Raw genomic sequence first — 230,686 nt, forward strand, 5'->3', positions numbered from 1 at the left:
ATCCGAAAAGTTTGTGCAAATTAGACAACTCTGAAACATATGTGCTTTTTAAGGATAAGAATCATACATTTCAACTATAAAAGCTAGTCTTACACTCTGCCATTAAATTAAAACAACAATTGGATGGAGGGAAAAAATCGCGCCCCGTCTCCCCAGCTATTTTCCACTCGTGAACCGAGCTAGAGAAGGAGGTCGCCTGGTACACCGTTCATCTCTCTATTTAAACCAGGGACTTTGTTCAATACCCCATTGATGTTTAATGAAGGATTTATATAGATTTTCCCTGACAATCATCTGTTCATACAGTTTCATGAGAAACTCTTGAGCCTGTTCACGACTCATTTGTTGTACTTGAGTTTCAAAAGAACGGATATTGAATTGTTGCTCTAGGGATAGTTTCATGGACTCAGACATAATCTTTCTCCTGTGGAAAATGTAATAGATTTAATGATTTTTGCTTTTTTGTTTCGTTACTAAGTAATGTAACAAAGGTTTGACAAAGTGTCTACTATGCTCTAGACGGATTTGAGTTCTCCATCTAAAGAATCATTTTTTGTTCCTCCTATAGTACCCAGTTTTAATCAAATAATGCACATGACATCCTTTTTAGCAAGAGTTTTTTACAAAAATTGTTCATGTTGAACAAAAGCTTAAGTAAGATTACTTATTTACTAGGGAGTGTTTGATCTGGGAGACTAGAAATATTTGACGAACAGTGTAAATATTCTGTAATAATCTAATAAGGCAAAAGAAATCAGGTAAATTCTGAACTCAAACGAAAAGCCAACAAAAAGAGAAATTTACCCGAAGTAAACTTTGTATCGTTAAGAGGAAAGTCTACATTGACGGCACGAGCCGATATTGTTAACAGTAAAAAAGGTCTTCAGGAAAGACGTTGCTTAAGAAATAGCGACCCATTTTTTGTTAATCTATTTTTACAGCAACAAAATTCACAAAGTCGATTAAAGCTCTGTCCTTTAAAGTGGAGTCGTTTCGACCTTCACAAGATAGAATGCTGGTTATTGATGAATGAGTCCGACAAAAAAAAGTTTTATCCCAAATTTAATATATGGAGGAATCTACCATGTCTGTTCGCCTATATGTAGGTAATTTACCCAAAGAACCCATAGAACGTCAGGCCTTACAAGCTGTATACGCCGAATTGGGAGATACAGTCACAACGAAAGTGATTAAAGATCGCAAAACAGGTAAATGTCGTGGCTTTGCTTTTGTCACCGTTCTTACGGATGAAATGGCTGATCAATTCATTGAAAAATATAATGGTCAATCTTTCATGGATAGCCCCTTAAAAATTGAAAAAGCCCTACCCCGTACCAAAGGAAAAGGAAAAGAAGATGGTGATGGTGAAGGCGAAGGCGAAGATATGATCACCGAAGGGACAGAACCCGTTGAAAAACCCATTAAAACGGAACGCCCCAAAGCCGAAAGACCAGCACCTAAATCAGCTAGCAAACGCAATAACAAAAAGCGTGGTCGATCAACTGAGAGTGGCAGCTACAGAAGTACGGAAAGCAATGAAGGTATTCAACCCGATCCGCGTTGGGCATCTGAATTAGCCAAACTCAAAGAAATGTTAGCCGCTCAAACTACTAATACCTAAGCTAGTGGTCTAAACCCTAGATAAACTCAGAACTATGAAAAGCGCTGTATTTTAATACCGCACTAATCAGGGATAATGGGTAACGGAAAAAGTTAGGAGCTTTAAACATGGTGGATACTCAAGATCCCGTCGTTACAATGAAACAAGAAGTTGGAAAAGCCGCCGCCCGGCGAGTTCAATCTGACTCCGTTGTCGGACTAGGGACGGGATCAACCACTGCCTTTGCAATTCAATATATCGGAGAACGGCTCAAAACCGGTGAACTCAAAAATATCGTCGGGGTTCCAACTTCTTTTCAAGCAGAAGTCTTAGCGAGAAAATACGGCATTCCTCTAACAACCCTTGATGTTATTGAAAAGCTCGATATTGCGATCGATGGTGCTGATGAAGTTGATCCACAAAAAAACCTGATTAAAGGGGGTGGAGCCGCGCATACCCGTGAAAAAATTGTTGATTCTTTAGCGGATCTGTTTATCGTTGTGGTTGATCAAAGTAAATTGGTCACAAAATTGGGGTCAACTTTTGCCTTACCCGTAGAAGTTCTCCCAATGGCTATAACACCCGTCATGCACCAACTCGAAAAGTTAGGGGGTAAACCTGAACTTCGTATGGGTGTAAAAAAAGATGGCCCAGTTGTCACCGATCAAGGAAATTTAGTCATTGATGTTAAATTTGATAGTATTGATGACCCCGCTAGTTTAGAAAAGATCATTAATAATATTCCTGGTGTTTTAGAAAATGGCTTATTTGTCGGTCTAGCTGACATTATTCTAGTTGGCTCAATTCAAGACGGTAAACCCGTTATCGAAGAAAAATAGTTCAATTAACTGATGACTGGGTTTGGAGACCAAACCCCTACGGGGGTAGAGAAGCCAAACCCTTTTAATTTTTCAACTAGAATAGAAGCATTGCCTTAACTATTACCCATCACCATGTTAGGAAATTTTCAACAAAGCCATCTACGCATCGAACTCAACGCCAGCGAAACCAAAATTAAAGACAGTCTCCTCAAAGTTAGCAACCTCCGTCAATGGTTATGGCCACAAATGTTAGAACCTAGTCTACCCGACCAACTAGACACCGGTTTAAATTTTACGAGTCAGGTGGGTTTTGTTGCCATTCATCACCAAATTGAAAGTGTCAATGATCACTGTTTACGAATGTTGCTTTCTGGGGGCATTGACGGCTATCATGAATGGAGTTGGGGCGATGGATGGGTACAATCTCGTTTAGAGGGAATCTCTCTGTTACCGCTTAATTTAGGGCAAACTTGGAGTTTAACCAAATTACGTCAGTTTGTAACATCTGAATCTAACTCATAACTCTGTTTCTCGTTCTAGTCTTTCAATGCTAGAACGAAGTTGTTTGAGAGAGTTAACAATTTTCTGATACTCTTGATCATTTTGATTTTGTTGATAGACGTTTTTTACTTGTCTTAAATCTTTAAGCGCTAAGTGCATTTGTACCCTTCCTCGGTAATAATAAGCTTCAGGATCTTGATTGAGTTCTATTGTTTTCGTAAAATCTGCGATCGCTTTAAGATAATCTTTTAAATAAATATAAAGTAGTCCTCTTTGTTTATACGCTTCTCCATAAAAAGGAGCTAACATAATTGCTTTATTAATTTCGTTTAATGCCCCATCATAATCTTTTTGTTGTACTTTATTATTTCCTGTTTTACAGAGTTCTTGGGCTGCTAAATCAAAGCATTCTTGAGCTTTTTCGGGTCGTTTAGCTAAATTATATTGAAAAGCGGCTAACTCCCATTCTTGAGCTAATTCTAATTGTTTTGCTGTACATTCGGCGACTTTTTCTATAATATTTTCCTGCTGGTATAAAGTAATCGCTTTTATCCATATTTGAGCTATTTCATATTGTTGGGCTGCTTCTACCCATTTTTTCTGTTTTTCATAGTCTTTAGCGAGATACTCAGCTTTTTTTCGCTCATTATTGCTATTCATCCAACAACGACGCTCATCAACTAAACGCCGTAAATTGTTCCATTGTTGGGCGGCTATTTCCCATTTTTCTTCTATTTCAAGAACATGAATAGAACAAATATTCGCTCTTTCTAAATCACCACTTTCTCGCCAACAAATTTCAGCATTAACCCAAGCGGATACTTTTTCAAATAATTTTGCTGCTTTAGGGAAATTTCCTAACAATTGCCATTTATCAGCAGATTCTCTAAGATTACCAATGGATTCTAAATAATTTGCCAGACAACTTTCTTGTTGATTAAAATCATTGATTTTTTCCCAACAATTAGCCGCTTTTTGCCATGCTTCTACTCTTTCAAATAATTGAGCAGCAGCTTGCCATTGTTCTAATTCAAAAAATAAATTTGCTGCCTCAAAAAAGTTCCCTTCTTGTTGCATAAATTTAGCATATGCTTCTTTATATTTTAATTCTTCACCAGCATTTTTAAAACATTCCGCCGCTTGTTGATAAAACTCTGCTTTCATATAATATTCGCCACGCTGTAGCCAATTTCCTTGTTCTAATTGTCGTTCATTAGCGACTAATTCAGGGGTTAGAGAAAATGTACAATATTTGATTTCTTGTTCTTTCCAAATAGGATGAGTATTATTTTCCCAAATGTATAAAAATTGACGAGCGCGAGTAATTGCTACATATAAAAGATTTAATTCTAAAGTAAGTGCTGGTTTATCTATTTCTTTAAGCGAAGAAAAACGATTAATTACTTTTTCCCATAGTGCCTCATGAAAAGTAAAAAAGTTAACGATAAAAACAGTATCAAATTCTAAACCTTTAGCTTCTTCAATTGTAAAAATTAAACTAGAATTAAAAGTCTTTCTTAATGTTTCTTTTTCTTTTTCAGTTCTCACAAGAATTGCCTCGGACGCATTTAAACTATTTAAAAATTCGATTAAAGAATCTGATGAAGCATGAACTAATCTAGCACAATTTTCTTGATTCGGTTTAGCAAGCTCTAGTTTAGAGGTTTCATTTAATAATCTAGCCCGCAAAAGTAAGAAATGATTAGCTAAACTAACTAGAGATTGAATACTACGAAAGTTATATTTTAATGGTATTTCCTCATAATTTCGCTGATATTCATGCAAGCGATCATGTAAATTTTCTGGGCGAAAACCACTAGGACTAATCATCTGATATTCATCACCAGCAAATAATAAATGTCCATCCTTACTTGTTAAACACATTAGTAATTCTAACTGTAATTCTGTCAAATCTTGAACTTCATCACAAATGATTAAATGATATTTCTGAATTTGATTTTGTTGAATATAAAATAAAGCTAAACGTGCTAAATCAATTTCATCGTAACGTTTTTTTTCTTTTAATTTGTTTTGATATAGAATCGCTATTTTATGTAGTTCAGGGCGTTTCTTAACTGAAATTATGCTAGAGCGTCTTTGTCCTAAATTTTCATATTCATATAAAGAAAGAAATTGTTTGTCTGTTAATAATTGTCCACCTTTGATAATACTACGAATTTCATCCCAGACTAAAGGTGCTGGATATTGTCTAGTTTCTTGAGGACGATACCATTTTAAAAATCCTTGATATTTGATTTCATCTTCTGCGTTCTTTAAATCATTAACAGCTTTTAGAATATCTAAGCAAAGAGTTTTAATCGTTTTAAATTCAAAAAGTTCTAAAAATTCTGTATCGAGATTATTTGCTAATTTTTTGAACTGTTCTCGTACATGATTAACCAACAGAGGATTATAAGCAACATAAAGTCTTTTTCTAGAGATAGGATAATCTTTTAAATCTTTTAATAAACGATATAAACCTACTGTAGTTTTTCCAGTTCCAGCACTTCCTAATAAAATAACATTTCCTCGTAGATTAACTAGCTCTACTTCTTCTGGTGTTAATTTTAATGGTAAATCTTTATCTTTATTTTTAATTGCTTCTAACCATTCGGTTTCTGATTCAATAACTCGCCATTGAATATTTCCAATTAGCTCGTTCATATCATCTAAATTAAATTCCTTTAATTCGGTTTCTATTTCGGTTTGTTCTTCTAACGTATAGGCAAGAATTTCGTCAACATCATCATCACTAAAATCAATATCATCAAAACTGAGCCACTCAGAATTAGGATTTTGATTGAGTGCTGAATAAGCAGACTGATTAACATCATCGTGTTTTAAACAAAGATCATGTACAGCAATATAAGTTTGCGATCGCCCCTCAAAAGATTTAGAAAAAGTAAAAATAAGACGGCTACTAATAGTAACTCTAGCTTCCCAAACTGACTGACTGTTTTTAGATATACTTTTAAGTTTTTTAACTCTCAATCCTGAGTCAAACTGAAAATTACTTAATTTATTTAAGCACTTCCAAAAATCCTCTTGCAATTGAGCATGAGTACGGACAAACTCGAAAACTTCAGGATGAATTACAATAGGCCGTTGCATATTGATCGAAGAAAGAAAAACTTACATTTAGCATTCCCCAATATTCTCTTAAAAATTGCTTGGAATGTGAACTAACTGTAATAAATTATTTGCCATCTGTGAAGATAATCTTAACCCGATGCGAATAATAGATCACAATCTGGGTATTTTATTTATAGATTAGGGAACATTGTTTGTTTGACGTTGCGAGGAGCAAATACAGATGTCACTCGAAGAAGGTTTAAAAGCCTTACAAAAACAAGATTATACAGAAGCGATCGCACAATTAGAAGCCTATTGCCAACAATCGGCAAATGTTGAATCACCGTTCTACATACAAGGTAAAATGGCCTTAGCACGAGCCTATCGAGCATCCAATCAAAAAGAACAAGCGATTAAGATTGCACAAGAACTCGAACAGTATGGAGATAGGGAAACCCGTACTTGGGCGAAAAGTTTTTTATTGATTATTAATGCAGAAGAGCGAAAATATGGAGTAACATCTTCTCATCCGATCGCTCAACTGCAAACTATTTCGGGACGCGCTGGCCAAATTGGTGTTAAATTAGCCATGCGGGGTATTGGTGGAAATCTTGCTCTAGCGTCTGGCGTAACGATTTTTTTACTGTTTGGTATGATGTTGGTGTCTTGTTTGGCACTATTATTTATTGTCAATAATCAAGATCCTGTAATGGGATTAGGAATTGCAGTTGTTTTAACCCTCATATTCAATACACTTGTATTCTTTGTTTCTCCTTGGATCATGGATTTAACCCAACATTGGCTGTATAAAACACGTTGGGTAACCATAGCCGAAATTAAGCGCCATAGTCCCGAATCCGCATACATAATTCAGCAAATTTGTCAAGAAAAAAAAATTAATCAGCCACGTTTAGGAATTATCGATGATCAAAATCCGACTGCTTTCACTTACGGCTCTTTACCGAATCAAGCTCGTTTAGTTGTCAGTCAGGGTATATTTACTTATCTTGCCGATGATGAAGCTGCGACCGTGTATGCTCATGAATTAGGGCATATCGTTCATTGGGATTTTGCGATTATGACGAGTGCCGCAACATTAGTTCAAATCACTTATCTAATTTTTGTTTTCGTGCGTCAGATCGGTCGCAAAGATGACAAACTTGGTAATGCTGCTAGTTTAGTCGGTTTTGGGGCTTATATTTTTTATATCATCGGAACCTATTTAACCCTCTATCTTTCAAGAACTAGAGAATATTTTGCGGATCATTTTGCCGCCGAAGCTACGGGAAACCCAAACGGTTTATCTCGTGCATTAGTTAAAATTGCCTACGGAATTTTAGAACAACAACAGAATTCTCATCAACCCAGTTCACTTTTAGAAGGAACCCGCGCACTAGGAATTTATGATGCAAAAGCGGCGGTTAGTATTGGAACAGCTTATCGTATTACGAGTGATCCGAGTCAAATTGGGCGAGTGTTTTTATGGGATTTGTATAATCCTTGGGGATGGTTTACAGAACTTAATTCAACCCATCCACTGACAGGAAAACGAGTTCGCGCTTTGAGTACATATGCTGAACAAATGGATTTACCAACTGAATTTAATATGGCTAATGTCATCCAAGAAGGCAATCAATTAGAATACTCGAAACTCTATGGCAATTTTATTATTGATGTTTTGCTGTTAAATGCTCAATTGATTGGTATTTTCCTCGGTTTGCTGTTGAGTGCTATCTTATTCAAATCTACATCAAGTCATGCGATCGTATTTCTTGCCTTACCTATTATTGGTTTTGGTATTGGTACACTAATTAAACTCGCGGTGATGTATCCTAGCATGGCAAGAGCGACTAATACGGATATTTTTACCCTCATGAGTGATCCTTATGCAAGTCCTTTAAGAGGTCGTCCCGTGAAGCTAAAAGGTCAAATTCTTGGGCGAGGTGATGCAGGGTATCAATTTGGCTCAGATTTGATGTTACAAGATGCGACAGGCATAATTTTTACTCGTTACTCGTCTCGTTTGGGTGGTTTAGGTAATTTCCTATTTGGTTGGAGAAAAGTACAAAAGTTAATTGGTGAAGATGTCAGGATTATGGGTTGGTTTCGTCGTAGCATCACCCCTTCTCTTGATTGGATACAAATGTCACACCGAACAACCACCATTAAAAGTTATCACCGTTTTTGGGAAATGGTAATGGGTATTATTGCTATTGCGATTGGTGGTTTTTTGTTATTTAGTGTTTCCCAAGCTTAAAAATTCCTTAAGTTGCGTCCTACAAAACCAGTAATTAAGTTAGCGTTAAAGAGATCAAACTCTTCAACCAATGATTTATGACTGTAACTGAATTTTCTTATCTAATAGGTTTACTGGTTCCGGGGTTACTTCTTTCTATTTTGGTTCTAGCTTGCTTGGCTAAAGGCGGTTGATTTCCTCATTTTTGATTTTTTGGAGGTTGGGGAGGAATTGAATCAACATCCGACAAAGCAACCTCTAAATCTCGTCTCTGTTCCATTTGACTTAAAAAATAGCCCGTCATCATAGCACTTGCGAGTAAATTTGCTAAATTTTCTCGGTCAGTGGTAATTTGGATGTTAAATTCTTCTGAGGGCAACATCCCCACTAAACCCATAACATTGTTAGAAATGATTTGTTTAATTTCTGGACTGGCTGACTGAGCAATATAAGCAAGAATCTCTGGTTTTTGTTGTTGGAGATATTCCATTAAGGTATTGTCTTCCTGTTCTTCAGAGATGTTGTGTAAGAAATCAGGGTTAAAAGTCATTATATTTTTTAGAATCAGTTCAATCTTTCTTCTAGGTTAACTTAATTGGATAAAAACGGTGGGTAGTTACAGTTATCAGTCATCAGTCGCAAATAGGTTAGAAAGACTAAACGCCGATATTTTTCACTCTTTCTGTTGGAATCATTGAGGTAAACTCAAAATTTCAGAAATTTGCTCAATTTCAAAGTATTGATGGAATTTATCGGTTACTTCTAGCCAATAAGAACGACCATCAGTTTGACGACGCTTACGAATAAACCCTAACTCGACTAATTCTTGAACCTGTTGATAAGCGGTACTGCCTCGAAGCGTAATTAAATCGGTTTGCAAGATGGGACTTTTAAGAGCGATCGCTGCTAAGGTTCTGAGACTTCCGGTTCCCAACTCGGCAGGAATTAAATCTTGCATCAGATGTAAGCAACTTGAACGTAATTGTAAACTATATCCAGTGGTTGTTTCAATTACTTCTAAGGCACTATCTCGATGGGCATAGTCAGACATCAACTCAATTATTGCATCTTCAGCTTCAAAGCGATCGCATTTGGCACACTCGGCAATTTCCGTTAAAGAAAGGGGTTGACCCTTAAGATAAAGAATAGCTTCAATTTTTGTCGCTAGTCTCATAAAAATTCATCAACAATCTTGTTTAATTTAATCTAAGCGGTGTCCAGTCATTTCGACAAAAATATCTTCTAAATTGGATGCACGACTCATGACACCTGTTTTATCGACCAAGGTTTCTAAATATAAATTAGCTTGATCTAAAGTCGGAAAAAATTTGTAATCTAAATGATCTTCGACTTGTTTAATCACTAAACCTTCGCCATATTTACGACGAAAATCACTCAGAGTGCCTAATTCGATTAATTTTCCATTATCCATAATTCCGATCCGACCCTGTTTTCTGGTTCCAGAATCTTCACACAAAAACTCAACTTCTTCCATATAATGAGTGGTTAATAAAATGGTCATACCCTGACGATTGAGATCCCGAATGACCTCCCACAAACGACGACGGTTTTGTGGGTCTAAACCGACGGTAGGCTCATCTAAGACGAGAATTTGGGGTTGATGTAATAAAGCACGAGCAATTTGTAAGCGTCGTTTCATTCCACCAGAAAGGGTTTTTGCTAATGTGTCTTTGCGATCGCTTAAACTCATATAATCGAGCCATTGATCGATTAAAGATTGACGTTTGTTACTAGGTATATGGTGCATTCGTCCGTGAAATTCCATGTTTTCCCAGACAGTGAGTTCACCATCAATACTAATTTGTTGTAAAACAACGCCAATATTTCGCTTAACTTGCTCCCGATGTTTATCGATATCATATCCTGCAACTTGAATTTTTCCTTGTGTCGGTTGAGTTAAGGTAATCATCATGCGAATAGTTGTTGATTTTCCCGCACCATTGGGACCAAGTAAACCAAAAATTTCTCCCTCTTCGATATCAATGGAGAGATTATCGACAACAGGAACTTTATTGTAAAGCTTAGAAACGTTTTGAACGGAAATCGCCGCGACCATTGGCTGTATTTGTTACAAAAGTTAATTATTAATCTAGTGTAATCGATCGCTCTAAAAATCACCAAAAAGCAAAAAAAGCAAAAAGACTCTAGATAACATTGGATTTCTCCGTATTTTTCTAGAGTCTGTCTTCAAATTGGGTGGATTATTAGAGAGCTTATCTTTTAATCTTTTTTAGAATAAAGCCATAAAATAGTTATGGCAGTGATCTCGCTCACTCATGTTTGTTGATTCTCGTCACACGTCCGTCTCATCAGAAAAGAAAAAACCCTAACACTCTTTGGTTAGGGAATCAGGTTGACTGGTTAAAATCTATATTTTATTTGACAAATGTTTGATTTTATGGTATTTCCTAAAGCCATTCTAAGACAGCATCTTCTTTTGTGTTGGTGTTGCGAGAGGGAGTTTCACGGTTAAACTTCATGTGAATTGAGCGAGTTTGTTCGCCATCGACGGCTACAGCCATAATGGGATAATCGATCAAACCGTCTTGGAAAGACATTTGAAAACGGAAAGTACCATCGGGATTGAGTTTAATCGGACGACCACCAATTGTTACAGTAGCATCGGGTTCAGTAGCACCATAGACAATTAATTCAGCATCAGCAACTAACCAGAATTGACGGGGACGTACAGGAATTGCCGAAGCGGAGAAACCAGCACCCGACATCATACCGACACCCGAATAACTGGCTAAACCAGAGACTGTGGGTACAGCCCACATACCGACACCCGAAGGGAATACATAGGAACTAAGAACCTCTTGAGGTAGTACCGAACTTGGTACCTGTTGCATCGAACCGTATAAAGAACCTGCAATGCGTTGTGATTCCACACCTTGAGCCATTGCAAAGAGATTATCGTAAATCGGGTTATTCGTAGCAGCACCCATTGGCATCGTCGCGGTGGAAGTTTGACGCTTGCTGGGGGGAACGAGTTCGTAAACGGTTTTACCAACTAATTCTTCTTCCCAATTGAGGGTAACAAAAACATCTTCAATCCAGTCAGAAGGATAAACAGGAGGAACGCGAACGGGTTCAGAACGTCCTAAAACTAACCAACGACCATCAGCACAACGATAACCGATATCAATGACATAATCACGATCGCTTACTGGAATGGGCATATACCATTCTCTAGCCATTTCATCACAGAGATATTCTTGGACACTGTGAGGACTTTGATAGGATAGGCTGACATCCGTTACATCATACAGACGTAGAGCCAATTGTTGACCGCCTTGACGACGTAAATCTTCTTTGTGATCATTCGGGATATCCCAGTAAGCATAAGCCCATTGGGGATCTCTAGGCATTAAAACGATGCGACTTTCGCCATAACCTCTGGGTAAATCCCCTAAACCTTCATCAACTGAGGCTAAAGAACTTCCGTTTTGCTCTTCTGAACCTAATTCAAACTTCGATGCTTCCACTTTTTGTTCCTCCAGAGTAATTTGAGTAGTAACCGCACGAGTGGGACTAATTGGACTTAAAGTACCTTGAATTTTCATAGCTTGGAGTACAGCCTCCAGTAATTGCGACTTCCGCATGCGGCTGTAACGAGAGATGTTATATTGACTAGCAACTTTACGCAGTTGTCGTAAAGTCATCTCATCTAGGTTTGGGCGTTCTTGTGCCATTTTTTAGTAAACTCTCCGATTCGCGCTCTTACAGTCAGCTTTTCCTGAGCCTTAGTAATTAGACAAGATGTCTCGCTGTTGTTTACCCGTTAAGTAGGCTTTGACCAAACCGAATAGGTTTTTACACTTACGCAGCATCAGGAATTACTCTTTATGTAACAAAACTTTTCCCCACTTGGTCAAGGGGTAAACTGTCCAATTTATAGGCAATTCACGAATTTACTATCGACACGGGGATCAATATGTCAGGAAATCATAACAAAACGACTGGATGGAGATCGATAGTCTGATCCCAAACTATGAATTGAGAAAATCTATGATTCAAGGGGATCATTCTTGATTAACTTGTCGATAAAGTTCTTTATAATAATTCATCAGAAAGCAATGAGGGAACACTTGCTGCAATATGGCAAAAATTGAAACCAGAATTGAGACCAGAACAGAACCCATGATCTTGAACATGGGACCGCATCACCCCTCAATGCACGGGGTTTTACGTTTAATCGTCACTCTCGATGGTGAGGATGTGGTTGACTGTGAACCCGTCATTGGCTATTTACATCGCGGGATGGAGAAAATCGCTGAAAGTCGAACAACTGTGATGTATGTTCCCTATGTAAGTCGTTGGGACTATGCAGCAGGGATGTTTAATGAAGCTATTACCGTCAATGCACCCGAAAAGTTAGCCGATATTCCTGTACCAAAAAGAGCGCAGTATATTCGAGTGATTATGCTCGAATTAAACCGCATTGCTAATCATCTTCTGTGGTTAGGCCCCTTTATGGCTGATGTTGGGGCGCAAACTCCCTTTTTCTACATTTTCCGAGAACGGGAACTCATTTACGACCTATGGGAAGCAGCAACGGGCTACCGTCTAGTTAATAATAACTATTTCCGTGTTGGGGGTGTTGCAGTTGATTTACCTTACGGATGGGTTGATAAATGTGTTGACTTCTGTGATTACTTTGAACCCAAAGTCGATGAGTACGAAAAGTTAATCACAAATAATCCGATTTTCCGTCGTCGGGTTGAAGGTGTGGGAACAATTGGCCGTGATGAGGCGATTAACTGGGGTCTTTCGGGGCCGATGTTACGAGCTTCTGGGGTAAAATGGGATTTACGCAAAGTAGATCGCTACGAATGTTATGACGATCTAGACTGGGATGTTCAGTGGGAAACCGCCGGAGATTGTTTTGCTCGTTACATCGTTCGAGTTCGGGAAATGCGAGAATCTGTTAAGATTATCCGTCAAGCGATTAAAGGATTACCCGGCGGCCCCTACGAAAATTTAGAGGCCAAACGCATGGCCGAAGGAAAAAAATCTCAATGGAATGGCCCAGACTATCAATACATTGCCAAGAAAGTACCGCCAACTTTTAAAATTCCTAAAGGTGAACATTATGTTCGTCTCGAAAGTGGTAAAGGCGAACTGGGCATCTTTATTGTAGGAAATGATGATATGTTTCCTTGGCGTTGGAAAATTCGCGCTGCTGACTTTAATAATCTGCAAATCTTACCTCATCTGTTAAAAGGGGTAAAAGTAGCCGATATTATGGCGATTTTGGGCAGTATTGATATCATTATGGGTTCGGTAGACCGCTAAAATAATTGGGGTTTGGACAATTCCAAGCCCTAAATTATTGTTTTTATTGAAAGGTGTAGAGACGTGCCATGACAGGTCTCTACTTTAGCTAGAATTAAAATCTATCTAGAGTCCAATGAAATACTAAATACAGCATCTCACAATTGAAGAGTAAATCAATTGAATGAGATCTTATGGCATTAAAATTAAACGTCCCAACTCTGGACAATTCCGACGCAGCCGACACCATTAAATCCGTTATTCTCAGTTCCGAACCTGATACTAAAATCGATGTCGATCTAGATTCAAAAACAATAACCCTAGATGGGGAAGCTTCAGAAGAAACCTATAAGCAATTAATCGAAGCCGCCGGCTATAACATTAGTACAAAATAAACAAATCTTACTCATCCACGAGTCATAAATTTATCCCAGATTATATGTAACAAAACTGTAGGGGTTTGGAAACCAAACCCAAAAACAAAAATGTAGGGGTTTGGTCTTTCTACCCAAAAACAAAAATTCTTATCACTCTAAAAAAAATTGCGATCGCGCTTCAGGAAATAATGAAACGTTTTAAACTACTAATTATTAGCTTTTTAGCTATGCTCTCGTTTACGGCGACAGTATATGCACAAACGAGACAAAATGTCAACCCCCAAACAACAACTCAAGCCGCACTTCCTCAAGCAAAAATAATCGGTCAAATTGAGCCAGTCGTACAATTTACAGGCCCAATGCCGACAGGAGTCACCGTCTCGCAAGAAGGTCGAATCTTCGTCAACTTTCCGAAATGGGGTGATAAAGTTGATTTTACCGTTGCCGAGATCAAAAACGGTCAGCCAGTCGCCTATCCTAACGCCGAGATCAATCAGACCAATCCCAATGACCAATCTAAAACATTTGTATCCGTTCAAAGTGTCGTCATCGATCCAAAAAATCGGCTTTGGGTACTAGACACCGGTAGTATTAATTTTGGTCCCACGACTTATGGCGGCCCGAAACTCGTTGGCATTGATCTTAGTCAAAATCGCATCATTAAAACCATTCTCTTTCCCCAGGAAGTCGCTTTACCCACCACCTATTTAAACGATATTCGCTTTGATTTGCGTCGGGGACAAAGTGGCATGGCTTATATCACCGATTCTTCCAGTAACGGAGCCAATGGAATTATTGTAGTCGATCTCGAATCGGGTCGTAGTTGGCGGCGACTCAATGACCATCCATCGACAAAAGCGGTTTCAGGTTTTATGCCCAGTGTCGAAGGACAAATCGTCATGGAACGGATGCCAAATCAACCACCTAAGCCGATTACAATGGGTTCTGACGGCATTGCAATTAGTGCAGATGGCAAACAGTTATATTACTGTCCACTTGCGGGTAGAAAGCTTTATAGCGTAAGTGTCGATGCCCTATCGAATGAGCAGTTATCCGATGAACAGGTTGCTAAAACAGTTGTTGATCTCGGTGAAAAGGGCGGCGGTTCCGATGGTTTAGAGTCCGATGCTCAAAACAGAGTATATCTAACAAACTACGAACAAAATGCCATACAACGTCGTTTACCCAATGGTCAAATTGAAACCCTTGTCCATGATCCTCGCGTATTATGGCCCGATACACTTTCACTAGCGAGTAATGGTTATCTTTATTTCACCGCCAATCAACTACACCGTCAAGCGAGATATCAAAACGGACAAGACTTACGCGCCAAACCTTATAGTTTAATGCGAGTTCGTCTCGATGCCCAACCCATTAAATAGGATTTTTAACGAATGGAAAGCAAAAAACTAGGTAATACTGATACAAAAATTAGTGCAATTGGTTTGGGTGGAATGCCTTTATCATTAAGTGGTCGCCCATCACAAGAAGAAGCGATCGCAGTCATTCACAAAGCACTCGATTTAGGCGTAACATTGATCGATACTGCTGACTCTTATTGCTTAGATGAGTCCGATAAACACCACAACGAGAAATTAATCGCAACTGCCCTGGAAAAATATCAAGGTGATACGAGCAAAATAGTTATTGCAACAAAAGGCGGTTTAATGCGACCTCAAGGAAATTGGACACGCAACGGCAACCCTGAACATTTGCGTCAAACCATCCGTCAAAGTCATAAAGCCCTTGGTGGCGAAAAAGCGATCGATGTTTGGCAATATCATTCACCAGATCCTGATTATCTCATTTCTGAAGCGTTAGCCCCTGCCAAAGAAGCTGTAGAACAAGGATTAATTCGTTATGTTGGCGTTTCTAACTTCTCAGTCGCACAAATTAAACAAGCACAGGAAATCGTCGAAATTGTCTCAGTACAAAATCAATATAACCCTTGGAATCGTCAGCCCGAAAACGATGGCGTATTAGAATATTGCGAACAAGAAAACTTAACCTTTTTTCCTTGGAGTCCATTAGGCGGAAGTAGACGGGTTAAATTACTGCAAAATATCCCTGTAATCAATGAAATAGCCCAAGAAAAAGGAATATCTGTCTATCAGGTGGTTTTAGGATGGTTAAGCAGCAAATCGCCCTGTATTGTCCCCATTCCTGGTGCAAGTAAAATATCGAGTATTGAGGATTCGATAGCCTCGCTTAATGTAAAATTTTCTCCTGAAGACATACAGCGTTTTGAACAAGGAGCCGCTCAAGTCGCTTAAAAGATAAAATGATAATTACTTAATGTTAATTAACCTTTCAATTATTTAAACTACTAAATAATTTTCTTTAGGTAATTATCATAATCTTTTTACAATCGTTTTTTACATTCAATCATCAAGCAGCCACCCGCGTTGTAGGCCTTGCTCAAGTCCTTCAGCCCAATCTCTGGTAAGATAATTTCGTATTTTATCAAATAGATGTTGAACCACTGTTGCACTAATTGGATTTTTGACATAATCTGTTTTATATCTGTCTTCTCTATCCGTATTTTTTTGTTGTCGTAATACATATATTTGATCAACTTTATACTTCCGAAGATTAACATCATTAGTTAGCTTAATCCACTCCATAACTACTATATACAAACTATTTGGATTCCTAGCTTTTAATTCTTCTGCTGCTCGTGAAGAGCCTTCAAGCATAGTTTTATCAAGATATGTTTTACATTCAATAACAACAACTGGAATATCAAAAATATGTGTTTCAGCATTGTCTATAACTGTGACTTCCGAGTAGTTTATAGGCTCTTCTTTGAGTATTGGTAGTACTTCACCAAGATTTTTATCTTGCTCTGGTGGTGGGGCGGCTTCAAATGATGCTTGAATAGTTGCTCCAATTACAAAATCATGATCTTTTTTCTCAATACGAGCATAGGGGCGTTTCAGCATTTCCGAGTATTTTGGTGGCACGAAAAAAATATCTTTAAATGTATGAGATTTTCCGATCAGAGCATTTTCGCCAAAATCATTAGCTAAATCTCTGAATAAATAGTAAAGAAATTCTTCGAGTACACTAGAATGAAGATTTGATCTAGAGTCAAATTTTTCCGCATAATGTTGCTGATCTAGAAAATCTTTGTATTCTGTGAGAAGATTTACCCTTGTTTCGATAATTGTCTTATCTTTCTTGCTATGCTTTGATGTTGGGCCAATCAACTTAATATTAGCCGATTTCCATAGCTCATACTTATCTCTAATTTCTTTAAGAAATTTTTTGCTTTCCTGATCTCGATATTTCGTACGATGCTTTTCTTTTTGTTCAAGATTAGAGCCGTGTACTAAAGGATTTCGTTCACTTGTTGACATAAGCTTAATTTTTCTTGAAGATGAAGTGCAATAGATTTAGCAAGAATAGGTGGTACAGCATTACCAATCTGATTATATTGACAAAGAAACTTTTCATCAAATCTTTGCTCTCGATGTAGTAGTTTATGTGAGACAACGGTTTTTTTTCCTAAAAACTTATAACTATCGGGAAAAGTTTGAAGCCGCGCACCTTCACGGGCTGTTAAATTACGGTGCTGATAGGGATGAATAAAATTTGCATAGAATGAGGCTGTTATCGTGTGTGATGGTTTATTAGGATTGAGACGACGATTGTTTTGATCGTAATTTATCTCAGATAACTCGCCATTTCCACTACGACGAATAGCACCATACTCTTTGGGGACGTTTGACACAGATTCACCCCATTTAATCTGTTTAAATCGTTCGACGAGCCTACTGGTATGATCCATTGCAACGTGATTATAAAGTACTGGGCTGTTACTTCTAATCCAGTATTGATAATTATTTTGTGGCTCCAAAATATAAGGCTGTTCTTCTTTTCCTTCTCTTGCATTCAATGGTGGAAGATCCGATATAGCATCCCATAAGCTGATAGAAGGAATTAAATTTCTTTGCTCAAACATCGATAATTGAAAATTTTTGTTAATATTTAATGAATTTATAAAATGAGTTTTTGGAGGAATTCCTATTATTGGTATGAATTTATTTCCAACGACAAAAATACGCTCTCTATTTTGGGGTACACCATATTCCGCCGCATTAAGCAACCAAACCTCTACATAGTATCCAAGATTAATAAAAGTCTCTTTGATAATATCTATTACCTTTTTACCTGCACTATTTTTGCGTGAGAGTAAACCCTTAACATTTTCCATCACAAAAGCTTGAGGTTCAAGAAACTTTACCCACTGAGCAAAATTAACAAACAAACTATTTCTGGGATCTTGGGGATCTTTTTGTGCAGGTCCTGCAATGCTAAAACCTTGACAAGGCGGCCCACCAATTATAATATCTGGTTTGACTGTAAACAGTTCTCGAATCGTGTTTTCACTACTAAAGTCACAAATATCACTTTGAATAACAGTCATATTTGAATGATTATAGCGGAGTGTATCACACGCCCAAGTATCGGTTTCAAGAGATAAAAGAACCGAAAAACCTGCCATCTTAAATCCTAAACCAAAGCCTCCCGCCCCAGCAAATAGATCAATAAATGTAGGTTGTGCTGTTGTTATAAAATGTTTTTTTAAATGCTTCACTTTTAAATAGTTTAACCCAACATCTTTGTATCAATTTATCAATTATTGAAACAATTATTACTAAAATACATTGGTCAAAGGTGGGTGGTTTTCCCACCTTGAAAAACTAAGCCGTTTTGATGGATTGATTCACCCCAGGAAAACGCTTGTATTTTAATAAATATCCCAGCAACATCAATAAAATAATAATTCCTGTGCCAATTCCTAAATAACTAGGAAGCCAGAAAACAGCTTCTAGTGTATTAACTTGACCAGGTTGCAAATGCCAGATTAATTGATTGCCAACGGGTGTAACTTCTGCATTATTTGTAATTAATGGTTTAGCTCCCCAAGGTGTTATGATACTAAATTCTAAATCGATTAATGAGCCAGGACTAACAATAATATTACCCTGATTCGACAGAACTCCTAAAGCGCGTAAATCAACATTTAGATTTAGATAATTTCGCTCAAAAAAGAGCCAATTATTCTGACGAGTGATCATTTTAGATTCTAGTTGTAATAACTCTGAATTTTCGCTTTGAGCAATGCTGGCGGCTGAATTAGAAGTTGGGTTAAAAAATTGATTAAATTTCTTAGTTAAATCTCGACTACTATTAAACGGAATCGTTACACTCACTTCTTCAGGTGAAAATCTTTTTGCTGCGCCCCCCAGAAGTTTAGCTCTTTGTTCAATACTATTTAACCATTGATCGGCTTCAGCTTGACTTAAAGTGGTTAAACGTTGTCCTAAAATAATCGTTTGGACAATTTCTCCATGATGTTGATCTTTAAAATTTACCCTCACATCATATTTAACACATCCACTGAGTAAAGTCAGAAGTACAAAAATTAAGGGTAAAAATCGTTTAGCAAAAAATTTCATAACATCTCTCCTAATCTTCTTCTAGATCTTCGTTACGGGCTGTACTACCACCACCAACGGTGACTAAATCAATTTGCTGACGATAATAGTCTACATTTTTTACCTCGACTTCGACTTCATCCCCAAGACGATAAGCAATGCGATTTTTGCGCCCCACTAAACAACTATGACGGGCGCGATATTCATACCAGTCATCTTTAAGAGAACTAACATGGACTAACCCTTCGACTAATAAATCTTCGATCTCTACGAAAAAGCCGTATGATTGAACTCCAGTGATCAAACCTCGGAAAACTTGACCCGTTCTTGCTTTCATTTTTTCCGCTTTTTTGAGTCCTTCTAAGTCTTTTTCTGCGTCTTCGGCGACTTTATCTCGTTCGTTGAGATGAGCAATGATCGCGTGAAATTCGTCGATTAAGCTTTCTTGTGTTGCTGTAGGTAAGACATTCCAATTAATTTGACCATGACTGGTGCTACTTCCTAAATTAACGGCATTTTTAACAAGTTTATTTCGTTTATCTCGCCCTTCAGCAAACAGAATCATCAAAACGCGCTGTACCCACAAATCACCATAGCGTTGTCCTGGAGAAACACAATGAACATATCCTTCTGTGTACGCTAGACCAAAATGAGGCATCGGATGACTACTATATTTAACAGGTTTGAGGGTTGTTTGTAGCATAAAGTTCAAGACTTTTTGTGCTGAAGATGTGGCAAACGCTAAAGTAAAGGTTTGATAATCTTGTGATGTGACTTCTTCTTCTGTGGTTAAACTGAGATTTAAGCCTAAATTGTTCGATAATTTGATTAAATCTTCTAATTCGTCCCAATCTGGTTCGGGTTGACCACAATAAATTGCTGGAATTTCTAGGGCTAAAAGATGTTTAGCGACAACAATGCCAGCTAAAACCGCTAATTCACTTAACAGAGAACGAACGGGTAAAGTAGAAGAAGCAAAAATGACTCCTTTTCGTCCCTCATCTTTATAAGCTGTGAATTTTTCAAATTGAATCTCAAAACTACCGCGCTGTAGTCGTTGTGATTTCACCAGAGGACACAAGTTAAACAAAAGGGTTTGTAATCTTTCTACTAAGGTTTTCTGATCTTGTTTTACCTCTTCAGGATTACTCAGTAATGATTGTACTTGAGAATAACTTAAAGCATGATCGACTTTGATTACGCTTGGACAAATTTCAAATTCACTAACTTGACCTTTATCATCTAAGTTAATCAAAATAGACATTACTAGACGATTTTCCCCCTTGATGAGAGAACATCGCTTTTGTACTCCGTCAGGAAATAACGGTAATATTCTATCTCCTAAATAAACGCTTGTTCCTCGTTTTTTGGCAATTTTATCTAAGAGTGTATTGGGTTCAATATAATGGGCAACATCAGTAATATGAATACCAATTTGCCATTGTTGTTGATCAATTTGTTCTATTGTAAAAGCATTTTCGGTTATGAATGAAACATCATCAGTTAGATCATTTTCAATGGTGAAGGTGAGTAAGTCCCTTAAATCTCGCCGTTGTTCAATTTTGTCTGTTTCTGGGGTTTGGGGTAAAGTGTCGGCTGCTTGTATGGCTGCTTCTGTAAAGGCTTGAGGTAAATCGTGTTTACAGCATACAATATCGGTATCGGCGGCAGCTTCTGCATCACTTCCTAAGATTCTTGTCACTTGTCCTTGGGGCGGATGTTCACCAATAGGATAACGCAATACAGAAACATGAACCAAATGATCGATCGCTGTTGCTAAGTCTTGTCCATTCGGCCGCAACGCCAGTTCAAACAGAAGACGATCATCAAGTGGAACCGCTAAAAAGCCGCCATTGTCTTTTTTTACCTGAGCGAGTAAAGAGGGGTTTGCCCGTTCTAAAATGAGTTTAACTTCCCCTTCAGGAGATCGTCGGCGCGTTCCTTCTTTGATGATTCTGACTAAGACGCGATCGCCATTCCAAGCATTACTCAGATGACTTTCTCTAACATAAATGTCGTCTGCATCTTCTTCATCTTGAATTGCAAAACAAAACCCTTTACTAGAACATCGTAGTTTGGCTTCTACAACACTGTCTTCTTTAATTTTGCGATATTTTCCCCTTTCTTTGGCTACAATGCCTACTTTCTCTAGCGCGTCTAGAGCAATTTCGAGTTTTTGGATGTTTTCGTCATCTTCACATCCCAGTTTTTTTTCTAGCACTTTAGCTGCGACTAATTTGTCATCACTCAAATGGGCTAGTAATGCAGCGATCGAAAAGTCCATCTATGAAAATCCTTTTGAAGATAAGCTTATACAGTAGTTGAATCTGAGCATTTAATTGAAATTTAAGAGAAACTTAGAACAACGCTTTCGCATTGCGTCTATTGATCATTAAAAGTGAGGTTGCCCCCTGAATTAACCGATAACGAAGATAATTGTTACAATAATCTTTACGTGAGAAAAAAGGTTTTAGAACAATCCTAGAATCTGTTTCATTCTTTTTACCTTTGGTGATTAAACCACTCGTGCCAGAATGATTAAATTCTTTCATTAGTCTTTCACCTTAAACTTTTTCCTTCTCTTGCTTTTCTCCTCTTGTATAGGGTTTTTGCAGTTTAAGAGAAAAAAGAAGTTTACTCTAATCACTAGCTGAAGATGAAGCTGCAACTAGAAAATAGCGCAAAATTTGGTCGCTTTGAAGTTATGCCATTGTAGAATCGCGCAAGAAAGCAATCATTAGAATTAACACTGAGTTAGTAGATCGCTGGCTCAAAAAGGCTTAACTTTTGTTAACCATTTTACTTAATCTTCAATTGTATCAAAAAACGTGACAATTTGCTCAATTAAACGATACACTATTTTTAGTAGTACAAAAAAACTAAAAACAACTGATAATTGTAGGAATCTATGTTAAATGAATTTCGGAACCGCTATCCCAATGGTAGTCTAATTAGTGAATTATTAGAAATCGCTCACGGAAAATATATTGTCAGGGTTAGCGTACACATTGAAGGAGTGACGGTAGCAACAGGATTAGCCGCAGCAGATACGATAGAAGTAGCAGAAGATCAAGCAAGAGTTAGAGCGATCGCTTTACTCAACTTAGAACCTTTAAACATTTCAGAAACTCCAGCAACAAACGCTAAAGAACGAAATTCTAAAAAAACTGAAACCGTCATTACTTCAAAAACAACGGTCAAGAAAACACAGCGTGAACCAGACAACGAAAAAGCTAAACCAGCCATTGTTTTAACTATAGAAGAACCAGAGGAAAAAGCTAAACCACCAATTGTTTTAACTATAGAAGAACCAGACGAACCCATCAGCGAACCTGAAGAACAAGACCTAACATTAGAAACAAAGGAAACTTTTTCTGATACTTTTGAACCAGAAGACGAAGAAACACCCGTATTTGAAGAAGAAACAACACCACTTATTTTAGAGACCGAAGAAATAACGACTCAATCACCTGAACCGTCAAAAAAACCCTATAATGAACCGATGGACTATACTGAAGTAATTGATCGAACCAGTGTTGAAATGAAGCGTTTAGGATGGACAAACGATCAAGGAAAAGAATACCTGATTAGTACTTATGGTAAACGTTCTCGCCAGTTATTAGATGATCAACAACTCATCGAATTTTTGCAATATCTAGAAAGTTTACCAACTCCTTAACAGTTCTGAGTCATCAGTTATCAGTAAACAGACTGGAATTTTTAACTGATTACTGATTACTGATTACTGATTACTGTTCATCGGGTGGATGAGACGCAGAAGGACGACGGTTAATCACTTGGTCAATGAGTCCGTAGTCTTTTGCTTCCTCAGCAGACATAAAGAAATCTCGTTCTGTATCTTCAACAATTTTGTCTAATGGCTGTCCAGTATGATTCGCCAAATGTTCGTTTAACAACTGCTTGAGATACAAAATTTCTTTAGCTTGAATTTCGATATCAGTTGCTTGTCCTTGTGCACCGCCGAGAGGTTGGTGAATCATAATACGGGAGTTTGGTAAACTCATCCGTTTCCCTTTTGCACCAGAACTTAGAAGAAATGCGCCCATACTCGCAGCTAGTCCGATACAAATAGTACAAACATCGGGTCGAATTTGGTTCATCGTGTCAAAAATTCCCAAACCGGCTGAGACAGAACCCCCAGGAGAGTTGATATAAAGATAAATATCTTTTTCGGGGTCTTCTGCTTCAAGAAATAGCAATTGAGCAACAACAAGGTTAGCGAGTTCGTCAGTCACTTGTTGTCCTAGAAAAACGATACGTTCACGGAGAAGGCGAGAATAAATATCGAAAGCGCGTTCGCCCCGCCCAGAGGTTTCAATTACGGTAGGAATCATTGAGTGCCTGCTGATAATCACTGTTCTTCTTCGATTGTAAGCTAGTCTTCTGTGAGTTGACATTCAGGAGTCAGTTAAATAATTGACTCAATCTCTTTAATTAAGGCTGTAAGGGCGGTTTCTAGGTCATCATTGATGATTTGTCGATCGAACTCTTCTTTTAGTGCTATTTCTTCTTTAGCACGTTCTAGACGACGCAAAATAGCCGTTTCTGTCTCGGTTCCTCGCTGACGCAAACGATGATCTAATTCATCAAAAGAAGGAGGTAAGATAAAGATCCGAAAGGCTTTAGGGAAAGTTTGTTTAATTTGCTTTGCCCCTTCAATTTCGATTTCTAGTAAAACCGATATATTTTGTTGTAGTTTTTCCTCGACCGCAATACGGGGAGTTCCGTAACAATTCCCCGCAAATTCAGCCCATTCTAATAATTTTTCTTCTTGAATCATTTGTCCAAATACTTCTTTAGACACAAAATAGTAGTCTTTACCGTCTATTTCTCCTGCACGCGGTAAGCGAGTGGTCGCAGAAACAGAAAGATGAAGATTAGGATAACGTTCAAGAAGTTTATGAACTAGAGTTCCTTTGCCAACACCACTCGGTCCAGTGATGACAATCAGTTGACCTGACATCATGAATAATTTAGATTAAATTAAGGTTGAAACTTAATTATTATTCCCTTGTGGGTCTTTGCTGACAACAAAGCGATGGGCAACTGTTTCAGGTTGAATAGCTGAAAGAACAACGTGACTAGAGTCAGTAATAATGACTGCACGTGTTCGCCGACCATAGGTTGCATCAACGAGTCGTCCTTGTTCCTTCGCATCACTAATAATGCGTTTAATCGGGGCTGATTCAGGGCTAACGATCGCAATAATACGATTAGCCGAGACGATGTTACCAAAGCCGATATTAATTAGCTGAATATCCATAAGCTTACAATAAGGCGTACCTTTATAAGAAAGAATCGCGCTAGTGTGGATTATTTACCATGTTATCGATAAAAAGCGCGTTTTTCAAGGAAAAAAGTCATTTATGTATCTAAATATGTATTTTTTCAGTTTTTTACTTTTGCCTGTTATTGTGTAATGTTCTTTTAGCTAAAAGGCTTGTTGAAGTATAGCTTGAGGCCTATCTATAATTGATGGTATGCGGCAACCTACAGCCGTACTTGTTTTGCGATAAATACCTAGCTTTTTGAGAAAATTTTGTTACCTATGTTGTATTACGTCATCTACGATGGTCAATGTAACCTTTGTGCAACATTTACCCAACTCCTAGAAAAATTTGACCAAGGAAAACTTTTTCATTATGTTCCCATGCAAGATGAAGATATTTTAAGAAAATTTGACATTACTGGACAAGATTGTCAGATGGGAATGATTTTAATCAATGGGGAAGATCCCGAACAACGATGGCAAGGTAGCAATGCAGCCGAAGAAATTGTACGATTACTGCCCTTCGGACAAGTCTTTATTACCGCTTATCAAAATATACCTGGAATGAAAAAGCTTGGTGATGCGACTTATGAACAAGTTCGGGATCATCGTTATGATTGGTTTGGTAAGCGTGAAACAACTTATAAATCAAGTTATCCTTTTGGCTGTGGCAATCCATCACCCTAAAATTAGATATAGCGGTTTTCAAATAAATGAGGTACAGATGATATGTAGGGGTTTGGTCTTGGGACCCTATAGAATTTAATTTGAGAAATGCTATATAAATCTTAATCAAAAAAAGAGGCATTTTAATTAAGCCTCCATTAATTTTTTTTATTAACTTATTAATCAATCATTGATTTTTCTTTATTTGTTTCTTCAACACTAAAAGATTCTTGAGTAGATGGCTCAAAAGGTCTACGCTTAGAAAAACCCCAAGCAAATAAAAGAGCAATTACTGTAATCATTAACCATTCTGGAGGGGCTAAATTATCATCAAAAACTTTTAAAAATAATCGGAATCCCACCAAGCCAACTGTAATAAATCCCGCATCTTCTAAATAAACATATTCATCTAACCAACGAATAAACCAACCTGCTAAAAATCGTAGAGTAATTACGCCAATCGTTCCACCGATGATAATCAGCAAAAGGTCGTCAGCGACAGCGATTGAAGTCGTTACACTATCTAAAGAAAACGCTAAATCTGTAAAAGCAATCATTGGAATAGCTTGCCATAAAGACGTAAACTTTAGATGATGATGGCCTGATGTATCATCTTTTTGATCTTCATCATTTTTAGAAGTAAAATAGTTAAAAACGAGCCATAATAAATAAATTGCGCCGATTAACTCAAATTGCCAATATTTGATCACCCAAGTAGCTGTTAAAATGAGAATAATGCGTAAAACATAGGCGACAACCAAGCCAATATTCAGGGCATCCCTTTGTAATTTAGTCCCTTCTAAGCCTTGAGCGATCGCAGCCAAAGCAACAGCATTATCAGCAGATAAAACAGCTTCAAGAGCAACCAAAACAAGGAGAATGAGAGGCGTTTTCAGGCTAAGGCTAAGAGATGAATCTAAAATTTGGTCTAACATTAAGAATTATTATCAAAGACGAGATCGGATCAGGATATTGATTAGCCAATCGATAGCTACTCTTACAGTGTATTATTTTTTCTTTACAATTATCTAGGGACAACCCCAAGAGAGCCCACCAAGATATAAAGTCTTGTAACAAGGTATTTTACAAAAGGCCAACGATCAAGCAAATTATTGATTGAATGGCTTTTTAAGGAGTTATATACGATGTCTATCTCAGAAACCCAAGTTTTCGTTGCCCTAGTGATTGCTTTGATTCCTGGTATCTTAGCTTTCCGTTTAGCGACGGAACTTTATAAGTAGGTTTTCTTGTCTTAAGCCTCAAATCACTAATCATCCCTTTGATTGGGGGTGATTAGTATTGAGGAAAAAACACACTTGTCTATCCCAGATGAGCGTCAAGAGCAGTAAAATGCTCTAATGTTTGATCCGATCAAGATGCTCGAAAATGCTATTGTGTCTAAAGATGAAACCTCAACAGAAGAGACAACCGATTCGTCAAAAACCTCGCCAAGCTGCCAAACGCTCTGAGACAAAACGAGTTCATCAAGGAATTGCGATCGAAGCTAGTCTCAAAATCGGCATGAATGTTATTCTCTCCATCGCTTCGGTGACTGCTCTCATCAAACTTTGGCCTTATCAAGAAATCCAACAAGCTAAATTAGCCGAAGTTCGTCGCGCTGTAGCAGAAAGCGAAATCAGAGTCGATCAATTACGAAATCAGTTAAACCGAAATTTCGATCCTGAACAAACTAAAAAACTGATGCAGGAACAAAGTTACCGAGTCGATCCCAATCAACGTCGAATTTTTTGGATGTATCAAGAACAGTGATTTATTGAACGAGTCTCCCGAAAAGAATGCAGTTAAAATCATGGTTTTGGGGTCAACAGGCGCGACAGTTTTACAAAAATAAAATGGCAACCCTTGGCTTAATTTTATTACTCATCATCATTTTGGGAGTTTTAGTTGGCCCGCTCGTAAATCAAACGCCGATCGCTCAAATTAATTTTAGTCAATCGACTTTACCCCCAAACTGGCAACATCCATTCGGTACAAACGATCTAGGACAAGATCAACTGGTAAGAGTCTTATATGGTGGTCGTATTTCCTTAACCGTCGGTTTAGCGGCGATGGTGGTCGCCATCAGTTTAGGAACCCTAATCGGGTCTCTAGCGGGCTTCTATGGGGGTCTGGTGGATAGTTTGTTAATGCGCTTAACCGATTTATTTTTATCATTGCCGCAACTTCCTTTATTACTACTCATCGTTTATCTGTTTCGAGATTCAATGAAAGCGATCGCAGGACCTGAAAAAGGAATTTTTATCCTAGTCGTTTTTTTAATTGGTGGCTTAAATTGGATGTCAGTCGCTCGCTTAGTACGGGCAAACATCCTAAAATTACGAGAAATGGAATTTATCGAAGCAGCAACCGCCCTCGGTGCCAACTCGCGTCGTTTAATTTGGGTGCATTTGCTCCCGAATGTCATGGGAATTATTATTGTAGCGGCGACTATTGCGGTCGGAAATGGAATTATCACCGAATCTACACTGAGTTTTTTAGGGTTAGGATTTCCCCCAGATGTTCCAACTTGGGGACAAATGCTTTATAAAGCCAAAGATTATTTAACAACTGCCCCTCACATGGCTTTATTCCCTGGTTTAGCCATTTTTATTACCGTTTTAAGTATTAATTATGTAGGTGAAGGATTGCGGGATGTCTTTGATCCAAAAATTTAAGGACAATTTTTAATAAAGTTATCATAATTTTTGTTCAATTTATGATATCCTCTTGTTTCAAATCATCACGAGCGAAACACATTAAATGACTGCTAATTTAGTAAAAGTTCCTTTTGTTGATCTGACTTGGCAGCATCAACCCATTCTGACAGATATAGAGCAAGCGATTCAAACAGTCATCAAACGGGGCGATTTTGTTCTGGGACAAGCTTTAGCAGAATTTGAAAACAGCTTTGCTCGTGCTTGTGGGGTGCAATATGGTGTAGGAGTAGCTTCAGGAACAGCCGCGATCGCAATGGGGCTACAAGCGTTAGGAATTGGCGCAGGGGATGAAGTTTTAGTACCAGCTAACACCTTTGTTGCGACATTGATGGGGGTACTCCAAGCGGGGGCGCAACCCGTTTTAGTCGATTCTAAAACAGAAACGGCACTCATTGATTTAGAATTAGCAGTTAAAGCGATTACACCCCGCACAAAAGCGATCATTCCGGTTCATCTTTATGGACAAATGGTATGTCCTAGACAACTCCTCGATTTCGCCCTCAATCATAATTTACAAATTTTTGAAGATGCCGCACAAGCTCATTTAGCCAAAAACCAAGGATATACGGCGGGATCTATCGGGATTGCGGCCGCCTTTAGCTTTTATCCGAGTAAAAATTTAGGGGCGTTTGGCAATGGCGGAATGTTAATTACATCAGATCCAACTGTAGCCGAAAAAGCCAAAACTTTACGAAATTATGGCGCACCGAGTAAATATTTTCATACCGAAATTGGGACAAATAGTCGGTTAGATACCTTACAAGCAGCAATTCTTCAAGTTAAATTACCTCATCTTCCTCAATGGAATCAATTAAGAAATCAAATCGCTCAGTTGTATGATCAGCTTCTTAAGCCTCTACAATCATTTGGAATTCAACTTATTGAAAATAAAAGCGATTTAGGACACGTTTATCATCTTTATGTCATTCGTATTGATCAGACTTGTCCCTTACAACGAAAAGAAATACAAGAAGCACTAAGTCAAAGAGGAATACAAACGGGGATTCATTATCCAATTCCTTGTCATTTACAACCCGCTTACTCTCATTTAGGATATCAACAAGGTGATTTTCCTTCATCTGAAATGTTATGCGAACAAATCCTCTCATTGCCGATGTATCCTGGATTAAGCGCGGAACAAGTAAAATATGTTGTTGAACAATTATCTATAATCGTTGGTGAATGAATTTTTTAAATCGTTTGATTGTAGCTTATGCAAACTCCTATAACTTCGGCAACAGAACGCGATCGTAATCTTTTTATTTTTTTGGTTCTCGGTTTATTAGCTATACTTTATGGCCCACTGATTGTTTACTGGTTTGATGGTTGGCTTAATAAGAGCATTAGTATTGAGCATGAATATTTCAGTCATGGTTTAATTGGTTTACCCTATGCGGCTTATATTACTTGGCAACAACGCAAACAATGGCAGCGTTTACCCAATGTTTCTCATCCTTTGGGTTTAAGTTTACTCGTTTTAGGCGGTATTCTTTATTTCACTGGACTATTTCAATGGGTGAATTTATCTTTTGTGATCATGCTTATTGGGGTGTGTCTGTGGCTTAAAGGAAAACCTGGGCTAAAATTGCAGTGGTTCCCCCTTTTATTAGTTTTTTTAGCCACCCCTAACGAGATTCCTTATTTAATCACACCTTACACACTGCCCTTACAAAAATTTATTGCGAATGTAGCAGGATTTATTCTCCAACAACTAGGATTTGAAGTTGCCGTACAAGGAATTCATTTAGCGGTACAAGGACAATTTGTCGAAGTTGCACCATATTGTGCGGGTCTAAAAATGCTTTTTACAAGTATTTATGTGACGCTTTTATTATTACATTGGACAAATAGCTTAAAGAATAGAAAAAAAGTTTTTTTTATGTTAATAAGTGCCGTTATTATTAGCATCACTGCCAATGTTTTTCGTAATGCAATCTTAGCGGGGTTACATGGAATTGAACGCAAAGACTTATTTGATTTGGTTCATGAAGGATGGGGCGGTGATTTATATTCAGTATTAATGCTGCTAACCATTGTCGGACTCTTCCGCTTATTACAAAAATATGAAACAACCAACAAACCAGAACAAATGAAGGTGGAAGACAAACAATATGAATAAAATTAAACTAGGATGGCAGCCATCAAAAAATCAGAATCAGACATTAAAGTATTTTTCATTTTCTCAATGGATTCTTTTAGGATTCTTACTGTTACTAATTATCATGGGGGCTATCCCTAACTACTTGAGTAATAAATGGAGTTGGGCGCAGCCTCCTCAAATTCAAAATATTAAATATATAAAAAATTTGAGTAAAACGGGATTAACCCTCCCAAGCTATCAAGAAGTTAAACAAGAACAGTTTAGCTTAGGAAATCAAGAATGGTCGGCTCAACTCTTACAAAAACAAGAACAATCTTTAGTATTGTTTCTCATGCCACAGGATTATTATACAAATTTGCCAGAAACAGAATGGCTCGATTTAAAATATCTTGAAAATTGGAAAATAGATTCTCAAAAAAACATTACCGTACCCATTCAAGAGCAATCATCCTCTTATTCAGTTGTAGCGCGTTATTTTAAAGCATGGGCTAAAACCACATTTATAATTGTTCAATGGTACGCTTGGCCAAGCGGAGGAAGTTATTCATCTCATGATTGGTTTTGGCAAGATCAAGGCGCACAATTGAAGCGACAACGTTTACCTTGGATTGCTGTTAGCCTGAAAATTCCAGTAGAGCCAAATACTGTCCCTAAAACAAAATTATCTGAGATTAAAGCGATCGTTAATGAAGTTCAAACTTCTTTAGAAAAACAAGTTTTTAATCGCTTACAATCATAACTCGTAACTATTGACAAGATAGAAAGAAGATCCGAGACTTGAACCATTACTCTTATCAAGAGCAGGTCAATCGTGATGGCTAAAAAACAACCGCTCCGATCCTTGAACCAATTTATCTACGGCTGTAGCAGCATTGTTTTATGGGGGCTACTAGAAATGAGTATTGGCACGCCACCCGTGCTGAGTCAACATGGACTTCCTCGACTTGCTCCTGAACCCCCAATAACGCCAGATGCGCCGCCAACCTTTCAACCTCCCGATATTCCACCAAGAACGATTACACCCCCTGTATATCAAGATGACTCCAAACAGTTTCAGTTATACCGTTTGGATATTGGGGATGTAGTGAGTGTTTCAGTTCCCGAATTTCCTGAGTTTAGTGCCTCTAGTCCTATTGATCCTGAAGGTAATATTCAAATTCCCATACTCGGTAGAGTCGCCGTCAAAGGTTTAACCCTCGATGAAGTCGAAACAAAAGTTCGCTATGAACTCGGAAGACGATTTTTACGCACTGAACCCGATGTTGTTGCTGTTTTAACTTCTTCTCGTCCCGTTCAGCTAACCATTTTAGGGGAAGTGGCTAAACCAGGATTTTATACTGTCGCGCCCAATAGTGACTTAACTGTAGTGATTACTGGTGCAGGAGGAAGTACACCCAGAGCCGATCTCAGATCAGTCATTGTCCGTCGTCCTTTGGTTGATGGTACTGTATTAGAGGAAAAAGTAGATTTATATAATCCTTTGATTAAAGGAAAAAGTGTTCCAGATTTTCGCGTACAAGGCGGTGATACGATCATTATTTCTCGCCTAGAGGTGGGACAAGACAACGACTACGATCGCTATTTAATTTCAAGAACGAGCCTAAATCAGCCGACGATGACTGTTCGTGTTTTAGTGCCTTTGTTGCCTTCAGGAACAGCATTAAGAAATGTTACTCTTCCCAGTGGTAGTACTTTTCTTGATGTGATTGCTTCCTTGCCAACAACCGATCGCTTACGAATTAATGTAACCGATGTATCCTTACTCCGTTTCGATCAAGAAAAACGAGGTGTAATCACACAAAGCGTTAATCCAGAAGCGGCTCTAAGAGGCGATGTCTCCCAAAATTTACCCTTAGAAGATCAAGACGTAATTATTGTAAGTCGGACACTTTTAGGTAAGGTGTTTGCGGCATTTAATATTATCACGCAACCCATTCGAGATGTTCGATCTTTTACAAATACGATTAACGATTTTGCGACTGGCAATTTTACCAGAGGAAATTGATCACACGAATCTTTTCTCTCTTTCTAACACATTCATTGTTTACACTAGATAACAGAGTAGAATATTCCTTTTTTAAAGTAACCGTTAAAATAAGGGCATCTTGAAATAAGGCTTTGTACCTATGGCGCCACCAATCATTAAACGATTTCTGATCTCACTTAATCAGTATAAGTTGCTGGGTCTATTGGCTTTTCTCTTATCGCTTGGAGGCGCGGTAGTCTTGGCGATCCAGCCCGATCCAGAAAAACCACCTAGAGTTTATAAAGCGATCGGACAATTAGCTTTTCAAACCCCGCCCCCCGCTTTTACCAGTACAGGAACTCAAATTCAAGAACAAGGCCGAACTATTGGCCGAGATATCCTTTTAGCGCCGAAAGTTCTCCTCAATGCGGCCGAAAAATTACGGTTATCTCAAGAACGAATTCTCGAAATTAGAGATAAAAAATTAATTATCTCTTTCCCGACTGATCCTGAATCAACAGATGCCGAGCAACCGCAACAAGCTCAACAAGATAATCAACCTCAAGTGATTACTCTAGAATTTACCGATAGCACACCCGAAGGAGCGCAATTAATTCTAGAAACATTGATGAAGGAAATGGTAGATTATAGCCGTTTACTCAATGCGTCTCAATTACAAACCCGAATTAAAGCACTAAATGAACGATTAGGAACCGTACAAAAAGATCTCACAGGAGCAGAAGAAAAATTTTATCGATACATTAGTAAAGAAGGCTCAGAATTACTGGCTGTTCAAGATGGTAGTCTTTTTAGTGCTATTACCAGTAGTCAACAGCGACAAAGAGAAATTCGCCTCACTCTTCAAGAATTTGAAGGTCAGATTAATAGTCTGACTCGACAACTCGGACTTTCACCAAAACAAGCTTATACCTCATCGGCTTTAAGTGCCGATCCGATTATTGCTAATCTTAGAGCAAGAATTTTAGAAACTGAACTGCAATTAGAACGATTACAAAAAGATCTCCGCCCTGAACATCCAGCATTAGTTAAACTGATGAAGGATAAGCAGGTTAATGAAACCTTATTATCTCAACGCGCTGAAGAAGTAATCGGAAAAGATGGCATTTTTACGACTTTACCGAGTAAAATTCGCCAAGAAAGTAACCTCGATCCGACTCGTCAGGAACTCGCAGGCCAATTAATCGCTCTACAAACTCAAAAAGAAGGATTACTTAAACAATTAGACTCTCTGGTTAATCAAGAGCGACAACTCCGTTTACAATATGAACGCTTCCCAGATAAACAGTTACAACAAGCTCGGTTAGTACAAGCAGTCGAATTTCAACGGGTTATTTATCAAAATATTCTCACGGCTTTAGTCGATGCTCAAGCCGCAGAAGCAGAAACTGTTGGTAGTTTAACGATCGCTCAACAACCGATCGCTAATGAAGTCATTTATCCGCCGAATCGTCGAAATCGTGTTTTGATTCTTCTAGCAGGTGCCGGGTTAGGTATTATCTCCGGAACGGGGTTAATTTTCTTACTAGCGGCTATTGATGATCGACTTCATACTACACAAGAATTACGAGAGGCTCTCGTTTCTCGTCAAATCTTGCTTTTAGGAGAACTCCCGAAAATTGGTCGAGAACGTAGCCCAATTCTAGCCGATGGTGAACCCGATTATTTAGCTTTTTATGAACGATTCCGGAGTAAAATACGGCGTTTAGGCACAGATAGTTCTAAAGTAGTGATTATTACGAGTATTACTAATGAAGAAGGGAAAACTTTAACGGCTTATAACTTGGCGATCGCTGCTTCTTTAGCCGGTAGACGAACACTCCTCATCGAAGCGGATCTACGTTCTCCATCCCAAGCGACTAATATTCAGGTTCTCCCCGATCCAGAAGCCCAAAAAGAACCCCTACTCTATTACGGCGCTCGCAGCAAATCAATCCGGTTAGCTCCTTCGATTGAAAACCTCTCAATCTTACCCAGCCCAGGACCACAAAGACAAGCCGCCGCTATTCTAGAATCTAGTGAACTTCAACTTTTACTAAAAGATGCGCGGGGACGTTTTGATATGGTGGTGATCGATACGCCGTCTCTTTCTCGCTGTAATGATGCACTGTTGCTCGAACCGCTTACGGATGGTTTAATTATTGTCACTCAACCTGGGCTGACTCGTTCTAGCTTACTCAATGAAGCTCTCGATCAACTAGCCGAGGCCGAAGTGTCGATTTTAGGGGCTGTGATCAATAATGTTGATGATTTGGCAACTCCAGCAAACACCCCATCTGATGAAGACTTACAACCTCAATTAACACCTTTAGATCAATCTACTTCAGCCCAGGAAGAAGAGGCTAAAGTTGAGGTATAGCTTGCGTTTAAGTGTGGTGAGGCTTACTGCATTCGATCGATGGTTCGATATTGAATCGCTTCAGCCACATGAGCACTTTTAATTTGAGCTTCGGCGGCTAAATCGGCGATCGTGCGAGCTACTTTTAAAATGCGATCCATTGCTCTAGCGGATAATCCTAGCTTACGAATGGCTCCTTCTAATAACTTCAGACTCATTTCATCGAGTTGACAATACTTACGCAAATGTAAGGTTTGCATTTGAGCATTACAACGGATGCGATCGTCATTTTGAAAACGCTGGTAGGTTCGTTCTCTAGCTTGTTGAACTCGTTCTCTAACGGCTTGTGATGGTTCTCCTGTGGTTTGTTGGGTCATTTCTTCGGGTTTGAGACGATGTACACAAACCTGTAAATCGATCCGATCCATCAAAGGGCCTGAAAGTTTTGCCCAGTATATTTCCCTTTGATGGGGGGAACAAGTACAATTTTGGATAGAGTCCCCAAAATATCCACAAGGGCAAGGATTTGTACTAGCCACTAAGGTAAATTGGGCGGGAAAAGCCACAGATTGACGAGTCCGCGAAATAGTGACGTGTCCATCTTCTAAAGGCTGTCGAAGATATTCTAAAACATTGCGTTTAAACTCAGTGAGTTCGTCGAGAAACAATACGCCACGATGGGCTAAAGAGATTTCACCAGGACGCGGAAACCCTCCACCACCGACCAAAGCCGCCCCAGATGCGGAATGATGGGGACTGCGAAAGGGTCGTTCTTGAATGAGTGAGCCTCGATCTTTTAAGAGTCCTGCTACAGAATAGATTTGAGATACTTCTAAGGCTTCGGTAAATTCAAGGGCGGGGAGGATTCCGGGTAAACGACGAGCTAACATGGTTTTACCGCTTCCTGGTGGTCCGACGAATATAACGTTATGACCCCCTGCTGCTGCGATTTCTAGGGCGCGACGGGCATGATTTTGACCTTTGATATCTTGTAAATCGGGTTGGGATAATTGCGATCGCGTTTGTTCTGTATTGACTTTAAACTCGATTGGGGCGTATCGAGAAGGGTCTCCCAAAAACTCCACCACTTCTGCTAAATGTTTAAATCCATAGACAGAAATTTCCTTGACAATTGCCGCTTCTTGTGCATTGCCGAGGGGAACGACTAAGCCTTGAATGCCCATTTTTTTGGCCGCAGCAGCGATCGGTAAAACTCCAGCAACGGGTCTTAAACTGCCGTCTAAGGAGAGTTCGCCTAAAAATAAAAAATCACCCAAAAGATGAGCTTCTACTTGTTCTGAAGCGGCTAGAATGCCAATAGAAATGGGTAAATCAAAGACTGGACCCTCTTTTCGTTGGTCGGCTGGTGTCAAGTTGATCACGATTTTGCGGACGGGAAAGGCAAAACCCGAATTTTTTAAGGCTGCTTTGACTCGTTCTCGTGATTCTTGTACGGCTGTATCTGGTAAACCGACTAAGGTTATTGAAGGAAGTCCGCCCGCCACATCGACTTCTACTCCCACTTTAACCGCATCAATCCCTAAAATGGAAGCACTCCAAACTCTAGCTAACATTTTTTTACAAATTAAATAATCTCTTTTTTAGATTTTTAGATAATTTTTTTCCTCCGAAATTTTACGGATTTTTGGATGTAATGGAGCGCGTCGGATGATGATAGGATCAAAACGAGAAAAAATTGCACCCGTCATCTACTATGAGTGATACGATTTTTGGCAAAATCATTCGCCGCGAAATTCCCGCTAATATTGTCTATGAAGATGATTTAACTCTGGCTTTTACAGATGTCAACCCGCAAGCACCAACCCATGTTTTAGTTATTCCTAAAAAGCCAATTTCTCAACTTGATGCAGCGACTCCAGAAGATCAAGCCCTTTTAGGACATTTATTACTGATGGTTCCTCAAATAGCGGCTCAGATGGGCTTAAAAAATGGTTATAGAGTGGTCATTAATAACGGTGCAGATGGTGGTCAAACGGTGTATCATCTCCATATTCATATTTTAGGCGATCGCCAAATGACTTGGCCACCGGGTTAAGCAATTAATTAATTTTGTTGATGTTAATTTTGTTAAAGAGAAAGGGAATAATAAGATCGGGCTAGTCTAAATTAAGATCTCGCTTAAATGACCCATAGCCATAAACCTGCTCTTATAAAGTGCTTTTTTTTTGCTTGCTCCAAAACTATGAATAAGCTGTTTGGCATTGTTTTTTTAGCCGTTGTCTCGTTTTCTTATCCCACGACACAAATTTTGGCGCAGTCAGAATGTTTTATGCAGGGGAATGATGGGCGTAATATTGATTTGAGTCGTCTGTGTGGTGATGGACAAAACAACACGCAAACAAAGCCTCGTAATCCTAACTTTTTTTCTTTACCCATTAAACGTCGTATTGGCGGTACTCCAACCGTTGATGTAACTTTTAATGGTAAGCATCGCTACGAAATGCTATTCGATACAGGTGCAAGTTCTACAGTAATTACAGCCGATATGGCTGAGGCGATGGGGGTAAAAAAAGAAAGAGAAATCGCAGCTAGAACCGCAGGAGGGATCGTAACGGCTTATTTAGGGCGTATCACATCGCTAGAATCAGGAAATTTAGCACAAAAAAATCTGGTTATTGGAATTTCCGATCATATGGATGGTTTAGGTCTTCTCGGACAAGACTTTTTTGGCAATTATGATGTGACAATTAAGAAAGATGAAATTGTTTTACGTCCTCGCTCCGCATCAAAGAAATAAACGAGCTACCGTTCTGTGTTAGTTTAGAGTGTTGGGATAAAAGCCTAGAAGTGAATTGAGCTACCGTTTTAGTTTAGATTATTATGTCTACATTTTTATTAGAAGTTGGTACAGAAGAATTACCCGCAGATTTTGTCGATGACGCAATTAAGCAATGGAAAGAACGAATTACTAAAAGTCTAGACACAGAATTATTAAGCTACACTGCTATTGAATTTTACGGTACGCCGCGTCGTTTGGCGGTTTTAATTAAAGATTTGCCCACCCAACAAAACGATCGAGAAGAAGAAATTAAAGGCCCACCTAAAAGCGCTGGGTTTAAAAATGGCCACGCAACCCCCGCAGCCGAAGGATTTGCCCGCAAACAAGGAGTTAGTATATATGAACTAGAAGTTAGAGAGACAGACAAAGGAGAGTTTATCTTTGTCAGAAAAAAAATTCCAGGGAAAAAAACGGCTGAAATTTTACAAGAATTAATCCCACAATGGATCACTGGGTTAGAAGGAAGACGGTTTATGCGATGGGGTGATGGTGATCTACGTTTTCCACGCCCTATTCGTTGGTTAGTTACATTACTCGATGATACAGTTCTTCCCATTGAATTGATCAACGGCTCAACACAATTAAATAGCGATCGCATATCCTACGGTCATCGTATTCTATCGCCAAATCCGATCAAAATTCCTACAGCATCGACTTATTTAGAGCGTTTGCGTACAGTATTTGTTGAAGCCGATCGAGAAGCTCGTCATAACACCATTATCCAACAAATCGAAGAGACAGCGAAACAACTCGGCGGTGTGGCTGAAATTTCTCCTAGTTTACTCGAAGAAGTTATCAATTTAGTAGAATATCCGATCGCGGTTGCTGGAAAGTTTGATGCAGAATTTTTGGAATTACCACCAGAAGTGATTATTACTGTCATGGTGACACATCAGCGTTACTTTCCAGTCAAAACATCAGAAGGTTTACTGCCCAATTTTATTACTATTGCTAACGGCGATCCCAACAAAACGGATATCATTGCATCTGGGAATGAAAGAGTGATTCGCGCCCGTTTAGCAGATGCCCAATTTTTCTACAAAGCAGACTGTGACGAACATTTAGAAAGTTATTTACCACAACTGGAAAATGTTACCTTTCAAGAAGAATTAGGAACCATGCGCGATAAAGTCGATCGTATCATGGAAATTTCTCAACTAATCTGCGATCAATTAGAACTTGATCCGAGTTTAAGAAGTGAAATTGAAAGTACCGCAATGTTGTGTAAAGCGGATCTCGTTACACAAATGGTGTACGAATTCCCCGAATTACAAGGTATTATGGGCAGAAAATACGCCCTCGTTAGTGGTGAAACCGAAAATGTCGCCCAAGGTATTTTTGATCATTATCTTCCTCGTGGGGCTGATGATGAAATGCCCCAAACCTTGACAGGGCAAGTCGTTGGGTTAGCCGATCGTCTTGATACACTGGTTAGTATTTTTGGACTATTGATGATCCCAACTGGATCATCTGATCCCTTTGCTTTACGTCGGGCGGCGAATGGTGTTATTAATATTACTTGGAATGCTCAATTATCGATTGATTTAGTCCAAATTTTAGAGCAAAGTTCCGAAGATTTTGTGGTGGCGCATCCAAATAAAACCTCTCCTTTGTCGTTATTACAGCCGTTTTTTGTGCAACGGATTCAGACTTTATTGCAAGATGATCTTAAAATTGATTACGATTTAGTTAAGGCTGTTTTGGGTGATAATGATCCTGAGTATACCGAACGCGCTTTACGAGATTTATTGGATGTCCGAGATCGCGCTTTATTCTTACAGGAAATCCGCAATAATCATCAATTGGACGAGATTTACGAAACAATTAACAGATCTACTCGTTTAGCGGCTAAAGGAACCTTAGATACGCTAACTCTTGAGCCAACATCGCTGATTAATCCTGATTTGTTTGAACAACCTTCCGAAAAAGCGTTTTATGAGGGTTTAATTGAATTATTGCCACAAACACAAGCAGCGCAAGCAGAGAGAGACTATCAACAATTGGTTAATGGTTTGAAAAATATTGCGCCCGTCGTAAGTCGATTTTTTGATGGTGAGCAAAGTGTTTTAGTGATGGCGGATGATCCACAAATTCGGCAAAATCGTCTTAATCTTTTGGGTTTGTTGCGAAATCAGGCTAGAGTAATAGCGGATTTTGGGGCAATTGTCAAGTAAAAAATATATTTTTACCATTTGGTAATCATTATCAACGGAGAAATTAACGATCGTTATTTCCTTTTTATAGCGGTTCTTAAAACAATAAAATATATTTGCAGGGTAGGAAGTCCCAAACCCCAAAAATTAAATTTTAGGATTAATTATGAATATTTAATGATATAAAAATGATGTAAAAATGAAAATAATTAAGAAGAAAATTAGGTAAGATATAGCAATAATGATTAATAATAATAATTTAGATGCTAACTTCTGCCGAATTTTTAACAACCACATTTTTAGCTTTAGCTTTGTCTGCTGATGCAATGGCTGTATCGATGACCAGTGGCTTCATGATTCGCCATATTAAAGTTAATAAAGCTCTCAAAATTGCGCTATTCTTTGGGGTATTCCAAGCCATTATGCCTTTAATTGGGTGGGCAGTTGGTCTAACTTTTCGGGAATTTATGACCAGTTTTGATCACTGGATCGCTTTTGTTTTATTAGGTTTGATTGGTAGCAAAATGATCTATGAATCATTGCAAGAAGAGGAAGAAGATAAAAAATTTAACCCATTAGATAATTCCACACTTTTTGTTTTAGCCATTGCGACGAGTATTGATGCTTTAGCGGCGGGTTTAGGCTTATCAATGCTCAAAAGTTCGATTCTTTTAGCTTGTACTCTGATTGGGTTTATTACCTTTATACTATCTTTTGTTGCTGTTTTTTTAGGTCATCGATTCGGTGGTTTGTTTAATCAAAAAATCGAAATTTTGGGCGGACTCATTCTAATTATTATTGGTAGTAAGATTTTGTTTGAACATTTAATATTTGGTTAAAAGCAATTTTTCTGTTTTGCGGATATTTTTGAATACTATAGTCTGTAGACTCATAGTCTCATTTTTGAGATATTTTTATGCATGAAAGAAATTAATAAAGTTATAGGCAGAGTTTTACTTCAGTCTAGAACTAAAGCAAAACTCTCTCAAGAAGAACTTGCTTATAGAGCAGGGATTCATCGTACTTATGTTAGTCAGATTGAGCGAGGGTTGAAATCACCAACCTTGTCAGTTCTATTTAAGATCTCGAAAGCTTTAAATACTACAGCTAGTAACTTAATCACTGAAGTAGAGTACGAGATAAATGACTTATATGATGAATCAGCAATTTAATATTTATTGTGGTTTTAGTGTGAATAGTCAGCATATTGAAACGGCGCTAAATCAAACAAATAATATTTTAGAAACTCTTCCGTCAACTCTCTATAAGAGTATTGACTATAAAACCACAAGCTCAATAATTGGAGCAATTTGCTGTGAATCTATTGCAAATGTAACTGGAGCTATTGTAAATCCTATTGAAAAAGGTCATCCTGATCTTATTCCAAAAGACGGTAAAAATTTATCAGAAGAATTACTAAGAAATTATCCTGTGGGTTTAGAAGTCAAATGTACTGTGGGAAACATCAAACAAGGAGCTAATTTAAGAGCAGGTCAAACCCGAATTAAATCATTAACTGGAATTACTTGGCAAGCGCATCACCGGGAAGTCAGAGAATTACTTGGATTAGTTTGGGATTTTGTAAAAGGTACTCATGAATTTAATTATCCTATGATTACGGCTGCATTTTATTCTAACGATCTTGTTGTAGAAGACTGGGGCGAAATCAGTGGGACTGAAGGTAGAAATACTAAAGTGACTGGTATGAAAGTAAGCGGTAGAATCAAAATGGGTAAAGGTTGGATTGCCTTACTAAACAATGAAGAGTATATAAATGCCTATCAAAAAGCTTTAAAAATAAATATTAAGTAAAAATTTAAAGTTGTTTATTTACCTGATTAGACTGGTAATAAATCATTTCTTTACTAATTTTACCGGCTACTCCTTTTAAATTTAATAAGGGTTGAAACGGTAAGTAATCTCCACAATTTCCTTCACAAAATATAATTTCACCCTTCCGGTTTTTTGCCCACGTTGCGAGTTTTTCATAGTCGATTAAATTGCTACTGTAGCGATAGCCCTTGCCTGATTCTTCCTTGTAAGGTGGATCGATAAACCATGTTGCTTCTAGATCGTCCGCTTCTGAATAATCTCCACAGATCATTTCCCAATGTTTAATTTTAAATAAATTTTCTGCCATGCAACGTTTACTAATTTCCCAGTTTCTAGCCAAAACAGGAGTGACTTTTATCGTTTTGTAGTGAAAAGCCATTTTTGTTGCTGCATGGATGATATGTAGAAATTCGGAACTTTTGTCGCCAATTTTTAAATCAGGTAGGCTTTTAATTTTAGCGGGTGTTGCCTCATCAATTAACCAGCGCCATACATTTGCAACCTGTTCATCCTTTTCAATCAAAGTAACACGCTTTTGCCAATTGTTGCCATACAATGAGTATGCTGCGGAACCAGCAAAGGGTTCAACAATAACCCCAAAATTAGGTAAAGGATAATACTTTGCTATTTGCTTTTTTCGGCCGTAATAATAAAACATTGATTGTAAAACATTTAGTGAATACTATAGTATCAAAAATTTTGGTAAGTCAAGCCTTGATTTTTTCCATAATATAAAAAAGTTTAAAATAAACATTGACAAATTATTATAAATATGGTGATAAATAAGTAAAAATTCGTAGAGCGGTAGGATGGGAAAAAAGAAAGAGAGCGATCGCGCCCTCTATCAAAGAAAATATTTTTTTGATGAAATCAGTCTATTTAAGCAGTAATTTTTTGAACTAAAGCCATGACATCGCTACGACTAAGTTTTTCTTTACCGAGGGCTAAGACATCTAGAGTACCATGAGCTAAAGCAAGGGGAATTCGACAAAAGTCTAAGGCAGCCCCCTTGGGGAGAGACTCGGTGTAATAGTCGGCTAAAATGAGGTTACGACGGGCATAGAGGAGCATATCTTTAGATTGCCACCCTTGGGGGAAGAAATTAACGCCGCGTACCCGGTCATCACGATAATTTCGTAGAATATTAACGGCTTGTAATCCTCTACCAAAACCGATCGCGTGTAAACGATTTGTTCTGGTTCCATCATGCCAAGCCCATAAATCAGATAAAAGTAGGCCAACAGCACCCGCAACACTGAAGGTATACTTATCTAAATCAGATTCGGTCATAATTTCCCAGTTGGTTTCCGCCCAATAAGCCATACGATCGGCCATCGCGGCTGTCGCATCCCACACCCGAGGGGCAATGCTTGGAGGGGCGAGTAATGCCCATTCTCCGATTCTTTGCGTTACTTCAGGGAGTAGGTTTTTATGGTGAGGAGATAAATTGAGAGAAAAGTCATCAATTGTAGAACTTTCAACGGCAGCTTGTAGATTCAAGCTAATTGTTCTCAACAGTTTTGCTTTAGTAAAATTATCTAAAGTGGGATGGTCTTCGATTTCGTCGATCGCTCGCATACACAAATAAGCTGAGGCAACAGCTTCTTGTAGTTGCGATGGCAAACGACTAATAGGTATATGAAAGGTTCGACTGGTTTGCTGGAGAATGGTTAAAGCATTATCACGCAAATTCATTTAATACACTCCTCACGCCAACTGATGCAATAGCACACAAATAATATATCCTTGGGATCTAATTCGAGTATTTTGATGTTTCCGACGACAAGATGCTGTCTATTGTATTACGATTATCCGAAATTGCAAGAGAACATCAATAGGTTTAAAGTGTGTCTGGGGTTGCACAAAGCTTGTTCTTTCCTTTTGTAAATATTCACTTTTGTAGTAGTACTCCTCTGTCCAATAAAGAATAAGATTTCCAAAAAAGGTTTCACAATCATTTCATGATTCCTTATGGATGAACCATTATGCTCACTTAAGACAGAACAGTTTTCAAATGGGCCGAATCATTTTAAACTGATAAATCTAGCCAGAAATTAGATGACCATTACTTTTTTGCTGGCTTGCTCTTTCAAAGTATCTCAAGAAATAATCCCCATGTCTACGATCGTTGATAACAAAATCATCCAAGAACAAGAACAACCGATACAAACGACCTTTACCATCCAAGAGATACAGGAATTACTGCCTCACCGCTATCCTTTTGCTTTAGTCGATCGCATTATCGATTATGTTCCAGGTCAAAAAGCTGTAGGCATTAAAAATGTAACGATGAATGAACCTTTTTTTCAAGGTCATATTCCTAATATGCCCTTAATGCCTGGTGTTTTAATCGTTGAGGCGATGGCACAAGTCGGGGGAATCGTTTTAGTATTATTACCAGGGATGAAAGGTAAGTTTTTTGCTTTTGCAGGAATTGATAAAGTGCGTTTTCGTCGTCGTGTGATTCCTGGTGATCAATTAGTGATGACGGTCGAACTCAATTCGTTTAAAATGAATCGTATTGCCAAAATGCAAGGCTCAGGATACGTTGATGATCAACTGGTTGTACAGGGTGAGATGATTTTTTCTTTGTTTGAATAACTAAATACTGGGTAAAAGTAAAAGATTAGAAAGACAAAACCCTCATTAATGACCCAATATAAAAACTTTTGTATTACTAGGAAAACCCCTGAAAATGGCTTGAAGTCTTTAAGCTATTGAAAAGTTATCAACTGGGTCCTCAAAACCGATTAAAATTTTTCGGATGAAAGTCGCCTCAAAAATAGTTTGGTTACTTTTTAACAAACTGTTACACGAACTCTTTATTTAGTACATCGTTGCTTGACCCATAGGCACAATATACTTATGGGTCTTTTATAATGAAAAAACTTGCTAAACTAAACCTTAAATCACGAATTCAACAGGAGACACAAAAATGACTTGGCGAGGTTCAACCGACGTAAAAGACCGTATTTTTGGGGCTTTGGTTTATATTATGCCTTTGGCCTCTGCTTTTAACTTTGGAACATTTTTAATTGCACAATTTCCGATTCTAGCTTATCTTGCGATTCCTCTACTGCCAATGGCTGTGGTTAGAAGTATTCCATTTGGTAATTTAATTCTATTTTTTGTGTTGTTCCTGGCAGTTGTGAGAAACCCAAAAATTAGCCATTTTATTCGCTTTAATACGATGCAGGCTATTTTAATTGACATCTTAGTCTTTTTAGCTGGCTTAGTCTTTTCTCTACTAATGCAAGGAACAGGAGGTGGTTTACTAACTGAAACATTATTTAATGTAATCTTTTTAGGGACTTTAGCCGCTTGCGTCTATTCGATTATTCAGTCTATTATAGGAAAATACGCGGAAATTCCCACAATTTCGGAGGCCGCTTATATGCAGGTTCGCTATTAATTCAGTCGGTCATCAATGAACAGAAAATCCCAAGCGTAGACTACAAGCTTGGTGTTGGTTGAGGCAACTTTTACCGAAATTAATCGGTCTAATCAGGAAAAACTTCATGTTTTGCTATTGATTCGCTCTCTTCTCTTCTTACGGCTGTTTTTTGATGTGAGTTTGTTCTTATGTCAAGTCGTCCAATCAAACACGTTTTACGCAAACTCAATATGGAACGGCGTAAATTAACCCTAATCAGCCCAAAAACCCCCAAACAAGTTAATCGGTGGTTTAAATGGTTATCTCCAGGATTGTTTATCAAACGCTGGTTATTGATTAGTTTAACAGGTGCATCGCTTTTGTTATTGGGTTTGGCGATTTGGGTTAAGTTAACGCCAATCAATCGTTTAATTGGATTCGTCTCTCAACTGCTAGAACTGATTACACGTCTGATTCCTAGTTATGTATCGGGCCCACTTGCCATTATTATCGGTTTATTTTTGTTATTGTGGGGTCAAAGTCGTACTGTCAATTCAATCACCGAAGCATTACAACCCGATAGTGATCAGGAATTAGTCGATGTCTTGCTAACCCATCGTCGTCTCAACCGGGGTCCGAAAATCGTCGCTATTGGGGGTGGAACGGGTCTATCAACGCTCCTTAGAGGTCTAAAGCAATATAGTGCCAATATTACCGCAATTGTCACAGTAGCCGATGATGGTGGGTCATCAGGACGACTGCGGCGCGAAATTGGCGTTTTACCTCCAGGTGATATCCGTAACTGTCTAGCTGCTTTAGCTGATGAGGAAAAGCTATTAACAGAATTGTTTCAATATCGGTTTAAAGCAGGTGATGGCTTAAGTGGTCATAGTTTTGGTAATTTATTCTTAACGGTGATGACGGAAGTAACGGGCGATCTCGAAAGGGCGATCGCTGCTAGTTCCAAAGTTCTCGCAGTCAGAGGAAAAGTCTTACCAGCAACCCTTAGTGATGTTCGTCTGTGGGCTCAATTAACTGATGGACGACTGATTAAGGGTGAGTCGAAAATTACGGAGGCAAACGGGAAAATTAGTCTCATTGGTTGCGATCCACCCGATCCCCCCGCCTTACCTGCTGCGATTCGTGCTATTGAAGACGCAGACTGTATTATTATTGGACCTGGAAGTTTATATACTAGCGTGATTCCTAATTTACTCGTTCCAGGAATCCGAGAAGCACTTGCTAAAGTAAATGTTCCTCGTATCTATATTTGTAATATTATGACTGAAGTTGGCGAGACGGATAATTATACGGTTAGCGATCATCTTCGGGCAATTGATCGCGTTTGTGAAAAAAGAGTTTTTGATGCTGTTTTAGCCCAAAAATTACCACCTTCTCCATTTGCTTTAAAACGTTATGCAGCAGAAAACTGTCACCCTGTATATTTAGATCGAGAGGAAATTTCCCGTTTAGGTTGTCTTTTGGTTTTGGCGAATGTTATGGATGAAAATGAGGAAACTGGTTATGTTCGTCATGATCCACAACGTTTAGCTAGAGTTTTTCTCCGATGGTATAGTGACAATTAATATGATTAATTTTATTCTATCTGATGCCGATTCAACACAGAATTTAGGACTAAAATTAGGAGAATTACTGCCCGCAGGAAGTGTGATTTTATTAACGGGCGAGTTGGGGGCAGGCAAAACAACTTTTGTTCAAGGATTGGGTTTAGGATTAGGAATAAAAGATGCGATCGTTAGTCCTACTTTTACTCTTGTTTCTGAATATTTAGAAGGACGTTTACCGCTTTATCATCTGGATTTATACCGTTTAGAAACCACAGAAGTCAATCAATTATATCTAGAATCCTATTGGGAAGGAATTGATGTCCCTTTAGGCATTACTGCGATTGAATGGGCGCAACGTCTACCCGATAAACCTCATCAATATATTGATATTCATTTATCTTATTTACCTGAAAAAGGTCGTCAAGCTACTCTTAAACTCGTCGGAAATTTGTTGATTAATTTGGAGCTACTTCTATAATTATTTAATCCATTTATTAACTAAAGGCTGTAATTTGATTTCAACCCAATAAGATAAACCGAGAATTAAGAGTAACTTAATAATATAATTAATAAAAATATTAGGAATAATAGGCTGTAAGTTGAGTTGCTCTAAAATTGGATAATGAAAAATGTATATACCATAAGAAATCGGTGCAATTAGGGTGAAAACACCAAATAAATTATCGAAATATTTTAATTTATTTTTATACCACAGTAAACCTATTGATACTGCAATGGTAGCAGTCGCAAAATGTCGTAAGCAGACAAAAGGATAATAACCAAACTGTAATTTTTCAGTATTCAGAACTGGAATTGTAATTAAAGCAGTCATGAAGAAGAGAGAAAAAATAATAGGTGTCATATTTTTCCAAGTATATTTTTTCTGACTCATCCAGATTGAAGCGGCTTCTACTCCCGACCACCAAATGATAAAATAGGATAACCATAAAGCAACTTGGTTAGGAATAATCATATAATTGATGAGAGCAAGAGCAGACAATCCTAAAATAAAATAGATTCTAACTGGCTGTTTAGGTAATAATTTATAGCAAGGGAAAAATAACATATAAAACCACCATTCATAAGACAAACTCCAAAGAGGATAGTTTTTTAAGAAAGGATGAAACCAAGTCCCTGGCTTGACTGAGCCAAAATCTTGTAACATGAAAAGATTGCCTAAAAATTCATTTAATTTAAACTCTTTAGACAAATTATTCTGAACAGCAAAAATAAGAATAGAAAGTATTATAGAAATTATAAACGGAAAATAAATTCGTCTAAACCGTTTAATAAAATAATCCTTAAAAGTAATATTTTGTTTTTTATAAACCGAATAAGCAATAACAAAGCCACTGAGTAAGAAAAAAAGAATAACGGCTTCTTGTCCAAAGGAAAAAAAGACATCTTTAATTAGAGGTGGGACAGCTTGAATCGGTGTAATAATGTGATAAACAACAACATAACAAGCAGCTAGTCCTCTAATTGCATCTAACTTTTGTAAGTGCATGGCCAGAAGATAAATAAATATGGACTCAATGTAACATTACTTATTGATTAAAGCTAGTGCAGATCGAGTCAAATATTTTAATTGTTTTTATAGATTAATTTAGTCATCCATTTGCCAAGGTTCAATGAGATTATTTTCATCAAGAATTCTTTTGGGACGTAAGACTAAAATAACTTGTCCGAGTAAAGGGATAGTCGGTTCTTCTTCAAACCATTGAAAGATTAGTTTGTTTTCTTGTTCGACTAAAAAATAACTATTGACATCCCATTGTTTAATGACTCGTTCGACAATAACTAAAACTTCTTCGGTTTTCCCCAATACATTAATCGGTAATTGTTCACTATTGCAGACAATAACAACTGGATCGATCGCTTTTAAAACCGCTTGCCATCCTGGTAAAGCCACCATTCGACCCGAACCCGAATAGGTAATGATCCCAAAAGGTTCTTCAGCGATGATCTTATCTACTGATTCTAACTCTTGTTTCGTGATTGGATATTTTCCAACAACACCCACAACTCTAGATAATTCTTCTTCTTCTTCGAGACGATGTAGCGGTAATAAGGGCGCACTCCGACTCGACGTAATGGTAAAATCACTTAATAGCCGCTCTATAGCTTGACGAGAAGTAGCTGACTGAGCAAATCTTAACCCTTTAGCAATCAAACGCGATCGATCTTGTAAATCTTTAATTTGTCTAGCGCGTTTCCAACATTGATAAGCAACCGCATCACCCGCTACTTTAGTAAAATCTGCTGGAACTTGTGACAGACGAAAAAATTCTTGTATCGCTTTGGCTGCATCTTTTGCTTCATCGGCTTCTAATCTTTTGTGATAAGCTAATTCCACAGCCGCCGCACGTTGATCTTGATTAAGAATACGAAACTCGTATAATACATCACTACGAGGACCGCGACAATAAGCTAAAATATCTTCTGACACATTAGCTTGTAGTAAACTGTCGTAAACTTGAGCCGCCACAATAATTAAATTTTGCTGACTCGTTTGAAACCCAGTTTGTTCAAAAATATCTTGAGCCAGATAACCCGCTTTTTGCAGTTTTTGACACTTTTTACCCCAGTCGACCCAAGATCCCTCTTTATGTAAAAGAGAGCGTATAAGTTCGGTTACTTCTTCATCAGATAACGTTAAGGACGTGTTGAGTGGATTTTCGGTCATACGATGATTACTATAAATTATGCGTGTAGTTAAAAATCTTAAGGCTCGATTAATATTCACAGGCTAAACTAGATAGTAACAGAATAGCTGACAACAAAACTATACGACGAGTCGGGCAGGCTAACCATCAATGTCACAATTAGATAGACGCAAACCCATTTCAACCTCTAACCCCCCATCTAGGAGGCCGAGTAAATCAAAGAAACTAGCGCAAGATAGCGCATTGGGTTTGGTTTCAACGACAAGTTTTCCAGCCATTGTAGGAACGGCTGATATGATGCTAAAGTCGGCTGAAGTGACTTTAGTCGGATATGAGAAAATTGGCGGGGGTCACTGTACAGCAATTGTCCGGGGAAATATTGCTGATGTTCGTTTGGCGGTAGAAGAAGGTGCAAGAACCGCCGAGCAATTTGGCCAATTAGTTTCTAAACTGGTAATTGCTCGTCCGATGCCCAATTTAGAAGCGGTGTTCCCTATTGGTAGTCGTCTTGCCGAAATTGCTCAAAGTCAGAAGGGATACAGTCGTCTGAGTAATACATCCATTGGGTTACTGGAAACGAGAGGTTTTCCCGCAATGGTGGGGGCGGCTGATGCGATGATGAAATCAGCAGATGTACAACTCGCTTCTTATGAAACCATTGGTGATGGCTTGTGTACTGCTATTATACGGGGATCGGTGGCTAATGTGGCTGTAGCGATCGAAGCAGGAATGGCAGAAGCAGAACGCATCGGCGAATTACACGCAGTCATGATTATTCCAAGACTCCTCGAAGACTTAGAACATACTTTACCTGTGGCTAGTTGTTGGATAGAACAACCCGAAGCTTTACCGATGTTGATGCCGAATACGGTTCGAGAAAAACAACGCGAGTTAGTCGCTTTACCTGAGTTAGAAAAAGTCTCAATGCCGATGAGAAAGAAAATAGAAGAAGATTTACCCTTATAGACCGAACACGATGGGGCGGTGCATAATTGTCCTTTTTGAGGTTAGCACAAAAACAGTACTTTACTGGAGAATTTCTTCCAATAAATTTTATGTTCGCCAAAATATGTTAAAATGTCTTAACATATAGAAATGGTTACGAATTTTTCTTAAAGCATGGGCAACAAGCCAAGCATTGCAATTTCTCACTTAGGTTGTGAAAAAAACCGCATCGATTCTGAACATATGTTAGGGTTGCTCGCCGAAGCGGGCTACTCAGTAGATGCTAACGAAGACTTAGCAGATTATGTTATAGTAAATACATGTAGTTTTATTCAAGCTGCGAGAGAAGAGTCCGTAAAAACTTTAGTTGAATTAGCCGAGGCCGATAAAAAGATCATTATTGCTGGCTGCATGGCGCAGCATTTCCAAGAGCAACTCTTACAGGAGTTACCAGAAGCCGTAGCTATAGTAGGAACCGGGGATTATCATAAAATTGTCGATATTGTAGAACGGGTTGAAACCGGAGAAAAAGTTCAAGAAATCTCTACAGAACCCACTTACATCGCAGATGAACATACTCCTCGCTATCGCACTACAACTGAGGGAGTCGCATATCTAAGAGTGGCCGAAGGATGTGATTATCGTTGTGCGTTTTGTATTATTCCTCATCTTAGAGGAAATCAGCGATCGCGTACTATCGAATCAATTGTCGCCGAAGCCGAACAACTCGCAGAACAGGGTGTACAAGAACTGATCTTAATTTCTCAGATTACCACCAATTATGGTCTAGACATTTATGGAGAACCCAAACTCACAGAATTATTGAGAGCATTAGGTAAGGTTGATATTCCTTGGATAAGGATACATTATGCCTATCCAACGGGGTTAACTCCAAGCGTTATTTCAGCGATGCAAGAAACGCCAAATGTGTTACCTTATCTAGATCTGCCCTTACAGCATTCCCATCCTGACATTTTAAAGGCAATGAATCGCCCTTGGCAAGGACGGGTAAACGATGGCATCATCGAACGAATTAAAGAAGCCATTCCAGACGCGGTACTACGGACAACTTTTATTGTCGGTTTTCCTGGGGAAACTGACGAACATTTTAACCACTTGGTTGAATTTGTCCAGCGCCATGAATTTGATCATGTTGGAGTGTTCACCTTTTCGCCAGAAGAGGAAACAAAGGCTTACACGATGCCAAATCAAATTCCCCAGGACATAAGAGAAGAACGACGAGACATTTTAATGCAGGTTCAACAACCGATTTCTCTAAAGAAAAATAGAGCTTGTATTGGTCAAGTTGTTGATGTATTAATTGAGCAAGAAAATCCCCGAACCGGTGAATTAGTTGGTCGTTCAGGACGTTTCGCGCCTGATGTAGATGGATTGGTTTACGTGACTGGGGAGGCTTATCTGGGTTCAATTATTCCAGTCAAAATTACTGATGCAGATGTTTATGATTTATACGGAGAAATTCTCTAAAATATTGAATTAAAATAACATCCCATTTTTTTGATGTTCAACCGTTAATAAAGACAATACTATACTCTTTTAAAAAACGGTCGTTTTTTCTCTTAAAAAAATCCAGAAAACCCATTACGCAAACCTCAAAATCAAATCATACTTATGACGACAACTTTTGCTGAATTAGGATTATCAGAAAACCGCATTTCAATTTTAGAAGAAATCGGATTTGTTAACCCGACGGAAATTCAATCTAAATCAATTCCTCTAGTCCTAGCTGGACACGATATTGTTGGTCAATCACAGACAGGAACTGGCAAAACAGCCGCTTATTCCCTACCCATCTTAGATGGAATCGACACAAGAAACACATCTGTTCAGGCTTTGATTTTAACCCCAACTCGTGAACTAGCTCAACAAGTAGCCACAGCGATTAAAGATTTTTCCAATGAAAGAAGACTTTACATTTTAACCGTATGTGGTGGTCAATCGATGGAACGCCAAATCCGTAGCCTAGAAAAAGGCGTACAGATTGTAGTCGGGACACCAGGGCGGATTATTGACTTACTAGAACGGAAAAAATTAAAACTCGATCAACTTCGTTGGGTAGTTCTTGATGAAGCCGATGAAATGTTGAGCATGGGCTTTATCGACGACGTGAAAAAAATCATGCAACAAACCCCCGAACAGCGACAAACGACTTGTTTCTCGGCTACAATGCCGCGAGAAGTTCGGGATTTGATCAATAACTTCCTCAAATCTCCCGTAACTGTTACCATCACGCCGCCTCAAGTTGCACCCTCAAAAATCGAGCAACGTCTTTACCTTGTTCCTCGCGGATGGTCAAAGCTAAAAGCTTTGCAACCGATTTTAGAAATCGAAAACCCAGAATCCGCGCTGATCTTTGTTCGGACTAAGCAAACCGCAGCCGAACTAACCAGCAAACTGCAAGAATCGGGTCACAGCGTCGATGAATATCACGGCAACTTGACCCAATCTCAAAGAGAACGTTTAGTACAGCGTTTTCGGGATGGAAAAATTAAGCTTGCTGTAGCTACTGATATTGCAGCGCGGGGTCTAGATGTAGAACACATGACCCATGTCATTAACTACGACTTACCCGACAACACCGAAACCTACATTCACCGAATCGGACGAACTGGACGTGCTGGTAAAACTGGGATAGCAATTTCTTTGGTTGAACCGATAGATCGTCGAATGCTCAAACAAATTGAGTATCGTCTGAAACAACGTTTAGATGTCACTCAAATTCCGAGTCGTTCTGAAGTTGAAGCAAAACGCTTAGATAAACTGCAAACTCAAATCAAAGAAACCCTTGCAGGGGAACGGATGGCCTCTTTCTTGCCTTTGGTGCGAGATTTGAGTGAAGAATATGATCCTTTAGCCATTGCTGCGGCAGCCTTACAAATGATCTACGATCAAAATAGCCCGGCATGGATGCAAAGTGATTGGGATGTACCCTCATCTGCTAACCCCAAACCTGTCATTAATAAAGGGGGTGGGGGTAAGTTTGGGAATAACAAACCTAATCGTTTCTCTGGTAGCAAAAAACCTGTTTTTCAGCAACGCGGCTAGAAATGGTAAGGTTTAATTGAATTAGAGGTGGGCTTAAAGCGTCCACCTTTTTTAGTGAATTTCGTTTCTCACCCCAGATAAACCCGCATAAGCAATAGCGATCGCATCCACACTATCATTAATTGGAAGTTTTTCTAAATCAAAAAGACGCTTCACCATTTCCCCTACTTCCTGTTTATTAGCTCGTCCATTCCCCAAATGACACTTCCAGCTAGATTGATGTAAAAAAATGGGTTCTATATTGATTTCGCGGTAACTTACTAAACTCACGATCCCCAATGCTTGTATCACCCCACCTGCTGCCTTAATCTCTCGGCTAAAAAACGGCATTTCTACTGCAATACCATCGGGTTGAAACTCACGTACCAGACAAATTAAATCCTTTTCAATCTCCACTAACCTTCTAGCGGTTGATAAATCCTTTGGGGTTTCGATTGTGCCATAATCAACTAAACAAGGTGAGTTTGACCCAAGATCTTGTAAAATAGCCCATCCGAGAATTGCTAAACCTGGATCAATGCCCAACCATGTTTTGTAGTTTGTTGCGTTTGAAATATTCAATGAAAAAAGACTTGACAACTATTGGGTAATAACTGCTATTATAGATGAGGCGTGAACGTTGGGGCGTCGCCAAGCGGTAAGGCAGCGGGTTTTGGTCTCGCCATCCCTAGGTTCGAATCCTAGCGCCCCAGTTAAATTGACAAATCAAACTTAGAGCAGTGCGATCGTCTTTTATTTATGATGAAAATTTTTGCTGACTAAGCTTTTTAGAGTGTAATTGATTTCCCTTGTCTTGAAGAACTTTAAAAGCAATTAAAGGAAAATCTCTAACCTGATCGATAATTAAATTCCAAAGATAACCATATTGAGGAAACTGACGCAGCAACAAAATTTCAGCAAAGACATATAGCCGAAGAAAACCTCTTTTAGCATCTGGGGAATTGTCTTCAATTCTAATTTGTTCAGGGAAAGGTAGAAGATATCCAATAATTTTATCTTTTTCAAAAAATTTCCCTTGGATAAAAAGCCCCAAAAGCCGATCTAACGACCAAAATGGAATATATTTTAATGGACCACCTAAATTCAGTAATGGTAAAATGTCTTTGAGAGTTTCTTGTACAATTTCAGTTTGCCATACTCTTTTATCAAAATTTTCTGAATGTGTGCCGTGATGATCGATTCTGCCTCTTAAAATGGACTTAAAATCAAAAGAATTATCTAAAGGAACAATAGGAACCTCTAATAAATATTCATTAGTACTATATAATTTTGTATTTTCTTGAGATTTTCCACAAATTTTTAACTCATTAATAGGAACAGGATTTGACCAAGGAGCATCTAAACTCATTTTATCATCGTATTCAAATCCTTTTCGACTTAATCGCATCATCCAACAATCAGGAAAACGCGCAAAATATTGTAAAGCAAGATCCACAATATCAGGTGTAATATATTCGTCACAATTTATACTTAAAAGATAAGTCCCAGAAACATTGATAAGACCAGTAATTCTTTGAATAATTTCTCCTCTTAGGGGGCTATTAATTTGCCTAAATCGCGGATCTTCTATATTTGGTTTATTGAATCCAGGCGGATGAACTAAAATAATCTCAACATCGCCCTTAACTTGTAGTAATTTGTTTAACCAATGCTCAGAAAAACCCTCTCGTGTCGGAATAATAATCGATAAAATTGGTTTGGCCATATCAAGTAAGGATCATGATTTTAACGAGCTATTGTAGCCTAATCAAGCTATCCTTCGCAATTATTTAGATTTGCGGCTGTTCAGTCAAGAAGATAAAAACTAAAACCAATTTTATTGAATCATGAGATAAATCTCAGTCTACCAAAAATTAATACTTTCCAGTTTATTGTTAGTTTTTAAACTGAAAAATATTCTTGACAAAACTTTAAAAAAAGGGTAAAATAGATGAGGTTTTGGTGCAAAAACTAGACATTATTATTATTAAGTTTTAAGCCGATAAAAACCTGCAAAGAACGACGTACATATGTTTCCCAAGAATCCGATGAAGGTGGAACAATAAGCGGATAAAGCATAATTCCACTCATCGCATCGAAGACTAAAAAAGGATCTAAATTTTCTGCTATTTCGTCTCTAGCTTTGGCTCTTTCGATGACGATCGCAAAAGCTTCTCGTCGTGGTTCGAGATATTTAGTCCAATAGATTCGGGCAAACTCAGGATGACTAGAGCGATTACTGATAATCATCGCAATAATCTGTCGCCATAAAGGATTAATAGTGATTTGTAAAGCATTTTGAATAAATGCTTCAAGATCACCCCTAAGAGAGCCAGTATCAGGAATAATGATCTCTTCTTTAATGTTTTCTATGGCATCAGCGACTAATTCTTCTTTGTTCGTATAACGTCGGTAAATAGTTGTTTTTCCGACTTTAGCACGGGCGGCGATCGCATCCATACTGATCCCATCAAATCCCACTTCCGAGAGAAGATCTAGAGTCGCTTGTAACATTGCTTGATGAGATTTTATACTTCGGGGTCTTCCGGGTGATCTTTTAGTCAAATCTTTCATCCACACTACGTTACAGCTATATTGTTTTTTCATTTTATTAACAAACGCTCGTTACATTACACCCTTGTTAAATCCCAAGATTAAGGCTTGAACGATCAAGCCTTGATACTTAGAAGCCAAAAAATCTGAAGATTGAAAAGAAGGAGCCGATCGGTTTTAAGATAGTTTGTAAGCCATCACTTGCGGCGGTTTGTCGAGAACGTTCAACAACAATCACATCTTCATTTCGCAAAACTGGATTATTTGCGTCACTGATATCTTTTGATAAATCGATCCGAATCTTTTGTTTAATTACCGTACCATCAGGATTGAGGCGAATTAAATCAACTGTTTGGTGATCGGCTCGTTCCATATCAAAGCCGCCCGCCGCTAAAATTGCATTATTAAGAGGAGTATTTGGCGGAACATCGAGCGCTCCTGGTTTTTTAACTTCACCGATCACATTTACTCGAATGGTTTTGGGCGCGAAACTAGCCGCCGAGAGCGTACCAACCTCGGATGTCTCAAGTTTTTCAGCTTTGGGAATAATGATAGTATCCCCTTTCTGCAAAACCACATCTTTATTAGTATCACCAGACTGTAAAAGTTCCCATAAATTAACACTAATCACTTGCTGAGTACCCGTTCGAGTTAAACGACGTACTTCCACATTGCGAATATCGGCGAGGGGTTTAATTCCTCCTGCTTGGGTAATTGCCTCACTGAGTCTGGGTAATTCGGGGCGAGCGTTTTCTGTATCTCGTCTCGCTTCTATTTTATGAGTTCCAGGGCGATAAACTTCACCAACAACAGCCACATTAAGAGAATCAACAGGTTGTATCCCAAAATTAGCACTCGCTAACATTGGGGTTTCCGTCACATCAATTTGGTCAACGGTAGGTACATAAATACTATCACCATCTTGTAGGGTTAAATCTTCTTCTTGATTGCCTTGTTGAATAAAATCCCATAAATTGGCCGTTAATACCTGGTTTTTGCCGCTAATGACTCGCCGTATTTGGACTTGACGAACATCGGCTGTTGTGGTAACGCCTCCCGCTAATTCCATGAGATCACTGACGGATGGATACTGCAAATCTTCTTTTAGAGCAACTTCGTAAGAACCAGGGCGATCGATCTCTCCAGAAATAGCAATTTTTAAAGGACGTGGCTTACTGAGAATGACGGTAACAACAGGAACTTTTAAATATTCAGCATATTTACGGGAGATTAAATTCGTCGTTTGTGCTATGGTTAATCCTTTGACTTTAGTATTACCAATGAGTGGTAAAGTGACGGTTCCATCGGCGACAACCGAATATTCACCACTATAGTCTTTAGCTTGAAAAATATCAATCCGAAGGCGATCGCCCGAACCTAATGTATATTCACTAGGATCTAAAACCCGTTTGACTTCCTCTACAGGTTGAGAAACAGCACTAACGGTTTGTTGAGCAAAAGCGGGCAACGGTAAGGTTAATGATAACAAAAGTAAAGAAGTTGAAAACCATTGAGCAGCAAAAGTATTTTGAGTAATCATGTTTATGGTACCCCATTAAAATTTATACTTGTTTTTAGTTTGAAATATCTGATTTATTTTGTAGGAACTGTCAAGATTTTTTGGTCGATTAAATCAAAAATTTCTGGATCTTGCTCTAGTGCAAACTTTCTGGCAAAAAAGTAATTTTGCTGCACAAGACGAGATAAATCTTTTGCTTGGATATTTGCAGCAAAGCCTCGTAAATTTTTTGGAAAATCTACATATTGTAGTGTATTATCTGCTACCTTAAATTTTCCGCTATTAACTAATACGGTAGCGATCATCGACTCTTCAGGAGCTAGTGTTCTTTGATAGTATTTCAATAATTTTGGATGAGTTTTTATGAAATTTCTAAAATAGATGACACACTCTTTAGAAAGAGTAAACCAATAATAACCACTATAAGCAATAAAATCATCATTAAAAGGAGTAGACCAAGCTTTGATACCAAGCATACTAAAAAAGCTTTGCACCCGCAAAAAAGGAATAAATTTCTCTATTTTTGAGAGTTGATTGAGGAATGGTTTACACCAATAAGGCAGACTAATATATTGACTGGTATAGCGTTTAATCGAATCTTGTCTTTTATTTATAGGATTTTTATAGTCTCTTGCATCGTAGTAATTTAAAAAGCAATCATCTTGAGTTTTTTTGAGAAAATCTTCAAATTTATAAACTGGCTGAATTGGATAATCTTGACCCGATAAACTAATTAACCAATCAAACTCTATCTGATGCTCAAATATATAATCAATAGTCTGGAGACAAATATCTAAGATTGAAGAATCTCCGCGTCTGGCGGGTTTATTTCTTCTAATAATATAGATATTAGTGAAATCGGTTAAAACATTTTGCTCAAGATAGGAACTACTAAAGTCATGACTAATAATAATGTGACAGTCAGGGCTACTTTTTTTGATTGTTGTCACTAATCTAATAACTTGTTCGGGGTTTTTGTGGCTTTGGATAAAATAGCAAACTTTCATAGACTTAAGAAATTTATGCTAATTGTTTAAAATCGTGGTTGATGGTAGAAAATAACGTCAGTTCGGATTAAGCAAAGGTCGGGTTTTGCCCACTCTATCTAAAAAGAGGATTTCTTGGGCTAATGGCAATAAGCACTTAATCACTCTTCGACATTGCTTTGAGAAGGCGTTTAAACTAAACATAGGATGAGGGTGCTGAGTATTCCCAATATCCTGCATTTTGATCGTCTTATCTCGAACTGACGTTAAATACGAATGATTTAGAACAGCGATCGCCGATAGCAATAGTATCGGTAATTTGAGTTTAAATCATGAGGCTAGTTGTTTTATTGAGTTTTGATAGTACACGTTCGGCACCGCTAGTCTTTGATCAGTCCTTTTTTGCTTCAGGGCTTGATTTAGACCTTCAAACAATAGCTGAAGTACATCTTGGTGGGAATTGAGCGCAATTTTTGAGGACTTGACTTTAGGATCAGTTCCCCAGTAGATAATTTTCTGCAAAACTTCAGGAGAAGTTTGAGCAAAGATAGAGCGAGTAATATCTTTAATTGCGGTTGTCAGAGCTTCCTTAATTTGAACCTCTGTTAAACGGTTCCAACACATATCCTCTAAAATTGATAGATGCTGTGCCAGCAGATCTAACGAAAAAGGTGGTAGGGAACAAATCATTAAATCTCCAGACTCATCGATTTCCTTTGTTAGACTTTCAATTACGTTGAGCAGAAGATGAAATTCGTGAGGGCAACTCCAGTCTACCTGCCCTCGGAAGAAGGTTTCTTCATATCCAGGTACAACCCCTTGAAAGTAAACGGGAAGTTTCTTACCCGACTGAGAAATCTTATATAAAGCAACCTCCAGAGTTTCGATCGGCCATCCTAAATTTCTACACACCAATATCTTGAGCCGATCCTCTTGGGCGAAAACTAGAGCATTCAACAATAAATGCAGAGCCTCAGAGATATTCTGACCTAGTATATAGCGATCGGGTGCGTGGACATTAACGAGCCGGTTTTCTTTAATTCTGTCATCATACTGCTGGCAGAAGTAGCTATTGTCTATTAAATGGGTAAAACGTACCAAGCTGTAGGTTACTTTTCCTTCGGCTGTAGCACGGGCAAACAGCCACTCTGCCATTTTTTTGGTAGCTGCGTAAACTTCTGCTGTGAAATATCGAGAGGCTTTGCCTGTTGAAGAAAAAACGCATTGGCTTACACCGTACTCTTCACACAGGCGAATTATGTTGTAGGTACCAAATATGTTGGTAGTAACCGTTTCGCGTACTTGAATCTCAGCTAGGCCGGGTAGCCGTTGGGCGGCGACATGAAAGACAATCTCTGGCTTCTCAGACTCGAAAATACATTCCATCCCTTTAGCGTTGCGAATATCGACAGCATACCGAGCAACTAGCTTGTCATCATCGATGAGTTGAGTATGAGAAATATTGGCACACCGAGCTTTATCTACGGAGATAACCCGTCTCGCTCCTAAAGAAATTAGCTTTTGTACCAGATTACTACCAACGCAGCCTTCTCCGCCTGTAACTAGCACCACTTTATTTTGCAGCTTGGCTTTAATGCTCGATTCGTACAGGTGAATTGTTCGGCTACGGACTTCGGCGAACGGGTCTTCCTGTAGTAATCCCTCTTTCCTGTTAATTTTGATTAACTCTTCGGTAAGTTGCTGTAAAAGTGAAAAAATTTCGCTATCTTGCGGCTCAGGTAAATAGGGTGGAGCGATTTGCAGGAATGATTGGAGCAGATTAAATTTATCTTTTTGATCAAGCATAATAACAAAAGTAGCAGTGTGTGTGATTTATAAAAATAGTCATCAGTAATCACTTAAAAAAACTTTCATCCCTATAACTGATTACTGGTAACTGATGACTGATAACTGTAGGGTACAGATTGTGAATTACATCATTGATTCATTAAGGCAAAACGACTTTATGTGATGATTTTGGTAGTCGTATTTTTCTAGTTAGCTTGAACAATCTCCAAAGGAAATAACTAAAAAGTGCGATCAACAGAGTGAAAACGATTTTACGCTCAATGGCATTGGTAATGATGAAATACAGAATACTCAACCAATTATAGTTTTTATAATCAATTTGAAGAGGTTGCCATGTCAAGCCACCATCAGTCGATTTAGTTAACTCCCTGTCGGTTGCTCCATAAATTGTTTGATCAACAGAATAAGACCGAGAAAATTTAATTGAACCATGTAAGGTTTTATTAATTCTGCTAAATGTTTGTCCATCATCCATCGTTTTAAACAAACCTTGTCCTTTCAGATTGAGCAAAAAAGTTCGATCATTTTGATAATTGGGTGAGATAATAATATTTTCGACATTACTATCTTTTTTATAAGCTTCATTATCTAGCTGCTCCCAAGTTTCTCCAAGATCACGAGAGATAAAAAGACCGAGAGATGTACCAGCAAATATCGTTTTATCATTTTTATAGTTGGGGGAAATTGCTAGTTTTATAATAGCTTTGCGTAGAGCATAATTGTTATGCAATGAATGCCAATTTTTTCCGCCATCAACAGATTGCTTGATTCCTCCTGAAAAACCTACTAAATAGAGGGTTTGATCGACTGCAAAATTAGGAGATATCGCTATAGAAATTCCTTGAATCGCTTCTTCTCCTTGATCTCCAATCGCTGTAAAGTTTTCTCCACCATCAGTTGAGCGCAGAATTTTTCCTTGATGAGTCACTAAATAAATAGTTTGATCATTTTTAAAATTGGGAGATATTGCCATATAAGAATCTGCTTTTAATGATTCTGGCACCCAATATTTATTCCAGTGCTTCCCTCCATCAGTTGTTTTTAAAAGGCATCCCCAACTACTGGCGAAGAGAGTTTTATCAAAACGATAATTTGGCGAAAAATCAAAGGATATAATATTAGTGAGAAGATGTTGTTTAAGGAGACGATCTAGCTGTATTCCATGATCAATACTTTGCCAAGTTTTGCCTTGATTATGACTAATATATGGTGAGTTATGTAAAGTCGATACAGCCAAGGTTTTATCATTTTTGTAGTTAGGAGATATGGCGATTTTATGTATATTTTTCGACCGATCTAGTGCAATATTCGTATCTTGCCAATTTTTACCGCCATTTATTGATTTAAATAATCCATCAAATCCAGCTACGAAAATAGTACCATCTTTGCTAAAATCAGGAGACATAGAAATAACTGGAAAGTGAGGACTTAGCCAAGTCATAGCTTGCGCGACTTTTTTTAGACCTTGGTTCAATTTTTGCCAACTCGTGCCGCCATCATTAGATTGAAATAAGCCATCTTCCCAAGCGGAAACAATGAGAGTTTTATCTTGTTTATAATTAGGAGATATTGCCAGATCAGCAATATTAAGATTGGTGAGACCCTGATTGATTGAAGTAAAAGTTTTTCCTTCATCAATGGTTTTAAATATTCCTTCTTTTTTCGTTCCAATAAAAAAAGTATGATCGGATGTGAAATTAGGAGAAATCTTAATATCGCTAATCATTCCACTATTTTTGAAGTGAGCTAATGGTTGCCAATTTTCTCCTAAATTTTTAGACAGATAAAGTTGACCTTGACTATCTCCTATAAGAATTTGATTTTCTAGATGAGGAAAATAAGCACTCGCTGTTATTTTTTGATTATTCCCAATGATTGAAGACCAACTTTTCCCCTCATTTTTGGTTTGATATAGTCCTTGTTCTTTCCCGATAGCTAAAACAAAATCAGAAGAATTTGGAGAAACCAAAACTTTTTTAATATTTAAGTTTTCTAAACCTTGAGTAACTTTGTCCCATGTTTCTCCACTATTTTTAGAGCGATAAACTCCATCGCCAAAAGAGGATAAAAATAAGTTTTCAGGCGACTGAGCAGAAATCGCCAAGGAAGATAAATTATACTGATTATCTAATCCTTCTTCAATTCTTTTCCAGCTACGCCCCCTATCTTCTGACTTAAATAAATTACCCCATGAATTAAGACCAATTTCGACTATATGATAAACGGTTTTATCCTGAGCATAATTGGGGGATACTTTGGTATCAATCACAACATCATGGGGAATATGTGCAAATGCAGCATTTACATTAAAAAAGAAAAAAGTTAAGAGTGATAGTCCTAAAAAAACCATCACTCTTAATCTTGACGATATTCCATTCATTTGTTTTATGCAACTTTTAAGAAAGGATATTGATGAACACAATTGATTCTTAAATTTCTGGTTGGGCAAAAGTCGGCATTTTACTAGGTCGGTAAGCGATCGCAGAATCAGTTCTAGGAGATTTCCACGTAATCATCTGAGTGAAGAAATAGGCATTTTGTTCAGCCCGCAAACGATCGCAGAGTCGGCCTTGGGGAATTTCCACATCATCGTAAGTCAGGACTTGATCTCTGGCGATATCACGTTTAAGACGACATCCTTCAGCTAAACCCATTGGTAAGAGGTTTTGCGTTTGAACGATCTCCGCTTTTTCGCATTGACCGTAAGTCATGTAATAACCGATACCATCTAAAACATCACCTGCTTTAAGATTAATTTTGGCAGTAGCCACTACATCTACTTTCGGCTCGGCGATGGGAGACATGACGGCATCCCGACAAAGAACCGCCCGCGCAACCGAGAGAGGGACTTCAAAATGGCACAGATGATAGGGGGTGTAAAAACTATAGAGAGGTCCCTCACCTAATTTATAGAGATTTAGGTAATGACGTTGTTTAGGATCGTCATGAGTGGCAAAAACAAAGACACCGGGACCTGGTTGAGAACCGACGACATAATCAACAATGCCCCCCAATTCTTTAAGCTGGTCAACATTATACATTGAGGTCATTTCATCCACATGACCTGAGTGGGTATAGCCATACATTCCCCGTTGTGCTACGGTCATTCCAGTGGCATTAGCGACGATCGCCTGTTCAAAAGAAATCTTTGTCCCATCAGCAAAACTCGTGACCATGTGGGCTTTTTGACCCCAACGTTTAGCGAAACTTTCTTGAGTGGTTGGGTTACGATAGGGATCTTGGAGTCCTTTGATGTTGCCGCAGAGTAGGGGCGTGAGACCGATACTTTTGACGAAGCGATAGAGATTCATTTCTACGCCTGGTTGATCTCCGTCACAAGCACTGAGGATAATTCCTGCACGATCGGCATAAACTTTAAGAATACAGCCGACTGTTCCATCGAGTTCAGCATTCATCAAGATGATGTGTTTGCGGTGTGCGATCGCGTTCATGGCCACATGAGCCGAAAACTCAATCGATCCTGTTACTTCGATTAATGCCTCAATATTATCAGCTTGACACAATAGCATTGCATCTTCGGTGACTGTGTATTGGTCAGATGCGATCGCTGATTCTAGAGCGGTTAGGGTATTAACGACTTTAATGTCTTCGACACCCGCTTCGTTATAAGCTTGTTTAGCTCCTTCAAGATTTCGATTTGAGATGGCGACCAATTTCATACCCGGAACTGAGTTAATGATTTGATTCGCAATGCCTCGCCCCATAAACCCTGCTCCAATCATGCCGACTCTGATGGGTTTGCCCACTTCGGCACGGACTTTGAGCATTTTGTCGATAATAATCATGATTAAACTCCTACTGTAATTTTTTGTAATAAGGGCCAAGTGGCATCTTTCGCACTAATTTTACTGACGCTCAAAGGCCATTTAATGCCTAAGAGTGGGTCATCATACCGTAAACCTCTTTCACATCCGGGGGTGTAAAATTCACCGACTTGGTAGATCACCTCAGCTTCATCGGTTAATGTTTGATAACCATGAGCAAACATTTCTGGAACATAAAGCGATCGTCGATTTTCGGCTGTGAGCATTACCCCGATATGTTGGAGAAAAGTGAAAGATTCTGGACGCATATCGACAATGACATCGTAAATTGCACCTTGAGTACAACGAATTAATTTTGTTTCCGTTGCGGGTAGGGTTTGATAGTGCATTCCTCGAAGGGTTCCTTTTTGGTAGTTGAAAGATAGATTGCATTGAGCGACTACCGGCTTTAAACCATGAGTTTCTAATTCATTCGCACAAAAAGTACGAGCAAAGAAACCGCGTTCATCTTGCCGAGGTTCTAAGTCGATGATGTATGCTCCTTTGAGTTTTGTTTCGCTAAATTTCATAATTTCTTTCCGTTTAAATTGGGGGATAACGTTATTAGTTAGAACAAAAAATCAGCTTTTCAATCTAATTTATGGGCTTAAAAGGCGCAGGATTCGATTAGAAAGATCAGCACATAAGCCAAATTTATTAATTAAATATTTTTGATACATATTATTTAATATATTAAAATTTATTTGATTTTACGACAATTTTGTGTATGTTTTTTTTGCAAAATATATCTACTTCAATATTTAACTTTCTGGTGTTAATTTCAACTCAATACAAACATTGAGTTAAGAATGACTACAAAAACAGTAAGGAGCCGAAAAACCTACTCTAATTTGGCTTCAGTTTTGATTTGAGCCATTTTATCTTAGGAATTGAGTGAGCTACATTGTCCACGTAAGTAACTATTAATTTTTACTTAAGTAGATTCTCGGATAAGTCTAAAGGAGCTATTAATAACTTAGTTGATTTCCTCATAGCTGTCTTACGGTCTTACTTCTTATCTTGGGTAAATACGGATACACATTTCAAGGAAAAATTAAATGATCAGTAGTCCGCAAAAGAATCCTCTTACTATTCACTTTTGTAATAGTTTGCTGTCCAAATTAGCTATTAGTATTGTTGCCTTACCGCTTACCTTAGTCAGTACACCATCAGAAGCCGCCATTATTAAGCAATACGACTTTGAGAGTGGAAATTATAATGGAGTCAACCGACAATATCAAGATAAAACCTGTAGCAAAAGTAGTGACTATATCGACAACAGCCTGTTTGATATCGTAGATTCACCAGGGGGAAGAAGTGGCAAAGCCGTCAGACATAATATTGAAAATTGTGATGAACGTAGCGAATTCGTCGTGCCAATCGGAACCTTAAAAGCGGGTGAAGAATATTGGATTGGCTGGAGTATGCTTTTGCCGACCAACCATAACACACCAGGACGCGAATCTTACACCATCACTCAACAAATGAGTTTTCAGAATACTTGTTGGGTAAATGCTAATGGACCCAACTGTAATAATCTGCTTAAATTGCTTGATGGTTCGATTGTCCCCTTAAAGGGCGCACCGATTAATGCCCTTAGACCCAGTGTTGATGGAACCAGTCTTGAGTATCACCTTTTTAATTATCTAAGCACCGACTCACAAGGGCGACATCTTTTCGAGCTAAAAATCTTTACCATGCCAGCTATGGTTAATAAGTGGCAAGATTTTGTCATGTATCTCGACTTATCGAGTGACCCCAATGAAGCCAGATTTAAACTGTGGAAGAATGACAAGCTTTATATTAATGAAGCTGTACGGTTGCTGCCACCTGGTGTAGGAAATTTGGGAGATTGGAAATACGGTGCTTACAATGGTGAACCTGGCAATGGTGAACGAACTCTTTATACCGATGAGCTTCGGGTTGGCGATAGTGCATCCACTTATTTAGATGTTGTTAATCCTGTCAGAAGAAGTAAATTAATTGGATTACAACAAAATCCAAGTTCTGCCGATTTCCAATTATTAGCAGCCGAAGAATCCTCTATTGATGCTGCTTCAGTTCCAGAACCGAGTATGTTGGCCGGTTTATTAACCATTGTTGGGGCTGCTTTGAGTTTGAAGTTAAAGCGTAACTAGACAGTTGTCTAGATGCAGTTAGTCTTTTTTGAAATTTTGTCATTGTTTTAACTCGTAATTAGAGGACGTAAATTAAGTTTACGCATAATATTATGGCGACAATATCGGGAACAAATGCTAGTGATAATTTGTTAGGAACAAGTGCCAATGATATAATTTACGGCTATGACGGGAATGATACCCTTGATGGCGGACTTGGTGCGGATACGCTCTATGGTGGAAAAGGAGACGATATCTATATTATTAATAACGTCGGCGATAAAATTGTTGAAATTTCAGCCGAGGGAATTGATACAGTACGCGCTCTGATCAACTATACACTCGGAGAATATGTCAATAACTTAACCTTGATTGGTACTGCTTCCATTAATGCCACTGGAAATGAGTATGATAATGTCGTGATTGGCAATCAAGGAAATAACATTTTACAAGGAGCCGCCGGAAAAGATACCATCATTGGGGGAAGTGGGACAGATAAAATCGTAGAAACTGGAGATTTTAGTTATACGTTGACGAATACCAGTCTCACTCGAATGTCTCCTAGTGCATCAACTCCTAATACGTTTAGTTCAAATACCCCTATTGCGATCGCTGACTATTTGGCTGTTACCTCTACCATAAATGTTAGTGGAGTATCGAGTAATATTAGTGATCTCAATGTTCAAGTCAACATCAGTCATACTTGGAATAGTGATCTAAGAGTGTTTTTAATCAATCCATTGGGAACCCAAATCAAGTTATTTTCTGAAGTGGGGATCGGTGGCAAGGGATTTATTAATACAATTTTAGATGATGAGGCTAGTACATCCATCACCAAGGGCAGTGGTACTTTTACAGGAACGTTTCGCCCTGAAAGTATGTTATCCAGTTTTGATGGGACAAATCCTAACGGTAGCTGGAAACTCAAAATTATTGATGCTGCCGAAGGAGATATCGGAACCCTCAATAGTTGGGCTGTTACTTTTAATTCACAAGGAACACCTCCAAACCCCAACTCAGAAGTTGACACCCTCAGTGAGATTGAACAAGCTAACTTAACGGGAGGAAATAGCAATAATAAGTTAGATGCAACAACCTTTACTGTGGGTTCCGTCACCCTTAATGGGAGCTTGGGTAACGATACTTTAATTGGCAGCCGTAGCAACGATACCATCATTGGGGGCTTGGGTAACGATATCCTAACTGGTGGTCTAGGGAGCGATCGTTTTACCTATAATGCCAAAGGGGAAGGCATTGATCAGATTACTGATTTTAATACGGTTGATGATACGATCGTTGTTTCTGCTACAGGTTTTGGCGGTGGCCTCACTATTGGTACAACAGTTAGTACGAGTCAATGGTTTATCGGAACAGCAGCTACAACCGCCAGTCATCGCTTTATCTATAACAACACCAACGGCAATCTATTTTTTGATGTCGATGGCAATGGAGCAAATGCAGCGATACAGTTAGCAATATTGAGCGGTATGCCTACTCTCAGTCAAAATGACATCTTAGTAATAGCTTGATGAGACGGGAACGGCATCTGTAGATACTGACTCAAAAGTATAGCCAAACATTGCGAGTTCTTTTCCTAATTCTTCCTCGACAAATTTTCGAGCTTGTAAAGAATAATAATCCTGATAAGGAATCTTATCAGGTGTTTTGTTTGTATGAGGAATCGAAATAAATTCATTTATTCCTACTTTTTTCAGGATTCGATTAAAATCTCTTTCCAGATGTTCATGATAAATGATTTCATCAACCCCCTCAATATAAGGATAAGCAATATTTATTTTTAGAGCATCTTTAGTCAGACATAGTGCATTTCTTTTTAAGTAAGATTTAAATTCTGATGCTACCCATTTATCAAATCGCTGAGGTAAAACAATTTTCCTCCATAACCATTTTTCAAACCCTTCTAGTCGAGCTAATTTGATTTCTCGTTGAAATTTTCTGACATAAAGTTTACGATTGATTTTTCCTGAGCGATTGGCAGGACTATTAGGGTCTTTAAGTTGTTCAATTAAACCCTCTTCCCACCAACGACCAGTACATCTTTGATAATCAGTCACCAAACGATCAAAGGGATTCCTTACTGTCGCAAATTTAACATAAGAATTTAGCTCTTTTTTAGTCACCAAATTAAAGTTAATCAACTGACTAACTGTATTATGCTTAATTCCGACTAATTTATAACTACCGGCTAAGAGTAGATCTGATTTCGGGAGTTCTTCACCTCCAAACTTTTCGATTAAAACATCTGTAATAGATGAACAACCTGTACCCGGAACTTGAATAAATAAAAGTTTGTAGTCACGACAAATAATAGCCATATGCCACCTTAGATATAAGAATTAATGACTGAATCAATTTTTAGATAGACACAGTAGATAGGAAGATAAACACACCAATAAATGTCATTATTGCTACACCTGTTCTAAACAGAACTTTTTTCCAACGCTTCAGTAAGAAATAACCCAACATTGCAGCAACACTCGCAATTAAAAAGCGATAAATCGGTGAGTTAGTCAAACGAGCATAGGCATAAATAACAACATTTTTAACTTGTGGTTCGGGAATTGTAATAACTTTCCAAGATAAGCCCCCATCAGTTGATTTAAAGAGTTCAGTTCCCGAAAAACCATAAAGTGTTTTATCGAGTAAATAAGAAGGTGAAAATTGTATCGGCATCGTGGCGGCAGGGAAATAGTGCATATGAGAAAATAGACGATTATGATTGAGCAAATCATCGCCAATTTGAGTAAAGCTTTTTCCTCCATCAAGGGTTTTAAAAATGCCATTCCCTCTAAGACTAATCACAAAAGTTTGATCATTTTGATAATTAGGTGATAAAGCAACTGCTTCAACATAAGCATTTTCATCGGTTGTAGGTAATTCTATTTTTTGCCATTTTTCTCCAGCATTTTCTGTTTGTAAAAGCCCCTTTTTAGTCGCCACCAAAAGCATCTGATCCGTTTGATAGTTAGGTGAAATAGCAAGTTGAATCCAGTCACTTTGTTTTAAATCACGTTGATAAGCTGTTGGTTGCCAATTATACCCACCATCAACCGTTTTATATATGCCAAATGAACTATCAGAGACACTAATATACAAAGTTTTATCTAGTGCAAAATTCGGTGAAATGACTAGATAATTAACTGAATGTCCGACATTGCCAATCATGGAAAAACTTTCACCTCGATCTATAGATCGATGAATTTCACCATTCCATGTGACTAAATAAATAGTCTGATCTGTGGTAAAGTTAGGCGAAACTGCAATCATTGGCTTTTTAGACTCAATCGTATTAAACCACCAATTCTTATGGGTAATTTTTTCCCACAAAGACGAGTTATTTAAAGCAATTTTTCTCCAACTTTGCCCGCCATTAGTAGATTTTAAAAAATGTGTCCATGATGCCGAGAAAAGCGTATTCTCTTTAGCGTAATTAGGGGAAAAGACAATGCCAAATAATCGAGCAATATATTTACGGCTTCGGATTTCCTCTAAACCTTTATTAATCGCTTTCCATTTTTGTCCACCATTTTGACTGAGATAATTTCCACCTAGATAAGTTGTCAGAGCAACAGTCTGATCCTTTTTATAGTTGGGTGAGATGGCGATTCCTTGAATCAAAGATGCCGATAAGGTATCCATTTCTTGCCACATTCGACCGCCATTATTTGACTTAAATAATCCATTAAAACCCGCCAAAAAAATTGTCTGATTTTGATTATTTTTATCTAAAGGCATTTTTAATTCACTAAAAGAAGGGCGACGATATTCTGGTAAATCAGCTTGGTGATTACTTGTTAGACCTTCACTACTATTTTGCCATGTATTACCCCCATCATCAGATTGATATACACCTTTATGCCAAGTGGATGCTAGTAGTTTATAATCTTTCTGACTATTGGGTGAAAAGAGAAGTGATGTAATCGATAAATCTTCGATTCCTTCATTTATTTTTTGAAAAACTTTACCGCCATCAATGGTTTTAAAAATTCCTCCTTTTTCAGTCCCAAGCAATAATGTTTTATCTTTACTAAAGTGTGGAGAAATAGCGATCGTAGAAATCGCTCCACTATCTGGAATCTGATGAAGCAATTGCCATATCTCACCTCCATCATTTGATAAATAGAGATTACCCGTCTGATCACCGCTTATAATCTGTTGTTTTTGTTCAGGAATATAGCTAATAGCCGTAATTTTTTGCTCCCTCACTTGATGCCAGCTTTTACCACTATTTTGTGTTTTATAAAGACCTTGGTGTTGTCCTGCGGCAAAAACAATCTGATCAGAATTTGGAGATATAGCAATCAAATCGATATCTAATTCTGACAAACCATTGTTTACTTTTTTCCAAGAAACGCCCCCATTAAGTGATTGATAAATTCCATCACCTAATGAGGAAAGAAATAGTTTGTTTTTAGTTTGAGAAGATATCGCCAAAGAATATAGATGAGATTTTTGATCTAACCCGTTAAGACAACGTTTCCAACTCAAACCGCCATCTACAGATTTTAGTAAATTCCCTCTGACAAGAATAAATAGTGTTCGATCTTTTTGGTAAGTTGGCGATACTTCCACATCAAAAATGTCGTCATGTGGGGAATGAGCTAAAGTTGGAGCTACTCCAATTCCAAAGCAAACAAAAATGAGCAGAAATAAAGCCAAAATTCCTTTGATAAGATGGTTACTCATCTAATTACCTTTTCCAGAAAAAGTTATGATCGATTTGTTGAGTATTAATAAGATATTCCAGTTGCTTTAAGCGTGTAAATCCTCTAAATAAAAAGGTTTCCTGAGTCATATCGATCAGTTTAAATAAATCACAGAGTTGTTGTGCGCCCCGTTGAGCATTCCAATCACACTTAAAGCCTGGTAAAATCTGGTTAATTTTCTCAAAAGACACCCGATAACTACGATTATCTGAACCGTTATCACCAAAGTTTAATTGACATCCTTGAAAAATGTTAGCGATCGTTTGAGCAATTTCTTTGACTTGATAGTTATGAGTCGTATCGCCCACATTAAAAACTTGATTGTGAATTAGATCACGCGGTGCTTCAAGAGTACAAATAATCGCTTTGCAGATATCTAAACCATGAACTAACGGTCGCCAAGGAGTCCCATCACTGCTCATTTTAATTTCTTTTGTTGTCCAAGCAAGACCCGCCAAGTTATTTAAAACAATATCAAAACGCATCCTCGGTGACGCTCCATACGCGGTCGCATTTCGCATGAAAGTAGGCGAGAAACCGTCATCGGCTAAAGGTTTGACATCCTGCTCAACGAGGGTTTTACAAATGGCGTAGGCGGTTTGAGGATTAACTGGAGACTCTTCTGTAACATAGTCTTCTGTAGCAACACCATAAACACTACAAGAAGACATATAAACAAAGCGACGCACCCCAGCCGCTTTAGCTAATTTTGCGAGATAAACTGAACCTTTATGATTAATCTCATAAGTGACATGGGGGGCTAATTGTCCTGCGGGGTCGTTGGAGAGTTCAGCCATATGTACTACTGCATCAATACCTTGAAAGTCTTCTACTGTAAGATGGCGAAGATCTTTATTTAAGGTTTTGGGGGTTGATGAATTAGTGTTGTATAGCCAACCGACTTTATAAAATCCAGTATCAACGCCGATAACTTCGTGTCCGTTCTGCATTAATAGAGGTGCCAAAAGTGAACCGAGATAGCCTTCGGTTCCGGTAACAAGTATTTTCATGGTTTCAAATCCTTGAGTGTGTATGTTTAGAAAATTAAGTTAGTCTGCGATCGCTCGATAATGTATTGTTTTCCTTAGCCCAAAGTACTGTTACTAAAAATAAAATAGATATTGGGATTAGAGGAATTACATGACGATATAAGGCAAAGCCAATTAAACTGGGTAGGCTATAAAAAATGATGGTACAAAGATAGGCGATTGAAAGTTTCTTTTTCCAATCGAAGTGATTAAATTTTTTGGACAATGTATAGTAAAATGCCACCCAAATAGCTGACCATAACACAAGACGATTAATTGACCAAAAAAACATATATAATAAATCACCAATTTTACCTTTAATGAGGCTAGTTTTTTCAATTTGTGCAAGCAGTGATTTTTTAATCGTATTTCTATTGATGTCTAAAAAGAAAACCATAAATTTACGCCGTGCAAGTTCAAGGGTTTCTAAAGGATGATTAATGATATAGGTCTTAGCTTTCTCATTAAAATAACTATTTTGCTTCCACTCATCATTAGAAAAATCGATATTTTTATAGACATCATATAATTTTTCTTCTTGAAGAGTATCAATATGATATTGAGGATAATATTGTGCAATATATTCATTATTTCCTTTATACAAATTAATTCCATTCAAAGAGGACATATTACTCATTACTGCAAAATAACCCGTATCGTGATAGATAAATAATCCCCATAGCAACATCGTACTTAATACCGCTCCTAAAGGAATAAGCTTGTTAATTTTATTTTTCAAAATCAACAATAGATAAATTGAAATAGCTAGAACAAAATATAAATAGGATGACTTGAGAAGAATTAGACTCACTAAGCTAACACTCATGACAATAACATTTGTTCTTGTTTCTTGAGTTATTAAACAATCAATTAAAGATGTAAATAACAATAAAAGTAAGATCCAAGTATAGGCTTCCTCATGATTAATATCGAACATTGTTCCGACATTAACTGGAATAAAAAAAACCAAAATAATACCCAAAAAAGTAATGGTTTTTAGACGAACATTATAAATTAATTGATTAAAAATTTTAACCAAGAAAAAACAGATAATTGTGTTTTTAACTAAAAAGGCAAAAGGAATTGAATTATAAATAGATGCAATAGCAGACATGAAATAGGGAACAAATGGCATTCTTCCTGCATAACAAAGCGTGACCATATCGCAAGTTCCATAAAATTCTCCTTTTTGAATAATATTTTTAATGTATTCTCCGAATAAAGGATAAACACTAAAAAGGTTGGCATTCTGAAAGCGATCTAACATTCTATAAGAAAGATAAAATGAAGTTACAGCAATTCCAAAAAACATTAAAAAGTAGCAAACTCTTTTAGTTATGTTATTTTGAGCGTTGGAATTAAGAAATAAGCCTGGAGATTTAGGTAAATGAGAAAGCATAACATGACCTTTATTTCATAGTGGTTGATTTTATTAAGCGTTGCTCCTACTAGGGTTTAAGTAGAGAACTGGCTGTATTTAAATGCAGAGTAATTCAAAAATAAGTTTTTTTTTCAGTAATTATTGTTACTAAAGTTGGCTCTGCTCGTATTTTAAGCTCATCAATCATAGTTTTTTATTACCGTAATTTTTCCATTCTTTAATTAATCTATTTGACTAACATGAATTTTTAGCCTAAAAATCACCAACCCTCATAGACAATAAATGATTTAGTAAAAAAAGCAAATTTCTCCTCAAAAATCTTAGCTTTAGGGAAAAGCTGTTTTAATTCTTTTTTGCTTAATAATCTAACACTATCAGCAATATTAATCGCTTCTGCTTGGTCAGTTTGTTTTTTCCTCCATCCCAAATCAAAGTGACTAATTAACCAAACTTTTAACCACAAAGGGAAAAATTGATAAAAAGGAAAAAGAAAATGAGGTTCAATGGGAAAATAACGATTAGGTGTCTGAACAAAGTACCTTTTTCCTACTCTTTGTATTTCATTAGCCATCTGTTGTTGATTTTCATAATTACCCACATGTTCAATGACAGAGTTTGAAAAAATAACATCAAATTGTTTATCCTGATACTCTTTCATATTGGTGGCATTGCCGACCACACTTTTTAAATTTGGATGACTAACTAAAGTTTTTGTTAGATTTAAAATCGTTACTTTAACATCATCAAATTCTTTTTGACTTCCATAAAATTCTTTTTGCCAAATCGCTTCTCTGCCGCCAACATCAAGAATATTGAGAGGAAGAGCGAGAGTTCTAATTAATTGTTTAAAAAAGTCAAATCGCTTGCCACGAAATTGACTTGACCATGAGTTAGTCTCTTCATAATCGGCAATTCTAGTCAGAAAGCTGTTAACTTGAAGTTGGATCATTTTCTATCTTCCTAATAAAGAACTTTTTCGTGTTAAATGCAACGGTTCAGGGATTTGTGTAACAACTGCCTTACCAATCTCCAGAGAAGATGTCGCAGCAGGTGAGGGAGCATTGCAAACATGGACCGAGTTTTTAGCTTGAACAATCAAGAAATCGTCTACGAGTTTTCCGTCATTCATCACCGCTTGAGCGCGTACTCCTGCATGAGTGGGAATGAGATCATCGGATTGAACTTCTGGAATCAATCGCTGTAAACTACGCACAAAAGCGGTTTTACTCCAAGATCGAATCATTTCTTCAATTCCTTGATCCGTATGTTTAGCGGCTAACTTCCAAAATCCCGAATAAGTCATAATTTCAGTAAAATCACGTAAGTTAAAATCGGTTTTTTTGTAGCCTTCCCGTTTAAAGCTCAGAACCGCATTAGGGCCAGCATGAACACTGTTATCGATCATGCGCGTGAAATGTACTCCCAAGAAAGGAAAATCAGGGTTAGGAACGGGATAAATAAGTGTTTTGACGAGATAACGTTTGTCGGGTTTGAGTTCGTAATATTCCCCTCGGAATGGAATAATTTGAGCTTGGGGGTTAACTTGTCCTAACCGCGCCATGCGATCGCTATGTAATCCCGCACAATTAATTAAAAAGCGAGTTTCAAAAATACCGTTTGTTGTTTCCAGAATTTGACCATTTTGGGTGGTAATAATTTGGTTAACCTTGGTATTGAGAAAGAGATCACCGCCATTAATTTTGATTAAATCAGCGTATTTTTGACAAACTTGCTGATAATTAATAATTCCCGTGCTAGGAACACGTATTCCTTCTAGGCACTGCACATGAGGTTCAATCTCTCTCACTTCCTCGGCACTAATTTTAGTCACCTTTAAGCCATTTTCTAAACCTCGTCGATAAAGATTTTCCAACAGAGGTCGTTCTTTTTCTTCCGTTGCTACGATGACTTTGCCGCAGATGTCGTACTCAATGCCATGCTGTTGACAAAATTCCACCATTGAGCGACTACCTTCACGACACAAACTCGCTTTTAAACTCCCAGGTTTGTAATAAATGCCTGAATGAATGACACCGCTATTGTGACCCGTTTGATGAAAAGCCCATTGATTTTCTTTTTCTAAGACAACAATACGTGCATCTTTATAGCGTTCAAGTAATGCCATCCCAGTAGCAAGACCAACGATTCCACCGCCAATAATTGCAAAATCATACATAAGGTTCGTTTTTCTTTTTGTTAATAGTTGAATCAGCAATTTTTACCAAACTTTCCAAGGAGCTTGGCCACTATTCCAGAGACCTTCTAAATAATTTTTATCACGTAAAGTATCCATCGGTTGCCAAAATCCATCATGTTTGTAAGCCGATAATTGCTCTAAGTGAGCTAATTTTTGTAAGGGTTCTTGTTCCCAAATGGTTGAATCATCCGCAATAAAATCAATTACTTCAGGTTCTAAGACAAAATATCCACCATTAATCCATGCACCATCTCCATCGGGTTTTTCTTGAAACTGAGTAATTTTGGTTTGTTCTTGTCCTAAACAAATTGCACCGAAACGTCCAGGAGGTTTAGTTGCGGTAAGGGTTGCTAATGCTTTTTGTTCTTTGTGAAAAGCCAATAAATTTGTAATATTGACATCGCTTACCCCATCTCCATAAGTAAAGCAAAATGTTTCAGTACCCAAATGTTCTTTGACTCGTTTAAGTCGTCCGCCAGTTAGGGTAGATTCACCTGTATCAACTAAAGTTACTCGCCAAGGTTCAGCATAACCACAATGGACATTCATCTGATTAAAACGCATATCGAAAGTGACATCAGACATATGTAAAAAATAGTTAGCGAAATATTCTTTAATTACATAACCTTTGTAGCCACAGCAAATAATAAATTCATTGATACCGTGGGCTGCATATGTTTTCATGATATGCCATAAAATAGGCTTACCACCAATTTCGACCATCGGCTTAGGTTTGATACTGGTTTCTTCACTCAAACGTGTTCCTAATCCGCCCGCAAGGATGACAGCTTTCATGTTTTTTGCTCCTATTCAATAGTTTATAAAAAAGAGGTATTACCAGCTAATTTAGGATTGGCACGAAGATATAAAAATAACTTAAATAATGGCCACATCAAAGCTTTAAATAAATCTTTGATTAACCATAACCAATTCCAAGTCAGCCACTGCAACATCTGAACATAACAGAGGAATTTTTCGAGTAAGCTAATAGGTGCCGCTCGAATGGCTCTTAGGTATTCCAATAACCATTTCCATTTTGTTAAATAAAGCTTATTTTTTTTCGTTGGATCATACCAAGCTATTCGCTCTCGATACGTTGGATAAGCTCTAATTGAATTATCGGGATGATCTCTTTTAAAAAAGAGAGTTTCTGGAATTTCATAAAATTCCCCATGAAGAACAAGTTCTCCTAATAAAACTAAATCTGAAGATGGATAACCGCCGACGATTGGCGTTTTTTTAAGAATATTGGTTCTGATTAATCCATGAAAGGGATTACAAATATTGCCATAACGTACCAGATGATGATATTTCCTAAATCGTTGATGAGGTTTTGTTGAACGAAGATTAAATCCGTCAGAACATTTTTCTACAGAAGCACCTAAGTGATTAATAATCATCGTTTGTGGGTAACACAAAACAACTGAAGGATTTTTATTGAGTACTTGAACACTTTTTTCTAAGAGTTGAGTCGCACAAATATCATCATGATGCGCCCATTTAAAGTAATCTCCTTTGGCTAATTTAACGACTTGGCTTTGATTCCAAGCAGCACCCATATTCTGCTCATTACGATAATAATGAATCCGTTGATCTTGGGCGGCATAAAATCGACAAATTTCTTGAGTTTTGTCGGTTGAAGCATTATCAGAAATGATAAGCTCAAAATCTTGAAAAGTCTGCTCTAGAATTGATTGAATCGCGTTTTTTAGAAAAGATTCACCATTGTAAACAGGCATTCCAATACTAACTAAGGGCTGATGCTCATTCATAATAATTTGTGGACTCCTTTTTTATACTGAAAAACGCATCCAAAATAAGACACAACCCCTTTAAAACCATAAGACTGCAAATTTTTCCAATGGTTAATAAGCTGTTTTTCATCCATGAATATTATCTATTTGCTTTGGTGTAAGTCCGAGATTCTAAACCCTGATAATGATCAATCAGATATTCAACTAACAAAGGGGCATCAAATAATTGACCATAATAAGGTAATGGTCGTTGCTTGATTAATCTAACTAACTGATGATATTCGGTGCAATAATGAATACCAAATTTTTCAACTTGGCGAGCGAATATTAACTGATGATCATCAATATGCTCACCATGTCGTTTTAATCGAGGAATTAAGATAAAACGCGCTCCCATTTCAGCAAGCATTCGCGTAGAACCTTGACCAGCATGAGATATAACTAATGAAGCTTTATTAATATATTGTTGCATTTCATAGCGTTTCAGTGACTTGACATTAGTCACTAGAGGATGTTTTAAGTTATTGACAGGTGTTGTCCCATATTGAAATAATACAGGTTCATTGATCAGCTTATTTTCTAATAAACTTTGCAACCAATCAACGGCTCTATAAAAAGGAGTATTAATTGTTCCTAGTGTCAAAATAATCATCGTTCTAGCTTCTCATTTTTTGAGCCAATTCTTGAATATTATTCTGAAAAAAATTGTCATCTATTTCAGAAGGTTTTTGAGTAATAAATTTTTTCTTGTTAAATTTACTTTTAATGATTGAAGATTGTTCAAATAGCCAATCAGCTAAATCATAGATAACAGCAAAAGTTAACAAGAAAAATGATGAAATGAGCAGTAAACAGAAAAACAATACTACATACAAAATATTTCTGATAGTCAGTTTCATTTATTTTCTCTAACATTTTAGGTTTGTGCTATTAATTTAAACAACAATCCCGTGATATTTTACCCTTGGATAACGGGTAACAAAATTTGGCCATTGTACATATAATTCATCAACAATATTATAAATTAATTTTCCGCTTAAACTTAATGCCTCAGAACGCGTAATACTCTCAACATAAACTGTTTTTATCCTCAATAATTTAGCAGCAAATATAAAAGGAACGGCTAAACTGGCACCCGTAGGAATAACCACATCAGGACGACTTTTTAGAAGAATAAATAATGCTCTAAAAAAATTAATTATCGCTCTAAAAATCATTCTAGCTTCTTGCATCGTCACCCAATGAACAATTTCTTGTCCTTTGAGAATTTCAGTATCGAATTTTGGATAAGTAACCCATTCTCTATCATGATTAGACCAAAATTTCTTTAAACCTAGCATGGTCGAAAAATGCCCGCCAGGATTACAAACAAGTAATAATCTCATATTGATTTCTTTCCTTATTGTAAAAATGATTTGTTTTGAGGAGAAACTTCATTAAAAGAAGCATTCTTACTTCCGACTTTAAGATTATCCGTGTAAAGAATGCGTTCACCGTTGCCAGGCTCACCATTGTAAGCACCGATTTTCCAATCTCCTAAACTTTCTACACCAGGAGGAAGTAGTCTTACTGCCTCATCAATGTAAAGTTTGTTATTCTTCCATAGCTTAACTCTCGCTTTATTTGAGTTCCTTGACAGGTTGAGATACATAACAAAATCTTGCCATTGTTCTGTGTTTGAAGGCATGGTAAACACTTTTATATCGAAAAGATGTCGCCCTTGTGAGTCGGTTTGGAGATAATTAAAAAGGTGATACTCAAGTTTAGTTCCATCAACACTAGGTCTAAGTGCATGAATTGGTGAACCCTTCAAAGAAATAATCGAACCATCTGACTTTTTAAGCAGGTTATTACAATTGGCTCCCTTGACATCTTTCCAACAAGTATTTTTAAATCCCATTTGTTGAGTAATAGTATAAGATTCTCTTCCTGGTTTGTTGTAGTTTTTGGGTAAATACATACTCCAACCAATCCAATATTCTGAATCTGCTTTTAGAGTTCCAACGGGTACAACTAACTCGCTACGTTCATCACAGTTTAGAATATGATGTTTGACGGCTTTTCCTTTTCTTCCCCCTGGTGCATCGACTATTTGAAATAAGCTTTTGTCGATGTATAAGCGATTTTGACTACAGGTTTTGTCTTGATATTGTCGGTTGACTCCTGTGTAATTCCTCTTCTCAAAGTCATATTTTAAAATAATATTATTTTGAGTCTTTATGCCTCCTAATAAACTAAATAGTAAGCTTAAAAAGAAAAGACCACGAAAACTTAACCAAAAAGTACGCTTCATTATTTACAGCAGTTTTTAAAACAATAAGATACATTAATTGGGTTTGGAAACCAAACCCCTACACTTTCGTTAGATATAATCTGTACTTCAATAGTCTAAGAAATGCTATTAATTAAATTAATATAATTGGTAAAATAGGTAATAAAAACAATAGAACAATTGTAGGGGTTTGAAAACCAAACCCTTACCATTAGGGAACAATTCCTCTAAATTTAATATGAAATATTTAGGATACTTTAGTAGTACGCCAGCTTAATTTGATATTAAGCCAAAAATTCCAGATAGTGACCAAACCAATCGCTATAAAATTGGCTAAATAACGATTAATTCCTACAACATTGAACAAGAAATTTAAGATGAAAACATTAAGAATTAGACCAGCTAAACAGATGACATTAAATTTTAAGAAACGTTTGAGACGCATCGACCAACCAGGTTGATTAGCAGTAATATGGCCAAATGTCCAACGGTCATTCCAAAAGAAATTATTAATAATAGCAACTTCAGCCGCAATGATTTTACTGCGGGTTAAACCCCATCCTAAAGCATTTGGATCGCTGAACAAATAGAAGATCGCCATATCCACAAAAACGCCACTCAATCCAACTAAACAAAATCGAATTAACTGGCTAATGGGTATTTTAAGCGATCGTTTTAAGCGACCGACTCGACCTTGAGAAAGGCGCAAACGTAAGAGATGATGTAGATATTCAATATACTGTTTCCAAGTAACTTTACTATTACCTTCTTTACGTTCACGAAATACATACCCTGACTCGGCGATTTTGTCAATATTGCCCCGTCCTAAAACCTCGATCAAAATTTTGTAACCCAGAGGACTTAACCGCTTACCGATCAGAGTTTGACGACGTACTAAAAAATAACCACTCATGGGGTCTGAAACTCGACCGATGACATTTGGCAATAGCAGCAAACCTAAAATCTGCGCCCCACGAGAAAGAAAGCGTCTCGTAAGACTCCAATTACTCACGCCCCCCTCACCGACATGACGACTAGCAACGGCTAAATCTGCCCCTTGTTGAATCTGGGTCAAAAGACTTAAGAGAATGTCTGGAGGATGCTGCAAATCGCCATCAATCACCCCTAGAATTTCCCCTCTTGCGGCCTGCCATCCGCGAATCACTGCGGTAGATAGTCCCCGTTCTGAGCAACGACGCATCACCCTAAGTTGCGGATATTCCGACATCAGACCTTGAGCAATTTTCCAAGTCAAATCAGGGCTATCATCATCGACGACAATTAATTCGTAGTTATCCCACAAAACCTGATCCAACATAGTTGTTAGAAGTCTAATAAGGGCAGCAATATTTTTACCTTCGTTGTAAGTTGGAACAATTAAAGAAAACCAAACTGAATCAGTTTTGAGGTCGTCATGAGGATCATAGTGGTCAATTTGCAATAACCCAACAGGATTCGGTAAAAGCGATTCGTTTTCGTTAATTAGAAATTCATATTGATCATGAGCCTTCATATTGAGTTCAATCCTTTAGTAATCAAATTCTATAAAATTACAGTTAATTTTTGGGTTGTTTTTTAATGATTAAAGTCAGTACATTACGCCAATCTTGAAGGGCGAGTCGTCCTGAAGGCAGCACAGCAAAAGCTAATAAGGCTGTCCCGACGGATAAGATAAAAGCAATGACAAGACCAAATAATGGATTAGAGATCGTCACCTCTTGACGAAAGGCAAATAACACTAAAAAAACGCAACCAGTAGCAAATAGTGAAGGTCTGCTAGTGCGATAGAAATCACCCATTCGGATTGGTCCAGAACGCCCAATAAACCAATATTGCAAGGGGGTATTGATCAAGAGTCCAGTAATCGAATAAGCAGCAGCTACACCGCTTGATTTCCAAGGTAAACCCCCAATAAACGCAGCTACAGTAATTCCCCCAGTAAATAGCCAAAACCGAAACATTTCCCAAGTGCGACCTTGGCTGATGAGAAGCCATCCTGTTGTATATTCAATGGGTTGAACAAATGCCGAAAAACTAAACCAGCGAAAAATATCACTGACGGCACTCCATTTCGGGCCTAATAAAATTAAAACCATCCAGTCGGCGGTAACGACTAAAAAGGCAACAAACGGCATTGTTACCATGATGATTTTCTCTAACATTCGTAGATAAGTTTGTCGATAACGTTGGGGAGAATCAACTAATCGACTTAATGTATTGACGGCTACCACACGCAAGGGAGCATTAATCGAGAGAAGTGGCATCATGAGTAATTGATAGGCTCTTGAATATAACCCCAATTCTTGCGCTCCCCAATATTTACCAATCAAAATATTATCGAAGTTTCGTGTTAGATAATTGATGACATTGGTACTGGTTAGACCGCCACCAAACAATAACATTGCTTTCACTTCAAGATTCCAGTGAGGAAGGCCAGGTCGCCAACCACACTGTAGCCAAAATCCAAAGGCAAGAATAATCGAGTTTGTTATCGTGATTAAAATCAATGCCCAGTATTTGGCTCCAAACCATGCAGCAATAATACCTACTCCTAATGAAATAACTTGGGCAATTAAATCAAGTACGGCTAAGGAACGATAGCGCATCTGTCTACTCATTAAGGCGGCGTGTTGACTACCGATGCCACTAAAGATAAAGCAGACAGATAACGCTAGAGTGATAGATACGAGCCGCGTTTCTCCAAAGAACCAAGCAATAACAGGTGCAAGAGCGATCGTCACAACTGCACTCACCATGCTCACCCCAAGATTAATCCAAAACAAGGTGCTAACTTGATGATGATTTATTTCCTCTCGCTGAATGGTTGCTGTATTTAATCCTAGGTTTCTAAATAATTCAATAAACCCGGTTGTTGCTTTTACCATTCCGACTAACCCGTAATCTTCTGGGGTGAGCATTCGAGCTAGGATCATCGTAGAACCAATTTGTAGCATCAGTTTGGCTAATTGCTGGAGAATTGTAATGGTTCCCCCGCGAATTGAGCGAGTTTTTAAATTCTCTTTAATTTTTTTGGTACAGAAGTATTGCTCAAAATGGGAGGTGTTTTGTTCGGAAATTTCTGACACATTTTTATGGGTATAGGGTGTTCTGTGTTTTTAATGAAATGAATCATAAATACCTTCTAGTTTGGATGTTTGTTGACGAATATCAAAAGCATCACACATCCATTCTCGGCCTCGTAACCCTAGTTTTTTGGCTAAAGCGCGATCGCTTAACAAGATATCCATTTTACAAGCGAGAGACTGGCTATCTTTTTCGGCGACCAAAAACCCAGTTTCTCCATCTTTTACGGCTTCAGGTATGCCACTATGCCAAGTAGATACGACGGGTATTCCACAAGCAGAAGCTTCATTAATCACAATGGGCAACCCTTCACAGTCTCCATTGCTTGCCGTCTGACTCGGTAATACGAAGATTTCGGCATTTTGCATCAGTTTAAAAACTGTATCGTGTTTCTGTGCGCCCAAAAAACGCACGCGATCGCTAATTCCTAGTTTTTTCGCCAAAGTGTGTAAATAAGCCGTCATACTACCTTTTCCAACTTGTATTAGGGTAACATTCGGATGTTTTCTGGCAATAAGGGCAAAAGCGCGAAGCAGGGTATCTATTCCTTTTTTCTCCGTATGTCGTCCAACACAAAGAATATAACGCTCATCTGCTTTAGTATTCGTCGGCGAAAATCGAACCGTATCAACACCAATATGATGTAGATAAATTTTGTCGGCTGAATATCCTTTTTCAATCAATTTGTCACGAATAAAGCTAGAAACAGCAATAAAAGCCGAGGCTTGTTTTTTGAGTTGTTCCTCATAAAAAATGAGTTGATAGTATAAAAATTTACCCGTTTTCCATAGAGATTGGCGAGAAATTGTTATATCATAACCGTGAAAAGTAACCAAAAAAGGTATCTTGAGTTTTTCTGCTAATGCCATCGCATATACTCCATCTATTCCGAAATGGGCATGAATTAAAGATAATTTATTTAATAATTCAAGATTACTAAATAAATAAGGTGAACGAGTTAATAAATAAGTCAATTGTTTAAGCTTAAAAAAATCATTTTTACAGAGTGAAACAGACGCAAATCTAGATTGAGCGACTAATGTACTTGAAATAAAAGTCGGTTCAAAACGTTGGAGATGTTCAGCTTGTTGAGAGATAAATGTTTCAGAAACAAGGGGGAAAACTCGACGATAAATTCCAATTTTTTTCATACTGACACAATTTCCTTAGACTCGGATTGATTGGGGTCGTATTTTATTCCATTAAGTTCGGTGATTTCGATGAGTCTCCTTGCATACTGTACAGGGTTACACTGTTCTTCAACCCAACGTTGTCCTTGAGCTAAAAGAGTTGAGGTTATAGGATCATTTTTAAGCTGGACAATAGCGGCCGCAGTCGCTACAGGGTCATCAGGAGCGACAGTCCATTGAGGAGCAAAATGATTTAGGATCTCGCCAATGCCTCCAGTTTGGCTGCCAATAACTGGAACACCGGATGCGATCGCCTCAATTACAGTACGTCCAAAGGGTTCACGGGGGGCAAGGGTGACAACGACATCAGCATAGTTATAGTAATCTTGTATTGAGAAGGTAGGAGGTAACACGGTAAAGCGATCCGCTACGCCAAAATGACTCGCTTGTTCTAATAACCTTTGGGTTTGTATCCCATTAGCTGAATAATCTCGACCAATTACAACACTATGATAGTGATGACCAGATGCTTTAAGCTCGGCTAATACAGGAATTAGTCCTCGTAAGTTTTTATCGTTAAACTGTTCGGGTTGGCTAATTCGTGAGGGAGTGAGCATGATAGAAGCACCATCACGGAGAATGGGTTTTAAAGGCTCTGGAGGCTCGCCCAAAAAACGTCTTTGCTGTTTATCGATAGCAACGGGCTGATAAAGAATGTTTTTAACTTCCGACAGCAGACGAGGACAGACATTTCTTGCGGTAAATTGAGAATTGCAAATGGCAACAGGAGACAAGCAAGTGTAAATGAACTTTCTCGCAATTGTGCCATACCAATGAGTTGAACAAGCAGGATCATGAAAAGTATGATAAACAGTACGACCACTCAGTCGAAGGATCGGTGTAATCATGAAGATTGCTGATAAAGTAGCACTGGCTGTCCAGTTCTCTAGTAACAATGGCCAATTACGAGGTTGTTTGGTTGCCCATCGCAAGGCACGACGACAAAATTCTTCACGACTCTGAACAGATAGAGATGTTATACAGGCTGACTGTCTCGCTTGTTGTAAATATTTTTCCATCTCCGAACCGGCTATAACAAGGACACATAATTGCTCAGAAAGCCCTAACTGTTGAAATCCTTGTATGATTTGAGACAGAGAAACGGTCACTCCTCCGATAGCACCACAATTTGGAATGATGATCAGCTTACGCATTGGATGTTATCCTTTTATGAGAATTATTGGCGATCGGTTCACGAATGAGCATACAGAGTATCGTGTTAGTTGTCATGGTCAGGTGAATGATCGATACAGTTGAGGTGATGGTTAACATCAGTAAGACGAGAAAACAAGACAAAGGCCGACCTCTGCGAGTGTTATACATCCAGAAAAATAACGAGACCCAAAAAGTTCCAAATAACGCGGCACCGAATAATCCTTTCTGATAAAGAAGGGTTCCAAGAATTAAGCTGTGAGAGCCAATTTTTGGCGCATCTTCTGTATAAATACTAGGGCCTTGGTTTGCTTCTTCTCCTTCGACTTTATAGCCAAAAATGGGTTTTTCTGGAATTTTTTTGATAGTTTCTTGATAAACTTTAGAACGTGCTTCAGTTGAACCCGGGCGAGCATTGGCAAGTGATTCTTCTGTTCCATTAAAGGTATTTTGAGCTAAATTGGTGACGGATGGAAGAGACAGGAATAGGAAACTGCACAAAGCCAAGCCAGCAAATAAAAGCCAAATTCCTTTTGTTTTAAAAGAGTTCAATAATAGATGAAGAAAGACGGCTGGTAAAAATGAGATCCAAACAGCACGAGCCCCTGTCACACCTATTAAGAAACAGCAAGTGACGAATAATAATATAGACCAAAGACGATTTTTTAGGTCGAGAGCCAGTAACCCGATAAAGCCGACAAATATCGCAAAAGTTTGATAATGGTCAAAGAACAATCGATAGCGTCCTTCTTCTTTAACAATTAAATAATTGCTCGCTCCATCACCTACACCGTTCCCAAACTCGTAGACTGGATTTTTTCTCGTTAAAATTGCATAAAGCGTTCTTGGCGGTGGCTCAAATGCAGTTGGAAGAGCATATTGAAGAAATAACCAAAAGAGTAGCATTTGAACTACGCTCACCGTACAAGCCCATGCGATCGCTTCCTTACGAACTTTGATGTTATTACTTTGAAGATACCAAAGGAGGCAAGGTAAGGAAAATAGTAAAATTGATTTTACTAAATTGTTTGGATTTCTTACCAAAGTTGAAGGTAAATCAATTGATGGATACAGGTCAAAATAAACTAACCAAATATCTATCAAATCATATAAATAATAAGCAAAAAAAGCAATTACAAAGAAGCTCGGTTTTTTAAATCGAATCTTTCCGTACTGCCGCCAATCATTAAACATAGCTCCTAACAAAAAGATGAGCAATATGTGAGATGTCATGCCGACAAACCACCACACAGGATATAAAACGATGTTGGCGCAGATTAATTGTTCAGTTTTATTCAAAACATTCCAACGTAGCCAAATCCCAGAAAATAGTCGCTCGTCTTTTGTTTTTGGCCGTGCGTAGAGACTCGCCATGGCACGATTGTAAAGCTTTTGAGTCATAAGTTTATTTTTAAGATTCAGCTTCTAATAATTCTTGGCGATTTCCGTAGTAGCGGTAATTGGCGGTTCGTGTTTCAACTCCATTGACAATTAATCCTTTAATCTCTGCATCCTGCTGTTTAAGTTGTTCTAGACTGTCAAAAACTGAGTAGCGATCGCTACTTCCAGGACGAACCAAAAACATCACATTTTGAATGAGTCTACTCATCAAAGATGTTTCACTGGTAAGATTCACAGGTGGACTATCAATCAAGATAAAATCGTAGTTGTCGGATGCTTGCGCTCGATTTAAGCGTTGTTCAAATTCCCCTCGAAGAAAGAATTCACCGATTTTATTAGGTTGAATTAATGGTGCTAACATTAGATCAAAACCTGGATGGATGGGTAATAAGATTTCCGGATAACCTGTCCCTCTACGAAATTGAGGATATCCGAGTTTCCGACTCATTTCTGCTTGTCTTAAGTCTGCATCCACTAATAAAACCCGAAAACCGAGTTGTACTAATGCCCAAGCCAAACCCAAGGTTAGGGTTGTTTTGCCTTCGCTCCTCGTGGCACTTGTAATCATTAAACGTCGATTTTCTAGCTCAAATGAACTGACGATCGCTGCGAGTCGTTGAAACTCTACTTCTGATTTTTCATCTAGTCCTTTTTCTAGAGATAAAGATCTTAAACGTGGGAATCTTAACACTAATGGTAAACCAGCTTGTTGTAGATCCTTGGAGTTAAATAATGGGTTGCGAGATTCCAGTAACAGTAGTACACTTAGACTACCAAAGAGAGAGGCTAAAAGTCCGCCGAGTGCAATTAGTTTGCGACTAGCCGTTAAAGGTTTCGGATTTAGTGACGGCCCATCGATTAACTGCACATTTGGATAAGCATCAAAAGCATTAATTTTGTTTTGACTCAGTTGAGCAATAATTCCTTTATAAACGCCTTCGGCAATCTCATACTTGCGTTGAAGTTCGATGAGTATTCCTTGATTTTTGGCAATAAACTTAACTTCATTGTTGAGTTTATCCAATTCCTTTTCAAGTAAAGAAGCTTGCTGTTTCAATCCTTGTGCGGTGCTTTGCGATCGAATTAAATCTGCCACGATCGCTGTCCGACTATCTGTACTACTATCTCCAAGGGTGACATCAACTTGAGATGACGAAACGCCTGGAAGTACTTGTGCCATCTGACGATTAGCCTCGCGGCGCAATTCATCGCGTTTGAGTAATAATGATTTAACTTGGGGCATTTTATCGGTATAGATCCCGCGAGATTCCGACAATTCGATCTCAGTTGCCGAGAGTTTATCTCGAATACTTTGATACTCTTTGTTTTCAGCTAAACGCAGAGAGTTAAGAGCGTGCTGTGGGTTCATACCGAGTTGTGCGGCGGCGACTCGTGCTTGTGTTGCATGAGATTCAGCTTCTGAGCTAATTTCCGTTTGTGTGGCTCTAAGTTTATTAATCGATTGCATCAGTTCTTGAGTTTGTGTTTCTGATTCAAATAGTCCCGTAGATTGTTGGAATTGAGTTAATTTGTTCTGAGCTAAAATTAAATTGTTTTGAGCTTTCTTGAGTGCATTTTCAGCAAACTGATCTTGAGATTTAACATCTTGTTGACGTAGTTCATTGAGTCTTTTTTGATAGGAATTCATCAGTGTTTTGACTCGCTGATAGGCTAATTCAGGGCTGGTAGCTTCTACTTCTAGATCTATTACTGTTGTTTGAGTTTGCGGCTCTATTGTAAACAATTTTTTGTAATCTTCGAGATTGGAAAATTCGCTCTTTTCTGGGTCTACGGTTAAGACACGTCCAAGGACAGAATCACTCATCAAAATAGCGGACTGAGTATAAAGAGGATTGACTTCTCTTGTAAAGTCTGAACCACCATCGCTTAGATTGCCTAATGTTCCTAAATTAGCGTTTAATTTATCTCCCTTAATGGGGATATTTAATTGTGCATTAGCTTTCCAAGTGGGAGAAACAAACTTTTCAATATTTGTGATTACATACACTGTGGCTGCAATCAATAATAAATTTAAAGCTAACAAAGGTGGCCAATGTCGGCGAACAACAGATAAAGCGTGATTCATAACAATTAACTTCCAAAAGAAGGTTTAAGTTTTCTAATACATTCTCGAATTACATCGCTGTAATTTCTGCCAGTTTCTTTGCAGTAAGCATCTAGTCTTTCTATCTCAGGCTGACTCAATCCGATAGTAAGACGTTTTTGAATTAATTTCTTTTTCAAGATATAGGTGTCTCCAGAATAAGGTTATTTTCAAAGCCTTATCACAGATACAAGATTTTTGGCAATTTCTAACTAATTGCTAGTACTCTAAATTTTATGACAAAAAAGATTGGTGAATTATTTTTCGATTAATGTCTTACTATCTCTTGTTTTGTGACAGCTTAAATCGTAGATAGCCTCGTAGTCCTAATCGAAGTATTATTTTTCCTTGAGCGGGAAATGTGGCACAAATACTTCGTCTTAATAATCTTTCTGTTGCATCTTTTAAACTACGTTTAATGGCAATGCTTTCAAGTAAAGATAACCGAATAATGTTTAATATTTCTGTTAGAGGAACGCCATTTTGTTCAATGGCTTTAAGACTACGATAATCTACATCTTTCTCCACTTTAAAACTTTTGTTTAATCCGACTTGGTTTGCGGCCTCATTAATAAAAGCCGCCATATTCTCGTGTTCTCGAATTAAATAAGAAATTTGATCGCAGTGGGCTCGCACGTTTTTACCGTGCATTCGATAAAACATTAATGGTTCTTTAATACAGCCGACTTTGCCATAAAAAGGAATAGTTGTTGTTAAATAAGTATCGGCACTTTCGGTAAAAGTTTTCCCTTCCACTTGAAAAAGTTTGGTTGAAACGGGTAAGACTTGTTGAAGCACTGCACGACGATAAGCTAGTGCTGAGGTAATGCCCATAGCATATCTTCCCTTTTTCAACAATAAATTTTGTACATTTCCTTTATTTAAGGTTTTTCCTCCTCTCCCAATAACTTGATTATCTTGATTTACAGATATCCAACTATGAGAAATTTGTACCCACTCAGGATGTTTTTGAAAAGCGATGACTACTTTTTCTAATTTATCTTTACGAAAGTAGTCATCAGCATCTAAAAAACAAATGATGTCGCCTTTAGCTTTGGCTATGCCACTATTAAAAGCTGCACCTTGTCCAGCATTTTTCTGATAGATAGCAATTAGGCTTTCTTCATAGTTTTTAATCACTTCAAATGAATCATCGGTTGAACCGTCATCAACAACAATTAATTCAAAATTTCGATAAGTTTGATGAAGAACACTTTCAATAGCTTGAGCTAAAAAATGTCCGTAATTGTAGTTCGTTATAATTACACTAATTAGAGGATTAGTTGGAAAAGTAATCGAGTCAGTCTCGATGTTTTTTGTAAGTTGTAACATTTTTTGTTTGTTGTGCTAACGGTTCTTATTACGACTCATACGATAGGTGAATTCACTAACAGAGGGATTGGGTCGATCTGGTAGAATTGTTTTAGTCGTTCGATTCCAGTCTTTTCGATCTGGTAGATGCACCGAAAGATTTTGATCTGCTTTGCGAGATACTAATAACCATAAATTGCCATCATTCGGACAGAAAAATTCTTCAATCCAAGAAGTTCTATCAACATAAACTGGATAGTTTGTATTGAGAATTTTTGCTTTTTTAGACGAAATATTTAACTCTTTTTTAAGCTCGATCGCATTTTGATAGAATAGATAATGTTTGGGACTTCCTAAACGCCAAAGTCGCCCTTGACAGTGGGGACAATAAAAATGTCTATCCTCTTTATATCGACTTCTTTTTCTAGCCATGATACTTAGTTTCTCCTGCTTAATTTAATACTTGTTTGTCTACATTGTTAGATTTAGCTTAAATTGAGAATTTGTTCATAAGTAATCACCTCTAGAAGATTGATGTCGGTTAATATTGTGATGATGAGGAAACAACGAAAAATATAAGTTGTGGCTACAGTATTACATCAACAAAAAATTTAGTGATTCCCGAAAATTGTCCATTAATTTCGCTGATTTGACAAACTAGGACGCTGATTTATGATTTTTGACAAAGTTGAGCATCAACATTTCTTGCTCCGTTAGTCAACTTTTTTAAAACAAACAAGAGGACGGATTAAACTTGAGCAATGTTAAGCGGCAAAAAGATAAATATCTAATCCCACTCATCATTAATTATAAGTTTAGTATAAATCTTGTTGCGTAATTGTTTTAACAATTTAGAAAACTTAATATTTTCTACATAATTTAACAATTTAATTTTTTGAGCATCGATAAAACTTAACATTAAATAGTTATTCATCTACCTCTAAAGATAGTTGTTTAATTTAGCTCAATAGCTTTAATTGCTCAATAAGCACCGCGACTTGTTAATACGACAATAATTGTACTCATAATTAATTTAATATCGTAAATAGGCGACCATTTTTGTTGGTATTTGAGATCCATTTGCACAACTTCTTCAAAATTTTTGATACCCGAACGCCCGTTAACTTGCCATTCTCCAGTCATTCCAGGTTTAACTCTTAATCTTTGATAATGATGATTGTGATAGTTATAAACTTCATCAGGATGGGGCGGACGTGTTCCTACTAAGCTCATTTCACCTTTGAGAACATTCCAAAACTGAGGAAATTCATCTAGACTTGTACAACGCAAAAATTTACCAATACGGGTAATCCGAGGATCATTTTTGTTTTTGAATAATTGTCCTTCAATTTCATTAATTACTAGATGTTTTTGTTGTTCAGCATTCTTCACCATCGTTCTAAATTTCCAAATTCTAAAAGGTTTTCCTTTTAATCCACATCGTATTTGTGAATAAAAGATATGACCTGGACTATCTAATTTAATAGCAATAGCCAAAGGAATTATGATAATTAATAAAAGAATTAAGCCGACGCAAGCTCCAATAATATCGATGAAACGTTTAGTTAAACTATAAACTGAGGGATGTGTTTCTAGAGCAATTAGCTTTTCTGGAGAAAATTCTTGATGATTAAATTGAGTAATAATCGCTTCCCACTCTGGCCAAATATCACCAATTAATTGAAATTCCTTTGTTGTTAAAATTCTAGATGCCTGTTGTGCTTTATGAATTTCAACTCCAGCTTTAATTAACTGTTCTTGATAAAGTTTTTGCAAATACTGAGAGTCCATTGCTATATGTGCCTCATATTTAATTAGATTACACCTAAAACAAATAAAATTCGCTACTTCAAAGCTTATAATTTAGCTTGAAGCAACGAACGTACTAATTAAGTTTAATTTTTTGGCTGTCGTTATTTTTGGTGATACATCACAAAGAACAAAAAATAACGGTTAGAAAACTAAAAATTAGAAGCAATGGTTACTTTAAACTATTGTGGGCATACAAATTTTCTTTTTTATTAAAAAAATTTGACACAATATCTCAAATTCCTCAAACTGCTTGAGTTCACTCTAAAGGTGTCTTCTCTCACAATTTCCAACGGCCTTGTCATTAACTTGCTTTTCTTCGGTGTCCCAACCATTCAAGTTCACTCTAGGCGTGTCTTCTCAAATAGTAAATGACTTGGCTATTGATAGTTTTATATATATTTTATAGTTTTAGCTGATTAACTTTTTGCAGTTTGTTTGATGCTTCCTTGATATTGATTTTAATCCCTCTTTTCTGATAATCTGTATCAAAAGATACAATTTGCTAAATATTTAGGCTAATAGGAAAGTGTAAGCTTAGTGCTTGTTTAAATCCACATATCATATAAATCCCATAGTGGTGCTATACCAACTATGCCAGGACTACAGAGAGCTATACCAAGTTCAGCAGAAATATTTACCGAATTGACTGGCTTTAATTGAGATGGAGCTTGAATATGGACTAATATAGCAAAAAATTCTTTAAACATAAAGATTCTCCTATTTTTTCTGGGGACTCTTTTGAGGATGAACGCAGATGTATGCAGAGTAAAACCATTTACTCACAGATATCTTATCTTCTCAAACTACTCAAGTTCACTCATGGGTGTCTTCTCTTATAGTTTTCAACAGCTTGGCTATTACTTGTTTTTTCAAGCGGTAACTACTCAAGTTCACTCATGGTGTCTTCTCAAATAGTAAATAGTTTAGCCGTTGCTCACTTTTGTATTATGCTTTTTTTGTTTTTTTGATGTTTCTTATACATCACATTATTACTCGCTTTTTTAGAAAACTGTAGCAAAAGATACAGAAGTTTTGAATGAACCTCTAAAAAAGTCACTTTTGAGATCTGGTGCGTTGCGTATTTCTACTGAACGAAAGAATCGGCTTTTCAAGAAACGATTAGGTATATATACGGATACTAATCACGGGAAAAAGTCATATTTTGGTGTCAAAGGTAAGTTTTAACAGGGTATTTTTTCTCTTTTTCTGATGTCTTTTATCGGTTCGGGGGAACTCAGCACATCCAAAAACTATCAAAAATATATTGATTGATCGTTTTTTCCATTCTGTAATTTAAGGTAGTTCAGATGATCCGTCGTTTAGCACCCTCTTTTTTAGATGAAACATCTGAAGAAATCAAAGTTAATCACTATTTCGAGAATTTAACGAAGTCTATTCCTTCAGAAATCGTAATGGCTTGGGTAACGCTTACAGGATTAATCAAAACTGATGACAATATACCTCAAAATACCATTTTATGGATTTTATTGGCTATATTTATTATATTGACGATCGCTTGGACCTATAAAAAAAATTCAGGACGAGAGAAAAATTCTTCCATTCTTCAAATTGCTATATCGACTGGCTCATTTGTAATCTGGGTTTTTGCTTTGGGTGAGCCTTTTTCTTCTTTATCTTTTTATCATCCCGTATATGGTTCAATTGCGTTAATTCTTTATTCTCTCATTGTTCCTTTGATCCCAATGAATGTGAATGGATGTAAAAGACAAAATCTCCGTTAACCCTTCATGGCAAAATAAAAATAGACCCCATCAATAGCATCAGGCTTATCCTATGAGTTATTCTCCAGAGTCCATTCAGCAATTACTCGATTCCGAAAATTATGGCGATCGCATTACGGGAATTAACCAACTTCGCCGCATCGATCCTAAGTTGGCTTTTACAATGATTCAGCCACTTGTGACGGATGAAAACGCTAGAATACGTTATGCTGCGGTGAGTCAGTTCGATCCCTTGGGTAATGAAGATTTAGAAACGGCTTTAGTCATGTTACGCGATCGTCTTTTCAATGACTCTGAATCTGATGTTCGTGCTGCTGCCGCCGATGCAATTGGTGGATTAAAGCTTGTTACTGCATTCGATGATTTAGAGCAGGTCTATGATAGTACATCTGATTGGCTAATTCAGTTAAGTATTATTTCGGCTTTGGGTGAAATGGGGGAACCGAGAGCATTTGGACTTTTACAAAAAGCCCTCGCCTCAAGTAATAGTTTAGTTAAAACTGCTGCTGTGAGTGCTTTCGGTGAATTAGGCGATCAAAATGCCGTCGCGCTTTTAATTCCTTTAGTCGATGATGAAGATTGGCAAATCCGTTATCGTTTAGCTCAAGCGTTAGGACATTTGGGTGGTGATCAAGCAAAAGCGACTTTAAATCAGTTAGCACAAGATGAGATGGAACAAGTCGCCGCAGAAGCTCAAAATAATCTCAACAAATAAGGCTAAGATGGAGGAAAAAACCCTTATGTTATCAAGTCATGGGACGCTTTTTCCTCTCGCTGCTATTTTTCCTGACTGGTTTTCTATTGGGACAAGTTCCCTTGGCTTTCTCTCAATCTCTTGATGAAGATTATGCCCCAGAACCCTCTTTATCGACACCCCAAAGTTTTCGCCAACAGATCGAGGATTTGTTGCAGTTAGGGCTAGATTATATAGAAGCGGGTGATTATAGCAATGCGATCGCTACCTATAAACAAGTTGCGACACTAGATGATGAAAATCCGAAAATATATTCAGGTATTGGCTATTTATATACTCTACAAGGAAATTTTCTCGCTGCCTCTACCGCTTATCAAAAAGCTTTATATTTAGATCCCAATAATCCCGATTTTTATTATGCGTTAGGGTTTAGTTTCGCCAGTGCGGGTAAATATAATGATGCGGCAACTGCTTATTATTCGGCAATTGGGCTAGAACCAGAAAACGTTAAACATTATATTGGTTTAGGTGTGGTTTTACTACGTCAACAAGATTATATTAAGGCGGAAGAAATTTATCAAACTATCATTAAATTAGAGCCTTTTCAGCAAGAAGCTTATGAAATTATGGGAAAAGCTTTGATTGAACAACAACGGTTCAGTGATGCGATCGTTTTTCTTCTTTCTGCTCTAAATCGTTTTCCACGTAGTACCGAATTAAGACTACAATTAGCGAGTGTAAAATTTAATCAAGGTGAAATGACCGAAGCCTTAGATTTATTGAAACAAGCGGAAAGACTGGACACAAATAATTATAAACTTTTTGTCAAAACGGGAATTATTTTAGAAAAACAGAATTTATTAGAAGAGGCTTTAACTGCATACCGTAGAGGGGTTTATTTGAATTCCAAATCTGTAGAAGCTAAAGCTGGAATTGGACGTATTTTATTGAATAAACAAGATTATTTAGGCGCGACTGTTATTTATAAAGAATTATTAGAAATTGTGCCAAATCATCCAGATGCTTATTACGGTTTAGCTTTATCTTATCAAGGAAGAAGACTCAAAAAAGAAGCCAAACAAGCATTAGAAACGGCACGACAACTCTATATAGATCATCAAAATAGTGAGGGTGTTCAACAGGTTAATCGTTTGTATGGAGAGTTATAAGACTTACTGAATCATTATCGGAGCAGTTAGCCAAAAAATGGGTTTTTTTATTAACAAATAGGGATTTTTTTTCCAAACCTAACTAAAATTTTAGTACAAAGACATCATTAAATCGCGCTGATACTTTTTCGTTAAAGGATGCTCCATACCGATTAGATTAAAGATAGCGATCATTGCTTTTCTTGCAGCATCGTTACGATATTTCCTATTTTGTTGAACAATATTCAAAAATAGTTGTAATGCTTCTTCCATATTGTCGGATAAAGATAACTCAGAAGCTAAATTAAAGTTTTTATCTAGTTCATTTTCTATAAACTCAGAACTATTTTTAAATTCGATTAGAGTTTTAATTGCTTGTGCTTTCGGATAATATTCTTTATTGTTGTCTGGAATGGTTTGTAAAAGTTTTTCTGCTGCTTCAATTTGCTTGATTTTTATCAGAAAACGTGCTGCTTCAATAACTAATCTATTATCATTAGGATATTTTTGAAAAAGCTCGTCAAAAATTAGTTTTGCTTCCTGATAATTTTGGTTTACGATTAATTCTTTAATTTTTTCTAAGGCTAAATCTAAATATGATTTTAAGTTTAATTTACCTAAAAATTCTCTAAGTTGTGATTCAGATAATGCACCAACAAACCCAGGTGATATTTCCCCTTGATCAAATACTCTAACATCGGGTACACCTTCTACATCGAATTGATTGGCTAGTTCTGGATTTTGATCAATATCGATTTTAGCTAAAACAAAATTATATTCTTTAACTAATTTTTCCAGACTTGGTTTTAATAATTGACAGGGACCGCACCACGTAGCATAAAAATCAGCAATAATTAGTGTATTATAAGATTTTTCTAATACTTCTGTCGCAAAGTTTGCGGTATTAATATCAATTGAATATCCCATTATTTTTGCTCCTCTTTTGTCCAAATGGCTAAACCGCCACCTCTGCCTCTTGCTGCTATTATTTTATCAGAAATAGCAAAATAAGAGAAGAAAGCTTCTTTTTTTTGAACTTTGTAAAAATTTTCTTCGCTTTTTTTGCCGCCACGAATATCACCTGAAAAGATTTTTTTACCAAATACTTGTAGTGTCATCCGAGTAAAATTAAAGACAACGATATTTTTATTTGGTAGAATTTGTGTGGGTCCACTTAAAGATAACTTGAGTGTACCTAAATTAACTGAATTGACAATATTAGCTGTTTCATCTTGATTTTGACAATAAGAAATATAAATTTTCACCCAGTGTGGGAGATACTTTCCTGATCCTAGGATAATTCCAGCGCGATCGCGGGCTTTTTTGGTTCCAGTAATAAAAAACAATCGCCAAGCTCCTTCTAACTGTTGAAAAGAGACAGGATTTTTATTTTTTTTCGCGGCTTTTTCTTCTTCTAATAATGTTTTTACAATAATTTCGGGTATAGGTTTATCCGCAGATTGAGTAATAAAAGAATTTGCCGCTTGTTCTAAAGTCACAATATTTTGATTCATTTAATTTTTAAAGAGTTTAAGAGCTTTACTAACATTTTAAACTGTTCTCGTAAATCTTTCATGTTCTGGGATTTTTCCCCATATCGCCAACTGACATAAGCTTGTGAGATTTCTTGAATAATATTTGCTACGGCATCGGGTTGATGTTCACGAGATATTTTTACATATTCTAGCGGTGTTTGAGCAGGATGTTTAGTAAAGCCTTTTTCTTTCAGTAAAAATAACATTTGTTGATAAATTTTTTCTACTGGTGGTAACTTATTCAACCGACGCTGAAAATTTATTTTTTGTAGTTGTAAGAAGCCTAACCAACCGATGAAACATAGAAAAATTGCTAAAATTAAACCAGTAATTTCGCCTAATAAACTGCTTGAAATAAATCGCCACAGCCAGCCAATAAATTGAAATATTTTTCCTAAAATCTCATTAAAAATAATACTAAAAAAGCTAACAATCGGAGAAGGAAGCCAACTCGCTACCCAATTCCAAAATTGTTTAAGTACACTAAAAGTTACAACTTCTTCAAAAGATGGCGGAATTAAATCATGTCCGGGTATCGGATCAAAAGCATACCAACCATAGTCAGTAAAATAAACTTCAGTTAAAGCATAAGCATCAGTATTATGTACAACATAAAACCCAGTCAAAGGGTTAAATTGTCCAGAAGAAAAGCCTACAGTTAAACGCGATGCAATGCCGAGCGATCGTAACATAATGGTTAAAACAGTCGAAAAATGATCAGGATAACCACCTTGATATTTAAACAGAAATTCTTTTACTAAATCATCTTGATTTTTAAAAAAGGGAAGATCGGAAATAATTTGATAGTTTTGTTTTAATGCTTGGGTAAGATATAAAGTTTTTTCGTAGGCACTGGTTAAAGGTTTGGGAGATTTTGCTAAAAGTTCTTCGGCTTTTATGCGTATTTGAACGGCAATTTCTGGGGGAATTTGAAGATAATGATCTCGAATAAAAGGCGGGTAATTTGTCGGTGCAGTATTTAAAAGTGTTTGATTTCGATAGGGAACTTGAGAGATAACAGTATAGGTCAAACCTTCGACTAATACTCCTGGTGATCTTAAACTACCTTCGGGATCAACGGCTATTTCTTTAGTGGGAAAAAAGAGAGATTGTGGATAAGAAAGGGCTGGAATTAGATTAGGTAAAGTAGATGTTAAAGTATAGCTTTGGATGACTTGCTTAGTATTAGCTTTTGTAATTGGTGTACCGATGAAAAATCGATATGACCAAGAGGAACGTGATAAATTAGTTAATTGTTTATCTCTTTTCACTTCCCAACCCTGACCCGTATAATGATCAAAAGATAGCACTTTCCAAAAACCGGGGGCTTGAGAACGAACCCGCATGACAACTTTAGGTTTCATTGTCCCTCTAAGATTTTGATTAATTTGACTGTTGAAGCCATAATAAAAAGTATCATCGATTTGACCAGGGCCAATTGTTTGATTATTTCCTACATCTGTACCGTTTGGATCACTGTCTTTACCTGCTTTGACGTAGCCTGGATTAACGATATTTCTATTTTGTTCATCAAAGCTTTTATTATCTAATTCTACTGGACCACTGACAGGGAAACTTTGGATTTGATACCCCGAAAAACGAGGCATAATTGCAAATAAACCTAAACCGATGAAAACAATAAATAAGAAAACAATTCCGAGACGACGGGGCGAAAGTGGCGAATATTTAATAGATGTGAAACGGATAGGTTGTTTAAGTGTTGAGAGTCCTAAACGTGACTGGTAATCTAATATTAAAGCGGGTAATGCCAGTAAAAGAAATAAGAGTAACCAAGGTGCAAAAGCGACAGTTTGAGACACGGTTCCGGCGACACCGAGTAAGATTAATCCAATGACCATCGAATAGCCTAAGTCTTTGCGTCGTGGTAAGTCAAAACTATGTAAAACTTGTAGTTGAATGAGTAATTTGGCTAAAGCAATGCGACTATCGGGAAAATTGGTTAGTAAGTCGCCGAGAAATGCACCCAAAACCACTAACATACTAATCGCAATTAGAAACTTAGCGGTAATATTTCGGTGTCGTCGTCGCTTCCAACTCCATGTCGCCCCGATGATGCTAAGAGGAATAGCCCAAAAACTCATCATCTGTTCTGCGGCTACGTCTGTAGCGATAATGCCAACGATTACCAATGCTTGTACTAGAATTCGTAACAGTAATGATTCTTCCGTTTTGGGTATTGGATAAGATTGTATGCGCTGTTGAATTCGTCTTAATGTCGTAGTCATGCGATTACTCAAAATTTCCCTAATTTTAGAGTTCCCACTGGCTTAGAAAATAGATCGCTGATCAATAAATTTCTTGTCTCAAACAAAAAATCGGTTAAACTCGACTGAATAAACGGTTTTTAGATACATTATCATTGTTGTAAAGATCATTTTTGTAAAGACTCGCCATAGCGCGTCTCTACCTTCCTTCCACTTTGCTGATTTAATAATTATTTAGTGACTTTCTCGATAATTTTTTGCCAAAGCGGTTTTGTTTTTTTGACGGATATTAAACTACTATCATCAGGAGGATTGGAATCATTTAGATAGCGATAATGTTTCCAAATGTCCCAATAAGGGCAACCGGGTTCGATACGAATACCTGCCCAATGGAGATACTTTAAAGGTTGATTTACTTTTGGATCAAATAAGATATTTCCTTGACGCTCAAAATGGGGAGATCCTGCCCAATTTCCTGCCCCTTTAATATTATCTCGAAGTATATTATAACGTCGTGAAACTTTTTTCAGAATTAGATAATTAATAATGGGTTGATCAGAGGTTTTTTCCGAAAAATCAAAATATTCTAAATGAGAAGCGCATTCTTGAAAAATATTAAATAAATCTTGTTCAGAAATAATATTTTTTTTAGAAGCCCAAAAACCGCCATTATAAATGTCTTGAAGTTCTGTTTCACTAAATATATTATTTTCAATAATTTTAGGAGTAAAAACATTTTTAATTCCTTGGCGATGTTGATAATCACAGCACAAGAAATCATAATCATTAAGATAGTTTAAATTATCAGCAATTTTTTCAAAAACGACGATATCAGTGTCAATGTAGAGAAACTGTTCAAATTCGCCAAACCAACAAACTTGTTTACGAAATTGATTAGGACGCGCAAATAGTTTATTTCCAAAAATATCAAATATTTTTTGAGCTAGGGTTTCTACAAGTTGAAGATTTGGATAAAGTTGTACTTGAAATTTTTCTTTTAGAATCTTAGCAACATTCTGATAATTGTCATCATAAGGAATTAAAATAATCGGTGTTTGCGGGTCATAGAATCGAATACTATTGAGTAAGGCGATCGCTTGCTCGGTGGCTCGATCATTTGCCGTAATATAAATTCCTCGACTCATAATGATTTAACTCGCGGTTGGGTTTTTCATGACGAATTTTAGCACGAAATATTCAAGGATCAAACTTATAAAAGAGAATTAAAAAAGGTGGGATTTTACCCACCCAATGTCTTGATATTTTAGACTTAACTTTCCTTGTAAGCGTCCATTCCTTCACAAGAACAAACTAAATTTCTGTCACCATAAGCATTATCAATTCTTCCCACTACTGGCCAGAATTTGTGTTGTTTTGTCCAAGGTGCAGGATAGGCCGCTATTTCACGGGAATAAGGACGGTTCCACTCTCCACAGATTAAAACATTTGCGGTATGGGGAGCATTTTTAAGAGGGTTATTATTTGGATCGATTTGACCAGTTGCGATCGCTTCGACTTCTTGATAAATTGAAATCATCGCCTCACAGAATCGATCTAATTCTTCTTTCGACTCACTTTCGGTCGGTTCTACCATCATTGTACCTGGAACTGGCCAAGAAACCGTAGGCGCGTGGAAACCGTAGTCCATCAAACGTTTAGCCACATCTTCCACTTCAATAGCTGCTTTTTTCTTAATTGGATGAAGATCAATTACGCATTCATGGGCGACTAAATTAGAAGAACCTTTAAAAAGAATTGGATAATAAGCCTCTAAACGATGTGCCATGTAGTTAGCATTAAGAATAGCTACCTTAGTCGCTTGTGTGAGTCCTTCAGAACCCATCATGGCGATATACATCCAAGAAATGACCAAAATACTCGCACTTCCCCAAGGTGCTGCCGAAATTGCCCCAATTGTTTCTTTAGCTTTTCCATTGTGTGAATTGCTTTGTTGATCACTAACGAGAGAAACATCAGGTAAAAAAGGAATTAAATGAGATTTTACACCAATGGGTCCCATACCAGGGCCACCACCACCATGAGGAATACAGAAAGTTTTGTGTAAGTTCAAGTGACAAACATCAGCCCCAAAATCTGCGGGACGACAGATACCGACTTGGGCATTCATATTAGCCCCATCCATGTACACTTGTCCACCGTATTGATGAATAATCTCACAAATTTCGATGATACTTTCTTCAAATACCCCGTGAGTCGATGGATAAGTCACCATTAATGCAGCAAGATGATCTTTGTGTTTTTCGGCTTTGATTTTAAGATCTGCTACATCAACGTTACCATCACGATCGCATTTGACGCTTACAACCTTCATACCACACATAACGGCACTTGCGGGGTTTGTACCATGTGCTGAGGATGGAATTAAACAGATATTACGTTGTTTTTCGCCTCGGTTTTCGTGGTATTTGTGAATAACTTGTAATCCTGCATATTCTCCTTGAGATCCTGCATTTGGCTGCAATGAAACCCCATCAAACCCTGTAATTTCGGCTAACCATGCTTCGAGTTGTTCAAATAAAATCTGATAACCTTGCGCTTGGGAGGTTGGAATAAATGGATGTAGTTTACCAAATTCTGGCCAAGTAACGGGAATCATTTCGGCTACTGCATTCAGTTTCATTGTACAAGATCCCAAGGGAATCATTGAGGTATTGAGAGCGAGATCTTTACTTTCTAGCTGATGGAGATAGCGTAATAATTCGGTTTCTGAGTGATACTTGTTAAAGATTGGTTCAGTAAGATAGGAACTGGTACGAGTAAATATTTCAGGAAAATCAAAATTAGCCTGTTGAGCAATTTCATCGATATTAAAAGGTAATTCGTCTTTGAAAGCGAAAATCTGCCATAGATCGATGATGTCTCTTGGTGTCGTGGTTTCATCTAAACTAATAGCGATCGTATCATCCGCTAAATAGCGTAAATTAATTTGACGCGTTTGGGCTGTTTTAATTAAAGTTTGGCTATCGGCTACCTGTACATATAGCGTATCAAAAAAGTTTTCTAAACCGAGTTGATAACCCAACCGTTTTAACCCTTCGGCTAAAATTACTGTTAACTGATGAATACGAGTTGCAATATTTTTCAGTCCTTCTGGTCCATGATACACCGCATACATTGCCGCAATCACAGCGAGTAAAACCTGTGCAGTACAAATATTACTTGTCGCTTTATCTCGTCTGATGTGTTGTTCTCTGGTTTGGAGGGCTAACCGTAAAGCGGGGTTCCCTTGAGCATCTTTAGATACACCAACAATACGCCCAGGGATTTGCCGTTTATACTCTTCTTTTGTCGCCAAATAAGCCGCATGAGGTCCCCCATATCCAAGGGGAACACCAAAGCGTTGTGAGCTTCCTACCGCAATATCCGCCCCGAATTCACCAGGGGGTGTAAGTAGGGTTAGACTGAGGGGATCGGCGGCAACGGTGACTAAGGCTCCGACTTCGTGGGCTTTCGTGATAAATTCTTTGTAATCGTAGATTGTGCCATCTGTTGCGGGATATTGGAGTAATGCGCCGAAAATAGGTGTAGAAAAGTCGTATTGTTGATGATCTCCAATAATTACTTTAATTCCTAGAGGATAGGCGCGAGTTTTAATAACTTCGATGGTTTGCGGATGACAGCTACTAGAGACGAAAAAGGCTTCGGCATTTTTATTCTTACATAGTCCATAACTCATGCTCATCGCTTCGGCTGCGGCGGTTCCCTCATCGAGTAGAGAGGCGTTGGCAATTTCCAAACCTGTTAAATTAATAATCATGGTTTGAAAGTTTAGTAAAGCTTCGAGTCGTCCTTGAGCTATTTCTGCTTGATAGGGAGTGTAAGCGGTGTACCAACCTGGGTTTTCTAGAATGTTGCGTAAGATTACAGGTGGGGTAATACAGTCATAGTAGCCCATTCCAAGGAAAGAACGGAAAACTTTATTTTTAGATGCGATCGATTTTAATTGAGTTAGGGCAGCGTATTCACTTTGAGCATTGGGTAGATTTAAAGCGCGATTTAAGCGAATGGCTTGTGGGACAGTTTTGTCTATCAATTCGTCTAAACTAGAAAAGCCTAACACCGCCAGCATTTCTTTGATGTCTTTTTGATTTGGGCCAATGTGCCGTGAGCTAAAAGAATCAATAGGGGCAAGTTTGCTTATTTCTCTCTGATTTTGCTCTAATTTACCGGTCTGGTGGTTAGTTGAAAGCTCCAAATTTAGCATAGACAATAACTGTCGAAAAAGATACTAGGGGTGATTTTAACGCAATTTCTTCAGATTTTGTAACAAATTTTAAAAACTGTTAATAAAAGGTAAAAGAAAAATTTTTGGTTTTTTTATTGTTTTTATTTTTGTGCTAACTCTGCTATAATGACATATGGGCTAAAATGGCGACATAGCCAAGCGGTAAGGCAGAGGTCTGCAAAACCTCCATTCCCCAGTTCAAATCTGGGTGTCGCCTCTTTTAGAAAATTAATAGTGAGATTAACATCCCCTCAAGCTTTTTTTTTGCAAAATGAGGGGAGTATGGAATAAAAATATTAAACTGTAGTGGCTACACCTTGTCCGAAAAATTTCGGGGGTGCAGAAAGGGTGTATACTTCTTGGTGTTGTGCGATCGCATCCCGTATATACAAGGGAGTTTGTAGCATTCCGAGTAATGACATTCCATCAATTAAACGTAACCCACCAGTTGTCTTTTCCGCTAAAAGTTGATCAATCTTTTGAGGATCTGGAGTCGTATTCAATGACTCATTACTACACAAGGCAAAACCCCAAGGAGATCCATAACTCGGTGTCGGAGCGCAGTACGCTTGTACGTGAGGGAAAACGGCTTTTAGAGTATTCACGACACGAGCATGATACATGACAAAGGGGGGGGAAACTGGCCCAGATTGAACAATTACTAAACCACCTGGGGCTAGGACACGCTGTAACTTTTCGTAATATTCTTTTGTAAAGAGGGGAAAAGATGGGCCTTCTTCGATGGGATCAGTCAGGTCAGATATAATAATATCCCATTTCTCATCAGTTGTATCCAGAACCTGTAAAGCATCAGCAACAACCAATTCAAAGCGAGGATCATCAAAAGAACCTTGGTGCATTTCGCTAAGGTGTTCTTTACACGCTTCGACAACCTCACCATCGATATCGATCATCATGACACGTTCGACGGTATTCCAGCGTAAAATTTCTCTAGTCGTTGCACCTTCGCCACCCCCTAAGATTAACACTTTTTTTGGGGATGCGTGGGTGATCATAGCAGGTTGTACTAAAGCTTCATGATAAATAAATTCATCACCTGTACAAGATTGCCATTTACCATCTAATACTAACGCCTTACCATAAGCCCCAGACTCAACGACATACATTTCTTGAAAGGGAGTTTTACAGTAAGCCAGAATACGAGTAATTCCATGACTATAGATATCCCAAGGGGTAATATACTCGTTAACCCATAGATCAGCTTTGACATCGCTTCCAGCCATTAAATCAAACCTCCTGTAAAGAATTGGCACAAAGATCCATTTATAACATACCTGTTAATCATCTGGCACTTGCTCAAAGCAGAAAGTATTATTAAGCTCGCCCTAATTTTTAAATTCACTGCCTAGAATGGAAGTATAAAAAAGAGACGCGCTATAAATCGTCTGTACAAGGAGTTCAAAATGGAGCCAATATTAATTGCTTTTTTAATGCTTGCTGGTATAGGCTTACAAGGCTGTAAAATTGATCGAGAATATCAGCGCGGTGTAATTTTTCGTTTAGGAAGATATCAGAAAACGAAAGGACCTGGTTTATATTATATTCTGCCCTTTATTGACCAAAAAATGCAAGTTGATATCCGGACGAAAACCGTCGATATTGCCCCACAAGAAACAGTGACAGCCGATAGTGTAACCATTAAAGTAAATGCGGTTCTTTACTATAGAATTATTGATGCTGCTAAAGCCATTAATCGTGTTGAATCTTATCAAAATGCCGTGTATCAAGCAGCAATGACAACTTTACGCAATGTTGTCGGACAAAATAACTTAGATGATGTGCTACAAGATCGGGATAAAATTAATCATAAGGTTCAAGAAATTGTTGATGAGATCACCGAACCTTGGGGAATTGATATCGAACGAGTTGAGATGAAAGATGTTGAAATTCCCACATCGATGCAACGCGCAATGGCAAAAGAAGCCGAAGCTTTAAGAGAAAAACGCGCTCGTATTATTAAAGCATCAGCCGAACAAGAAGCCTCTCAAAAACTAGCTGAAGCGTCTCAAAAAATTATGGCAAATCCAGCAGCTTTAGAGTTACGTCGTTTACAGATGTTAACGGAAATTGGAGCCGAAAATAATACGACTACGGTTGTGATGATGCCATCTGATCTCATTACTTTAAGTAAACAATGGTCGGACGCAATGGAAAAAAATAAAACTACCGAAAAAGAAACCAATGGAAATAAACAAATTACAGAGTATTTAAGTTAAATCGATGTAGCTAGGGAATGATGAAAGTACGTTAATATCGCCAGTGAATAAATTCACTGTCTGATAGCGCAAGTCGGCTAAAACCGACTAACCGAATCACTTTTAGTCCATTAAAATGAACTTCTGCTTTGAGACAGAGATTTTAATCCCTGGCAATATTGATGATCTAATGATTACCGATTTATTTTTTCATCTTCTATCATTTCTTGAATGATAATAATGTTCTAAATTTGCATTTAATCAATATTATTAAAACAAAATGCTCAAATCTTTTTTATCCCTTTTTTTACAACAAAACTGTCCTTTATGCGATCGTTCAACGGAAGAAGAAATCTGTCAAGATTGCTTACGACAATTAAAAAGTCAACAAATTAAAAACACCGCTCAGTTTTGGTATGGAGAATTACCATTATTCGTTTGGGGAAACTACGAAGGAAAATTAAAACAAGCAATAGCCGCCCTCAAATATAACCGTCATCCTGAATTGGGGGAAGTTATGGGACAATGGTTAGGCGAAGCTTGGTTAAAATCATCTCTTGAAAAAAAACAAAAGTTTAGCGTTATTCCTATTCCAATGCACCAACAAAAACTTAAAGAAAGAGGTTTTAATCAAGCCGAATTAATGGCGAAAGGCTTTTGTAAAACCACAGGTTATAACTTACAGTCTCATGGTTTAATCCGCATTAGAGAAACACAAGCCATGTATAGTTTAAAACCAAAAGAACGCGAAGAAAATGTCAAAAATGCCTTTAACATTGGTAAGCTGAATCAGACTAATACTCCAGTACTGCTCATTGATGATATTTACACCACTGGAACAACCGCAAAAGAAGTGGCAAAATGTTTAAACTCTCATCATGTAAACGTTGTAGGAATTGCGACACTTTCTACAGTTAGACAGGTCTAATCTTTGTATAATTTGGAAAAAGTTCCAATCAGATCAAATTTCTGGATATGCAAAAACTCAGCTTTTTATTATCCCTACTCGCTCTATTTTCATTTAATAATATTTTATTAACTGCTACAGCCCAAGAAACCTCAGTAACACCAATTATTCCCTCAGATCTAAATCAAACGCCCATAACCCCCATTACCCCACCTCCTGGAAGCTTCCCGACTAACACTACGCCCACGACTAAACCACCCGAACTCATCGACACCCGCTTAGTCCTAAAATTAAAACAACGTCGCGTTTTTGTCTTCAAAGGAGATAAACAAGTGGCGAGTTATCCGGTAGCTGTAGGAAAAAAAGGCTGGGAAACTCCAACAGGCAATTTTAAAATTATTCAAATGGTGAAAAACCCCACTTGGCAAAATCCTTGGACGGGAAAAGTCATACCCGCAGGGCCAAAAAACCCCATTGGTGAACGATGGATCGGTTTTTGGACAGATGGTAAAAATCAAATAGGCTTTCACGGAACCCCCACCATTAATAGTATCGGACAAGCGGCCTCTCATGGATGTGTCAGAATGCTTAATAGTGATGTGAAAGCGATGTTTGAATTTGTGAAAGTTGGAACCCCTGTTATTGTTCAATCTCAGTGAAAAGTAGGGTTATCCCTAAAAAGAGATAGAACGAAAAAACGATAAGATCAAATTAAAGAATAATTTGATTATTTCAATCATCAATTTTTTATGGTGAGTGCTACTCAATATCGTTATAGCGATGAACAGATTTCGGCTTGGTTACGTGGTTTACTAACCATTGCTTGGGCTGATGGACATTTTGACCCAGAAGAACAAGAAATGATAGCGAATGTGACAAACGATCTACATCCTTCTCAAAAAGATATCGTATTCAAGTCCATTACGCCGCAAGATCTCGCCGAAACACTAGGCAAAGACGAACACACAGCCGAAAACTTTCTACGGACGGCGGTTTTAATATCGATCGCAGATGGCGTATATTCGAGTCAAGAAGCGGAACTCATCTATCAGTTTCGAGATGCACTGGGTGTAAAAGTAGAAGCCCTAGAATCATTGCAACACACCCTATGTGAAGTCCCAAAAGATACCCATAAAGAGGGTTTTAAACGTGAAAATTTAGTCAGTCCGCCCCATTTAGAACATCCAGACTTATTACATCCGATGAAAGACTGGTTAGACGACATGGATGTACAAGATCCTCGCGTCGCCCGTTTTATCTGTAAGATGATTCCGCCCCAGTGTCCCTTTGAACGAGATGTAAAGCTTTTTGGACATAAAATCGTCCATATTCCCCCTTTATGTAAACTTAATCCCTTGTATGAACAATTAGTCGGGTTGCGCTTTCGGGCGTTATCCTACTTAGCGGATGATTGCAAGGAAGACATATCCGAATATATTTAGGTCAAACATTCCATGCAGTTTATAGATCAAGCAGAAATAGAAGTTATAGCAGGTAAAGGCGGTGATGGGTTAGTTGCCTTTCGTCGAGAAAAATATGTACCCGCAGGAGGACCAGCAGGCGGTAACGGTGGTCGTGGTGGATCGGTTATCTTAGTAGCACAGGAAAACTTACAAACGCTGCTTGATTTTCAGTATTGCCGTCAGTTTAAAGCTGATGATGGAAAACGAGGCGGGCCAAACAATTGTACTGGGGCGAATGGAAGCGATCGTATTATTGAAGTTCCTTGTGGTACAGTGATCTATGATCTTGAAAGTGAAGAAATTATCGGCGATTTAGTAACGCATGGTCAAACATTTTGTGTCGCTAAAGGGGGGAAAGGCGGACTTGGAAACAAACACTTTCTGAGCAACAGTAACCGCGCACCCGAATACGCTTTACCTGGATTAGATGGCGAATATAAAAGGCTGAGACTGGAATTAAAATTACTCGCCGAAGTTGGCATTATTGGCTTACCCAATGCGGGAAAATCGACCTTAATTTCTGCTTTATCGGCAGCGCGACCGAAAATTGCTGATTATCCTTTTACGACTTTAATACCTAATTTAGGGGTTGTCCGTAAGGCGACAGGTGATGGTACTGTTTTTGCAGATATCCCCGGTTTGATCGAGGGAGCGCATACTGGAGTAGGATTAGGTCATGATTTTTTACGCCATATCGAACGCACTCGTTTATTACTGCATTTAGTTGATCTAACGGCTGAAAATCCAGTACAAGATTATCAGATTATTCAACAAGAATTAGAAGCTTATGGCAGAGGTTTGATGGAACGCCCACAAATTCTGGCATTAAATAAAGCAGATGCCATATTACCAGAAGATTTAGCACATTTTCAAGCAGAATTTAGTCAAATTACTTCTGAGCCTATTAAAGTTATTTCTGCTGTGTCGCGGACTGGGTTAGATGAATTATTACAATTAGTCTGGGACAAGCTAGATAATTATTCTGTTGAAAGTGAGCTTTTTTTAGATGTAGAGATTTGATCTGCTTTAGAGATGGTAAAAAAGAGGGTTTGGTATCCAAACCCCTACGTTTAATTTGTCGATCGTATTATGATTGATTTTCTATAACCGATTCGGTTGCTTGTTGGAAAGTTTTTTTAGCATTTTCTAGAGTATCGCTAAATTTCTCGCCGATACTAGCATTTTCATCATACGCTCTTAGATCACGACCTCTTGGAGTGGGTTCATTAAAACTAGCGCGATTATCATTTTCCGTCTTTTCAAGTTGTTTTTGTGCGCGTTCTAAACCTCTATGATCCGCACTTTTGGAAGCATTTTCAAATTCTGCTGTTTCTTGTCCCATTGGGGCTTTATCAATTAGATTCTCGTCCATTGGCCCTGCTTGAGCAATATTAGCATAGTTAACCATAAATACAGCCATTAAGCTAATACTGAGTACAAATAGGGTGAAACGTTGGAAGATATTTTTAAAGAAATTCATTGTTTTGACTCCTGATTTTTCAAGTATTGAGTACGAGTTGTTTGATGATGTTGAAAGATGGACAGACACCACGTCTTTATCTGTTGGTAGAATCAGAACGAATGACTGTAGAAGCTGTCTTGACGGGATAATCATGCTCTTGAGTGCGACGTTTAAGTCCCAATAAACCTAATAAACCGAGTAAACCTAGCCAATCCCAGTCATTGTCATTCTCATAATTATTTACAGTAGTATTGGTAGTATCTGGTGTCCCAGTGGTTCCAGTGACTCCCGATGTCCCGTCTGTAGTACTCGTAGTACCTGTAGTACCCGTGGTTCCTGTGGTTCCAGTGACTCCCGATGTCCCGTCTGTAGTACCCGTGGTTCCTGTGGTTCCAGTGGTTCCAGTGACTCCCGATGTTCCGTCTGTAGTACCCGTGGTTCCAGTGGTTCCAGTAGTAGTACTAGAAGTACCTGGAGAACTTGGAGCAGTATTACTAGGTGTAACTTGAGCAGAAACTGGTAAAATTACAGCTAAAGTGGATACAGCAGTTGCCGCGAGAGCGATATTCAAAGATTTAGACAATTTTAGAGATTTCATTGTACATTTGCCTCGTTTAGAAATTAATTTAAAAAGTCTATTTTTGAGTACCCATTAACCAGTGTGAAAGATTGCTTAAATTTTTGAATCTTACTTGAGTTTGATTAGTGTCTAATTCTTTTAGATGAAAACTGACTTAATTTGTTGTATGACTTTGAAGAACAAAGTTTATTGAGCTTAAATCTCTCTTAATGTTGAATTAACTTAAACTGAAGATTCGCTACAATGTAGATGCGCCATATTCAAGAGATCGACACAATAGATATATCTAGAGGATTAGAGGGAATGACAGAATTAATGATTCAGGACGCGAAAACATTAGCAGACTGGTCTTATATAGCCATAAGTAAGCATTTCAAGAAGATTTTAAAGCATGAAGCCGAAGTGATTCAAGATAAAGATCCAGAAGAGTTACATCAGATGCGCGTAGGAATGCGACGTTTAAGAAGTGCGTGTACTGGTTTTTCTTATGCTTTAAATCTACCCAAAGCAGCTAACGAAAAAAATGTGGGAAAAGTGGCTAGGATTTTAGGAGAATTAAGAGATATTGATGTATTAGAAGAAGCGTTAAAACAACAATATCAACCTGTTTTACCCAAACCTGAACAAAAAGCCTTAAATACCGCTTTAAAAATCTTGTCTGACAAAAGAGATAAAACTTTTTTAAAAGTTAAAAAGATTTTACAAGGTGATTTGTATTCCAATTTAAAAGAAGCTTTTCAGGAATGGTTAGATAAACCTATTTATCAAGATCTGGGCTATTTAGCTATTCAAACAGTTTTACCCGATTTATTGCTACCTCAAGTAAGTCATTTTCTCTTACATCCTGCTTGGTTGATTGGAAATAATAGCATAGAATTACATAAAAATTGGACACCCGAAGAAGTCGAAAATTTATTGCACAAACAAGGATATATTGTACACAATTTACGGAAAGAAGCGAAAAGAACTCGTTATAATATGGAGTTATTTACCGAATTTTATGGCGAATCTTATCAAAATTATTTACAAGATGTTAAGACAATTCAATCAATTTTAGGAGAAATACAAGATTGTTTTGTGTTAGCGGATTTCTTAACTGATGTTTTTGGGAAAAATCTTGAGGACGGAATCCCAACTTTACTAAATAAACTCCAAGAGATACGTTATGAAAAATGGAACGAGTGGCAAGATTTACGCGGTAAGTTTTTAAATCCTGAAACAAGACAAGAATTTCATCTAACAATTTTAGCATCAGAATCCAAGAAATTAGTAGAAACAAATGGGTTAACTCATGTCTAATTTGACTAATATACTTCTGGTGCGTATGTTTTAATTCCTTGTTTAGAATTCCATTGTATTACTCCATCTTTGCCAGTCCAATAAAATTGTATTTGTTTTTGCTGTAATAAATTTTTTGTTGATGATAATGGATCAGAAGTAGTGGCTATGGCTATTTTAGGTTGAATATTAATTAGCCATTTCTGATCTAAATATTTGCTAGACCATAATAAAACATTAGGACTAAGTTTTATGTTATTATCTATACTATTTTGAATTTTATTTGATATAATCCAAACCCAAAATTGTTCATTAAACCGCAATTTTAGTAAAGATGAATTTAACAAATCTAATTGGATATTAGCTAAGTTTACCGTTTGATTATTTTCCAAGTTAATTTTATTATTAACGGCTATATAATTAGCTAAATTTGACCAATCAAAATTAGATTTAAAAGTTATAGCAGAATCAATTTGATTAATTCCCTGTTGTGTAAGAAAAGGAATTATTGTATATTTAAAAGCATCTTCACTATCTCCATTAATTAAAGTAACTTTTCCTCGATCTTGAATAATTATAACGGGTTTATTTGAGGAACTTAAAACAGTAATTTGTACTAAATTTAAACGAGAATAAGTAATGGGAATAATTGTTAATGCGAGCATAAATAGACTGACTAAAAACCACCGACGCTTAAACCAAGGATTTAGCCAAATCAAAAGCATTAGTAAATAAATAAAAATCATTAAACTTAAAGGCAGTTTCCCAAGAGCATAAGAGCTTCCGGGTAAATGATTAAAAAACGTTATTATCTTAACTAAAAAATGAATTGGATAGTAAAATAAAAAAGCGATCGCACTTCCCAAACTTGGATAAATAAACCCTGTAACTGCACTAATTATTCCGCCAATACTAATAATAGTAATTAGCGGTGCGGTAATAATATTAACTAAAATACTGTAAGTTAAAACAATACTAAAACTATAGACTAATAAAGGAAAAGTCCAAACAGAAGCCGCCAATGGTATAGTAACAATAGTCGCTATTGTAGGAGGCAACCAATCAAACCAAAGTAATAAAATAGGTAAAGTAACAATTAATCCCAATGTGGCTAAAAAGCTTAACTGAAAACCTAAATCCCAAATCCATAACGGATTAAATATTAATAAAATTGTACCCGCTAAAATCAAAGAACCATTACTATAAGTTTTTCGATTTTTACACATTCCGATTAATACACCAATTCCCATTAAACTCGCTCGAAGAATAGAAGGCTGTATCCCCGTTAAACCAACATAAAAAACTAAAACAATTATTCCGATAATTAATTGATTTCGTGGTAATAAAGAACGCGTTAATCTAAAGACAATACCGAGCAATAAAGCAACCTGAAATCCTGATGCTGCGAAAACATGAGCTAATCCTGTTTTAATAAATAATTCACGAACTTCTATCGGTAAATCTACCGCTTGTCTTCCTAATACAATCGAACCTAAGATACTTCCATATGAGTCACCTAATCCTTGACGTAGAGAAGAAACAATTCTTTGTCTAATCATCCATAAACCCCAAGGAGGTTGTTGTATTTCAATGAGTTTTAATCCTTTTAAACCAGCAAAAGTACCCTGACGAGCTAAATAAGCTTTAAAATTAAAAGAACTTGGGTTAGTATTTGGTTTAGGTAAATATAATACCCCTTGTATGGTTATGACTTGGTTAGCATGAATTTCTACTTTTTTTGAAGCGGGGAGAGTAACATATAATTTTCCTTCAACTGATTGATTAGTAAGACTTGAAGTTGTTACCTGTTGTGAAGCGAACCAAAATTGTATTTTTTGATTAGCAGTTTGTCTACTCTCACTTAAAGCTTTTCCTGTAACGGTAACGATTTGACTTTTAGAATTAGTTAAAAGAAAACTAATATCATTTGAATTGGGTTGAGGAATGCGTAATTGTAAATAAATCATGCCAAAAAGTGCCACAATTACAGCTATTAACCAAAATTTATGAGTAAAATTTTTATAATTTAATCTTTGGATGATTATACTTGCTAAAAAATAGACCAATAATAAGCCAAAAATAACAGTAATCCATTGCCAAATCGAAGGATGAGGATTAGTAACACCAAAAAATCCCGTAAAAAATAATCCTATGCTATAGGATAAACAAAAAGCTAAACCCCAATTGCGGTTCATGGAATTAGAAACTCATTTATAAAATTTTAATCATCAACATACTTAATAAAACAAACTTATTTTGTATAACAATTAACAATGAATTAATATCCGTATTTTAAACTAAGTCCTTTACACAAAATAAAAATAGTGGGGATTTCCCACTGTTATTTTTAACTAAAAGAAATTACTCAAGTAATTTTATCTAAATTGAAAGACCTAAATTAATGCCAAAAATAGCATGAATAACTAAAAGAATCATCGCTGTGCTACCAAGATAAGCATGAATGGTTCGCATTATCGCTTTATTGTCGCCACCAAATCCAATGAATGCAATTAGCGCATTAATTCCCAATAATACAATCACCAGCGATCCAGTCAAAAAATGAGGACTTTCAAAAATGGGTTGATTTTGCATCACAAGAGATAATATTCCGCCTGTATAGCCCAAAGTAATGAATAAATACATTAATGGAGCTAATTTACGATGATCAGCGCGACTTTTCATCGCCACCTCTCCATCTTTCGTGATTCTGCTGCGCCATCCTGCATAAACGACATAACTCCCCATGACAAAAACCACAATACCCATCATTACGGGATGTCCCCAATGGACTATTGGTTCAGGAGTACCAAGACTATTAAACCAATCGGCGATCGGTTCTAAATATCTTCTAAAATTCGTCATTTCCAGTTCTCCTCTCAAAATACTTAATAAATGTTAATCTTAATTTACAAATCTACACGTTACGGGAGATAAAGGCAATCTTTTTAAAGCAATTAATGATTTTTAGTTTTTTAAAAAACTTGTTGCTTTAATAAAGAAAAAAAGCTAGAACTAAAGTAGGAAAGTTAGTCGTAAAAAAGTTTAAAAATATTTTTAAAACAACCGCTACAGCTTACCAGAGGTAAAAACAGATGAAATTCCTCTTAAAAAATCGAATTGAAGCTGGACAATTATTAGCCACCAAGCTAATAAAATATGCTAACGACTCTGATAGATTAATTTTAGCCCTTCCTCGTGGGGGAGTTCCCGTTGCTTATTGTATTGCTCAAAAACTTAACCTACCCTTAGATGTCTGCTTGGTGCGTAAATTAGGAACTCCTCAACGGCCAGAATTAGCAATGGGTGCGATCGGACCTAGTGGTGTTATGGTGATTAATGAATCGGTCGTAAATTCCCTAAACATTTCTGATGAGACAATACAAAAAGTAGCACAACGAGAACAACAAGAATTAGAAAGACGGGAATTGTTATACAGAGGCGATCATCCTTATCGGGGGATACAGGATCAGACCATTATTTTAGTCGATGATGGCGCGGCTACAGGAGCAACCTTACAAGCTGCGATCGCAACCATCAGAAAACAAAATCCTAAGACTATTATTGTAGCAGTTCCGATAATTTCGCCAGAAGCATTATTAGCACTTGATCCTGTAGTTGAGGAATTAGTTTATCTTTTTTCACCCTATCCCCTTGAGTCTATTAGTTATTGGTATAACAATTTTGCTCAAACAACAGACGAGGAAGTCTGTCATCTACTCAACTCGTTTTTTCTTCCCTTCGCTCTCCGTTAAATCATGTTTGCCCTTGAGAACTGCCTTATCTCAATGACAAATACCATAATTAAAACAAAATAATTATAAAGATTTGTTAAAAATTTAAGAAGACTGAGCCTACTGTATCATCAACAAACTTTTTCCGTCTTTTTGAGGCTCACTCCGTAATTTCTAGGATATATGCTTTTTAATCGTTTATTCAAGGATATGACTAATCATGTTTTTTACAATATTGTGCAGTTTTTTAGCCTCAGTATAAAGCACATTAATTATGATATAATTTGCTTGAAAATACTGAGCAATCACTGAAATATTTAATATCATTCAGTACTATTTACAGGTGAGCAACTCCTTCAGTAAATACACTATTTAATTTTTGTTTTTTTCTTGAATTGCGTATTTTTATCCTTGTTCTTATCTAGTTACATCTTTTAAATTAAAAATGTAAACATTATTTTTGTGTACGCTTAATCAAATTAATTAATTTGAAGAAGACACAAAATATTAAAATAGGTATAGAATATAAAATGTCATTAGAAACGAATGGTAACTTATTATTTGATGATGAAACATTGCTGACTTCCTATGGAACCAATGAAAATCAAATTTTATTAACAAATTTTCTAAATAATAATAAAATGATTGCACTAGCTGGTAATAGCTGGGTTAAATTTAAAATTCCGACTTACGAAATAACACAAAATACTATTTTATCATTTTCTTTTAAAAGCACTTCTGTAGGCGACATACACGCCATTGGAGTAGATAACGATAATATGATTAGTCCTAATCAAATTTTTCAAATTTCTGGCACACAAGACTATGGAGTGCTAGATAATAATAATTATCTAAATTCGACTCCTGGAACTTGGAAAAACTATAAAATATCATTAAATCAATACTTGACAGGAGAGATCAAATATTTAACTTTTATCAATGATCAAAATGATAATCAAACTGGTAATAGCTATTTTGCTAACATTACACTTTCCGAAAGACTTGCACCTAAAACAGACACTTTTAATACCCTAGAAGATAATTTTATTTCAATTGCTACCAATCAACTAATCAGTAATGATATTGGAACATCTTTAAATATAACAGGTGTTGGAAATGCAATTAATGGAACCGTTAGTTTAAATAATAATAATGTTGTTTTTACTCCTACAGGCAACTTTTATGGGAACGGCTCTTTTAGATATACGGTAAGCGATCGTAATGGTAAAACATCAGCCGCAGCAGTTAATATTAAAGTCAAATCAGTCAACGATGTACCCATTACTGTTAATGATAACTTCGCCACAAATAAAAATAATTCTCTTGCAATTCCCATCAATCAACTTTTAAGCAATGATAGCGATCCCGATGGAGATATACTATCCTTAATAGGAGTCAATCAAGCCGTCAACGGTAGCGTTCAACTGAGTGGAACTAATGTCCTTTTTACGCCTAATCCTAATTTTAGTGGTGCAGCTAATTTTAATTACACAGTTAGCGACGGTAAAGGAGGAACATCCACTACTCAAGTAACTGTTACCGTTAATAGTCTTAGTAGTGGCGATACAACATCAGGAAAACTAGGAACAAATCTAGCTGGATTAGCGGATTATTCAGCACAATTGCCTTTTATTGATGGTTTTCGCACTTCTAGATCATGGATTCCGCAAAAATGGGGTGTTTGGGATACAGGCGAAAGCAGTTTATTAAATTTAGATGCTGATGGTTATGTAAAATCTTTACCAAGTGCAAATTCTTCTACCTATACCTTCGTTGGTACTATTTTATTTAGAGATCTACAAGGAAAATACCCAGGCGGAAAATATATTGTTCTTTATGACGGTGAAGGAACAATAAATTATAATTTTGACGCAGTAAAAGATGTTACCGCTTCTAGACCAGGACGTGATGTCATCAATGTAACACCTTCGGAAGGGGGAATATATATATCAATTACCGCCACAGATCCTAATCAGACAGGAAACTATATTCGTAATATTCGCGTAGTACCTGAAGCCGCCCTTACCACCTACGCTCAACAAATTTTTAACCCGACTTTTGTAGAGAAAAGCGATCCTTTTGGTGCAGTTCGTTTTATGGATTGGATGGGAACCAATAACTCGACTCAAAGCCAATGGAACGATCGTCCAACCCTCACGGATGCAAGTTGGGCGACGACTGGAACACCTGTCGAAGTAATGGTGAAATTAGCTAATAGTCTTGATATTGATCCTTGGTTCTGTATGCCCCATTTGGCAACCAATGAATATGTCACCAATTTTGCTCAGTATGTCAAAGACAATTTAGAACCAGGACGCAAAGTTTATGTAGAATACTCAAACGAGGCTTGGAACTGGCAATTTCAACAGACACATTGGGTTTATCAACAATCTCTGGCTGCTGGTTTAGAGTTTTATATGGATTTGTACAGCAAGCGCACCACCGAAATTACCCGTATTTGGGACGGGGTTTGGGGAACCGATAAAGAGCGAGTCATTGGTGTAATGGGATCACAAGCTGCGAATGTTTGGTTAGGACAACGTGAATTGTCTTATGTTTGGGATACCACCGGTCCAAAATCTCATGAGTATTATGGAATTGATGCAATTGCGATCGCGCCCTATTTTGGTGGATACTTAGGAGATCCTAACACAGCAAACGAAATAGCCAGTTGGACACAAAATCCTGATGGAGGATTGAGCAAACTATTTGATGAGTTAACTCAAGGTGGTGTGATTAGTTCTAGTCCCCAAGGAGGCGCTCTACAAGAAAGTTACTCATGGATGGCGAACTATGCTTCTTTAGCTCAACAACAAGGGTTAGAACTTCTTGCTTATGAAGGGGGACAGCATCTTGTCGGTTATTGGGGTGCGGAAAATAATCAAGCACTTACTAATTTATTCATCGCAGCTAATAGAGATCCGCGCATGGGAGATATTTATAAACAATACCTGAATAAGTGGTACGAGTTAGGTGGTGGTACATTCCTCAACTTCTCTGATATCGGACTACCTACTAAGTGGGGCAGTTGGGGAACTCTTGAATATGCTAGTCAAAATAGTTCGCCTAAATATAATGCTCTGATGGATGTTATTCAATCTCTCTCTACTTCTAGCCAATAATTGCTCTTTTGAACGTTTCAAAAAACAATACATTATTATATTTTTTAATCAAGATTGCAGGGATTTGGTTTCCAAATCCTTATATCATTTCTACAGATTTGAGCTAAAACAATTAAAATGGGGATGACAAAATGTTCTAAACGGTTTCATTCATGGAAAAACTCAAACAATTATTGTCTTGGTTCGGGCGAGTTGCTAAACCTTATTGGACATCTTCAGAAAAATGGAAAGCTATAGGCTTATTAGCTATTGTTATTAGTTTTATTATTGCCGTCAATTTTGCTAGTGTAACTCTCAATGAAGTTCAAGGAAAATTCGTAACCTCCTTAAGTGAGAAAAAAATTGAGGAATTTCAGAAAAATCTTTTAACTTTTATGGGAATTATCTTAGCTTTATTTACCGTTAGTGTAATTCAATCGATCGTACAACAAAAATTAAGCTTGTATTGGCGGGAATGGCTAACTAAAAACTTTCTAGCTCGATATTTTAATAACAAAGCTTTTTATAAAGTTAATAATTACAATGCGATCGATAATCCCGATCAAAGAATTTCTGATGATCTTGAATCATTTGTTGGTCAGACGCTCAATTATACTTTAGATTTTGGTAGTAATCTTTTGAGTGGTTTTCTCTTTATTGGGGTTCTTTGGTCACTCAATCATTCATTGGTTTGGATCGCCCTAGCGACAGCATCAATTCAAACTTTACTAAGTTTTTTAATCGGCAGAATTCTTACACCTCTAAATTTTAAAGATCTGCAATATCAAGCTGATTTTCGTTATGGTTTAGTTCATGTTCGTAATAATAGTGAATCGATCGCCTTTTATCAAGGAGAAAAACAAGAATCTAAAATGCTTCAAGAACGGTTTAGCCGTCTGTTGGCTGTACTTCATCAAGCGATTTATCCTCGAAGTGGTTTAAATGCTTTTAATGTCGGAATCGTTTATCTTATTTTCTTACTAGCTTATTGGATTTTAGCCCCTCAATATTTCTCTGGTCAAATCCCTTTTGGTGATATTAGTCGTTCGACTCATGCTTTTACGAGGGTTTTATTTGTCTTCGGTTGGTTTGCTAACTCTTTTGAAGGTTTAACTCTATATGCAGCAGTCATTAAACGTCTTGGAACTTTTGCAGAATTTTTAGATAAAGTTAATCTACCTTCCCAAAAAGATCACACAATTAATACGATTATTGAGCCTCGCTTTGCTCTCTCTCATGTTACCCTTAAAACTCCTGATCAAGAAAAAATCCTAGTCGAAAATCTTGTTTTAGAAGTGCCAACAAGTGAAGGTATTTTATTAATGGGTCCTTCAGGAGTCGGCAAAAGCTCTATTTTACGAGCGGTAGCAGGACTTTGGGATAGTGGCAAAGGCTATATTTATCGTCCTTCTCATGAAGAAATGCTATTTATTCCCCAACGTCCTTACATGACTTTAGGCTCACTTCGTAATCAGATTATTTATCCTCATATCGATCTTGATGTCAGTAATGAACAATTACAAGCTATTTTAGAAAAAGTTAACCTTTCCGACTTAGCCTCAAGAGTTGGCGGTTTTGATGTCGAACTCAATTGGGCAGATGTACTATCTTTGGGCGAACAACAACGGTTAGCCTTTGCACGTCTTTTTTTACTCAATCCTAAATATGCCGTTCTTGATGAGTCTACCAGCGCACTCGATGTCAAAAATGAACGCCATCTCTATCAAATGCTTAAAGATTCCCATACGACTTATATTAGCGTTGGACACCGACCGACGATCGTTCCTTTCCATGAAATAATTGTCGAGTTTCTTGGGTTAGGAAAATGGCGATCGTTTCCTCGCTCTCACTATTCCATCGATGATACTCCCGTTGATGGAAATGGTGCAAACCTATTGTAGGGGTTTGATTGCCAAACCCTGAGCCTTGGCATAAAACTTAAGATTGATTCTAGGGGTTTGGTTGCCAAACCCTTATCTTTAAAGCTACAGTAATAAATTGTCCTTATCTATAAATTTTTCGAGCCATGACCAAAGCAGTAAACGATAAAGTCGTCGTTAAAGATTATTTCAACGCAACAGGGTTCGATCGATGGCGTAGAATTTATGGTGATGGAGAAGTTAATAAAGTTCAACGTGATATTAGAGTTGGACATCAAAAAACCATTGATACCGTCATTGAATGGCTCGAAGCCGATGGTAATCTTAGTAATATCATGATTTGTGATGCAGGTTGCGGGGTGGGTAGTTTAGCCATACCCTTAGCCCAAGCAGGGGCGAAAGTATATGCTAGTGATATTTCTGAGAAAATGGTCACAGAAGCCGCCAAACGCGCCCAAGAAACGTTAGGATATTCTAACTCCATTGCTTTTACTGTACAGGATTTAGAAAGCTTATCGGGGAAATATCACACCGTCATTTGTTTAGATGTTTTGATTCACTATCCCGTACCCGATGCGGCAAAAATGATTACTCATCTTGCATCTTTAGCCGATTCTAGACTAATCCTGAGTTTTGCACCAAAAACCTTTTTCTTGTCTATCCTAAAAAAAGTTGGTGAATTTTTCCCAGGTCCCAGTAAAGCGACTCGTGCCTATCAACACAAAGAAGCAGATATCATCAAGATTTTGCAAGATAACGGTTTTACGATCAAACGTACCAGTATGACAAGTACTCGTTTTTATTTTTCTCGTATCTTAGAAGCAGTTCGTTAAAAGGGGTTTAACCCGATGGCAGTCACAACAGGGCAACTTAGACAATGGAAGCAAGACAAGCGCCCAATCATTACTCTAACCGCTTGGGATTATGCGATCGCACAAGTTTTAGATGAGGCTGAAGTAGACTTGATTTTGGTTGGAGATTCCCTAGCTATGTCTATTTTAGGTCATCAAACAACCTTACCGATTACTTTAGATGAAATGATCCATCATGCGTCTGCGGTGTATCGGGGTGTAAAACGGGCGTTAGTGGTGTGTGATTTGCCTTTTTTGAGTTATCAAGAAAGTACGACTCAAGCGATCCACTCAGCAGGACGAGTTTTAAAAGAAACGGGCGTTAGTGCGGTTAAACTAGAGGGAGGCTATCCTGCTATTGTCGAAACGATCGCCCAACTAACGGCTATTGGTATTCCTGTGATGGGACATATTGGGTTAACGCCTCAATCTGTACATCGTTTAGGTTATCGACAACAGGGAAAAACACAAGAGGATGCTGATCGGATTTTCAATGAAGCGATCGCACTTTCTCAAGCGGGAGTTTTTTCGATTGTCTTAGAACATATTCCCAGTGATTTAGCTGCTATCATTACTGATAAATTACCCATTCCAACCATTGGTATCGGGGCGGGGAATCGTTGTGATGGACAGGTTTTAGTCACTGCTGACTTATTGGGATTAACGAAAAAACAGCCCCCCTTTGCGAAATCTTATGTTAATTTACGTGAAATTATTACCCAAGCCGTACACAATTATGCTAAGGAAGTTCAAGAAAAAAATTTCCCTCAATAAGTTGCTTCCTCGGATACACCCAAAAAAGTCATCTATGCTGCTGCTGTAATCGCTTCCTGACCGTGTGAACGCAGCAAATCCATTAATTCATCCTTATAATCGTGAAAAACGGTTTGACGCTTAATCTGACACGAGCGCTCTGGTAAATTGACGACGATTTCCCGTCTGACGGTTCCAGGACGTGCGCCAAGGGCATAAATACGGTTAGATAAGAATACGGCTTCTTCAACATCATGGGTAATCATAAAGATGGTGATGTTAGTCCGTTTCCATAGATCTAACATAAAGTTGTGCATCGATTCTTTGGTATGAATATCCAATGCGCCAAAAGGTTCATCCATTAATAATACCTTGGGTTCGGAGGCTAAAGCACGTGCGATCGCTGCTCGTTGTTTCATCCCTCCCGATAGTTCTTTTGATAAAGATTTAGCAAACTTAGATAAACCAACTACATTAAGATAATAACTCGCTCTTTCCCGTCTTTCACGAGCGGGAATTCCCTGTAACTTGAGACCAAATTCTGTGTTTTCTTGAATATTCATCCAAGGATACAGTGTATAGTGTTGAAAGACCATGCCGCGATCGGGTCCTGGACCTGTTACGGGTTTTCCATCTATTTTGACATCTCCTGTTGTAGGCTGATCTAATCCTGCTATTTGACGCAGTAGAGTCGATTTTCCTGATCCTGATGCACCCACTGCACAGATAAACTCTCCCTGTTCAATGTCCATGTTGATATCTTTGAGAACGACGAGAGTTCCTTGTTTCGTTTCAAAATGCTTATGTAGGTTTGTAATTTTTAGATACATCTTTTCAATTCCATCCTAAAGATACTGTTAATTTTGGGGGATTTGTGCTATGCAAATTGTGTTTTAAATCACTAATTAGCGTTTTTGACTCGACCATTTACAAGTGACTCTGAGAAGATATTGGAATAAAAGGTCAAAACACAAACCAATAACCCCAATGACAATTAATCCAACAAAGATTTCATCGGTTCTTAAAAAACGTCCCGCGACACTAATTCGACGACCTAAACCTTCAGTGGATGCGATTAATTCTGATACAATCACTAATTGCCAAGCTGCTGCTAAGTTAATTCGACAAGCGTCAATAATACCGGGTAAAACGTGGGGAAAAATAACCTGAGTTAATGTCTGCCAACGATTCCCACCTAAAATATAAGTGGCTTCGATTAAATCTTTTGGGACAAATTTAACGGTATCCATTACCATCAGTGAATTAAAGAAGAAAACTCCAAGAAAAATCAACATGATTTTTGGTTCTTCCCCAATCCCTAAATATAGAATTAATAAGGGAATAAAAGCGGGTGCGGGCATATAACGCATTAAGCCGAAAAGTGGTTCTAAGAGAGCGCGAATACTCGGAAAACTCCCCATTAATACCCCAACTGGAATAGAAAGCAACGAGGCAAAAATAAAGCCCACGCCAACCCGCCACAAACTCGCTACCGTATCTTTTAATAGTTCTCTTGTACTCCAAAGTCGGCCAAATGCGTCTAGGACTTTTGCAGGTGAAGGGAGAAATTTCGGGTCAATATTACCAAAGGTTGTGACGAGCCACCACAATAATAAAGGGAGTGCGATCGATGTAATGGTTAAAACAGTATAAAGGGGTTTAGGAATATCTTCGGCTAATCGCCAGAAAACACTCGGTTGTAAATTATTGTTACGAGGTGGTGTTTTTGTGGTCAATTCTGTGCTTTGTGTCATGTTCGGTTCTCCAAAAGGGAATAATGTTTTTACGATTTGTATTTTTCGGCGTATGCTTTAACAAAGCGATCGTCAAATAATTTACTTGTATCGGGTTCATTTTGGGCTAAACCCACTTCAACCAAAAACTCGCCCAGTTTTTCGGCTGCATAGTGCAAAGAAGTCATATCATTACCAGGGACAAAAGCTTTAAGATTTTCGTCTATAGTAAATAGCTTCGTTCCATCGGCATATTGTTGATATTCCGCAACCGAAACACCCGCCCGTCTGGCCATAATTTCAGTTGCTCTTTCTGGGTTTTTCTGGATAGTTTCTAGAGTGGCAAACCAAGAATCTACTAAAGCTTGTACTTTTTCGGGGTTTTCTTCGATATATTTACGATTAAAAACCAAATGATCGGAAATTGAGCCTGGAAAGTCTTTAGAGCTAAATAATTCTTTACTTCCAGGACGTTTTAAAGCTTGGGTGGTAAAGGGGGCAAAAACGGCGACTGCATCAACTTGTCCACCGACAAAAGCAGAAGCAGCTTTACCAGTTTCGAGAGGCACAAACTGAATATCTTTTGGAGACATCCCCGCTTGTTTGAGTCCCAGTAATAAGAGAAAATGATCAACGGTTCCTTCTTCGGCGGCGACTTTTTTTCCTTTAAGATCCTGAACCGAGTTGATGCCTTCACGGACAATTACTTTATCGTTTCCCGTTGAGTTATCATTCACTAAGACAACTACTTGGTCAGCACCACCAACAACCGAACTGACTGTATCTCCCAATGTTTGGCTATTAGCATCTATTTGTCCTGCTGTCAAGGTACTTATTGATTCTAAATAACCATCAAACCATTTTAGATCGACTGGAACTCGTTGATCTTTAAAGATTCCTTTTTCTTTCGCCACTTGCCAGGGAAACCAGCCAGGCCATGCACTAAACCCCAAGCGAACCGCATCTACGCCCGCACTAGAAGCTATTTCATCTTCACTGGTGGTTTTAATATAAACGGCGGGATTCGTGCAAGCTACTGTTAAAGATAAGGTAATCACGAAAAGTAAAATAGAAGATATTAGCGATCGATGTTTCATAGTTTTACATTGTAGAAATAGTCAAAATTAAGCGGATAAAAAGTCTGCTGTAATGAATATTTGATTGGGCAATCATCAGAACCTTAATACACCAGTGAATGAATGATGGAAGATAAATATTTGATTGGGCAATCCGTTAGTACATTAATACACCAGTGAATGAATTCACTGTCTCATAGCTTAAGTCCATTAAAATGGACTAAAAACTCTTTATATTGAGTCGGTTTTAACAAGGGGCTGTGTTCGCCGTGCGACGGCGAACCTTGTACGCCCCGCCGACTGTAGAGACGCGCCATGGCGCGTCTCTACGAGACAGGGATTTTAATCCCTGGCATACTGGCATACTGGCATACTGGCATACTGGCGTAATGGCATACTGGCGTAATGGCATACTAATCACTGATTGTTTATTCCTCCATTAGTCCCTGACGTATTAATTACTTACTAACCTCGAATAATGGTGGGTTGTTGCAGGATGATTCAGTTGAGAACTTACCCAACTAAACCACTCATCTAACCCTTCACCAGTCTTAGCCGAAACAGGAATAATAGTTACAGTTGGATTCATCTGACGTACATTACTAATAATGCGATTGAGATCAATTTCTAAGTAGGGGGCTAAGTCCATTTTGGTAATCAATAAACAGTCTGCTTCTTGAAACATCACGGGATATTTCAAAGGTTTATCTTCTCCTTCTGCAATACTGAGTAAAGCGACTTTCGCGTGTTCTCCAACTTCAAATTCAGCCGGACAAACCAAATTACCCACATTTTCGACGAAAACTAAATCAAAGTCTGATGGGTTATATTCGTGAGCGAGACGATGAATACCCCCTGCAACCATCTTAGAATCGAGGTGACAGGAACGACCCGTATTAATCGCAATCACAGGTACATCATATTGTCTTAAACGCTCTGCATCTAATTCTGTGGTCATATCGCCTTCAATAACCGCAATTTTGACCTCATGGCTCAGTTTTTCGAGAGTACGTTCAAGTAATACGGTTTTTCCAGCACCAGGACTACTCATAATATTTAGACAAGTAATACCCCACTCGTCGAAATGTTCTCGGTTATGGTCGGCTCCTGCTTGGTTAGCATGAAGTAAATTTATGCCTAAAGCTGCGTCAAAGGTTTGGTGCATATTAGCTTAAACTCCTTTTATCAAGGATTTGGATAGGGAAACGGGGGAGAGAGAGAAGAAAGACAAAAATCACCGTAAAGAGCCTGTTTTTGCTTCAATTTCTGGCTGTATATATTCAATGCGATCGATTTTGAGTTCTCGACCTGAGCGAATATCTTCCATCGGCGATTGACATTTAGGACAAGCGTACTGTATACCAATTTCAGGATAATATTCTTGTTGGCAACGGTGACAAAAGGCAATTAAAGGCGTTTCTTGAATGACCAGTTTTACCCCATCTAAAAAAGTGTTTTGGGTTTGGACTTCAAAAGCAAATTGCAAACTCGCCGGTTCTACACAAGTAAACTGTCCCACCGTAAGATAAATCTGTGTAATTTTGGGACGTTCTGGCTCTTGCTCCCACCAATCACGTACAGTAATGAGTAACGCCTTTGTCATGTCGGTTTCGTGCATGATTTTAAGTCCAAGCGATTAATTCTGGTTGTGCTTCTGGATGAATGTAAGCGGGTTTTCGAGTGCGGGGTAATTGCCCTGATTTAACCAAATGCGCCATCGAATCGCAAATAACCCGTGTCGCCATCAAAGAAGTCATATCACTAACGTCATAAGGGGGGGAAACTTCGACAACTTCGATTCCACAAACGGGAACTTTTCGGATAATTTTACCCAGTAAACCGAGGGCTTCACGAGGCAGTAAACCACCGGGTTCAGGCCAACCGGTGCCAGGAACAAATCCCGCATCGATACAATCAATATCGAAACTAATCCAGACACAATCTGTCCCATCTGTGGCGCGTTCAATAGCATAATCCGCCGCCGCATCTAAGCCCATTTCAGTAATATCAGTCACGGTTAAGATATTTGTTGCTCGTTCTCGACAGACTTTTACACCTTGTCGGGGGACTTGCCATCCGCCTATTCCCAGTTGTACTAAATTCTTAGCGGGGGCGTTTTTCATGTTGGTAGCATGAAACCAAGGACAAGTGTGCATCCGTTCGTCTAAATCGGTTTCTTGGGTGTCTACGTGTCGGTCAAAATGGATAATACCAACTTTTTTGTCTCCCAAATGGCGACAAATGCCGCGTACTGTGGGAAAACCGATCGAATGATCACCACCGAGTAGAATAGGAAATGCACCAGAATTAAAGATATGCGCTACGCCTTTAGAAATCTGGTCAAATGATTTCTCATTATTACCCGGAATTGTGAAAACATCCCCGACATCACACATAGTAATCTGTTCGCGTAAATCTACTCCCATTTCAAAGTTATAGGGGGTATAAAGTGCCGAAATACGGCGAATTCCTTGGGGACCGAAACGAGTTCCAGGGCGATAAGTAGTTCCCGAATCATGGGGTATTCCAACAATAGCCACATCGTAGTTACCAACTTGACGGACATCCTCTAAATAAGGAGCCTTCATAAAGGTGTTAATGCCTGCATAGTGGGGCAATTCACCACGAGAAAAAGTGGGAATAGTACGATCGATAATACTATCAGCCGCTTCGAGTCCGTATTCTAGCCCTTTATTAACTTCTTGTTGCCAACCCGTCAAAGGCAGCCGATTTTCGAGTTCTAAGGCTCGTTCTGCTTCCGAGGAATGGCCGTTATTATTACCATTCGGGGGCATAAAAGAAGGATGCTCGCTCATCTGTAAACTCCTGTAATGATGACAATACAAAGTATAGATGCACAAAACCCCAAGAGAAATATCTTAGAGATTGTTTTGTGTCAATCTATGATTTCTCCCGGGTTTTTTTCCCTCCGTGTAGCCACCTACAAGAGGACTCAAATTTAATTAAGTCTAAATGCAATTTGATTAAGGTAGCTCGCCTCTCTCGGACCAGACGTTATTCACCGGAACCCTAGAGGCAATATATTTAAATATATGGTAAGTTATTGAATTTAAAATAAAAATAGCAACTGTTGATCCAAGTAAATGTATAAAATATTACAAATCTCAGTTTGTGTAAGGATTTGAAGACCAAATCCCTACAGGCAGATTTAGGTAACTTAAATTTTTCAAGTATTGAAGCAAACAAAAACTGAGAAATCTCATATAAGTTCTGTAACGTATTTTGAAGTTATGTAGCTATTTAAGAAGGGAAATTCTAACTGTGGGATAAATTAGCCGATAATCCAGAAGATAACAAAGAGAACACTAGGAAGGAGTCATTACTCAATGTCTCATAGCGTTAAAATTTACGATACCTGTATCGGTTGCACTCAATGTGTACGCGCTTGCCCTACCGATGTATTAGAAATGGTACCTTGGGACGGTTGCAAAGCCGGACAAATTGCCTCTTCTCCCCGTACACAAGATTGTGTAGGTTGTAAGCGGTGTGAAACAGCTTGTCCTACTGACTTTTTAAGCATTCGGGTTTACCTAGGTGCTGAAACAACCCGTAGTATGGGTCTAGCTTACTAAGCACCGAGATTTCATTAGGCAATCATCCTGTTTTAAAGTCTTGGGACAAAATTCTAAAAAAGAGGGAAGATTATCCCTCTTTTCTAATTTATAGGGTATGGTTATTGTTCCCCTATCCCGATTTAGTTTGATTGAGTTTGATTTAGCGACTTCGTCCGAAAAGAGTGGTCATACTTCCTAAGCGATCGCTATATTCTTGAGTAAGAGCCTCACTACGATAACGCCAACTCCAATTACCCTCGGCTTTACCTGGGGTATTCATTCGCGCATCTGAGCCTAAACTAAAGATATCTTGTAAAGGAATAATGGCTTGATTAGCGACGGAACTTAGGACAAGACGAATCAAATCCCAACTAATCCCATAAGAACTAGCACAGCCTAAATACTGTAGAAGACGACCTTTTTCATAGTCCCGTAAATCCTCATGATACCAACCCATTGTTGTATTATTATCATGAGTTCCCGTATAGATCACGCTATTAAGACTCGCATTAAACGGTAAATAAGGATTTCCTGAATCGCCCCCAAAGCCAAAATGAAGAATTTTCATCCCCGGAAAACCATACTTATCACGCAAATCTAAGACCGCTTGATCAATATCGCCCAAATCTTCCGCAATAATTGGCAGTGTTCCTAAATTACTCCGAATTGCTTCAAATAATTCCGCTCCAGGACATTTGACCCACTGACCATTAATCGCCGTTTCTTCGCCCGCACGAACTGACCAATAAGATTCTAAACCGCGAAAATGATCGATCCGAATCACATCAACAATATACAACACACTTTGAACGCGACGTACCCACCAATCAAAATTAGTTGATTGTAGATAATCCCAGTTATAAATCGGATTGCCCCATAATTGACCCGTTGCCGAAAAATAATCGGGGGGAACTCCAGCAATTTCTAACGCTTCTCCCGTATTTGGATCGAGTTTAAAAACTTCTGGATGTGACCAAACATCTGCGCTATTTTGGGAAACATAAATCGGAATATCGCCTACAACTTGAATCCCTGAAACGTTAGCATACCGTTTAAGAGCAAACCATTGCTCAAAGAACTCATACTGCACAAACTGATAAAAGAAAATCTCTTGCTGTAAATTATGACGCGCTTGGTTCAAGACATCAGGATAACGATGGCGTAGTTCTTGTGACCATTGCGTCCAACTTCCTGTACCTTGTGTGTCCAATAAAGCCATAAACAGCGCGTAATTATCGAGCCATGTTGCATTTCCTCGACAAAATCCTTCAAATTGTCGGGCAGCAATGGGAAGCGCTTGAATTGAAAGAGCGAAATTTTGCGCGGCTTTTCTTAAAAGTGGCATTTTCCAAGCAATCACTTTATCAAAATCCACCATATCTAGTGGGAAATTGGGTAGATTTTGTAAGTCTTCTTCTTGTAATAATCCCTTTTCTAACAGTATATCTGGACTGATTAAGAGAGGGTTACCAGCGATCGCAGAAAAACTCATGTAAGGAGAGTTTCCATATCCTGTCGGCCCCAACGGTAAAATCTGCCAAAGTCGCTGTTTACTTTGAACTAAAAAATCAACAAACTCATAAGCTTCTTTTCCTAAATCCCCTATCCCGTAACGACCAGGAAAACTTGTAGGATGGAGTAAGATACCGCTAGTGCGGGGAAATGGCATAACTTGATCACCTCAACGTAATCTCTAAATTCTAAATTGTATTCGAGTTAGTTAGGGGTCGAATCTTCCTTATGTTGGGGATTCAAAAAAAAATTTATAATTATTCGATTCTGGCTGATTTTGCGGCTTTTTCCATCAAAATCACTTGTGTTGATTGCTCTTGTCCATTTTCAGAAGGACGACGTTGAAGATAGGTTCCATCGGTTTGTAATTCCCAAGCTTGACGATTATCAGAAAGCATAATCCCTAATATTTCTTGTAACTCTTTCATAATGGCTGGATCTTCAACCGGTGTCACCGCTTCAACCCGACGAGTGAGATTACGCGTCATCCAATCTGCACTACCGATATATATTTCCTCATTCCCTCCATTATTAAAATAGAAAATCCGAGAATGTTCTAAGAAACGACCGATAATACTAATAACGCGAATATTACTACTCACATCGGTAATTCCGGGTCGTAGACAGCAAATTCCTCGTACAATTAAATCAATTTGGACACCCGCTTGGGACGCTTGATACAAGGCTTCAATGACCAAGGGATCAACTAAAGCATTCATTTTCGCTACAATGCGACCACTACCACTATTACGACAGTGTTCGGCTTCTCGTAAGATCATAGCGATCATGCGATCTCTCATATTAACTGGCGCGACCAACAGTTTACGATAGGATTTCTGCCTAGAATATCCAGTTAAAAAATTAAATAAATCTGTTAAATCTTCGCCTAATTCTTGACGACAACTAAATAATCCTAAATCAGTATATAATTTTGCTGTTTTTGGGTTATAATTACCAGTCCCAATATGAACATAACGACGAATTTGGTTTCCTTCTTGACGAACAACCAGTATTATTTTGGTATGAGTTTTTAGACCAACTAAACCATAAACAACGTGTACGCCAGATTGTTCTAATTTTTTTGCCCAAGTAATGTTATTTTCTTCATCAAAGCGGGCTTTTAATTCAACTAAAACCGCCACTTGTTTACCATTTTCGGCGGCGGCAATTAAAGAATGTATAATCGGCGAATCCCCCGAAGTACGATAAAGAGTCATTTTAATGGCTAAAACGTGGGGATCGTGTGCAGATTGAGTAATAAATTGCTGTACTGAAGCCGTAAAGGAATGATACGGGTGATGGACTAAAATATCGTTATGGCGAATTAGATCAAAAATTTCGTCGCCTTCAAGTTGAATAATATTATCTTCATTACCATCTACCAATTCTTTGATATTTTCTAAAACTGGCGGTGTTACAGGAGTCCAAGGCGTTTCTTTAAGATCAGGACGCGGAATCGACATAAAATAAAATAAATCTTTGAGTCCGAGTAATCCCTCAATTTCATACACATCTATTTCCGCTAGTCCCAAATCATCTATTAATTTTTCTTTGATATGGGCTGGAATAGAGGCATATATTTCTAAACGAACGGCAGATTTACCAATACGTCTTTTACGGATTTCTTGTTCAATAGCGAGTAGGAGATCATCAGCTTCATCTTCTTCAACTTCTAGATCTGCATTGCGAGTGACTCGAAACGGATGACATTCTTGCATGAGCATTCCGGGGAACAATGCTTCTAAATTATGAGCCATTACCTGTTCTAGTGGAACACCTGTCCAAAGTGAGGGTTTTTCGTCTTGTTGTCGGAGTTCTTTGGGTAAGGCTAAAAAACGCGGTAAGTTACTAGGTACTTTGACTCGTGCAAAACATTCTTGATCGGTGTCGGGATCTCGCAGAACAACGGCTAAATTTAGACTTAGATTAGATATGTAGGGAAAGGGATGACTCGGATCAACGGCTAAAGGTGTTAATACGGGGAATATTTGCTGTTCAAAGTATTGATGAAAATGATTACGCTGTTCTTGATCAAGATCGACGTAGTCTAGTAAATGAATTCCTTCGGCGTGTAAAAGATTTTTTAGGGTATGTTCAAAGTGATACGCTTGTTCTTGTACCCAAGGTCGAAGGCGATCGCTAATTGCGCTAAGTTGTTCAGCAGGAGTCAAACCATCGGGGGTTAATTTGGTCACATGGGCGGCGACTTGACGCTTTAACCCAGCCACCCGAACCATAAAAAATTCATCCAAATTAGAACAAAAAATCGCACTAAATTTCAGGCGTTCGAGTAAGGGTGTACGTGGATCGAGAGATTCAGCCAAAACTCGATAATTAAACTCTAACCAACTTAATTCACGATTAAAATAATATTGCGGTTCTTTAAGATTTATGTCGGCAATGACCGGATTAACCATAATTGTGTATTGAAAAATTCGTATATATTTAATACTTGATGACCTACGCATTAAAGCTGTAGGTTAAGTGCAAAATTAATTATTTTACGCTCAATAAAGCTTGTTCAATGTCCCTTGAAAACTCGACCTTAATAAAATAATCTGCTGAATAAAGATAATCCTCTCCCTCATTATCAATAATCCGTAGATAATTTGACCTTGCTGCACTTTCATCCTCAATAACTTGATAAATGCGCCGTAATGTAAGCAAATCTTCATCATCTGTGCGAATACAAATGACAAATTGAGGGGGTTTGATTTGAGAACTTTCCATAAGCTAATCTAAAAATCGTTTAATTCTCATTTTCCGTTTACCAATACTATGTGCTTCAAACCAGTGAACTTCTGCTAAACGAATCTCTTCATTATTTAAGCGAATTGTAGCAATTCCTTTAAGTTTACGCCAGCGACCTTGACCATATTCCACCTTTAATAAAGGCAGAATACGAATACTGTTGCCTACTGCAATAACCTCAATATTGCTAATCTCTCCGATAATTTCAAAGTTCATTCAGTCAACAAACGAGGGATAATATTCGTTTTACTCCAAAAAATAGCTATCACTATTTCTAACTAACTTCTGGTGAACTCACCCAATAGTGCAAAAATGACTACGGATGTGGTGTTAGATGACCTTATCTTATCGTGATCAGTTAAGAAGTAATTTATCTTTAGGTTAAGAAATCTAAGAATCTTTTAAACCTAGCTGAGGTTGAGGATCAATAATTGTGTTCAGTTGTTGTTGAGCGATTAAAACCACCGTTATATTATCTGAACCTCCTGCCATTTTAGCGGCCTCGATTAAATCATTAACGATTTCATCTTCTTTACTTTCTCTTTTCAGCATCATGGCAATTTTCTCGTCTGGGACTTCCTCCGTTAACCCGTCACTACACATCATTAAGCGATCGCCTGGTTGTACATTGAGGGGGAAAACTTCTACTTGACGGAGATCTCGTCGTCCTAAACACTGAAACAAAACGTGTCGCCAGGGGTGAGTTTTTGCTTGTTCTGGTGAAATATCGCCCATTTTCAAAGCACGAGCGACCCAAGTATGATCTTCTGAGAGTTGTTCAAGATTGTTGCTGCGGAGGCGATATAATCGAGAGTCTCCGATATGGGTGTACCAAGAATTGTTTTCCCGAAATAGAACAACGACGACGGTTGTTCCCATATCCGCCCGTTCTGGATGATTATACTGATCATCTAGAATAACTTGGTTAGCGCGATACAGAGCATCTTCTAGTAGTTCATCCGATGGTGAGTCTGAGTCCCAGTATTCTTCGAGATAAGCTTGTATGGTTTGAGTGGCCATCAGACTAGCTTCTTGACCACCTGCATGACCTCCCATCCCATCAGCGACAATATAAAAGCGTCCCTGTGAGTCAATATAATAACTATCTTGATTAACCGAACGCACGACCCCGGGATCACTGTGTCCGGCACAATTACGACTGATCATCGGAAAGAGTGACTTACATGAATGAAGGATTAGAGCATTTTATCGAGTCGATCTAGCCGTCGAAATAGGCGAAATAAAGCCCATGCGGGAATCACTGCTAAAAGCAGAGAAATTAAAGCTAGAGTGGTATAACTATGAACAAAGAGGAGTGTCGCACTGATTATCAAAGCACTAATAATTAAAGTATAGTTAGTGCTTACTTGAATTGTACCTAAACGGCGTAAAATTCGATCGGACTCGGTAGAACGAACTCTAACGCGGATATCTCCCCTTTCAAGTTTATCAATAGTATCATCAATGCGTCGAGGTAAACTTAATGCGGTACTACTAACTTGCGCCGCTTGACGACTAATTTCATCAAATAAACCATTTCCGTTGGATGTTGTTAGTTCATTCATAAACTGTGTGGCAAAGGGTTGCGCCACCTCCATAAAATTGAATTCGGGATCTAAACCTTTTCCTACTCCTTCTAAGGTCGAAAATGCCCGCATCACAAAGGTAAAAGTTGCGGGAAAGCGGAAAGGTTGATCATAGGCTATTTCATAAAGATCCTCGCTAATGGCGGCTACTGACTGCTCCTCAAAGGGTTTATCCATGAAGTTATCTAACATGAATTGAACCGATCGCCTAACGGGGGCCATATCACCCGTAGGGACTAATGCCCCCAGCGCCACCAGAGAAGCGACTACGCGATCGGCATCTTTAGAGACAATACCAAACAAAGTTTGCATTAATTTTTCTTTAACATTACTTTGCAGTTGTCCCATCATGCCAAAATCGTAGAAAATCAGCGAACCATCGGCACTAACCGCTAAATTTCCAGGGTGAGGATCTGCATGAAAAAAGCCATCATTCAGGAGTTGTTGTAAGTAAGCTTTTGCCCCCAAACGAGCCAGTAATTTCCGATCTAGTCCTGCTGCTTCAATGGCATCATAGTGACTAATTTTAATCCCAGGCAAGTATTCTAAGGTCACGACTCTTGGCGAGGTATAACGCCAATAAACGCGAGGCACTTTTACCCAATCTTCGCCCCGAAAATTGCGACGAAAGGTATCGGCGTTACGACCTTCATTTAGATAATCGGTTTCTTTCCATAATATTTTACAACATTCTTCATAAATACCGACCCAGTCTCGACCTTTGCCCCATTTTGGATGATTTTGGAAGTATTGAGTAATACGCTTTAGAATTGCTAAATCGATCGTAAATAATTTTTTAAGTCCAGGACGTTGAATTTTAACAACTACTTCTTCACCTGAATTTAGTTGTGCTTTGTGAACTTGCCCTAAACTAGCCGCAGCTAAGGGAATTGGGTCAAAACTGCGAAAAAGCTGAGGAATGGGTTTACCTAAGTCAGCAGCAATAATTTTAGCAACTTGTTCGTAGGGGAAAGCCGGAACTTGATCCTGTAGCTTACTCAGTTCTTCGACATATTCCACGGGAAATAGATCAGCGCGAGTCGAGAACAGTTGTCCAACTTTAATAAAGGTTGGCCCCAGTTCGAGTAAGTTATCTTTGATCCAAATGGCTTGTTTTTTGCGACGGATGGCGGCTTTTTCTTCGGTATATCCCCCTGAATAACTCCAATGTTTGCCATTTAGCCAAAATTGAGAGAGCAAGGACAGAACGAACCGCCAAATATCAAAACGACGGCGGTTAGTAGAGTAGTTTTCTCGGTTCCAACGGTAGGAACTCTTCGCAGGTTTTATTTGAGGCACACGGGTAGGATCAAATAGGTTAATTAAATTGCTGTTCTGTGACAGAGCAGGCACTCTCTTAATATTCCGTAATGTAATAACGACTACTTCTATTCTATAGCGAAGTTTCAGCCTTCAAATCCCCAAAAGGGTTTAAAGTGGTTGCTGTTCTCGGTAGTTTTTTAAGGAAGCGCGAACGGTGGCTATTTCGGCTCTGAGTTCATCGATCGTTTCTTGTAGATCAACAGTTCCTTGATTACTGGAAGAATTGCCATCGGTGTATGATCCTTGTGCTGCTTGACGTTCGGCTCTTGCTTGCACTTCTTCGATGAAGGCTCGCAGGTTTTCCCGTTGTTCGGCATCAAACTTACCCAGATCGCTCAAAGCATTGGTGAAACTGTCTTCGAGTTTTTCCCCTAAGACTTCGGCTAACGCTCTTCCGACAAAAAAGGCCTGAATAACCGGGTTAGTCATGGTAAATCTTTCTTAATATAAGGTTTCGTAACAAATTATATCTTGCTTCCTCGGATTACGGTGAGTTATCCATTTGAGGAGACCTCGAAAATTATTGAGAATTATTAGCACTTATTCGCTATACTCAAAATAGAGATCAACTTAAGTGCTGTTTCCATGAACGCAAATAACCCATATTGGCAATATAGTCAAGCCCTTTCCCTGAAAGGATCAGAACGTTGGGAAGTTTATCAACGTTTACAAGAGTTAGAGGTCATTTGTTCTTGTCAAAGTCATGAGCCTTTACGGGTTAGTTTGCAAACACCGACAGACCTCATTCTGCTTTGGTGTGTGTCACGGCGAGTTACTTCTGGTCGTTCTGAGTTGCTCTGCTGGCTCAAACGTTGTTGGTCAACAACTGCGAATGAAATTCAATAAAGCTCAATTTTGGTAAACAACGATGTCAAAATTTCGAGAACAAGTACAAGACTTCCAAATAACCGCCCAGTTAATCGGTTTTGTGATTAAAGATGGTTATAAAATTAAATATGTGAGGGTGAGTTTTTCCGATTGGGAATACTGGATTAAACCCGAAAAAGAAATTAGAAATACTTTAAATACTGCGATCGCACCCGGAACCTTTTTAGAAATTATGGGGACTAGCGAGTGGAAATCGGGCAAATTAAAGTTAAAAGCCGATCATATTAAAATTTTTGATTCTGAGATTAATACTAAAATTAATTCTTCTCCTTCATTCGTCGTAGAGACTCCAATAACACCTGCTAAAACGAATAAAGCTTGTGTATTAGTCTGTCAAAAATCGACTTGTTGGAAACGCGGTGGACAAGAAGTCTGTCAAGCGATTGAAAATACGATTCAGAATCATGGTTTAACAGAACAAGTACAAGTTAAGCTAACGGGATGTTTAAAACAATGCAAGCAGGGGCCTAACGTCGTTGTAATGCCCGATAAAGCGCGTTATAGCAACGTCAGACCCCAAGAAATCGACTCTTTATTTGATAAACATTTTGCAACAACGGCTCAATTGTCAACCGTCAGCAATCGTTAATTATATTTTAGTGACCCAGTATTTGTCTTGGAGATAGTTTGATTTCGCCATAATCGGGAATCCAAGCTATCCAAAAACCGTCTTCAGTTTTACACAGGAGTAACGCCTCGTCGTGGCTGTAAGGCGATGGTAATTCACGTAATTTGACCCAAGTTGATGCTTTTAGTTTAGTATCGTGGCTTTGTTGCGTTGCTGGTGCGTTTAATGAAATAACAGACATATACAGATCACCCCAATATGTTCTGTATCTTATTTTACAAAGTGCTGAGAGTGAGAGGGAAAAATTGTCGTAAAACGTTACTTTTATTCCAGCATCCCTAATTCCTTTAATCCTTGGCGTAATTTTTCCGCCTGTTCAGGATTTTGTATTTCATGTAGAATAATGGCTTGTTTAAAGGCTTCTTGACTTTCGGCTAAATAGCCTAATTTAAAGAAAACAACCGCTAAGTTTTGATAAGCGGCAGCATATTCGGGATTAATTGAAATCGCTTTTTGATAGGCTTTTACGGCTTCGGGTAAATTCCCCATTTCTTTAAGAAGCATTCCTAAATTGTAATATCCTGTCGCAAAATTAGGATCAATATTAATCGTAAATTCATAAGCTTTTTTCGCGTTTTGTATATCACCAACTGCTTGTAGTAAACCACCTAAGTTATTGTACGCGCCTAACTTCAGTTGAGGTAAAATGGGTTGTGCGATCGCTTTTTGATAATGTTTAACTGCTTGCTCAATTTTTTGCTGTTTTACATAAGCATTTCCTAAACTATAATGTAATTCATAAATAACTTTAAAATCAGCCGTATTCGCTTTTAGTCCTTGCTTTAATAATTTTAATCCCTTTTCCGTTTGACCTATTTGTAAATATAATGCGCCTAACTTACTACAAACATAAGAATCATGAGGATTTTGCTTCCAAAAACCTTCCATTGCTTTTCTAGCGCGTTCATATTTATCTAAAGCTTTAATAAATTCAGGTTGATAACCATAATGAAGAATTCCAATTGCTGGAATATCAATAACTTTCCAGTGAGATTCTTCTTTTATTAATTTGATAGCACTATCATCAATCAAAGTATGATAAGGGCGATTAAAATAGAGCTTAGGATGATTGCGAAATAGACGACAAACTAAAGAATAAGGAGATTGTGCCGCCCCAATTTCATGACGAATAAAATTAATTACTAAAGCATTTTCATCATTCATTATCTGACGAATTTGAGGAATAATTTTAGGTTCTAATGTTTCATCCGCATCTAGAACTAAAATCCAATCACCTGTCACATATTTTAAAGCCGCATTGCGAGCCGTAGAAAAATTATCGCACCACTTAAAATATGGAACCTGCGCCCCAAAACTCTGAGCAATTTCTACAGTTCTATCGGTTGAACCTGTATCCATCACAATCATTTCATTGACGATATTTTGCACACTTTTTAGGCATTTTTGTAAATTGGCTTCTTCATTTTTTACAATCATACAAAGACTAAGTTTAACCATAGGATTTAATGATAATTAGAGGGATTAATAAACTCTTCAGCTATTTGAAAGACGAGAATTAAGGATAACTGTTTCTCGATGGCGAACCGTTGTTATAGCGACTTCCCAAGGAAAAGCAAAAGATTGAAAGGATTCGGGAGAAATACGATCTTTATCTAAATCAATGACAACTTGCTCAAAGATTTTTAGTAGTTGACGATGAATCAATTCTAATTTATGTAAATCATTCGTTTGATGAATTTGCTCAATAATTTTAATCAGTTCTATATTATATTGATCGGCGCGATTTTTTTGTTTATTATTGAGCCATAATCGTAATTGCCATAAACTAGAAATTCCTAAAACACTTAGAGAAGTTAATAGCCCTAAAGGTTCTGCATATGTAACGAAGAAATTAGGTTGATCTTGATTATAATAAGCCAATGCTCCATCATGAAAGGAAAAACCTAAACTTTGAATTGATTCAGGCTGTCTAATCATCGCGGCTGAAGCATTTTCTTTCACTAATTCATTGCGTGATTCATAAAGAATACGAGTAATTTCATAAATCAGATCAAAATTAATATTTTTATGAGTGACTAAAATAGCACGCACAGCAACAACGGGTAAATCATCAGCAGGAATCGGAATAAAACCATTATAAGCACCTTTTGGAATTATACTCTCTTCTAATACAGGTAAAGTTAATTGTAAAGCGGCTGCTTGGTCAATTGAAACTAATTTAATTTCAGGTTTTTGTAAAAGTTGAGTAAGTGCTGAATTACCCAAAGCTGAAACTCTAAAAACAGCATCAACTTCACCTAAGTCTAAAGCTTTATAGGCTTCCTCTGGGGATAATAATACTGTTTTAAAGTCCTGCTCTTTGAGTCCATAATGTTTACTAAGCGGCCAAAATAAAGCATAAGAGCCACTTCCTTTGGGCATCAAAGCGATTCGTTTTCCTTTAAGCTCACTAACTTTATTAATATTGGAATCTTCCCTAACAATGAGATGAAACATTTCTGGAAAAAGAAAGCTAACAACCTTGACAGAAGGCTCAATTGATGTATCGCTTTGTAACATCGCTAATTGTACTTTTTTTTGTTGGATTAACTCCTTATTTTTTTTCGATCCTTCCGTTTCTATAACTTGTATTTTAATTTTAGAGTTATTTTTTTCAACAATTTTAGATAACGCTTGAGCAAAAGCATAATATTGTCCATCTTTCGCCCCTGATGCAAGGACTAAAGTCGTTACTTTGCTTGAATGATATACCCATTTAAAACTAAGCAGACCAACGATAATTAGACTAAATAGTACAATATATAAACCTAATTTTTTTTGGATAATTTTTTCCATATATTTGATTAAGCATGGATGATCTAGCCAAGTTGAATTGATGTTCTTATCCTAAATTATTCTGAGGATAGTTGTATTTCTTTCCTCGGCTTGTGTATTTTGTGTTAAAAAATATTAAGGGAAATTTAACGATTAAACAAATGACTAATCTTAACTTTGGTAAACCTCGTCCCTTATGGCGAGTGCTTACCCTATCCGTTGTAACTTTTATGTTATATTATGGATGGTACAAATATATTATTCAAGAAGAATTACGTCGTTATAATGGTTATGGTTGGTCAGGTACTCTTTGTTTGTTTCCTTTTGTAATTGGAGTAGCTTTACCACAAATTATCTATCAACTTTATCCTACTTTAGGAAGTTGGGTAAGTTCACTTTCTTTACTCGGTATTGTCTGGATATATATTGTGCAGTACAAGTTGTATCGAACAGTTAATGAACTTTACCGAAAAGAAGGTTTAAAAGAACCTTTAACCATTTGGTGGTTATTCATTCCTGGATTAAACTTAATGGTTGGTTTTAGACAAATTCATTTTCTAAGCGAATATTGGGCTAAAAAACAAAATACATCCATTGATGATCCTTTTGCTCAGGCAATTCCGCTTATTTCGCTAAACCTCTAGCCCATCACAGAGGTTGACGACGGACTAAAAAAATAGCTATGATAAGAGTTACAAGGCTGCTGTGTTGGTGTCTGCCAATAACGTTTATTGATCTATGCTTGTTTATTAAGGGAACTATAAGACCTTTGTGCAGTAGTAGACCGAGCTTGTACTCGGAAACGGAAGTGCGAAGCATTAGCGCCCACCTGGATTATCCAGGTCATAAGCTGAGGTAAAACGGCACAGCAGTCTTCCTTATTTTTGGCATGATGCAAGAATTGTTAGAATTTATTGATAAAAATAAATTACAATCGGTCATAAGAGGCTAAGATCACATAAAATTTAGGTAAAGACAATGTAATGTTGTAGAGCCTACATTGATTCAGTTATCAGAACGCCTGGCAACGCCGTTGTTTCCCGCCAAAATCTGGCGTTTGGAACAAGGATTGACCGTTATTTATCATCATTTACCTGTAGCTGCTGCGACAGTAGTTGATGTCTGGGTAAAAGCTGGAGCCGTAGCCGAACCCGAAAACTGGTCGGGAATCGCGCACTTTTTAGAACATATGATCTTTAAGGGGACAAAACGTATCGCCCCTGGTGTTTTTGACCAAGAAATCGAATATCGTGGAGGGATGACAAATGCAGCAACCAGTCATGATTATGCTCATTTTTTCCTGACGATCGCAAACTCACAAGTTACCGAAGCATTACCCTATCTAGCCGAAATCTTACTACAAGCGGAAATTGCTGATGAGGAGTTTTACCGAGAAAGAGACGTTGTTTTAGAAGAATTAAGATCCTGTCAAGATGATCCAGACTGGCTAGGATTTCAAACCTTGTGCGAAAGTATTTATCAGAGTCATCCTTATGGTCGATCGATTTTAGGAGATGAAGCAAGATTGATGCAACTATCGCCGAATCAGATGCGTTGTTTTCATCGTACCCACTATCAACCGAAAAATATGACGGTAGTGGTAGTTGGTGGAGTCTCAGAAGAAGAAGCATTGAGAGCCGTTCGTCAATCCTTTGCTAATTTTAGTACACCTTCTGAATGTCCTGCCACAGAAATCGAAGCAGAACCCCCGATGATCGGAATTCGTCGATCGCAACTCTTTTTACCTCGTTTAGAAACCTCTCGTTTAACAATGGCTTGGAATGGGCCTGGTGTGGAACAATTAGAAGATGCTTTTGGTTTAGATCTAATTTCAGCAATTTTAACAGGTGGACGTTCATCGAGTTTAGTGAGAGACTTAAGAGAGGAACAACAGTTAGTTTTAGATATTGATAGTTGTTTTTCGCTGCAACGTGATTCTAGTTTGTTTACACTGAGTGCATGGTTAGATTCAACGAATTTAGACCAAGTAGAACAGTTAATTTGTCAAGCAATTCTGAAACTACAAAAGCAACTCATTACAGAAGAACAGCTAAAACGTGGCATACGAATTTTACTAAATGACTACATTTTTTCGACTGAAACACCTGGACAAATTGCCGGTTTGTATGGATATTATCAAACAATTGCTCAAGTTGAATTATCACTCACCTATCCTAAAGTGATTCAACAATTGCAAGTCACTGATGTACAGCGTTTAGCGAGTCAATATCTCTCGCCCGAACGTTATGCAATTACCATTATGCAACCAAGTTAATAGTTAATACAATTTATCGTCAGAACGACAAAGCGAGAAGGCTATTTACAGCAAATCATGAAAGAACAAAAGGTGCATCGGTTGATGTTAGAAAATGGCATCACCTTATTGTTAGTTGAAAATCAAGCGGCTGATTTAATTGCTGGACGAATTTTCCTCAAAAATTCGGGTTCAAGATGGGAAAATAGAGAAAAAGCAGGATTATTTCATTTATTAGCAGCAACATTGACTAAAGGTAGTCAAAAATATTCATCTGTCGAAATTGCCGAAAAAGTAGAATCAATTGGTGCAGGTTTAGGGGCTGATGCTGGTGCAGATTATTTCGTGATTAGTCTGAAAACAATTACAGCAGATTTCGCGGAAATATTATCCTTAGTCGCCGAGATTATTAAGTTTCCCACGTTCCCAGAAAATGAAGTTGAACGCGAAAAATATCTGACTCAACAAAGTATCCGCTCACAACAGGAACAACCGTTTAACGTCGCATTTAGTCAATTGCGAGAAGCGATGTATCCTAATCATCCCTATGGTCTTTCGCTTTTAGGAACAGCAGAAAGTGTCGCCCAAATTACCCGTTCTGACTTAGAATATTGCCATTATAATCATTTTTGTCCTGAGCAGATGATTATTAGTCTTTCAGGTCGAATTACTGTTGCAGAAAGTGTACAATTAATTGAAGATGCGTTTCGAGATTGGAAACCGGAAAGTAATGGGTCTACTCAACTCAATTTAACTCCTTTACAAGCAAATCCCTTACAAAAATTAACAAAACAGGAAACACAACAATCGATCGTTATGTTAGGGTATTTAGGTGCTTCGGTAAAAGAGGATAACTACGCTATTCTTAAGTTATTGAATACCTATTTAGGGAATGGTCTTTCGAGTCGCTTATTTGTTGAATTGCGAGAAAAACGCGGATTAGCTTATGATGTATCTTCATTTTATCCAACTCGTCTTGAGCCATCACAATTTGTAATTTATATGGGAACAGCACCGCAAAATACGGCGATCGCAATTGATGGTTTACACACCGAAGCTGAACGACTGTGCGAGACTGAACTCAAACCAGAAGAATTACAAACGGCTAAAAATAAATTATTAGGACAATACGCATTAGGGAAACAAACTAACGCTGAAATGGCTCAATTATTTGGCTGGTATGAAACCTTAGAATTAGGAATTGAGTTTGATTCTCGATTCCAAGAAGAAATTGCGAATATAACGCCAGAAATGGCTCGAAAAGTGGCTAATCAGTACTTAAGATTGCCTTATCTTTCATTAGTGGGACCGGCTGCTATATTAGATGGATATGACGAACCTTGACCGTAGTAGGGAAAGTTAAGTTAATATGGAGTCATTAAAAATTTATGTTGATGATGGCTCTAGAACAAGAAAATAGTTAGATGTTTGCCCAATCCTAAAGATGCTCACAAATTCGGCTGATCGATCGCTGACCTCAATGGAAAAAGTCGTCATTATCATCAATTCTGAAGCTCATGGAATTGGAAAACCTTCTCGGTTGTCTCCGGTTGCCGAAAGAATGGTCAATGCTTTAAAGCAAGCTATCCCAGAAACCCTTGCTGTAGAGGTTATATCTGCTGCTTCACTTTGGTCAAAATCAGAATCGCCAAAAAATAGCAAAAATTTAATTTACTGTCCTCTGACGATTCAATTACCCCTAGGGTTCGATTTCCCAGGACGAACCATTTATCAAAATTGCCGTGATCTCGAAGCTAGACGCACTTGGGTTGAGCAAAAATTAGCCTTTCAAACCAGTATCGGTGATTCTTGGTTAGGGGATCTTTGGCTACCTATTGTTTTAACTCCTAAAGGGCCATTATATGGCGAAGTCATTGGCGAAGGCGCGATGCCCAATGCTTATCAGCAACCGATTGATTTAACTGATGATCTGCGTCAACCATTGTATTATTTAGCCCATCAGTTACTCGAAAATATTTCAGCACCGCCATCGGTTTATCTTTTGCAGTTTAGTTTACTCGGCAAAGATATTGTTTTTGACAGACTTTGGCCTTTTCCGGCTGCACCTGCGATCGCTTCAATTAAAATTCAAAACCCGAATTTATATGCTTGTTATTGGCACTGTTTAACTAATCAGCCCATTTTAGATTTAGCTATTGTACCCTAAAAATAGTACAAAATTGGCAAAATAATCATGTCTACTGATATTATTTCAGAAAACCTATTTTTAGATCAAGACAAGGAATGGGAACCCCCCATGCCACCCACTGATCTAATATTTGATGATGGAGAGCCGATGGAAAGTAATCGCCATCGTATAGCAATGAATACCCTAATTCAATCAGCCGAAATAGCTTTGTCTAGTCGGGTTGATTTTTTTGTCGGGGGTAATATGTTTGTCTACTTTAGCAGTACACAAGCCCGAAACCGAGATTTTAGAGGGCCAGATTTTTTCGTTGTTTTGAATGTTAATCCGAGAGTCGATCGCCAAGGTTGGGTTGTCTGGGAAGAAAACGGGCGTTATCCTGATGTAATCATCGAGTTAATGTCATCGAGTACCGCCGACTCAGATATTGGAATCAAAAAAGATATTTATGAAGAAGTGTTTCGGACACCTGATTATTATGTTTTCGATCCTTTTGATGAAAATTCCCTTAAAGGATGGCATCTTGATTCTAATCAGGGATATCAAGAAATTATTCCGAATGAACGAGGCTGGCTTTGGTGTTCTCGTTTAGAATTATGGTTAGGTATCTGGTCTGGTGCAGTTAGCCGAGATCAAGCGGCTTGGTTACGCTTTTATGATCTCCAAGGAAATTTAATTCCTTTACCCGAAGAATTAGCCGTAAGAGAACGCCAACGAGCCGAAGAAGCCACACAACGAGCCGAAAATGAAAGATTACGAGCCGAACGTTTAGCCGCGAGACTAAGAGAATTAGGTGAAAATCCTGATGATATCTAAAGATAGATGACTAAATACCTCATAATTTGGTAATAGTAACCCATCTTCTAAATTTTAATAAAATGCTTTCACAAGCTTGGAAAACTGAATTACAAGATCTTATCAGGGGACTTTCTGGCGGTTTTTTATTCGGTATTCCTTTAATGTATACGATGGAAGTGTGGTGGATTGGCTCTTATACAAATCCCCCTTTGATGTTAAGCGTATTAGCGGTTACTTTTTTAGTTCTTTTGTTACTAAATCAAACCGATGGATTTCGCAAAAATAATTCTAATAGTTTCATGCAAATGGTAAGAGATAGTGTAGAAGCTTTAGCGCTGGGTTTGCTCAGTGCGGCTGCAATACTTTTTTTGCTACAAGAAGTAACACTTGAAACACCTTTGGATGAAACATTAGGTAAAATAATTTTTGAAGCGGTTCCATTTTCCTTGGGAGTAGCATTAGCCCGAACTTTAATCAGTGGAGGCGATGAAAACGACTCTGAATCAGAGGATGAAAAACCACAGCTATCAGGTCGAGAACGTAAAAAACAACGCTATCAAGCAACTTTAGCCGATATTGGTGCTACTGCTATTGGTGCGTTATTTATTGCGTTTAATATTGCCCCGACTGACGAAATTCCAACATTAGCATCAGCAGCATCAGCACCTTGGTTACTGGGGGTGATTGCATCGTCTTTAGTTATTTCTTATGGTATTGTTTTTGTCGCTGATTTTACAACGCAACAAAAGCGATTACAACAAGAAGGATTGTTTCAGCATCCTTTAGTTGAAACAGTAATGTCTTATCTCATTTCTTTAGTATTAGCAGCATTAATGTTGTGGTTTTTCCATCGCTTAAGTGTCACTGATCCTTGGCAAATTTGGTTACGTCATACAATTTTATTAGGGCTTCCCGCAACGGTAGGCGGCGCGGCAGGGCGGATCGCAATATGAGCAAGAAAACTCCTTATAAGTCGTTAGTTGATCGTTCTAAAAATTCTTTTCCCGCAGAATGGGTGACATTTGCGATCGCATTTTTGATCGTTCTATCAATTGTCGGTTTAGTTTTATATACTTGGATAACGAGTGATCAACAACCGCCGATTTTATCCATCGAGCGTCAGGAAATTCGGGAAGCTCAAGGACAGTTTTATGTTCCATTTAAAATAACTAATACAGGTGGCGAAACCGCAGAATCAGTTCAAGTTATTGGTGAATTTAGAATGAATGGAAAAATAGAAGAAGTTGGAGAACAACAATTCGATTTTCTTTCTGGAGGTGAGAAGGAAGAGGGGGCGTTTATTTTTACCCGCAACCCAAAAAACGGCGAACTTGTGTTACGTGTAGCCAGTTATAAATTACCTTAAATCTTCAATATTTTAAACCAAGCAACAAGATACACTAGAAAAAAGTGTGAATCATCAAAAAAAGAGATCGGAATGGATATACGCACCGTAGATACGACCCTGTTAAATTGGACTGGAGATGCAATAGCAGTGGGTTTGTATGAAGGAACCACAGAGGTTACGGGAGAGCTTGCCCAACTCAATGAAAACCTGACGGGTACGCTACAAGAACTAATTACAGACAATGAATTTGAAGGTAAACTCGGTTCAACAGCAGTCTCTAGAATAGGTGGTGGTTCGCTCCGTAAGATTATTTTAGTCGGTTTAGGGAAAGCGGAAGACTACAAGCTAGATACTCTTAGACGTGCTGCGGCTAGTATTTCCCGTTTGGCTAAACAGGAAAAGCTCAAAACACTGGGAATCAGTTTACCTGTTGTTGAAGATAATTTATCACAAACGGCTCAGACGATTACAGAAGGTTTACTTTTGGCTATACATCAGGACGATCGCTTTAAATCCGAAAAAAAACCGATTAAATTAGAAACGGTTGATTTATTGGGCTTAAATAATCAAGATGAAGCGATCCGTCAAGCTGATATTATTGCGTCTGGTGTAATTTTAGCTCGTGAATTGGTGAATGCTCCCGCCAATAGTGTAACACCCGTGACGATGGCTCAACAGGCCGAACAACTGGCGATCAATTATGGATTAGCAATTAAAATTTTAGAACAAGCAGAATGTGAAGCGCTAGGTATGGGGGCTTTTTTAGGGGTTGCTAAAGCGTCTGATCTTCCGCCGAAGTTTATTCATTTAACCTATAAACCTGAAGGTACACCCCGTAAAAAGGTGGCTATTGTTGGTAAAAGTTTGACTTTTGATTCGGGTGGTTTGAATATCAAGGGTGCGGGTAGTGGTATTGAAACGATGAAAATGGATATGGGGGGCGGTGCGGCGACGTTGGGGGCGGCTAAAGCGATCGCTCAACTTAAACCCGATGTTGAGGTACATTTTATCTGTGCTGCAACGGAAAATATGATCAGTGGTCATGCGATGCGCCCTGGTGATATTCTAACGGCTTCTAATGGTAAAACGATTGAGGTTAATAATACGGATGCCGAAGGAAGACTAACCCTTGCTGATGCGCTGGTGTTTACGGAAAAATTAGGAGTAGATGCGATCGTTGATTTGGCGACTCTTACGGGTGCTTGTGTTGTTGCTCTAGGCGATGATATTGCGGGTTTGTGGAGTACCGATCCAAGTTTGGCACAACAAATTAAAGATGCGTCTGTTGTTGCGGGCGAAAAGTTCTGGGAAATGCCGATGGAAGATAAGTATTTTGATGGACTAAAGTCAGGAATTGCTGATATGAAAAATACTGGCCCTCGTGCGGGTGGTGCCATTACAGCCGCTTTGTTCCTCAAGCAGTTTATTAAAGAAACGCCTTGGGCTCATTTAGATATTGCAGCCCCAGTGTGGACGGAAAAAGATAATGGTGTTAATAATGCGGGGGCAACTGGTTTTCCGGTGCGGACTTTGGTTAATTGGGTAATGAGTTAGAACCAATGTAGAGACGCGATCTATCCCGTCTCTACGGTATCCTATGAACTAACCGCCGCTTTTTTGTAAGCCGCCCAACCCCCAAAATGAGAAATATCTGGCCAGTTATGTTCTTCGATTAATTTTTGTGGATATAACATAGCGATCGCAATTTGTCCATCTTCTAGGATGACTTCCGATGGATACATATGAGGCGGTTCTGTGGAAACAAGATAATCAAATTGCTCGGCGGATAATTGATACACTTCCCCAGGTATTGAGATCCCGCCTTCTGTGACTTGATATATTGCCGGATGCCAGCCATCTACTGCCGCATGAAGACGATAAAGCGGTTGGGTTTTGGCTTCTCTAATAAACTCGGCTGATTGAAGATTTTGATGATCGGGTTGTCCGCGCAAGGCTGAACCACAAATGAAAACTTTTTTGCTACCGTTTTCTAGATCTGTCATTGTGTTAGAGATCCCCTAACTTAAATTTTTAGAAGAATTATTGAACAATTTTTGATTCTAGCTGAATTTGTTCCATTTCCCGAATCACTCTTGCTTTACTTGCATTGAGATGAGCGATAATTACTTCAGTAGCGGCTTTTGGATCACGCGATCGTACTGCTTCATAAATAGCCCGATGTTCGGTGCGAATATCTAGTACAGTTGGATTATTTCGGGTAGTTTGAATCCTTAGCAATAACATTTTATCAAAAACTTGATCCAGCAGTAAGACGAGCCAAGGATTACCCGAACTTTGTGCTAACAGACGATGAAAACGATAATCTAGATCAAGTTGACGAAAACAACTTAAGCGTGTTGGTTTTCCTGTAACGATGCGTTCTGCTTGCTCTAACATTCCTTCGAGTTGTTGTAATTGTGACTCGGTAATCTTCTGACAAGCATCGACTACAGAAAGTTGTTCTAAACCAATCCGACAATCGTATAATTGTATAGCATCGGCACAGGTAAACGTAGCAACCCGAACGCCGCCGCTAGGTTCTAGGGTAACTAAATTTTCTTGTTGAAGCAGTCGAATAGCCTCTCTAATGGGCGTTCTACTAACCTGTAATTTCTCCGCTAATTGTGTTTCTACTAATCGCTGACCAGGTTCTAGTTCGCCCCCAAGGATAGCCGTCCGCAAAGCTTGATAAGCTTGGTCTTGTAATGAATGTCTACGTGGCAAGGAATGGGGAGATAAAGTCAAAATAATTCTCCTTTCAAAAGCAAGGATCTAAAAACGAAATTTACTGATTATTCTAGACACTTTTATTGAGTGTATCGGCTGATTATGAATTAGTATAAAAGCTATACACCATAGAATACAGTATACAATAAAATGTTAAGATCTGGTGTAAAACTAACAATAAGAATTTAGAGTTATACAGTAATAAAAATGAATAAAAAATAAAATTATGACAACATCTGGAACGCCAGATCATTCGTTTTCTTAATTAATGATTCTAACTCAACGGTGGTCAATTGTCCTTGATCAACGATTTTTTTCCCATTAATAAAACTATAATCCACTCGCTCCACCTGACACAAGATTAAGGCGGCAACTGGATCATGTAAAGCCCCTGCTAACTGAGGGCGTTCTAAATTGATGGCGATAAAATCAGCCGACATTCCAGGGGCGAGAATTCCAATATCATCGCGTCCTAATACTCTAGCACCGCCCAGGGTGGCTATTTCTAGGGCTTCTCGCGCTGTCATCGCACTCACGTCATTTTCGCGGACACGTGCCAGTAAGAAGGCTGTTCTCGCCTCCTGTAGCAAATTCCCGCTATCATTGGAAGCCGATCCATCTACCCCAATACTAACCGGTACACCCGCATCTAACATTTTACGAATAGGTGCAATTCCACTGGCTAAACGCATATTACTACAAGGACAATGGGCTACACCTGTTCCCGTTTGAGAAAATTTTTGAATAGCGGTATCACTTAATTGTACACAGTGGGCGTGCCATACATCCTCGCCTAGCCATCCCACCGACTCGGCGTAATCTTCGGGTGTCATGCCAAAGTTTTCTAAACTGTAGGTAATATCTGATTTATTTTCGGCTAAATGGGTATGTAATCTAACTCCAGTATAACTCCGTGCCAAAATTGCCGATTCTTTCATTAATTCCGGAGATACTGAAAAAGGCGAACAGGGAGCGAGTACCATTCTTAACATAGAATGACGCGACGGATCGTGATATTGTTCAATTAATCTTTGGCTATCTTTGAGGATATTTATTTCTTTTTCGACGACTGCATCTGGGGGTAAACCACCTAAGCTTTCACCGACACTCATACTTCCTCGGCACGGATGAAAGCGTATTCCCATCTCTTGTGCGGCTTGAATTTGATCATCTAGTTTACAGTTATTTGGATAGATATATAAATGATCACTCGCCGTTGTACAACCCGATAATATTAATTCAGCAAGTGCCATCTTTGTACTTATATACACTGCATCTGCTGTTAAGTTTGCCCAAATGGGGTAGAGTGTTTTTAGCCAGTAAAACAAATCGCAGTTTTGTGCAGCAGGAATAACTCTAGTCAGGGTTTGATAAAAATGATGATGGGTGTTGACGAGTCCTGGTAAAACAATATACTTGTTTTGTAAATCTAGAATACGGGCTGCGGTTTGGGGTAGTTCTGTTGTGGTTCCTACTTGCTCGATAATATTATCTCTAATGTATAATGCACCTTGACGAATTTCTCGACGCTGCTCATCCATCGTTACGAGAGTATGAATATTTTTAACCAATAAAGTAGACATTTTTGCTTTCCCCAGTCGCTGGCACTTATTTTAGACTAGCTACTGAGTCAGCATAACTTACATACGATCGATTGAACCGTCTTTTACTTTACGGTTTGATTGTCTAAAAAAAAGGTGAGCATTGCCCACCTTATCATTATTGATCGTTCAAGACTGTTAGTGTACTGCTTCCAGGAATAAACCAAAATTTTTTGTTAGTATTCGGAAGATGTTTGTAAGAATTTTCGATCCATTCAATAGCTTCTACTTCAGAATTGAATGTACCTGTACGATCGGTTTTATAGTTATAAACGTGCCATTGTAGATTTTTTTCGGGATCTAAAGTTGTCCAAACTCGGATTTCTGCATCTTCAAAGAAAACTTTCACTAGATACAGGGTGAATTTTTGCCATATCCTGTGAAGTTTAGAAACTAAAAATCCTTCACGCTTTTGATGATTGTGTTGTTGAGTGTTGAATAGCATAGCTATTACCTCCATTCCCTAAAGATGCCAAACTCTTTACAGACATCTTTAAATTAATGAAATCCTCTTGCTGCGCTACTCTCGTTATAGCTCAGTAGTTACTCATTTCGTTTGCTTTTATACTATATCTAATTCCAAGATGTGCTATCTTCACCCGATCGGGTGATCTTTAGTTGGTTAAACGTTTCCAATGTTCCTTAAAACAAGATTATTGATTAACTGTTGTAAATGTGCTGTTTCATGGGTTGCCATCACAGAAAAACGAATACGACTCGTCGGAACGGTTGGGGGACGAATGGCAGGAGCAAAAATACCAGCTATAATGAGTTTTTGGGATAATTCTAACGCTTGGGATGGGTTAGCGCATTCCAGGCAAATAATAGGTGACTGGGAAGGTAAAATATTTAAATGCGATAATTTTTGTTGCAAAAAGTTGACATTTTCCCAAAGTTTGTCGCGTCTTTGCGGTTCGGTTTGAATAAGTTCAATCGCTGCGATCGCCGCCGCCGTATCAGCCGGGGAAAGTGCTGTTGTATAAATCCAAGTTGCCGAGCGATTTCGTAAAAAATCGATTAATACGGCATTACCCGCCACATATCCCCCTAAACTGCCAATTGCTTTACTCAGAGTCCCCATTTGTATTAAAGAGCGACCCGTACAGCCAAAATAATCCACACATCCCGCCCCCTTTTTTCCCATAATTCCTGTAGCATGGGCTTCATCCACCAACAACATACAATTCATCGACTCTGCTAAATCTAGCACTTCTGATACTTGACATATATCACCATCCATGCTAAAGATGGTGTCAGTAATAATTAAACAATGACGATATTGGTGACGATATTGTTGTAGTTTATGATGTAAATCGGATAGATCACAGTGATTGTAATGGATAATCGTTGCGTTACTGAGTTTTGCGCCATTTTTCAGGCTAGAATGATTGTATTGATCGCTTAAGATTAAATCCCGTTGACCGACTAAAGCAGTGATGGTTCCTAGGTTAGCGAGATATCCTGAACTAAAAACGATCGCATCTTCAGTTTGTTTGAGATTAGCAATAGCAAGTTCTAATTGTCTGTGAATGTCTCGATGTCCACTAAGTAAACGAGATCCTGTACTACCTGTACCATATTTTTGTGTAGCGGTAATCGCTGCTTCGATCAGGTGTGGATGTCCAGCGAGTCCGAGATAATCATTACTAGCGAAATTAATTAGCGATCGACCCTCTAATTCTACAATGGGGCCAGGGCTACTGGTGATGGTTTTGGGTGTACGATACCAGTTTGCTTGATGGATGGTGTTTAATGATTTGCTGATCCAATCATAGGGTGTTGTCATAAATTATCTTGCAATTTGTCCCCAGTACACCGATTCCTCAAGGAAAAAATTTCTGTCTATGTCTATATGTATATAGATAGAGTGGGGAGTAGATCACCATTTTAACTTGTCTTTCTAGCTATCTTCGATGGGTTCAAAGACTGGACAATATCCCTCTGGAACAACTTTTAAGCCATAAAGTGGTGATGCTGGGTTCCAGCAACGTTGGCCTTTTTGATGACAACAAGCTTGACAACAATCGATCGACTGTAAGCCTCTATTATTACTCATTTCGCTTAAGAGTTCTCTTTGAGAAAGTCCTCTAAGAATCACATCTTCGCCTTGCCATCGAGCCTCAACGAGCCCAGTATCAGCAAAATTCGTCCATCGTGGATCTTGGGTAATTGTATCAGGTAAAGTAATCGTTACGGTTGTTCCGACCTCATTTAATTCGCCCTCATAACTACTAGGAGTCGGTGGTAATGGTTGAATGAACTTTTCCCCAATGGGCAATTCTACTAGAGTTCCAACACTTGGAGAATGTAACTGATAACGGTTTTGCAACTCTTCTAAGCTGGTGAGATCGGCAAGATAATTAGGCGATCCATGTACAAAAATAACGTGTTGTGGGCGTAAATTATGAATTAGTTGTGTGGTGTTCCGACTGTCGCTGTGTTCGGAAAGGAGATAGGTTTCTACTTGACACTGACGGGAACGCTTTAACGCTTTAATCTGAGGATGATCTAAAGAAATTAGATGTTGAAAATGTTCGGGAATTAAAACTAACCATTGTCCTGAAGTATTTAGACAGTATTCTTGTAAACGATCGATCTGATCGGTTAAAACAATACAGGGTGTTATTCCAAGCTGCGATCGCCGCTCAGTGGTGAGTCGTCCCATTCTTGGGCAGATGCGTTCATCCCAAAATAACGGTTGATGTTTGGCAAAATTTTGTACAGATGCGGGAAATTCGGGCAATAAATCCAGATAAACATCGCAGGCTGTTGCAATGTTGCCATCAACCCATATATCTAAATCTCGTCCCGTAAATTGATGATGCGATCGCAGTAATTTCAAGATTTCCTGACCTAACCCCAAGGTCGGCACAGGAAGTAAAACGTTTTTTTGTTGACTCACTACTTCATAAAGACGAGTCATCAACTGTTTTTCTTGTTGTCGGCGATGAGGATGGCGTATTGTACCATAACTTCCTTCAATAATCAAGACATCTGGAGCTAATCCGCGCAATAACTCAACGGATAACCCTTCAACCAGTTGGAAGTTAGATAAAGAAAAATCCCCTGTATAAAGCAGTTTATAATTGCGTTTTGGGGTTTTGTAAGTCAAGAGTAAGAGTGCGGCACCGGGTAAATGTCCAGAGGGAAAAATTTCGGCCGTCAGATCGGGAAATAATTTAATCGGCGATCGCCATTTCCAACCTTGGCAAAAAGGGGGGATTTCTTCCTCATCTGGCCAATTTAAGGGTAATAATTGAACGGTTACATCACTGGCATAAATCGGCAGTTGGGGATAAGCTCGATGTAGAGCAAGTAACCCGAAGGCATGATCTTGATGAGCATGACTACAAAACACCCAATCAACCGGGGGTTTTTTACTGGTATGAAGGGCTTGAATATTATTTAAACCGCAATCTAGTAAGATACGGTAGGGACCCATTTTGATCAATAGACAAACGCCTTCATGACCATGACCAACACCATAGGTGGAACAGGATAATAAGCTACCAGATTCAGATCTTGTTGTGCGATATTGAATCATGCGGATTTGAGTAAAACAAAAGCACAGGTAAGATTTTTAATGAGCCGTACCATTCCCATCATAATTATCGGTGTCGTAGTAGCCGTTTTTAGTTCCGAAAAATAAAGCACTCACCGTAAATAAGACGGTAAGAATCACAATAATTGTTTTGACATCCATGACGTAATAACTCCTCAAAGGCCTAACGCTCTCGTATCTTAACTTAATACTACTGTTAGGAAAAGCGGATAATGTCAATAAATCCTAAAAAATTAATATCTATACCACTTCTAGATTAGGACGTTTAACGGGAGGTACGATCGTCCCTTCGACTTCGGGTAATTGTTCTATGGCTGTTCGTAAGGAAGGAACCGCGCCGGATAAGCGTTTTAAAAGTTGCGATCGCTGATCATATAGCAGATAAATTAACTCATCATTAGGTTGCCATTGATCGGATGTTGTGACCACGTGTAAAGAATTGTCACGTTTTAAGAGTAAAGGTAACAAGTCGCCCGAACGGATGAGAGCTTGTATATGGGCTTGTTTCAGGGATAATTCGACTTCACTAATAATGGTTTTGCCTAATTTATATTGACCGTCTTTGATCAGTTGATTCCAGGTTTTCAGGGAAAGATTATCGATCAAAGCTTGATTAACTTTACCAGTTGCGAATTGAACTTGACTGGGGAATGCAGCTAAAACCCTGGGCGGGGCAAATTCTTCGATGACACGTTGTGCTAAAACTAAATTAACTTCGCCATTATTGGTCAAAGCGATAAAAGTTCCGATCGATTCGATTCCCGCTTCTTCAAGAACTGTCGGATTTAAACCACTACTTTGAAAAACGGGTAAATTTTCATCCTCTGCGATTTGACACGCTTCACTATCGGTATCAATTAATACAACTGATTCTCCTTGTTCTTGGATTAAATGACCGAGTAAACGCCCCAAAGGATTACAACCAATAATAACGGCTCCTGTCGCTTCAGATGAGGTAATTTTTAACCAACGTGCCACCCAACGAGCGGTTAAACCCTGAATAAATACCGTCATGATGATCGTTAGAAAAACTAAGGCTTTAATGGAGTCTCCGCCGTTGATGCCTTGACGAGTCAGAATAATGGCAAATAAAGAGGCTACAGAAGCCGATACAATGCCTCTTGGACTAATCCAAGCAATAAATAGTTTTTGTCGCCAATTTAAGTTACTGCCGATCGTACACAAAGAAATACTAAGGGGGCGTACTATTAACATTAAAACCAATACAGTTAGAACACTTCCCCTGCCTAGTGCAAATATACTATCAATTGAAAGATCGGCCGCTAATAAAATAAATAAAACTGAAACACACAAAACCGTTAATTGACCCTTAAAACGTCGTATTAGTCGTTCTTCGGGCAAACCAGAGGCTCTAAGGACAATTCCCGCTACAACAGTCGCCATTAATCCTGATTCACTCCGACTCATTTGCGCTAGTCCGAATAAGCCCCAAACTCCAGCTAAAACAACAAGATTTTTTAATTCTTCAGAAAGGACGTTAGCTTTTTTCAGGAAAAATCCGAGTAACCATCCTATAGCGCCGCCGATGATGGCACCAATACCTAAGCGCATCGTTAAACCGTTAAGAATTTCGATCGCACTCGCTTGATGATCGATGATAGTGTCTAAAACGACAACGGCTAAAATTGCGCCGACTGGATCAATTAAAACGCCTTCTCCTTCGAGGATTGTAGCAACACGTCGCTCTACTGAAACTTGTTTGAGGAGGGGACTAATAACGGTAGGCCCAGTTACAACGACGAGAGACGCATACAAAAAAGCGATCGCCCAGGGAAACTCAGCCAACCAATGAGCCGCCATTCCGCCACCAATAAAGGTAATTAATGTTCCGAGTGTAACTAAATTTCTTAAACTTCCAGAAACTCGCCCCAACTCACGCAAGGATAGATTTAATCCCCCTTCAAATAAGATTACGGCAACGGATAGAGCAACGATAACTTCTAAACCGACACCTAAGAGATGGGGATGCAGTACGCCTAAACCGTCTTTTCCTAAAATGATGCCAAACAAGAGAAGAAAAACGATACTTGGTACTTTTAAATAGGCGGCGACGACTTGTGCGCTGATCCCCGCTAAAACGGTAATGACGATTTGTAGAGTTAGGTCGAAAGATCCATCCATAACGATTTTACAATGGGGATAAAAATTAAGATCAAGCTTGGGATCTTATGGGGTGATGGGTTGCAATGGGATTTTAATTTATGCTTATTTGCTTCTAAATACAAGACAATCTCGTGGGAAATATTCGACAATTGATCTAGATGCTTATGTTTATCTAGGGAGTCATTCCGTTACTACTACTAAATTTATTATGAATCGTCAAACATTCGCGTGGGGTCGTTCAAGTTACAAATTGCGTCAACAAGATGGCTGGTTAGAAGTTTTTTGTAAGGTAAGCTTATTCATAGCCGCTTTGATTATTTTTACAATTAATTTAGGGAATCTAGCCTTACGAGATTGGGATGAGGGAACGGTAGCCCAAGTTGCCAAGGAGATTTGGCAGGCTCCTGCGGGTTCTTTAAAGTGGTTATTTCCGACTTTTTGGGGTGAACCCTATTTTAATAAACCGCCTTTGATTCATGATTTGATTGCGCTGACTTATCATGTCGGTGGGGTTAATGAGTGGACAGCCCGCTTTAGTGGTGCATTTTTGACCGCTTGTTCGGTTCCTTTATTATATCTTTTAGGGCGAGAGGTGTTTCCGTCGCGTTTTCCCTCTTTTTGTGCGGCTTTGATTTATTTAACTTTGCTGCCGGTGGTGCGTCATGGGCGTTTGGCGATGTTAGATGGGGCGGTGCTTTGTTTTGAAATCTTGATGATTGTTTGTGCATTGCGATCGCGTCGTGATTTACGCTGGTCAATTGGGATTGGTTTAGGGTTTAGTTTGCTGTGTCTGACTAAGGGGATGATGGGCGGTTTAATTGCGATCCTAGTGTTGGTTTTTTTGGCTTGGGATACCCCTAGACTGCTAACTTCGGCTTATTTTTGGTTTGGCTGGGGTTTGGGCAGTGTACCGGCTTTGGCTTGGTATTTGGCGCAGTGGACTCATTATGAAAAAGAATTTATTAATGCTCTTTTTGATCAACAGATTAATCGTTTGGGGGAGACGCTGGATCATCATCGTCATCCCGTTTGGTACTATCTTTTAGAAATTGTTAAATATTCGTTTCCTTGGCTGTTATTTGCTGTTGCTGGACTTCAGTTAGCTTGGCAAGATCGACATTATAGTTGGGCGAAGTTGGTTTTAGTTTGGAGTGGCGTTTATTTTGGGGTGGTATCGCTGATGGCGACTAAGTTACCTTGGTATATTATGCCGATTTATCCCGCTTTAGCCCTTGCTGGTGGAGCGATTTTAGCTGATTTACGAGATTGGCCAAAAGAACGCTCTTATCCTCGTTTTTGGCAGGTTCTTTTTACGATTGTTGCGATCTTCTCTGCGGTGATTTTTTTATGTTTGTTTTTTAATCAAACTTTCGGTTTAATTCCGTCGCCCCATTTTTCTTTGACGTTACTCGCTGCTTCAGTAGCGATGACTTTGGGGGTTAGTGCTAGATTGATGAAACAGCACTCACTACAGTTTATCGCGGTTCTGTTTTGGGGGATGTATGTTTCTTTGTTGTTATTTGTGAATTCTCCCTATTGGGTTTGGGAGTTGGGGGAAGCTTACCCGGTTAAACCTGTTGCGACAATGATTAAGCAAAATTCTATTCCTGCGTCTGCAACAATTTATACATTATTTGATTATGAGCGTCCTTCTTTAAATTTTTATAGCGATCGTCGGATTCTTCCCCGTACCTTGGACGAATTACAAGAACATTGGCGCGATAACCCTAATCCTTATTTGTTAGTTCCTAACTCAGTTCTTTTGGATGAGTCGTTGTTGGGAGTTCAAGTTCTTGATAAAACAAATCCTGATTGGGTTTTGATTACGAAAAAAGATCAACCTAAATTATAGATATTTTCAGAAAATTTTGATACGGGTTATCCTTTCTCAAGTAAGAAGAAAGATAACCCGATGAGTGGCTAAATACCTATACAGAGATGGTTCAGGAACAATAAGGGCTATTTGAAGGCCTTTTTTTATGGGCGGTTAAAATAAATTGCTTTGGGTTTTATTTAGATGGCGATCGTTTGTTCCTCATCTTCATCCGATGCACCAACTTGTCTAAGATGAATATGCTTTCTGCCTAGGGTGATTTCAAATTCATCACCCGAATCTAATCCCATTTTCTTGGTATAAGCCGAGCCAATTAAAAGATTACCATTAGACTGAACACTAATTTTATAGCTGGCGGAGCGTCCTCCTTTACCATGACCATTTGTACTACTATCTAAATGAATCCCTTCTGCATCAATTAAAGCATTGAGAAACTTCATCATATTGACCCGTTCTACTCCGTTTTTTGTGACGGTATAGTATCCACAGGCCCGCGCTTTTTTTTCTTTGCTAAGGTTGCCGAGGTCTTTGACTTTTTCCAGTAAGTCAAGTCCAGTTAAGGATTGAGGTTGTGTGTTTTTAGCCATTAATGTTTTAGTTTACTAATATTGATTTGGGTAGATTGATGTGCCGTCTGAGAACGAGTCTCGGCGGGTCAAAAATGATATAGTTTTGAGTGATCTATATCTTGATGTTGACGGCAAAAAGTAAAAATTTACTTGTTGTCTCAATTAATATTAATACATTATTTCCAATGGACAAAGCAAGAAATTTTTGAGAATTTACAAATGTATGACTTTTTTGTCTTTTGGGGATGAGTCAATGAGTAATGGTCAGTAATAATAGATAGTTATTTGAGTAAATGAAGCTAACAACTAGGGGTCACTATAGCGTAAAAGCATTGTTAGATCTGACCCTACAACCTAAATATAAGCCGACTTCTGTAAAAGCGATCGCTTCTCGTCAGGATATCCCTGCACCTTATCTAGAAAAGCTACTCATTGAACTCCGTAAAGCGGGGTTAGTGAAATCAGTTCGAGGGTCACAAGGTGGGTATCAATTAGCGCGTCAACCGAGTCACATTTCTCTCGGACAAATTCTTGATGCAGTGGGTGAAACGATCTCTCCTTTACCTCGCTATGATCCTAACTCTGGACAAGCCGAAGATTGGGTTACATTTAGTCTTTGGAAACGTCTTCATCAAAAATTAAAAGAGGCACTTTATAATATTACTTTAGCGGATCTTTACTACGATGCTCGTAGCTGGGAAGCCGCTATAGGAGAGGAATCCAGCTTTATTGTTTAAGTGTCGAAAAAGATATGACTTTTTTATCAAAAGATGTGACTTTTTTCGGGGGTTGTCATTGCGAAGCGATTCGGTTTCTTGTCAAAGTTCATGAGCTTCTAGCCATCGATTGTAACTGCTCAATTTGCCAGAAGAAAGGGTTCATACATTTAATTGTCCCGCCCAAACAATTTACCCTACTAAAAGGGTCAGATGCTTTGATGACTTATACCTTTAATACTAAGGTAGCTAAACATCATTTTTGTCGCATTTGTGGTATACATCCTTTTTATCGTCCGCGTTCCCATCCTGATTCAATTGATGTTAATGTTCGTTGTCTAGATGGTAATGCTTTATCGAGATTTACAATTAAGTCCTTTGACGGAGCTAACTGGGAAGAAAATATTAATCAAATTCTCTGAATATTAATTAGTTATTTAGTACTAATTTCGGTCTGATTACTACCTCGATATGATTCTTGATCAAGCAGAAATGATCTTACTTTTAGCGAGTCTATTAGATTATCTGATAGGTGATCCTAGGGAGTGGTTACATCCAGTTCAAGTGATGGGTTGGGTAATTTCTCGCTTAACTAAAAGGGTGATTAAAACTACTCAGAATAAACACTTAACAAGTTTAGCGGGTGTTGCGATCGCACTAATTATAATTATTAGTAGTGGGTTACTCGGTTGGTTAATTCCCTGGGTATTGATTAAAGTCCATCCTAACTTTGGAATGACTAGCCAAATTCTGCTCTTGGCGAGTTGTTTTGCTGCACGTAGTCTAAAGAATGCCGCAGTTGATGTTTTAACCCCTTTAAACAACGGAAATATTGAATTAGCAAGGGAAAAACTCAGCCAATATGTGGGGAGAGATACTGAAGAATTATCCGAACCAGAAATCCTTAGAGCGATTTTAGAAACGGTTACAGAAAATGCGGTTGATGGGGTGATGGCACCGTTATTTTATGCGATCGTTGGTGCATTTATTCCCTTTTGTGGTAGTATTCCTCTCGCTTTAGCTTATAAGGCACTCAGTACGCTTGATTCTATGATTGGCTATAAAAAAGAACCTTTTACGGATATTGGGTGGTTTAGTGCCAAATTTGAAGATTATGTGACTTGGTTGCCTTGTCGTCTCACGGTTTTAACCTTGGCGCTCATTTCGGGGAGGCCAAAACAGGTTTTAGGGATTTGTTGGCGTGATGCACCTCAAGATCCTAGCCCTAATTCGGGTTGGAGTGAATGTATTTATGCTGCGATTTTAGGGGTTCAAGTCGGGGGAATTAATAGGTATAAAGGTACTATCATAGAAAAACCGCTTTTAGGCGATGCGGTTACACCCATTACATCTGAGATCATTGAACAAGCTTTAAGATTAACCCGTATTTGTTTTCTAGTGTGGTTGGGTTTGGGTGTAATGCTACTCTGGTTAGTTTCTTAAAGAATGAGGGTTTGATCAGTTCGCCAGTTGGTTAGTTCGCCAGTGAATGAATTCACGCATCTTAAGCTAAAGTCCATTGAAATGGACTATAATCTTTACGATTAGTCGGTTTTAACCGACTTGAGCTTTAAGACAGGGATTTTAATCCCTGGCAGTATTAATATAGTATCTTCTATAAACCGACTTTAGCTTTAAGACAGGGATTTTAATCCTTGGAAATATTTTTGTACTAATCATAAAAAAAGTATTAGCCCGACTAGAGGATGTTGTGTCTTTTTCCTATTTCAGAGAAAATAGAGCAAAATTAAGTTTTGTAACACGACTTTAAAAAGCGAGGACTAAAAATGTATATCGTTCACATTGCCTCAGAATGTGCGCCTGTGATTAAAGCAGGAGGTTTAGGGGATGTTGTCTATGGTTTGAGTCGAGAACTCGAAATTAGGGGAAATTGCGTCGAACTGATTTTACCGATGTATGATTGTATGCGTTATGACCATATCTGGGGTCTGCATGATGCTTATCGGGATCTAATGGTACCTTGGTATGATGCAACGATTAATTGTTCTGTTTACTGCGGTTGGGTACACGGTAGACTTTGTTTCTTTATTAAACCGAATTCTTGGGATCAGTTTTTTGATCGCGGTTGTTATTATGGATGTTCTGATGATGATTTACGATTTGCTTTTTTCTGTAAAGCGGCCTTAGAATTTTTGCTTAAAAGTAACAAGCGTCCTGATATTCTTCATTGTCATGACTGGCAAACGGGTTTAGTTCCTGTCTTATTGTATGAAATTTATAAACATCATGGAATGTGGAATCAAAGAGTTGTCTATACTATCCACAATTTTAAACATCAAGGGGTTACGGGAAATGAAACCTTAATCGCAACAGGACTTAAGCAATTTTCTTACTATTATAATTATGCTCGTCTGCGGGATAATTTTAATCCTTTTGCGATCAATATGATGAAGGGTGGCATCGTTTATTCTAACTATATCACGACCGTATCGCCTCATCATGCTTGGGAAGCCCGTCACATGGATGTAAGTTATGGGTTAGGTCATACTTTGCATTTACATCAATCTAAGTTTGGTGGTATTCTTAATGGCATTGATTACGGTGTGTGGAATCCTGAAGACGATCGCTATATTCCCCATCCTTTCGGCATAGATTCTTTTGCGGAGAAAGCTAAAAATAAAAAAGCTTTGCGTGAACGTCTTTTATTACAAGATAACGATAAACCGATCGTTTGTTTTATTGGGCGTTTAGATGAACAAAAAGGCGTTGATTTAGTCCATCATGCTATTTATTATTCTTTAAGTAGGGGAGCACAGTTTGTTCTTTTAGGTGCAGCTACAGAAAAACGAATTGATGATCATTTCCGACATGAGAAGAATTTCCTTAATGATAACCCTGACTGTCATTTAGAATTAGGATTTAATGAAGAACTGGCACATTTAATCTATGCGGGTGCTGATATTATTGTTGTACCCAGTAATTTTGAACCCTGCGGACTAACGCAAATGATCGGTTTAAGATATGGTACTGTGCCTGTTGTTCGAGGAGTTGGTGGGTTAGTTAATACGGTGTTTGACTGGGATTATGATCAGAATTTACCACCCGAAAAACGTAACGGTTTTGTTTTCTACCAAATGGGTTATGATGCTCTAGAATCAGCTTTAGGTCGTGCGATCAATTTATATACCCAAACGCCCCAAGTGTTTAAACAGTTAGCATTACAGGGGATGGAGTATGATTATTCTTGGAATCATCCTGGTGAGCAATATGTCGAGTTATATGATTTGATTCGACATAAGTAATTAATTAGTAAATTTGTTAACGTAAGTTGAACATTTAATCTAGTAATCGGAATGTAGATTAAAATCGCCAGAGAATAAATTCTCTGTCTCATAGCCCAAGTCCATTAAAATGGACTGTATCTCTATACGGTGAGTCGGTTTCAACCGACTTTAGCTATTAGACAGGGATTTTAATCCCTGGCTGGCGGTTTGACGGTCTAATGGACTAACTTTGATTAATCCCTAGCTTAATAATAATTTCCGACTTTGCGATGATGAACTGCGGTTAAACCTTCTGGGTTAGAAACACGTCCGTTTGTGACTTTGCCATAAACTAACCAATGATCACTACATTCCATGCGACTTACGACCTCACATTCTAGATAAGCTAGGGCATCGCTGAGAATAGGTGAACCATTAACCGCGCTTTGGGTTTTCACGCCAGCAAAACGATCCTCACCAGGAGAGAACCGCTTAAGGAAGTGTTTCATGAGAGGTTGATAGTTTCCTTCTTCAAGAATATTTAATACAAATGTATCATTTGCGTGTAAGAGGGATTCGATCGCCCGATCTTTTGCTACAGCAACGGTAAACCCAGGGGGATCAAAGCTTGCTTGAGTTACCCAAGAGGCGATCATTGCCCCAGAAACTTCTCCTTTTTTCGCGGTGATGAGATATAAACCACCGCTAATACGTCCTATTGCTTTATCTAAGTCGGTGTCTTGTAATTTCCGTTGTTTGACTTTTTTGTCTTGGGTGAGGGTTTGCCCTAAGTCGGTTCCTGACTCTTCACAAAGTTGATAAACCGCTTCAGTTGGGGTTTCTGATAAACGGATGGGTTTGAAAGCTGGGATCAGACCATTATCGATAAACTTGCGTTGTAGTGGGAAAATGGGTTCATCATCACCCCCAAATGATTCAAACATTCCAATATACTGTTTATCGTGGATTGCTGCGAGAATTGTATTTAGATTCGTGGTAATCTCTTTTTGAGTAGGAGGCATTCCCAGAATAATTCCTTCACTTCTACCGACTAATTCTCGCACTTCTTGGGGATCAGCAGATTTAAGATCCATCATTTCCACAGCAACACCCGTTTTAGTGATCCCTTTGGTGATAGCTTGAGAAAGGCGATCGCTATATCCATAGTCTGACACATAAAACACAGCAACGGTTTTTTCACCTTTACTCTGTTCAGTACTCCAATGGCGATAGCGTCTAAGAAGTTCATTTAGATTATATTTTAGTAAGGGTCCATGACCATTAGCGACTAAATTAATCTCACCTAATGTGTCCATCCGTTTCATTGCTGATAGAACCGAACGCGCATTAGGAGCCATTAAGCACTCATAATAAAAGTAATAATCTTCTTCGATCGCTTTTAGATCTTCATCATATAAGTGATCTGAACAATAGTGCATTCCAAACGCATCACAAGTAAAAAGAATGCCGCTACCGTGATCATAAGAAAATATTGTATCTGGCCAATGTAAGTTAGGGGCGTTAATAAATTCTAAGACATGACCGTTACCGAGGTCGAGGCGATCGCCATTTTTGACGATTTCTCGTTTAAAAGGTTGATGCACAAACCCTTCGAGGAATTGTATGGCTACTTTTGCTGCAACTACGGTAATTTGGGGAGCCAGTTGTAAGATATCTTGAACTAAACCACTATGATCGGGTTCTGTGTGGCTAATAATGAGGTAATCTATCTGTGTTGGGTCGATCAGTCCCGTGAGAGTATCTATATATAATTGGCGGAATTTGGCGTGAGAGGTATCAACAAGGGCTATTTTTTCACCCCGAATCAGGTAAGAATTATAGGTTGTCCCATTTTGTAAACCGAATTCGATATCGAAGCGATCGCGATCCCAATCTAGAGAACGAATGGCTGTAATATCATCTGATAGGTTAGCGGTTTGTATGGTTAGGCGTTTTTCAGTTTTGACAGGTGTTGCGACCATTTACCCCTCTTTGATTACAATTCTTTACTTTTATTGTGACACGGTGGCGAGAAAATGTGCTAAATGAGAAACTTATCGTTAGTCTAAGGTTTTCTTAATAGATAATTGAATTGAGGGCGTGGAAACCATGCCCCTACGAAATAACCCTATTATTGTTATTGTAGGGGTTTGGTCGCCAAACCCTTTATTTTATTTATGTCTAATTCTGAAATTTCACAATCAATTCTTGATACTCTAGACAAACTGCGCCAACTTGTACAAGTGGATGTTCAAGAAAACTGGTATTATTTAGACCAAGATTTATCAATTAAAGATATTAAGCTTGAAAAAGCTAAACCCGTTCAGTTAAATGATAAAAGATATATCATTTGGTCATCGGGTCGTCAAGTCCAATGGTTAATTCAAAAAATTAAATTTTCATCTAGTTTAAAAGAATATCCTTTAATACATCTAACAGCAAGATTAGTTTTAACTTGGTGGGCTGAGGATGCCAAAATTTATATCAATGGAAAATTAGTTCAAGAAGGAGATTTATTTGATTCAACGACTCGACGACTTTTAACAACTGATGTTATTCCACAACGAGAAATAATTATCGCATTGCGTTTAGTAAGTCCAGGTCATGATATCGGGGCGTTAATGCGTTCTGTATTGATTTTTGAAAAACCTGATTTTATTGATCCAGCTTTTGTAGCTGATGAGTTAACTGTTTTATATAATTATCTTCAAGCTTTTGAACCTGAAAAATTAGATATTTTAGCCAATACATTAAATCAAATCAGTTGGAATATTGTTTCAGATCAAGAGAAATTTAATCAAAATTTATTAGAAATTAGAGAACAATTACAACCATTAGCTTCTTCTATTAAAAAAAGACAATTCCATCTTTTAGGTCACGCACATTTAGATTTAGCGTGGTTATGGCCAATTCAAGAAACTTGGGAAGTTGCACAAAAAACATTTAATTCTGTTTTAAAGTTACAAAAATATTTCAGTGAGCTTAAATTTGGACAATCTAGCCCTGTTTTATATGAATGGATAGAAAATAATCGTTTTGAGCTATTTACACAGATTCAAGAAGCATATAAAGCTAAATCGTGGGAACTTTTGGGCGGGATGTGGGTAGAACCTGAAGTTAATTTAATTTCGGGAGAATCATTAATACGTCAATTACTTTATGGTCAAAATTATTTTAAAGAAAAATTTGGCACAATTACAAAAGTTGCTTGGCTACCTGATACATTTGGTTTTCCTTGGCAACTTCCCCAGATTTTTAAACAAGCAGGTATCGAGTATTTTGTTACTGGGAAACTTCATTGGAATGATACGACAAAATTTCCTCATGGTGTGTTTTGGTGGAAGTCTCCTGATGGTACACAATTATTATCTTTGATGTCTCCTCCGAATGTCGCCGGAGTGATGGATACTAACCCAATTATTATGATGAATTATGCTATTAGTTGGGAACAACAAACGGGTTTAAAAGATGCGTTTTGGTTACCTGGTGTCGGTGATCATGGTGGTGGCCCAACACGTGATATGTTAGAAGTACAACAAAGATGGCAAAACTCACCTTTTTTCCCTCAAATTAGTTTTACGACAGCACAAGAATATTTAGACAATTTACCTCAAGAAAACTTACCCGTTTGGAATGATGAATTATATTTAGAATTCCATCGCGGATGTTATACAACTCATGGTGATCAAAAATATTATAATCGTTATTGTGAAAAATTATTATATCAAGCTGAATTATGGTCTAGTTTAGCGAGTATTCATTTAGAATTACCTTATCCTAAAACGGCTTTAACTGATGCTTGGAAGAAAGTTTTATTAAACCAGTTTCATGATATTTTACCCGGTACTTCTATTCCTAAAGTATTTGAGGATGCGAATAGAGAATGGTGCAAAGTTATCGAAACAGGAGAAGCAATATTAGATATTTCTTTACAATTTATAGCATCTCGAATTATTCTTCCTATTCCTCCTCATTCTGAAGCAATACCAATTATTATTTTTAACTCTTTAAATTGGACAAGATCAGAAGTTGTTAGTATTATAATGAATTCGTTGGTAAACTGGGATATTTATGATGTAGAATTAAATCAAGTTTATAGTCAAATAACATCAGAAAACAAATTGCTATTTTTGGCTAAAGATATTCCATCTGTAGGGTATCGCTTATTTTGGTTAAGTCCTACTGAAAGAGTTAAACCAGAAATAAAAACAACATCAGAATTTATTCTTGAAAATGATTATATTAAAGTAATTATTAATCATGAAAGTGGAGATTTAGAAAGTATTTTTGATAAAGTACAGCAAAAAGAAATATTAAATGGTGCAGGAAATCAATTACAAGCTTTTCAAGATAAAGATCAATATTGGGATGCGTGGAATATTGCTCCAAATTATCAAGATTTTCCTTTACAACCAAGTAAATTAAAATCAATTGAGTATTTAGATTATGGTTTGATACAATCTCGAATTAGAGTGATTAGAATTATTGGTAATTCAGAGTTTATTCAAGATTACATTTTACGAATAAATTCATCAATTTTACAAATAAAAACTACTGTCAATTGGCAAGAAGAAAATATTTTAGTTAAAGTAGCTTTTCCATTAAAACTAGAAAGTGATGTTGTTACTTATGAAATTGCTTGCGGTGCAATTGAACGTTTAACCTGTCCTCAAACTGAAGCAGAAAAAGCAAAATGGGAAGTTTACGGACATCGTTGGATTGATTTAACAGATGTTAATCAAAATTACGGAGTTAGTCTATTAAATGATTGTAAATATGGCTTTGATTGCCAAATGAATCAAATTAGATTAACCTTATTAAGAGGGACAAAATGGCCTGATATTAATGCAGATAAAAGAATTCATTCTTTTACTTATGCAATTTATCCTCATTCGGGAAATTGGCAAGAAGCAAAAACGGTTCATCGAGGTTATGAGTTAAATATTCCTCTAAAAGTTATTTTTCAAAAACAATTTAATAATACTTGTCTATCTCCTGTTAGTTCTTGGTTAAATATTGGTTCAGATAGTTTAATTTTGATAGCTTTAAAACAATTTGAAAATGATGTAACTAAATGGATTATGAGATGTTATGAATCTGAAGGTAAAATAGCATATTTAGATATAGCTAGTGAGATTGGGCTAACTTTATCATCTCCTGTTAATCTTTTGGAAGAAGATATTGTTTTAGATGAATTAACGGTTAAACCTTGGCAAATAGTGAGTTATAAAATACAAAAATGAAAATACAAGTTAAAGTCAAACCCAACTCGAAACTACAAAAAATTGAAGAAACAACATATGGAAGCTTAGTTATATATTTAAAATCGCCTTCCGTTGATGAAAAAGCGAATCAAGAATTAATTCAAGTTTTGGCGCAAAAATACAAAGTTGCTAAATTCAAAATTATGATTAAGTCGGGAACAACTTCTAAAATTAAGCTAGTAGAAATTCAGATTGCCGGATAAACTATCATTACTAAATTAACGTTCCAATTATGGTGGGGATGTTTTTAGAAATAATCCATTAATCTTGGTAGCCAGTTCAATATCCATTGCTGTTATACCACCTGCATCATGAGTCACTAAATCAATAGTGACACGATTGTAAACGTTAGACCATTCAGGATGATGTCCCATCGATTCTGCTACTAACGCTACACTCGACATAAAACCGAAAGCTTCAACAAAAGAGTTGAATTGTAACTCACGGTGAAGCTTATCATCTTTAATTTTCCAACCCTCTAGTTTAGTCAAAGCGAGATCGATTTCAGTTGAATTAAGCGGTGTTAAAATATTGCTCATTTGTTTTAATAAAGTTAATGAATTAGGCGATCGCATCTCGAATTTGAGTGTTACTATACCAGCTATACAGCCCATCCAAAACAGGTTTAATATTTAACTCCTCTCGCCATTCTTCAAGAGGTCGTTCTAATTCTTCTTCCCACTTGATGGGAAATAATGGTTTTGCGGCCTGCCCCATTTCGATTCCTTTGGAGATTAATTCAAAGCTGTACCTCATTGTTCTGCCCTTTTGTGCGGGTTCTAAGTCTTCTCGATACAATTGCTCGGCTGTTAAAAAGTTCAATAATAGAGATGTCGTATCCAAAAAAAGAAAGGTTGGAAAAGCTATTTGAGCAGCAGTTACAGAAATTACCCCCAATTCGCCCAAGTTATCTAAGCTGAATCCAGTGAGGATGTGGTGGAGATCATGAGTTTTATACACTCTAAAGGTGATGTACTCAGCATCGCTGTTAAAACTAGAGGGGGTTCGGTAAAATCCAGGATCATATCCCAATGCGCTGAGAACTTTTGCATAAGTCCAACCGAGAGAGTATTGAGGCATATTTAACATCGTCTCTAGGTCATATGGTTGCCCCATATATCTTTCTTTTACTATCGCTGCGGAAGCTGGGTTCTGTAACACAGTTTGAGTACATAACTGCATCTGACGACTGTTATTCAATCGTTCACTGAGATCAAAAACATTATTAGTATCTTTGCCTGCGCCTGCTGCTAAATCAACTAATTCTAAAAATGTGTTTAGTTTTTCTGGCGTAATTAAACTATTAATATAGCGTAATCCCATATCCCAATTGCTCCTATTGTCAATAATTTTTCTAACGTAATTTAGCCCAATTAATTTATACTTATAGCAATAAATAATTGCTTTAAATATTTAATCATTGTCCATGATATATAAGGCAAATTAAAAAAATATTAAGAATTATTAGATAATTTACCTAGGGGTTTGCTTGATAAATTTAGCATATTTTTATAATATTTTTGCCACCTCTGTAACAATTTTTTATAGTTATGATAAACTGTTCCAAGTTATTTTTTTTAAATTAAAATTGTCTATTCTCTATCAAGAAATTATACAATAAAGGCAAGCTTCATTCTGCTCGTGTCATCGCCTATGGCTGCTAAAACTGCAAAAGAATCGATATTAACTTTAACAAATGTGGGTAAAGCTTATGAACAACCTAACCGAGAACCAATTAGTATTATAGAAAGCATAAATTTGGAACTTCGTCAAGGTGAAATTGTTGCTTTATTGGGGCCTTCTGGTTCAGGAAAATCAACTTTAATGCGAATGATGGCGGGTTTAATTTCTCCATCCAAAGGGAAAATTTTGTATCATGGAATACCTTGAGTGGGGCTAAATCCAGGTGTTGCGATCGTTTTTCAAAGTTTCGCTTTGTATCCTTGGTTAACAGTACAGGAAAATGTAGAATTAGGTCTAAAAGCAAAAGGAATTTTACCCGATATTAGAGAACAAAAAGCGATTGAAATGATCGATATTATTGGGTTAGATGGGTTTGAAAATGCTTATCCGAAAGAATTATCAGGAGGGATGCGTCAACGAGTCGGTTTTGCAAGGGCGTTAGCGGTTGAACCAGAATTATTATGTATGGATGAACCCTTCTCAGCATTAGATGTTTTAACCGCAGAAAACCTCAGAATTGAATTATTAGATTTGTGGCTAGAAAATCGCATACCTACTAAATTTATTTTAATTGTAACTCATGGTATTGAAGAAGCCGTTATTCTAGCAGATAGAATTATTGTTTTAGGGCGAAATCCTGGACGAATTAGGGCTGATTTTTCGGTGACTTTACCCCATTATCGAGATCGTAAGAGTTTGAATTTTCAAGCTATTGTAGATCAAGTTTATACAATTATGACTAATCCTGATTTAGAAATTCATGAATCACCCGAAAAAAGCAATACTACAACCAATACAGCGAAAAAATATTAGTCTTTACCATCGGTTCGCATTGGTTCTATTGCTGGCTTTTTGGAATTATTAGAAAACCGTCAAAATCAAGATTTATATCGTTTAGGACAAGAATTGCAGTTAGAGGTTGATGATATTTTACCAATTGTTGAAGCCGCTAAATTGATGGATTTGATTGATTTACAACAAGGGGATATTTATTTAAAACCTATTGCTTTTCAGTTTATTGAAGGAAATATTGACGAACGTAAAGAAATTATACGAACTCAGTTAATGAATCATATTCGCTTAGTTCAACAAATTTTTAATTTATTACAAGCAAAACAAAATCAACGCATTCCCGAAGAATTAATTTTAGATATTCTCCAAAATCATTTTAGTCCAAATGAAGCCCAAAGACAACTTAATACAGCGATTGACTGGGCGCGTTATGGAGAGTTATTCAGTTATGATGAACCTTCGGTTTTAGTTTTTATCAGTCTTTGATGAGTATTCCTAAAGAATTAATTGAAGCAGCGAGAACTTATCATCTTAATTTTTGGCAACAGTTTTGGACAGTAGAATTACCTTCTGGTGTAATTGGTTTAATCTGGAATAGTGTGATGTCAGTCGCGGGGGGTTGGTTTTTCTTAATTGCCATAGAATCATTTACTTTAGGCGAAAAAGATTTTACATTACTTGGTTTGGGGTCATTTTTAGCTACAGCAGCAAGTGAAGGTAATTTTCCCGCTATTTTGTGGGGTTTGTTGGTTTTAATTGGTATTATTATTATGATTGATTTTCTGATTTGGCGACCGTTGATTGCTTGGTCAGAAAAGTTTAAATTTGAAACGGTAGATGCTCAAAATGTACCTGAGTCTGTGATTTTAGATTTTATCCGACGTTCACCGACTTTAAGATTAATTAGCGATCGTATTCTAAAGCCTTTTGCTCAAAATGTCGATCAAAGCTTAGTTAGTTTACTCGCTACTAATACTAAATCATTTTCTGTACGCCATCAATCTAATTTTGGAAAATGGTTAGAACGCATTTTTATCAGTGGTTTTGCGTTTATTGTTTTGTGGGGAACTTGGGAAGCTGTTTTATTATTAAGAACCCTTGGTTTTGAAAGTTGGAAAGAAATCATTACAGGGGCGATTTTTACGGCAATACGAGTTATTATTGCTTTGATTTTATCCTTATTATGGACAGTGCCAGTGGGTGTAGCGATTGGGAAAAATCCACATTTAGCGAGGATTCTACAGCCTATTGTTCAAATTGCGGCATCTGTTCCCGCTACGGCTTTGTTTCCCGTGTTATTACTCTATTTAGCTAAAATGGGCGGCGGTTTACAAATCGGTTCAGTCGCGCTGATGATGTTGGGTACTATGTGGTACATTTTATTTAATGTGATTGCTGGGGCGCAGTCGATACCTTCTGATTTATTTGAAGCGGCTAAGGTTTATCGTCTTTCTTTAATTCAACGTTGGAAAACGGTTATTTTACCCAGAATTTTTCCTTATTTAATTACAGGAATCATTACCGCAGTGGGTGGGGCGTGGAATGCGAGTATTGTGAGTGAATATGTCCATTTTCAAAGGAAAACTTTAACGACGACTGGTTTAGGTTCTACGATTTCTGAGGCAACTGCACAGGGAAATTATGCTTTACTTTTAGCCGCTACCTCCGTGATGTCTTTATTAGTAGTTTTTACTAATCGTTTTGTCTGGCGTAGGTTATACAAATTAGCACAAGATAAATATCGGTTGTTGTAGGGGCTTGGTGTTGATGACCAAACCCCCTTTTTTGGATTATGCAATACTAAAATCAGCACTCTTTAGAGCTAAATTAGTAGCCAGAGTTGCAAACTGAGTCGCGGCTGTTCCATCCAAACCATCAGCATCAAAGAATAAACCGCCAGTTGTTGAATTATAAATCAAGCGCTGGTCTGCTGTGGTTGCAGATAAACCGATGATGAACTGATTTGCTGCAAGTGTACCAATAACTAAATCACTACCAAAACCCGAAGCAGATAGAACAATTGTATCATCGACGACTCGGAAATCGGTGATGGTATCGATGCCTTCAGTTGGGGTATTAAAGACAAATTGGTCTAAATTACGACCGCCTGTCAGGGTATCAAAACCTACACTACCTACTAAAATATCATTACCATTACCGCCACTAAGAATATCATCCCCTCCGTTTCCAGTAATGGTATTGTTGTTGCTATTTCCTGTGATGCTATTATTATCGTCGTTTCCTGAACCATCAATGGGGTTTGAATCCGTGAGGAAAAGGGTTTCTACGTTAGCGCTTAGAGTATAACTAAAATTCGCTCTTACGGTATCTAGTCCTTCGTCAGGGGCTTCGTTAATAACATCGCCAAGGCTATCGACATAGTAAATATCATTACCAGCAAAGCCATTGAGGGTATCATCACCTGCACCACCATTAAGGATATCATTACCCGCAGTGCCATTTAAGATATCATTGCCATCAGTGCCGTCATCATTGAGGATGGTTCCTGTAATGGGTGTTGCTGTACTAATCGTGTACCCTGTGCCATTGGCGAGTGTAATTTCGACGGTTTCTTCAGGTTCAGGAGTAAAATATATATCACCAATTGGGTCAATTGTCAAGAGGACTGTACTCGAATTAGCCGCAAAGACGATCGTACCACCGGTATTATTAATGCTATTGGCGCCTTTTTGTGTATAATCGATCGCACGTACAGCAGTACCACCCAAAGTAAAATTAACCGTCAGTGGGTTAGTTGTATCACCAGTACGGGTAAAGGTATATAGAAAATTTAGAGAACCGTTTTCTGTAACAGCATTGGGATTAACTTCAAGAGTTATACTCGGTAGTAAGACATCATCGTTGGTAATTGTCCCTGTCACCGTTTCTACGGTATCAATGATGTAATTTGCATCACTAGCTAAAGTAATGCCGATGGTTTCATCGCTTTCTAGGGTTACATCAGTCGTGGGGTCTATAATAAGGGTGGCTGTTGCAGAATCTGGGGCAAAGGTAATTATTCCGTTAGTTCCTGTTATACTTGCACCAGTTTGAGTGTAATCATCATCAAGGATGGCATCACCACTGAGAGTAAAATAAGTAGTTAAAGAATTCGTGAGATTACCACTTCGCGTAAAGGTATAAACTAGATTTTCGGTGCCATCTTCATTAACACCACTATTTGGCTCAATTGTCAAGGTAATATTAGGTAAGAAATCATCATCAACAATGTTTAAAGTTGCTGTTGATAGGCTACCTAGAGTTGCGCCACCTGTTGGGCTAGATAGCGTTAGGTTAAGGGTTTCGTCACCTTCGATGCTTATGTCGTTATTGATGGGAATAGTTACGGTTTTACTGTTTTCCCCATCGGCAAAATCTACGGTAATTGGGCTACCATCATAATCATCCGATGCTGTAGCAGTACCGCCAGATGATGTAAGAATAACACTAATTGCACCGACGGTTCCCTGTTGACGTGTAATGGTGATGGTTGCGTTGCTGCTTTCGGGTGTACTAAAAATAGCTTGAGAAAATGATAGGACACCAGATGGGTTTTGTGTTTCGATGAACGCGCTAGAATTGAGGTCGAGTCCGGTTACGCCTTCGATAATGGCAATGAGTTCATCGGGTTCACTTCCGGGTTTGTCGAGATAAACGGCGGTTCCTGTGATGCCACTAATGGGAGAAGTACTCAGAAAATAGTCACTTTTTGGTCCAGTTAGTTGAATAAAGTCTTTATTGGCTTTAAAATCGACTATCAGAGCATAGTCGGATGTTCCTACGGTGGTGGTATTTTGGTCATCATAAAATATAGTAGCTACATTCCCAAGAATGAAAATATCGCTACCATTACCGCCATTGAGAGTGTCAATTTCTCCAAAACCGGGATTTACGGCGTTTTGAGCCACACCAATAAGGGTATCATTACCCCCGGCTGCGTTTAAATTGTCATTTCTAAGACCGCCGACTAAGGTATCGTTGCCATCCCCTGTAATAATGTTATCGTTGGCTGCTGTTCCCATAATCGAAAAGCGCTCGATGTTAGAAAAATTAACTGAGTCGAAATTGTTAACATTATTACTGTAATAGGCAGTGTAAGAACCGTTAAAGCCTCCTGTTCCATTGCTACTGATACTACTGGTAATGCCACTCTGAGGAGAAGAGCCAGTATAGTTGTTATTAGAGTAATCAACAATTAATAAATCGTTTCCAGCTTCTCCATTAACGGTATCTTTTCCTAAACCTCCATTAATCGTATCACTGCCACCGCCCGTACTTAAATTGTTATTGGTGCGTTGCGTGTAGCTAATGCTGTCATTACCACTACCTGTCATCAGGTTAGTGAATAATTCGATATTTGATACACTGGTTCCATTTGCAAGAATAATCGGAGCATAGGTACTTCCGCTATCATTAAAGCTTAAGGCAGTGGTCGCACTACTAAAGTTCCCATCAACTAAGGTATCTGTTCCAGAACCTCCATCAATAATATTTATGCCGCTTCCTGCCGTAATCGTATCATTACCAAAGCCGCCATTAATATTATCATTTCCCCCAGCCGCGTTAATACTATCACTACCTGCACCCCCATTGATGGTATCATTACCATCCCCTGTGTTAATGCGATCGCTGACTTTTGTACCTGTAATTTGAAAGCGCTCGATGTTGGTAAAGCTAATTGAGTCGAGGTTAAGATTAGTGTTGTAGTAAGCGAAAACATAACCAGTTACTCCGTTGACACCGCTACTAAAAATGGAGATGGTAAGTCCCGCTTGAGGAGCACTTCCAGTATAGTTGTTACTTGAATAATCAACAATTAATAGGTCGTTTCCAGTTCCTCCACTGATGGTGTCTCTTCCTAAACCTCCGTTAATCGTATCATTACCATTACTGGTATTAATGTTATTATTATTCCGTAGCTTGTAGCTAATACTATCATTGCCATCTCCTGTCGTCAGGTTGGTAAAAAATTCAATATTTGAGACACGAGTTCCATCTGAAAGATTAATCGGAGCATTGGTACTGCTATCATTAAATCTTAAAGCATTCGTGGCATTCTTAAAGTTCCCATCAACTAAAGTATCAATTCCAGCGCCACCATCAATGATATTAATGCCTGTTCCCCCAAGGATGGTATCATTCCCATCACCACCATTGATACGATCGTCTCCTCCAGCAGCATTCAAGTTATCGTTACCTAAGCCCCCAATAATGGTATCATTGCCATCCCCTGTACTAATGCTGTCACTAGCTGCTGTACCTGTAATTTGAAACCGCTCAATATTGGTGAAGTTTATTAAGTTCTGAGTATTACCGTTAGACGCTTGGTAATAACCGTTGTATGTTTTTGTCCCACTGCTATAAATAGAAGTGTTGATGCCTGATGGCGGGGTGACTCCTGTGTAGTTAATACTGGAGTAGTCTACAATTAATAGATCATTTCCTGATCCTCCATCAACGGTGTCAACTCCTAGTTTAGGGAGAAGGGTGTCATTACCCCCTAAACCTTGGATTAAATCATCTCCATTGGTTCCAGTCAGTAAGTTATCGAGATTATCACCCGGAAAAGTTGGCATTTTTTTGCTCCTAGTTTAATTTAGTTAATTTAAGTTTTTACAAATGTAGTTGTTCTGAGTTTTTACTTTGGCTACGAAACGGTCATGTAATCAATATATTCGTTGGCGTTTAATTTGTCGTGAGTCTAAGGTCACAAAAAAGTCATCTTTTTGCTTTAGGTCAAACAAGGCTATATTTTTAATCAATGCTTCATCATAACAAACCCTTTAAAATATACAAGTTTGTTTGAATTTTTTATCGAGATGACTTTGTTAATTGTCTAAAAGCTATATTTTGCTTAAACTATTTATTCTATTGATAATTTTTCTATAAAAAAAGATTAAAAAATCTTATGATAGATTTAGGGGTAAGATCACTTGAGAAGGTTTTCCCCCTTGACTGCTTATTTTTAATGTGATAATTTTGGCTTCGATTAATCTTTCTTCATCTGGACTTTTTCCTGTTCCTGTATTGACTGGATAAGCTGGAAAACAAGCCCCACTTAAACTTAATCTAATACAGTGATTTTTAAATATCTTAATACAAGTAAATTGGAGAGGTATTTTTATCGGTAAAGTTCGATAATTTGAATTTATTCTAATATATCCTTGAGTAAAATTATATATTTTTCCATCTGGATAAACTTCTGATAAAATAGCACATAAATCGAAACTTGGTGTATCCGCTATACAATAACAATCGACCACAATTTGTCCTAAAATTTGTAAATCAGCTTTTAAGGGTTCAGTTGTATACTTTAAAATATCACTTCTACTATCAAGATGTGATCGCTCAAATGCCCCTCCTGGATACATAGTATGACCTCCTAAAGCAGGAAACGGTCGCCAAGGATCATGTACAATAATATCTTCTATTGTTGTGTTAGGTAAATTTATTTCTGTTAACTTTCCATCATCTTCTCTAATACTTGCTAATCCTTTACTTGATAAATAATAAGTTTTTGTTGGTGTTTTAGGTAACCCATTTAAATTAATCCATTGATGACTACCCATTTCAAAAAGTAGTACTGGAGCTTGTTCTAATAACTGATCATCTTTTTCTTTTAAAAAATGATCAAACCAGTTAATTTGCAGTTGATCAATTGAACTAATAGCATTTTTACCATAATTGATCGCACCAATTTTTTGCCCCCAAGGTATATGAGTCCAAGGAGCAATTATTAACTGTTGTCTATAATGGGATTGTTGAGCCATTTCTTGATATAAATTTATCGTTCCTCTTAAATATGGATCAAACCATCCACCAATATGCAACATCGGAATATCTAGCTCTTGAATTAAATATTTGGGTGAGAGTTTTTTCCAGTATTCATCAGATGACGATCTCGTGAGCCAATCGTGATAAAATGAATCTAGAGCAAGTTCTTTTAGAATATTAGGATACGCGGGAATAAGCTCAGATAGGGGTAAATTTCGAGAAGCTTTATACAGTTTTTGAAAGGCAATTTCATCCCCTTTTAACCGCGATGTTTCTGCTGCTAATTGAATCGCCCATCCTAAATTCGCCTGTAAACAAAATGCGTCATTCTCATACGCCCAATCTGTATATAAATCATAAGCAATCATTGAGGGGCAAATTGTTTTTAAAGCTGGATGTTGATGAATTGCTGTATAAAGTTGTGTCATTCCTTGATAGGAAAAACCATACATACCAACTTTTGTCTTACTTCCAAAAAGTTCACTAACCCAGTTTAGAGTATCCAGTCCATCCTCTATTTCATGCTCAAATAATCTAAATTCTCCCTGAGAGGTTCCTCGTCCTCGCACATCTTGAATAACGACGGTATATCCCTGTGACGCATACCACATCGGATGAGCATAAACCACAGTAGATGCGATCGCACGTCCGTAAGGTTGTCTCATTAATAATACGGGAAATTTCTCGGCACTCTCAGGACTATAAATATCTGCATCGAGTCTCAACCCATCACGGGTGTACATTGATGTTGTCTCTTTTCGGACTGAATACATACTCAGATGGTTTTAGTTCTCTGACAAGCTACCTATATGCACAATCCTTTCCCATTATGTTTAATTTATCATGTCAAGTCTTTTTAGTCAAGAGAAAAAATTTATTTTTCAACTGGACAAAAATTAATAGTACAAAAATTAGCAATCGGGATGACACGATTTGAACGTGCGACCCCTTCGTCCCGAACGAAGTGCGCTACCAAGCTGCGCTACATCCCGATAATATAGTCACTTTTTCCATTATATCATATGTAGTTGTTTTTGGGTTAGTCACCTTCAACTTGAGTGACACGACGGATTTCTAAGACATCACTAAGATTTTTTAGACGTTGAATGCTGTTTTCTAATTGTTCGTGATCCCGAATTTCGATGCTGAGGGAAATTAACGCGGGTTTACCGAAACTGGTTTTAACACCAGCATTACAGACATTAATATTCTGATCGCTCAGACGAGTTAAAATATCTCGTAGAACACCAACTCGATCGATAGCTTCTATTTGTAGATCGACTTGGTAGGTTTGCGCTCGTCCGTTGGTTTCAACTGGGTTCCAGTGTACAGGGATTAATCTTTCGCCATCAATTTGAGCAACATTGGGACAGCCTTGACGATGAATAGCTATTCCTTTAGCACCTCGACTGACAAAACCTAAAATCGGTTCCCCAGGTAAAGGATTACAACATCGTGCAATATAATAAACTAATCCTTCTACTCCTGCGATCGGTGATTTACTCTTAGTGGTTACATTAGTCGTACGGGTCGAAGTTTGGATCAAAGAGGGTAATTCTGGAACTCTTGTGGTTTCTCGCACCCGGTTAACTACATTAAACAGAGTCAATTCTCCGTATCCTAAACCCGCTAATAAATCTTCGACTGACTGATAGTTGCATTGTTTAGCGACTCTTTGCATCCGTTCTGATTTTAACAAAGCATCTAAGCCATTTTTACCCAGTTCTTTTTCTAATAAATCTCGTCCTCTGGCGATATTTTCGTCACGACTACAACGCTTAAACCATTGACGGATGCGATGACGAGCGCTGGGAGTAATAACAAAATTCAGCCAATCTAAACTAGGATGGCTATTTTTACTGGTAATAATTTCTACAATATCACCATTTTCTAATCTTGTATCCAAAACCGACCAACGGCCATTAATTCGCGCTCCTTTCATATGATGACCTACTTCGGTATGGATGCGATAGGCAAAATCAACCGGGGTTGCACCTCTCGCTAAAGCAATGACATCACCATCGGGGGTAAAAACATAGACATCATCCTCAAAAAGATCCCCTTTGAGTCTATCCATGTACTCTTGTGCGTCTTTCACCTCTTTTAAATCATTTTGCCACTCAATTAATTGACGCAACCAAGTAAATTTTTCATCATCAGAAGACGTTGCAGTAAAGCTCGCTCCTCCAGTTTCCTTATATTTCCAGTGTGCAGCAATTCCGTATTCTGCGATGTGGTGCATTTCTAGAGTACGGATCTGGATTTCTAGCGGACGACCGTTTAAACTAACAACAGAAGTATGTAAAGACTGATAGCGGTTTGGTTTCGGTAATCCGATATAATCTTTAAAGCGTCCTGGAATTGGGGTAAAAACATCATGGACGATCGCTAAAGTTCGATAACATTCTTCATTGGTTTCCACAATAATTCTGACAGCAGCAATATCATAGATTTCGTGGAACTCTTTTTCTTGTCGCTGCATCTTGCTGTAGATGCCATATAAATGTTTTGGTCTTCCTTTTATTTCATTAACTTTAACGCCAATTTTGTTTAAACGTTCTTTTAATATATTAGAAATTAAATCTAATCTTGCTTCTCGATCAACTCTTTTTTCTGCAATAAAGGATTGAATTTCTCTATATGAATCGGGTTCTAAATATTTAAAACACAAATCTTCTAATTCCCATTTTAAACTACCAATTCCTAAACGGTTCGCTAAAGGGGCAAATATTTCTTTAGTTTCTAGAGCAATGCGTTTTTGTTTTTCGGGATCAAGAGGATCGAGTGTTCTCATATTATGCAGTCGATCCGCTAATTTAACCACAATCACCCGAACATCTTTTGCCATTGCGAGGAACATTCGACGAAAGTTCTCTGCTTGACGTTCCGTTTTACTGGAAAAATTAAACTTAGATAACTTGGTGACTCCCTCCACCAGTTGACGCACTTCATTACCGAAGCGTTCCTCTATTTCTTCGACTGTGACATCCGTATCTTCTACCACATCATGCAAAAATCCCGCAGCCACCATCGCTTTATCTCCCCCCAAGTCTCGCAGTAAACCCGCGACAGCTATGGGATGAGCGATATACGGTTCACCCGATTTTCGGCGTTGTCCTTCATGTAGTTTATAGGCAAAATTAAACGCTTGACAAATTAAATGGGTGTCTTCGTTAGGTATTCCTTTTTCTACAGAAAGTAAACATTGTTGTAACCAGTCGGGAAGAGAAACGGAAAAGCTTTCAATGTCGGTATCGGGTTGGGTTAAAGTGATAGTTTTCATAATCTCTTAAAGGGTTTTGGAGTCACTAACAGTAAGACGAAGAATTGGGATGTCTATTTAATTTAGCTATTCTTTTCATTAATGTGTTGATCGATTAATGAAATAAATACATTGAATCTATGCTAAGTTGACACAGAATGAATTTCTGCTAATCTCTCTAGCAATAAAAACAGGATTAATTCGGAAAAAAGCGGGTTTGTTTTAATGTTTTGAGCCTTAAAACGAAACTCGGACTATATTGATCTTAAGATTGAATACACGAGGAACTTTATTTAACAAATTGTAACGCAAATTGTCGTTTATGCTACCATCTTCTTACAAAGAAGTTTATCAAAATTTTCTAGAAGCCCTCAAATCTTTACAGGAAGCGGAAAAGCTGTCTACTGAGGAAAGAATAACGGCTTTTGCTAGAGTAGAACATATGTTCCAAAATCAATTACTCACGTTAACCGATGAAGAACTTGATCCTAATATTGTCTCGCGTTGGCTACCAATTCAAACAGAATTACATCGAATGTTTAAACTTTTGGCAACTGATTGGTTATTTTTGCGGTCATCTCGACAAGTGTCAACCCAAAAGGAGCGATTAAAACTATTTTGCGATCGTATTGAACAAATGAGCAAGTTTTGTCGCATTTTATTAGAGGAGACGGATTAATCAAAATAAGGATCAACCACTCATGACTCAACCTATTTTAAATGTAGAAAATTTAAAAATTGCTTACTGGGGAAACTCCCAAGAGAAAAAATGGGCAGTTGATGAGGTTTCTTTTACACTATCACCAGGGGAAAAATTAGGTTTAGTGGGTGAGTCAGGATGTGGTAAATCTACTATTGGACGCGCTTTGATGCGACTGCTTCCCGAAACAAGCGTCATTGAAGGAGAAATACTATATCAAAATCAATCTCTTTTGTCTTTATCGGGTTTAGCGTTACGTCAGTTTCGTGGGGAAGTCGTCGGGTTAGTTTTCCAAGATCCCATGACTCGTTTAAACCCATTAATGACCATTGGTGATCATTGTATCGAAACTCTCAAAGCACATCAAGGAAATCTTTCTCGTCGTCAAGCTCAAGAAAAAGCAATTTATACTTTAGAAAAAGTCAAAATACCGCCGAACCGTTGGGGACAATATCCCCATGAGTTTAGTGGTGGGATGAGACAACGAGTAGCGATCGCATTAGCATTACTTCTTAGTCCCAAACTGATCATAGCTGATGAACCGACTACCAGTCTAGATGTTACTGTAGCCGCAGAAATCCTTCAAGAATTAACCCGTCTTTGTAGCGAAGAACAGATGGGATTATTATTAATTTCTCACGATTTGGCTATGATTGGAGAATATTGCGATCGTATTGCCGTAATGTATCAAGGACAGATTGTCGAAACAGGTTTAGTCAATGATATTTTCTTACATCCACAACATAATTATACTCAATCTTTACTCAAAGCCGCATTACATCTTCAAGTTACCGAAACAGGATTAGAAATACAACAACCGACGACAAAAGAAACCTCAACTCAAATCACTTATCCTTTATTAAAAGTCCAAGATTTAAAACAACATTACACCCTAGAAGGCAGTTTTTTTGAACAATGGGTTACTCAAGAAAAAAAATTTATTAAAGCAGTCGATGGGGTTAGTTTTGAACTCTATCCAGGGGAAACATTAGGTTTAGTTGGTGAGTCGGGATGTGGCAAAAGTACCTTATCTCGTACCATTTTACAGTTAATCCGTCCTACATCAGGTCTCATTCAATTTCAAAATGAACAATTAAATACTTTAACCGTGGAAAAAATGCGCCTCAAACGACGAATGATTCAGATGATTTTTCAAGATCCCCACGCTTGTTTAAATCCTTTGATGACCATTGGAGAAAGTATAGCAGATCCTTTATTGATTCATCATTTAGTTAAGACACCCGAAGCCGCGAAAAAAGAAGTAATAGAAATGTTAAAAAAAGTGGGATTAACGCCGCCAGAAGATTATTATAATCGATATCCGAAAGAATTATCGGGTGGGCAACAACAAAGAGTAGCTATTGCTAGGGCTTTGATTACTAAACCACAATTAGTCATCTGTGATGAACCTGTTAGTATGCTCGATGCCAGTATTCAAAGTCAAGTGTTAGAGTTAATGTTAGATTTAAAAAAACAATTAAAATTAACTTATTTATTTATTACTCATGATCTTTGGGTAGCGCGATATTTTTGCGATCGTATTGCGGTGATGAATAGTGGTAAAATAGTCGAGATTGGTCAAACTGAAGATATTTTTAATTACCCGCAAGATCCATATACTCAAAAATTATTAAAGGCGGCTCCTTTAATTCGTTCTCAGTTAAATTAAATCATTTAATGATTGAATTTTGATATAATTAACCAAAAAAATATGAGAGAATGTAGGGGTTTGGTCTCCAAACCCAATAAAAACGCGTTATGGCACTGATGAAGTAAGAGAAATGAAGACCATTAAGGTTAAAAATATTTATGAAAAAGACCAGAAAAAACAGTAAATATCAAATCGGTTTAGTTATTGTTGGACTTAGTTTATTACTAAATAGCTGCGGGGAAAATCAAACACCAACTGGTCAAAATTCGGGAAATACCAATGATACCAGCATAACGAATCAAAATAGCCGTTTAGCCACAATTAAACAGCGTGGTAAATTAATTTGTGGGGTGAATGGACAATTACCCGGTTTTAGTTTTGTGAATGAACAAGGGGAATATACAGGGTTAGATGTGGATATCTGTCGTGCGATCGCAGCAGCATTATTCGATGATCCCACAAAAGTAGAATACCGCGCCCTGAGTACCCAAGAAAGATTTACCGCAGTACAATCAGGAGAAGTCGATATCCTCAGCCGCAACACGACTTATACTCTGAGTCGAGATACATCGGTTGGGTTAGAATTTGCCCCAATCACGTTTTATGATGGTCAAGGAATGATGGTATCTAAAGCGAGTGGGATTAAAACTCTAGAGGATCTCAAAGGAAAAACCATCTGTGTACAGGCTGGAACGACCACAGAGCTTAATTTATCTGACCAAATGCGAAAACGGGGTATAGATTATACACCCGTTGTATTTGACGATCCTGACGCGATGTATGCCGCTTATCAACAGGGACGTTGTCAGGCGGCAACCTCAGATCGATCGCAACTCAGTTCACGACGAAGCGCTTTACCTAAACCCGATGATCACATTGTTCTTGATACAGTCCTTTCTAAAGAACCTTTAGCGGTAGCGGTAGCTAATGGTGACTCTGCATGGTTTGATGTGGTGAAATGGTCGATTTATGCTTTGATGGAAGCAGAAGAATTAGGGATTACTGCCAAAAATATTAGTACTTTTGCTAATAGTCAAGATCCTTCCGTGAAAAGATTTTTAGGAGCTGAAGGCGAGTTAGGGGCAGATATGGGGCTATCTAATGATTTTGCTGCCCGTATTGTAAAACACGTGGGCAATTATGAGGAAATATACGATCGTAATATTACGAAAACTATTGGTTTGCAACGCGGTTTAAATCAACTTTGGACAAAAGGCGGTTTATTATATTCTCCTCCATTTCGTTAGGGACTAAAACCTGTAACAATTTCCAAAGCAGTACGAATTTGTGGCCAATAAAACTCTTCTAAAATTCCTATCTTACCTAACACGCGTTGGCCATCTACTGCTCGAATTTGCCCAACATCCAAAAAACGATCTTGATCTAATCCGTTCCTTTTACTAGCATAAATATTAACAACATACGGAGCTTGTTTGTTACCTTTCGGCATCGATTCCATCCCCTACTACTATATCCCATTCTTTGATTTCTTGCTGGTAGTTCGGGTCTTCTAAATCTTCCTGCAAGGCTGCTATTATTTCAGATTCTAGAATAAGCTTTCGCTGTTGGGTTAAAAGATTATTGATATAATCACTACGATTACCTTTAGCCATCTTGTCTAAAAAACTGATTAAATCTTCGTCTAATGTTACTGCTATTTTTTGTTTCATCTGAATTAAGCAATAAGTATGATATTATTATCATACCATTTAATGATTGTATCAATCATAGTATTACTCTTTAGATTGGCAACGCGGTTTAAATCAACTTTGGACAAAAGGCGGTTTATTATATTCTCCTCCATTTCGTTAGGGATTAAATGAGCGTTTTAAAAAATAAACAAGAAATTCAATTGCTGGATTTATTCTGCGGAATTGGAGGATTTAGAATCGCGGCTGAAATAGCTTGTCAGGAAAAAAACATAAAACCTAAGTTTGTTTTTTCTAGTGATATTGATTCAGATGCACAAAAAATTTATCATGCTAATTTTGAAGAAATTCCACAAGGCGATATTACTAAAATTGATGCAGCTAATATCCCTGAGCATGATATTTTATTAGCAGGATTTCCCTGTCAACCTTTTAGTATATGTGGTGATTTAAAAGGTTTTAAAGATAGTCGCGGAACCTTATTCTTTGATATCGCTCGTATTTTAGAAGCAAAACAACCATCAGCTTTTATTTTAGAAAATGTTAAACAGTTAAAAGGACATCAACAAGGTAAAACTCTACAACGAATTATAGAAACATTAAAGGATTTAGGATATTATACAGACTATCAAGTTTTAAATGCTCTTGATTTTGGGTTACCTCAAAAGCGTGAGAGAATTTTTATCGTAGGATTGAGAAATCATAACTCATTTGTCTGGAGAAAACCTAAAATTATCATGAAACCTTTATCATACATTATTGAAAAATCTGTTAATAAATCTTACTACGCATCAGAGAGAATACGACAAAATCGTCTCGCCAAAACTAGAGATAAAATACACAATACTGAGCCGACAATATGGCACGAAAATAAATCAGGAAATATTAGTATTTATCCCTTTTCTTGTGCATTAAGATCAGGAGCATCTTATAATTATTTATTAGTCAATGGAGAAAGGAGATTAACCGAGCGTGAAATGTTACGACTTCAAGGTTTTCCAGACTCCTATAAAATTATAGGTAGTTATCAAGCAATGCGTAAACTTGTTGGTAATACTGTTGCTATTCCTTGCGTTGTTGCTGTATTTGAATCTGTGCTAGATGTATTATTGAATTCTCAATCTAATCTAGATAGCCAATCTTCTATTATAACTACACAACTTAGTTTATTTAATCATGAAGGTTTAATCAATCATGTCTAGTATACAAGAAGCTAAAGATCAACTTAATGACGTTATCAAAAAATCTAGAGTTGATATGTATAAACCTATTCAAATTGCAGAAGTTTTAAGATATTCTCGTTTAAACATAGATAAGGCTCTTCAAATTACAGAACTCGCAACGTATAAAAATAAATCTTGTAAATGGAGAGATGAAGTCACTAAAGTATTACTTGGTAAAAGTTGTACATCTTCAGCTAATTATCAGCATGATTTATGGAATGCAGTTCCACCAGAATCACTAAAACTTCTTGATACAGAAAATAAGCGAACTAATGGCGGTGTAGAACGCTATATTTATTTAAAATTTAGTGAAAAACAAAAAACAATAGCTAGTATTATTGCTTACATTGAAAGCACTGAATCTAAAAAATTTGAATTGAGTGAATTATTGCAATTTTTTAAACTTAATCCAGGAATAAAACGAAGTATCGATAAAGCATATGAAATTGTTACTTATAGTTTATTTGAAACTATTATAGTAGCTCTAGAAACAAAAATTACCGTTAGTGTTCCATCAAAAAAGCAAAATTTATTAAATGAATTTTCTGATTTAGCTAAAGTTTTACTTGGTTTGCAAGAAGGACATAATTCGTGGGAATTTGCAGCCCATATCTATAGAGTAGGAGTTACTAATGCAGCAGATAGAGGTCTAGATATGTGGGCTAATTTTGGACCAGCAATTCAAATAAAACATCTTACACTTGATACAGAAACTGCCAAAAAGATTATAGACCAAATTGAGAGTGATCACATCGTTATTGTTTGCCGTGATACTGATAAAAATATCATTCAAACAATAACTCAACAAATTGGTTGGGGACAAAGAGTTCGGGGTATTATTCAAGAATCTGAGCTAATTTCTTGGTATGATCGTTGTTTGAAAGGGAAATTCTCTAATGAGTTAGCCAAACCACTACTTGAGTGTATAGCTAATAGTTTTAGGAAAGAATTTCCTCACTCAGTTGCTTTAGCAGATTTTTTAGAAGAGAGAAAATATATTACCATAATAGTCGATAGTTTTTGGACTACAAATAATGACATAGATAAGATAAAAACAGATCAATAAGGAATGGTTACATTGTTTGTATTCAAATGTGAGGTTGATTTTTGTGATGAATGATGAAAAAATACCGTTTTGGCAAGATGATCGTGTATTAAAAATTGCAATACAAGGATTAGTCGTTTTAATTTTATTGATTATTATTTCGATTTTAGGGACAAATATTATACGAAATTTTCGAGATTTAGGTTTAACTTTTGGCTTTGGTTTTCTGAGTCGTCCATCATCATTCGGTATTGGAGATACAGCTATTCCCTATCAGCCATCTGATCCTTATAGTCGGGCTATTATAGTCGGAATAACTAACACTTTACGAGTAATTATTATCGGAATTATTTTAGCAAGTTTATTAGGAATTACCGCAGGAATTGCACGTTTATCAGATAATTGGTTAGTCCAAAAAAACGCAACAATTTATGTAGAAGTTTTTCGGAATACTCCATTACTCTTACAATTATTTTTCTGGTACTTTGCGGTTTTTATCAAGTTACCAACTGCTGAAAAAGCAATTCAATTTTTGGGTTTATTCACTTTTAGTAATATCGGTTTATCTTTACCTTGGCCAAGAAATTATTTAGCCTTAATATTTTTATTAATTCTTGTTGTTTTGGGTGTTTATTTATGGAAGAAAAGAACTCAAAAATTGATAGAACAGAGTTCATCAGTACAAGTTTTATCAGGAATATTAATGACAATATTAACAGCTATAATTCTAATTTTATTTTTTGGTTTAAACTGGCAAATACCGCAATTTAATCCGACAATTTCAGCATTTGAGGGAGGGTTAACTTTATCTCCAGAATTAGCAACTTTAGTAATAGGATTAACCTTTTATACAGCCGCGTTTATTGCTGAAGTGATTAGAGCAGGTATACAATCTGTAAATAAAGGACAATGGGAGGCAGCAAAAGCATTAGGATTAAAACCATATTGGGTGATGCAACTGATTATTTTACCTCAAGCATTACGAGTAATTATTCCTCCTTTAACCAGTGAATTTTTGAATTTAGCAAAAAACTCTAGTTTAGCGATCGCTATTGGTTATAATGATGTTTATGGAATTGCAAATACAATAGCAAATCAAACAGGACGTTCTATCGAAATGTTATTAATTTTAATGTCTACTTATCTAATAATTAATCTAATTATCTCAACAATTATGAATAAAATTAATTCTTCAGTTCAAATAAAAGAAAGATAAAAAAATGAATAATTTATCCTCTCCAGTTCCGATTATATGGCTTAGAAATAATCTTTTTAATACTTGGTATAATAGTTTACTGACACTGATAAGTATTGTCTTCCTATTTGGGATTGGTTCGAGTTTTATTCAATGGGCATTGACTGAGGCAAAATGGACAGTTATACCAGCGAATTTACGGTTATTTTTTGTCGGACGTTATCCACAAGATCAAATATGGAGAGTTTGGATAACATTAGGATTAATTGTTGCTAATGGTGGATTTTCTTGGGGACTATTAACTCGTTTAAATCGCTTATTTGATCGAACAAGTTTAATGATTATAGGCATTTTATCTATGACTTGTGTAGCGATCGCAATTCCCACTAAAATTTATTCTAGCCTATTTCTACTGATTAACTTAGTTTTATTCATCGCCACAGCTATAGTTAGTAAACCTTTAGGAAAACGTTTTCCAAAACTTGTTGTTTTTCTGCCCTTAATTTGGTTCATCAATTTTCTAATCATTCTTTTGCTTTTGCAAGGCGGCTTATTTTTAGAAGTTGTTAGATTAGATGATTTGAGTGGATTAATTCTCACAATTTTAACCGCATTAGTCAGTATTGTACTGTCTTTTCCCTTTGGAATTCTTTTAGCATTAGGAAGACAAAGTAATTTACCCGTAATTCGCTGGTTATCTATTGCTTATATTGAAATTATTCGCGGTTTGCCATTAATTGGAATTCTGTTTATGGCACAGATAATGTTACCTTTAGTTTTATCACCCGATGTACGGCCCGATCGCGTCATTCGAGCCATTATCGGTTACACTATTTTTAGTGCTGCATATTTAGCAGAAAATGTGAGAGGTGGCTTACAATCGATTCCAAAAGGTCAATATGAAGCGGCAAAAGCATTAGGATTAAATACCCCTTTATCATTAGCTTTAATCATCTTACCCCAAGCCTTAAAAGCCGTTATCCCTTCAATGGTGGGACAATTTATCAGCTTATTCAAAGATACATCTTTATTAGCAATTATTGGTTTAGTCGATTTACTGGGAATTTCTCAATCTATTTTGGCTAATCCTAAATATATCGGACGCTACGCCGAAGTTTATCTGTTTATTGCCCTCATTTATTTTATTTGTTGTTATGCGATGTCTCTGGCTGCAAGAAAGCTAGAAAAGCAACTAGCTACAGAATAAGCCTTTCTTAGACAGTCAACCCAAAAATAAGCTAAACTGGTAATGAGTTTGTGTTACAGCAATAAAATACAGAAAAATGAACAATCAAAGGGCATACTCTAAACCGATTCGCTCATTAAATGATGCTTTGGAGCAATGTCAAACTTTGGGAATGCGCGTCAGTCGCCAACGTCGCTACATTCTAGAATTATTATGGCAAGCAAACGAACACTTGTCAGCCAGAGAAATCTATGATCGACTTAATCTACAAGGAAAAAATATCGGTCATACTTCTGTATATCAGAACTTAGAAGCTTTGTCAAGTCAGGGAATTATCGAATGTGTCGAACGCTGTGACGGGCGACTATACGGTAATATCAGCGACTCACACAGTCATATTAATTGTGTTGATACTAATCAAATTATGGATGTTCATATCGAATTACCCGAAGATTTGATTAAACAAATTGAAGCGCAAACCGGTATAAAAATTACAGATTATCGTATCGATTTTTATGGTTATAAAAACCAAAAGGCCGTAAACTAATGAAAAACTGGAGTAACTGGGTGATAATTTGTGAGCGATCGCACTATTAATGTATTATTAATCGATGATGATCCGATTTTCCGACTAGGACTCTCTCAAGGACTTGTTTCGGTTTTAGATGTACGAGTTATAGCGCTCATCGACTCTGTAACAATTCTTAACCAATCGGTTGAGCCATCACCAGATGTAATTATTTTAGATCCTTTATTTCCCGCTTCTGGTGGCGCAAATTGGATACTCTGTCAGTTTCTCGTTTCAAATTATCCCAAAGCTAAAATTTTACTCCTCAGTTCTCAGCTTACACCCACTGATTTAGATCATGCCCAAAAATTGGGTTTAAATGGCTATTGTCCCAAAGGAACGAGTTTAGAAAACTTAGTTACTATTATCCGTCAAATTGCATCCGGTCAACCGTTTTGGTCTGCTACTCCTGCAACAACAAACCCCGTTTTTTCAGTGCGTCGTACTCATTGGCTCATCCGTCTGGCACAATCAGGAATAGAACAAATAGACCAAGAATTATCGAAAATTTTGTATCAACTGAATCAAGAAAATTTATCAAGATTTGATGAATTATATTGGAATGGACGAAGACGAGAATTACTCGCTGCATCTTGGTTAGTTCGGAAACTTATACCCGTCGAAATTGCACCTAGTATTACGCCAAAACCTAGAGAAATTACCCCGAAAAAACCTATAACCGAATCAGCATTATCTGTTATTAGTAATAGCTTACCTGTGGCTAGTAGTCCACGTTCTTTGAGTACGACAACGGTTTATGAAGAAACATTAGGAAAGTTAAGATATAGCTTAGAAAATTACACCGATATTCCCCAAGAAATTGATATTTTACAAGCCGTTAGAAAGAGAGAATTACTTTATATTGTTTTTGAGCAAACTCGAAAAATTCTCGATGAAATTAAGTTTTTAGAATTAGATTATTCTGATTTATTAAGAAGAAAAGATTTAATGTTGCTGGAAATATGGCAAAAATCAACGCAAAAGTTTTTAAAAATTACTTATTCTGAAAGCAATGATCTTTTTAGACAAGAAATTGATCGAATCTTACTGAGAGATTTAAGATTAATTGAAAATGATATTTTAAAAAAAATTCCGTTTGTGAATGAATTATTTGCTTATTTTTTATTTGAGCAAAGTTTAATTGTTGATCAAATTGCCTATCGTGTGGATTCACCAGAAGGAATTAATCGAGCCGTAATTTTGTTAGAAAACCTAATTATACAGATTTCTAACGGCGTAATTGCTACTATTTTAAATAATTTTCCTGAATTAGAATTAATTAAAAAAAATCTGTACAATAATAACTTTATTTCATCTAGAGAAGTTGCTAAATTTCGTAATGATTTATCTTGGAAATATCGAAAAAATAAATATATTGAACATCCTCAAGATATATTTGAAAGTAAATATCGTCTGCTCTATTTAAGTGAAAATAAAATTAAACAAAATTTTATTTATGCACCTCGACAAGAGGAACTTTATCAACTAAATGGTATTCCTTGGCTCGTTACTATTGCCCTAGAATTTAGAGATGCTGTTGCACCGAGACTAAGAAGTATTTTTTCTTTTTTGGGAAAAGGTGTCGTTTATATTTTAACTCAAGTTATTGGGCGTGGAATTGGCTTAATTGTGTTAGGAATTGTCCAAGGTGCTGGTAATACTTGGCAAGAACTTCGTTACAGAAATGGTCAACAAAATAAATAAAATAATTAATAAAATGGGTTTGGAGACCAAACCCCTACACGAGATAATTTCTATAAGGCTCCGGCTGCGGTTTTATCTAATACACCACCACCTAAATGAGAAGTTAAATTAACAGCTTGAATGAGAGGTTGTGAGTCAATACCATCTAAATAATCAATGACACTAACGGCACCATTTCCCTGTTTAACATTCCAAAAATTATCGGGTTTTAAACCTAATAAATAACAAAGAATTACTTTATTAATCGCATCATGAGCGACAACAATACCGACTTTGTGCTGTTCGGAATCACCATATATTTTAACGATATTATTCCAACAAGCGATCGCACGATCCCAAACTTGTTGTAAATTCTCACCTTCTGGCATTTGTACGGTTTCTGGTTGAGTTTTCCACTGTTGTAATAGCCCTGGAAAACCCGCCTCAATTTCTGTTTCTAATTTTCCTTCCCAAAGTCCGTGACAAATTTCGGTTAAATCGGGTTGAAAATCTAAAGAAATTTCAGGATGATATTGTAAGATAATTTCGGCGGTTTCTTTTGGTCGTGCAAGAGGACTACTTACAGCAAAATTGAGATTCACATCTTTAAGAAAATCGGCTGCTTTTTGAGCTTGATTTTTGCCATTTTCATTAAGGGGAATATCTCGTATTCCTTGAAATCTGCCTTCTCGGTTCCATTGCGTTTCACCGTGACGAACTAATAATAAACGTATCCCTTTTTGTGAAGGACGAGAAGAAGGTAAAGAAACGCCTAAATGTGCGGTTTGGTTGAGAGATTCAATTTGAACAGTATCACCTAAACCACCGACAAAATTAAGAACATTGATACAACAATTAGACTGATGCAGCGCATGATATTTAGCGGGGTGCATCCCAAGCGCAGTTAATATTAAACAGCGATTAATTCCATTATGTCCGACTATTAAAATAGTTTGATTGTCATGTTTAGCTAAAATATCTGACCAAAAGTTTTTAGCTTGCTGATACAAAGATAAAAGCGGATAATGTTCTTTTTCCCCATCAAGAATCATTTTAAATTCTTGAGGTGTTTTGTGCCAACAACGATAATCATCTGGGAATTTTTCTTTAACTTCATCTTTGCTGAGATTTTCCCATAAAGGTAAATCGACTTCTATTAGTTGATTGTTTACATTAATTTCAGTAGGATTTACTAAACAAGATTGAATAATTTGGGCGGTTGTTTTTGCCCGTTGCAAAGGACTACAATAAATCGCATCAATATTTATATCTTTAAGAGCTTTACCGACTTTTTCTGCGTCATTTTGCCCTGTTTCAGTTAAAACCGATAGATCGGATCGGCCTTGGATTTTTTGCAAAGCATTAAAGTTACTTTGTCCGTGACGTACTATAATTACCCGCGTAGTCAATCGATTTATCCTCCTTTAAACACGGCTTATCTCAGTTCTAGATTACAAGGATACGACCCATCCGTAAACTGACGGTAAGCTTAATCTATCATTTGCGTTGGGTCTTCAGAAGTCCACGCTTAACTAATTTGGGTTTCTTCTTGAAGTTCATTAGGTGGCGAAGAATATATACTCATAACTTTCCCTGTACTAGGATGAAGAAAAAATAAATGATGAGCATGAAGAGAATAGCCAATATCTCCGGGTACGGGTAAATTTTCGCTTTTTGTCATTTTGGGTATTCCACCAATATCATAAAGCGGATCACCGAGTAAAGGATAACCAACTGTTGCTAAATGTATCCGAATTTGATGGGGTCTTCCAGTCAGAATTTTAACTGCTAAAAGTGTCGTTTGGGAAGTTCTTTTTAAAACTTGACACTCGCTATAAGCAGATAACCCGTCTGGCGTGGCACCATAAATATAACCTAATACAGGATGGGGAATTTTTCCAATCGGCTGAGTAATGATCAGATTTTCTGGTAAATCACTTTTACCCACCAAAGCACGATAGGTTTTAGAAATTTGACGATCGCGCATTTGTTGACTTAGACTAGCTCTAGCCTGAGATGTTTTCGCTAGTAACATTAGTCCTGATGTACCTCTACCCAAGCGATGAATCGGATAGGGTGTATCATTAGGATATTGTTGTTGTAGTTGCTTGAGTAGGGTATGTTCTAAAAATCCTCCTCCTGGTAAAACGGGTAAACCCGATGGCTTATCTACAATGAGTAAATCTGAGTCTTCATACAGTATGGCAAAGGATAAGGGTACATCGGGTTCGTGCCAAGGTTGACGATGATAGGTTAAGCTTTGTCCTTTTTTTAAAATAGTATCGGGTGTTGCGGGCTGGTTATTAATTAAAATTTGTCCTAAAAGTATTCTTTCTCGCCATTCTTGATAGCTAGAGTGACGATATTGGCTATAGTATTCTAATAATGTTAGTCCTGCTTCAGTTTGTCTGACTTGATTTCGATACACCCAACCTTGATTCATTTTGCCTGATTTAATGACGAAGGATGTGCTAAAAAAAGTGAATGACGATGAACTCGCAATAAGTCAAACTCTTTTTGGGCTATTTTCTCTAACATATAAATAACTTGTTGGGGTTGTAGCAAGGTTCCATCATTACGACAACTTCCCACATAGCGCAAAACAATCGATCGCTCATTGCTCGATAATAGGGATAATTCATACAACATCTCGCATAAATTCACCGTCACTCTTTTACCCGACTTGGTTTTCTTCTCCCAGAGAATTTCCGTTTGTTCTTCTATTTGTTCGATCCAAGTTTGCCATTGTTCTGATGTTTCATCTGTTGCTATTGTAATGTGATACTCGGCTTTTTCGAGTAATTGAGTCGCAGCAGGAGAATTTACATAAACTTCTTCCACTTGATACACGGGAAGTTCACTAGGAAGTTGACTGACTAATTTCTCTTTAAATGCTTCTATTTCCATTCTTTGAGTCAGTTCAAAATCAACAATTTCCCCGCTACTGGTTGCCCCTAATGGTAACGCATTGGCGATCGATATTCTAGGACCCGGATGAAAGCCACCGGTAAACGAAATGGGTATCGCAGCGCGTCTGATCACCCGATCAAATAAACGAACTAAGTCTAAATGACTCACCAACGCCATTTCGCCAATTTTGCCAAACCAAACCCGCATTCTTTGCGATCGCTGTATATTTGGCTGAAACTGTCCAGCAAACGCGGGAACTTCCATCGCGGGAATGACCACATTATGACCAAAATCTACGCCACACACACCACAATGGGAACAACCCTCAAAAGAACAATCTGGAACGATTGCAGCCATCATAGCCCGATTTAAGTCCTCTTGGAGCCATTTTTTATCTACGCCGCTATCAATATGATCCCACGGTAATGGTGCATCTAGGATTGTTTTTGATTCCGATTCAAATACATTCCATTCCCCTGCTTCGACTTGACGATATTTCCAGCTTAAACCGGCTTCATTGATGGCTTGTGACCATGCGCCATGAGCTTGATCGAGGCTTTCCCACCAAGCATCCATCCCCGCGCCGAGTTGCCATGCCCGATGTACTACAGCAGATAACTTTCTATCACCTCGCCCGACAAAATCTTCCATTGCTGAAATACGGACATCAGTATAGTTGACTTTTGTACCTTTTATGGTTCTAAATTCTTGTTTGAGTAAATCCTGTTTTCGGATAAATTCGGATGTTGAGACGGAGTGCCATTGAAAGGGGGTATGGGGTTTCGGCGTAAAGTTAGAAATGGTGATATTAAAGTCTAGAGGTTTGCGTTTTTGCATCCGACATTCTTGTCTGAGCCATCTTACGGTTTCGGCAATACCCAGTACATCCTCATCGGTTTCACCAGGCAAACCAATCATAAAATAGAGTTTAATTCTATCCCATCCCTGTTCAACGGCGGTTTTAATGCCTCGTAGTAATTCTTCGTTGGTTAAACCTTTATTTACTACATCTCGCAGTCGTTGGGTACCCGCTTCGGGGGCAAAGGTTAGCCCACCTTGGCGTGTCCCACCCAAGATATTAGCAATATTTTCATCAAAGCGATCGACTCTTTGACTGGGTAAAGTTAGGGTAATATTTTCATCTTTGAGACGGTTTTTAATTTCCATCCCAACTGCAGGTAATGCCAAATAATCGGAACAACTCAAGGAAAGTAGGGAAAATTCATTATATCCGGTGGCTCTCATGCCTTTTTCGATGGTTTCTATTACGTCTGTCGGTTCTACGTCTCTAGCAGGACGCGTTAACATTCCTGGTTGACAAAAACGACAACCTCTGGTACAGCCGCGACGAATTTCGATGACGAGGCGATCGTGTACGGTTTCAATGAAGGGAACTAAACCAATAGAATAGGCGGGAATGGGTGTCGCAACTCGTCTTAAGATTCTTGGGGGTACATCGGGGCGGTTGGGTTGAATTGAGCCATCTTCGGCGAGATCATAGAACCGAGGTACATAAACCCCTGGAATTTGGGCTAAATCTAGTAATAATTCTTCTTTGCTCAGATTTGCTGATTTTGCTTCCTCAACAATTAACCCAATTTCGGGTAATAAATGTTCTCCATCTCCAAGGGCAACAAAATCAAAAAAATCGGCGTAGGGTTCGGGGTTAGAGGTGGCAGTTTGCCCACCAGCAAAGATGAGGGGATAGTGTTTATTGGCTCGTTCTTGCCATGTTTTAGGAATACCAGCTAAGTCGAGCATTTCTAGAATATTGGTCGCGCCTAATTCGTAGCTTAGACTAAAACCTAGAATATCGAAATCGCTTAGGGAATGACGGGACTCTAGGGCAAAAAGAGGGGTACTTGTAGCTCTCAGTTTAGCGGCGAGATCGGGTGCAGGTAGATAAGTGCGATCGCATAGTTGACGCGGTTGAGCATTCAAAATGTTATAGAGAATGATGTGACCCAAGTTAGAAGCCCCTACCTCATAGACTTCTGGATAGGTCAAAACCCATCGAACGCTTGCTTCTTCCCACTGCTTGTGGAATGAACCTAACTCGTTACCTAAATAGCGAGCCGGTTTGGTGATCTCTGGTGTGAGAAGATTTTCTAAGGTGACTACTTTCATCCATCAGACCTCCGATAATTTGTGAGCTTCAATACTCAGCTTTTCTAATATATCGGATGTTTTGTTGTCTTGGTGGGAATTAAGCCTGGAATTAAGCCAGAAATTAAGCAATCATTTGTTCTTCTAAACGTAAAGATGCTTCAAAGGCAGCGCGATTTTCAAAAATCTGTAATACTCGATCTAGCTGAGTCAGTTCAAAAATAATCCGAACCGAAGGAGCTATCGAACAGATGCTTAAACGCTTTCCGAGATTTTGGGCTAAACGATAAGCTGAGACTAAAGTCATTAAACCCGCACTGTCTAAAAATTCTACTTTTGCCATATCCACCAAAAACATTGAATATTCTGGTGATTTTACCGCTTCGCCCAGTTGAGTTTGTAATTCTGTTATATTAGCGGCTGTCACATAACCGACGGGTTCAAAAGTGGCGACTTGCGGGTGAACTGCTATACTCATCATCGATTTTATTCTCTCCTTAGTTAAATTTGTTTTTTAGTAGTGGTGTTGAATGATTTTAGAGATATGACTTTACAGATATGTAGCTATTATGGATCAATTCTCAGATTTTGGCTGTTTATTCTTTTGAGTTGTTCTTTTTTCATCAATAATGACTCTATCGTTAATCCCTCGTTTTGTAATGTTAGGTTTGATTTTATGGCTTTCGTTAAGCATTAGGCAACTGAGTTTATCAGATTTACTGTCCAGTCTGAACTTATGTATCTTTATGTCTATACTTAACTCGTTGATGATAATTTAGCATTGTATCGAGATTTGTGTAAAAAAAAGTAAAGCAGAATACTAAAATAGTTACATTCAATTCAAAGCCTTATTTGGTTGGAGATCTAAAGCTTTTTAACGAGCCAGATTCGCTCATTCTGCTGATGTGTTTTGGCTCTGAATCTGATAGAATACCAAACTGGGCAAAAGTCAAATCTAAATAATTAATCGAAAATCAGAGAATTATAAAAAAAATCTTAATAAAGACTTACAATTCTTTTAGCGAATCTTTTAACGATTGGCTTGCGTCTGCTGTTTATGAATGAAACTCGCGCCTAGAAGGCAACAAGAATGGCTCAAATACAAAATGCCTTCACTTTATTTCTCAGCTTGCTAGTCGAGGCGATCCCCTTTCTACTGTTGGGGGTTTTGCTTTCTAGTGCATTGCTTTTATTTATTGATGAGCGTAAATTAATCTCAGGGATGCCCCGTAATCCGATACTCGGTGCATTAATGGGTAGTTGTATTGGTTTTCTTTTTCCTGTCTGTGAATGTGGTAATGTTCCAGTTGCTAGACGATTATTAATGCAGGGAATGCCGACATCTGTAGCGATCGGTTTTTTATTAGCCGCCCCAACTATTAATCCTATTGTGATTTGGGCAACTTGGACAGCTTTCCGAGATCAGCCAGAAGTAGTTGTTTTACGGGTTGTGTTTTCTTTGGCGATCGCGACAATTATTGGTTGGATTTTTAGTACACAAACCAACATCGCACCAATGTTACAACCTTTTTTAGCAAATCGTCTCAATGTATTACAGTCCTTACCGCTACAACCTGAACCAGTTCCCTCAACTTATACATTATTACAGTCTGGGACTTACATTTTAGGTGAAACAGAAAAACCTCGCTCTTTCGAGGCACTGGCGAGAGCAACAACGCCACTAAAAATGAGTCAAGGAAAGCGTTTACAAGTATATTTAGAAAACGTGTCCTTTGAATTACGAGAGTTAGGCGGAATGCTCGTACTAGGAAGTGCGATCGCTGCTTGTATTCAAGTTTTTATTCCCCGCGAAGTGATTTTAAATCTCGGACAAGATCCAATGACCTCGATTCTCGCTATGATGATTTTAGCGGGGATTGTTTCGATTTGTTCAACTGTTGATGCTTTTTTCGCCTTGTCCTTTGCTTCTAGCTTTACCACCAGTTCGCTCCTCGCGTTTCTTGTCTTTGGACCTATGATCGATCTTAAAGGCATCGGATTAATGTTATCGATTTTTCGTCCTCGAATACTTATTTATCTATTTCTCTTAGCAGCACAATTAACCTTTATTTTTGCGCTAGTTCATAGTTATTTTTTCTCTTAAAATGAATGCAATTGCGAATCCCTCCAAGCTGTTATACCCTGCATTAGAAACCTTGTCTATCTTGGCGTGGGGCAGCTTACTTTTAAAATATTTTCTCAGTGGTCAATTAAAATTATTAATTCATCCTAACTATTTTGGTTTAGTCTTTGTCACCAGTATCGTTTTATTAATCATCGGTGGGATAAAAGCTTGGCAACTTTTTAAGCAATGGCGCAACCGCAATAAGTTAACCCATAAAGAAGAAACCGTCAAACATATTACCTTGCTCCCAACAGGCTTAGGAAGTAGTCTATTACTCATTACCGCTTTATTGGGGTGGAGTATTCCCCCAACGCCTTTGACGAGTCAGATCGCCCTACAACGCGGTTTTAGTGAATCATTTGCCGTAACTCGCATTCAACCCCAAGCTTTTCGCGCATCCATTAAACCCGAAGAACGATCGCTCGTTGACTGGGTACGAACTCTCAATGTTTATCCTGAACCCGATGCTTATACGGGACAAAAAGTCAAGGTTAGCGGTTTTGTGATTCATTTGCCCGAACTTCCAGAAAATTATCTTTTTGTGAGTCGTTTTATTTTGACTTGTTGTGCCGTCGATGCTTATCCAGTGGGACTTCCCGTCAAACTCAGCCAAAGCCGCAATTTATATCCGCCCGATACATGGTTAGAAATTGAAGGAGAAATGATTACTGATACACTGGCCATTGATGGTCAAAAGATGAAGCAAACCGCAAGTAATCAGCGTCAATTGGTGATTAATGCTCGTTCTGTGCAAAAAATTCCCACACCCGCCGATCCTTATGGGTATTAGAGAATTTTCAACTTAGGCAAGCAAAATGTACAAAAAATTACAAACTATTGACAAAACAGCACTAAGTGTGATATGCAGTTTATTTTTGATCATTGGCGGCTTAATTTGGGGTGAACAATTATGCGGCGGCGGCGAAGCTTGTCCGTTTATCACTCGACCCGAAGTTCAGGAATTTAGCTGGCAAAATCAACAACTAGGTCTTGAAGATCGAGCTTTTACTTTAACCTTTAATCGACCGATGGATCTCGCTAGTGTCGAAGAAAACCTAGTCATCGAACCCACTTTACCAGGGAAAATCAGTTGGGCAGGTAGACGGTTAGCTTATACTTTAACAGTTCCGATTCCTTATGGAGAAAGCTATAAACTTCAGTTACAAGGAGGTAGAGAACGCAGTGGAACCACAGAAATCGGGTTATTAATGGAGCCTTTTTTCGGTAAATTTAAAAGCCGCGATCGCGCTTTCGCCTACATTGGAACCAATCAAACCGAACAAGGTCAACTCGTTTTTTATAATTTAACGCAAAAGAAAAAAATTATCTTAACACCACCCAATTTAAACGTTGTTGAGTTTAAATTTTATCCCAAAGGCGATAAGATTTTATTCTCTGCCGCCTCAAAAAATCAAGGCATTCAAGGATTAAGTGAATTACAGCTTTATCAAGTGACGACGGGAATTGATCAAGATTTATCCAAACCTTTTCAACCAAGTATCGAAGTTATTTTAGACAACAAAGATTATCAAAATAATCAATTTGAGCTTTCATCCGATGGTGAAACAATTGTTGTACAAAGGTTGAACCGAAATAATCCTGCTGATTTTGATTTGTGGATGGTGAAACCAGGAACTCAACCAAAACGCCTCAATTTACCAGGGGGCGAATTTTTAATTACACCCGATGGTCAAACCCTTGCTGTGACTAAAGGTGAAGGTGTTGCGATCGTTCCTTTACAACCAAACACAGAACCTTTAGACTTTTTGCCGAAATTTGGTCGTATTTTGAACTTTTCTGCGGATGGTTCGGCTGCGGCTATGGTCAATTTTAATATGGAAAATGCCAAGCTACGTTATACAAAATCCCTTTATTACGTTAATAATCAAGGTATTCAAAAAGAACTTTTAAATATTGATGGTTCGATTATCGATTGTAAGTTTAATCCCAGTGGTACACATTTATATTGTTTACTGACTCAGCTACTTCCAAGCAAAGATTATCAAGAAAAACCCTATTTAGCCAAAATTGACGTAAAAACGGCTCAAGTATTGCCTTTACTAGAATTAACTAATTACCGCGACATCCATATCAGTTTATCGCCTGATGGTCTCGCTATTTTATTCGATCAAATTCTGACTACAGATAACCCCTCTCTCAATAATGCCCCCGTCTCAAACGCTGGTGAATCAATCATTGGAGGTCGTCTCTGGTTACTTATTCCCCCCGCAACAGACGGTAAAGAAGTTACTCAACCCGACTTAGAAGAATTACCCCTTGTTGGTTTTCATCCCCAATGGTCGCCCTAAAAAATCCTGAATTTTGGTTTTCTTCATTACAATTAATGTTAAGCAATATAAACTAAAAAGCATTTAAAGTTATTAGCCCTATGAGAAAAAGAGCGTTTTGGGTCACTCTTGCCTTGTGCGTATCTCTATTATGTTCCTTTGTTGTTTGGTCTCCTGTCGCCGCCGCTTTTACTGAAGAACAAAAATTATTACTACAATCTTGGCGCTTAGTCAATCAATCTTATTTAGATGAAACCTATAATAATCAGAATTGGTGGATGATTCGCCAAAAATTTCTGCAACAACCACTACAATCGAGAGAAGACGCATATAAAGCCATTGAAGGAATGTTAGCAACCCTCGATGAACCGTTTACCCGTTTACTTCGTCCCGAACAATACCATAATTTACAAGTGAGTACCGCAGGAGAATTGTCTGGTGTTGGCTTACAAATCAATTTAAACCCCGATACAGGTAATTTAGAAGTAGTTGCCCCTCTTGCGGGTTCTCCTGCTGAAATGGCAGGAATTGCCCCCCGCGATCGCATTTTATTTATTGATGGAGTCGATACCTTAACTCTAACTTTGGATGAAGCGGCATCTAGAATGCGCGGACCGAGTGGTACAAAAGTTTCACTAAAAATTCAACCCCTAGGTTCACAAGATATTCGTAATTTAGATCTGGTGCGTCAACGAATTTCCCTCAGTCCAGTTTATGCGAAAATCGATCAATCGGCATCTATTCCGATTGGTTATGTTAGACTCAATCAATTTAGTGCAAATGCTGCCAAAGAAGTCGCCCACGCTATTAATGATTTAGAAAAAAAAGGGGCTCAAGCTTATATTTTAGATCTCAGAAATAATCCAGGGGGTTTACTACAAGCTGGTATTGAAATTGCGCGTTTGTGGCTTAAAGAAGGAACGATTGTTTATACTGTTAATCGTCAAGGAATTTCCGATAGTTTCACGGCGAATGGCCCTGCATTAACCGATGATCCATTAATTGTATTAGTTAATAAAGGGACAGCGAGTGCTAGTGAAATTTTAGCAGGTGCTTTACATGATAATGGTAGAGCGAAGTTACTCGGTGATAAAACTTTTGGTAAAGGATTAATTCAGTCACTTTTTGAATTACCCGATGGCGCAGGTTTAGCAATTACGGTAGCTAAATATGAAACACCCAATCATCAAGATATTCATAAATTAGGCATTCAACCTGATCAAATTGTGACTCAAGATCCGATGACTTATCAACAAATTGGTACAGAAATCGATCAGCAATATCAAGCTGCTATTCAATTATTAACCGAAAGTCCCGTATTAGCTAAAGCCGGTTAACTGAAGTTAAGACGAAAATTTAGAACAAAACTGCACCGCTCGCGGAATTTAAAATTCCGCTAAACTGCTTGCAGTGCATTCCGCACCCCTACTTCTATCAAATAACTTTCAATTTTTACTTTATTTTTAATAGCTTTTGGAAAAAATATATAACTTAAAAGTGAATCAATCAAACAAAACACCATAATTAATCTTATCAGTTATGGAATACCAATAGCTGTAGAAAATGATAAGAATATTTTCAATTAATAAATTATTGTTAATAGTCTGATTGACTACGAATAAACTTAATAAACCATTGCACTAAGACAGGATTACGCCATCCTTTTTCTGTTTCTTGTTGAATGATTTCTAAAGCTTCATCAGAAGAACAAGACTCTTTGTAAGGGCGTTTACTCGTCAAAGCAACATAAATATCAAGAATTTGAAACACTTGTGCTAACCAGGGAATTTCATCTCCTTTTAAATGATCAGGATAGCCGCTACCATCCCATTTTTCATGATGATGACGAATAATCGGTAAGACTCCTTGTCGATTTGGTAAAGATTGACATATTTCTTCACCAATTAACACATGTTTTTGAATAATAGCACGCTCATCAGGGGTTAATTCTCCTTTTTTGAGCATAATTTCATCTGGAATAGAAACGGTTCCAATATCATGCAAATAAGAAGCATAGCGTAGATTTTGAATATCTACAAAAGGTAGTCGTAAATATTCACCAAATGATTGTACTAAATAAGCAATACGATTACAAGAATTATCACTTTCAGGAAAACGATTTTCTATTGCTTTAGCGATCGTAAATAAGACTTGTTCAATCTGATATAGTCCTTCATAAAGTTTTTTTTGTTCAATGAGAGAGCGAACACGATTTGATAGTTCCAGACGCTTTAAAGGTTTGAGAAGTAAATCATCTCCACCCACCTGATGACAGCGATAACGCATTTCTTGATCATCGGTGACGGTGGTTAAAATCACTGGGATCAAACGAGTTTGCTCATCACTTTTAAGTTGTTGACACGTTTCTAAACCACTTCTAACATCGAGTAAGATCAGATCGGGTTTTTGTTCTAGAACTTCGGAGGTGATTTCTGAATAATCATCTACTTCTAAAACTTCATAACCATCTAAAGACAATAAATCTTTAGCAGTCATTCGGCTAAAGGGATTATCATCAATGATTAATACTTTGGCACGTTCAACACTAACGACGGGTGTCATAACTAAATTTTGATTACTAATTAGGGTTAGGGCATTTAGGTTTAAGGTATGCAAAGAAATATTAACCTCTTAACTTTTTCTTAATCACCATTTCAGATCGATTAAATCTGCGATGGTTATTTTCTTATAATTCCAAGCTACTCGATTTTTAGCAAAGTTAGTTATTACATCACAAAAGTTCAGTCTTTTTACGGAAATTTTCCCATCTTTTTTTCCATTGACTCGTTGATTCTAAATTACTAGCTTTTTGTTCGATTGCTCGCCGATTCTGTATATTTACTGAAGAATCTTTTAGGGATGGATCTCGATAAGGGATGGCGGCACGGGTTTGTAAATGCTCTTTTTCTTGTTCTGATAATGGTGATAAATGTTCCTGTGACCAACTGGCAATAGTTCCAGGCGATCGCCTTCCGACGCTTTCTGTTGCTCCTATGGATAATCCTGCTATCTGTAAAGCGGTCCTTATCGAAGCGGCACAAGAGTAGGTTGCTAAATAACCCGTTGATTTTAAACACTTAGAAACAAAACTTATAAATTCAACTGTCCACAGTTGAGGACATTTGGTGGGCGAAAATGGATCTAAGAAGATGGCATCTGCCAAGAAATGTTCCTCACAAAGTTGTGTTATGGATTGTCTAGCATCGTTAATCCATAATTTCGCCTGTAGATTTGAGGTTTCTATCTGTTTATCTTGAGCTAATTTTGTTAAAATTTCGGGTATCGGAAAAGCCCAATTATTTAATAATCCTTGTGCGATCGCATTTTGCGGTACTTGTTCATCGATTTCTAATGCAATCAATTCGATATAACAGTTGGGATTTATTGCCCAAATTGTGTCTAAAGCTGCTGCACTATTATAACCTAGTCCATAGCAAATATCTAAAAGTTTTAGGCTAGACTGTTCTTGAGCTTTTGAAAAAATTCGACAGGATTGTATAAATTTTTTCTCTGCTTCTTGTTTGGCTCCTGAGTTAGAATGAAACGCCTCATTATATTCTTTGGAGAAAAAAGTATATGAACCGTCATCCGTTGGAAGCAAAACCAATGAATTTAAGTTTTTCATTGCACTTTTATCTATTTTTTTAGTCCTATTTATTTGATTTTTTGTGAGAATTTTTCTGTTTTTCTGTTATTTTTTTACAATATTTTGTCTATTTTATAGAATTATAACAAATTTTAAACTAATTGTAAATATTAATATAGTTTAGTGTATTTCTCTAATTTTACTCAAATCAGAAAATAAGCATAAATTAGACTAAACCCAAAAAGAATAATCGATAGAGTAAAACAAATTATTATGCTCTAGTTTGGATGAAAAGATTACTACACTAGCATTTGGTGGTATTCTATACTTTAGTTCCTTCGTTAGATATATCCCGTTAGATAGAGCCTTGGTCGATTTTTTGAAAAGTCAATCAAACGACAAGCGGTAAAATTGGAAGAAAAAAAGGAGTTTTGCAACAAGTTTGATTTTAAGAATCTTTTTATTGATACAATTATAAAAAAATTAGATAATGTAAAAGAACCATCAATTAAAATCTATATATAATCTTATAGTTTTCGATTTAACTAAAATATTAATTTGATTTTGTAGAGTATTATCCTTGACCAATTACATGACTTCTGATACTAATCATCAAAAATTTGCTTTAACAACACCTTTATACTATGTTAACGATGTTCCTCATACCGGAAGTGCCTATACAACAATGATCGCCGATGTAATCGCACGTTGGAAGCGATTAGAAGGCTATTCTGTCTTATTCATCACCGGAACCGATGAACATGGGCAAAAAATCGAACGAACCGCCTCTTCTAAAGGACTTGATCCCCAAACCCACTGTGATCAAATCGTCACTAGCTTTGAGTCATTGTGGCACAAACTCGATATTCAATACGATCGCTTTAGTCGAACCACTGCGGCGCGTCATCATGCCATAGTTAACGAGTTTTTTCAAAAAGTGTGGGACAAAGGAGATATTTACCTTGCACAACAACAAGGTTGGTATTGTGTCGCTTGTGAAGAATTCAAAGAAGAACGCGAACTCATAGAGAATCATCATTGTCCCATTCACACCAATCTAAAAGTAGAATGGCGGGACGAAGAAAATTATTTTTTTCGGCTTTCTCAATATCAAGAAAAACTAGAACACTTGTACGCCAATGCTCCTAATTTTATTGGGCCCGAAAGTCGGCGCAATGAAGTTTTAAACTTTGTTAAACAAGGGTTACAAGATTTTTCAATTTCCCGCATTAATGTCGAGTGGGGTTTTCCCATTCCCAATGATCCCAAACATACAATTTATGTCTGGTTTGATGCCTTACTCGCCTACATTACCGCTTTATTAGAACCCAATCAAGAGCCAACTTTAGAAAATGCTCTATCGAACTGGTGGCCAATTAATTTACATCTAATTGGTAAAGATATTTTACGGTTTCATGCCGTTTATTGGCCAGCCATGCTGATGTCGGCGGGATATTCGTTACCTAAACAGGTTTTTGGTCATGGATTTTTAACGAAAAATGGACAAAAAATGGGTAAAAGTCTTGGAAATACCCTAGATCCTTTTGATTTAGTACAGCGTTATGGCTCAGATGCAGTCCGTTATTATTTTTTAAAGGAAATTGAATTAGGCAAAGATGGTGATTTTAATGAAACACGTTTTGTTAATATTGTCAATGCTGATTTGGCCAATGATTTAGGAAATCTTCTAAATCGTACCTTGGGTATGGTAAAAAAGTACTGTCAATCCAAAGGACCGCAAATCAAAGGTAGTAATTTAGCCCCTGATCATCCATTAAAGATTATTGGGTTAGAATTAGGAGATAAAGTTACTCAAGGGTATAGCGCGTTACGATTTAGTCAGGTCTGTGAAGAGATTCTAAATCTAATTCGAGCCAGTAATAAATTTATTGACGAGAGTGCGCCCTGGAGTTTGTTTAAACAAGGTCAGCAAGCTGAAGTTGAACAGGTTTTATATGCCGTACTAGAATCAGTCAGACTCGCTGCTTATCTCTTGTCGCCAATTATCCCAAATTTGAGTACTAAAATCTATCGTCAATTAAGTTTTTCAGTTGACTTTAATCATTTAAACCAAATTCAAGAAGTTGCTAATTTTGCTATTCATAGCCAATGGGGTCAACTTTCTACTAATTTAGAGTTAAGTCAACCGGAGCCAATTTTTACTAAATTAGAACTTCCTTTAGATGATTCATAAAGTTTATAAATCGGAACGGGAATAAATTTTAAGAACTGGCTTTAAAAATGCTAAAAAGTCATTTAATCAAAGTTAATTTTTTTTATAATAAACGAGGAATTTAAAATGTTTGAAGATTTTGAAAGTGATACCATATTCACGGCTGAACAGGTTTTGGAAAATCGCGGCAGAGTGGCTATTTTTATCGATGGTTCTAATTTATTTTATGCGGCTTTGCAATTAGGAATTGAAATAGATTATACTAAGCTTCTTTTTCGTTTAACAGGTGGATCTCGTCTATTAAGAGCCTTTTTCTATACAGGAGTTGATCGCACTAACGAAAAACAACAGGGGTTTTTACTCTGGATGCGTCGCAATGGTTATCGAGTTATTGCCAAAGATTTAGTGCAACTTCCAGATGGTTCTAAAAAAGCTAATTTAGATGTTGAGATAGCCGTTGATTTAATGGCATTGGTTGGCTCCTATGATACCGCAGTTATTGTCAGTGGTGATGGAGATCTCGCCTATGCCGCCGATGCGGTGAGTTATCGGGGCGCTAGAGTAGAAGTGGTGAGTTTGCGATCGATGACCAGTGATAGTTTAATTAATGTAGCCGATCGTTATATTGATCTAGATCAAATTAAAGAAGACATCCAAAAAAGTCCAAAATCTCATCTAAATTATAGTCCTTTTCCGGCGTTGGGAACTGTTTTAGACGACAATCGTCCTCGCTAGAAACTATATTTAAGATTTGCTTTTTGACAAAAAGTGATAGTATTATTCAGCTAATTAACCAGCTTTTTAATAAATTTAAAATGAATTTGTCTAAAAAAACTATCCTCTTTCCACAAGTCAATCTTTGGCTTGGAAAGGGGTTTATTCTATTTTTGTTAATCCATATTTCGGCTTGTCAATCATCTAATCCTGTTACCGAAAAAGACCTCGAACAACCAACAAAAGAAGAGTTAGATAGTCGTTTAACACTTAATAATGCAACTTTAGAGCAAGCTGATGCTAAAGGTCAAACCCTTTGGAAAATTCAAGTTAATAAAGCAAATTATAGTAAAGATAAGAAAGTAGCTCAACTTGAAAAAGTTAAAGGAAATCTTTATCAAGATGGCAAAGTTGTACTTTATGTAAGTGCAAATAAAGGAACGATTGAAGACAATGGTAAAAAGATTTTTTTACGAGAAAATATTACTGCAACTGATCCGAGAAATGGAATCGTTATTCGCGGTGATGAAGTAGAATGGCGACCTGAAGACAATATATTGATGATCCGAAATAATCTTAAAGGAATTCACACTAAATTACAAGCCACCGCTAAAGAAGGAAGATATCATACTAAACAAGAGCGCTTAGAATTAGTGGGGGATATTTTAGCAACAGTGAAAGAACCTCCATTACAGATTAAAACGAATTATTTATCTTGGGATGTGAAAAATCAATTCATTTCTGGGGATCAACCGATTAATATTGTTCGCTTTAAAGATAAAACAATTACCGATCAATTATCTGCTAAAAAAGTTATAGTGAGTCTTAAAGATGGTGTGGCTACTTTACAAAATGAGGTGCAGTATAAATCATTTGACCCCCCGATCCAAATTGCAACAAATGAAATCAGTTGGAATTATAAAGCTCGTTTGATTGGAGCAAATACCCCCGTAGAAATATTTCAGTACAAGGATAAAATTACTGTAACAGGTAATCGCGCTCACGTTGATTTGAATAACAAAATGACGATTTTATCCGAAGGTGTACAAAGTATTAATCAATCCTCACCGTCTAAATTGTATAGTAATCAACTTATATGGAATATGGCGACTCAAATGGTAGAAGCAAGCGGAAATGTTATTTATGAACAAGCTAAACCAAAAATGAATTTTACTGGCGAAAAAGCCGTCGGAATAATTAAAGATAATAGCTTAATTTTAAATGGAAATAATAACGATCGCGTAGTAACCGAAATTTACCCCGAAGAGAAAAAATAAGAAAGACGCGAGTAACCACGCCTTTACATAATCTATTGGATATTAATATTAGTTGAGGTTTTTCTTGACTTCATCTTTTACATCTTCTTTGGCGTGACGAGCTTGACCTTCAACTTGTTTAGCTTTTCCTTCTGCTTGATCTTGAGGATCTCCAGTCACGTTGCCTAATGCTTCTTGGGCTTTGCCTTCAACATTTTTAGCAGTTGCTTTAGCTCTTTCTTCTAAACTCATGATGTACTCCGATTGCTTTAATAAACTGTTAATTAAATAGGTTACTTATCTAATGACTTAACCTATTACTTTTAGAATAAAAGATATTACCTCATTTTTACATCCCTCAGAAGTCGTATTAAGTATTCCTATTTAGAGCAGTTGATTTATTCCTAGCACTAAATCTACAATCACTCTTAGGGTTAATACAGACAAGGAACCGAGGAGTTAGTCTAGTATTCATTGGACATCTATCATTTTTTTTATGTTTTTACAAGATAAAGATTCTGGCACATTAGTAGAAATTTTAGATATTGAAGCCTTATTTAGTCCCTTAGAAAATGCGGTTTCTGGACAAATTCAATCAGGAGAAGATGAGCAAACTCCTGAATCATTTGCCAAAGAAGATCTAATTTTTCCATCGGGTGAAAGCTTACCCCTGTGTTGGTTAGATGCTAATTACAAAAGGGCGCAAAGTGCTTAGATTTATCCTAATTTGACAAAAAGGTCACTAAAAAATGAACAATATTGCGATCGTTAGTCCCCCAGAAATTCCAGGGCCTTCAATTCCTCAGCCTAGCCCTGTTCCTAATCCTCCCATACCCGATCCGCAGCCAGATCCCTTACCGTCTCCTTTACCACCGCCTGATCCTGATCCTGAACCAATTCCAGCACCAGATCAAACACCCGAAACCGATCCAGGAAAGCCATCACGGTTAAATTATTCAATGAGTTTAGTTTCTGAGATATCATAGACAGCAATATCCCATTGACCATTTTTGGCTATTTCAAAAGCAATACGAGAGCCATCAGCACTAATTGAAGGATTTCGTACATCAGCTTGTAGATTACTCGTTACATTGCGTTTTTGCTGCGTTTCTCGATTGTAGATATAGATATTAGTGCGACCTTGACGAGTTCCAGCGAAAACAATGTATTTGCCATCTTCAGTAATAGAAGGATGAGACGCTATTTCATCAAGTGCATTTAGTCCGGGTAAATCGATTAAACGTCGAGTTTGGGCATCAAAAAGATAAACATCTTGCGAACCATTGCGATCGCTTGTAAAGACAATAAAACGCGCCGAAACTTGGGGGCTGTTTTCTAAATAAGGACTGTTTAAGCTTCTTCCGGATGAATCAAACGGAAAATTAAGGATACGCGGGTAGCCAACACAGCCACTTAATAAACTACCAACGAATAGAGATGCAAAAATAAAGCGTTTCACGGTTTATGGATTAGGGATCGGTGTTCCATCGGGGATATCTAATTCAATATTGGGCCCACGATCAAGTACCTCTATATCCCATTGTCCTTTACGGGCGGACTGAAAGACAACATAACGACCATCAGGACTAATATGAGGATGCTGTATCCATCGCCGGTAACCTTGAATGAGTAGGTCAGAACGTTTGGTAATACGGTCATACAAAGCAATTGCGGGACGACCATCTAGGGTAACGAGATAGACGAGATAACGCCCCGTGAGACTGAGACTCGGACTATCGGCGATCGCATCACCCCCATAAAAGCCCGATAATCCCTCAAAGCGACGGACTTGGAGATCATATAACAGAATTTCGCTCATACCTCGACGATTCGACACCATCGCCAACCATCGACCATTGCCACTGATTGCGGGTTTTTCCTCGTTGTAACGGCTATTCAGGTCGCCTATACCAGGGGGGGGATTATTCATGTTACAGGCACTCAGGAGGGCTAATAAACTATAGCTCAAGCCCTGAATGAAGCGACGTAATAGACGATGAGCAGCCATCTGATTCGCTTAGTAATCAAACCGTACAGAATTATCATTCATTTCATCCCGTTCCGGTGAGGATTTCGGTCTAGTCGGTTGTTCAGTGTCCCAGTTATCCTCTTTTTCTTCATCAACTGGTTGATAGTCTACATAGTCTACATAGGGTGCTGGGGCTTCATCCTGATAGGGGGATACTCGGCTACTTTCTGCGGGGCGCGAAGACCGTTTTCGAGTACTTTGACGTGTTGCTGGCTGTTCTGATGATACATCCGATGAGGGGGGACGACGACGAGGCTGACGGGCGGGGGGTTCTTCCCAACCACTCCCAGAGTCATTCCACTCATCATAGGAAGAACTGGGGGCTTGAGAAGTGGGACGAGTCCGACGGGGTTGCCGACTTTGTGAGTCTCGGCTAGGACGTTCGGCAGAGGGGCGAGTCCGACTCGACGAACGAGGTTCATCATTATCATATCTCGCTGTGCGGGAACTTCTAGGATCATCATACCCTCTCAAGCGGGGGTTATTGTCATAGCGATCGTCTGTTTCGTAGGGTTCGAGTTGATCGAGTTCGGCACGATAGACTTTACTAACTGGACGTTCATCATCAATAATTGGGCTATTGCGTCTTGCTTGTTCAGTGGTTACGCCGCGTAGTTTAATCGTTTCAAAAGCAAAAAAGACGGATACACCAGTCAACAAGAACTGACCAAATTGTAAGATAGGATCGAGTCGCCAGCCTTGAAAGAGTAAGATTAAGCCGCACAATAAACCCACTGCGGCAAAAAAGATATCGTGATCTCTGGATAGTTCTGGGCGTATTGTTCGCATGAAATACAATCCCGCGCCAGCCACTGCTAAAAATATTCCTAAAATACTGGCTGAGTTCAGCCCAAAATTGACCATTCTTACTTCTCCGTTTTTTGCTTAGGAGCTTGTTTATCTATACTTTAATCTAACTATTTTTTTAAGATTCCCTCATTTAAGGGTAAAACTATCTATTAATTTTATTTTTATTTTAGTTCAATAAATAGAAAACCACCCTAGAAAAAACAGGGTGGTAGTCGTCTTAGTATGTACGATTAACTTTATCTTTTTGACTGATAAAAATCAGCCCAACTGTCGCGGGAATAACGACAATTAAAGTTCCAGCTAAGAGACTCCATAAGAAATTCGCTAAAGAGGGTGTCATATCGTTTTAATCCTTTGGTACGTTTTAAGATGCTCAGTTTCTTATTGTATATAGTTTTTGAGCAGTTTCACCAGTCTTCTAGTAGCTAATTTCTAGGGTGACTGAAGCTTGTACAGTCTGTTCGCCACCAATGACAGGTGTACTAAAACTAGCCGATTTGCTAGATAGTTGATCCGCTTGTATCATTCGAGGTACAGGTACATTAGCCCCATTAATTGAAATTCTAACAACTTGATTCGCTGTAAAATTTAAAGCTTTGAGAACTGCGTCTGACTGTTGCTGCGCGTCTAGAGTTGCTTGGCGAAGGGCTTCTTTTTGGGCTTCGGCGATCGCTTCTTCTGTTGCTGTAAAACTGACTCCATCAATACGAGTCGCACCCGCTTTGACTGCATCATCTATTAAAGAGCCTATTTGTTCTGTTTTGATGCGAAAACTCACCGTATTCGTTCCAATATAACCTAATAACTGCCTTTGATTATTACTATAATCATAATTAGGTTGTAGTTGAATTCCAGTGGTTTGTAACTGCTCAACATTACGAGAACGCAAAAAATCGACAACCGATGAGCTTTGCTTGGCGATTTTCTGTTGAACTTCGATCGCTGTTTTGCCGCGAATTTCTACGCCGAGTTGCACCCGTGTTAGAGTTGTGGGAATCATTTCTGATCCTTGTCCAGTGACGAGCAAAGTTCGTAGCATTTGTTGTTCTTGAGACATTGCGGGATTAATCAAAGCTAGATTAAGAATACTGCAACTCGCCAGCATTAGCCAAAACGACTGACGAGGTAAAGTAATTTGACTGAGTTTCATTTTATTTTCACTTTAATTTAGAATAAATCTCGATCGGTTACTGCACCAAGACTGCTAGAAGAGACGAGGAAAGCATATTTACCCAAAATACCTTTAGTATAACGAGGTGGTCTGGGTTGCCAGTTGGCACGACGACGATTTAATTCTTCCGATGAAATATCGAGTTGTAATAAGCGTTCGCTTGCATCGATGGTAATACGATCGCCTTCTTCGACTAATGCAATTGTACCACCGACGGCAGCTTCAGGGGCAACGTGACCAACGACTAGACCATAAGTTCCACCCGAAAAACGTCCATCAGTAATTAAACCTACCGAGTCGCCTAAACCTGCACCGATAATAGCTGAGGTTGGGGCTAACATTTCTCGCATTCCAGGCCCACCTTTAGGCCCTTCGTAACGGACAACAATCACATCACCGGGGTTAATTTTTTTGGCGAGGATCGCTTCTAAACATTCTTCTTCTGATTCAAAGACTCTAGCGGGTCCCGTAATTTTCGGTTTTTTCACCCCACTAATTTTAGCGACTGCTCCTTCTGTTGCCAAGTTTCCTTTAAGAATTGCTAAATGTCCTTCGCTGTATACAGGGTTATTCCAATTACGGATTACATCTTGATTTTCAGATGGGGTATCGGGGACATCTTTTAGTACTTCTGCAACGGTTTGACCACTAATCGTTAAAGCATCACCGTGTAAAAGTCCATGCAATAACAGCATTTTCATCACTTGGGGAATACCACCCGCTTGATGTAAATTCGTCGCCACGTAGCGTCCAGAGGGTTTTAGGTCACAGATGACGGGAACTCGTTTTCGGATGTCTTCAAAGTCATCAATCGTGAGTTTGACACCCATTGTATGAGCGATCGCTAATAAGTGTAACACAGCATTAGTCGAACCGCCGATCGCCATAATTACAGAAATCCCATTTTCAAAGGCTTTTCGGGTTAAAATCTGACTGGGTAGGATTTGCTTACGAATCGCTTCAACTAAAACAAAAGCCGATTTTTCTGTACTATCTGATTTTTCGTCATCTTCTGCGGCCATTGTCGAAGAATAGGGTAAACTCATTCCCATTGCTTCAAAAGCGGAAGACATGGTATTCGCGGTAAACATTCCCCCGCAAGATCCCGCCCCAGGACAGGCATTTCGTTCAATAGCCGTGAGATAATCATCACTGATTTTTCCCGCGCTGTACTGTCCGACGGCTTCAAAGGCACTAACCACCGTTAAATCTTTACCGTCATAATGTCCTGGTTTAATCGTACCTCCATAAACAAAGATTGCGGGAATATTCATCCGCGCCATCGCAATCATCGCCCCTGGCATATTTTTATCACAACCACCAATAGCCAAGACTCCATCCATACTCTGACCATTACAAGCGGTTTCGATCGAATCTGCAATCACTTCACGAGAAACGAGGGAATATTTCATGCCTTCTGTTCCCATCGAAATGCCATCGCTGATGGTAATGGTTCCGAACATTTGAGGCATTCCACCCGCTTTTTTTATCCCTTCTTGGGCCCGTAAAGCCAGATTATTAATCCCCATATTACAGGGTGTGATCGTACTATACCCATTAGCTACACCAACGATCGGTTTAGTAAAATCTTCATCAGTAAAGCCTACTGCCCGCAGCATCGCACGATTTGGGCTGCGTTGTATTCCTTGAGTCACAACACGACTTCTATTGTTATCGGACATATCTGGTTAAATTCCTATTGTCTATCTAAATCCTATCATTTTACAAACTCTAGCCAATTGAATAAAAAAAGAGCGTAAAGATTTGATCTCCAAACCCTTACACAATCTTTCTTTATTAACCCTTGACCAAAAATTTTCTAATTACTTTCCTGATGGGGCTTCTACGGCAGGAATTGGATTAGAATTTTGAGGAGATTTCACCATAGATTGAAGGAGACTAAATCCAATGATCGCCGCCACCGCAACACCACCAATCATAGCAGCAATTTTCCCAAATCCTTTTTTTTCTGAGATTTCTGGGGCTGTATCATCGGTTGGATCTTCGGAATGGGCAAAACGATTATAGAGAAAATCTAAAGCATAGTTTCGTAACTCATAGTAGCGCGGATCTTCGAGTAGACGAGAACGAACTCTGGGACGCTTAAAGGGCATCTTTAACACTTCACCGATTTTAGCCGATGGGCCATTGGTCATCATCACAAGGCGATCGCATAAATACAAAGCTTCGTCGATATCATGAGTAATCATCAATACCGTTAATTTATGATCTTGCCAAATTTTCAATAACTCGTCTTGTAATTCTTCTTTAGTTATGGCATCTAAAGCGCCAAAGGGTTCATCTAAAATTAAAACTTGAGGGCGGATCGCTAAAGCCCTAGCAATAGCTACTCTTTGTTTCATTCCCCCAGACAATTGAGCAGGTTTTTTTTGCGCTGCTTCAGTTAATCCTACCATCGCTAGATGTTCTTCGACGATCGCTATTTTCTCGCTGTGGGGTTTATCGGGATAGACAGAATTAACGCCTAAATAAACATTTTCATAAGCCGTTTTCCAAGGCAACAATGAGTAATTTTGAAATACCATCATTCTATCTGGCCCTGGTTTTTCGACTATTTTGCCTTGTAGACGAACTTCTCCCGTTGTGGGTTGACTAAAACCCGCTATCATGTTAAGGAGAGTTGATTTACCGCAACCCGAATGACCAATCACGCAAATAAATTCACCGGCTGCAACACTAAAATCAATCTCATCTAGAACTGGATAAATTCCAGTGGGGGTGTTATAAGATTTCGTCACTTTTTCGATCAACAAAAAGTCTTGCTGATCTCCTATCGGTTGCTCTTGAGTATTTGTAATGGTTTGCATAATGAGTTAGTCGAGTTGTAATTTAATATTTTTAAATAAGATCTCAAAGCAAAAGTCGAGATCAAGAACGTCTTTAGAGGCTAATCAGTTCAAAATTATCATACTTTTGCTCTTAATCTAAAGAAAATCTATTGTTTTATAGCCGTTGCTTCATCGAGCAGAATTTCCGACACGCGATAATCTCGACGAATGCTCAAGCGTTCTAAATATTTTATGGGTTCATCGGGATCAAAGATTAAACCGTCAAATAAGGCAAAACTATGACGATCTGGCTCAATATCGGGTAAATCTAATTCTCGACAAGCTTCACCGAATAAGTCGGGACGGCGAACCCGTTCGAGTATTTCTACCCAGTTACGAGGAAAAGGCGCGTAACCCCATCGGGCTAACTGCGTTAAGATCCATAAACCCTCGACTCGTCCAGGACAATTGGTCTGATCGACATGAAATTGATTAAATCTAAGATACTGTTCTGGCTTTGAGCCATCGCCTTTATTATAGGGATCAATGAAGCCTGGACGGGTATACTCAGGAAGAGAGCCGACATATTCGGGTTTACAAAGTAGTCCTAAAATCTCTTCTCGGTTACGGCGATCGTCGCAATATTCACAGGCCCGTAATAAGGCTTTTACTAGGGCGATATGGGTTTCAGGATATTTAGCGACCCATTCTTCTCTCACTCCTAAAACTTTTTCGGGGTGTCCAGGCCAAATTTCTAAATCTGTCGCCACGACATATCCTAAGTCCTCGTAAACAGCGCGTGAGTTCCAAGGTTCACCCACACAATAGCCATCAATATTACCCGCTTTTAGGTTAGCTACCATTTGTGGCGGTGGAATAACGATTAAATTTACGTCTTGATCGGGATCAATATCCCCAGATGCTAACCAATAACGTAAGAGTAAGTTGTGCATAGAGGACGGATGTACCATACCAAAATTATGCACTTTATCGGGGGTTGTGGCTAAAGCACGTTTGAGATCGTTTTGGTTTTTGACACCCAACTGTTGAAAATACTTACTTAAAGTGATGGCGTTACCGTTACGACTCAGGACTAAGGCTGTAATAATGGGTACAGAAGGTTTACCACCAGCACCAATGGTCATACTAAGTGGCATTCCCGCGACCATCTGGGCTGCGTCTAAACGTCCGGTTGCGACACCTTGGGCGATCGCTTTCCAACTGGGTTCTCGACTCAGGGTTACTTGTTCGAGTCCTTCTTCTTTAAAAAAGCCTTTTTCTTGGGCAACGACTAGGGGGGCGCAGTCGGTAAGAGGAATAAAACCAATTTCTAGATTGATTTTTTCTAAACCATGACGGGCGATCGCAGTTTGTGCCACTTGGCCGACTTTGGTTTTAGAGCGTTTTTGCTGGTTCAAGAAATAAACGATTTCATTTCGCATGGCGTAGTAACTGGGATGGTTTACGACTTCCATACGATGACGCGGACGGGGGATCGGAACGTCTAAAATCTGTCCAATATGGGCTTCAGGCCCGGTGGTTAACATGACGATGCGATCGGATAATAATAACGCCTCATCGACATCATGAGTCACCATGATACAGGTTACGTTATATTCTTCGACAATTTCCATCAAACGTTCTTGGAGGTTGCCCCGTGTTAATGCGTCTAATGCGCCAAACGGTTCATCGAGTAAGAGAACTTTCGGACGAAGGGCTAAAGCGCGGGCGATCGCTACTCGTTGTTTCATCCCTCCAGACAGTTCACCTGGCTTTTTATGGGCGGCGTGTTTAAGACCAACTAAGTTAATATGTTTTTCGATAATGCTTTTTCTTTCGCCACTAGGTAGATCCCGCATCACCCGATCTACTGCTAAAGCGATATTTTGGCGTACCGTTAGCCAAGGTAAAAGCGAGTAGTTTTGGAAAACTACCATGCGATCGGGCCCAGGTCCTTGGACTTCTTTTCCTTCTAGAATTACGCCGCCATGAGTTGCTTTATCGAGTCCGGCTACAATATTAAGTAGTGTTGATTTCCCACAACCTGAATGACCAATTAATGAGATAAATTCGCCTTTTTTGAGGGTCAATTCAATATTTTTTAAGGCAATATATTGATCTCCATTGGCCAGAGGAAATATTTTATCGACGTGATCAATTTCAATATAAGTAGACATAGAATAATGATTAATTTATAATGACTTATTTATTTTGATCTGCGGGAACAACAAGACTAGCAACAAAACCGACTAATCTATCTAAAATTAAGCCAACGACACCTACATAAATCAGGGCTAAAATAATTTGACTTAAGCGAGAACTGTTATAAGCATCCCAGATAAAGAAACCAATTCCTACACCACCGACTAACATTTCTGCTGCGACAATTGCTAACCAAGATAAACCGATTCCAATTCGCAATCCTGTAAAAATATAAGGAACAGCCGAAGGAATTAGGATATTAAAGAAATATTCACTTTTTGAGAGTTGGAGAACCCGCGAAACATTTCGATAATCTTGGGGAATTTGTTGAACCCCTACCGTAGTATTAATGATAATTGGCCAAATTGCTGTAATGAAAATAACAAAAATTGCCGATGGATCAGATTGACGCAAAGCGGCTAAAGAGATGGGCAACCAAGCTAGAGGAGGAATTGTTCTTAAAACTTGAAATATTGGGTCTAAAGCGTCATACATCAAGGGATTAGCCCCAATTAATACGCCTAAAGCAATTCCAACAATTGCCGCTAAAGAAAATCCAATAGCAACCCGTTTTAAGCTGGCTAAAAGTTGCCAAAATAAACCTTTATCGGTTCCACCATTATCAAAAAAAGGATTAATAATTAAAGGGTTCCAAGTTTCTTTGATAGCGGTTATTGGGGATGGTAAATTGGGATTTTCGCCAGAGGTCAAAAGTTGCCAAATTAGAGCTAAAACGATAATTGCTACTAAAGGTGCAACAATTTTACGCGGTGATTTAGTCAGTTTAGTTAGCCAAGAATTAGCGGCTTTTCTGGTTCGGGGTCGAGTGGTTATGTTAGTTGCCATGATTGTTTACTGAGTAGAAATAAAATTACGAAATTTGTACAACAAGAACAAATTAGAATTCTTTGAAAGAGGGGATAAAGACCTATTTTAGTGAGGGTTTGTCGACCAAACCCCTACAATAACCGAAAAATTAGGCCTTTTTGATCTTCAAACTCTTGAGATAGTCGGCGGGTTTTTCGGGGTCAAATTTTACCCCATCAAAGAAGGTTTCTACCCCTCTAGATGAACTCGTGGGAATTTCGGCTGCTGGAACACCGAGGGCTGTAGCGGCTTCTTTCCATAAATCCTCGCGGTTAACTGCATCAATAACGGTTTTGGTGTCTGTATCGGCAGGAATATAGCCCCAACGAATGTTTTCTGTTAAGAACCATAAATCATGACTCTTATAAGGATAAGATGCGTTATTTGCCCAGAATTTCATCGCCAGAGGGAAGTCTTTTTCAACTCGACCATTACCGAAATCAATTTGACCTTGAGAGCGTCCAATAATATCGGTGACAGGAACTTTAAACCATTTATCTTGTGAGATAATATTGCACATTTCCTCTTTATTTTCGGCTTTGTCGCACCATTGTTGAGCTTCTAAAACCGCCATTAATAAAGCTTTAGTAGCTTTCGGATTTTGATCGGCCCAATCTTTGCGGATAGTAAACGCTTTTTCTGGGTGGTCGGCCCACAGTTCCCCTGTGACTAAAGCAGTATATCCAGCTTTTTGGTTAACCAGTTGCGCGTTCCACGGTTCACCCACACAGAAAGCTTCCATATTACCGACTTTCATGTTAGCCACCATTTGTGGCGGTGGAACGGGAATTACTGAAACATCCCCAGTCGGATCAATTCCGTTAGCTGCTAACCAGTAGCGCATCCACATATCATGGGTACCACCAGGGAACGTAACGGCAAATTTAGTTTCTTGTTTGCCACCCGCTTTTGCTTTTTCCAGTGCGCCTTTTAATGCTTTGGCATCGGTACTCAAGTTGAGATCTTTATAATTGTTACCGACGGAAATGGCTTGACCATTGGTGTTTAAGCGAGCCAAGATATACATCGGTACGGGCTGTTTTGTCTTGGTAATGGTACCGAGCGTCATCTGATAGGGCATCGGTGAAAGAATATGCGCTCCATCAATTCCACCCCCTCCAGAACCGAGTTCTAAGTTATCTCGTGTGACTGGCCAAGACGCTTGTTTAAGGACTTCTACTCCAGTCATGCCATATTTGTCAAAAAAGCCTTTTTCTTTGGCAATAATTAACGGTGCGGAGTCAGTTAAGGCGATAAATCCTAGTTTGGCACTTGTTACTTCTGGGGCATCTCCACTGGCTGCAACGGGCGCTGGTGAAGTGGCAGGACTTGGAGAAGTTGTTGTTGTTGCTGTTTGATTTCCACCACTACTACAACCATGAAGAATGACGGTTCCGGCGGCGGTTGCTCCTGCTGTGATAATAAATTTACGTCGAGAAAGTTTACTCATTCGTCTTAGTATGGCTAAAATTAAATAACTAGAAATGTTTTGGGATTTGGGGAATCACAAAGTTATTGTTTACAGTCGATTGATTACAGTCGTCAGAGGAAAATAAAATTATGTTTTTTTGATATATTTTGCTGAATTCTAAACATTATAAAAAATGAATAGATTAGAAAATACTGAACTATGTAGTCTCATATTTTTCAGCGATCGCTCTTTTGATGATGACTGTTTTGATGATAACTGTATTGATTTTGTTCTTACTATTCTTATGCCAACCTCTCAAACGGACTGTATCCCGATTAACGATTAAGCGATAAGTTTCTTAAGATCAATCTTCAATACTTAACATTTACACTCTTTAACGTAGGATATCGTATAGTCTGTTACAAATAATTTCGTTTGATGCGCTTAAAGCATAATGAAATGCAATAAAAGTATATAAAACTTTAAAGATAATCTTGACATTTGCGTAATTACACGGAGAGAGGTCGAAAAATTTCTTCAAAAATTCACCTTTCAACAAGAAGAGTAAAAATAAATATGACTTTTTTTGTGACGAGGACAAAATTGAGATTATATATCATGAGGATATAACGGATTTCAAAACGAAGCCCTATCGTGTAATCTAAAGTAAAAATGAATAAAATCCCGAAAAATGCCAATCTCAGTCAATAAAATCTTAATCACTCGTGTCATATTGCATAACTGGAACTGCATAACTGGAACTGCATAACTGGAACAATCTGAATTGTAAATTATAGATAGAAGACTACTTATAACAAAAATTAAACATTTTTGCTCTAAAAATAAAAGATATTGCACAAATAAAAATTTATTTAATCATCTAAATCATTAATCGATTTACTTTATTATTTTCTTTCATGAATTACCGTCAACGATTGGTTTGTTTACTAATCAACATGACAACAGTAGTCTTTATGGTCGCTGGATTAAGTATTTATTTAATCTATCGAACTGCTTTTAATCAGCAGAAAAATCGCTTATTTGAAACAGCACAAGCCCAAGCACGATTATTAGAATCGATGTATCATGGAACCCAAAATCCTGAATTAATAGAAAAAGCAGTCATCGAAGCCTCAAAACATTTTCAGAAAACATCTCAAAGTGGCGAAATCAATATCGGCAAGAGAGAAGGAAATCAGATCGTTTTTCTCAATGAAAACCCAGACGTATCATTCAAAAAGACTATCATTCCTCTTTCGCAAAACTTGGCTATGCAGCAAGCTTTACAAGGTAAATCAGGAATTAGTATCAACTTTGACCATCAAGGAAATAAAGTATTAGCAGCCTATGAACCAGTTGATTATCTAGATTGGGGCGTTGTCGCTCAAGTAAATTTAGCCGAAATTCGCGCCCCCTATATTCAAGCAGGATTATATACTTTTTTAGGGGCTAGTTTAATAAATTGCTTAGGATGCTTAATCTTATGGCAATTGAGTAAGCAAATGGTTAGAGAACTCCAAGCAAGAACAACACAGACTCAAGACTTAGAACATCGTGTGGTTGAACGTACAGCAGAACTCTCTCAAATTAATGAACAGTTTCGTAGTGAGATTATTGAACGTCAACGCTTAGAAGAAGTTTTACAACGAGAACTGGATTTATTAGCTCGTATTATGGAAACCAGTCCTGTTGGTATTATCATGATTGATCCATCAGAAAACATTATCATTGCCAGTGAACAAGCCGAAACTATGTTACGTTTGAGTAAAACAGAACAAGGTTATCAGACACCACCTTGGAATCTTAGTGATGAAGAAGGAAATCTAATTACTGAGCAAAAACAACTTTGTCAACAGGTGATTGAGTCGCGGCAATCCATTTATAATTTACGTCACTTCATTGAGTTTCTCGATGGACATCATCTCCTAGTATCAATTAATGGAGCTCCTGTATTTGATGAAAATGAAAAACTAGAAGGTGTTGTTTTTACCATAGAAGACATTACCGAACGAGTTCAAGTCGAAACCGCTTTACTCCACAGTGAAACTCAATTTAGAGCAATTTTTGAACAAGCTTCTGTAGGTATTGGGATCGTCTCCTTAAATGGTCAGTTTATTCGAGTTAATCAGCGTTATTGTGAACTTACGGGATATACCGAAACCGAACTACAAAACAAAACCTATCAGGAAATACTACACCCTGATGACTTAGACCCCAATACGGAAACAACCGATATGAATAGTTTTTCGGTTGAAAAACGCTATATCCGTAAAGATAACTCGATTATATGGGTACATTTGAGTGGTTCAGTGGTCAAAAATTCAGACGGTGAACCCCTATATATTCTCGGTGTAGTTGAGGATATTAGTGAACGAAAACAAGCACTCGAAGCTTTACGAGAAAGTGAAGAACAGTATCGCAGAATTATCGAAACAACTGCCGAAGGAGTATGGAGCATCAACGATACACAAAAAACCACATTTGTCAATAGAAGAATGGCGCAAATGTTAGGTTATACGGTAGAGGAAATGTTGGGACGATCGATGTTAGATTTTACCGATGCTGAAGGTCAAGCGATCGTATTACAAAACCTAGAATCTGGTCGTCAAGGATTAACAGAAGTTCATGATTTGAAATTTATGTGCAAAAACGGAAAATCAATTTGGACAATGATTTCGACTAATCCTATTTTCGATGCTCAGGGAAACTATGCCGGCTCATTAGGAATGCTAACCGATATCACAGAACGCAAAAACACAGAAGAAGCATTACAACAAGCTAACAGGCAACTAACGGCATGGGTACAACAACTCGAACAACGCAACCAAGATATTTTATTACTCAATCAAATTAGTGACTTTCTTCAAGCTTGTCTCACCATTGAAGAAGCATACAGAGTGATTAGTGAAATGTTACCCGATTTGTTTACTGGATATCAAGGAGGGCTATTTATTATTAATACGAGCAATTTGGTTGAAATTGTTGCAACATGGGGAGAAGATTTACATAGTAAAACCCTATTTACCTATGATGAATGTTGGGCTTTGCGTCGTGGTAGAATTCATTGGGTCAATGCAGCACATTCTAATTTACGGTGTCAGCACGTTTATCCACATTTAGCCGCTCACGATGAATCTCTTTGTGTACCCATGATGGCACAAGGTAAAGCGATCGGTCTCCTTTATCTCTATGGTAGTCAATCGGGTCAACTGAGTGAAACTAAACAACAACTGGCTCAAACCGTCGCAGAAAATTTATCCCTCGTTTTAGCTAATCTCAAATTACGAGAAACCTTACAAGCGGAAAGTATTATCGATCCTCTAACCAAATTGTATAATCGTCGCTACATGGAAGAAGCGTTTAAACGAGAACTGAGCCTAGCTAAACGAAAACGCCATCCCGTCGGTATTATCATGTTAGATGTCGATCATTTTCGCTCTTTTAATGAAACTTTCGGTCATGAAGGCGGAAACTGCGCTCTAGAGGCCGTTGGTAGTTTTTTAAGCAGTCAAATTCGTAGTGGCGATATTGCTTGTCGTTATGGTGGCGAAGAGTTTTTATTAATTTTACCCGAAGCTTCACTCGAAATTAGTTTACACCGAGCCGAACAAATTCGCCAAGGAATTAAACAACTGCAAGTTAGTTTTGGTGAACAGTTACTAAATCAAATTACGGTTTCAATTGGTTTATCTTGTTTTCCTGATCATGGTAAAACAATGGAAACATTGATCCAAGCGGCTGATTTTGCATTATATCAAGCCAAAAACGAAGGACGCGATCGTGTTGTTCGCTATTCTGTAGAATAATTTTACAGTAGTTCTTTACCAACGGCTCGATATCTTGACCAACCAAAAGCCGCACGAGGATCAGGATAATCTTTAATCGTCACACCTTTACTTGACGCACGTTCAAAAGCAATTAAACGAGGAATTTCACTTTTAAATAATGGTAGCTTTAAATTTTCTAAAACTTTTCTAGCATCGCGTCCAGTTTTAGTACGAGAATCCACTTGAGTTAATAAAACTTTATAATTAACGTCTAAAGGTTCTAAAAGTTCAACGGCTCTAATGGTTACATCTAAATCTAAATGATTTGGTGTCGTGGGGAGAATCACTAAATCACTACCATAGGCTAAATCTTTGAATTCTTCTAGCTCAGGTCTGGCTTGAGTATCAGTAATAATATGAGTATATTTTTTAATTAACGCCGTCGCGCCTGCTTGAGAAGCAACATGAAACGGTAATGTATCTTCTCTAGACCAATGTAAAGCCGAACGATTTTTATCAGCATCAATCAACAAAGTCGGGGCTTTTTCTTGTAAAAATGCGGCTAAATGGACGGCGGTCGTTGTTTTTCCGACTCCTCCCTTTAGAGCAGTTATTGAAATAATCATAGCAAAGCTAACCTAACGGGAATAAAACCCATAATTAAAGTAGACGAGTGAGCCTGTCTATAAGTTTCAAAGAACAATAATCATGAATTTGAATCGTGACGTTGATACGCCCCATAGCGACTCGCATAAAAGTTTAAAATCGCTTCAATTTGGGGTTTGAACTTCCCATGATATTGTATGACTAACGCCTTAATCTGACTTTGTTGATAATCAAAACTTTTAGAATCTTGAGGAATTAAAAGAGTTTGAACGCCGTTCACTTGCATTAGATGAGTTGCAATTTCCCGATAGATGGCTAATGGTAAATCAGGATAGATAATCTGTTCTTTAGCTTGTGAAACGGCAGGTGATAACACAGTCAGTTACTCCATTGCTTTTGTCATGGAAAAATTATATCGCCTTCGGAGCCTCGACGACACCTTCACCGACTCTTTTAATCACTTCAACCCCATATTGTTCTAAAACCACCATCGGGTTACTATTTTCAGCATAAATCGCTTTGACGCGAACCTGTCCATTAGATAAAGTAGAACCCGGAGTAACACGACGTACTACGCTTTCGCCTGGAGCTTTAACAATAGCAACTGGACTGGTTGGTAAATCCATCACACCTGAGACAACGACACCTAATGCCTCATTGGGTTGGGGAAGGGCGGGCGGTAAAGAAGGAAGGTTAGGGCGCGTTGGGCGCATCGCTACGGGTGTTGAAATCTTTTTAGGAACGCGTTTTACTGGTTTTTCTGGGGGAAATTGGACGATAGGCTCAATGGGAATCATCGCAAACGGATCGCTTCTACCTAGTTGTACGGTTCCTTGAATTTGATTGGGATTCGTTGCGGGTATTAATCCTGCGACTTTTTGGGGTGTTGGAACCTTCCTCGGTTGAAGGGCTTCTTCAAAGGCTGGCGGTGGACTAGGGCTGGCTTGAGGTGATGGCGAGGGCGTTGGTGTGGCCGCTTGTTCGGATGGTGGGGGAGAGGACGGACAGCCGCTTAAAAACAGCGTTAGCATTCCAACAGGGACGATTAAAGATGTTGTTTTCATCGGTGGTTAATCAAACAAAAAATAAAAGGACTCGAAAAGGGAATTTTAAGTATTGATGTTAGGATATTAATCCTAATTTATGTCAATGGAAAGGTTGACAAAATGTTTATTTTGTGCATTATGGTTGATGAAGATGAGCTTCTTCCTTAGTGTACCCATCTAATCGGTCTTGAATAATGCCATCTTCTTTAATTTGTAAATATCTGCCGCGCCAAAAGACTTGTTGTCCAAATGCACCCAAGAGCCAAATGATCAAAGAAAGGAAATCTCGAAGCGGGAGACTCCACAACCAAGGCCAGAGTTGAGGTGCGTTGAGACAAACGATCGCAAAGATAACCTGAACATACCGAATCAACCCAGTTAGTAAAGTTATAATGATCGCCCATTGAGAAAATCCTGTCACCAACAATAGTAACAAACTGTAAATAGTCCCAAAACAAAATACCATTCCATAATATTGACTACCTCGATTAAAGCGAATTGTTCTTGCCCATCTTATCTCTCTTGTAATTACATCTAGTAAGGTTTCAGCACCCGTATCCGACTCCAAAATATAATGAGATAACTCAACGCGATCGCCCGCGTTAACGATGCGTTTAGCTAAGTTATAATCTGAACCAATGCGATTAAACTGTAATCCTCCTGCTTTGGCTAAGTTTTCTTTACGAGTGACTAATGTTGCTCCTACAGCAAACTTTACACCACCATCTAAAATCTTGGCAATCAAAGCACTAGGAATAAAATCAAAACAACGCCCAAATGATGCTACCGCCGCCCCTAAAGTCTGCGGTTTTCTCCCAATAAAAGCACAAGTAACTAAACCCACTTTTGCATCAGCCAAAGGAGCTATAATCTTTTGCAAATAATCTGATGTAACTCGGATATCACTATCAGCAAAAACAAGATATTCATGTTTAGCTTCAGCTAACAGATAATTTAAAATACTATCTTTGTGATTGGCTCCTAAAGGCGTTAAATTCGTATAGAGACGGACTTGAACAGAAAACGTTTCACTTAATTTCTTTAATACTGGAATCGCGGGATCATCTAAATCTCTAACGCCGAATAAGATTTCATACTCTGGATAATCTTGCTGTGCAAAAGATAACCAATTTTCCCAAGCACCTGTATCTAGACCACAGACGGGAATCATTAGACTGATTGGTGGACTAAAATCCGTTTTCGCTTGTTGTTGAATCCGAAAAAAATAATAGGTAGCAAAAGCACAAAATAAATAAAAGACAATTGAGGCGATCGTTAGAATTAATAAGATAATTTCAAAAAAAGTTAAAAGAGACATCTTGATCTTTTTATACTGTAGAGGTTTGGTTCAGTAAACAGTAATCAGTAAACAGTAAAACAGATCACACAACTTTCATACTCATTACTGGTAACTGATGACTGTAAAAGGTTTGGCAACCAAACCCCTACAGATTAAACATAACTTGGATTTATTGTAGAATTTTAGTCACCAAAACCACCTTTTTACTTTTTTTATGTATTGCTTTCTAATTGAGCCGTAATCACAGTGAGATTAATAACTTTTTCGCCTCGTTGTACCGTTAGTTGAATGGGTTTATTAATTCCCGTTGCTTCGACAATTTCTTGTAATTCTTCACCCTCAGTGACGCGCTGTCCATTAGCTTGTGTAATAATATCAGTGCGACGGATTCCCGATCGTTCTGCTGGAGTACCAGGGAGGACTTTAACAACTAGAAGCCCTTCAACTTCGGGAAGTTCAAAAGGAGAATTAAGATCTTGATTATTGTCTCTAGCTAATCCTGGTGTGAGATTTACCATTTGTACACCGATGTAAGGATGTGGCACAAGTTCCCCACTAGCTAGAGTTGGCTCTAATTCTTTAGCTTTATTAATGGGAATCGCAAAACCAATTCCTAAAGCATCAGCACGAATGGCGGTATTAATGCCGATTACTTCACCTTGAGCATTGAGTAAAGGTCCGCCCGAATTTCCGGGGTTAATCGCTGCATCTGTTTGAATAAAATCGAGACGCTTATCTGGAATACCCGCTTTAGCCGCCGAACGCCCAATCGTACTGATGATACCTAGTGTAACCGTATTATCTAAGCCGACTGGATTGCCGACAGCGATCGCCCAATCGCCTACTTGTAAATCCGACGAATCTCCTAAAGGTGCGACGGGTAGTTTAGCACCTTTGGTATTGATTTTAACGACTGCTAAATCTGTTACTTCGTCAGTTCCTTTGACTTCGCCATCAAAAACACGACCGTCTTTGAGTGTTACCGTTACTTGATCTGCATTATTAACGACATGAGCATTAGTTAAAATGACACCACTCTCGTCTACAATAAAACCCGAACCTTGGCCGCTTACTCGTTGTTCTAAAGGGACACGAGAGTAAAATTGTTCGCCAAAGAAATCTCTAAATAAAGGATCTTCAAATAAAGGATTAGAGCGACGGGTTACGACCGTTTCCGTGTCAATACGAACTACAGAAGGTCCAGTACGATTAACTGCGGCGGCCACAAAACTTTTAGTTTCATTTGGGGTAATTGTCAATGTTTGGGCTTTTGCACTTTGTAGATTAATGCTATTAAAGCACAGCAAAAACCCTAACAGAAGAGTCGTAAGGTTTATTCTTATTGGACGCAAAAATCGAGTCAGAAAAAATCGAGTAGACTTCATAGGTTCAACGCTTGTTGAATCGTCTGGTAATCCAAGATGATTGACAGATCTATCCTAGCAGATTCGGTTAGTTGCTTTTCGATTTTTTTCATTCATTAATTGAACGTTTGAAATTTTTAAGATTTTTTTTAAGATTTTTGTGCCACATTTTTGATTGAATTGATTATGAGAGTGAACTAGCCGTTAAACAATTTTTTGTAATATTTCTTTAAAAATGTTACTAAAGTGGTAAAATTGGCCAAATTAAGGCTAATCGGGGAAAAAAAGAGAACACTAAATTAAATTAAAAATGAATCGATGTCAAGAAATGTAGAAAATCACTAAGACATTGCTTCATTTTGAGAGGATTCCCGATAAAATTCTAATGATAACTTGATGAATCAAGCAAGTTAAAACTTGGTTTATGAAGTCATTAGCATATTTTGAAAAAATGTCAAGGGTTGCACCCAAACTGGAGTGAGGAAAAATGGGAGTTGTAATCCAAGTTGGAGAAAAAGAAATAACTGAAAATGATCTATATCCTTTGTTGGCACAGTATGGAATGTTGCCGCAACTGGTGAAAGAGATGATTATTGATGAAGCGATCGCCGATGTAATTTGCACACCCGACGAAGAAACAGAAGCTCGCAATCGATTTTATCAACAAAACCAATTGACGGATGAAACCCGTATTGAAGCTTGGCTCCAACAAACAGGAATGACCCAAGAACAGTTAGAAAAGCTAAGTCTACGAGACATAAAAGTCGAAAAATATAAACAAGACACTTTTACGAATCGTCTAGAAGCTTACTTTTTACAGTGTAAAGGTCAACTGGATCGAGTCGTTTATTCTCTAATTAGAACCAAAGATCCTGGAGTCGCTCAAGAACTTTATTTCCGAGTGCAAGAACAAGAAGACACTTTTGCTGAACTAGCGAAAAAGTATTCCAAAGGAGCAGAAGCCCAAACTGGCGGACTTCTTGGGCCAGTCGAATTAAATGTCCCTCATCCGAAAATCGCGCAAATGTTGGCAACGAGTAAACCCGGGCAACTTTGGCCACCCACTCAAGTTGGAGAATGGCTAATTATCCTACGACTAGAAAAGTATATTTCTGCTCAACTGGATCAACCAACCCAACAAAGATTACTAAACGACCTTTTTGGGTCATGGTTAAATGAGCAAATCAAACAAAAAATTAGATTTACTCCAGTTGATTCAGATGTATAAAAGAAATATCCCTAACCTATAAATAAACTCAATTTTTTAATCTTTTAAATCTTTAGTCTATGAGTTATACCACCGTTAATTACCGAGATTTTCTCTTACAAATTGCACCGTTTGACCAACTGCCTTCGGAAGAACTAACTAACTTAAGTCAGAAAATGCAGCCTTGGCGGTTTTCTATGGGTCGAGTTATTTCAATGCGCGGGCAAGAATCATCTCATGTCGTGATCTTGTATGAAGGACAAGCTCGCTTACTGGGATATGATCCCCGTAATCAAATGCCAGTCACGCTAGAATTATTGCGATCGGGTGATGTGTTTGGTTGGATTAACCAGATCCGAGGTACAACTTGTGAAACCGTGATCGCATCTACAGATACAGTGTGTCTGATGCTTAAACAAGAAGAATTCGCCGCATTAATCGCCAAATATCCCAATTTCAAAGCTTATTATCAGCAAAAAATCTCACAAATTGAAGTTTTTGATATTCTAGGGACTTATTTCAATGAACAAGCTTTAGGCGTAGGAAATCTCAAACAAATTACCCAAAATTTACTAAACGACACACAAATTTATTATCTTCCTCCAGGAATCACAACAGTAGCTGATCATCCAACACTACAAAATCGTCAAAAGCGATGGTTTGTTAGTAGTGGCAACTTAGAAAATGTTCCACTAGGACGCTCCTTAGAAATAACCCATACTCAACAAACCCTTTCTGTAGCCGATTCTAACCCAGTACGATTAATCGGCTTAAGTGAAATACAACTGAGTGAACAACTCACCGTCCAACCGACAGTTATTGATCAAACAGAAGCAGGCGATCCTTATATTGATATCAATCTAAGCGATTCATTAGAGTCTGAGATCCCCGATGCCCCACCAGATTTACTCAAACCCGTTCCAAAAACCCAACCGAGCAACAAAGGAAAAACAAGCTATCCGTTTGTCGCTGGAAAAACCCCCATTGATGCTGGAATGGCCTGCTTTCAAATGTTGTGTCAACATTTTAATATGCCCTTCCGTCGAGATGTTTTACGCCGAATTATCGCCGATCAACTCCAAAAACACGGCAGTCTTTCCTTACCTCTGTGCGGCGCAATTGGGGAATTAATGGGACTCAATACCCAATTAATTAGTATTAAAAGTTCATCCCTAACCTATCTCAATGCACCCGCTTTAGTTAAATGGCAAGATAGCCTCGCCATTCTTTATGAAATAAGTTCACAAAAATTAGTCATCGCTGTACCTGAGTCCGGGTTAATGCAGCGTAAACCCGAAGAGTTTATCGATACTTGGGGAGATGAAGGAGAAGTTTTACTCTTACAACCCACCAAAGAAACCCCGCAAAGCCGTTTCGGTTTAAGTTGGTTTATCCCCTCGGTTAATCGTTTTAAAGGTGTATTGGCGATCGTATTTATTGCCTCATTCTTCGTACAGCTATTTGCCCTCGCTAACCCCTTAATGATTCAGGTGATCATCGATCAGGTGATTACAAAAAATAGCCCTGATACCCTACACGTTCTGGGTATTTTCCTCCTCGTTGTCGCAATTTTTGAAGGAATTCTGACCTTTTTAAGAACCTCCCTATTTGTTGATACCACCAACCGGATCGACATGGCGTTAGGCTCAGAAATCATCGATCACCTTCTACGTTTACCACTGAGATACTTTGAAAAACGACCTGTAGGAGAAATATCGACCAGGGTTAACGAATTAGAGAATATTCGGCAATTTTTGACAGGTACAGCCCTGACAGTAGTATTAGATGCTATTTTCTCCGTGATCTACGTCGTCGTCATGGTGATTTATAGCCCAATTCTGACCTTATGGGCATTAGGAGTCATTCCCGTATTAATTGCCCTAACAGCGATTTTTGCCCCCATCATTCGCCATCAACTACGAGCCAAAGCCGAACGAAACGCCGAAACACAATCTTATTTAGTTGAAGTAATGACGGGAATTCAAACCGTTAAAGCCCAAAATATCGAACTACAATCGCGTTGGCAATGGCAGGAACGCTACGCCAAATATGTATCAACAGGTTTTAACACCGTATTAACTTCAACAATGGCGGGGGCATTAAGTAACTTCTTTAATAAAGTTTCGGGTTTATTAGTCCTTTGGGTCGGTGCCTATTTAGTGCTAAAACAGGAATTAACATTAGGACAATTAATTGCATTCCGCATTATTGCCGGTTATGTGACATCACCGATTTTACGCTTAACCCAAATCTGGCAAAACTTCCAAGAAACAGCACTCTCTTTAGAACGCTTGGCCGATATCGTCGATACACCCCAAGAAGCCGAAAACGATCGACAAAATATACCAATGCCAATGATTAGCGGTGCGGTGAAGTATGACAATATTTCCTTCCGTTTTAAGCCTCATGGGCCACTCAATCTACATAACGTTAATCTAGACTTTCCGGCGGGTACATTTGTCGCACTCGTTGGACAAAGTGGTGCAGGAAAAAGTACTTTAGCGAAATTATTATCTCGTCTTTATGAACCCGAAGGCGGACGAATCCTGATCGATGGCTATGATATCGGTAAAGTCGAACTCTATTCACTGCGTCGTCAAGTTGGTGTCGTTCCTCAAGAACCCTTACTGTTTGATGGAACCATACAAGAAAATATTGCTCTAACTAACCCTG

Annotated in this window: 205 protein-coding genes, 3 tRNA genes, 1 other RNA gene, 1 pseudogene and 1 riboswitch (2 of these 211 only partly in view); of the genes and pseudogenes, 92 read left to right on the plus strand and 118 right to left on the minus strand. The window is 37.9% G+C overall.

Going from position 1 to position 230,686, the window contains the following annotated elements:
• On the minus strand, positions 1–39 hold the start of the coding sequence (locus tag C7H19_RS03590; RefSeq protein WP_106455524.1) for a universal stress protein. Its footprint begins 840 nt before the window's first position; only the first 39 of its 879 coding nucleotides appear in the window; it begins with the start codon at positions 37–39; its stop codon lies beyond the left edge, outside the window.
• Positions 40–216: 177 nt separating this feature from the next.
• The gene (locus C7H19_RS03595; protein ID WP_106455525.1) at positions 217–414 is read right to left on the minus strand and encodes an NblA/ycf18 family protein; all 198 of its coding nucleotides are present in this window, start codon (positions 412–414) and stop codon (positions 217–219) included.
• Between the two features lie 670 nt (positions 415–1,084).
• Here C7H19_RS03595 and C7H19_RS03600 point away from each other — a divergent pair.
• The 3 genes from C7H19_RS03600 to C7H19_RS03610 all read left to right on the plus strand — a co-directional run bounded on the left by C7H19_RS03600 (position 1,085) and on the right by C7H19_RS03610 (position 2,943).
• Positions 1,085–1,621 carry an RNA recognition motif domain-containing protein gene (locus tag C7H19_RS03600; RefSeq protein WP_106455526.1) on the plus strand — a complete coding sequence of 179 codons (537 nt, stop codon included), beginning with the start codon at positions 1,085–1,087 and terminating at the stop codon, positions 1,619–1,621.
• Positions 1,622–1,728: 107 nt separating this feature from the next.
• Positions 1,729–2,439: a ribose-5-phosphate isomerase RpiA gene (rpiA, locus tag C7H19_RS03605; RefSeq protein WP_106455527.1), complete on the plus strand. Its 711-nt coding sequence runs from the start codon at positions 1,729–1,731 to the stop codon at positions 2,437–2,439.
• 114 nt (positions 2,440–2,553) lie between these two features.
• On the plus strand, positions 2,554–2,943 hold the full coding sequence (locus C7H19_RS03610; RefSeq protein ID WP_106455528.1) for a hypothetical protein: 390 nt from the start codon (positions 2,554–2,556) through the stop codon (positions 2,941–2,943).
• Here C7H19_RS03610 and C7H19_RS03615 read toward each other — a convergent pair.
• Positions 2,938–6,033, minus strand: coding sequence for a UvrD-helicase domain-containing protein (locus C7H19_RS03615; RefSeq protein WP_106455529.1), 3,096 nt, complete (start codon positions 6,031–6,033; stop codon positions 2,938–2,940). The genes C7H19_RS03610 and C7H19_RS03615 overlap by 6 nt on opposite strands.
• A gap of 202 nt (positions 6,034–6,235) precedes the next feature.
• Here C7H19_RS03615 and C7H19_RS03620 point away from each other — a divergent pair, with 202 nt between their 5' ends.
• Complete coding sequence (locus C7H19_RS03620) at positions 6,236–8,251, plus strand: M48 family metalloprotease (protein ID WP_106455530.1); 2,016 nt, start codon at positions 6,236–6,238, stop codon at positions 8,249–8,251.
• A gap of 178 nt (positions 8,252–8,429) precedes the next feature.
• On the opposite strand, the gene C7H19_RS03625 is transcribed toward C7H19_RS03620, so the two are convergent.
• From C7H19_RS03625 to C7H19_RS03640, 4 genes are all read right to left on the minus strand, one after another.
• Positions 8,430–8,780 carry a DUF760 domain-containing protein gene (locus C7H19_RS03625; protein ID WP_106455531.1) on the minus strand — a complete coding sequence of 117 codons (351 nt, stop codon included), beginning with the start codon at positions 8,778–8,780 and terminating at the stop codon, positions 8,430–8,432.
• A gap of 141 nt (positions 8,781–8,921) precedes the next feature.
• Positions 8,922–9,404 (minus strand): SMC-Scp complex subunit ScpB, encoded by a 483-nt coding sequence (gene scpB / locus C7H19_RS03630; RefSeq protein ID WP_106455532.1) that lies wholly within the window; start codon positions 9,402–9,404, stop codon positions 8,922–8,924.
• 27 nt (positions 9,405–9,431) lie between these two features.
• Positions 9,432–10,307 (minus strand): ABC transporter ATP-binding protein, encoded by an 876-nt coding sequence (locus C7H19_RS03635; protein ID WP_106455533.1) that lies wholly within the window; start codon positions 10,305–10,307, stop codon positions 9,432–9,434.
• 352 nt (positions 10,308–10,659) lie between these two features.
• Positions 10,660–11,946 (minus strand): DUF4912 domain-containing protein, encoded by a 1,287-nt coding sequence (locus tag C7H19_RS03640; RefSeq protein WP_106455534.1) that lies wholly within the window; start codon positions 11,944–11,946, stop codon positions 10,660–10,662.
• 406 nt (positions 11,947–12,352) lie between these two features.
• Between C7H19_RS03640 and C7H19_RS03645 the strand changes: the two genes are divergently transcribed.
• The 4 genes from C7H19_RS03645 (at position 12,353) to C7H19_RS03660 (ending at position 16,178) form a co-directional block, all read left to right on the plus strand.
• Entirely contained in the window at positions 12,353–13,549 is a 1,197-nt protein-coding gene (locus C7H19_RS03645; RefSeq protein ID WP_106455535.1) for an NAD(P)H-quinone oxidoreductase subunit H, read from the plus strand.
• Between the two features lie 173 nt (positions 13,550–13,722).
• Positions 13,723–13,923 carry a heavy metal transport/detoxification protein gene (locus C7H19_RS03650; protein ID WP_106455536.1) on the plus strand — a complete coding sequence of 67 codons (201 nt, stop codon included), beginning with the start codon at positions 13,723–13,725 and terminating at the stop codon, positions 13,921–13,923.
• Positions 13,924–14,093: 170 nt separating this feature from the next.
• Positions 14,094–15,287 (plus strand): L-dopachrome tautomerase-related protein, encoded by a 1,194-nt coding sequence (locus C7H19_RS03655; protein ID WP_106455717.1) that lies wholly within the window; start codon positions 14,094–14,096, stop codon positions 15,285–15,287.
• A 12-nt stretch (positions 15,288–15,299) separates the two neighbouring features.
• The gene (locus tag C7H19_RS03660; RefSeq protein ID WP_106455537.1) at positions 15,300–16,178 is read left to right on the plus strand and encodes an aldo/keto reductase; all 879 of its coding nucleotides are present in this window, start codon (positions 15,300–15,302) and stop codon (positions 16,176–16,178) included.
• A gap of 108 nt (positions 16,179–16,286) precedes the next feature.
• Here C7H19_RS03660 and C7H19_RS03665 read toward each other — a convergent pair whose 3' ends face one another.
• From C7H19_RS03665 to C7H19_RS03680, 4 genes are all read right to left on the minus strand, one after another.
• Entirely contained in the window at positions 16,287–17,264 is a 978-nt protein-coding gene (locus tag C7H19_RS03665) for a Bpu10I family restriction endonuclease (RefSeq protein ID WP_106455538.1), read from the minus strand.
• Entirely contained in the window at positions 17,237–18,505 is a 1,269-nt protein-coding gene (locus tag C7H19_RS03670) for a DNA cytosine methyltransferase (RefSeq protein ID WP_245927277.1), read from the minus strand. Before C7H19_RS03670 ends, C7H19_RS03665 begins: the two co-directional genes overlap by 28 nt.
• Before the next feature lie 106 nt (positions 18,506–18,611).
• Positions 18,612–19,370 carry a DUF3153 domain-containing protein gene (locus tag C7H19_RS03675; protein WP_106455539.1) on the minus strand — a complete coding sequence of 253 codons (759 nt, stop codon included), beginning with the start codon at positions 19,368–19,370 and terminating at the stop codon, positions 18,612–18,614.
• Between the two features lie 10 nt (positions 19,371–19,380).
• On the minus strand, positions 19,381–21,633 hold the full coding sequence (locus C7H19_RS03680) for a ribonuclease R family protein (protein WP_106455540.1): 2,253 nt from the start codon (positions 21,631–21,633) through the stop codon (positions 19,381–19,383).
• 624 nt (positions 21,634–22,257) lie between these two features.
• Here C7H19_RS03680 and C7H19_RS03690 point away from each other — a divergent pair.
• A complete protein-coding gene (locus C7H19_RS03690) occupies positions 22,258–23,028 on the plus strand; it encodes a hypothetical protein (protein ID WP_106455542.1) in 771 nt (256 codons plus the stop codon).
• Between the two features lie 70 nt (positions 23,029–23,098).
• Here C7H19_RS03690 and clpP read toward each other — a convergent pair whose 3' ends face one another.
• From clpP to remA, 3 genes are all read right to left on the minus strand, one after another.
• Positions 23,099–23,704: an ATP-dependent Clp endopeptidase proteolytic subunit ClpP gene (gene clpP / locus C7H19_RS03695; protein ID WP_106455543.1), complete on the minus strand. Its 606-nt coding sequence runs from the start codon at positions 23,702–23,704 to the stop codon at positions 23,099–23,101.
• A 74-nt stretch (positions 23,705–23,778) separates the two neighbouring features.
• Entirely contained in the window at positions 23,779–24,336 is a 558-nt protein-coding gene (gmk, locus tag C7H19_RS03700) for a guanylate kinase (RefSeq protein ID WP_106455544.1), read from the minus strand.
• A gap of 30 nt (positions 24,337–24,366) precedes the next feature.
• The gene (gene remA, locus C7H19_RS03705; protein ID WP_106455545.1) at positions 24,367–24,633 is read right to left on the minus strand and encodes an extracellular matrix/biofilm regulator RemA; all 267 of its coding nucleotides are present in this window, start codon (positions 24,631–24,633) and stop codon (positions 24,367–24,369) included.
• Between the two features lie 285 nt (positions 24,634–24,918).
• On the opposite strand from remA, the gene C7H19_RS03710 reads away from it, so the two are divergent.
• Positions 24,919–25,326: a thiol-disulfide oxidoreductase DCC family protein gene (locus C7H19_RS03710; RefSeq protein ID WP_106455546.1), complete on the plus strand. Its 408-nt coding sequence runs from the start codon at positions 24,919–24,921 to the stop codon at positions 25,324–25,326.
• 158 nt (positions 25,327–25,484) lie between these two features.
• On the opposite strand, the gene C7H19_RS03715 is transcribed toward C7H19_RS03710, so the two are convergent.
• Entirely contained in the window at positions 25,485–26,240 is a 756-nt protein-coding gene (locus tag C7H19_RS03715; protein ID WP_106455547.1) for a TerC family protein, read from the minus strand.
• Positions 26,241–26,450: 210 nt separating this feature from the next.
• On the opposite strand from C7H19_RS03715, the gene psaM reads away from it, so the two are divergent.
• The 8 genes from psaM (at position 26,451) to C7H19_RS03755 (ending at position 34,466) form a co-directional block, all read left to right on the plus strand.
• Positions 26,451–26,546, plus strand: a complete 96-nt coding sequence (gene psaM / locus C7H19_RS03720; RefSeq protein ID WP_015219798.1) for a photosystem I reaction center subunit XII — start codon at positions 26,451–26,453, stop codon at positions 26,544–26,546.
• A 163-nt stretch (positions 26,547–26,709) separates the two neighbouring features.
• On the plus strand, positions 26,710–27,075 hold the full coding sequence (locus tag C7H19_RS03725; protein WP_106455548.1) for a slr1601 family putative cell division protein: 366 nt from the start codon (positions 26,710–26,712) through the stop codon (positions 27,073–27,075).
• Positions 27,076–27,101: 26 nt separating this feature from the next.
• On the plus strand, positions 27,102–27,980 hold the full coding sequence (locus C7H19_RS03730) for an ABC transporter permease (RefSeq protein WP_106455549.1): 879 nt from the start codon (positions 27,102–27,104) through the stop codon (positions 27,978–27,980).
• Between the two features lie 85 nt (positions 27,981–28,065).
• Positions 28,066–29,208, plus strand: a complete 1,143-nt coding sequence (locus C7H19_RS03735; RefSeq protein WP_106455550.1) for a DegT/DnrJ/EryC1/StrS family aminotransferase — start codon at positions 28,066–28,068, stop codon at positions 29,206–29,208.
• A 27-nt stretch (positions 29,209–29,235) separates the two neighbouring features.
• Entirely contained in the window at positions 29,236–30,141 is a 906-nt protein-coding gene (gene crtB / locus C7H19_RS03740; protein WP_106455551.1) for a cyanoexosortase B, read from the plus strand.
• Positions 30,134–30,862 (plus strand): cyanoexosortase B system-associated protein, encoded by a 729-nt coding sequence (locus C7H19_RS03745; protein ID WP_106455552.1) that lies wholly within the window; start codon positions 30,134–30,136, stop codon positions 30,860–30,862. Before crtB ends, C7H19_RS03745 begins: the two co-directional genes overlap by 8 nt.
• 156 nt (positions 30,863–31,018) lie before the next feature.
• The gene (locus C7H19_RS03750) at positions 31,019–32,128 is read left to right on the plus strand and encodes a polysaccharide biosynthesis/export family protein (RefSeq protein ID WP_425428857.1); all 1,110 of its coding nucleotides are present in this window, start codon (positions 31,019–31,021) and stop codon (positions 32,126–32,128) included.
• 121 nt (positions 32,129–32,249) lie between these two features.
• Positions 32,250–34,466 (plus strand): GumC family protein, encoded by a 2,217-nt coding sequence (locus C7H19_RS03755; protein ID WP_106455554.1) that lies wholly within the window; start codon positions 32,250–32,252, stop codon positions 34,464–34,466.
• A 23-nt stretch (positions 34,467–34,489) separates the two neighbouring features.
• Here the strand turns inward: C7H19_RS03755 and C7H19_RS03760 are convergent, their stop codons facing one another.
• On the minus strand, positions 34,490–36,019 hold the full coding sequence (locus C7H19_RS03760) for a YifB family Mg chelatase-like AAA ATPase (RefSeq protein ID WP_106455555.1): 1,530 nt from the start codon (positions 36,017–36,019) through the stop codon (positions 34,490–34,492).
• A gap of 140 nt (positions 36,020–36,159) precedes the next feature.
• Between C7H19_RS03760 and C7H19_RS03765 the strand changes: the two genes are divergently transcribed.
• The 6 genes from C7H19_RS03765 to C7H19_RS03790 all read left to right on the plus strand — a co-directional run bounded on the left by C7H19_RS03765 (position 36,160) and on the right by C7H19_RS03790 (position 41,210).
• Positions 36,160–36,501 carry a histidine triad nucleotide-binding protein gene (locus tag C7H19_RS03765; protein ID WP_106455556.1) on the plus strand — a complete coding sequence of 114 codons (342 nt, stop codon included), beginning with the start codon at positions 36,160–36,162 and terminating at the stop codon, positions 36,499–36,501.
• A 147-nt stretch (positions 36,502–36,648) separates the two neighbouring features.
• Entirely contained in the window at positions 36,649–37,203 is a 555-nt protein-coding gene (locus tag C7H19_RS03770) for a retropepsin-like aspartic protease family protein (protein ID WP_106455557.1), read from the plus strand.
• An 83-nt stretch (positions 37,204–37,286) separates the two neighbouring features.
• A complete protein-coding gene (glyS, locus tag C7H19_RS03775) occupies positions 37,287–39,419 on the plus strand; it encodes a glycine--tRNA ligase subunit beta (RefSeq protein WP_106455558.1) in 2,133 nt (710 codons plus the stop codon).
• A 242-nt stretch (positions 39,420–39,661) separates the two neighbouring features.
• Entirely contained in the window at positions 39,662–40,237 is a 576-nt protein-coding gene (locus C7H19_RS03780; protein WP_106455559.1) for a manganese efflux pump MntP, read from the plus strand.
• A gap of 81 nt (positions 40,238–40,318) precedes the next feature.
• On the plus strand, positions 40,319–40,570 hold the full coding sequence (locus C7H19_RS03785) for a helix-turn-helix domain-containing protein (RefSeq protein WP_106455560.1): 252 nt from the start codon (positions 40,319–40,321) through the stop codon (positions 40,568–40,570).
• Entirely contained in the window at positions 40,551–41,210 is a 660-nt protein-coding gene (locus C7H19_RS03790) for a hypothetical protein (protein ID WP_219907574.1), read from the plus strand. The genes C7H19_RS03785 and C7H19_RS03790 overlap by 20 nt, the downstream gene beginning before the upstream one ends.
• A gap of 4 nt (positions 41,211–41,214) precedes the next feature.
• Here C7H19_RS03790 and C7H19_RS03795 read toward each other — a convergent pair whose 3' ends face one another.
• Complete coding sequence (locus C7H19_RS03795; protein WP_106455562.1) at positions 41,215–41,889, minus strand: DNA adenine methylase; 675 nt, start codon at positions 41,887–41,889, stop codon at positions 41,215–41,217.
• A gap of 221 nt (positions 41,890–42,110) precedes the next feature.
• Positions 42,111–42,926 carry a squalene/phytoene synthase family protein gene (locus tag C7H19_RS03800; RefSeq protein WP_106455563.1) on the minus strand — a complete coding sequence of 272 codons (816 nt, stop codon included), beginning with the start codon at positions 42,924–42,926 and terminating at the stop codon, positions 42,111–42,113.
• 420 nt (positions 42,927–43,346) lie between these two features.
• On the opposite strand from C7H19_RS03800, the gene fabZ reads away from it, so the two are divergent.
• The 4 genes from fabZ (at position 43,347) to tsaE (ending at position 46,650) form a co-directional block, all read left to right on the plus strand.
• A complete protein-coding gene (gene fabZ / locus C7H19_RS03805; protein WP_106455564.1) occupies positions 43,347–43,832 on the plus strand; it encodes a 3-hydroxyacyl-ACP dehydratase FabZ in 486 nt (161 codons plus the stop codon).
• A gap of 334 nt (positions 43,833–44,166) precedes the next feature.
• Positions 44,167–44,643: a Tic20 family protein gene (locus C7H19_RS03810; protein WP_106455565.1), complete on the plus strand. Its 477-nt coding sequence runs from the start codon at positions 44,167–44,169 to the stop codon at positions 44,641–44,643.
• Positions 44,644–44,813: 170 nt separating this feature from the next.
• Complete coding sequence (locus C7H19_RS03815; protein ID WP_106455566.1) at positions 44,814–46,190, plus strand: gluconeogenesis factor YvcK family protein; 1,377 nt, start codon at positions 44,814–44,816, stop codon at positions 46,188–46,190.
• A 1-nt stretch (position 46,191) separates the two neighbouring features.
• The gene (gene tsaE, locus C7H19_RS03820; RefSeq protein WP_106455567.1) at positions 46,192–46,650 is read left to right on the plus strand and encodes a tRNA (adenosine(37)-N6)-threonylcarbamoyltransferase complex ATPase subunit type 1 TsaE; all 459 of its coding nucleotides are present in this window, start codon (positions 46,192–46,194) and stop codon (positions 46,648–46,650) included.
• On the opposite strand, the gene C7H19_RS03825 is transcribed toward tsaE, so the two are convergent.
• Positions 46,651–47,679 (minus strand): acyltransferase family protein, encoded by a 1,029-nt coding sequence (locus C7H19_RS03825; RefSeq protein ID WP_106455568.1) that lies wholly within the window; start codon positions 47,677–47,679, stop codon positions 46,651–46,653.
• A 99-nt stretch (positions 47,680–47,778) separates the two neighbouring features.
• Positions 47,779–48,858 carry a RuBisCO accumulation factor 1 gene (locus tag C7H19_RS03830; RefSeq protein WP_106455569.1) on the minus strand — a complete coding sequence of 360 codons (1,080 nt, stop codon included), beginning with the start codon at positions 48,856–48,858 and terminating at the stop codon, positions 47,779–47,781.
• Positions 48,859–48,988: 130 nt separating this feature from the next.
• Between C7H19_RS03830 and ccmO the strand changes: the two genes are divergently transcribed.
• The 3 genes from ccmO (at position 48,989) to C7H19_RS03845 (ending at position 52,849) form a co-directional block, all read left to right on the plus strand.
• The gene (ccmO, locus tag C7H19_RS03835) at positions 48,989–49,804 is read left to right on the plus strand and encodes a beta-carboxysome assembly protein CcmO (protein ID WP_106455570.1); all 816 of its coding nucleotides are present in this window, start codon (positions 48,989–48,991) and stop codon (positions 49,802–49,804) included.
• Positions 49,805–49,957: 153 nt separating this feature from the next.
• The gene (gene rimO, locus C7H19_RS03840) at positions 49,958–51,271 is read left to right on the plus strand and encodes a 30S ribosomal protein S12 methylthiotransferase RimO (RefSeq protein WP_106455571.1); all 1,314 of its coding nucleotides are present in this window, start codon (positions 49,958–49,960) and stop codon (positions 51,269–51,271) included.
• A gap of 144 nt (positions 51,272–51,415) precedes the next feature.
• A complete protein-coding gene (locus tag C7H19_RS03845) occupies positions 51,416–52,849 on the plus strand; it encodes a DEAD/DEAH box helicase (protein WP_106455572.1) in 1,434 nt (477 codons plus the stop codon).
• A gap of 51 nt (positions 52,850–52,900) precedes the next feature.
• Here the strand turns inward: C7H19_RS03845 and C7H19_RS03850 are convergent, their stop codons facing one another.
• On the minus strand, positions 52,901–53,410 hold the full coding sequence (locus C7H19_RS03850) for a crossover junction endodeoxyribonuclease RuvC (RefSeq protein ID WP_245927279.1): 510 nt from the start codon (positions 53,408–53,410) through the stop codon (positions 52,901–52,903).
• 59 nt (positions 53,411–53,469) lie between these two features.
• On the opposite strand from C7H19_RS03850, the gene C7H19_RS03855 reads away from it, so the two are divergent.
• A tRNA-Gln gene (locus tag C7H19_RS03855) sits at positions 53,470–53,541 on the plus strand.
• Positions 53,542–53,585: 44 nt separating this feature from the next.
• Here the strand turns inward: C7H19_RS03855 and C7H19_RS03860 are convergent.
• The 8 genes from C7H19_RS03860 to rfbC all read right to left on the minus strand — a co-directional run bounded on the left by C7H19_RS03860 (position 53,586) and on the right by rfbC (position 64,049).
• Positions 53,586–54,554: a transposase gene (locus C7H19_RS03860; RefSeq protein WP_106455573.1), complete on the minus strand. Its 969-nt coding sequence runs from the start codon at positions 54,552–54,554 to the stop codon at positions 53,586–53,588.
• 245 nt (positions 54,555–54,799) lie between these two features.
• Positions 54,800–55,435: a TetR/AcrR family transcriptional regulator gene (locus tag C7H19_RS03865; protein ID WP_245927282.1), complete on the minus strand. Its 636-nt coding sequence runs from the start codon at positions 55,433–55,435 to the stop codon at positions 54,800–54,802.
• A gap of 76 nt (positions 55,436–55,511) precedes the next feature.
• Complete coding sequence (locus tag C7H19_RS03870) at positions 55,512–56,921, minus strand: SLBB domain-containing protein (protein WP_106455575.1); 1,410 nt, start codon at positions 56,919–56,921, stop codon at positions 55,512–55,514.
• Positions 56,922–56,974: 53 nt separating this feature from the next.
• Positions 56,975–57,907: a beta-1,6-N-acetylglucosaminyltransferase gene (locus C7H19_RS03875; RefSeq protein ID WP_106455576.1), complete on the minus strand. Its 933-nt coding sequence runs from the start codon at positions 57,905–57,907 to the stop codon at positions 56,975–56,977.
• A gap of 309 nt (positions 57,908–58,216) precedes the next feature.
• Complete coding sequence (locus C7H19_RS03880; RefSeq protein ID WP_219907575.1) at positions 58,217–59,458, minus strand: polysaccharide biosynthesis protein; 1,242 nt, start codon at positions 59,456–59,458, stop codon at positions 58,217–58,219.
• Between the two features lie 376 nt (positions 59,459–59,834).
• Positions 59,835–62,075 (minus strand): VPS10 domain-containing protein, encoded by a 2,241-nt coding sequence (locus C7H19_RS03885; protein ID WP_106455578.1) that lies wholly within the window; start codon positions 62,073–62,075, stop codon positions 59,835–59,837.
• Between the two features lie 49 nt (positions 62,076–62,124).
• Positions 62,125–63,501 (minus strand): NAD(P)H-dependent oxidoreductase, encoded by a 1,377-nt coding sequence (locus C7H19_RS03890; RefSeq protein WP_106455579.1) that lies wholly within the window; start codon positions 63,499–63,501, stop codon positions 62,125–62,127.
• A 2-nt stretch (positions 63,502–63,503) separates the two neighbouring features.
• The gene (gene rfbC / locus C7H19_RS03895) at positions 63,504–64,049 is read right to left on the minus strand and encodes a dTDP-4-dehydrorhamnose 3,5-epimerase (protein ID WP_106455580.1); all 546 of its coding nucleotides are present in this window, start codon (positions 64,047–64,049) and stop codon (positions 63,504–63,506) included.
• A gap of 528 nt (positions 64,050–64,577) precedes the next feature.
• Between rfbC and C7H19_RS03900 the strand changes: the two genes are divergently transcribed.
• Both C7H19_RS03900 and C7H19_RS03905 read left to right on the plus strand, forming a co-directional pair.
• Positions 64,578–65,657 (plus strand): heparin lyase I family protein, encoded by a 1,080-nt coding sequence (locus C7H19_RS03900; RefSeq protein WP_106455581.1) that lies wholly within the window; start codon positions 64,578–64,580, stop codon positions 65,655–65,657.
• A gap of 92 nt (positions 65,658–65,749) precedes the next feature.
• On the plus strand, positions 65,750–67,165 hold the full coding sequence (locus C7H19_RS03905; protein WP_106455582.1) for a proprotein convertase P-domain-containing protein: 1,416 nt from the start codon (positions 65,750–65,752) through the stop codon (positions 67,163–67,165).
• On the opposite strand, the gene C7H19_RS03910 is transcribed toward C7H19_RS03905, so the two are convergent.
• From C7H19_RS03910 to C7H19_RS26180, 23 genes are all read right to left on the minus strand, one after another.
• Complete coding sequence (locus tag C7H19_RS03910) at positions 67,151–67,972, minus strand: sulfotransferase family 2 domain-containing protein (protein WP_106455583.1); 822 nt, start codon at positions 67,970–67,972, stop codon at positions 67,151–67,153. The two genes, C7H19_RS03905 and C7H19_RS03910, sit on opposite strands and share 15 nt — an antisense overlap.
• Before the next feature lie 40 nt (positions 67,973–68,012).
• Positions 68,013–70,343, minus strand: a complete 2,331-nt coding sequence (locus tag C7H19_RS03915; RefSeq protein WP_106455584.1) for a WD40/YVTN/BNR-like repeat-containing protein — start codon at positions 70,341–70,343, stop codon at positions 68,013–68,015.
• 4 nt (positions 70,344–70,347) lie between these two features.
• Positions 70,348–71,373, minus strand: a complete 1,026-nt coding sequence (locus C7H19_RS03920; protein ID WP_106455585.1) for an SDR family oxidoreductase — start codon at positions 71,371–71,373, stop codon at positions 70,348–70,350.
• Positions 71,374–71,407: 34 nt separating this feature from the next.
• On the minus strand, positions 71,408–72,703 hold the full coding sequence (locus C7H19_RS03925; RefSeq protein WP_106455586.1) for a hypothetical protein: 1,296 nt from the start codon (positions 72,701–72,703) through the stop codon (positions 71,408–71,410).
• A gap of 328 nt (positions 72,704–73,031) precedes the next feature.
• The gene (locus C7H19_RS03930; protein WP_106455587.1) at positions 73,032–73,721 is read right to left on the minus strand and encodes a methyltransferase domain-containing protein; all 690 of its coding nucleotides are present in this window, start codon (positions 73,719–73,721) and stop codon (positions 73,032–73,034) included.
• 3 nt (positions 73,722–73,724) lie between these two features.
• The gene (lhgO, locus tag C7H19_RS03935; protein ID WP_106455588.1) at positions 73,725–74,948 is read right to left on the minus strand and encodes an L-2-hydroxyglutarate oxidase; all 1,224 of its coding nucleotides are present in this window, start codon (positions 74,946–74,948) and stop codon (positions 73,725–73,727) included.
• 42 nt (positions 74,949–74,990) lie between these two features.
• Complete coding sequence (rfbF, locus tag C7H19_RS03940; protein ID WP_106455589.1) at positions 74,991–75,764, minus strand: glucose-1-phosphate cytidylyltransferase; 774 nt, start codon at positions 75,762–75,764, stop codon at positions 74,991–74,993.
• Between the two features lie 23 nt (positions 75,765–75,787).
• The gene (locus C7H19_RS03945; RefSeq protein ID WP_106455590.1) at positions 75,788–76,741 is read right to left on the minus strand and encodes a glycosyltransferase family 2 protein; all 954 of its coding nucleotides are present in this window, start codon (positions 76,739–76,741) and stop codon (positions 75,788–75,790) included.
• 121 nt (positions 76,742–76,862) lie between these two features.
• On the minus strand, positions 76,863–77,375 hold the full coding sequence (locus C7H19_RS03950; RefSeq protein WP_106455591.1) for a glycosyltransferase: 513 nt from the start codon (positions 77,373–77,375) through the stop codon (positions 76,863–76,865).
• 4 nt (positions 77,376–77,379) lie between these two features.
• Positions 77,380–77,622 carry a hypothetical protein gene (locus C7H19_RS03955; protein WP_106455592.1) on the minus strand — a complete coding sequence of 81 codons (243 nt, stop codon included), beginning with the start codon at positions 77,620–77,622 and terminating at the stop codon, positions 77,380–77,382.
• A gap of 36 nt (positions 77,623–77,658) precedes the next feature.
• A complete protein-coding gene (pssD, locus tag C7H19_RS03960) occupies positions 77,659–78,108 on the minus strand; it encodes a PssD/Cps14F family polysaccharide biosynthesis glycosyltransferase (RefSeq protein ID WP_106455593.1) in 450 nt (149 codons plus the stop codon).
• A gap of 14 nt (positions 78,109–78,122) precedes the next feature.
• On the minus strand, positions 78,123–79,016 hold the full coding sequence (locus C7H19_RS03965) for a heparin lyase I family protein (protein ID WP_106455594.1): 894 nt from the start codon (positions 79,014–79,016) through the stop codon (positions 78,123–78,125).
• Positions 79,017–79,242: 226 nt separating this feature from the next.
• The gene (locus C7H19_RS03970) at positions 79,243–80,508 is read right to left on the minus strand and encodes a glycosyltransferase (RefSeq protein ID WP_106455595.1); all 1,266 of its coding nucleotides are present in this window, start codon (positions 80,506–80,508) and stop codon (positions 79,243–79,245) included.
• 43 nt (positions 80,509–80,551) lie between these two features.
• Positions 80,552–82,081, minus strand: a complete 1,530-nt coding sequence (locus tag C7H19_RS03975) for a lipopolysaccharide biosynthesis protein (protein ID WP_106455596.1) — start codon at positions 82,079–82,081, stop codon at positions 80,552–80,554.
• A gap of 30 nt (positions 82,082–82,111) precedes the next feature.
• Complete coding sequence (locus C7H19_RS03980; protein WP_106455597.1) at positions 82,112–83,230, minus strand: glycosyltransferase; 1,119 nt, start codon at positions 83,228–83,230, stop codon at positions 82,112–82,114.
• On the minus strand, positions 83,227–84,423 hold the full coding sequence (locus C7H19_RS03985; protein ID WP_106455598.1) for a glycosyltransferase family 4 protein: 1,197 nt from the start codon (positions 84,421–84,423) through the stop codon (positions 83,227–83,229). The genes C7H19_RS03980 and C7H19_RS03985 overlap by 4 nt, the downstream gene beginning before the upstream one ends.
• On the minus strand, positions 84,416–85,822 hold the full coding sequence (locus C7H19_RS03990) for an O-antigen ligase family protein (protein WP_106455599.1): 1,407 nt from the start codon (positions 85,820–85,822) through the stop codon (positions 84,416–84,418). The genes C7H19_RS03985 and C7H19_RS03990 overlap by 8 nt, the downstream gene beginning before the upstream one ends.
• Before the next feature lie 10 nt (positions 85,823–85,832).
• On the minus strand, positions 85,833–87,908 hold the full coding sequence (locus tag C7H19_RS03995) for a GumC family protein (RefSeq protein WP_106455600.1): 2,076 nt from the start codon (positions 87,906–87,908) through the stop codon (positions 85,833–85,835).
• 5 nt (positions 87,909–87,913) lie between these two features.
• Positions 87,914–88,066: a ribbon-helix-helix protein, CopG family gene (locus C7H19_RS04000; protein ID WP_106455601.1), complete on the minus strand. Its 153-nt coding sequence runs from the start codon at positions 88,064–88,066 to the stop codon at positions 87,914–87,916.
• A 139-nt stretch (positions 88,067–88,205) separates the two neighbouring features.
• Positions 88,206–89,258, minus strand: coding sequence for a glycosyltransferase (locus C7H19_RS04005; protein ID WP_106455602.1), 1,053 nt, complete (start codon positions 89,256–89,258; stop codon positions 88,206–88,208).
• Between the two features lie 15 nt (positions 89,259–89,273).
• Complete coding sequence (locus C7H19_RS04010) at positions 89,274–89,669, minus strand: hypothetical protein (RefSeq protein ID WP_106455603.1); 396 nt, start codon at positions 89,667–89,669, stop codon at positions 89,274–89,276.
• Between the two features lie 549 nt (positions 89,670–90,218).
• Positions 90,219–90,881, minus strand: coding sequence for a sugar transferase (locus tag C7H19_RS04015; protein ID WP_425428858.1), 663 nt, complete (start codon positions 90,879–90,881; stop codon positions 90,219–90,221).
• A 713-nt stretch (positions 90,882–91,594) separates the two neighbouring features.
• A complete protein-coding gene (locus C7H19_RS26180) occupies positions 91,595–91,756 on the minus strand; it encodes a hypothetical protein (RefSeq protein ID WP_219907576.1) in 162 nt (53 codons plus the stop codon).
• A 600-nt stretch (positions 91,757–92,356) separates the two neighbouring features.
• Here C7H19_RS26180 and C7H19_RS04020 point away from each other — a divergent pair.
• Genes C7H19_RS04020 through C7H19_RS04030 form a run of 3 tightly spaced genes read left to right on the plus strand, consistent with a single transcriptional unit; the run spans position 92,357 to position 94,654 of the window.
• The gene (locus C7H19_RS04020) at positions 92,357–92,791 is read left to right on the plus strand and encodes a hypothetical protein (RefSeq protein WP_106455605.1); all 435 of its coding nucleotides are present in this window, start codon (positions 92,357–92,359) and stop codon (positions 92,789–92,791) included.
• 52 nt (positions 92,792–92,843) lie between these two features.
• Positions 92,844–93,506, plus strand: a complete 663-nt coding sequence (nblB, locus tag C7H19_RS04025) for a phycobilisome degradation protein NblB (RefSeq protein WP_106455606.1) — start codon at positions 92,844–92,846, stop codon at positions 93,504–93,506.
• Positions 93,507–93,544: 38 nt separating this feature from the next.
• Positions 93,545–94,654, plus strand: coding sequence for a tetratricopeptide repeat protein (locus tag C7H19_RS04030; RefSeq protein ID WP_106455607.1), 1,110 nt, complete (start codon positions 93,545–93,547; stop codon positions 94,652–94,654).
• 90 nt (positions 94,655–94,744) lie between these two features.
• Here C7H19_RS04030 and C7H19_RS04035 read toward each other — a convergent pair whose 3' ends face one another.
• From C7H19_RS04035 to gcvP, 5 genes are all read right to left on the minus strand, one after another.
• Entirely contained in the window at positions 94,745–95,560 is an 816-nt protein-coding gene (locus tag C7H19_RS04035; protein ID WP_106455608.1) for a tetratricopeptide repeat protein, read from the minus strand.
• Positions 95,560–96,147: a hypothetical protein gene (locus C7H19_RS04040; RefSeq protein WP_106455609.1), complete on the minus strand. Its 588-nt coding sequence runs from the start codon at positions 96,145–96,147 to the stop codon at positions 95,560–95,562. Before C7H19_RS04040 ends, C7H19_RS04035 begins: the two co-directional genes overlap by 1 nt.
• A complete protein-coding gene (locus C7H19_RS04045; protein ID WP_106455610.1) occupies positions 96,144–98,414 on the minus strand; it encodes a transglutaminase TgpA family protein in 2,271 nt (756 codons plus the stop codon). Before C7H19_RS04045 ends, C7H19_RS04040 begins: the two co-directional genes overlap by 4 nt.
• Positions 98,415–98,623: 209 nt before the next feature.
• Positions 98,624–99,538, minus strand: a complete 915-nt coding sequence (locus tag C7H19_RS04050; RefSeq protein WP_106455611.1) for an Npun_R2821/Npun_R2822 family protein — start codon at positions 99,536–99,538, stop codon at positions 98,624–98,626.
• A 125-nt stretch (positions 99,539–99,663) separates the two neighbouring features.
• Positions 99,664–102,618, minus strand: a complete 2,955-nt coding sequence (gene gcvP / locus C7H19_RS04055) for an aminomethyl-transferring glycine dehydrogenase (protein ID WP_106455612.1) — start codon at positions 102,616–102,618, stop codon at positions 99,664–99,666.
• Positions 102,619–102,784: 166 nt separating this feature from the next.
• Between gcvP and C7H19_RS04060 the strand changes: the two genes are divergently transcribed.
• A tRNA-Cys gene (locus C7H19_RS04060) sits at positions 102,785–102,856 on the plus strand.
• 79 nt (positions 102,857–102,935) lie between these two features.
• Here the strand turns inward: C7H19_RS04060 and C7H19_RS04065 are convergent.
• Complete coding sequence (locus tag C7H19_RS04065; protein ID WP_106455613.1) at positions 102,936–103,883, minus strand: fused MFS/spermidine synthase; 948 nt, start codon at positions 103,881–103,883, stop codon at positions 102,936–102,938.
• Positions 103,884–104,063: 180 nt separating this feature from the next.
• On the opposite strand from C7H19_RS04065, the gene C7H19_RS04070 reads away from it, so the two are divergent.
• From C7H19_RS04070 to obgE, 5 genes are all read left to right on the plus strand, one after another.
• A complete protein-coding gene (locus tag C7H19_RS04070) occupies positions 104,064–104,876 on the plus strand; it encodes a slipin family protein (protein WP_106455614.1) in 813 nt (270 codons plus the stop codon).
• A 259-nt stretch (positions 104,877–105,135) separates the two neighbouring features.
• Positions 105,136–105,783, plus strand: coding sequence for a ComF family protein (locus tag C7H19_RS04075; RefSeq protein WP_106455615.1), 648 nt, complete (start codon positions 105,136–105,138; stop codon positions 105,781–105,783).
• 47 nt (positions 105,784–105,830) lie between these two features.
• Positions 105,831–106,421 carry a L,D-transpeptidase gene (locus C7H19_RS04080; protein WP_106455616.1) on the plus strand — a complete coding sequence of 197 codons (591 nt, stop codon included), beginning with the start codon at positions 105,831–105,833 and terminating at the stop codon, positions 106,419–106,421.
• 90 nt (positions 106,422–106,511) lie between these two features.
• Complete coding sequence (locus tag C7H19_RS04085; protein ID WP_106455617.1) at positions 106,512–107,204, plus strand: Mo-dependent nitrogenase C-terminal domain-containing protein; 693 nt, start codon at positions 106,512–106,514, stop codon at positions 107,202–107,204.
• Positions 107,205–107,216: 12 nt separating this feature from the next.
• Positions 107,217–108,245, plus strand: a complete 1,029-nt coding sequence (obgE, locus tag C7H19_RS04090; RefSeq protein WP_106455618.1) for a GTPase ObgE — start codon at positions 107,217–107,219, stop codon at positions 108,243–108,245.
• A 67-nt stretch (positions 108,246–108,312) separates the two neighbouring features.
• On the opposite strand, the gene C7H19_RS04095 is transcribed toward obgE, so the two are convergent.
• Positions 108,313–108,705: a hypothetical protein gene (locus C7H19_RS04095; protein WP_106455619.1), complete on the minus strand. Its 393-nt coding sequence runs from the start codon at positions 108,703–108,705 to the stop codon at positions 108,313–108,315.
• A 76-nt stretch (positions 108,706–108,781) separates the two neighbouring features.
• Positions 108,782–109,285, minus strand: a complete 504-nt coding sequence (locus C7H19_RS04100) for a WGxxGxxG-CTERM domain-containing protein (RefSeq protein ID WP_106455620.1) — start codon at positions 109,283–109,285, stop codon at positions 108,782–108,784.
• Between the two features lie 285 nt (positions 109,286–109,570).
• On the opposite strand from C7H19_RS04100, the gene C7H19_RS04105 reads away from it, so the two are divergent.
• Positions 109,571–110,566, plus strand: coding sequence for a CHAD domain-containing protein (locus tag C7H19_RS04105; protein WP_106455720.1), 996 nt, complete (start codon positions 109,571–109,573; stop codon positions 110,564–110,566).
• A 5-nt stretch (positions 110,567–110,571) separates the two neighbouring features.
• On the opposite strand, the gene C7H19_RS04110 is transcribed toward C7H19_RS04105, so the two are convergent.
• A complete protein-coding gene (locus tag C7H19_RS04110) occupies positions 110,572–112,740 on the minus strand; it encodes a ComEC/Rec2 family competence protein (protein WP_106455621.1) in 2,169 nt (722 codons plus the stop codon).
• A 184-nt stretch (positions 112,741–112,924) separates the two neighbouring features.
• The gene (locus C7H19_RS04115; RefSeq protein ID WP_106455622.1) at positions 112,925–113,407 is read right to left on the minus strand and encodes a DUF4079 domain-containing protein; all 483 of its coding nucleotides are present in this window, start codon (positions 113,405–113,407) and stop codon (positions 112,925–112,927) included.
• Positions 113,408–113,637: 230 nt separating this feature from the next.
• Here C7H19_RS04115 and C7H19_RS04120 point away from each other — a divergent pair, with 230 nt between their 5' ends.
• The 5 genes from C7H19_RS04120 to panB all read left to right on the plus strand — a co-directional run bounded on the left by C7H19_RS04120 (position 113,638) and on the right by panB (position 120,882).
• Complete coding sequence (locus C7H19_RS04120) at positions 113,638–114,297, plus strand: phosphoribosyltransferase (RefSeq protein WP_106455623.1); 660 nt, start codon at positions 113,638–113,640, stop codon at positions 114,295–114,297.
• 509 nt (positions 114,298–114,806) lie between these two features.
• Positions 114,807–117,398: a cadherin-like domain-containing protein gene (locus C7H19_RS04125; RefSeq protein ID WP_106455624.1), complete on the plus strand. Its 2,592-nt coding sequence runs from the start codon at positions 114,807–114,809 to the stop codon at positions 117,396–117,398.
• 152 nt (positions 117,399–117,550) lie between these two features.
• Positions 117,551–119,278, plus strand: a complete 1,728-nt coding sequence (locus tag C7H19_RS04130; RefSeq protein WP_106455625.1) for an ABC transporter ATP-binding protein/permease — start codon at positions 117,551–117,553, stop codon at positions 119,276–119,278.
• Positions 119,279–119,403: 125 nt separating this feature from the next.
• Positions 119,404–120,090 carry a magnesium protoporphyrin IX methyltransferase gene (gene bchM / locus C7H19_RS04135; RefSeq protein WP_106455626.1) on the plus strand — a complete coding sequence of 229 codons (687 nt, stop codon included), beginning with the start codon at positions 119,404–119,406 and terminating at the stop codon, positions 120,088–120,090.
• Positions 120,091–120,105: 15 nt separating this feature from the next.
• A complete protein-coding gene (gene panB / locus C7H19_RS04140) occupies positions 120,106–120,882 on the plus strand; it encodes a 3-methyl-2-oxobutanoate hydroxymethyltransferase (RefSeq protein ID WP_106455627.1) in 777 nt (258 codons plus the stop codon).
• A 32-nt stretch (positions 120,883–120,914) separates the two neighbouring features.
• Here panB and C7H19_RS04145 read toward each other — a convergent pair whose 3' ends face one another.
• The 6 genes from C7H19_RS04145 to C7H19_RS04170 all read right to left on the minus strand — a co-directional run bounded on the left by C7H19_RS04145 (position 120,915) and on the right by C7H19_RS04170 (position 126,486).
• On the minus strand, positions 120,915–121,691 hold the full coding sequence (locus C7H19_RS04145; RefSeq protein WP_106455628.1) for an ABC transporter ATP-binding protein: 777 nt from the start codon (positions 121,689–121,691) through the stop codon (positions 120,915–120,917).
• Between the two features lie 75 nt (positions 121,692–121,766).
• Positions 121,767–122,615, minus strand: a complete 849-nt coding sequence (locus C7H19_RS04150; RefSeq protein ID WP_106455629.1) for an ABC transporter permease — start codon at positions 122,613–122,615, stop codon at positions 121,767–121,769.
• A gap of 29 nt (positions 122,616–122,644) precedes the next feature.
• Entirely contained in the window at positions 122,645–123,691 is a 1,047-nt protein-coding gene (locus C7H19_RS04155) for an ABC transporter substrate-binding protein (protein WP_106455630.1), read from the minus strand.
• A 433-nt stretch (positions 123,692–124,124) separates the two neighbouring features.
• Positions 124,125–124,835 carry a hydrogenase nickel incorporation protein HypB gene (hypB, locus tag C7H19_RS04160; RefSeq protein WP_106455631.1) on the minus strand — a complete coding sequence of 237 codons (711 nt, stop codon included), beginning with the start codon at positions 124,833–124,835 and terminating at the stop codon, positions 124,125–124,127.
• 69 nt (positions 124,836–124,904) lie between these two features.
• Positions 124,905–125,288: a hydrogenase maturation nickel metallochaperone HypA gene (gene hypA, locus C7H19_RS04165; RefSeq protein WP_106455632.1), complete on the minus strand. Its 384-nt coding sequence runs from the start codon at positions 125,286–125,288 to the stop codon at positions 124,905–124,907.
• 4 nt (positions 125,289–125,292) lie between these two features.
• A complete protein-coding gene (locus tag C7H19_RS04170; RefSeq protein WP_106455633.1) occupies positions 125,293–126,486 on the minus strand; it encodes an agmatinase family protein in 1,194 nt (397 codons plus the stop codon).
• A 92-nt stretch (positions 126,487–126,578) separates the two neighbouring features.
• A riboswitch (guanidine-I (ykkC/yxkD leader) is annotated at positions 126,579–126,715 on the minus strand.
• Positions 126,716–127,017: 302 nt separating this feature from the next.
• On the opposite strand from C7H19_RS04170, the gene psaC reads away from it, so the two are divergent.
• The gene (psaC, locus tag C7H19_RS04175; RefSeq protein ID WP_106455634.1) at positions 127,018–127,263 is read left to right on the plus strand and encodes a photosystem I iron-sulfur center protein PsaC; all 246 of its coding nucleotides are present in this window, start codon (positions 127,018–127,020) and stop codon (positions 127,261–127,263) included.
• A gap of 142 nt (positions 127,264–127,405) precedes the next feature.
• Here psaC and malQ read toward each other — a convergent pair whose 3' ends face one another.
• The 7 genes from malQ to C7H19_RS04210 all read right to left on the minus strand — a co-directional run bounded on the left by malQ (position 127,406) and on the right by C7H19_RS04210 (position 134,846).
• Entirely contained in the window at positions 127,406–128,914 is a 1,509-nt protein-coding gene (gene malQ, locus C7H19_RS04180) for a 4-alpha-glucanotransferase (RefSeq protein WP_106455635.1), read from the minus strand.
• 100 nt (positions 128,915–129,014) lie between these two features.
• Positions 129,015–131,174, minus strand: a complete 2,160-nt coding sequence (gene ppk1 / locus C7H19_RS04185; protein WP_106455636.1) for a polyphosphate kinase 1 — start codon at positions 131,172–131,174, stop codon at positions 129,015–129,017.
• 79 nt (positions 131,175–131,253) lie between these two features.
• Complete coding sequence (locus tag C7H19_RS04190) at positions 131,254–131,487, minus strand: hypothetical protein (protein ID WP_106455637.1); 234 nt, start codon at positions 131,485–131,487, stop codon at positions 131,254–131,256.
• Positions 131,488–131,490: 3 nt separating this feature from the next.
• A complete protein-coding gene (locus C7H19_RS04195) occupies positions 131,491–131,724 on the minus strand; it encodes a hypothetical protein (protein WP_106455638.1) in 234 nt (77 codons plus the stop codon).
• 174 nt (positions 131,725–131,898) lie between these two features.
• Positions 131,899–132,675, minus strand: coding sequence for a Stp1/IreP family PP2C-type Ser/Thr phosphatase (locus C7H19_RS04200; protein WP_106455639.1), 777 nt, complete (start codon positions 132,673–132,675; stop codon positions 131,899–131,901).
• A 29-nt stretch (positions 132,676–132,704) separates the two neighbouring features.
• Entirely contained in the window at positions 132,705–134,393 is a 1,689-nt protein-coding gene (locus C7H19_RS04205) for an ABC1 kinase family protein (RefSeq protein WP_106455721.1), read from the minus strand.
• Between the two features lie 132 nt (positions 134,394–134,525).
• The gene (locus C7H19_RS04210; RefSeq protein WP_106455640.1) at positions 134,526–134,846 is read right to left on the minus strand and encodes a DUF6825 family protein; all 321 of its coding nucleotides are present in this window, start codon (positions 134,844–134,846) and stop codon (positions 134,526–134,528) included.
• A gap of 156 nt (positions 134,847–135,002) precedes the next feature.
• On the opposite strand from C7H19_RS04210, the gene C7H19_RS04215 reads away from it, so the two are divergent.
• Positions 135,003–135,263 carry an Asr1405/Asl0597 family protein gene (locus tag C7H19_RS04215; RefSeq protein WP_106455641.1) on the plus strand — a complete coding sequence of 87 codons (261 nt, stop codon included), beginning with the start codon at positions 135,003–135,005 and terminating at the stop codon, positions 135,261–135,263.
• 22 nt (positions 135,264–135,285) lie between these two features.
• The gene (locus C7H19_RS04220) at positions 135,286–135,894 is read left to right on the plus strand and encodes a (2Fe-2S) ferredoxin domain-containing protein (RefSeq protein WP_106455642.1); all 609 of its coding nucleotides are present in this window, start codon (positions 135,286–135,288) and stop codon (positions 135,892–135,894) included.
• A 7-nt stretch (positions 135,895–135,901) separates the two neighbouring features.
• On the opposite strand, the gene C7H19_RS04225 is transcribed toward C7H19_RS04220, so the two are convergent.
• The 3 genes from C7H19_RS04225 to C7H19_RS04235 form a co-directional block, all read right to left on the minus strand.
• The gene (locus C7H19_RS04225; protein WP_106455643.1) at positions 135,902–136,114 is read right to left on the minus strand and encodes a hypothetical protein; all 213 of its coding nucleotides are present in this window, start codon (positions 136,112–136,114) and stop codon (positions 135,902–135,904) included.
• Between the two features lie 83 nt (positions 136,115–136,197).
• A complete protein-coding gene (locus C7H19_RS04230) occupies positions 136,198–137,391 on the minus strand; it encodes a glycosyltransferase (RefSeq protein WP_181280521.1) in 1,194 nt (397 codons plus the stop codon).
• 36 nt (positions 137,392–137,427) lie between these two features.
• A complete protein-coding gene (locus tag C7H19_RS04235) occupies positions 137,428–138,729 on the minus strand; it encodes a TAXI family TRAP transporter solute-binding subunit (protein WP_106455644.1) in 1,302 nt (433 codons plus the stop codon).
• Between the two features lie 140 nt (positions 138,730–138,869).
• Here C7H19_RS04235 and C7H19_RS04240 point away from each other — a divergent pair, with 140 nt between their 5' ends.
• The 9 genes from C7H19_RS04240 to C7H19_RS04280 all read left to right on the plus strand — a co-directional run bounded on the left by C7H19_RS04240 (position 138,870) and on the right by C7H19_RS04280 (position 146,808).
• Positions 138,870–139,352, plus strand: a complete 483-nt coding sequence (locus C7H19_RS04240; protein WP_106455723.1) for a hypothetical protein — start codon at positions 138,870–138,872, stop codon at positions 139,350–139,352.
• Positions 139,353–139,402: 50 nt separating this feature from the next.
• Positions 139,403–139,587, plus strand: a non-coding RNA gene (gene ssrS / locus C7H19_RS04245) — 6S RNA.
• A gap of 121 nt (positions 139,588–139,708) precedes the next feature.
• Positions 139,709–140,983: a M16 family metallopeptidase gene (locus C7H19_RS04250; RefSeq protein WP_106455645.1), complete on the plus strand. Its 1,275-nt coding sequence runs from the start codon at positions 139,709–139,711 to the stop codon at positions 140,981–140,983.
• A 57-nt stretch (positions 140,984–141,040) separates the two neighbouring features.
• A complete protein-coding gene (locus C7H19_RS04255) occupies positions 141,041–142,306 on the plus strand; it encodes a M16 family metallopeptidase (RefSeq protein WP_106455646.1) in 1,266 nt (421 codons plus the stop codon).
• A 100-nt stretch (positions 142,307–142,406) separates the two neighbouring features.
• Complete coding sequence (locus C7H19_RS04260) at positions 142,407–143,129, plus strand: hypothetical protein (protein WP_425428856.1); 723 nt, start codon at positions 142,407–142,409, stop codon at positions 143,127–143,129.
• A gap of 27 nt (positions 143,130–143,156) precedes the next feature.
• Positions 143,157–143,924: a Uma2 family endonuclease gene (locus C7H19_RS04265; RefSeq protein ID WP_106455647.1), complete on the plus strand. Its 768-nt coding sequence runs from the start codon at positions 143,157–143,159 to the stop codon at positions 143,922–143,924.
• 62 nt (positions 143,925–143,986) lie between these two features.
• Positions 143,987–144,859: a TIGR02587 family membrane protein gene (locus C7H19_RS04270; protein ID WP_106455648.1), complete on the plus strand. Its 873-nt coding sequence runs from the start codon at positions 143,987–143,989 to the stop codon at positions 144,857–144,859.
• Positions 144,856–145,272, plus strand: coding sequence for a TIGR02588 family protein (locus tag C7H19_RS04275; protein WP_106455649.1), 417 nt, complete (start codon positions 144,856–144,858; stop codon positions 145,270–145,272). Before C7H19_RS04270 ends, C7H19_RS04275 begins: the two co-directional genes overlap by 4 nt.
• A gap of 72 nt (positions 145,273–145,344) precedes the next feature.
• Positions 145,345–146,808 (plus strand): leucyl aminopeptidase, encoded by a 1,464-nt coding sequence (locus C7H19_RS04280; protein WP_106455650.1) that lies wholly within the window; start codon positions 145,345–145,347, stop codon positions 146,806–146,808.
• A gap of 41 nt (positions 146,809–146,849) precedes the next feature.
• Here the strand turns inward: C7H19_RS04280 and C7H19_RS04285 are convergent, their stop codons facing one another.
• The 8 genes from C7H19_RS04285 to C7H19_RS04315 all read right to left on the minus strand — a co-directional run bounded on the left by C7H19_RS04285 (position 146,850) and on the right by C7H19_RS04315 (position 155,286).
• Complete coding sequence (locus C7H19_RS04285; protein ID WP_106455651.1) at positions 146,850–147,257, minus strand: allophanate hydrolase-related protein; 408 nt, start codon at positions 147,255–147,257, stop codon at positions 146,850–146,852.
• 37 nt (positions 147,258–147,294) lie between these two features.
• The gene (locus C7H19_RS04290) at positions 147,295–147,999 is read right to left on the minus strand and encodes a GntR family transcriptional regulator (protein WP_181280522.1); all 705 of its coding nucleotides are present in this window, start codon (positions 147,997–147,999) and stop codon (positions 147,295–147,297) included.
• Positions 148,000–148,205: 206 nt separating this feature from the next.
• Positions 148,206–149,564: an 8-oxoguanine deaminase gene (locus tag C7H19_RS04295; RefSeq protein ID WP_106455653.1), complete on the minus strand. Its 1,359-nt coding sequence runs from the start codon at positions 149,562–149,564 to the stop codon at positions 148,206–148,208.
• 136 nt (positions 149,565–149,700) lie between these two features.
• Positions 149,701–150,027, minus strand: coding sequence for a hypothetical protein (locus C7H19_RS04300; protein WP_106455654.1), 327 nt, complete (start codon positions 150,025–150,027; stop codon positions 149,701–149,703).
• Positions 150,028–150,204: 177 nt separating this feature from the next.
• Positions 150,205–151,368 (minus strand): 8-amino-7-oxononanoate synthase, encoded by a 1,164-nt coding sequence (gene bioF, locus C7H19_RS04305; protein WP_106455655.1) that lies wholly within the window; start codon positions 151,366–151,368, stop codon positions 150,205–150,207.
• 114 nt (positions 151,369–151,482) lie between these two features.
• On the minus strand, positions 151,483–153,126 hold the full coding sequence (locus C7H19_RS04310; RefSeq protein ID WP_106455656.1) for an MBL fold metallo-hydrolase: 1,644 nt from the start codon (positions 153,124–153,126) through the stop codon (positions 151,483–151,485).
• 36 nt (positions 153,127–153,162) lie between these two features.
• Entirely contained in the window at positions 153,163–153,285 is a 123-nt protein-coding gene (locus C7H19_RS26985; protein ID WP_277988746.1) for a hypothetical protein, read from the minus strand.
• Between the two features lie 99 nt (positions 153,286–153,384).
• Complete coding sequence (locus tag C7H19_RS04315; protein WP_106455657.1) at positions 153,385–155,286, minus strand: cation:proton antiporter; 1,902 nt, start codon at positions 155,284–155,286, stop codon at positions 153,385–153,387.
• 190 nt (positions 155,287–155,476) lie between these two features.
• Between C7H19_RS04315 and C7H19_RS04320 the strand changes: the two genes are divergently transcribed.
• Positions 155,477–157,120, plus strand: a complete 1,644-nt coding sequence (locus tag C7H19_RS04320; protein ID WP_106455725.1) for an ArnT family glycosyltransferase — start codon at positions 155,477–155,479, stop codon at positions 157,118–157,120.
• A 161-nt stretch (positions 157,121–157,281) separates the two neighbouring features.
• Here C7H19_RS04320 and C7H19_RS04325 read toward each other — a convergent pair whose 3' ends face one another.
• On the minus strand, positions 157,282–157,689 hold the full coding sequence (locus C7H19_RS04325) for an AbrB family transcriptional regulator (protein WP_106455658.1): 408 nt from the start codon (positions 157,687–157,689) through the stop codon (positions 157,282–157,284).
• Between the two features lie 275 nt (positions 157,690–157,964).
• On the opposite strand from C7H19_RS04325, the gene C7H19_RS04330 reads away from it, so the two are divergent.
• The 4 genes from C7H19_RS04330 (at position 157,965) to glgA (ending at position 161,650) form a co-directional block, all read left to right on the plus strand.
• The gene (locus C7H19_RS04330) at positions 157,965–158,408 is read left to right on the plus strand and encodes an Rrf2 family transcriptional regulator (RefSeq protein ID WP_106455659.1); all 444 of its coding nucleotides are present in this window, start codon (positions 157,965–157,967) and stop codon (positions 158,406–158,408) included.
• A 14-nt stretch (positions 158,409–158,422) separates the two neighbouring features.
• Positions 158,423–158,809, plus strand: coding sequence for a GFA family protein (locus tag C7H19_RS04335; RefSeq protein WP_106455660.1), 387 nt, complete (start codon positions 158,423–158,425; stop codon positions 158,807–158,809).
• Positions 158,810–158,858: 49 nt separating this feature from the next.
• A complete protein-coding gene (cbiB, locus tag C7H19_RS04340) occupies positions 158,859–159,830 on the plus strand; it encodes an adenosylcobinamide-phosphate synthase CbiB (protein WP_106455661.1) in 972 nt (323 codons plus the stop codon).
• Between the two features lie 344 nt (positions 159,831–160,174).
• Positions 160,175–161,650: a glycogen synthase GlgA gene (gene glgA / locus C7H19_RS04345; protein ID WP_106455662.1), complete on the plus strand. Its 1,476-nt coding sequence runs from the start codon at positions 160,175–160,177 to the stop codon at positions 161,648–161,650.
• A 227-nt stretch (positions 161,651–161,877) separates the two neighbouring features.
• Here the strand turns inward: glgA and C7H19_RS04350 are convergent, their stop codons facing one another.
• Positions 161,878–163,593, minus strand: coding sequence for a diflavin flavoprotein (locus C7H19_RS04350; RefSeq protein WP_106455663.1), 1,716 nt, complete (start codon positions 163,591–163,593; stop codon positions 161,878–161,880).
• Between the two features lie 195 nt (positions 163,594–163,788).
• On the opposite strand from C7H19_RS04350, the gene C7H19_RS04355 reads away from it, so the two are divergent.
• Positions 163,789–166,854 carry an alpha-mannosidase gene (locus C7H19_RS04355; RefSeq protein ID WP_106455664.1) on the plus strand — a complete coding sequence of 1,022 codons (3,066 nt, stop codon included), beginning with the start codon at positions 163,789–163,791 and terminating at the stop codon, positions 166,852–166,854.
• Positions 166,851–167,078, plus strand: coding sequence for a DUF167 domain-containing protein (locus C7H19_RS04360; protein WP_106455665.1), 228 nt, complete (start codon positions 166,851–166,853; stop codon positions 167,076–167,078). Before C7H19_RS04355 ends, C7H19_RS04360 begins: the two co-directional genes overlap by 4 nt.
• A gap of 27 nt (positions 167,079–167,105) precedes the next feature.
• On the opposite strand, the gene C7H19_RS04365 is transcribed toward C7H19_RS04360, so the two are convergent.
• Both C7H19_RS04365 and C7H19_RS04370 read right to left on the minus strand, forming a co-directional pair.
• A complete protein-coding gene (locus tag C7H19_RS04365; protein WP_219907577.1) occupies positions 167,106–167,489 on the minus strand; it encodes a 4a-hydroxytetrahydrobiopterin dehydratase in 384 nt (127 codons plus the stop codon).
• Positions 167,437–168,198: a Coq4 family protein gene (locus C7H19_RS04370; protein WP_106455666.1), complete on the minus strand. Its 762-nt coding sequence runs from the start codon at positions 168,196–168,198 to the stop codon at positions 167,437–167,439. The genes C7H19_RS04365 and C7H19_RS04370 overlap by 53 nt, the downstream gene beginning before the upstream one ends.
• A 330-nt stretch (positions 168,199–168,528) precedes the next feature.
• Here C7H19_RS04370 and C7H19_RS26190 point away from each other — a divergent pair.
• The 3 genes and pseudogenes from C7H19_RS26190 to C7H19_RS04380 all read left to right on the plus strand — a co-directional run bounded on the left by C7H19_RS26190 (position 168,529) and on the right by C7H19_RS04380 (position 171,104).
• Positions 168,529–169,371, plus strand: a pseudogene (locus tag C7H19_RS26190) (ABC transporter ATP-binding protein).
• 39 nt (positions 169,372–169,410) lie between these two features.
• Positions 169,411–169,836 (plus strand): AAA-associated domain-containing protein, encoded by a 426-nt coding sequence (locus C7H19_RS26195; protein ID WP_219907580.1) that lies wholly within the window; start codon positions 169,411–169,413, stop codon positions 169,834–169,836.
• Entirely contained in the window at positions 169,836–171,104 is a 1,269-nt protein-coding gene (locus C7H19_RS04380) for an ABC transporter permease subunit (RefSeq protein WP_106455667.1), read from the plus strand. The genes C7H19_RS26195 and C7H19_RS04380 overlap by 1 nt, the downstream gene beginning before the upstream one ends.
• A gap of 36 nt (positions 171,105–171,140) precedes the next feature.
• Here the strand turns inward: C7H19_RS04380 and C7H19_RS04385 are convergent, their stop codons facing one another.
• The 4 genes from C7H19_RS04385 to C7H19_RS04400 form a co-directional block, all read right to left on the minus strand.
• On the minus strand, positions 171,141–174,926 hold the full coding sequence (locus tag C7H19_RS04385) for a beta strand repeat-containing protein (protein WP_106455668.1): 3,786 nt from the start codon (positions 174,924–174,926) through the stop codon (positions 171,141–171,143).
• 330 nt (positions 174,927–175,256) lie between these two features.
• On the minus strand, positions 175,257–176,897 hold the full coding sequence (locus C7H19_RS04390; protein WP_106455669.1) for a CocE/NonD family hydrolase: 1,641 nt from the start codon (positions 176,895–176,897) through the stop codon (positions 175,257–175,259).
• A gap of 145 nt (positions 176,898–177,042) precedes the next feature.
• Positions 177,043–177,116 (minus strand) — tRNA-Pro (locus tag C7H19_RS04395).
• Between the two features lie 47 nt (positions 177,117–177,163).
• Entirely contained in the window at positions 177,164–179,407 is a 2,244-nt protein-coding gene (locus C7H19_RS04400) for a RelA/SpoT family protein (RefSeq protein WP_106455670.1), read from the minus strand.
• 301 nt (positions 179,408–179,708) lie between these two features.
• On the opposite strand from C7H19_RS04400, the gene patD reads away from it, so the two are divergent.
• The 3 genes from patD (at position 179,709) to C7H19_RS04415 (ending at position 182,984) form a co-directional block, all read left to right on the plus strand.
• Positions 179,709–180,065: a heterocyst frequency control protein PatD gene (gene patD / locus C7H19_RS04405; protein WP_106455671.1), complete on the plus strand. Its 357-nt coding sequence runs from the start codon at positions 179,709–179,711 to the stop codon at positions 180,063–180,065.
• Between the two features lie 34 nt (positions 180,066–180,099).
• On the plus strand, positions 180,100–181,755 hold the full coding sequence (locus C7H19_RS04410; protein ID WP_181280527.1) for a dipeptide ABC transporter ATP-binding protein: 1,656 nt from the start codon (positions 180,100–180,102) through the stop codon (positions 181,753–181,755).
• A gap of 140 nt (positions 181,756–181,895) precedes the next feature.
• Positions 181,896–182,984: an amino acid ABC transporter substrate-binding protein gene (locus C7H19_RS04415; protein WP_106455673.1), complete on the plus strand. Its 1,089-nt coding sequence runs from the start codon at positions 181,896–181,898 to the stop codon at positions 182,982–182,984.
• Here C7H19_RS04415 and C7H19_RS04420 read toward each other — a convergent pair.
• Complete coding sequence (locus C7H19_RS04420; RefSeq protein ID WP_245927286.1) at positions 182,981–183,187, minus strand: type II toxin-antitoxin system PemK/MazF family toxin; 207 nt, start codon at positions 183,185–183,187, stop codon at positions 182,981–182,983. The two genes, C7H19_RS04415 and C7H19_RS04420, sit on opposite strands and share 4 nt — an antisense overlap.
• The gene (gene mazE / locus C7H19_RS04425) at positions 183,174–183,407 is read right to left on the minus strand and encodes a type II toxin-antitoxin system MazE family antitoxin (protein ID WP_106455674.1); all 234 of its coding nucleotides are present in this window, start codon (positions 183,405–183,407) and stop codon (positions 183,174–183,176) included. Before mazE ends, C7H19_RS04420 begins: the two co-directional genes overlap by 14 nt.
• A 149-nt stretch (positions 183,408–183,556) precedes the next feature.
• On the opposite strand from mazE, the gene C7H19_RS04430 reads away from it, so the two are divergent.
• From C7H19_RS04430 to C7H19_RS04455, 6 genes are all read left to right on the plus strand, one after another.
• Positions 183,557–184,588 carry a DNA cytosine methyltransferase gene (locus tag C7H19_RS04430; RefSeq protein WP_106455675.1) on the plus strand — a complete coding sequence of 344 codons (1,032 nt, stop codon included), beginning with the start codon at positions 183,557–183,559 and terminating at the stop codon, positions 184,586–184,588.
• On the plus strand, positions 184,581–185,675 hold the full coding sequence (locus tag C7H19_RS04435; protein WP_106455676.1) for a HaeII family restriction endonuclease: 1,095 nt from the start codon (positions 184,581–184,583) through the stop codon (positions 185,673–185,675). Before C7H19_RS04430 ends, C7H19_RS04435 begins: the two co-directional genes overlap by 8 nt.
• Positions 185,676–185,721: 46 nt before the next feature.
• Positions 185,722–186,870: an amino acid ABC transporter permease gene (locus C7H19_RS04440; RefSeq protein WP_181280523.1), complete on the plus strand. Its 1,149-nt coding sequence runs from the start codon at positions 185,722–185,724 to the stop codon at positions 186,868–186,870.
• 4 nt (positions 186,871–186,874) lie between these two features.
• Positions 186,875–188,056 (plus strand): amino acid ABC transporter permease, encoded by a 1,182-nt coding sequence (locus tag C7H19_RS04445; RefSeq protein WP_106455677.1) that lies wholly within the window; start codon positions 186,875–186,877, stop codon positions 188,054–188,056.
• Positions 188,057–188,132: 76 nt separating this feature from the next.
• Positions 188,133–188,582, plus strand: a complete 450-nt coding sequence (locus tag C7H19_RS04450) for a Fur family transcriptional regulator (RefSeq protein ID WP_106455678.1) — start codon at positions 188,133–188,135, stop codon at positions 188,580–188,582.
• A gap of 30 nt (positions 188,583–188,612) precedes the next feature.
• Positions 188,613–190,307 carry a DUF3685 domain-containing protein gene (locus C7H19_RS04455; RefSeq protein ID WP_106455679.1) on the plus strand — a complete coding sequence of 565 codons (1,695 nt, stop codon included), beginning with the start codon at positions 188,613–188,615 and terminating at the stop codon, positions 190,305–190,307.
• Between the two features lie 50 nt (positions 190,308–190,357).
• Here C7H19_RS04455 and C7H19_RS04460 read toward each other — a convergent pair whose 3' ends face one another.
• The 4 genes from C7H19_RS04460 to C7H19_RS04475 all read right to left on the minus strand — a co-directional run bounded on the left by C7H19_RS04460 (position 190,358) and on the right by C7H19_RS04475 (position 195,783).
• Positions 190,358–191,695, minus strand: coding sequence for a histidine phosphatase family protein (locus tag C7H19_RS04460; RefSeq protein ID WP_106455680.1), 1,338 nt, complete (start codon positions 191,693–191,695; stop codon positions 190,358–190,360).
• A gap of 119 nt (positions 191,696–191,814) precedes the next feature.
• On the minus strand, positions 191,815–192,729 hold the full coding sequence (locus tag C7H19_RS04465; protein ID WP_106455681.1) for an RluA family pseudouridine synthase: 915 nt from the start codon (positions 192,727–192,729) through the stop codon (positions 191,815–191,817).
• Complete coding sequence (locus C7H19_RS04470) at positions 192,726–195,323, minus strand: TIGR03960 family B12-binding radical SAM protein (protein ID WP_106455682.1); 2,598 nt, start codon at positions 195,321–195,323, stop codon at positions 192,726–192,728. The genes C7H19_RS04465 and C7H19_RS04470 overlap by 4 nt, the downstream gene beginning before the upstream one ends.
• 103 nt (positions 195,324–195,426) lie before the next feature.
• Positions 195,427–195,783: an STAS domain-containing protein gene (locus C7H19_RS04475; RefSeq protein ID WP_106455683.1), complete on the minus strand. Its 357-nt coding sequence runs from the start codon at positions 195,781–195,783 to the stop codon at positions 195,427–195,429.
• 609 nt (positions 195,784–196,392) lie between these two features.
• On the opposite strand from C7H19_RS04475, the gene C7H19_RS04480 reads away from it, so the two are divergent.
• The 4 genes from C7H19_RS04480 to ctpA all read left to right on the plus strand — a co-directional run bounded on the left by C7H19_RS04480 (position 196,393) and on the right by ctpA (position 201,052).
• Positions 196,393–197,406 (plus strand): permease, encoded by a 1,014-nt coding sequence (locus C7H19_RS04480; RefSeq protein ID WP_106455684.1) that lies wholly within the window; start codon positions 196,393–196,395, stop codon positions 197,404–197,406.
• A 1-nt stretch (position 197,407) separates the two neighbouring features.
• Positions 197,408–198,217, plus strand: a complete 810-nt coding sequence (locus tag C7H19_RS04485) for a TIGR03943 family putative permease subunit (protein WP_106455685.1) — start codon at positions 197,408–197,410, stop codon at positions 198,215–198,217.
• A gap of 25 nt (positions 198,218–198,242) precedes the next feature.
• Positions 198,243–199,736 (plus strand): Ig-like domain-containing domain, encoded by a 1,494-nt coding sequence (locus C7H19_RS04490; protein WP_106455686.1) that lies wholly within the window; start codon positions 198,243–198,245, stop codon positions 199,734–199,736.
• Positions 199,737–199,816: 80 nt separating this feature from the next.
• Entirely contained in the window at positions 199,817–201,052 is a 1,236-nt protein-coding gene (gene ctpA, locus C7H19_RS04495) for a carboxyl-terminal processing protease CtpA (RefSeq protein ID WP_106455687.1), read from the plus strand.
• A gap of 259 nt (positions 201,053–201,311) precedes the next feature.
• On the opposite strand, the gene C7H19_RS04500 is transcribed toward ctpA, so the two are convergent.
• Both C7H19_RS04500 and C7H19_RS04505 read right to left on the minus strand, forming a co-directional pair.
• Positions 201,312–202,277: an HD domain-containing phosphohydrolase gene (locus tag C7H19_RS04500; protein ID WP_106455728.1), complete on the minus strand. Its 966-nt coding sequence runs from the start codon at positions 202,275–202,277 to the stop codon at positions 201,312–201,314.
• Between the two features lie 169 nt (positions 202,278–202,446).
• On the minus strand, positions 202,447–203,340 hold the full coding sequence (locus C7H19_RS04505) for a tRNA (5-methylaminomethyl-2-thiouridine)(34)-methyltransferase MnmD (protein WP_106455688.1): 894 nt from the start codon (positions 203,338–203,340) through the stop codon (positions 202,447–202,449).
• A gap of 553 nt (positions 203,341–203,893) precedes the next feature.
• On the opposite strand from C7H19_RS04505, the gene metG reads away from it, so the two are divergent.
• The 3 genes from metG to lptC all read left to right on the plus strand — a co-directional run bounded on the left by metG (position 203,894) and on the right by lptC (position 207,465).
• The gene (gene metG, locus C7H19_RS04510; RefSeq protein WP_106455689.1) at positions 203,894–205,495 is read left to right on the plus strand and encodes a methionine--tRNA ligase; all 1,602 of its coding nucleotides are present in this window, start codon (positions 203,894–203,896) and stop codon (positions 205,493–205,495) included.
• A 105-nt stretch (positions 205,496–205,600) separates the two neighbouring features.
• Positions 205,601–206,209 carry a LabA-like NYN domain-containing protein gene (locus tag C7H19_RS04515; RefSeq protein WP_106455690.1) on the plus strand — a complete coding sequence of 203 codons (609 nt, stop codon included), beginning with the start codon at positions 205,601–205,603 and terminating at the stop codon, positions 206,207–206,209.
• A gap of 152 nt (positions 206,210–206,361) precedes the next feature.
• On the plus strand, positions 206,362–207,465 hold the full coding sequence (gene lptC, locus C7H19_RS04520) for an LPS export ABC transporter periplasmic protein LptC (RefSeq protein ID WP_245927289.1): 1,104 nt from the start codon (positions 206,362–206,364) through the stop codon (positions 207,463–207,465).
• A 48-nt stretch (positions 207,466–207,513) separates the two neighbouring features.
• Here lptC and C7H19_RS04525 read toward each other — a convergent pair whose 3' ends face one another.
• Positions 207,514–207,696, minus strand: coding sequence for a CsbD family protein (locus tag C7H19_RS04525; protein WP_106455692.1), 183 nt, complete (start codon positions 207,694–207,696; stop codon positions 207,514–207,516).
• A 244-nt stretch (positions 207,697–207,940) separates the two neighbouring features.
• Between C7H19_RS04525 and C7H19_RS04530 the strand changes: the two genes are divergently transcribed.
• A complete protein-coding gene (locus C7H19_RS04530; RefSeq protein WP_106455693.1) occupies positions 207,941–208,159 on the plus strand; it encodes an acetyltransferase in 219 nt (72 codons plus the stop codon).
• Between the two features lie 34 nt (positions 208,160–208,193).
• Positions 208,194–208,430 carry a hypothetical protein gene (locus tag C7H19_RS25505; protein WP_181280524.1) on the plus strand — a complete coding sequence of 79 codons (237 nt, stop codon included), beginning with the start codon at positions 208,194–208,196 and terminating at the stop codon, positions 208,428–208,430.
• On the opposite strand, the gene C7H19_RS04540 is transcribed toward C7H19_RS25505, so the two are convergent.
• The 10 genes from C7H19_RS04540 to C7H19_RS04585 form a co-directional block, all read right to left on the minus strand.
• Positions 208,397–208,903 (minus strand): TolB family protein, encoded by a 507-nt coding sequence (locus C7H19_RS04540; RefSeq protein WP_106455694.1) that lies wholly within the window; start codon positions 208,901–208,903, stop codon positions 208,397–208,399. The two genes, C7H19_RS25505 and C7H19_RS04540, sit on opposite strands and share 34 nt — an antisense overlap.
• Positions 208,904–208,906: 3 nt before the next feature.
• On the minus strand, positions 208,907–209,374 hold the full coding sequence (locus C7H19_RS04545) for a TolB family protein (RefSeq protein WP_425428859.1): 468 nt from the start codon (positions 209,372–209,374) through the stop codon (positions 208,907–208,909).
• Between the two features lie 87 nt (positions 209,375–209,461).
• Positions 209,462–210,337 (minus strand): Ycf66 family protein, encoded by an 876-nt coding sequence (locus C7H19_RS04550; RefSeq protein ID WP_106455696.1) that lies wholly within the window; start codon positions 210,335–210,337, stop codon positions 209,462–209,464.
• A 163-nt stretch (positions 210,338–210,500) separates the two neighbouring features.
• Complete coding sequence (gene psbX / locus C7H19_RS04555; protein WP_106455697.1) at positions 210,501–210,623, minus strand: photosystem II reaction center X protein; 123 nt, start codon at positions 210,621–210,623, stop codon at positions 210,501–210,503.
• 78 nt (positions 210,624–210,701) lie between these two features.
• A complete protein-coding gene (locus C7H19_RS04560; protein WP_106455698.1) occupies positions 210,702–211,433 on the minus strand; it encodes an SIMPL domain-containing protein in 732 nt (243 codons plus the stop codon).
• 17 nt (positions 211,434–211,450) lie between these two features.
• Positions 211,451–213,136, minus strand: coding sequence for a dihydroxy-acid dehydratase (ilvD, locus tag C7H19_RS04565; protein ID WP_106455699.1), 1,686 nt, complete (start codon positions 213,134–213,136; stop codon positions 211,451–211,453).
• A 141-nt stretch (positions 213,137–213,277) separates the two neighbouring features.
• Positions 213,278–214,282: a nitrate ABC transporter ATP-binding protein gene (locus C7H19_RS04570; RefSeq protein ID WP_106455700.1), complete on the minus strand. Its 1,005-nt coding sequence runs from the start codon at positions 214,280–214,282 to the stop codon at positions 213,278–213,280.
• Between the two features lie 128 nt (positions 214,283–214,410).
• Positions 214,411–216,420: an ABC transporter ATP-binding/substrate-binding protein gene (locus tag C7H19_RS04575; RefSeq protein WP_106455701.1), complete on the minus strand. Its 2,010-nt coding sequence runs from the start codon at positions 216,418–216,420 to the stop codon at positions 214,411–214,413.
• A 25-nt stretch (positions 216,421–216,445) separates the two neighbouring features.
• Entirely contained in the window at positions 216,446–217,291 is an 846-nt protein-coding gene (gene ntrB / locus C7H19_RS04580; protein WP_106455702.1) for a nitrate ABC transporter permease, read from the minus strand.
• Between the two features lie 130 nt (positions 217,292–217,421).
• The gene (locus tag C7H19_RS04585) at positions 217,422–218,762 is read right to left on the minus strand and encodes a CmpA/NrtA family ABC transporter substrate-binding protein (RefSeq protein WP_106455703.1); all 1,341 of its coding nucleotides are present in this window, start codon (positions 218,760–218,762) and stop codon (positions 217,422–217,424) included.
• A 917-nt stretch (positions 218,763–219,679) separates the two neighbouring features.
• On the opposite strand from C7H19_RS04585, the gene C7H19_RS04590 reads away from it, so the two are divergent.
• Positions 219,680–222,529, plus strand: a complete 2,850-nt coding sequence (locus C7H19_RS04590; RefSeq protein WP_245927291.1) for a PAS domain S-box protein — start codon at positions 219,680–219,682, stop codon at positions 222,527–222,529.
• Positions 222,530–222,531: 2 nt separating this feature from the next.
• On the opposite strand, the gene C7H19_RS04595 is transcribed toward C7H19_RS04590, so the two are convergent.
• The 5 genes from C7H19_RS04595 to C7H19_RS04615 all read right to left on the minus strand — a co-directional run bounded on the left by C7H19_RS04595 (position 222,532) and on the right by C7H19_RS04615 (position 226,827).
• Entirely contained in the window at positions 222,532–223,116 is a 585-nt protein-coding gene (locus tag C7H19_RS04595; RefSeq protein WP_106455705.1) for a ParA family protein, read from the minus strand.
• An 80-nt stretch (positions 223,117–223,196) separates the two neighbouring features.
• Entirely contained in the window at positions 223,197–223,472 is a 276-nt protein-coding gene (locus tag C7H19_RS04600) for a hypothetical protein (protein WP_106455706.1), read from the minus strand.
• A 34-nt stretch (positions 223,473–223,506) separates the two neighbouring features.
• The gene (locus C7H19_RS04605; protein ID WP_106455707.1) at positions 223,507–224,160 is read right to left on the minus strand and encodes a hypothetical protein; all 654 of its coding nucleotides are present in this window, start codon (positions 224,158–224,160) and stop codon (positions 223,507–223,509) included.
• 118 nt (positions 224,161–224,278) lie between these two features.
• Entirely contained in the window at positions 224,279–225,460 is a 1,182-nt protein-coding gene (locus tag C7H19_RS04610; RefSeq protein ID WP_106455708.1) for a glycosyltransferase, read from the minus strand.
• 194 nt (positions 225,461–225,654) lie between these two features.
• Positions 225,655–226,827 carry an HhoA/HhoB/HtrA family serine endopeptidase gene (locus C7H19_RS04615; RefSeq protein ID WP_106455709.1) on the minus strand — a complete coding sequence of 391 codons (1,173 nt, stop codon included), beginning with the start codon at positions 226,825–226,827 and terminating at the stop codon, positions 225,655–225,657.
• 466 nt (positions 226,828–227,293) lie between these two features.
• Between C7H19_RS04615 and C7H19_RS04620 the strand changes: the two genes are divergently transcribed.
• Together C7H19_RS04620 and C7H19_RS04625 are read left to right on the plus strand one after the other, a co-directional pair.
• A complete protein-coding gene (locus C7H19_RS04620; protein ID WP_106455710.1) occupies positions 227,294–228,034 on the plus strand; it encodes a peptidylprolyl isomerase in 741 nt (246 codons plus the stop codon).
• Between the two features lie 59 nt (positions 228,035–228,093).
• On the plus strand, positions 228,094–230,686 hold the 5' portion of the coding sequence (locus C7H19_RS04625; protein ID WP_106455711.1) for a peptidase domain-containing ABC transporter. The gene runs 422 nt beyond the window's last position; only the first 2,593 of its 3,015 coding nucleotides appear in the window; its start codon is at positions 228,094–228,096; its stop codon lies beyond the right edge, outside the window.

Source organism: Aphanothece hegewaldii CCALA 016 (assembly GCF_003007785.1).
GTDB lineage: Bacteria > Cyanobacteriota > Cyanobacteriia > Cyanobacteriales > Microcystaceae > Chroococcus > Chroococcus hegewaldii.

Excerpts from the sequence above, each read along its gene's own strand:
- C7H19_RS03870 (WP_106455575.1), bottom strand. The coding sequence starts at position 56,921 with ATGATTACTCAAAATACTTTTGCTGCTCAATGGTTTTCAACTTCTTTA.
- C7H19_RS04200 (WP_106455639.1), bottom strand. The coding sequence starts at position 132,675 with ATGATCAGTCGTAATTGTGCCGGACACAGTGATCCCGGGGTCGTGCGT.
- C7H19_RS03915 (WP_106455584.1), bottom strand. The coding sequence starts at position 70,343 with ATGAGTAACCATCTTATCAAAGGAATTTTGGCTTTATTTCTGCTCATT.
- C7H19_RS03990 (WP_106455599.1), bottom strand. The coding sequence starts at position 85,822 with ATGACTCAAAAGCTTTACAATCGTGCCATGGCGAGTCTCTACGCACGG.
- C7H19_RS04215 (WP_106455641.1), top strand. The coding sequence starts at position 135,003 with ATGAACGCAAATAACCCATATTGGCAATATAGTCAAGCCCTTTCCCTG.
- crtB (WP_106455551.1), top strand. The coding sequence starts at position 29,236 with ATGCAAACTCCTATAACTTCGGCAACAGAACGCGATCGTAATCTTTTT.
- C7H19_RS04505 (WP_106455688.1), bottom strand. The coding sequence starts at position 203,340 with ATGAAAAACTTAAATTCATTGGTTTTGCTTCCAACGGATGACGGTTCA.
- C7H19_RS04605 (WP_106455707.1), bottom strand. The coding sequence starts at position 224,160 with ATGAAAACAACATCTTTAATCGTCCCTGTTGGAATGCTAACGCTGTTT.
- cbiB (WP_106455661.1), top strand. The coding sequence starts at position 158,859 with ATGATTCTTGATCAAGCAGAAATGATCTTACTTTTAGCGAGTCTATTA.
- panB (WP_106455627.1), top strand. The coding sequence starts at position 120,106 with ATGGCAGTCACAACAGGGCAACTTAGACAATGGAAGCAAGACAAGCGC.
- C7H19_RS26180 (WP_219907576.1), bottom strand. The coding sequence starts at position 91,756 with ATGTTTAAAGAATTTTTTGCTATATTAGTCCATATTCAAGCTCCATCT.
- C7H19_RS04430 (WP_106455675.1), top strand. The coding sequence starts at position 183,557 with ATGAGCGTTTTAAAAAATAAACAAGAAATTCAATTGCTGGATTTATTC.
- C7H19_RS03830 (WP_106455569.1), bottom strand. The coding sequence starts at position 48,858 with ATGACCGAAAATCCACTCAACACGTCCTTAACGTTATCTGATGAAGAA.
- C7H19_RS03675 (WP_106455539.1), bottom strand. The coding sequence starts at position 19,370 with ATGAAATTTTTTGCTAAACGATTTTTACCCTTAATTTTTGTACTTCTG.
- remA (WP_106455545.1), bottom strand. The coding sequence starts at position 24,633 with ATGGATATTCAGCTAATTAATATCGGCTTTGGTAACATCGTCTCGGCT.
- gcvP (WP_106455612.1), bottom strand. The coding sequence starts at position 102,618 with ATGCTAAATTTGGAGCTTTCAACTAACCACCAGACCGGTAAATTAGAG.
- C7H19_RS04230 (WP_181280521.1), bottom strand. The coding sequence starts at position 137,391 with ATGGTTAAACTTAGTCTTTGTATGATTGTAAAAAATGAAGAAGCCAAT.
- C7H19_RS04020 (WP_106455605.1), top strand. The coding sequence starts at position 92,357 with ATGATCCGTCGTTTAGCACCCTCTTTTTTAGATGAAACATCTGAAGAA.
- C7H19_RS04125 (WP_106455624.1), top strand. The coding sequence starts at position 114,807 with ATGTCATTAGAAACGAATGGTAACTTATTATTTGATGATGAAACATTG.
- C7H19_RS03610 (WP_106455528.1), top strand. The coding sequence starts at position 2,554 with ATGTTAGGAAATTTTCAACAAAGCCATCTACGCATCGAACTCAACGCC.
- C7H19_RS03900 (WP_106455581.1), top strand. The coding sequence starts at position 64,578 with ATGATCAGTAGTCCGCAAAAGAATCCTCTTACTATTCACTTTTGTAAT.
- C7H19_RS04450 (WP_106455678.1), top strand. The coding sequence starts at position 188,133 with ATGAACAATCAAAGGGCATACTCTAAACCGATTCGCTCATTAAATGAT.
- C7H19_RS04145 (WP_106455628.1), bottom strand. The coding sequence starts at position 121,691 with ATGTATCTAAAAATTACAAACCTACATAAGCATTTTGAAACGAAACAA.
- C7H19_RS04150 (WP_106455629.1), bottom strand. The coding sequence starts at position 122,615 with ATGACACAAAGCACAGAATTGACCACAAAAACACCACCTCGTAACAAT.
- C7H19_RS04100 (WP_106455620.1), bottom strand. The coding sequence starts at position 109,285 with ATGAAATCTCTAAAATTGTCTAAATCTTTGAATATCGCTCTCGCGGCA.
- C7H19_RS04265 (WP_106455647.1), top strand. The coding sequence starts at position 143,157 with ATGTCTACTGATATTATTTCAGAAAACCTATTTTTAGATCAAGACAAG.
- C7H19_RS04485 (WP_106455685.1), top strand. The coding sequence starts at position 197,408 with ATGAATGCAATTGCGAATCCCTCCAAGCTGTTATACCCTGCATTAGAA.
- C7H19_RS03715 (WP_106455547.1), bottom strand. The coding sequence starts at position 26,240 with ATGTTAGACCAAATTTTAGATTCATCTCTTAGCCTTAGCCTGAAAACG.
- C7H19_RS04130 (WP_106455625.1), top strand. The coding sequence starts at position 117,551 with ATGGAAAAACTCAAACAATTATTGTCTTGGTTCGGGCGAGTTGCTAAA.
- C7H19_RS03760 (WP_106455555.1), bottom strand. The coding sequence starts at position 36,019 with ATGTTAGCTAGAGTTTGGAGTGCTTCCATTTTAGGGATTGATGCGGTT.
- C7H19_RS03765 (WP_106455556.1), top strand. The coding sequence starts at position 36,160 with ATGAGTGATACGATTTTTGGCAAAATCATTCGCCGCGAAATTCCCGCT.
- mazE (WP_106455674.1), bottom strand. The coding sequence starts at position 183,407 with ATGAAACAAAAAATAGCAGTAACATTAGACGAAGATTTAATCAGTTTT.
- pssD (WP_106455593.1), bottom strand. The coding sequence starts at position 78,108 with ATGAGATTATTACTTGTTTGTAATCCTGGCGGGCATTTTTCGACCATG.
- C7H19_RS04040 (WP_106455609.1), bottom strand. The coding sequence starts at position 96,147 with ATGAATCAAAATATTGTGACTTTAGAACAAGCGGCAAATTCTTTTATT.
- C7H19_RS03770 (WP_106455557.1), top strand. The coding sequence starts at position 36,649 with ATGAATAAGCTGTTTGGCATTGTTTTTTTAGCCGTTGTCTCGTTTTCT.
- C7H19_RS04195 (WP_106455638.1), bottom strand. The coding sequence starts at position 131,724 with ATGAACTTTGAAATTATCGGAGAGATTAGCAATATTGAGGTTATTGCA.
- glgA (WP_106455662.1), top strand. The coding sequence starts at position 160,175 with ATGTATATCGTTCACATTGCCTCAGAATGTGCGCCTGTGATTAAAGCA.
- ntrB (WP_106455702.1), bottom strand. The coding sequence starts at position 217,291 with ATGGCAACTAACATAACCACTCGACCCCGAACCAGAAAAGCCGCTAAT.
- C7H19_RS04295 (WP_106455653.1), bottom strand. The coding sequence starts at position 149,564 with ATGTCTACTTTATTGGTTAAAAATATTCATACTCTCGTAACGATGGAT.
- C7H19_RS04610 (WP_106455708.1), bottom strand. The coding sequence starts at position 225,460 with ATGTCTCTTTTAACTTTTTTTGAAATTATCTTATTAATTCTAACGATC.
- C7H19_RS03890 (WP_106455579.1), bottom strand. The coding sequence starts at position 63,501 with ATGATTATTATCGACAAAATGCTCAAAGTCCGTGCCGAAGTGGGCAAA.
- obgE (WP_106455618.1), top strand. The coding sequence starts at position 107,217 with ATGCAGTTTATAGATCAAGCAGAAATAGAAGTTATAGCAGGTAAAGGC.
- C7H19_RS03860 (WP_106455573.1), bottom strand. The coding sequence starts at position 54,554 with ATGGCCAAACCAATTTTATCGATTATTATTCCGACACGAGAGGGTTTT.
- C7H19_RS03875 (WP_106455576.1), bottom strand. The coding sequence starts at position 57,907 with ATGAAAGTTTGCTATTTTATCCAAAGCCACAAAAACCCCGAACAAGTT.
- C7H19_RS03725 (WP_106455548.1), top strand. The coding sequence starts at position 26,710 with ATGAAACCTCAACAGAAGAGACAACCGATTCGTCAAAAACCTCGCCAA.
- C7H19_RS04310 (WP_106455656.1), bottom strand. The coding sequence starts at position 153,126 with ATGATTCAATATCGCACAACAAGATCTGAATCTGGTAGCTTATTATCC.
- bchM (WP_106455626.1), top strand. The coding sequence starts at position 119,404 with ATGACCAAAGCAGTAAACGATAAAGTCGTCGTTAAAGATTATTTCAAC.
- malQ (WP_106455635.1), bottom strand. The coding sequence starts at position 128,914 with ATGCCATTTCCCCGCACTAGCGGTATCTTACTCCATCCTACAAGTTTT.
- clpP (WP_106455543.1), bottom strand. The coding sequence starts at position 23,704 with ATGATTCCTACCGTAATTGAAACCTCTGGGCGGGGCGAACGCGCTTTC.
- C7H19_RS03810 (WP_106455565.1), top strand. The coding sequence starts at position 44,167 with ATGACTTGGCGAGGTTCAACCGACGTAAAAGACCGTATTTTTGGGGCT.
- C7H19_RS04120 (WP_106455623.1), top strand. The coding sequence starts at position 113,638 with ATGAAATTCCTCTTAAAAAATCGAATTGAAGCTGGACAATTATTAGCC.
- C7H19_RS03710 (WP_106455546.1), top strand. The coding sequence starts at position 24,919 with ATGTTGTATTACGTCATCTACGATGGTCAATGTAACCTTTGTGCAACA.
- C7H19_RS04380 (WP_106455667.1), top strand. The coding sequence starts at position 169,836 with ATGAGTATTCCTAAAGAATTAATTGAAGCAGCGAGAACTTATCATCTT.
- bioF (WP_106455655.1), bottom strand. The coding sequence starts at position 151,368 with ATGACAACACCCTATGATTGGATCAGCAAATCATTAAACACCATCCAT.
- C7H19_RS04470 (WP_106455682.1), bottom strand. The coding sequence starts at position 195,323 with ATGAAAGTAGTCACCTTAGAAAATCTTCTCACACCAGAGATCACCAAA.
- C7H19_RS03815 (WP_106455566.1), top strand. The coding sequence starts at position 44,814 with ATGTCAAGTCGTCCAATCAAACACGTTTTACGCAAACTCAATATGGAA.
- C7H19_RS04030 (WP_106455607.1), top strand. The coding sequence starts at position 93,545 with ATGGGACGCTTTTTCCTCTCGCTGCTATTTTTCCTGACTGGTTTTCTA.
- tsaE (WP_106455567.1), top strand. The coding sequence starts at position 46,192 with ATGATTAATTTTATTCTATCTGATGCCGATTCAACACAGAATTTAGGA.
- C7H19_RS03885 (WP_106455578.1), bottom strand. The coding sequence starts at position 62,075 with ATGAATGGAATATCGTCAAGATTAAGAGTGATGGTTTTTTTAGGACTA.
- C7H19_RS03800 (WP_106455563.1), bottom strand. The coding sequence starts at position 42,926 with ATGAATTTGCGTGATAATGCTTTAACCATTCTCCAGCAAACCAGTCGA.
- C7H19_RS04035 (WP_106455608.1), bottom strand. The coding sequence starts at position 95,560 with ATGGGATATTCAATTGATATTAATACCGCAAACTTTGCGACAGAAGTA.
- C7H19_RS04080 (WP_106455616.1), top strand. The coding sequence starts at position 105,831 with ATGCAAAAACTCAGCTTTTTATTATCCCTACTCGCTCTATTTTCATTT.
- C7H19_RS03910 (WP_106455583.1), bottom strand. The coding sequence starts at position 67,972 with ATGGCTATTATTTGTCGTGACTACAAACTTTTATTTATTCAAGTTCCG.
- lhgO (WP_106455588.1), bottom strand. The coding sequence starts at position 74,948 with ATGTATGATTTTGCAATTATTGGCGGTGGAATCGTTGGTCTTGCTACT.
- C7H19_RS04490 (WP_106455686.1), top strand. The coding sequence starts at position 198,243 with ATGTACAAAAAATTACAAACTATTGACAAAACAGCACTAAGTGTGATA.
- C7H19_RS03780 (WP_106455559.1), top strand. The coding sequence starts at position 39,662 with ATGCTAACTTCTGCCGAATTTTTAACAACCACATTTTTAGCTTTAGCT.
- C7H19_RS04475 (WP_106455683.1), bottom strand. The coding sequence starts at position 195,783 with ATGATGAGTATAGCAGTTCACCCGCAAGTCGCCACTTTTGAACCCGTC.
- C7H19_RS04005 (WP_106455602.1), bottom strand. The coding sequence starts at position 89,258 with ATGTTACAACTTACAAAAAACATCGAGACTGACTCGATTACTTTTCCA.
- C7H19_RS03785 (WP_106455560.1), top strand. The coding sequence starts at position 40,319 with ATGAAAGAAATTAATAAAGTTATAGGCAGAGTTTTACTTCAGTCTAGA.
- hypB (WP_106455631.1), bottom strand. The coding sequence starts at position 124,835 with ATGCACCAAACCTTTGACGCAGCTTTAGGCATAAATTTACTTCATGCT.
- C7H19_RS04190 (WP_106455637.1), bottom strand. The coding sequence starts at position 131,487 with ATGGAAAGTTCTCAAATCAAACCCCCTCAATTTGTCATTTGTATTCGC.
- C7H19_RS04550 (WP_106455696.1), bottom strand. The coding sequence starts at position 210,337 with ATGGTCAATTTTGGGCTGAACTCAGCCAGTATTTTAGGAATATTTTTA.
- C7H19_RS03825 (WP_106455568.1), bottom strand. The coding sequence starts at position 47,679 with ATGCACTTACAAAAGTTAGATGCAATTAGAGGACTAGCTGCTTGTTAT.
- C7H19_RS04240 (WP_106455723.1), top strand. The coding sequence starts at position 138,870 with ATGACTAATCTTAACTTTGGTAAACCTCGTCCCTTATGGCGAGTGCTT.
- C7H19_RS04575 (WP_106455701.1), bottom strand. The coding sequence starts at position 216,420 with ATGTCTACTTATATTGAAATTGATCACGTCGATAAAATATTTCCTCTG.
- C7H19_RS04530 (WP_106455693.1), top strand. The coding sequence starts at position 207,941 with ATGTTTTTACAAGATAAAGATTCTGGCACATTAGTAGAAATTTTAGAT.
- C7H19_RS04515 (WP_106455690.1), top strand. The coding sequence starts at position 205,601 with ATGTTTGAAGATTTTGAAAGTGATACCATATTCACGGCTGAACAGGTT.
- C7H19_RS04045 (WP_106455610.1), bottom strand. The coding sequence starts at position 98,414 with ATGACTACGACATTAAGACGAATTCAACAGCGCATACAATCTTATCCA.
- hypA (WP_106455632.1), bottom strand. The coding sequence starts at position 125,288 with ATGCACGAAACCGACATGACAAAGGCGTTACTCATTACTGTACGTGAT.
- C7H19_RS04570 (WP_106455700.1), bottom strand. The coding sequence starts at position 214,282 with ATGCAAACCATTACAAATACTCAAGAGCAACCGATAGGAGATCAGCAA.
- C7H19_RS03865 (WP_245927282.1), bottom strand. The coding sequence starts at position 55,435 with ATGAAAAAACAATATAGCTGTAACGTAGTGTGGATGAAAGATTTGACT.
- C7H19_RS04270 (WP_106455648.1), top strand. The coding sequence starts at position 143,987 with ATGCTTTCACAAGCTTGGAAAACTGAATTACAAGATCTTATCAGGGGA.
- C7H19_RS03655 (WP_106455717.1), top strand. The coding sequence starts at position 14,094 with ATGAAACGTTTTAAACTACTAATTATTAGCTTTTTAGCTATGCTCTCG.
- C7H19_RS03945 (WP_106455590.1), bottom strand. The coding sequence starts at position 76,741 with ATGAATGAGCATCAGCCCTTAGTTAGTATTGGAATGCCTGTTTACAAT.
- C7H19_RS04385 (WP_106455668.1), bottom strand. The coding sequence starts at position 174,926 with ATGCCAACTTTTCCGGGTGATAATCTCGATAACTTACTGACTGGAACC.
- C7H19_RS04545 (WP_425428859.1), bottom strand. The coding sequence starts at position 209,374 with ATGAATAATCCCCCCCCTGGTATAGGCGACCTGAATAGCCGTTACAAC.
- fabZ (WP_106455564.1), top strand. The coding sequence starts at position 43,347 with ATGTCTACGATCGTTGATAACAAAATCATCCAAGAACAAGAACAACCG.
- C7H19_RS04010 (WP_106455603.1), bottom strand. The coding sequence starts at position 89,669 with ATGGCTAGAAAAAGAAGTCGATATAAAGAGGATAGACATTTTTATTGT.
- C7H19_RS25505 (WP_181280524.1), top strand. The coding sequence starts at position 208,194 with ATGAACAATATTGCGATCGTTAGTCCCCCAGAAATTCCAGGGCCTTCA.
- C7H19_RS04480 (WP_106455684.1), top strand. The coding sequence starts at position 196,393 with ATGGCTCAAATACAAAATGCCTTCACTTTATTTCTCAGCTTGCTAGTC.
- C7H19_RS04225 (WP_106455643.1), bottom strand. The coding sequence starts at position 136,114 with ATGTCTGTTATTTCATTAAACGCACCAGCAACGCAACAAAGCCACGAT.
- C7H19_RS04260 (WP_425428856.1), top strand. The coding sequence starts at position 142,407 with ATGCTCACAAATTCGGCTGATCGATCGCTGACCTCAATGGAAAAAGTC.
- nblB (WP_106455606.1), top strand. The coding sequence starts at position 92,844 with ATGAGTTATTCTCCAGAGTCCATTCAGCAATTACTCGATTCCGAAAAT.
- scpB (WP_106455532.1), bottom strand. The coding sequence starts at position 9,404 with ATGAGACTAGCGACAAAAATTGAAGCTATTCTTTATCTTAAGGGTCAA.
- C7H19_RS03790 (WP_219907574.1), top strand. The coding sequence starts at position 40,551 with ATGATGAATCAGCAATTTAATATTTATTGTGGTTTTAGTGTGAATAGT.
- C7H19_RS03920 (WP_106455585.1), bottom strand. The coding sequence starts at position 71,373 with ATGAAAATACTTGTTACCGGAACCGAAGGCTATCTCGGTTCACTTTTG.
- psaC (WP_106455634.1), top strand. The coding sequence starts at position 127,018 with ATGTCTCATAGCGTTAAAATTTACGATACCTGTATCGGTTGCACTCAA.
- C7H19_RS03965 (WP_106455594.1), bottom strand. The coding sequence starts at position 79,016 with ATGAAGCGTACTTTTTGGTTAAGTTTTCGTGGTCTTTTCTTTTTAAGC.
- C7H19_RS04050 (WP_106455611.1), bottom strand. The coding sequence starts at position 99,538 with ATGAGTCGAGGAATTTATATTACGGCAAATGATCGAGCCACCGAGCAA.
- C7H19_RS04105 (WP_106455720.1), top strand. The coding sequence starts at position 109,571 with ATGACAGAATTAATGATTCAGGACGCGAAAACATTAGCAGACTGGTCT.
- C7H19_RS04415 (WP_106455673.1), top strand. The coding sequence starts at position 181,896 with ATGAAAAAGACCAGAAAAAACAGTAAATATCAAATCGGTTTAGTTATT.
- glyS (WP_106455558.1), top strand. The coding sequence starts at position 37,287 with ATGTCTACATTTTTATTAGAAGTTGGTACAGAAGAATTACCCGCAGAT.
- C7H19_RS04170 (WP_106455633.1), bottom strand. The coding sequence starts at position 126,486 with ATGAGCGAGCATCCTTCTTTTATGCCCCCGAATGGTAATAATAACGGC.
- C7H19_RS04110 (WP_106455621.1), bottom strand. The coding sequence starts at position 112,740 with ATGAACCGCAATTGGGGTTTAGCTTTTTGTTTATCCTATAGCATAGGA.
- psbX (WP_106455697.1), bottom strand. The coding sequence starts at position 210,623 with ATGACACCCTCTTTAGCGAATTTCTTATGGAGTCTCTTAGCTGGAACT.
- C7H19_RS04620 (WP_106455710.1), top strand. The coding sequence starts at position 227,294 with ATGGGAGTTGTAATCCAAGTTGGAGAAAAAGAAATAACTGAAAATGAT.
- C7H19_RS04155 (WP_106455630.1), bottom strand. The coding sequence starts at position 123,691 with ATGAAACATCGATCGCTAATATCTTCTATTTTACTTTTCGTGATTACC.
- psaM (WP_015219798.1), top strand. The coding sequence starts at position 26,451 with ATGTCTATCTCAGAAACCCAAGTTTTCGTTGCCCTAGTGATTGCTTTG.
- C7H19_RS04065 (WP_106455613.1), bottom strand. The coding sequence starts at position 103,883 with ATGGCTGGAAGCGATGTCAAAGCTGATCTATGGGTTAACGAGTATATT.
- C7H19_RS04115 (WP_106455622.1), bottom strand. The coding sequence starts at position 113,407 with ATGACGAATTTTAGAAGATATTTAGAACCGATCGCCGATTGGTTTAAT.
- C7H19_RS04420 (WP_245927286.1), bottom strand. The coding sequence starts at position 183,187 with ATGCCGAAAGGTAACAAACAAGCTCCGTATGTTGTTAATATTTATGCT.
- C7H19_RS03595 (WP_106455525.1), bottom strand. The coding sequence starts at position 414 with ATGTCTGAGTCCATGAAACTATCCCTAGAGCAACAATTCAATATCCGT.
- rpiA (WP_106455527.1), top strand. The coding sequence starts at position 1,729 with ATGGTGGATACTCAAGATCCCGTCGTTACAATGAAACAAGAAGTTGGA.
- C7H19_RS04280 (WP_106455650.1), top strand. The coding sequence starts at position 145,345 with ATGGATATACGCACCGTAGATACGACCCTGTTAAATTGGACTGGAGAT.
- C7H19_RS04075 (WP_106455615.1), top strand. The coding sequence starts at position 105,136 with ATGCTCAAATCTTTTTTATCCCTTTTTTTACAACAAAACTGTCCTTTA.
- C7H19_RS04590 (WP_245927291.1), top strand. The coding sequence starts at position 219,680 with ATGACAACAGTAGTCTTTATGGTCGCTGGATTAAGTATTTATTTAATC.
- C7H19_RS03665 (WP_106455538.1), bottom strand. The coding sequence starts at position 17,264 with ATGTCAACAAGTGAACGAAATCCTTTAGTACACGGCTCTAATCTTGAA.
- C7H19_RS04335 (WP_106455660.1), top strand. The coding sequence starts at position 158,423 with ATGACTTTTTTATCAAAAGATGTGACTTTTTTCGGGGGTTGTCATTGC.
- C7H19_RS04595 (WP_106455705.1), bottom strand. The coding sequence starts at position 223,116 with ATGATTATTTCAATAACTGCTCTAAAGGGAGGAGTCGGAAAAACAACG.
- C7H19_RS04390 (WP_106455669.1), bottom strand. The coding sequence starts at position 176,897 with ATGTATTCAGTCCGAAAAGAGACAACATCAATGTACACCCGTGATGGG.
- C7H19_RS04350 (WP_106455663.1), bottom strand. The coding sequence starts at position 163,593 with ATGGTCGCAACACCTGTCAAAACTGAAAAACGCCTAACCATACAAACC.
- C7H19_RS04285 (WP_106455651.1), bottom strand. The coding sequence starts at position 147,257 with ATGACAGATCTAGAAAACGGTAGCAAAAAAGTTTTCATTTGTGGTTCA.
- C7H19_RS04315 (WP_106455657.1), bottom strand. The coding sequence starts at position 155,286 with ATGGATGGATCTTTCGACCTAACTCTACAAATCGTCATTACCGTTTTA.
- C7H19_RS04445 (WP_106455677.1), top strand. The coding sequence starts at position 186,875 with ATGAATAATTTATCCTCTCCAGTTCCGATTATATGGCTTAGAAATAAT.
- C7H19_RS04435 (WP_106455676.1), top strand. The coding sequence starts at position 184,581 with ATGTCTAGTATACAAGAAGCTAAAGATCAACTTAATGACGTTATCAAA.
- C7H19_RS03635 (WP_106455533.1), bottom strand. The coding sequence starts at position 10,307 with ATGGTCGCGGCGATTTCCGTTCAAAACGTTTCTAAGCTTTACAATAAA.
- C7H19_RS03625 (WP_106455531.1), bottom strand. The coding sequence starts at position 8,780 with ATGACTTTTAACCCTGATTTCTTACACAACATCTCTGAAGAACAGGAA.
- C7H19_RS03950 (WP_106455591.1), bottom strand. The coding sequence starts at position 77,375 with ATGATTATTTTGACACTAGGAACAATTAATACTCCTTTTTATAGAGCC.
- C7H19_RS03600 (WP_106455526.1), top strand. The coding sequence starts at position 1,085 with ATGTCTGTTCGCCTATATGTAGGTAATTTACCCAAAGAACCCATAGAA.
- C7H19_RS03905 (WP_106455582.1), top strand. The coding sequence starts at position 65,750 with ATGGCGACAATATCGGGAACAAATGCTAGTGATAATTTGTTAGGAACA.
- C7H19_RS03955 (WP_106455592.1), bottom strand. The coding sequence starts at position 77,622 with ATGAAACTGACTATCAGAAATATTTTGTATGTAGTATTGTTTTTCTGT.
- C7H19_RS03995 (WP_106455600.1), bottom strand. The coding sequence starts at position 87,908 with ATGAATCACGCTTTATCTGTTGTTCGCCGACATTGGCCACCTTTGTTA.
- C7H19_RS04525 (WP_106455692.1), bottom strand. The coding sequence starts at position 207,696 with ATGAGTTTAGAAGAAAGAGCTAAAGCAACTGCTAAAAATGTTGAAGGC.
- C7H19_RS04255 (WP_106455646.1), top strand. The coding sequence starts at position 141,041 with ATGAAAGAACAAAAGGTGCATCGGTTGATGTTAGAAAATGGCATCACC.
- C7H19_RS04320 (WP_106455725.1), top strand. The coding sequence starts at position 155,477 with ATGAATCGTCAAACATTCGCGTGGGGTCGTTCAAGTTACAAATTGCGT.
- C7H19_RS03680 (WP_106455540.1), bottom strand. The coding sequence starts at position 21,633 with ATGGACTTTTCGATCGCTGCATTACTAGCCCATTTGAGTGATGACAAA.
- C7H19_RS04560 (WP_106455698.1), bottom strand. The coding sequence starts at position 211,433 with ATGAAACTCAGTCAAATTACTTTACCTCGTCAGTCGTTTTGGCTAATG.
- C7H19_RS04085 (WP_106455617.1), top strand. The coding sequence starts at position 106,512 with ATGGTGAGTGCTACTCAATATCGTTATAGCGATGAACAGATTTCGGCT.
- C7H19_RS04300 (WP_106455654.1), bottom strand. The coding sequence starts at position 150,027 with ATGCTATTCAACACTCAACAACACAATCATCAAAAGCGTGAAGGATTT.
- C7H19_RS04370 (WP_106455666.1), bottom strand. The coding sequence starts at position 168,198 with ATGGGATTACGCTATATTAATAGTTTAATTACGCCAGAAAAACTAAAC.
- C7H19_RS03745 (WP_106455552.1), top strand. The coding sequence starts at position 30,134 with ATGAATAAAATTAAACTAGGATGGCAGCCATCAAAAAATCAGAATCAG.
- ilvD (WP_106455699.1), bottom strand. The coding sequence starts at position 213,136 with ATGTCCGATAACAATAGAAGTCGTGTTGTGACTCAAGGAATACAACGC.
- C7H19_RS04210 (WP_106455640.1), bottom strand. The coding sequence starts at position 134,846 with ATGACTAACCCGGTTATTCAGGCCTTTTTTGTCGGAAGAGCGTTAGCC.
- patD (WP_106455671.1), top strand. The coding sequence starts at position 179,709 with ATGCTACCATCTTCTTACAAAGAAGTTTATCAAAATTTTCTAGAAGCC.
- C7H19_RS03645 (WP_106455535.1), top strand. The coding sequence starts at position 12,353 with ATGGCAAAAATTGAAACCAGAATTGAGACCAGAACAGAACCCATGATC.
- C7H19_RS03845 (WP_106455572.1), top strand. The coding sequence starts at position 51,416 with ATGACGACAACTTTTGCTGAATTAGGATTATCAGAAAACCGCATTTCA.
- rfbF (WP_106455589.1), bottom strand. The coding sequence starts at position 75,764 with ATGAAAGCTGTCATCCTTGCGGGCGGATTAGGAACACGTTTGAGTGAA.
- C7H19_RS03735 (WP_106455550.1), top strand. The coding sequence starts at position 28,066 with ATGACTGCTAATTTAGTAAAAGTTCCTTTTGTTGATCTGACTTGGCAG.
- C7H19_RS04400 (WP_106455670.1), bottom strand. The coding sequence starts at position 179,407 with ATGAAAACTATCACTTTAACCCAACCCGATACCGACATTGAAAGCTTT.
- C7H19_RS03730 (WP_106455549.1), top strand. The coding sequence starts at position 27,102 with ATGCAGTTAAAATCATGGTTTTGGGGTCAACAGGCGCGACAGTTTTAC.
- C7H19_RS04355 (WP_106455664.1), top strand. The coding sequence starts at position 163,789 with ATGTCTAATTCTGAAATTTCACAATCAATTCTTGATACTCTAGACAAA.
- ccmO (WP_106455570.1), top strand. The coding sequence starts at position 48,989 with ATGTCACAATTAGATAGACGCAAACCCATTTCAACCTCTAACCCCCCA.
- ctpA (WP_106455687.1), top strand. The coding sequence starts at position 199,817 with ATGAGAAAAAGAGCGTTTTGGGTCACTCTTGCCTTGTGCGTATCTCTA.
- C7H19_RS03690 (WP_106455542.1), top strand. The coding sequence starts at position 22,258 with ATGTTAAATGAATTTCGGAACCGCTATCCCAATGGTAGTCTAATTAGT.
- C7H19_RS04330 (WP_106455659.1), top strand. The coding sequence starts at position 157,965 with ATGAAGCTAACAACTAGGGGTCACTATAGCGTAAAAGCATTGTTAGAT.
- C7H19_RS04585 (WP_106455703.1), bottom strand. The coding sequence starts at position 218,762 with ATGAGTAAACTTTCTCGACGTAAATTTATTATCACAGCAGGAGCAACC.
- C7H19_RS03615 (WP_106455529.1), bottom strand. The coding sequence starts at position 6,033 with ATGCAACGGCCTATTGTAATTCATCCTGAAGTTTTCGAGTTTGTCCGT.
- C7H19_RS04365 (WP_219907577.1), bottom strand. The coding sequence starts at position 167,489 with ATGGGCTGTATAGCTGGTATAGTAACACTCAAATTCGAGATGCGATCG.
- C7H19_RS04500 (WP_106455728.1), bottom strand. The coding sequence starts at position 202,277 with ATGACACCCGTCGTTAGTGTTGAACGTGCCAAAGTATTAATCATTGAT.
- rimO (WP_106455571.1), top strand. The coding sequence starts at position 49,958 with ATGGGCAACAAGCCAAGCATTGCAATTTCTCACTTAGGTTGTGAAAAA.
- C7H19_RS03620 (WP_106455530.1), top strand. The coding sequence starts at position 6,236 with ATGTCACTCGAAGAAGGTTTAAAAGCCTTACAAAAACAAGATTATACA.
- C7H19_RS03985 (WP_106455598.1), bottom strand. The coding sequence starts at position 84,423 with ATGCGTAAGCTGATCATCATTCCAAATTGTGGTGCTATCGGAGGAGTG.
- C7H19_RS04095 (WP_106455619.1), bottom strand. The coding sequence starts at position 108,705 with ATGAATTTCTTTAAAAATATCTTCCAACGTTTCACCCTATTTGTACTC.
- rfbC (WP_106455580.1), bottom strand. The coding sequence starts at position 64,049 with ATGAAATTTAGCGAAACAAAACTCAAAGGAGCATACATCATCGACTTA.
- C7H19_RS04235 (WP_106455644.1), bottom strand. The coding sequence starts at position 138,729 with ATGGAAAAAATTATCCAAAAAAAATTAGGTTTATATATTGTACTATTT.
- C7H19_RS03750 (WP_425428857.1), top strand. The coding sequence starts at position 31,019 with ATGAGTATTGGCACGCCACCCGTGCTGAGTCAACATGGACTTCCTCGA.
- C7H19_RS03650 (WP_106455536.1), top strand. The coding sequence starts at position 13,723 with ATGGCATTAAAATTAAACGTCCCAACTCTGGACAATTCCGACGCAGCC.
- C7H19_RS04615 (WP_106455709.1), bottom strand. The coding sequence starts at position 226,827 with ATGAAGTCTACTCGATTTTTTCTGACTCGATTTTTGCGTCCAATAAGA.
- C7H19_RS04220 (WP_106455642.1), top strand. The coding sequence starts at position 135,286 with ATGTCAAAATTTCGAGAACAAGTACAAGACTTCCAAATAACCGCCCAG.
- C7H19_RS03925 (WP_106455586.1), bottom strand. The coding sequence starts at position 72,703 with ATGTTTTTTGGAATTGCTGTAACTTCATTTTATCTTTCTTATAGAATG.
- C7H19_RS03755 (WP_106455554.1), top strand. The coding sequence starts at position 32,250 with ATGGCGCCACCAATCATTAAACGATTTCTGATCTCACTTAATCAGTAT.
- C7H19_RS04440 (WP_181280523.1), top strand. The coding sequence starts at position 185,722 with ATGAATGATGAAAAAATACCGTTTTGGCAAGATGATCGTGTATTAAAA.
- C7H19_RS03930 (WP_106455587.1), bottom strand. The coding sequence starts at position 73,721 with ATGATCCAACTTCAAGTTAACAGCTTTCTGACTAGAATTGCCGATTAT.
- C7H19_RS03980 (WP_106455597.1), bottom strand. The coding sequence starts at position 83,230 with ATGAAAAAAATTGGAATTTATCGTCGAGTTTTCCCCCTTGTTTCTGAA.
- C7H19_RS04360 (WP_106455665.1), top strand. The coding sequence starts at position 166,851 with ATGAAAATACAAGTTAAAGTCAAACCCAACTCGAAACTACAAAAAATT.
- C7H19_RS03970 (WP_106455595.1), bottom strand. The coding sequence starts at position 80,508 with ATGAAGGCTCATGATCAATATGAATTTCTAATTAACGAAAACGAATCG.
- C7H19_RS26985 (WP_277988746.1), bottom strand. The coding sequence starts at position 153,285 with ATGGATGTCAAAACAATTATTGTGATTCTTACCGTCTTATTTACGGTG.
- C7H19_RS04070 (WP_106455614.1), top strand. The coding sequence starts at position 104,064 with ATGGAGCCAATATTAATTGCTTTTTTAATGCTTGCTGGTATAGGCTTA.
- ppk1 (WP_106455636.1), bottom strand. The coding sequence starts at position 131,174 with ATGGTTAATCCGGTCATTGCCGACATAAATCTTAAAGAACCGCAATAT.
- C7H19_RS04465 (WP_106455681.1), bottom strand. The coding sequence starts at position 192,729 with ATGAATCAAGGTTGGGTGTATCGAAATCAAGTCAGACAAACTGAAGCA.
- C7H19_RS03640 (WP_106455534.1), bottom strand. The coding sequence starts at position 11,946 with ATGGCACAAGAACGCCCAAACCTAGATGAGATGACTTTACGACAACTG.
- C7H19_RS04325 (WP_106455658.1), bottom strand. The coding sequence starts at position 157,689 with ATGGCTAAAAACACACAACCTCAATCCTTAACTGGACTTGACTTACTG.
- C7H19_RS03660 (WP_106455537.1), top strand. The coding sequence starts at position 15,300 with ATGGAAAGCAAAAAACTAGGTAATACTGATACAAAAATTAGTGCAATT.
- gmk (WP_106455544.1), bottom strand. The coding sequence starts at position 24,336 with ATGATGTCAGGTCAACTGATTGTCATCACTGGACCGAGTGGTGTTGGC.
- C7H19_RS03795 (WP_106455562.1), bottom strand. The coding sequence starts at position 41,889 with ATGTTTTATTATTACGGCCGAAAAAAGCAAATAGCAAAGTATTATCCT.
- metG (WP_106455689.1), top strand. The coding sequence starts at position 203,894 with ATGACTTCTGATACTAATCATCAAAAATTTGCTTTAACAACACCTTTA.
- C7H19_RS04275 (WP_106455649.1), top strand. The coding sequence starts at position 144,856 with ATGAGCAAGAAAACTCCTTATAAGTCGTTAGTTGATCGTTCTAAAAAT.